Annotated in this window: 191 protein-coding genes, 1 tRNA gene, 1 other RNA gene and 2 pseudogenes (1 of these 195 cut by a window edge); 150 read left to right on the plus strand and 45 right to left on the minus strand. The window is 42.0% G+C overall.

The annotated features are described in order from the left end of the window. The 4 genes from N473_RS23165 to rlmB form a co-directional block, all read left to right on the plus strand. Positions 1–4,310 (plus strand): SdrD B-like domain-containing protein (locus N473_RS23165; protein WP_155735723.1); only part of this gene is annotated, 4,310 nt, incomplete at its 5' end. After that, positions 4,303–8,379, plus strand: a complete 4,077-nt coding sequence (locus N473_RS23170; protein WP_063370012.1) for an OmpA family protein — start codon at positions 4,303–4,305, stop codon at positions 8,377–8,379. The genes N473_RS23165 and N473_RS23170, both read left to right, overlap by 8 nt. A 159-nt stretch (positions 8,380–8,538) precedes the next feature. After that, positions 8,539–11,034, plus strand: a complete 2,496-nt coding sequence (gene rnr, locus N473_RS23175; protein ID WP_063370013.1) for a ribonuclease R — start codon at positions 8,539–8,541, stop codon at positions 11,032–11,034. A gap of 2 nt (positions 11,035–11,036) precedes the next feature. Further along, the gene (gene rlmB, locus N473_RS23180; protein WP_063370014.1) at positions 11,037–11,774 is read left to right on the plus strand and encodes a 23S rRNA (guanosine(2251)-2'-O)-methyltransferase RlmB; all 738 of its coding nucleotides are present in this window, start codon (positions 11,037–11,039) and stop codon (positions 11,772–11,774) included. Positions 11,775–11,789: 15 nt separating this feature from the next. Here the strand turns inward: rlmB and yjjG are convergent, their stop codons facing one another. From yjjG to N473_RS23195, 3 genes are all read right to left on the minus strand, one after another. Continuing rightward, a complete protein-coding gene (gene yjjG / locus N473_RS23185; RefSeq protein WP_063370015.1) occupies positions 11,790–12,464 on the minus strand; it encodes a pyrimidine 5'-nucleotidase in 675 nt (224 codons plus the stop codon). After that, the gene (gene yjjX, locus N473_RS23190) at positions 12,461–12,994 is read right to left on the minus strand and encodes an inosine/xanthosine triphosphatase (protein WP_063370016.1); all 534 of its coding nucleotides are present in this window, start codon (positions 12,992–12,994) and stop codon (positions 12,461–12,463) included. Before yjjX ends, yjjG begins: the two co-directional genes overlap by 4 nt. A 62-nt stretch (positions 12,995–13,056) precedes the next feature. After that, positions 13,057–13,956: a phosphoribulokinase gene (locus tag N473_RS23195; protein WP_063370017.1), complete on the minus strand. Its 900-nt coding sequence runs from the start codon at positions 13,954–13,956 to the stop codon at positions 13,057–13,059. Positions 13,957–14,243: 287 nt separating this feature from the next. Here N473_RS23195 and N473_RS23200 point away from each other — a divergent pair, with 287 nt between their 5' ends. The 11 genes from N473_RS23200 to N473_RS23245 all read left to right on the plus strand — a co-directional run bounded on the left by N473_RS23200 (position 14,244) and on the right by N473_RS23245 (position 22,359). Beyond that, the gene (locus N473_RS23200; RefSeq protein WP_081221403.1) at positions 14,244–15,098 is read left to right on the plus strand and encodes a hypothetical protein; all 855 of its coding nucleotides are present in this window, start codon (positions 14,244–14,246) and stop codon (positions 15,096–15,098) included. Between the two features lie 63 nt (positions 15,099–15,161). After that, positions 15,162–16,181, plus strand: a complete 1,020-nt coding sequence (gene galE, locus N473_RS23205; protein WP_063370019.1) for a UDP-glucose 4-epimerase GalE — start codon at positions 15,162–15,164, stop codon at positions 16,179–16,181. Positions 16,182–16,549: 368 nt separating this feature from the next. After that, positions 16,550–16,693 carry a hypothetical protein gene (locus N473_RS26405; protein ID WP_155735724.1) on the plus strand — a complete coding sequence of 48 codons (144 nt, stop codon included), beginning with the start codon at positions 16,550–16,552 and terminating at the stop codon, positions 16,691–16,693. 36 nt (positions 16,694–16,729) lie between these two features. Beyond that, positions 16,730–17,284 carry a hypothetical protein gene (locus N473_RS23210; RefSeq protein ID WP_063370020.1) on the plus strand — a complete coding sequence of 185 codons (555 nt, stop codon included), beginning with the start codon at positions 16,730–16,732 and terminating at the stop codon, positions 17,282–17,284. A gap of 288 nt (positions 17,285–17,572) precedes the next feature. Then, entirely contained in the window at positions 17,573–18,586 is a 1,014-nt protein-coding gene (gene dusA, locus N473_RS23215) for a tRNA dihydrouridine(20/20a) synthase DusA (RefSeq protein ID WP_063370021.1), read from the plus strand. A gap of 171 nt (positions 18,587–18,757) precedes the next feature. After that, positions 18,758–19,429, plus strand: coding sequence for a PspA/IM30 family protein (locus tag N473_RS23220; protein WP_063370022.1), 672 nt, complete (start codon positions 18,758–18,760; stop codon positions 19,427–19,429). Positions 19,430–19,438: 9 nt separating this feature from the next. Beyond that, positions 19,439–19,639, plus strand: a complete 201-nt coding sequence (locus N473_RS23225; protein WP_063370023.1) for a PspC domain-containing protein — start codon at positions 19,439–19,441, stop codon at positions 19,637–19,639. Positions 19,640–19,648: 9 nt separating this feature from the next. After that, positions 19,649–19,972, plus strand: coding sequence for a hypothetical protein (locus N473_RS23230; protein ID WP_063370024.1), 324 nt, complete (start codon positions 19,649–19,651; stop codon positions 19,970–19,972). Between the two features lie 107 nt (positions 19,973–20,079). Next, complete coding sequence (locus N473_RS23235; protein ID WP_063370025.1) at positions 20,080–20,598, plus strand: copper chaperone PCu(A)C; 519 nt, start codon at positions 20,080–20,082, stop codon at positions 20,596–20,598. Positions 20,599–20,606: 8 nt separating this feature from the next. Beyond that, positions 20,607–21,593 carry a DUF2333 family protein gene (locus N473_RS23240; protein WP_063370026.1) on the plus strand — a complete coding sequence of 329 codons (987 nt, stop codon included), beginning with the start codon at positions 20,607–20,609 and terminating at the stop codon, positions 21,591–21,593. A 4-nt stretch (positions 21,594–21,597) separates the two neighbouring features. Beyond that, positions 21,598–22,359, plus strand: coding sequence for a TIGR04219 family outer membrane beta-barrel protein (locus N473_RS23245; protein ID WP_063370027.1), 762 nt, complete (start codon positions 21,598–21,600; stop codon positions 22,357–22,359). A 79-nt stretch (positions 22,360–22,438) separates the two neighbouring features. On the opposite strand, the gene N473_RS23250 is transcribed toward N473_RS23245, so the two are convergent. Beyond that, a complete protein-coding gene (locus N473_RS23250) occupies positions 22,439–23,308 on the minus strand; it encodes a TIGR03899 family protein (RefSeq protein ID WP_063370028.1) in 870 nt (289 codons plus the stop codon). Then, entirely contained in the window at positions 23,305–23,838 is a 534-nt protein-coding gene (locus N473_RS23255; protein ID WP_063370029.1) for a hypothetical protein, read from the minus strand. Before N473_RS23255 ends, N473_RS23250 begins: the two co-directional genes overlap by 4 nt. A 182-nt stretch (positions 23,839–24,020) precedes the next feature. Between N473_RS23255 and N473_RS23260 the strand changes: the two genes are divergently transcribed. Further along, on the plus strand, positions 24,021–26,219 hold the full coding sequence (locus N473_RS23260; protein ID WP_063370030.1) for an EAL domain-containing protein: 2,199 nt from the start codon (positions 24,021–24,023) through the stop codon (positions 26,217–26,219). 254 nt (positions 26,220–26,473) lie between these two features. Continuing rightward, complete coding sequence (locus N473_RS23265) at positions 26,474–28,687, plus strand: YgiQ family radical SAM protein (RefSeq protein ID WP_063370031.1); 2,214 nt, start codon at positions 26,474–26,476, stop codon at positions 28,685–28,687. 76 nt (positions 28,688–28,763) lie between these two features. Here the strand turns inward: N473_RS23265 and N473_RS23270 are convergent, their stop codons facing one another. The 3 genes from N473_RS23270 to coaBC form a co-directional block, all read right to left on the minus strand. Then, positions 28,764–31,517 (minus strand): prolyl oligopeptidase family serine peptidase, encoded by a 2,754-nt coding sequence (locus tag N473_RS23270; RefSeq protein ID WP_063370032.1) that lies wholly within the window; start codon positions 31,515–31,517, stop codon positions 28,764–28,766. Between the two features lie 118 nt (positions 31,518–31,635). Further along, the gene (gene slmA / locus N473_RS23275) at positions 31,636–32,223 is read right to left on the minus strand and encodes a nucleoid occlusion factor SlmA (RefSeq protein ID WP_063370033.1); all 588 of its coding nucleotides are present in this window, start codon (positions 32,221–32,223) and stop codon (positions 31,636–31,638) included. 121 nt (positions 32,224–32,344) lie between these two features. Next, positions 32,345–33,544 (minus strand): bifunctional phosphopantothenoylcysteine decarboxylase/phosphopantothenate--cysteine ligase CoaBC, encoded by a 1,200-nt coding sequence (coaBC, locus tag N473_RS23280; RefSeq protein ID WP_063370034.1) that lies wholly within the window; start codon positions 33,542–33,544, stop codon positions 32,345–32,347. Positions 33,545–33,730: 186 nt separating this feature from the next. Here coaBC and radC point away from each other — a divergent pair, with 186 nt between their 5' ends. The 3 genes from radC to rpmG all read left to right on the plus strand — a co-directional run bounded on the left by radC (position 33,731) and on the right by rpmG (position 35,086). Continuing rightward, a complete protein-coding gene (gene radC, locus N473_RS23285; protein WP_063370035.1) occupies positions 33,731–34,405 on the plus strand; it encodes a RadC family protein in 675 nt (224 codons plus the stop codon). Between the two features lie 277 nt (positions 34,406–34,682). Then, positions 34,683–34,919 carry a 50S ribosomal protein L28 gene (gene rpmB / locus N473_RS23290; protein WP_023397288.1) on the plus strand — a complete coding sequence of 79 codons (237 nt, stop codon included), beginning with the start codon at positions 34,683–34,685 and terminating at the stop codon, positions 34,917–34,919. 11 nt (positions 34,920–34,930) lie between these two features. Further along, positions 34,931–35,086 carry a 50S ribosomal protein L33 gene (gene rpmG, locus N473_RS23295; RefSeq protein WP_005493124.1) on the plus strand — a complete coding sequence of 52 codons (156 nt, stop codon included), beginning with the start codon at positions 34,931–34,933 and terminating at the stop codon, positions 35,084–35,086. A 138-nt stretch (positions 35,087–35,224) separates the two neighbouring features. Here rpmG and N473_RS23300 read toward each other — a convergent pair whose 3' ends face one another. After that, positions 35,225–36,145: a manganese-dependent inorganic pyrophosphatase gene (locus N473_RS23300; protein WP_063370036.1), complete on the minus strand. Its 921-nt coding sequence runs from the start codon at positions 36,143–36,145 to the stop codon at positions 35,225–35,227. A gap of 207 nt (positions 36,146–36,352) precedes the next feature. On the opposite strand from N473_RS23300, the gene N473_RS23305 reads away from it, so the two are divergent. Beyond that, positions 36,353–36,844, plus strand: coding sequence for a hypothetical protein (locus N473_RS23305; protein WP_063370037.1), 492 nt, complete (start codon positions 36,353–36,355; stop codon positions 36,842–36,844). 2 nt (positions 36,845–36,846) lie between these two features. Then, positions 36,847–37,656 (plus strand): bifunctional DNA-formamidopyrimidine glycosylase/DNA-(apurinic or apyrimidinic site) lyase, encoded by an 810-nt coding sequence (gene mutM, locus N473_RS23310; protein WP_063370038.1) that lies wholly within the window; start codon positions 36,847–36,849, stop codon positions 37,654–37,656. 7 nt (positions 37,657–37,663) lie between these two features. Here the strand turns inward: mutM and N473_RS23315 are convergent, their stop codons facing one another. Beyond that, the gene (locus N473_RS23315; RefSeq protein WP_063370039.1) at positions 37,664–38,791 is read right to left on the minus strand and encodes a M20 family metallopeptidase; all 1,128 of its coding nucleotides are present in this window, start codon (positions 38,789–38,791) and stop codon (positions 37,664–37,666) included. Positions 38,792–38,970: 179 nt separating this feature from the next. On the opposite strand from N473_RS23315, the gene N473_RS23320 reads away from it, so the two are divergent. The 5 genes from N473_RS23320 to N473_RS23340 all read left to right on the plus strand — a co-directional run bounded on the left by N473_RS23320 (position 38,971) and on the right by N473_RS23340 (position 46,705). After that, entirely contained in the window at positions 38,971–39,918 is a 948-nt protein-coding gene (locus N473_RS23320; protein WP_063370040.1) for an ATP-grasp domain-containing protein, read from the plus strand. A gap of 4 nt (positions 39,919–39,922) precedes the next feature. Beyond that, positions 39,923–41,302 carry an ATP-grasp domain-containing protein gene (locus tag N473_RS23325; protein ID WP_063370041.1) on the plus strand — a complete coding sequence of 460 codons (1,380 nt, stop codon included), beginning with the start codon at positions 39,923–39,925 and terminating at the stop codon, positions 41,300–41,302. Positions 41,303–41,376: 74 nt separating this feature from the next. Beyond that, a complete protein-coding gene (locus N473_RS23330; protein ID WP_063370042.1) occupies positions 41,377–43,962 on the plus strand; it encodes a M14 family zinc carboxypeptidase in 2,586 nt (861 codons plus the stop codon). Between the two features lie 536 nt (positions 43,963–44,498). Beyond that, on the plus strand, positions 44,499–45,113 hold the full coding sequence (locus tag N473_RS23335; protein ID WP_063370043.1) for a trimeric intracellular cation channel family protein: 615 nt from the start codon (positions 44,499–44,501) through the stop codon (positions 45,111–45,113). Positions 45,114–45,193: 80 nt separating this feature from the next. Continuing rightward, positions 45,194–46,705, plus strand: coding sequence for a YifB family Mg chelatase-like AAA ATPase (locus tag N473_RS23340; RefSeq protein ID WP_063370044.1), 1,512 nt, complete (start codon positions 45,194–45,196; stop codon positions 46,703–46,705). Here N473_RS23340 and N473_RS23345 read toward each other — a convergent pair. Both N473_RS23345 and N473_RS23350 read right to left on the minus strand, forming a co-directional pair. Beyond that, positions 46,702–47,406, minus strand: a complete 705-nt coding sequence (locus N473_RS23345; protein ID WP_063370045.1) for a response regulator transcription factor — start codon at positions 47,404–47,406, stop codon at positions 46,702–46,704. The genes N473_RS23340 and N473_RS23345 overlap by 4 nt on opposite strands. A gap of 213 nt (positions 47,407–47,619) precedes the next feature. Further along, a complete protein-coding gene (locus N473_RS23350) occupies positions 47,620–50,073 on the minus strand; it encodes an alpha/beta hydrolase family protein (RefSeq protein WP_063370046.1) in 2,454 nt (817 codons plus the stop codon). A gap of 128 nt (positions 50,074–50,201) precedes the next feature. Here N473_RS23350 and N473_RS23355 point away from each other — a divergent pair, with 128 nt between their 5' ends. Further along, positions 50,202–51,281 carry a hemolysin family protein gene (locus N473_RS23355; protein ID WP_063370047.1) on the plus strand — a complete coding sequence of 360 codons (1,080 nt, stop codon included), beginning with the start codon at positions 50,202–50,204 and terminating at the stop codon, positions 51,279–51,281. A 25-nt stretch (positions 51,282–51,306) separates the two neighbouring features. Here the strand turns inward: N473_RS23355 and N473_RS23360 are convergent, their stop codons facing one another. Continuing rightward, the gene (locus N473_RS23360; protein ID WP_063370048.1) at positions 51,307–52,515 is read right to left on the minus strand and encodes an EAL domain-containing protein; all 1,209 of its coding nucleotides are present in this window, start codon (positions 52,513–52,515) and stop codon (positions 51,307–51,309) included. Between the two features lie 227 nt (positions 52,516–52,742). Between N473_RS23360 and N473_RS23365 the strand changes: the two genes are divergently transcribed. Further along, entirely contained in the window at positions 52,743–53,756 is a 1,014-nt protein-coding gene (locus N473_RS23365) for a site-2 protease family protein (protein ID WP_063370049.1), read from the plus strand. On the opposite strand, the gene N473_RS23370 is transcribed toward N473_RS23365, so the two are convergent. Further along, on the minus strand, positions 53,753–55,066 hold the full coding sequence (locus N473_RS23370) for a short-chain fatty acid transporter (protein ID WP_063370050.1): 1,314 nt from the start codon (positions 55,064–55,066) through the stop codon (positions 53,753–53,755). The two genes, N473_RS23365 and N473_RS23370, sit on opposite strands and share 4 nt — an antisense overlap. A 312-nt stretch (positions 55,067–55,378) precedes the next feature. Between N473_RS23370 and N473_RS23375 the strand changes: the two genes are divergently transcribed. After that, entirely contained in the window at positions 55,379–55,603 is a 225-nt protein-coding gene (locus N473_RS23375; RefSeq protein WP_039608137.1) for a hypothetical protein, read from the plus strand. 249 nt (positions 55,604–55,852) lie between these two features. Continuing rightward, positions 55,853–57,115, plus strand: coding sequence for a hypothetical protein (locus N473_RS23380; RefSeq protein WP_063370051.1), 1,263 nt, complete (start codon positions 55,853–55,855; stop codon positions 57,113–57,115). Positions 57,116–57,215: 100 nt separating this feature from the next. On the opposite strand, the gene N473_RS23385 is transcribed toward N473_RS23380, so the two are convergent. Continuing rightward, positions 57,216–58,124, minus strand: a complete 909-nt coding sequence (locus N473_RS23385; protein WP_063370052.1) for an AEC family transporter — start codon at positions 58,122–58,124, stop codon at positions 57,216–57,218. A 140-nt stretch (positions 58,125–58,264) separates the two neighbouring features. Here N473_RS23385 and N473_RS23390 point away from each other — a divergent pair, with 140 nt between their 5' ends. Next, positions 58,265–58,636: a YacL family protein gene (locus N473_RS23390; protein WP_063370053.1), complete on the plus strand. Its 372-nt coding sequence runs from the start codon at positions 58,265–58,267 to the stop codon at positions 58,634–58,636. A gap of 7 nt (positions 58,637–58,643) precedes the next feature. Here the strand turns inward: N473_RS23390 and N473_RS23395 are convergent, their stop codons facing one another. Further along, positions 58,644–59,360 carry a 2OG-Fe(II) oxygenase gene (locus tag N473_RS23395; protein WP_063370054.1) on the minus strand — a complete coding sequence of 239 codons (717 nt, stop codon included), beginning with the start codon at positions 59,358–59,360 and terminating at the stop codon, positions 58,644–58,646. Between the two features lie 29 nt (positions 59,361–59,389). Here N473_RS23395 and N473_RS23400 point away from each other — a divergent pair, with 29 nt between their 5' ends. Beyond that, entirely contained in the window at positions 59,390–59,779 is a 390-nt protein-coding gene (locus N473_RS23400; protein ID WP_063361355.1) for an acyl-CoA thioesterase, read from the plus strand. Between the two features lie 40 nt (positions 59,780–59,819). Here N473_RS23400 and N473_RS23405 read toward each other — a convergent pair whose 3' ends face one another. Together N473_RS23405 and uvrA are read right to left on the minus strand one after the other, a co-directional pair. Next, the gene (locus N473_RS23405) at positions 59,820–60,869 is read right to left on the minus strand and encodes a hypothetical protein (RefSeq protein ID WP_063370055.1); all 1,050 of its coding nucleotides are present in this window, start codon (positions 60,867–60,869) and stop codon (positions 59,820–59,822) included. 70 nt (positions 60,870–60,939) lie between these two features. Then, positions 60,940–63,759: an excinuclease ABC subunit UvrA gene (uvrA, locus tag N473_RS23410; RefSeq protein WP_063370056.1), complete on the minus strand. Its 2,820-nt coding sequence runs from the start codon at positions 63,757–63,759 to the stop codon at positions 60,940–60,942. 419 nt (positions 63,760–64,178) lie between these two features. Here uvrA and N473_RS23415 point away from each other — a divergent pair, with 419 nt between their 5' ends. The 6 genes from N473_RS23415 (at position 64,179) to N473_RS23445 (ending at position 71,824) form a co-directional block, all read left to right on the plus strand. Then, positions 64,179–64,868 carry a substrate-binding periplasmic protein gene (locus N473_RS23415; protein WP_063370057.1) on the plus strand — a complete coding sequence of 230 codons (690 nt, stop codon included), beginning with the start codon at positions 64,179–64,181 and terminating at the stop codon, positions 64,866–64,868. Between the two features lie 52 nt (positions 64,869–64,920). Next, on the plus strand, positions 64,921–66,288 hold the full coding sequence (locus tag N473_RS23420; RefSeq protein ID WP_039608144.1) for an MFS transporter: 1,368 nt from the start codon (positions 64,921–64,923) through the stop codon (positions 66,286–66,288). 107 nt (positions 66,289–66,395) lie between these two features. Further along, positions 66,396–67,055: a single-stranded DNA-binding protein gene (gene ssb, locus N473_RS23425; RefSeq protein WP_039608145.1), complete on the plus strand. Its 660-nt coding sequence runs from the start codon at positions 66,396–66,398 to the stop codon at positions 67,053–67,055. Positions 67,056–67,658: 603 nt separating this feature from the next. Beyond that, positions 67,659–68,996 (plus strand): DUF4910 domain-containing protein, encoded by a 1,338-nt coding sequence (locus N473_RS23430; protein WP_063370058.1) that lies wholly within the window; start codon positions 67,659–67,661, stop codon positions 68,994–68,996. Then, on the plus strand, positions 68,993–69,790 hold the full coding sequence (locus N473_RS23435) for a formyltransferase family protein (RefSeq protein ID WP_063370059.1): 798 nt from the start codon (positions 68,993–68,995) through the stop codon (positions 69,788–69,790). Before N473_RS23430 ends, N473_RS23435 begins: the two co-directional genes overlap by 4 nt. A 483-nt stretch (positions 69,791–70,273) precedes the next feature. Next, complete coding sequence (locus N473_RS23445; RefSeq protein ID WP_196766469.1) at positions 70,274–71,824, plus strand: EAL domain-containing protein; 1,551 nt, start codon at positions 70,274–70,276, stop codon at positions 71,822–71,824. Here N473_RS23445 and N473_RS23450 read toward each other — a convergent pair. After that, positions 71,816–72,718 (minus strand): 1-aminocyclopropane-1-carboxylate deaminase/D-cysteine desulfhydrase, encoded by a 903-nt coding sequence (locus tag N473_RS23450; RefSeq protein WP_063370062.1) that lies wholly within the window; start codon positions 72,716–72,718, stop codon positions 71,816–71,818. The genes N473_RS23445 and N473_RS23450 overlap by 9 nt on opposite strands. Before the next feature lie 211 nt (positions 72,719–72,929). Here N473_RS23450 and N473_RS23455 point away from each other — a divergent pair, with 211 nt between their 5' ends. The 9 genes from N473_RS23455 to tldD all read left to right on the plus strand — a co-directional run bounded on the left by N473_RS23455 (position 72,930) and on the right by tldD (position 85,799). Next, positions 72,930–74,942 (plus strand): SUMF1/EgtB/PvdO family nonheme iron enzyme, encoded by a 2,013-nt coding sequence (locus tag N473_RS23455; RefSeq protein WP_063370063.1) that lies wholly within the window; start codon positions 72,930–72,932, stop codon positions 74,940–74,942. Positions 74,943–75,072: 130 nt separating this feature from the next. Further along, on the plus strand, positions 75,073–76,116 hold the full coding sequence (locus N473_RS23460) for a rod shape-determining protein (RefSeq protein WP_010376642.1): 1,044 nt from the start codon (positions 75,073–75,075) through the stop codon (positions 76,114–76,116). Further along, a complete protein-coding gene (gene mreC, locus N473_RS23465; RefSeq protein ID WP_063370064.1) occupies positions 76,116–76,958 on the plus strand; it encodes a rod shape-determining protein MreC in 843 nt (280 codons plus the stop codon). Before N473_RS23460 ends, mreC begins: the two co-directional genes overlap by 1 nt. Then, positions 76,948–77,424: a rod shape-determining protein MreD gene (gene mreD, locus N473_RS23470; RefSeq protein ID WP_039608151.1), complete on the plus strand. Its 477-nt coding sequence runs from the start codon at positions 76,948–76,950 to the stop codon at positions 77,422–77,424. The genes mreC and mreD overlap by 11 nt, the downstream gene beginning before the upstream one ends. Further along, entirely contained in the window at positions 77,424–78,002 is a 579-nt protein-coding gene (locus tag N473_RS23475) for a Maf family protein (protein ID WP_063370065.1), read from the plus strand. Before mreD ends, N473_RS23475 begins: the two co-directional genes overlap by 1 nt. Beyond that, positions 77,995–79,467 carry a ribonuclease G gene (rng, locus tag N473_RS23480; RefSeq protein ID WP_039608153.1) on the plus strand — a complete coding sequence of 491 codons (1,473 nt, stop codon included), beginning with the start codon at positions 77,995–77,997 and terminating at the stop codon, positions 79,465–79,467. The genes N473_RS23475 and rng overlap by 8 nt, the downstream gene beginning before the upstream one ends. Positions 79,468–79,473: 6 nt before the next feature. Continuing rightward, on the plus strand, positions 79,474–83,502 hold the full coding sequence (locus N473_RS23485) for a YhdP family protein (protein ID WP_063370066.1): 4,029 nt from the start codon (positions 79,474–79,476) through the stop codon (positions 83,500–83,502). 33 nt (positions 83,503–83,535) lie between these two features. Continuing rightward, on the plus strand, positions 83,536–84,363 hold the full coding sequence (locus N473_RS23490; RefSeq protein ID WP_063370067.1) for a carbon-nitrogen hydrolase family protein: 828 nt from the start codon (positions 83,536–83,538) through the stop codon (positions 84,361–84,363). Continuing rightward, entirely contained in the window at positions 84,360–85,799 is a 1,440-nt protein-coding gene (gene tldD / locus N473_RS23495; RefSeq protein WP_063370068.1) for a metalloprotease TldD, read from the plus strand. The genes N473_RS23490 and tldD overlap by 4 nt, the downstream gene beginning before the upstream one ends. 42 nt (positions 85,800–85,841) lie before the next feature. Here the strand turns inward: tldD and yjgA are convergent, their stop codons facing one another. Next, the gene (yjgA, locus tag N473_RS23500) at positions 85,842–86,366 is read right to left on the minus strand and encodes a ribosome biogenesis factor YjgA (RefSeq protein ID WP_063370069.1); all 525 of its coding nucleotides are present in this window, start codon (positions 86,364–86,366) and stop codon (positions 85,842–85,844) included. Between the two features lie 150 nt (positions 86,367–86,516). Here yjgA and pmbA point away from each other — a divergent pair, with 150 nt between their 5' ends. Then, on the plus strand, positions 86,517–87,866 hold the full coding sequence (gene pmbA, locus N473_RS23505) for a metalloprotease PmbA (protein WP_063370070.1): 1,350 nt from the start codon (positions 86,517–86,519) through the stop codon (positions 87,864–87,866). A 33-nt stretch (positions 87,867–87,899) separates the two neighbouring features. Here pmbA and mgtE read toward each other — a convergent pair whose 3' ends face one another. The 12 genes from mgtE to N473_RS23565 form a co-directional block, all read right to left on the minus strand. After that, complete coding sequence (gene mgtE / locus N473_RS23510) at positions 87,900–89,258, minus strand: magnesium transporter (protein ID WP_063370071.1); 1,359 nt, start codon at positions 89,256–89,258, stop codon at positions 87,900–87,902. 305 nt (positions 89,259–89,563) lie between these two features. After that, positions 89,564–89,842, minus strand: a complete 279-nt coding sequence (locus tag N473_RS23515) for an HPr family phosphocarrier protein (protein WP_063370072.1) — start codon at positions 89,840–89,842, stop codon at positions 89,564–89,566. Continuing rightward, complete coding sequence (gene rapZ / locus N473_RS23520; protein WP_039608160.1) at positions 89,842–90,684, minus strand: RNase adapter RapZ; 843 nt, start codon at positions 90,682–90,684, stop codon at positions 89,842–89,844. Before rapZ ends, N473_RS23515 begins: the two co-directional genes overlap by 1 nt. 12 nt (positions 90,685–90,696) lie before the next feature. Further along, complete coding sequence (gene ptsN, locus N473_RS23525) at positions 90,697–91,152, minus strand: PTS IIA-like nitrogen regulatory protein PtsN (RefSeq protein WP_063370073.1); 456 nt, start codon at positions 91,150–91,152, stop codon at positions 90,697–90,699. Between the two features lie 2 nt (positions 91,153–91,154). After that, positions 91,155–91,442, minus strand: a complete 288-nt coding sequence (gene hpf / locus N473_RS23530; RefSeq protein ID WP_023397244.1) for a ribosome hibernation promoting factor — start codon at positions 91,440–91,442, stop codon at positions 91,155–91,157. Between the two features lie 26 nt (positions 91,443–91,468). After that, the gene (locus N473_RS23535; RefSeq protein ID WP_063370074.1) at positions 91,469–92,980 is read right to left on the minus strand and encodes an RNA polymerase factor sigma-54; all 1,512 of its coding nucleotides are present in this window, start codon (positions 92,978–92,980) and stop codon (positions 91,469–91,471) included. Between the two features lie 41 nt (positions 92,981–93,021). Continuing rightward, entirely contained in the window at positions 93,022–93,747 is a 726-nt protein-coding gene (lptB, locus tag N473_RS23540) for an LPS export ABC transporter ATP-binding protein (protein ID WP_039608163.1), read from the minus strand. Further along, a complete protein-coding gene (lptA, locus tag N473_RS23545; RefSeq protein ID WP_063370075.1) occupies positions 93,747–94,277 on the minus strand; it encodes a lipopolysaccharide transport periplasmic protein LptA in 531 nt (176 codons plus the stop codon). Before lptA ends, lptB begins: the two co-directional genes overlap by 1 nt. Beyond that, the gene (gene lptC, locus N473_RS23550; RefSeq protein WP_063370076.1) at positions 94,264–94,815 is read right to left on the minus strand and encodes an LPS export ABC transporter periplasmic protein LptC; all 552 of its coding nucleotides are present in this window, start codon (positions 94,813–94,815) and stop codon (positions 94,264–94,266) included. Before lptC ends, lptA begins: the two co-directional genes overlap by 14 nt. Further along, on the minus strand, positions 94,812–95,363 hold the full coding sequence (kdsC, locus tag N473_RS23555; protein WP_063370077.1) for a 3-deoxy-manno-octulosonate-8-phosphatase KdsC: 552 nt from the start codon (positions 95,361–95,363) through the stop codon (positions 94,812–94,814). The genes lptC and kdsC overlap by 4 nt, the downstream gene beginning before the upstream one ends. A gap of 2 nt (positions 95,364–95,365) precedes the next feature. Further along, a complete protein-coding gene (locus N473_RS23560; RefSeq protein WP_063370078.1) occupies positions 95,366–96,337 on the minus strand; it encodes a KpsF/GutQ family sugar-phosphate isomerase in 972 nt (323 codons plus the stop codon). An 8-nt stretch (positions 96,338–96,345) separates the two neighbouring features. Continuing rightward, positions 96,346–97,308, minus strand: a complete 963-nt coding sequence (locus N473_RS23565) for a calcium/sodium antiporter (RefSeq protein WP_063370079.1) — start codon at positions 97,306–97,308, stop codon at positions 96,346–96,348. Positions 97,309–97,540: 232 nt separating this feature from the next. On the opposite strand from N473_RS23565, the gene N473_RS23570 reads away from it, so the two are divergent. The 7 genes from N473_RS23570 to murA are packed head-to-tail and all read left to right on the plus strand — an operon-like array spanning position 97,541 to position 102,213. Continuing rightward, the gene (locus N473_RS23570; protein ID WP_063370080.1) at positions 97,541–98,356 is read left to right on the plus strand and encodes an ATP-binding cassette domain-containing protein; all 816 of its coding nucleotides are present in this window, start codon (positions 97,541–97,543) and stop codon (positions 98,354–98,356) included. A 2-nt stretch (positions 98,357–98,358) separates the two neighbouring features. After that, on the plus strand, positions 98,359–99,135 hold the full coding sequence (gene mlaE, locus N473_RS23575) for a lipid asymmetry maintenance ABC transporter permease subunit MlaE (RefSeq protein WP_063370081.1): 777 nt from the start codon (positions 98,359–98,361) through the stop codon (positions 99,133–99,135). 12 nt (positions 99,136–99,147) lie between these two features. Beyond that, a complete protein-coding gene (mlaD, locus tag N473_RS23580; RefSeq protein WP_063370082.1) occupies positions 99,148–99,693 on the plus strand; it encodes an outer membrane lipid asymmetry maintenance protein MlaD in 546 nt (181 codons plus the stop codon). 6 nt (positions 99,694–99,699) lie between these two features. Continuing rightward, a complete protein-coding gene (locus tag N473_RS23585; protein ID WP_063370083.1) occupies positions 99,700–100,386 on the plus strand; it encodes an MlaC/ttg2D family ABC transporter substrate-binding protein in 687 nt (228 codons plus the stop codon). Next, positions 100,379–100,672: an STAS domain-containing protein gene (locus N473_RS23590; protein ID WP_039608172.1), complete on the plus strand. Its 294-nt coding sequence runs from the start codon at positions 100,379–100,381 to the stop codon at positions 100,670–100,672. Before N473_RS23585 ends, N473_RS23590 begins: the two co-directional genes overlap by 8 nt. A gap of 5 nt (positions 100,673–100,677) precedes the next feature. Continuing rightward, on the plus strand, positions 100,678–100,935 hold the full coding sequence (locus N473_RS23595; RefSeq protein WP_039608173.1) for a BolA family protein: 258 nt from the start codon (positions 100,678–100,680) through the stop codon (positions 100,933–100,935). Between the two features lie 12 nt (positions 100,936–100,947). Beyond that, entirely contained in the window at positions 100,948–102,213 is a 1,266-nt protein-coding gene (gene murA / locus N473_RS23600; RefSeq protein WP_063370084.1) for a UDP-N-acetylglucosamine 1-carboxyvinyltransferase, read from the plus strand. A gap of 42 nt (positions 102,214–102,255) precedes the next feature. Here the strand turns inward: murA and N473_RS23605 are convergent, their stop codons facing one another. The 3 genes from N473_RS23605 to N473_RS23615 form a co-directional block, all read right to left on the minus strand. Then, positions 102,256–103,329: a trypsin-like peptidase domain-containing protein gene (locus tag N473_RS23605; RefSeq protein WP_039608175.1), complete on the minus strand. Its 1,074-nt coding sequence runs from the start codon at positions 103,327–103,329 to the stop codon at positions 102,256–102,258. 103 nt (positions 103,330–103,432) lie between these two features. Beyond that, entirely contained in the window at positions 103,433–104,785 is a 1,353-nt protein-coding gene (locus tag N473_RS23610) for a DegQ family serine endoprotease (protein ID WP_039608176.1), read from the minus strand. 164 nt (positions 104,786–104,949) lie between these two features. Continuing rightward, a complete protein-coding gene (locus N473_RS23615; protein WP_063370085.1) occupies positions 104,950–105,405 on the minus strand; it encodes a YhcB family protein in 456 nt (151 codons plus the stop codon). Positions 105,406–105,542: 137 nt separating this feature from the next. Between N473_RS23615 and zapE the strand changes: the two genes are divergently transcribed. The 9 genes from zapE (at position 105,543) to N473_RS23660 (ending at position 113,204) form a co-directional block, all read left to right on the plus strand. Beyond that, entirely contained in the window at positions 105,543–106,631 is a 1,089-nt protein-coding gene (zapE, locus tag N473_RS23620; protein ID WP_063370235.1) for a cell division protein ZapE, read from the plus strand. A gap of 222 nt (positions 106,632–106,853) precedes the next feature. Beyond that, positions 106,854–107,282, plus strand: a complete 429-nt coding sequence (gene rplM, locus N473_RS23625; protein WP_023397225.1) for a 50S ribosomal protein L13 — start codon at positions 106,854–106,856, stop codon at positions 107,280–107,282. 8 nt (positions 107,283–107,290) lie between these two features. Continuing rightward, entirely contained in the window at positions 107,291–107,683 is a 393-nt protein-coding gene (gene rpsI / locus N473_RS23630; RefSeq protein WP_152614452.1) for a 30S ribosomal protein S9, read from the plus strand. Between the two features lie 267 nt (positions 107,684–107,950). Continuing rightward, on the plus strand, positions 107,951–108,256 hold the full coding sequence (locus tag N473_RS23635) for a hypothetical protein (protein WP_063370086.1): 306 nt from the start codon (positions 107,951–107,953) through the stop codon (positions 108,254–108,256). A 1,121-nt stretch (positions 108,257–109,377) separates the two neighbouring features. Next, on the plus strand, positions 109,378–109,968 hold the full coding sequence (petA, locus tag N473_RS23640; RefSeq protein ID WP_039608180.1) for a ubiquinol-cytochrome c reductase iron-sulfur subunit: 591 nt from the start codon (positions 109,378–109,380) through the stop codon (positions 109,966–109,968). Positions 109,969–110,072: 104 nt separating this feature from the next. Continuing rightward, positions 110,073–111,296 (plus strand): cytochrome b, encoded by a 1,224-nt coding sequence (locus N473_RS23645; protein ID WP_052262168.1) that lies wholly within the window; start codon positions 110,073–110,075, stop codon positions 111,294–111,296. Continuing rightward, a complete protein-coding gene (locus N473_RS23650; protein WP_063370087.1) occupies positions 111,293–112,030 on the plus strand; it encodes a cytochrome c1 in 738 nt (245 codons plus the stop codon). The genes N473_RS23645 and N473_RS23650 overlap by 4 nt, the downstream gene beginning before the upstream one ends. Positions 112,031–112,128: 98 nt before the next feature. Then, entirely contained in the window at positions 112,129–112,752 is a 624-nt protein-coding gene (sspA, locus tag N473_RS23655) for a stringent starvation protein SspA (protein ID WP_039608182.1), read from the plus strand. Continuing rightward, positions 112,752–113,204, plus strand: a complete 453-nt coding sequence (locus N473_RS23660) for a ClpXP protease specificity-enhancing factor (RefSeq protein WP_063370088.1) — start codon at positions 112,752–112,754, stop codon at positions 113,202–113,204. The genes sspA and N473_RS23660 overlap by 1 nt, the downstream gene beginning before the upstream one ends. Positions 113,205–113,245: 41 nt before the next feature. On the opposite strand, the gene dolP is transcribed toward N473_RS23660, so the two are convergent. From dolP to N473_RS23680, 4 genes are read right to left on the minus strand one after another with little or no spacing between them, the layout of a single operon-like run. Then, positions 113,246–113,812: a division/outer membrane stress-associated lipid-binding lipoprotein gene (dolP, locus tag N473_RS23665; protein WP_063370089.1), complete on the minus strand. Its 567-nt coding sequence runs from the start codon at positions 113,810–113,812 to the stop codon at positions 113,246–113,248. A gap of 1 nt (position 113,813) precedes the next feature. Next, positions 113,814–114,398, minus strand: a complete 585-nt coding sequence (locus tag N473_RS23670) for an SIS domain-containing protein (RefSeq protein WP_039608185.1) — start codon at positions 114,396–114,398, stop codon at positions 113,814–113,816. Position 114,399: 1 nt separating this feature from the next. Then, positions 114,400–114,765, minus strand: coding sequence for a YraN family protein (locus tag N473_RS23675; RefSeq protein ID WP_063370090.1), 366 nt, complete (start codon positions 114,763–114,765; stop codon positions 114,400–114,402). 52 nt (positions 114,766–114,817) lie between these two features. Beyond that, entirely contained in the window at positions 114,818–116,692 is a 1,875-nt protein-coding gene (locus N473_RS23680) for a penicillin-binding protein activator (protein WP_063370236.1), read from the minus strand. Positions 116,693–116,754: 62 nt separating this feature from the next. Here N473_RS23680 and rsmI point away from each other — a divergent pair, with 62 nt between their 5' ends. The 14 genes from rsmI (at position 116,755) to trpS (ending at position 136,532) form a co-directional block, all read left to right on the plus strand. After that, positions 116,755–117,615 carry a 16S rRNA (cytidine(1402)-2'-O)-methyltransferase gene (gene rsmI, locus N473_RS23685; RefSeq protein WP_063370091.1) on the plus strand — a complete coding sequence of 287 codons (861 nt, stop codon included), beginning with the start codon at positions 116,755–116,757 and terminating at the stop codon, positions 117,613–117,615. 46 nt (positions 117,616–117,661) lie between these two features. Then, positions 117,662–118,022: RNase P RNA component class A (gene rnpB / locus N473_RS23690), an RNA gene on the plus strand. Positions 118,023–118,381: 359 nt separating this feature from the next. Then, entirely contained in the window at positions 118,382–125,551 is a 7,170-nt protein-coding gene (locus N473_RS23695; RefSeq protein ID WP_063370092.1) for a LamG-like jellyroll fold domain-containing protein, read from the plus strand. A gap of 451 nt (positions 125,552–126,002) precedes the next feature. Further along, on the plus strand, positions 126,003–126,611 hold the full coding sequence (locus N473_RS23700; protein WP_039608189.1) for an acyl-homoserine-lactone synthase: 609 nt from the start codon (positions 126,003–126,005) through the stop codon (positions 126,609–126,611). 26 nt (positions 126,612–126,637) lie between these two features. Beyond that, positions 126,638–127,783 carry a pyridoxal phosphate-dependent aminotransferase gene (locus N473_RS23705; protein WP_063370093.1) on the plus strand — a complete coding sequence of 382 codons (1,146 nt, stop codon included), beginning with the start codon at positions 126,638–126,640 and terminating at the stop codon, positions 127,781–127,783. Position 127,784: 1 nt separating this feature from the next. Next, a complete protein-coding gene (locus N473_RS23710; RefSeq protein WP_063370094.1) occupies positions 127,785–128,735 on the plus strand; it encodes a 2-hydroxyacid dehydrogenase in 951 nt (316 codons plus the stop codon). Further along, positions 128,722–129,681, plus strand: coding sequence for a class I SAM-dependent methyltransferase (locus N473_RS23715; protein WP_063370095.1), 960 nt, complete (start codon positions 128,722–128,724; stop codon positions 129,679–129,681). The genes N473_RS23710 and N473_RS23715 overlap by 14 nt, the downstream gene beginning before the upstream one ends. A gap of 1 nt (position 129,682) precedes the next feature. Further along, on the plus strand, positions 129,683–130,858 hold the full coding sequence (locus tag N473_RS23720; RefSeq protein WP_063370096.1) for an NAD(P)-dependent oxidoreductase: 1,176 nt from the start codon (positions 129,683–129,685) through the stop codon (positions 130,856–130,858). Continuing rightward, the gene (locus N473_RS23725; protein ID WP_063370097.1) at positions 130,855–132,183 is read left to right on the plus strand and encodes a phenylacetate--CoA ligase family protein; all 1,329 of its coding nucleotides are present in this window, start codon (positions 130,855–130,857) and stop codon (positions 132,181–132,183) included. The genes N473_RS23720 and N473_RS23725 overlap by 4 nt, the downstream gene beginning before the upstream one ends. A 19-nt stretch (positions 132,184–132,202) precedes the next feature. Beyond that, a complete protein-coding gene (locus tag N473_RS23730) occupies positions 132,203–133,120 on the plus strand; it encodes a hypothetical protein (protein ID WP_063370098.1) in 918 nt (305 codons plus the stop codon). 34 nt (positions 133,121–133,154) lie between these two features. Further along, complete coding sequence (locus N473_RS23735) at positions 133,155–133,868, plus strand: class I SAM-dependent methyltransferase (RefSeq protein ID WP_063370099.1); 714 nt, start codon at positions 133,155–133,157, stop codon at positions 133,866–133,868. 14 nt (positions 133,869–133,882) lie between these two features. Beyond that, positions 133,883–134,281, plus strand: coding sequence for a VOC family protein (locus N473_RS23740; RefSeq protein ID WP_063370100.1), 399 nt, complete (start codon positions 133,883–133,885; stop codon positions 134,279–134,281). Between the two features lie 25 nt (positions 134,282–134,306). Continuing rightward, on the plus strand, positions 134,307–135,494 hold the full coding sequence (locus tag N473_RS23745) for an aromatic amino acid transaminase (protein ID WP_063370101.1): 1,188 nt from the start codon (positions 134,307–134,309) through the stop codon (positions 135,492–135,494). 36 nt (positions 135,495–135,530) lie between these two features. Further along, positions 135,531–136,532 (plus strand): tryptophan--tRNA ligase, encoded by a 1,002-nt coding sequence (gene trpS, locus N473_RS23750; RefSeq protein ID WP_063370102.1) that lies wholly within the window; start codon positions 135,531–135,533, stop codon positions 136,530–136,532. Positions 136,533–136,553: 21 nt separating this feature from the next. Here the strand turns inward: trpS and N473_RS26810 are convergent, their stop codons facing one another. Both N473_RS26810 and N473_RS23760 read right to left on the minus strand, forming a co-directional pair. Beyond that, complete coding sequence (locus N473_RS26810) at positions 136,554–137,291, minus strand: helix-turn-helix transcriptional regulator (protein WP_081221409.1); 738 nt, start codon at positions 137,289–137,291, stop codon at positions 136,554–136,556. Positions 137,292–137,320: 29 nt separating this feature from the next. After that, positions 137,321–138,052, minus strand: a complete 732-nt coding sequence (locus tag N473_RS23760; RefSeq protein ID WP_063370103.1) for a sulfite exporter TauE/SafE family protein — start codon at positions 138,050–138,052, stop codon at positions 137,321–137,323. A gap of 656 nt (positions 138,053–138,708) precedes the next feature. Between N473_RS23760 and N473_RS23765 the strand changes: the two are divergent. Continuing rightward, positions 138,709–140,373 (plus strand): annotated as a pseudogene (locus N473_RS23765) (alkaline phosphatase). A gap of 49 nt (positions 140,374–140,422) precedes the next feature. On the opposite strand, the gene N473_RS23770 reads toward N473_RS23765, so the two are convergent. Beyond that, entirely contained in the window at positions 140,423–143,425 is a 3,003-nt protein-coding gene (locus tag N473_RS23770; protein ID WP_155735726.1) for an EAL domain-containing protein, read from the minus strand. 440 nt (positions 143,426–143,865) lie between these two features. Here N473_RS23770 and mraZ point away from each other — a divergent pair, with 440 nt between their 5' ends. From mraZ to lpxC, 16 genes are all read left to right on the plus strand, one after another. Further along, positions 143,866–144,324, plus strand: a complete 459-nt coding sequence (gene mraZ, locus N473_RS23775) for a division/cell wall cluster transcriptional repressor MraZ (RefSeq protein ID WP_063370104.1) — start codon at positions 143,866–143,868, stop codon at positions 144,322–144,324. A 22-nt stretch (positions 144,325–144,346) separates the two neighbouring features. Then, a complete protein-coding gene (rsmH, locus tag N473_RS23780; protein WP_063370105.1) occupies positions 144,347–145,282 on the plus strand; it encodes a 16S rRNA (cytosine(1402)-N(4))-methyltransferase RsmH in 936 nt (311 codons plus the stop codon). Continuing rightward, on the plus strand, positions 145,283–145,606 hold the full coding sequence (gene ftsL, locus N473_RS23785; RefSeq protein ID WP_039608204.1) for a cell division protein FtsL: 324 nt from the start codon (positions 145,283–145,285) through the stop codon (positions 145,604–145,606). Continuing rightward, positions 145,603–147,417, plus strand: a complete 1,815-nt coding sequence (locus tag N473_RS23790) for a peptidoglycan D,D-transpeptidase FtsI family protein (RefSeq protein WP_063370106.1) — start codon at positions 145,603–145,605, stop codon at positions 147,415–147,417. The genes ftsL and N473_RS23790 overlap by 4 nt, the downstream gene beginning before the upstream one ends. After that, complete coding sequence (murE, locus tag N473_RS23795) at positions 147,410–148,873, plus strand: UDP-N-acetylmuramoyl-L-alanyl-D-glutamate--2,6-diaminopimelate ligase (protein ID WP_063370107.1); 1,464 nt, start codon at positions 147,410–147,412, stop codon at positions 148,871–148,873. The genes N473_RS23790 and murE overlap by 8 nt, the downstream gene beginning before the upstream one ends. Then, positions 148,870–150,252 carry a UDP-N-acetylmuramoyl-tripeptide--D-alanyl-D-alanine ligase gene (locus N473_RS23800; protein ID WP_063370108.1) on the plus strand — a complete coding sequence of 461 codons (1,383 nt, stop codon included), beginning with the start codon at positions 148,870–148,872 and terminating at the stop codon, positions 150,250–150,252. Before murE ends, N473_RS23800 begins: the two co-directional genes overlap by 4 nt. Continuing rightward, positions 150,252–151,334, plus strand: a complete 1,083-nt coding sequence (gene mraY, locus N473_RS23805) for a phospho-N-acetylmuramoyl-pentapeptide-transferase (protein ID WP_063370109.1) — start codon at positions 150,252–150,254, stop codon at positions 151,332–151,334. The genes N473_RS23800 and mraY overlap by 1 nt, the downstream gene beginning before the upstream one ends. Further along, positions 151,335–152,654, plus strand: coding sequence for a UDP-N-acetylmuramoyl-L-alanine--D-glutamate ligase (gene murD, locus N473_RS23810; protein ID WP_063370110.1), 1,320 nt, complete (start codon positions 151,335–151,337; stop codon positions 152,652–152,654). Next, the gene (ftsW, locus tag N473_RS23815) at positions 152,655–153,830 is read left to right on the plus strand and encodes a cell division protein FtsW (RefSeq protein WP_063370111.1); all 1,176 of its coding nucleotides are present in this window, start codon (positions 152,655–152,657) and stop codon (positions 153,828–153,830) included. It abuts the gene before it with no gap. Then, positions 153,827–154,891 carry an undecaprenyldiphospho-muramoylpentapeptide beta-N-acetylglucosaminyltransferase gene (gene murG / locus N473_RS23820; protein WP_063370112.1) on the plus strand — a complete coding sequence of 355 codons (1,065 nt, stop codon included), beginning with the start codon at positions 153,827–153,829 and terminating at the stop codon, positions 154,889–154,891. The genes ftsW and murG overlap by 4 nt, the downstream gene beginning before the upstream one ends. Positions 154,892–154,928: 37 nt before the next feature. Then, positions 154,929–156,338 carry a UDP-N-acetylmuramate--L-alanine ligase gene (murC, locus tag N473_RS23825; RefSeq protein ID WP_063370113.1) on the plus strand — a complete coding sequence of 470 codons (1,410 nt, stop codon included), beginning with the start codon at positions 154,929–154,931 and terminating at the stop codon, positions 156,336–156,338. Further along, the gene (locus tag N473_RS23830) at positions 156,335–157,243 is read left to right on the plus strand and encodes a D-alanine--D-alanine ligase (RefSeq protein WP_063370114.1); all 909 of its coding nucleotides are present in this window, start codon (positions 156,335–156,337) and stop codon (positions 157,241–157,243) included. The genes murC and N473_RS23830 overlap by 4 nt, the downstream gene beginning before the upstream one ends. 1 nt (position 157,244) lies before the next feature. Further along, complete coding sequence (locus N473_RS23835) at positions 157,245–158,024, plus strand: cell division protein FtsQ/DivIB (protein ID WP_063370115.1); 780 nt, start codon at positions 157,245–157,247, stop codon at positions 158,022–158,024. After that, entirely contained in the window at positions 158,021–159,253 is a 1,233-nt protein-coding gene (gene ftsA / locus N473_RS23840; protein ID WP_039608215.1) for a cell division protein FtsA, read from the plus strand. Before N473_RS23835 ends, ftsA begins: the two co-directional genes overlap by 4 nt. Before the next feature lie 21 nt (positions 159,254–159,274). Continuing rightward, the gene (gene ftsZ / locus N473_RS23845) at positions 159,275–160,531 is read left to right on the plus strand and encodes a cell division protein FtsZ (protein ID WP_063370116.1); all 1,257 of its coding nucleotides are present in this window, start codon (positions 159,275–159,277) and stop codon (positions 160,529–160,531) included. Between the two features lie 77 nt (positions 160,532–160,608). Continuing rightward, positions 160,609–161,532 carry a UDP-3-O-acyl-N-acetylglucosamine deacetylase gene (gene lpxC, locus N473_RS23850; RefSeq protein WP_063370117.1) on the plus strand — a complete coding sequence of 308 codons (924 nt, stop codon included), beginning with the start codon at positions 160,609–160,611 and terminating at the stop codon, positions 161,530–161,532. Between the two features lie 51 nt (positions 161,533–161,583). Here the strand turns inward: lpxC and N473_RS23855 are convergent, their stop codons facing one another. Further along, positions 161,584–162,057, minus strand: a complete 474-nt coding sequence (locus N473_RS23855; RefSeq protein WP_063370118.1) for a DUF721 domain-containing protein — start codon at positions 162,055–162,057, stop codon at positions 161,584–161,586. Between the two features lie 437 nt (positions 162,058–162,494). Between N473_RS23855 and secA the strand changes: the two genes are divergently transcribed. The 5 genes from secA to nagP all read left to right on the plus strand — a co-directional run bounded on the left by secA (position 162,495) and on the right by nagP (position 172,263). After that, positions 162,495–165,203, plus strand: a complete 2,709-nt coding sequence (gene secA, locus N473_RS23860; protein WP_063370119.1) for a preprotein translocase subunit SecA — start codon at positions 162,495–162,497, stop codon at positions 165,201–165,203. A gap of 69 nt (positions 165,204–165,272) precedes the next feature. Next, positions 165,273–165,668: an 8-oxo-dGTP diphosphatase MutT gene (gene mutT, locus N473_RS23865; protein WP_063370239.1), complete on the plus strand. Its 396-nt coding sequence runs from the start codon at positions 165,273–165,275 to the stop codon at positions 165,666–165,668. Between the two features lie 88 nt (positions 165,669–165,756). Next, positions 165,757–167,820: a M13 family metallopeptidase gene (locus N473_RS23870; protein ID WP_063370120.1), complete on the plus strand. Its 2,064-nt coding sequence runs from the start codon at positions 165,757–165,759 to the stop codon at positions 167,818–167,820. A 266-nt stretch (positions 167,821–168,086) separates the two neighbouring features. Then, a complete protein-coding gene (locus tag N473_RS23875) occupies positions 168,087–170,684 on the plus strand; it encodes a family 20 glycosylhydrolase (protein WP_063370121.1) in 2,598 nt (865 codons plus the stop codon). A gap of 277 nt (positions 170,685–170,961) precedes the next feature. Next, positions 170,962–172,263 (plus strand): N-acetylglucosamine MFS transporter NagP, encoded by a 1,302-nt coding sequence (gene nagP, locus N473_RS23880; RefSeq protein ID WP_063370122.1) that lies wholly within the window; start codon positions 170,962–170,964, stop codon positions 172,261–172,263. A 323-nt stretch (positions 172,264–172,586) separates the two neighbouring features. On the opposite strand, the gene N473_RS23885 is transcribed toward nagP, so the two are convergent. Continuing rightward, positions 172,587–172,662, minus strand: a tRNA-His gene (locus N473_RS23885). A gap of 184 nt (positions 172,663–172,846) precedes the next feature. Between N473_RS23885 and N473_RS23890 the strand changes: the two genes are divergently transcribed. From N473_RS23890 to N473_RS24125, 49 genes and pseudogenes are all read left to right on the plus strand, one after another. Next, complete coding sequence (locus N473_RS23890) at positions 172,847–173,668, plus strand: mechanosensitive ion channel family protein (protein ID WP_063370123.1); 822 nt, start codon at positions 172,847–172,849, stop codon at positions 173,666–173,668. A gap of 13 nt (positions 173,669–173,681) precedes the next feature. Further along, positions 173,682–174,482, plus strand: a complete 801-nt coding sequence (locus tag N473_RS23895; protein ID WP_063370124.1) for a DUF481 domain-containing protein — start codon at positions 173,682–173,684, stop codon at positions 174,480–174,482. Positions 174,483–174,608: 126 nt separating this feature from the next. Continuing rightward, positions 174,609–177,224 carry an SLBB domain-containing protein gene (locus N473_RS23900; protein WP_063370125.1) on the plus strand — a complete coding sequence of 872 codons (2,616 nt, stop codon included), beginning with the start codon at positions 174,609–174,611 and terminating at the stop codon, positions 177,222–177,224. 59 nt (positions 177,225–177,283) lie between these two features. Next, positions 177,284–178,228, plus strand: coding sequence for a Wzz/FepE/Etk N-terminal domain-containing protein (locus tag N473_RS23905; protein ID WP_063370126.1), 945 nt, complete (start codon positions 177,284–177,286; stop codon positions 178,226–178,228). 29 nt (positions 178,229–178,257) lie between these two features. Continuing rightward, a complete protein-coding gene (gene wecA, locus N473_RS23910) occupies positions 178,258–179,325 on the plus strand; it encodes a UDP-N-acetylglucosamine--undecaprenyl-phosphate N-acetylglucosaminephosphotransferase (protein WP_063370127.1) in 1,068 nt (355 codons plus the stop codon). A 142-nt stretch (positions 179,326–179,467) separates the two neighbouring features. Beyond that, entirely contained in the window at positions 179,468–180,364 is an 897-nt protein-coding gene (locus N473_RS23915) for a glycosyltransferase family 2 protein (protein WP_081221412.1), read from the plus strand. A 1-nt stretch (position 180,365) separates the two neighbouring features. After that, entirely contained in the window at positions 180,366–181,514 is a 1,149-nt protein-coding gene (locus N473_RS23920) for a PEP-CTERM sorting domain-containing protein (protein WP_063370129.1), read from the plus strand. Then, the gene (locus tag N473_RS23925) at positions 181,505–182,587 is read left to right on the plus strand and encodes a glycosyltransferase family 4 protein (protein WP_063370130.1); all 1,083 of its coding nucleotides are present in this window, start codon (positions 181,505–181,507) and stop codon (positions 182,585–182,587) included. The genes N473_RS23920 and N473_RS23925 overlap by 10 nt, the downstream gene beginning before the upstream one ends. A 140-nt stretch (positions 182,588–182,727) precedes the next feature. Then, entirely contained in the window at positions 182,728–183,474 is a 747-nt protein-coding gene (locus N473_RS23930) for a glycosyltransferase family 2 protein (RefSeq protein WP_063370131.1), read from the plus strand. Positions 183,475–183,733: 259 nt separating this feature from the next. Further along, on the plus strand, positions 183,734–184,855 hold the full coding sequence (gene gmd / locus N473_RS23935; RefSeq protein ID WP_063370132.1) for a GDP-mannose 4,6-dehydratase: 1,122 nt from the start codon (positions 183,734–183,736) through the stop codon (positions 184,853–184,855). A 62-nt stretch (positions 184,856–184,917) separates the two neighbouring features. Beyond that, a complete protein-coding gene (gene fcl / locus N473_RS23940; protein ID WP_063370133.1) occupies positions 184,918–185,883 on the plus strand; it encodes a GDP-L-fucose synthase in 966 nt (321 codons plus the stop codon). Positions 185,884–185,894: 11 nt separating this feature from the next. Next, complete coding sequence (locus N473_RS23945) at positions 185,895–186,368, plus strand: GDP-mannose mannosyl hydrolase (RefSeq protein ID WP_063370134.1); 474 nt, start codon at positions 185,895–185,897, stop codon at positions 186,366–186,368. A 3-nt stretch (positions 186,369–186,371) separates the two neighbouring features. Beyond that, positions 186,372–187,784 (plus strand): mannose-1-phosphate guanylyltransferase/mannose-6-phosphate isomerase, encoded by a 1,413-nt coding sequence (locus tag N473_RS23950; protein WP_063370135.1) that lies wholly within the window; start codon positions 186,372–186,374, stop codon positions 187,782–187,784. Next, positions 187,784–189,199, plus strand: coding sequence for a phosphomannomutase (locus N473_RS23955; RefSeq protein WP_063370136.1), 1,416 nt, complete (start codon positions 187,784–187,786; stop codon positions 189,197–189,199). Before N473_RS23950 ends, N473_RS23955 begins: the two co-directional genes overlap by 1 nt. Before the next feature lie 129 nt (positions 189,200–189,328). Next, positions 189,329–190,657 (plus strand): lipopolysaccharide biosynthesis protein, encoded by a 1,329-nt coding sequence (locus tag N473_RS23960; protein ID WP_063370137.1) that lies wholly within the window; start codon positions 189,329–189,331, stop codon positions 190,655–190,657. Next, the gene (locus N473_RS23965; protein ID WP_063370138.1) at positions 190,647–191,588 is read left to right on the plus strand and encodes a glycosyltransferase family 2 protein; all 942 of its coding nucleotides are present in this window, start codon (positions 190,647–190,649) and stop codon (positions 191,586–191,588) included. Before N473_RS23960 ends, N473_RS23965 begins: the two co-directional genes overlap by 11 nt. A 236-nt stretch (positions 191,589–191,824) precedes the next feature. Beyond that, positions 191,825–192,609 (plus strand): annotated as a pseudogene (locus N473_RS26815) (integrase core domain-containing protein); the annotation flags it as partial. A 186-nt stretch (positions 192,610–192,795) separates the two neighbouring features. Next, positions 192,796–193,962, plus strand: a complete 1,167-nt coding sequence (locus tag N473_RS23970; RefSeq protein WP_063370139.1) for a nucleotide sugar dehydrogenase — start codon at positions 192,796–192,798, stop codon at positions 193,960–193,962. Positions 193,963–193,976: 14 nt separating this feature from the next. Beyond that, on the plus strand, positions 193,977–194,978 hold the full coding sequence (locus N473_RS23975) for an NAD-dependent epimerase (protein WP_063370140.1): 1,002 nt from the start codon (positions 193,977–193,979) through the stop codon (positions 194,976–194,978). 778 nt (positions 194,979–195,756) lie between these two features. Beyond that, on the plus strand, positions 195,757–196,881 hold the full coding sequence (locus N473_RS23980) for a polysaccharide export protein (RefSeq protein WP_063370141.1): 1,125 nt from the start codon (positions 195,757–195,759) through the stop codon (positions 196,879–196,881). Between the two features lie 15 nt (positions 196,882–196,896). After that, on the plus strand, positions 196,897–197,331 hold the full coding sequence (locus tag N473_RS23985) for a low molecular weight protein-tyrosine-phosphatase (protein ID WP_063370142.1): 435 nt from the start codon (positions 196,897–196,899) through the stop codon (positions 197,329–197,331). A 14-nt stretch (positions 197,332–197,345) separates the two neighbouring features. Then, complete coding sequence (locus N473_RS23990) at positions 197,346–199,583, plus strand: polysaccharide biosynthesis tyrosine autokinase (protein ID WP_063370240.1); 2,238 nt, start codon at positions 197,346–197,348, stop codon at positions 199,581–199,583. A 20-nt stretch (positions 199,584–199,603) separates the two neighbouring features. Beyond that, entirely contained in the window at positions 199,604–200,884 is a 1,281-nt protein-coding gene (gene tviB / locus N473_RS23995) for a Vi polysaccharide biosynthesis UDP-N-acetylglucosamine C-6 dehydrogenase TviB (RefSeq protein WP_063370143.1), read from the plus strand. 60 nt (positions 200,885–200,944) lie between these two features. After that, a complete protein-coding gene (locus N473_RS24000) occupies positions 200,945–201,967 on the plus strand; it encodes an SDR family oxidoreductase (RefSeq protein ID WP_063370144.1) in 1,023 nt (340 codons plus the stop codon). Next, a complete protein-coding gene (rfbB, locus tag N473_RS24005; protein WP_063370145.1) occupies positions 201,967–203,031 on the plus strand; it encodes a dTDP-glucose 4,6-dehydratase in 1,065 nt (354 codons plus the stop codon). The genes N473_RS24000 and rfbB overlap by 1 nt, the downstream gene beginning before the upstream one ends. Further along, the gene (rfbA, locus tag N473_RS24010) at positions 203,032–203,907 is read left to right on the plus strand and encodes a glucose-1-phosphate thymidylyltransferase RfbA (RefSeq protein ID WP_063370146.1); all 876 of its coding nucleotides are present in this window, start codon (positions 203,032–203,034) and stop codon (positions 203,905–203,907) included. Continuing rightward, positions 203,904–204,302 carry a sugar 3,4-ketoisomerase gene (locus N473_RS24015; protein ID WP_063370147.1) on the plus strand — a complete coding sequence of 133 codons (399 nt, stop codon included), beginning with the start codon at positions 203,904–203,906 and terminating at the stop codon, positions 204,300–204,302. Before rfbA ends, N473_RS24015 begins: the two co-directional genes overlap by 4 nt. Then, positions 204,302–204,826 carry a GNAT family N-acetyltransferase gene (locus tag N473_RS24020; protein ID WP_063370148.1) on the plus strand — a complete coding sequence of 175 codons (525 nt, stop codon included), beginning with the start codon at positions 204,302–204,304 and terminating at the stop codon, positions 204,824–204,826. The genes N473_RS24015 and N473_RS24020 overlap by 1 nt, the downstream gene beginning before the upstream one ends. Beyond that, positions 204,814–205,524, plus strand: coding sequence for an acetoacetyl-CoA reductase (gene phbB / locus N473_RS24025; protein ID WP_063370149.1), 711 nt, complete (start codon positions 204,814–204,816; stop codon positions 205,522–205,524). The genes N473_RS24020 and phbB overlap by 13 nt, the downstream gene beginning before the upstream one ends. A gap of 21 nt (positions 205,525–205,545) precedes the next feature. Next, a complete protein-coding gene (locus N473_RS24030) occupies positions 205,546–206,646 on the plus strand; it encodes a DegT/DnrJ/EryC1/StrS family aminotransferase (RefSeq protein ID WP_063370150.1) in 1,101 nt (366 codons plus the stop codon). Next, positions 206,643–207,890, plus strand: coding sequence for a lipopolysaccharide biosynthesis protein (locus N473_RS24035; RefSeq protein WP_063370151.1), 1,248 nt, complete (start codon positions 206,643–206,645; stop codon positions 207,888–207,890). The genes N473_RS24030 and N473_RS24035 overlap by 4 nt, the downstream gene beginning before the upstream one ends. Continuing rightward, entirely contained in the window at positions 207,887–208,789 is a 903-nt protein-coding gene (locus N473_RS24040; RefSeq protein WP_063370152.1) for a DUF2334 domain-containing protein, read from the plus strand. Before N473_RS24035 ends, N473_RS24040 begins: the two co-directional genes overlap by 4 nt. 5 nt (positions 208,790–208,794) lie before the next feature. Then, positions 208,795–209,982 (plus strand): UDP-N-acetylglucosamine 4,6-dehydratase, encoded by a 1,188-nt coding sequence (locus N473_RS24045; protein ID WP_063370153.1) that lies wholly within the window; start codon positions 208,795–208,797, stop codon positions 209,980–209,982. Between the two features lie 23 nt (positions 209,983–210,005). Beyond that, positions 210,006–211,142 carry a DegT/DnrJ/EryC1/StrS family aminotransferase gene (locus N473_RS24050; protein ID WP_063370154.1) on the plus strand — a complete coding sequence of 379 codons (1,137 nt, stop codon included), beginning with the start codon at positions 210,006–210,008 and terminating at the stop codon, positions 211,140–211,142. Next, positions 211,139–211,789 (plus strand): formyltransferase family protein, encoded by a 651-nt coding sequence (locus N473_RS24055; protein WP_063370155.1) that lies wholly within the window; start codon positions 211,139–211,141, stop codon positions 211,787–211,789. Before N473_RS24050 ends, N473_RS24055 begins: the two co-directional genes overlap by 4 nt. Next, positions 211,773–212,867 carry a nucleotidyltransferase family protein gene (locus tag N473_RS24060; RefSeq protein WP_196766470.1) on the plus strand — a complete coding sequence of 365 codons (1,095 nt, stop codon included), beginning with the start codon at positions 211,773–211,775 and terminating at the stop codon, positions 212,865–212,867. Before N473_RS24055 ends, N473_RS24060 begins: the two co-directional genes overlap by 17 nt. Beyond that, positions 212,857–214,059 (plus strand): glycosyltransferase family 4 protein, encoded by a 1,203-nt coding sequence (locus tag N473_RS24065; protein ID WP_063370157.1) that lies wholly within the window; start codon positions 212,857–212,859, stop codon positions 214,057–214,059. Before N473_RS24060 ends, N473_RS24065 begins: the two co-directional genes overlap by 11 nt. Continuing rightward, the gene (locus N473_RS24070; protein WP_063370158.1) at positions 214,059–215,138 is read left to right on the plus strand and encodes a glycosyltransferase; all 1,080 of its coding nucleotides are present in this window, start codon (positions 214,059–214,061) and stop codon (positions 215,136–215,138) included. Before N473_RS24065 ends, N473_RS24070 begins: the two co-directional genes overlap by 1 nt. 2 nt (positions 215,139–215,140) lie before the next feature. Then, positions 215,141–216,262: a glycosyltransferase gene (locus tag N473_RS24075; RefSeq protein WP_063370159.1), complete on the plus strand. Its 1,122-nt coding sequence runs from the start codon at positions 215,141–215,143 to the stop codon at positions 216,260–216,262. Further along, positions 216,243–217,265: a hypothetical protein gene (locus N473_RS24080; RefSeq protein WP_155735728.1), complete on the plus strand. Its 1,023-nt coding sequence runs from the start codon at positions 216,243–216,245 to the stop codon at positions 217,263–217,265. Before N473_RS24075 ends, N473_RS24080 begins: the two co-directional genes overlap by 20 nt. 16 nt (positions 217,266–217,281) lie before the next feature. Beyond that, a complete protein-coding gene (locus N473_RS24085) occupies positions 217,282–218,241 on the plus strand; it encodes a polysaccharide deacetylase family protein (RefSeq protein WP_063370161.1) in 960 nt (319 codons plus the stop codon). Continuing rightward, on the plus strand, positions 218,234–218,986 hold the full coding sequence (locus N473_RS24090) for a formyl transferase (protein WP_063370162.1): 753 nt from the start codon (positions 218,234–218,236) through the stop codon (positions 218,984–218,986). The genes N473_RS24085 and N473_RS24090 overlap by 8 nt, the downstream gene beginning before the upstream one ends. Further along, positions 218,986–220,104, plus strand: coding sequence for a glycosyltransferase (locus tag N473_RS24095; RefSeq protein WP_063370163.1), 1,119 nt, complete (start codon positions 218,986–218,988; stop codon positions 220,102–220,104). Before N473_RS24090 ends, N473_RS24095 begins: the two co-directional genes overlap by 1 nt. An 18-nt stretch (positions 220,105–220,122) precedes the next feature. Continuing rightward, positions 220,123–222,036 (plus strand): asparagine synthase (glutamine-hydrolyzing), encoded by a 1,914-nt coding sequence (gene asnB / locus N473_RS24100; RefSeq protein WP_063370164.1) that lies wholly within the window; start codon positions 220,123–220,125, stop codon positions 222,034–222,036. After that, complete coding sequence (locus N473_RS24105) at positions 222,036–223,160, plus strand: glycosyltransferase family 4 protein (protein WP_063370165.1); 1,125 nt, start codon at positions 222,036–222,038, stop codon at positions 223,158–223,160. The genes asnB and N473_RS24105 overlap by 1 nt, the downstream gene beginning before the upstream one ends. Beyond that, positions 223,157–224,086, plus strand: a complete 930-nt coding sequence (locus N473_RS24110) for a UDP-glucose 4-epimerase family protein (RefSeq protein WP_063370166.1) — start codon at positions 223,157–223,159, stop codon at positions 224,084–224,086. Before N473_RS24105 ends, N473_RS24110 begins: the two co-directional genes overlap by 4 nt. Positions 224,087–224,100: 14 nt before the next feature. Further along, on the plus strand, positions 224,101–224,649 hold the full coding sequence (locus N473_RS24115; RefSeq protein ID WP_063370167.1) for a sugar transferase: 549 nt from the start codon (positions 224,101–224,103) through the stop codon (positions 224,647–224,649). Between the two features lie 202 nt (positions 224,650–224,851). After that, positions 224,852–226,801 (plus strand): polysaccharide biosynthesis protein, encoded by a 1,950-nt coding sequence (locus N473_RS24120; protein WP_063370168.1) that lies wholly within the window; start codon positions 224,852–224,854, stop codon positions 226,799–226,801. A gap of 182 nt (positions 226,802–226,983) precedes the next feature. Then, positions 226,984–229,110, plus strand: coding sequence for a YjbH domain-containing protein (locus tag N473_RS24125; RefSeq protein WP_063370169.1), 2,127 nt, complete (start codon positions 226,984–226,986; stop codon positions 229,108–229,110). Positions 229,111–229,755: 645 nt separating this feature from the next. On the opposite strand, the gene N473_RS24130 is transcribed toward N473_RS24125, so the two are convergent. Beyond that, positions 229,756–230,686, minus strand: partial view of a hypothetical protein gene (locus N473_RS24130; RefSeq protein ID WP_063370170.1) — the 3' portion only. The gene runs 707 nt beyond the window's last position; only the last 931 of its 1,638 coding nucleotides appear in the window; the start codon falls outside the window, past its right edge; it ends in the stop codon at positions 229,756–229,758.

Raw genomic sequence — 230,686 nt, forward strand, 5'->3', positions numbered from 1 at the left:
ACATCAACCAAGATGGTACAAGCAACGGCAATGACTTTGCGCTTGCAGGTATTGAGATCACGCTAACGGGCCAGGATCTTTACGGTGAAGCGGTGAACTTAAGCACGACAACGGACGCAAACGGTGCGTTCAACTTTACAGGGTTTCGCAAGTCTAATGCGGCAGGTTACACCATCGTACAGGGTATAACTGACTACCTAGAAGGATTGGATTATTTAGGTGCCATATCAGATCAGTTTGGATCAAAAAGTGAAGTGCGGTTAGCGCTAACTCAAGAAGAATCGACAGTGCCTGAAGTGATCTTTACTGAACAATTAAATGCGGGCGATAAATCTATCTCAGGTCGTGTGTTTGTGGACATCAACCAAGATGGCACAAACAATGGCAACGATTTTGTATTAGCCAGCATTGAGATCACACTCACGGGCCAAGACCTTTACGGTGAAGCGGTGAACTTAACCACCACAACGGATGCAAATGGTGCGTTTAACTTTAAGGGTCTTCGCAAGTCTAATGCGGCGGGTTATACCATCACACAAGGCACAACGGATTACCTTGAAGGGCAAGATTACCAAGGTGCAAACCCAGATCAATTTGGTTCAAACAGTGAGATCAAACTGGTATTGGGTGAAAGCGTTGCTGCTGATCTTATCTTCACTGAACAACTCTACGCTGATGCAAAAGTATCGGGCAGCGTCTTTATTGATTCAAACAACAGTGGTTTGTTTGATTTACAAGAAGCTGGATTAGCTGGTGTAACGATTAAGTTGGCAGGTAAGTCAGCGATGGGTGATCTTGTATCTATCGAAACACTGACAAATCAAAAAGGGGAGTTTTCATTTACTAATTTAGTCGCAAGTGATGATGCAGGCTATGAGATAACGCAAGTTCAGCCTACCCAATTTAATGATGGTCTTGAGTCGCGTGATGGCGTGATCGTGTCTTCAAATACTAATGATGTGTTTTCGGTTGTTTTAACTACGAGTGAACAGGTTGAAAATTTGCACTTTGCTGAATTGTATATGGGCCGTATTGCCGGTGCTGTTTTTGTTGATAGAAATACTGATGGTCTATTAGATCAAAGCGATGATGCCATTGCACATGTTGAAATTAAATTAACCGGTAGCAGTCGTTTGGGTGAGGAGATTGCTTATAAAACATTGACTGATCAAGATGGTCGATTTGAGTTTACGCAATTGCCGCAAAGTAGTGAACAAGGCTACCAGCTAACGCAAGTACAGCCTGCAAATTATGCAGATAGCTTTGATTACCAAAATGGTGTTCAAGTAGAGGGCTCTGAGCAATTAGATGTACTGAATAAGTTAGTGCTCGCACAAGGTGCGGAGTTGGTCAATTTGAACTTCACAGAGGGCTTTGGTATTGCAATCAGTGGCCGAGTGTTTGTAGACAAAACGGACTCGGGTTTATTCCCACAAACAATTGAACTAGATGCATCTGACATCGTGATCGCAGGGAGTGAAATTCACTTAACAGGTATTGATTATCAAGGCCATGACGTAGCGTTGACTACGCTGACTAATGAGCAAGGTATTTATACTTTTACTGAATTACCACCAAGTAATGAGCAAGGTTATACCCTAACACAGGTAGCTCAACCATCCGCTTATTTAGATGGTAAAGAGTCAGCTAATGGTGAAGTGATTGCGAATACCAAAGGGTCAGATAGCATTTTTGTTGGTACCGTTTTAGAGATTAAACAGTATTCAAATTATGATTTTGCTGAATTACCAACGGCTTCTATCTCTGGTGAAGTTTGGGTCGATGCAGATGAAAACGGTTTACTGGAAGAAGGTGAGACCCTGAGAATTGCTGGCGTTCAAGTTAATTTAACAGGCACCACATTAGATGGTATTGCCGTCGATCGCACAGTGGTGTCTGATGAGCAAGGCTTATATACCTTTGATTATTTATATCCGGGCATGTATCAAATCTATCAACAACAGCCAAGTGCTTGGTTAGATGGTAAAGAGCAACTGGGTAATGCGGGCGGTGAAGTTGGTGAAGATCAGTTCTCGGAGATTTCAATTGCACTAGATCAACATGCAACAGGATATAACTTTGCAGAGCGCGGAAGTGATCTTGCGGGTCGTGTATATGTCGACCTAAATGATGATGGTGTTCAAGACACCTATGAGATGGGTTTGAGTAACGTTAGATTGACCATCACGGGTGCTGATCTTGATGGGCAGCCTGTTAACCGTGATATCTTAACTGATGCTTATGGACGGTATGAGTTTGAAGATTTGCCACTTAGCGGCGCAGATGGATTTACGGTCACTGAATATCAGCCTGAAAATACCCAAGATGGGTTAGACAGCGCAGGTAACATTGGTGGTGTGCTTGGCGATGATCAGATCTCCGGGATCTTAATTGAACGCCATGTCACAAAAGCACATTCATACAACTTCGGTGAACAATTGATGGATCCGGCCAGTATTTCCGGCTTGGTCTGGTTAGATAAAAACCACAACCGTGAAAAAGACGACAGTAATGGACAAAGTGGCTGGATCGTCGAGTTGTTACCGGATCCAATGACAGGAGAGGGCAATCCATTAGATGCGGAGCCATTGGCAGCGATTGAGTCAGATGCTAACGGTCAATATACTTTCTATGGCTTACCTGTTGGTACTTATGAAGTGCGATTTAGACACCCTCAAGGTGGCGTGATCTACGGTCTACCTGTATCAGACGATCCTGAGGCAAGCACTGAAAAAGGCACAATCTTAAATTTACGCGTCAGTGCAGGTGAGCAAGTGGAGAACCAATCTCTGCCTGTAGACCCATCGGGCGTGATCTACGATTCAGAACTGAGACAGCCTATAAAAGGTGCAAAAATTAAGATCACAGGTCCAAATGGTTTTGAGCCTGATCTGCACTTAGTGGGTGGCTCAGCGAATGTCGAGCAAACCACCAGCGATGACGGATACTATCAATTCTTGCTATTTGCACAAGCGCCTGCTGGAGTATATGAGCTTCATGTTACTGAGCCAAATGGGTATCAAAGTGGCGGCTCTAAGCGACTACCGGTATGTGCGAATACACTCAGAGTGGGTGCACATGAGCTACCAATTACCATTTTTGCTGAAGAGACTGTGCCAACGCTTGATGCACCTGAGCATATCGCAACCCAGTGTGCGAACCACTCAGATCAAGTACTGCAAGATATGCATACGACACAGTACTATCAGAGTTTTTACATTGAGCCTAAATTACCATCAGGCAATGTTGTAAATAACCACATCCCGTTAGATGCCTTTGGAGATGATCTTGTTCATGTGAGTAAGCAAGCACTCAAGCAAGATGTGGTGATAGGTGAGCTAGTGCCTTATCGCATTAAGGTGACTAACCAGTCAGATACGGTACTTAGTCCTCTTGCCTTTATTGATCAACTGCCTGCGGGCCTGAAATATGTTGCAGGTAGCGCTAAAGTGGACGGTCAAGCGATTGAGCCACAGCAACAAGGTAGACAATTACGTTGGGATGTGAACGCCTTACAACCAGAGCAGTCGATGATGATCGAATTGATCGTCGTTGTTGGTGCCGGTGTCAGTGAAGGCAAATACATTAACCAAGCCTGGGTAGAGTTTGTCGGGGGCTTATACCAAAACGGTGTGGGTAACCGTATCTCAAATATTGGCGAAGCTGCAGTGAAAGTTGTGCCAGATCCTATTTTCGATTGTAGCGACCTGATGGGTAAAGTCTTTGATGATCACAACCGTAACGGCATGCAAGATCAGGGAGAGCCTGGACTGCCAGCCATTCGTCTTGCTACGGCGCAAGGTCTTTGGATCACCACGGATCAACATGGTCGCTATCATCTTGCATGTGCAGACATTCCACATGCAATTCGCGGCGGTAACTTTATCGTGAAACTGGACGAGCGTAGCTTACCTTCAGGCTATCGTGTAGTGAGTGAAAATCCACGAGTGGTGCGCTTAACCCGTGGTAAATCACAACAACTTGACTTTGCAGCCAGTATCCATAAAGTAGCGCGCATTGAGATAACCGCTGAGTTATTTGACGGTGAGTCAGTTATGCCTGAGTACTTGTCTCGTCTAACGCAACTAATGGGTGCACTAGATAAAACACCGACAGTGATCCGCATCGCGTATCAACAATCTGAATTAGAACAAACCACAGAAGCGGAGCGTAAATCTCAATTGCTACTTGATTGGCTACAAACACAAGTGGCAGAGCGCGAGCTTCCAATCACTATTGAAACGGAAATGATCCCATTTTTTATTCCAGCTTTACCAGCCCACCAGCAGTTAGGAGGAAGCGATGACTAATCGATTCTTGCTAAGCAAAATTTCGTTATTGTGTGCAGCGGCGTATGCTTCTTTGCCCTCAATGAGTTATGCCTTTGTCGACGCTGTTAAGGACAGCAAAGGGACGTCTGCGGCTGGTAATACTGAGCGGGTAATAGTGCAAAAGCATTTTGTATTTAATGGGTTGGAAGAGCCCAAGGCAAAAACCGTCGAAATAGAGCGAACAGTAAAAGATGATAAGTCAGCTCAATTCGTGAAAGACTCTGCGATCCGTTTTGTTTCTGGTAAGCACTTTTTAACTGGCACCACTAAGCTTGAAATGGACCGCATTATTGGCTTTTTGCAAGGCAAGCAAGATATTAAGCTGCACTTTATTGGCCATGCAGATTCGCAAGGTTTGAGCGCCAATGCGCGTAGGATTTATAAAACCAATCAGGGTTTGTCTGAGCATAGAGCTAACATTGTGGCGGATTATTTCCGGCAGCAGCTTAATCTCACATCTTCTGCGACAACAACCGAAGGTCGTTCCAGTCGCGAGCCGGTAGCAAGTAATGCGACATTAGCTGGTATGGCTAGAAATCGCCGAGTTGAAGTCATTGCAGTTTATACAGAAACGCGCACGGTAAAAGATACACAAGTGATAGCACCGCCGCAGCGCTATAAATTATGCGGCGACAGTACATCTCATCAAGGGCCGCTCAATATCACCATAGATGGTCAAGCCTTTATGGATGAAGATGCAACTAATAATGCCGACGAGCAACGCTGTGCTGATATCAACTTAGAACGTTTTGCACTGCAACTAAAATATGACCCTCTAAATGTATTGCCTAAATTGAATGTGCAACATGCGCTGACTAAATCTGGTAATACCTTGATGCTACATCTAAAAGGTTACAGTAATTATCAGAGCTTTTTTGATTACGCTGAAGTGCAGATCCTCGCGCCACACAGTGACAAAGTATTGGCAAAGGTGGCGTTAGATGCTGGATTAACCGGCCGCTGGCGATTACCGGGCAATATGTTGGGTATGAGCTTGAAATACCGCTTAAGAGTGTACAATAAGCAAGGCCGCTTTGATGAAACAAGCCTTGCTCAAGCTGATTTCAAACCTCGCTATGCGGTGGATAATAGTAAGCTCGATGGGTATTTAATGGCGGGCTACGGTAAATCAATGCTTGCTAAGCAAAATATCAAAATTTCAGGCGGTGCTTTGACCTTGTATGGTGAGCAAGTGCCGAGCAATCACCGTGTGTATTTCTTGGGCCGAGTGGTGGCGGTGAATCGCGAGCGTAAATTTGTACATCAAGAAATTGTTCATAGCGGTTTTCATCGCGCAGAAGTCGCCGTATTAAATGAGCAAGGAGAAGGGCGCTTAATCCATCGGGATTTAGCATTGCCAAAGAGCGACTGGTTTTATGTGGCAATGGCCGATTTAACCATAGGTCAAAACAGCCACAATGGTCCAGTTGAATTACTCAGTGCTGATCACAACAAAGACGGTAATGTGTTTGCCGAAGGCCGATTAAGTGGTTATATCACCGGTAAATGGCAAGACGAATACAAGGTGACTGCGAGAATAGACACGCAGGAGCAGGGGGTGAATAAGTTGCTCTCGGGCTTACATGAAAAAGATCCAAAAAGCTTATTTCGACGTCTTGAAGAGGAGCAGCATCCAACGGAATATGGCGATGACTCAACCGTCATTGATGAAGCACCAACCAATGGCAAGATGTATCTAAAAGTCGAGAAGTCAAAATCTCATGTGTTATGGGGTAATTTTAACACGTCATTCAATGATACTGAGTTGGCGCGTGTTGAGCGCGGTTTGTATGGTTTGCAACTGCAATACATCACAGATGAGCTGACTTCTGCTGGTGATAATCAATCCCAAGTTCATTTCTATGCAGCAGAAGCTGAAACGCTAGGTGCTTATGAATCTCATCGCTCCACAGGTGGCTCTCTTTATTATCTTCAAAACCAAGATATTGTTCAGGGATCTGAGCAAATAGCTGTTGAGGTGCGTGATAAAATTACGGGTTTAGTGTTAGTCAGACGTGGCCTGGTTGCTGGTCAAGACTATGACATAGACGCACTGCAAGGGCGAATATTACTCAATAGACCGCTGTCTTCGTTCCAGCAAGATGACTTATTGGTGCGTACCGCAAGCTTAGATAGCAATCCCGTTTATTTAGTGGCGCAATATGAGTATACACCGGGGATAAATGGGTTAGACAATTTGACGTATGGTGCACGTTTGAGTCATTGGCTGAGCGATACGATTCAAGTGGGTACTACACTGAATCATCAAGAACAAGACCTGTTTAACGATCAATTGATTGCGTTAGATGCCATGTATCGCAAGAGCGATAGCGCATACGTAAAAGTTGAGATAGCGCAAACAGAAGGTATTGGCAATACGCTGAACTCGTTTACTGGTGGCATTGACTTTGAGCGACAACAATCGGGTGAAATAGGTCAATCAGCAGTGGGGCAAAGAGTTGAAACGGCATTTGCATTTTCTGATATCGGGATTGATGAACAAGGGCATGGTCAGTTTTATTGGCAACAACTTGAATCTGGGTTTAACTCTACAGGCCAAATCAGCCAAGTTGATAGCCACGCGGTTGGTATATTTTGGCAGTGGCAAATTGAAGACGATCATGCCATTCAGCTCAAAGTGGATGAACAAAAAGCAGAGCAACAACAACGCAGGCAGGCTGCTGAATTAGGGTATGTTTATCAACTAAATGACGATTGGCAAATTAGCAGCGCTGTGCGTCAAGACAATAAAGAAAATCTGACAGAGCAAAAAGAGCAGGCTCAAATGCGCCAACTTGATGATGGCGAGCGCATTGATGCGATCGTACAGCTTGATTACGACGGCAGTGATAAGTGGCAGCCTTATGTTTATCTGCAAGGCACGCTTACGAGAGAGCAAGACCGACTAGCAAACAACCGCGTTGGCATTGGCGCAGAGGCAAAACTGACTGAGACATTGACTGTCAACTCTGAAATATCTCACGGTAATCTTGGAGAAGCAGGCAAGTTGGGTGTCGATTGGCAATATAAAGAAGGTAGTAATGTATACGTTGAGTACAGGGTTGACCCTGATGGTGGAGAGCTCTTTTCAACTGGCCAGCAAAAAAACTGGGTAACAGGCTCAAGACATCGATTTAACTCTTCAACCAGCGTCTACGCAGAGCAAATCTGGCAACAAGATAGTCGACAAACGGGTTTAACCCATGCCTATGGCATTGAACATGACTTTTTAGTTGGCTGGCAAGCAGGTCTTGGTTTTGAGCAAGGCGAGCTTGAAAGTGATACTGATTTGATTGACCGTGATGTCACCACCTTGTCGCTTGGCTATCAAACCGACACATGGCAGTGGCGCAGCGCACTGGAGTACCGAGAGGATAGTAATAGTACGGAAACTAGAGCGTCTTGGTTGGCAAGGCAAAATATTCACGCCAAATTCAACGAAGATTGGCGAGCGCAGCTGCGTTTAGATTGGGCGCAAAGTGACAGTTCTTTATCTGACAGCGAGCCTGCAGGTGCGCTCAATAGTGATTTCACCGAAGCACAATTTGGTGTGGCATATCGACCTATTGAAGCGAGCCCTTGGTCTGGTATGGCAAGCTTTACGTATCTTGAAGACTTAGCGCCTGCATCACAGCTTAGTGGTATTGGCCTTGATAACACGCCACAGCAACGAAGTCGCGTGTGGGCATTAGATATTAATTATCAACTGACACCGCGCTGGCGCATCGGCACCAAACTGGCACAAAGACAAGGTGAACTGAGAATGGGGCGTGACACGGGTCAGTGGATTGATTCAGCAGCCACATTAGCTGTATTGCGTGCTGACTATCATTTGATGCATCAATGGGATGCCACACTTGAGTGGCGCGCTTTGAGTGTTGACTTAGCAGAAGACCGCCGTTCGGGCGCCCTATTTGCGCTGCATCGCCATGTTGGAGAGCACATGAAAGTCGGAGTCGGTTATAACTTTACTGACTTTTCAGATGATTTAACGGACCTAGATTATGATTCAAAAGGTTGGTTTATCAACCTGGTGGGTAAATTTTAAATAGTGAACCTCACTCTCCCTGAGTTCCAACTTGACATTAAATTGGCTTGTTGGAACTCCTCTTAGAACATTAAATTATGGTTGTCTTAAGTTGTTTGGTTAGGCCATTAGTATGTTTTGCGTTAGAATATAGCTATAACTCCTTTACACAGTTTATGCATGTCAAAGCAGGATCCTTATCTCTCTCGAGAACAAGAAAAATACGATAACCCAGTTCCAAGCCGTGAATTTATACTGGAAAAAATAAAAACCAGTAATAAAAAGACTAGCTTTAGCCAATTATGCCAAGCACTTAATGTGTTTGAGGAAGAGCGCCAAATTGCGTTTAAGCGCCGCCTTCGCGCTATGGAGCGCGATGGGCAGCTGCACTTTAATAAGTTTAAATGCTACGTGATCCCTTGTGATGACGGTCTAGTGAAAGGCAAAGTCATCGGTCATCGTGATGGGTTTGGTTTCTTGGAAGTGGAAGGTGAGAAAAAAGATTGGTTCATCACCAAGCATCAAATGGATCGTGTCTTACACGGAGATTGGGTACTGGCTAAGGCGGCAAGTCGCGGCTCTGGTGGTAAAGTTGAAGCGCGCATCGTACGTGTCTTGGAGTCTGAACGTGCCCCTATCATAGGACGTTATTTTGTTGAGCACGGTATGGCGGTGGTTGTGCCTGAAGATCCGCGTTTAACTCAAGATATTGTAATTTTGCCGGGCGGGGAAAAAGGGGCGCGCCATAACCAAATGGTGCAGGTTGAAATTACTCAGCGCCCAAGCAAGCAAATGAATGCCGTTGGTAAAGTTACGGATGTCATTGGCGACCATATGGCGCCGGGCATGGAAATAGAAGTGGCACTGCGCAACCATGATATTCCGCATGTGTGGCCTCAAGCTGTTGAAGATCAAGTCAGCAAACACGGTGAGTTTGTGGCTGAAAAAGACAAGCAAGGGCGTATTGATCTACGTAATTTACCGCTATTAACCATTGATGGTGAAGATGCGCGAGATTTTGATGATGCGGTACACTGTGAGCGCAAGCGTTCAGGTGGGTGGCGACTTTGGGTCGCCATTGCCGATGTCTCTCACTACGTTGAAAAAAATAGTCCGTTAGATAAAGAAGCGATTGAGCGTGGTAACTCAGTGTATTTCCCTGAGCAAGTAGTGCCTATGCTACCTAAGGTATTGTCTAATGGCTTATGTTCACTGAATCCAAAAGTAGACAGGTTATGTATGGTCGCTGAGATGACCGTTTCTGAAGCCGGGAAGTTGTCTGGATATCGTTTTTACGAAGCGGTGATGAATTCCCATGCACGACTAACCTACACAAAGGTACATGCGATCTTACAAGGTGATGAAAAACTGCGTGAAGAGTATGCAGAGGTTACCCCACATCTCACTGAACTACATAATATGTATATGGCGCTTAAATCAGCGCGCCAAACCCGTGGTGCGATAGAGTTTGAAACACTGGAAACGCGTTTTGTATTTAATGCATATCGTAAAATTGAATCAATTGTGCCCGTGGTTCGAAACGATGCACATAAACTGATCGAAGAGTGCATGATCTTGGCCAATGTCTCTGCAGCGAGGCTACTTGAAAAGCATGATGCGAGTAGTTTGTATCGTGTCCACGATGAGCCAGATCCTGAAAAGCTGAGTCACTTTAGACAGTTTTTGAATGATTTGGGCATAGAGAGCCCAATTGGTCATGAGCCGACCCCACTTGAGCTGACAGAAGCACTTGCATCATTGGGTCAGCGTCCTGAAACAGAGTTGATCCAAACCATGTTACTTCGTTCCATGAAGCAAGCGGTGTATCAACCAGACAACATCGGGCACTACGGATTGGCATTGAAAGCGTATGCACACTTTACTTCACCTATCAGGCGTTACCCTGACTTGGTGGTGCATCGTGCGATCAAAGGGATCTTGGCGGCGCAGGGGCAAACCGTATCTGGTGCTTATGTATATGATGCTGATGAAGCTGACCAGTTAGGTGAGCAGTGCTCTATGACTGAACGTCGCGCTGATGATGCAACACGGGAAGTAGCTGATTGGCTCAAATGTGAGTTTATGCAAGACCATGTTGGCAGTGAGTTTTCAGGCGTGATTTCGTCAGTCACGAACTTTGGTTTATTTGTTCGCCTTGATGAGTTGCAAATTGACGGCATGATCCATGTGAGCAATTTAGGCCATGAATATTTCCATTTTGACGGTGCAAAGCACTGTTTAGTGGGAGAGCATAGCAAAACGGTTTATCGTTTAGGTGACAAGCTAAGCGTTGTTGTGGCATCAGTGAGCTTGGATGAGCGACGCATCAATTTGGTGCTGGCAGATGAAGCTGAACCAGATCGCTACGCGCGACGTCGTAAAAAGTCAAAGCCGAGTGGTGGTGATGCTGCCAAAAGTAGCGTTCGTGCTCAGCTGAAGGCAGGCAAGATCCCAAATGGTAAGTCAGATAAGCATGATGACTCGTCAGAAAAAAGCGCTAAAAAAGCCAAAAAGCGCAAAAAAACAACTCCGAAAGGAGTGTTGAAAAAAGGCAAAAAAGCGGACGCATCAGGAAATAAAAAAACCGCTAAAAAGAGTACAGGAAAAAAAGCCACCAAGGCAAAAAGGCCGGGTAAAAATGCCCGCAAGAGACAAAAAAATAGTGCTGGAGCATAGTTTTGAGTAATGAATTAATTTTTGGCTTTCACTCTATTGAAGCCATTTTAGCCAAAGAGCCAGAGCGTTTTTTGGAGATATACGCACTAAAAGGGCGCGATGATAAGCGCTTGAGTGCAGTGGTTAATGAAGCACGTAAATTTGGTATCTCGGTGCAGTTTATGCAGCGAAAAGCCCTAGATAACAAGGCGAAAGGCGAGCAACACCAAGGCATTATTGCCAATGTTAAAGCGCCGCGTACACTGAATGAAAATGACCTGCAAGGGATCATTGATGCTAACGCCGCGCCATTTTTCTTGGTACTAGATGGCGTGACTGATCCGCATAACTTAGGTGCTTGCTTACGTAGTGCTGATGCGGCAGGTGTACACGCGGTGATTGTACCAAAAGACAAGTCTGCAAAACTCAATGGTACGGCACGTAAAGTGGCGTGTGGTGCCGCGGAGACAGTACCGCTTATTCAGGTGACTAACCTTGCCAGAACACTTCGTGACATTAAAGAAGCGGGGGTTTGGGTAGTAGGTACTGCTGGTGAAACTGACAGTGAGGTTTTCACTTCAGATTTAAAAGGCCCAATTGCGATTGTGATGGGTGCTGAGGGCGATGGTATGCGTCGTCTAACCAGAGAGCACTGTGATTTATTGGTAAAAATCCCGATGGTTGGTACCGTATCGAGCTTGAATGTGTCGGTTGCAACCGGTGTTTGCTTGTTTGAAGTACTGCGCCAACGCAGTTTGTAAGCAATACTTGGAGGGCTACTTCACCAGTAGCGCCTCTAATTCTGATAAATGACTGACTTGATAAGTTGGCGTTATATCCTCTGGGCAGGTTTGTCCTTCATGCTGTAACCAGCAACTATCAATACCGAATCGATTAGCACCTAATATGTCACTCTTGGGTGTATCTCCCACCATCAAAACCCGCTCTTTGCTTGGGTTACCTAACAGCGCTAATGTGTGCTCAAAGACTTGAGGATCCGGTTTAGCGACGCCCACTTGCTCAGAAATCACCACATGATCAAAAAAGTGTTTAAACCCTGTTTTATGTAAGCGCTTTTCTTGTAGCGCAGTAAATCCATTGGTGATGATATTCAACGAAGCAGCAGGGTTGAGCGCTGACAGCAGTGACTGTGCGCCTGGCAAAGGGGTGCATATATCCGCCATGGCGTTTAAAAAACCTAAATTCAAAGACTCTGGCGAAACAGATAATTTGGAAGCCCATGCATTGAAGCGCGTCACTTGCAATGTTTGTGCATCAATTTTTCCATCTTGATACTGCACCCAAAGTGGCGCATTGAGGGTTTGATACTCATCGTAGTCTTGTCGGTCGAACGTGACACCATGTTGTTTGAATAAGGTTTGCAGACCAAGAAAAGCATCAAAATGAAATAGCGTTTCATCGGCATCAAAAATGATATGTGAGTACTTCATGAACTATATAACTCTGAATGAATAAACGGTGCCATGGCTAAAGTGAGTGCTTGTGTATATGAACTTTCTCTGGTGGCAAGGTTATTCGTAAGCAGGCCTATCGCGCCACCTTTTTGTTTTATATTGGTGGTGTTGAATACGCGATCCATAACATGTCCAAGCTCTTCACCTTGCTCTAAAGCCGAATATATTTTGTCAGGGAGGGGCAGGTTGCAGCTTCTGTTGATGCTGGTTTGTTGCTTATCAGCAATGACGACAAATGCAAATGTGGCCGCACCGTAGTCGAACCTAGCTGCACCGCCTTCCATCGCGCAGTAAAAATCTGCATCATGATGTGCTTTAAGATAATCAACCCGATTTTGAGCACCTAAACGCGTATCTAACTCGCCAAGCGGTTGGTCTGGCACTCCACTGGGTGCATGGAGACCTTCGCAGACGATCTCTGTTTCTGGATAATATTTCTGAAAAATCGTTTTTGCGGCGTTTATCTTTACAGGATTTTTAGAACCTACAAGTATTTTGAGCATCATTTATTTCATATCCCTCAATTTTGAGTGGTTAGTTTACTGAGGGAAAGTGAAATAAGGCAAATTTAAATATTAAGCTCTGTGGGGGCTAAATTTTCATAGGCACGTTTTTTGATGAGCAAATCTTTAATAAGTGGTGTTAACACCAATTCCATCGCCAAACCCATCTTACCACCAGGGACAACTAAGGTATTGACCCGCGACATAAAGCTGCCCTCTATCATTTGCAGGTAATAAGGGAAGTTCACATCATCAATACCGCGAAAACGGATCACCACAAAGCTTTCATCAAGTGAAGGAATATCTTTTGCGCTGAACGGGTTAGATGTATCTACTGTGGGTACTCTTTGGAAGTTAATATGAGTACGAGAGAATTGAGGCGTGATATGGTTGATATAATCATCCATACTCCGCACGATGGAAGTCATTACCGCTTCTCGTGAGTGACCGCGTTCATGTGTGTCTCTTATGAGCTTTTGGATCCACTCTAGGTTAATGATTGGTACCATGCCAATAAGCAAATCAACATGTTTGGCCACATTATGTTCTTCAGTGACTACACCACCATGTAAGCCCTCATAAAACAGCATATCGGTATTGTTTTCTAAATCTTGATAGGGTGTAAATGTCCCCGGTAATTGGTTATAGGGCACAGCATCATCAAAGGTATGTAAGTACTTACGTATTCTACCGTTTCCTGTTTTACCATAACTGGCAAATAACTCTTCTAAGGCTGCAAAGTCATTGGCTTGCTGACCGAAGTAACTTAAATGTTTGCCCTCTTGCAAAGCTTCTCGTTTGAGTTTGTCCATTTCAGGACGCGTGTAGCGATGAAAACTGTCTCCTTCTACCAGTGCGGCTTTAGCATCTAGGCTGCGAAAAATATGTTTTATTGCATTGGTTGTAGTGGTGGTTCCAGCGCCCGAACTGCCTGTAATCGCAATGATTGGGTGTTGTTGTGACATGATAACCTCAGTAAAAACGGAATCTAATCGCGGCGTAACTTATCAAAGCCTTGTTCGCCGAGTATTGTTGCGCACCAATCGCGCTTCTGCTTTAAGTCGTGTGAAGCACAACAGATTCGCTGTCATCATCACTGGAACTTTAATTTGATGTTACTGAAAGACGAAAATTTCGCAAGCGCTTTGCGAGGATAGGTTATTTTTCATATATGGTGTGTGTATTTAATTGTGAGATTTTATTGGTTTTTGAGGTGTGTACTGGGTAAGATCAAAAATAAAAAGGAATCATAATGTATAGAGCCATAATTCATCTGGTGGTGTGTTGCTTTATCACACATGCACACGCAGCAATGCCCAAAAGCCAACTATGGTTAGCACAAGAAGGAGAGAATGGATTTTCCGTGCAACCACTTACTGATAAAGATGCCTATCATAATCAACCCTTGATCACTGAGAAGGGGGTTTACTATACCAAAGAAGTAATGGCCGATGGACAATCTCAAACTGATTTATTTTTATACCGATTTGATGATAAATCACATACTAATTTGACCAATACGCCGGAGTCAGAGTACTCACCGACGATTTTCCCACATAAAAAAGGCATATCAACCATAGTGGTAGAGCAATCAGGAGAGCAAAGGCTGTGGTTTTATCCCGAAGATAAATCTCAGCCACCATCACGTATATTTGAGCATATAAAACCAGTGGGTTATCACGCATGGGGAGGGAATGAGGATGTGATCTTATTTATTCTCGGTGAACCACACTCATTGCAGTTTACTAATTTGTCAGGTCATCTACCTAAAGTAGTCGCTAAAGATATAGGTCGTAGCTTAGCTTATAATGCGAATAGAGACATTTATAGCTTCACATATTCGGTCAATGGCCAGCAGTGGTTTGCCACCTATTCGAGCTCTACAGGGGGAGTGAAAAAGCATTTCAGATTGCCAAGTAGTGTTCGTGATTATACTTGGTTTGATGGCAGTAATTTAGCCTATGCTATCGATAATAAAATTTTTATAAGAAATATTGATGCACCTAAATCCGTAAAGTTGTGGCGCAATTTACAAGATTATTGTGATACTGATATCACCAGACTAAGCTATTATGATGGAGTTTTGGCTTTTGTTTGTGAGCGTTAAACGCTTTATACTCGCTATTCGCAAAGCAGTAAGCGCAAATGATATTTTTTAGGTGGGGCATATATGGTGGTTTTAGTTACAGGTGGTGCGGGATATATTGGATCGCATACTGTTGTTGAGTTACTCAACCACGGTGATGAGGTCGTGATCGTAGATAATCTCGTGAATTCATCTGTAGTAGCATTAAGTCGTGTGAAGGAGATTACGGGTAAAGATGTTACTTTTTATGAAGGGGATATCCTAGATCGAGACTTTTTAGATTCTGTATTCTCAAAACATAATATTGACCAAGTCATCCATTTTGCGGGTCTAAAGGCTGTGGGTGAGTCAGTTCAAAAGCCGATTGAGTACTACCAAACTAACGTTCAAGGCACCTTAACTTTGCTCGATGCCATGAGGCATGCAAATGTCTTTAAACTGGTGTTTAGCTCATCTGCTACTGTGTATGGTGACCCTCAAAGCCTCCCTATTCGAGAAGATTTCCCCGTTGGTGGTACTACTAATCCATATGGTACCTCAAAGCTCATGGCAGAAATGGTGCTACAGGATGTTGCAAATTCAGATCAGAGATGGGCGTTTGCTATATTACGTTACTTTAATCCTGTTGGTGCACATGAATCAGGTTTAATTGGTGAAGACCCGAATGGTATCCCAAACAATTTGCTGCCTTACATTACACAGGTGGCGGTAGGTAAGTTAGAAACGCTAGGGGTTTTTGGTAACGATTACGATACGCATGATGGTACAGGAGTAAGGGATTATATTCACGTTGTCGATCTTGCTATCGGTCATTTAAAGTCTCTTAGTAAGCTGGAAAGTCACAATGGGGTACATGTGTATAATTTAGGTACAGGTAATGGTTACTCTGTGCTTGATATGGTTAAGGCGTTTGAATCCGCATCGAATCAATCCATTCCTTATGTCATAAAGCCGCGCCGCGCTGGAGATATTTCGGCGTGTTATGCTGCGCCGGAAAAAGCACGTGAAGAGCTTGCCTGGACTGCACAAAAAGGTTTAAGTGAGATGATGAGTGATTCATGGAATTGGCAGAAAAATAATCCTGAGGGTTATATACAGTCATAAGTTACATAAGCCGCTGCTTGGTCAATTTATACGGTAAAAAATACGTTCTTAAAAATTTAGATAGCTTCTTTTATAGTGCGCGATAAATTACAGTTTTATGATAGCTAATTATATTTACTATCAACGTTTGAGTTGTGGCTACTTAAATCGTGAGGTATTGGTGATCCCAATGGGTTGCACTTTCATGTTACAAATGAACAAAGGGTAAACAGATATCTGTCATTATTTGTGAAAAGATTCGTTTAATTCAGCGTAATAATTAGTTAATGTATATAGGGGTATTAATAATTACATAAAAAGTGTTTGAGTTAGTATGTCAGTGTCTACTTATTTTGTTCAGATAAAGTAATTAAAAAGGGTTTTGCATTATGAAAGTAAAAAAGAAAAATTTAAAAGTTTTGTCTAATTCTGCAGCTAGTTATGTCAATGCTGGTGGCACTGGAGGTCATTCTAGCCGACAACCACCTCAAGCAATGCGTATTCAGCCTTTGGTGTTTGTACCTAATAACTAGGCTTTACAACACTGTTTGGAAGGAGTCACTTAAGATATGACATTGGATGAGTTTTTAGTTAGCCTGGACTTTGTATTCATAGGTTTTGAGCTACTAGTCGTCTTCTTTTTGATAGCAAAATTTTGGGAGCATAAGTTTAGTTTATTTTTTGGTGGGAAAAATAGCTTAAAGACACAAGAAGATAATGAACTACACTCGTGTTTCCTGACTGCGTTTTGTGTCCTCATATTTTATTTTATTGGTGCAAGAGTTACTGAAGTGGTGCTGAATATACCCATGGAGAAAATGGCGCTTAGACGATTGTTCTATTTTTCATTGATAGTTCATGCAGCTTTATTAATAATTTCTCTCTACCTTTTTCATAAAATTAGAGACTGCACTTTTTCTAACTGTGCAAAACAATGCGCAGGTATTGTGATTTTTGCTGCTACACTACATTTTACGCAGTTTATTGCTCGCGGCTATTTTGACTTTAACGATTTTTATATCATTTACACTACTGGTGTTTCACTTTGTAATTTAGCAACATTGGTTGTCTTAGTGATATATCCGATCAAGCTTGTACTTAACTCCCGAAAACACCGCATATAACCATAGCTTAAAACCTAAGGGGTCGCTATACAATTGCATCGCCTCATAGCTGTTTCCCTTTTTACTGAAAGTTTTACTTTCGTTGTGTATAATTACGCCCTTGGATTTCTCGCGAACTATGCGTTTGTAGCGTGCTTCGCCAGATTTTAATTTTCGTTTTTCAATTCTAAGCGATGCCATTTCTAATCCCTAAGATATTGATTTGTCCTACCCGAGAAGGGTGGCTACAGGGTGACTGTAGTGCTTGATTCAGTCAAATTCAAGGGGGTTGAGGCGGATTGAGGTTGTATGCAAAACTCAGATAAATCAGGCGTTAGCCCACTAAATACAAGCGATTCGGCGTTTCGCCGCTTCTCCGTTGCACCTATGTTAGATTGGACTGATAGGCATTGTCGAACATTTCATCGTAAGCTGAGTAAACACGCTGTTCTTTATACGGAAATGATCACCACGGGGGCCATCATTTATGGTAAAGGTGATTATTTAGCATTCGGCGACCATGAAATGCCAGTTGCACTGCAGCTAGGTGGTTCTGATCCAAAAGCCTTAGCTGAGTGCGCTAAGCGCGCGCAAGAGTATGGCTATAATGAAGTGAATTTAAATGTTGGCTGTCCTTCGGACAGAGTTCAAAACGGCCGATTCGGTGCTTGCTTGATGGCTGAGCCAAACCTTGTGGCTGAGTGTGTTGCTGCGATGAAAGCTGAGGTGTCTATCCCAGTCACAGTTAAAACACGTATTGGTATCGATGAGCAGGACTCTTATGAGTTTTTGACTGCTTTAATAGAGGCATCTCATCAGGTTGGTTGTGATGATTTTATTATCCACGCCCGAAAAGCTTGGTTGCAGGGTTTGAGTCCAAAAGAAAACCGAGAAATTCCACCTTTAGATTACCCGAGAGTGTATAAGTTAAAGCAAGATTATGCCGGTTTACACATCAGTATTAACGGTGGCGTTAAAACTCTGGAAGAATGCCAGCATCATTTGGCACATTTAGATGGTGTGATGGTTGGGCGAGAAGCATATAGCAATCCATTTTTATTGTCTCAAATTGATGAAAAGTTATATGGAGACGCACCTTTTACGCAAACTCGTCATGAAGTTGTGCGTAGCATGTATGACTATTTCGAACAAGAAATGTCGCGCGGTGCTAACTTCTGGCATATCGCACGTCATATGTTGGGGATATTCCAAAATCAGCCTGGAGCACGTGGCTTCAGACGTCACTTATCTGAAAATGGACACAAGAAAGATGCGGATATTAGTGTGATGGAAAAAGCGCTGACATTCGTACCTGAAGTATAGAAAATGGATATGACCAAAAAGGCAACTTTTTGGTCATTTTAACTACAATTTGAACCTTTCATCATTTCAAACGCAGACATTTATCCCCTAAGTTTATGATAAGTATGCACTTTGTTACTTGGCATAAAGATTGGAACTCGTAAGTCATCATATGTTATCAAGGAACATGTTATGGCTTTAATTGATCGCATCGAAGATTTAATAAAATCAGAATTTAATACCTTACTAGGGAAATCAACACAGTCTGATACCTATGATGGTACGTCAACTGGTATCGAGGCCGCGTCAGCCACTCAGGCACTTATTGCACAGTTAAAAGCGGAAATTGTGACAACCCGTGGGCAAGCTTTCGATTGTGAGCAAACAATCGTCCAGTGGTATGAAAAAGCACAGTATGCATTAACAAAAGGTCGCGAAGATTTAGCTAGGGCAGCGCTACAGGAAAGATATGGATGTCAGACTCGGCTTACTGTGATGCATTCGCATATCGAAAAACTGTCGCATACGCTCTATAAACTTGAAAGTGATTATGCGATTTTACAAGCTCGCCAGCCGAGTAGTTCTCAGAGCCAAACGTTGAAAGAGGAGTGCTTACGATCAAGGTTAAAATTGAAACAAGCTTTAAGCACGCCCGTAATGCAAAATTTAACAATGCATATTAGCGAATGGGAAAGAAAGTTAGCGCAAACAGAATCTCAGGCAAGCTTGGCTGTTGGTAGTCAATCAGATAAAGCGCTGAGGGAGTTGAATAAGTTAATCAAAAATGAAAAAGTCGCAGCCATGCTACAGTCGCTAAAAAGTAAGGTGACACCAGAGCCTGCAAATAATCGTCCATCAATTTAGGAGTGTAATATGTTTTCAGATAGATATAAAAATACTCAGCAATATTCTGGGCAGAAAAAAATTGCTGGGGTGTGTTGCCAAGTCGCTCAAAAAGTGGATTTGCCTGTGTGGGTAGTTCGGTTATTGATGGTGTTATTGGCACTAAAATTTACTTGGCCATGTATTATCGGCTATGTCATAGGCTGGCTGTGTTTGACAAATAAAAAATAAGGTATAGTTATGAAATCAATAACTTTATTATTATTTTCAATACTAGTTGTGCTGTTATTTTCTTGGTTATCTATGCCTTTTACGTCCTTGAGCTTGTCGGGCATATTCGACGGGTTAGGTTGGGTTGGTTTAGAGCTATTTGGCTTTTTACTGGTAATGATTGGTGGTTTTGCGATTGTGGCGTTACTCAGTGTTGGAATACTGGGGGTCGGGTTGGTTGTGCTCATTGGGCTAGTATTGGCAGTCTTATTTAACTCGGTCATGATCGCAATTCCACTATTTATGTTACTTGTACTTGCCTGGTTGGTTTTTGAAAAAGCGCCTGAGTGCTGAGTGTATTTCGAGCTGATGTTTACATAATTTACTGTGAATTCAGTGCTCAAGCGCTGTATAATCAACGTATCTAATACTGTTGAAATCAGAATTAAAGGAATCCAGCTATGCGCAAAGCTTTTGCATTTGTTTCTCTTTTGTCAGTGTCTTGGTTTGGAATGGCACATAATCATCAACATGATAGCCATGATCATCACCAGCATCATCAGGCTGTATCAGATTCAGCAGCTCTTCAGGTGAGTGATGCGAAGATCCGAGCTTTTCTGCCAGCTGCTAAATCTACAGCTGGTTACATGACGATTTTTAACAGCACAGATAAGCCAATCACAATTGTAAGCGCTCAAGTCGAGGGCTTGGGGCGTGTTGAAATTCATGAGCATATCCACAGTAATGGCATGATGAAAATGAGACCGGTTAAATCACTTGTTGTGCCTGCTCAGCAGCGAATTGAATTTAAACCAGGCGGTCATCATTTGATGGGGTTTGATCCGAAAGTTAAGTTAAAAGTAGGCGAAACTCGCAAACTCACACTATATTTCTCTGATGGTGAGAGAGTAGAAAATACGATTAAAGTTGTTTCATTAAAAGATACATTTTCTAATGAGTCACACCATCATCATCATTAGGAGCTAGGATGAAAGAATACAAAGGCAAGGTAATTGCCGCACTGCTAAGCTTTGTTGGATTAGGATATTTACTGGCAGTGTATTGGAGCTTTGAACCAGAACAATTCGATGTTGTGGAACGTGCAAAAATGCGTGCTGGTGAACAAAGTGCCTCGCTTGTAACCGGTTATGTGACCACAAATACGTTAGTTGAAGTGATGCAAACTTTGTTGAATAAGCCAGGTGGCTACTTATCCAACGATGTGTTGCCTCCAAGCGTATTAATGGACAATATGCCGGCGTGGGAGTTTGGCGCACTAGAAATGTCTCGAGATTTGGCTTTATCTATGCGAAAAGATTTTAGCCGTTCACAATCACAGTCGACAGAGCACCCTAGTTTAAAAAAAGCACAGCCTAAATTTAATATTAGTTCAACCGCTTGGATACTACCGAGCGCTGAGAGTGAATATCAAGCAGGTATTAGCTATTTACTTGAATATCAGACTCAAATAGCGAGTCAGGCACAGGTAGACAGTCAGTTTTATGCACGAGCTGATAATTTAAGAGGCTGGCTAAAAGAAGCTGAGAAGCGGATGGGAAGTTTGAGTCAGCGCCTTAGTGCGAGCGTGGGTCAAGAGCGGATCAATACGGATTTAGCCGGAGATGCCTCTGCAGCACAGGCAACCGCGGGTATGCAACAGTCTGTAGTGAAAACATCATGGTGGAAAATCGATGATGTATTTTATGAGTCCCGTGGTGCGACATGGGCATTACTGCACTTTTTAAAAGCAGTAGAGCATGATTTTTCTGATGTACTGGAAAAGAAAAATGCCAAAATTAGCTTGCAGCAAATTATCAGGGAACTAGAAGCCACACAGGAAACGGTGTGGAGCCCTATAATTTTAAATGGAAGCGGTTTCGGTGTTGTGGCAAATCACTCATTGGTGATGGCAAATTATATATCTAGAGCGAATGCAGCTCTAATTGAACTCAGTGAACTTTTAGCGCAAGGATAAAAAAATGAAAAAGTATTGTTTAGCGGCAGCGTTGTCTTTGGCTTGCCTTACACCTGCAGCACATGCTGATACTTTATTAGGTTTGTACTTAGGAGCCGAAGGGTGGAGTAATGATCCTGAAGGCAGCTTTGCAGAAAAAGGCAACCTTCAAACGTTTGATTTTGAAGATGAAACTTTTTCTAGTTTCTATGCCGCGCTTGAGCACCCAGTCCCGCTCGTACCAAATGTTAAGCTGAAATACACTGAGCTTGAGTTGGTAGGTAGCACAACGCTGACTGACACTTTTGAGTTCGGTGACAGCAACTTCACGGTTGGTACGACAGCCAATACAGTCGCAGACTTAAACCACATCGATTATATTTTTTACTATGAGTTATTTGACAACGATCTCGTGTCTTTTGACTTCGGTATTAATGCTAAGCAGTTTGATGCAGATGTTGTCGTGACTGGTGATGTGAATGGTACTCAAGTAACCGAAACCGTTGATTTTTCTGGTTTTGTGCCACTTGGTTATTTAAGAGCTGAAGTCGGTTTGCCTTTGACTGGATTAAGCGTGTTTGCTGAGGGAAGTTTACTGGCTATTGATGACAGCAAAATCCAAGACTATCAAGTTGGTATCGCCTGGGAGTTTATTGACAATTTAGCTGTGGATGTTGCTGTGAGAGCAGGTTACCGCTCTTTAGTGCTTGAATTAGATGATATTGATGACTTTGACTCAGATATTGATGCTTCAGGCCCATTTGCTGGCTTACAGGTGCATTTCTAAGCGCACAGTGATTCATTGATAATGACTGAACAGCCCACTGATGATTACGTATTGTCAGTGGGCTTTTTATAGACCCACACTATTCAAAGGTTAGGGTAAATTCGTCTTCCAAAGTTTTACTGAGCAGCTGCCGGTAGGTTTTATTGACTGGCGTATTGATCAGTTTTTTCAGCTCGTCTCCTGTTTGTGTCAATTTATAATAGCTGAGTACGAGGTCATTGCTTTTTGCTTCAAAGTTCACTTTTTTATTTTGATATATTAATGTGAGCGACTGTCCTTTTTGCAAGTTGGCTGATTCTATTTCTTGACGGTACATTAAGTTAATGTCCATGAGCGTCAAAATATGTGGAAAGCTCAGTCCTGCCTGTGCCAAGTTGATCGTTTCGGTACTTCCCTTGCGCAGCAAATCTAGAATTGAGGGTTTTTTATAGAAGCCTAGAATAATGAGATAGCTATCTTCTTTTTCTAGGTATCCGCAAAGTGACGCGCATTTTTGTAGGGCTTCTGCTTCACGTTGCGTCATGAGTTTTAAAGTTTGCAAACTCTTAATGGAAAATGTACCTGGGGCGATAGACTCTCCGACTAGAATTTTGGCCCATAGCTTTTGCATTGTGTGATTGGCAATGTCTTCTGCGAGAGAGATAAAGTGCTCTAACCAGTCTGGATCTGGACGTCCTCGGCTGGTGACGTCAGGGCATAAGGTTAAGGACATCCCCATCACAGCCTCAATATTCTGTTGTCGCTGTATCTTTTTTAATTGTTGTCGCTTGAGTGCCCGTTTTAACGTGCCATGCTGACTACTGACAAAAAAATTATTTTGCTGGGCGTTATTCTGGGTATAACGTCCATTTGCTTGTACTGGTTTAATTTGTTTCGTCATGGCATAGCCAAGCTTTTCCTCTATGAGCAAAGCTAAGCTGGATCTTGCTTGGGCACTTTTTATGGTCATGTTTCGGATTGTCCCATTGTTTGTAGTTGGAGTTGGGAATTCATTTCATTGACAGCTGTTTGTATTATTTTTTCTAAATAATGTTTGGTCAATAGGGCATTTAAGCTACCGATAAGCGGTGACAGTACTTCCCCTTGAACAACTATTGTGAGGTGCTGTGTTGCTGGATATAGATGAATCCGCATTCTAGCCTGATGCTCTTCATGAAAACGGAGATGGTATTGCAGTTCATGAGATTTTTTTTCAACCAATGTCGCATCGACCCTGCCTCCTGAGTGATTGAAGGCAACGAATCCCCCTACTTTTTCCGCATTCTGCATAGTGATGAGCTGTATTTTACTCGATTCTAAAACGCTAACTGCTTTTACCCAGCTACTTGTGGAAAGTAGAAACTCTGACGTAGTTGGACCCGGGTTCGAAATGGGGGCAGAGACAGTAAGACGATAGGTTGTAGGTAATATATTGACGGTAAGCAGGCAAACAAGCACACTAAAAATAATCACTTTTAAAGTTGTTTGAAATAGTTGCACTTGAGCTCCTTTGACGTTTTATTTACGCCTTTACTGAGCGCAAGTATTTGAACATCGTCTATAATATTACTTGGGTGTTAATGAATGTAGAACACGATAGTAAAAACCTATCATATTTTATAAGATGAACCATAGAGAAAGCTGCTCTTGCAGAATTGATGTGATTAAGCATAAGGTGGATGATGGCGTCTGAGCAAGAAGATTTTCTGTTTGCAGATCAAGAAGTTTCCCATGATACCCAGGAAAGTGAAACGGGGTTTTGGGATGTACTGGTTGTGGACGATGATCCGGAAATACACTCTGTGACTAAGCTCGCATTGTCTGGTGTTGAGTTTTGGGGGAAAACCTTGCGTTTTCACCATGCATACTCTGGTAAAGAAGCCGTTGAGTCTCTGAAAAACCAACCTGAAGTATGCGTCTTGTTACTAGACGTAGTAATGGAAAGTGATGATGCAGGTTTAAATGTAGTAAAACAGGTTCGAGAAGAGATCGGTAACCATGCGGTACGTATTATTTTGCGTACTGGTCAGCCTGGGTATGCACCAGAAGAAAAAGTCATACGTGAATATGACATCAATGATTATAAAATGAAAACAGAGCTTACTCGCGGTAAGCTCGTCACTTCATTGATGACTGCGATTCGATCATATCAACAGATTTGCGAACTAGAGCAGCAAAGCATTGCATTAGCAAATATCTTAGATGCATCTCAAGCCATTTTGGGCCATACAGACATGGTCTCATTCGGTAAAGCTGTGGTGTTACAATTGGCGAAAATCATTGGTGCACATAGCAGTGGTTTGGTTGCGGGGGTAAGTAATGGTTCTCGGGTGATTATCTTTGGAGGCACAGAGCATTTTGATGAATTTATCGGTCAGGGGCTCGAGCAGCTAGATAATGGCCGAGTGATCATGCAAGTTCAGAATTGCTTCGACAGAGAGGTGCATCAACACACTGATCACGACATTACCTTTTTACTGAAAGGCAAAAGCCGTAAAGCTGCAATTTTTGTAGAAATAGAAACCCCACCTACGCCATCACAACTCCAGTTTGCAGAAATTTTTCTAACAAACGTGGGTGTTGGTGTCGATAATATTAAACTGATTAACGAATTGCGAGATGTTGCTTACAAAGATACATTGACGCGCCTGCCGAATCGCGCCAACTTCGTTGATTTAATTGCTCAGTATTATCAGCCAGGTAACGATAACCTCGTATTTGTTCTGCTCGATATCGCACAGTTTTCAGATATAAATAATGGGCTGGGCCAAGAAGTCGGTAATTTGTTGTTGTTGGCAGTCAAAGAGCGGCTATGTATTGAGTTCCCTCAAAGTCAGCTACTGTCACGAATTGGTGCTGATGTGTTTGGCTTATTACTCCCTAGCCAAATATTTGATGAACAAAATTTTATCGATACGATTACGGTACCCTACCAAGTTGGTGAGCATGTCTTGACGATGCATTTTCATATTGGCGTTTGTCGTCAAATAGACTTTCATCATTTGGGGTTGGAGACGTTAAAGCTGGCCTATATTGCGTTGAACCAAGCAAAGCAAGCCAATAAGGTTTTAGATTGGTATACACCAGATTTAGAAGAGAAAATGGCTTGGCGGCTGGGGCTTATAAGACAGCTTCGACAAGACTTTGAATTGAATAAATTAGAAATATGGTATCAGCCTCAATTTAGTTTAGAGACGAATCAAGTGATTGGTTGTGAGGCTTTACTGCGCTGGCCTTCCGGAAATGGTGACTATATTTCGCCTGGGATTTTTGTCCCACTTGCTGAAGATTCAGGTTTAATTGTTGATATTGGGCAGTGGGTGCTAGAGCAAGCGTGTAAATTACAACAGCAGTTGAGTGCACAAAATATAGATATTAGTGTTGCTGTTAACGTATCAGTCCCTCAATTTAAGGTGAGTGACTATGCTGAGCAAGTAAAAAGCACCATTGTCAGCCACCAAGTTTCACCAGAGAAAATCGAACTGGAAGTAACAGAAAGTGTGGTGATGGATGAAATAAAAACCGTGATTGAAACACTGGGAGAGCTCAAAACATTTGGCGTGGAAGTAGCAATTGATGACTTCGGCACTGGCTTTTCGTCATTAAGTTATTTACAGCAATTACCGCTGGCGCGATTGAAAATCGATAGAGCATTTGTGAAGGGGATCCCTGACTCTGATAGTGGTGCGATCGCTGAACTTGTTATCTCGTTAGGTCGACATCTTGGATTAAAAACCATTGCTGAAGGAGTCGAAACACAAGAGCAAGCAGATGTGCTCAAAAAGCTTGGGTGTGACGAAGTACAGGGTTTCTTGTTGGCAAAGCCTATGCCTAAAGACGAGCTCTTGAAGTTTTTAGGCGCCAGTGATAGCGCTCAGTGAGCCAAGTTGGCAGCGTAATATTCAATCTGCTTATCTAAAACGCATCATTGTGCTTGGCAGCAAAGCATGACATACGGGCTATAAAACCAGATAAACTGACAATATGTATTACTCTATTCAGATATGAATCTTATTTTAAATTAATAATTACAGTAAATTAGATATTTTAGTTTGATATTTCGCCACATTTAGTGCGGTAGCATGCGTCGCTGAGGTATAATAAGAGCCTTGCAAATTATTTGAGCCGTCACTCTATGAATACTTCAAAGGTCTCTGGGTTAAAAGCGGAGCGTTCGCTTTTCTCATACCCTAAATACTGGGCAGAATGTTTTGGCCCAGCCCCATTTTTACCAACTTGCCGTGCGGAAATGGACGCTTTAGGATGGGACAGTTGTGACATCATCATTGTCACTGGTGATGCGTATGTCGATCACCCAAGCTTTGGTATGGCGGTGATAGGTCGAGTACTAGAGGCGCAGGGTTTCAGAGTAGGTATTATTGCGCAACCGGACTGGTCAGATAAAACGGCCTTCGAGTCACTGGGTAAGCCAAATCTATTTTTTGGTGTGACGGCTGGCAATATGGACTCTATGATCAATCGTTATACTGCAGAAAAGCGGATCCGCCATGATGATGCTTATACACCTGGCAATGTCGGTGGTAAACGTCCTGACAGAGCTGTGGTTGTGTACAGTCAACGCTGTCGTGAAGCATACAAAGATGTACCTGTTGTTATTGGTGGTATTGAGGCCAGCTTACGTCGTATTGCACATTATGATTACTGGCAGGAAAAAGTGCGCCGTAGTGTTATCTTTGATGCCAAAGCGGATATCTTGATTTACGGCAATGCTGAGCGCCCATTGGTAGAAGTCGCACATCGTATTGCCAATGGCGAGACCATTGACACAATTCAAGATGTGCGAGGTACCGCGGTTATTCGAAAAACCCCCATTGAAGGTTGGCGAGGCAGTGATTCAACTGCCATCGATAAAGTGGGTAAGATTGACCCAATTCCAAATCCATATGGTGCCGATGATATGGGGTGTAGCAAGTCCGAATTTGCCAAAGCGGGTATCGATTTAAAAAGTGAGGCGGCAAAGCCTATTACGGTTCAGCCGCCAAGGTTGAAGCCATGGGAAAAGGTATATGTGAAGCTGCCAGCTTTTGAGCAAGTGAGTGTGAATAAGCCACTATATGCCCATGCTTCGCGTATCTTGCACCAAGAAACAAATCCAGGATGTGCCAGAGCACTATTCCAACGTCATGGCGATCGCTCTGTCTGGGTAAATCCACCTGCATTTCCGCTAGAAACAGAAGAAATGGATCACGTATTTGGGCTGCCTTATCAGCGTATTCCACACCCAGCTTATGGCGATGATAAGATCCCAGCTTATGACATGATTAAAACTTCAGTCAACATTATGCGGGGCTGCTTTGGGGGCTGTAGTTTCTGCTCGATCACTGAGCATGAAGGTCGAATTATTCAAAGCCGTTCAGAAGAGTCTATTATTGAAGAAATAGAACAGATCAGAGATAAAGTTCCTGGGTTTACAGGCGTTATATCCGATTTAGGAGGTCCAACTGCGAACATGTACAAGTTGCGCTGTAAAAGTAAAAAAGCGGAAAGTACCTGTCGTCGTTTGTCTTGCGTTTACCCGGATATTTGCAAGCATATGGACACCGACCATACCCCAACAATAGAACTGTATCGTAAAGCACGCGAGGTAGAGGGGGTTAAAAAAATCCTCATCGCTTCAGGTGTGCGCTATGATTTGGCGATTGAAGACCCGCGTTATGTGAAAGAGTTAGTCTCTCACCATGTCGGTGGATATTTAAAAATTGCGCCGGAGCATACAGAGAACGGACCGCTTTCGAAAATGATGAAACCGGGTATGGGCACCTATGATAAATTCAAAGAGTTATTTGATAAGTACTCAAAAGAAGCGGGCAAAAAACAATACTTAATTCCTTACTTTATCTCCGCGCATCCGGGCACAACGGATGAAGATATGGTGAATATGGCGCTGTGGTTGAAAGCCCATGATTTTAAATTAGATCAGGTGCAAAATTTTTACCCATCTCCGATGGCGAACGCGACAACCATTTATCACACTGAGATGAACTCATTGCGCAACATCAAAAATAACCATGAGGAAGTGCCGGTACCCAAAGGGGCCCGTCAGCGTCGTTTGCATAAAGCCATCTTGCGTTATCATGATCCTGCGGGCTGGCCACAGATCCGTGAAGCGTTAAAGAGTATGGGTAAAGCCCACTTAATTGGTAGAGGACCTGAGTGCTTGGTGCCAGATGAAAATACGCGAGGTAGGCAAGCGAGTTCAGGGCAAAAGCGTGGTAATAAAGCTCTGACAAAGCACACTGGGTTTAGCCAGTTTAACCAAGCCAATACCAAACCTAGAGTGGGTAAGAATAAACGTAAACCCAATAAAAGTAAGCCGACACATCATTAAGTAAAAAGCCGCATTGCGCGGCTTTTTTATGGCGTTTGACCCGTTTTAAATCACGTTTACATAGTGAGGGAAGGGATCAACTCTCTGGGCGATATGCCTTGCCTGATGTGATCCACTCGGGGGCAGGCATACCTCGCAAATAGTGATCAAAATACTCCATCATACGAATCGAGAAATCTACTTGATTTGGGAACTGCTTTAGATGATGTGGTTCCCCTTCGTATTGTAAGAAGATGGCGTCTTTATTATGGCGTCGCAGTGCTAAATAGTACTGGATCCCTTCTTGCCAAGGTACAGCACCGTCTTTGTCGCCAAACATCAGTAGAATGGGCGTGTTAACCTTATCGGCAAAAAAGACCGGTGAATTTTCAATGTATAATTCAGGCGCTTTTGTCAGCGGTTTGCCAATACGACTTTGTCCTGTTTCATACTGAAATTGACGTGCAAGTCCTGATTTTAAACGTATTCCGCTATACGCTGATGTCATGTTTGATACAGGGGCGCCAGATACGACCGCTTTAAACATATCTGTTTGCGTTACGGCAAAAGCGCTTTGATAACCAGCCCAAGAGTGGCCTTGTAAACCAATTTTATTTTTATCAGCAACACCCATATCAATTAGTTTTTGCGCTGCATTGATCAAGGTTTGGGTTGAAGACGGACCTGGTTTGCCAATTTCAAAACGGATATCTGGTAAAAATACCGCGTAACCGTTTGATGTGAACATCGGGAAATTAGGCCTGTGGTTGAGTTCCATCTTCGGGAAGTCATACATGCGCTGGCTCATGTATCGATAGAAATAAATGACCACAGGGAGTTTTTGACCTGGTTTATAATTGGCTGGCTTGATCAACACACCTTGCATGTTCTCGCCATTATAGCCTTTATATTGAACTAGCTCAGGCTTTTGACCCCAAGCAAATTCCTTTATTTGCGGGTTAAGGTTTGTAATTTGTTGAGAGGTCTTGAATTGATCATTTGTTTGCCAGTAATCAGGGAACTGATGGTAACTTTGCTGAGTGAAAATAAGTTTGTCAGCGTGTTTGGCTTTTTTCACTAGGTCAAAACGCGCTTGCCCCTTCAAAATCGTGTCAACACGGCCTGTTTTAAGGTTGAGTTTGGCGATATGTGTTTGTTTATTTTGTAGGTTAAAAGCCGATAAATAGAGGGTTTCATCTTGGCTAAAACCAACCTGTTTTTTATCTAGCTTAATGACACGGTAGCGGGTGTTTGTCTCTTTTCCTGAGGTCAAACGCTGAGCGTTACCTGTGGCACTGTCAAAGGCCCAAATATCATATTTACTATAGGCATACAGGGTACTGCCATCTTGTTGCCACCCAGCAAAACCATAACCCGGGTTTGGTTCAGGGTAATCGTGTTGGTCATCAGCGAATATCGCTTGGCGAACCGCTTTACTAACCGCTGTTTCTTTTTGTTGATGTAAATCTTTAAGCCATAGTTGGTCATGAAGAAAGTAGGCTGCATGTCTGCCTGTTGGAGAAAGTGAAGGCTGGTTTGGTGAATCTTTGACGATATATCCTTTGGCACCTGTACTGACTTTGATGGCATAATAATCGGCATAAAAGCCCTGATACATTACTTTTTCTAGGTAAGGTTGATCATTCTTACCCAGTAGGTAATCGGCTTCAGTATGGAGGGTCACATCACGAACCGTTTCATCAGCAAGCTGGATGACTTTTTGTGATTCAATGTGGTAAACCGCCTGATACTGACGTTCACGGTTCGTGTTTTTCCACGTATTTTGTTCACGCGTTTTAATTTCCGGATCTTGGTTATGCCAGATTTGCAGACCTGACTGCTGTCGAATCGTATCAAAATCTCTCAGGGATGAGGTATCGTCATACTTCAACTGTTCTGGTTTATCACTGAGCTGTGGGCGATTTTCAAAATAGAGTCGCTCACCTTGCTCCGACCATTCTAGTTTTGCGGTCTTGGAGCTATACCAGCCACTTGGATTTTTAATGGTACTCAGTTTATCTATATTTGCATCCCACAGCGTGACATCGTAGCTGCGGCGACGTTTATCTTCGTTTACATAGTTACCAAGATTAAATGCCACAATACTTGAATACGGATGCCATGCGATGGCACTGACGGTAACGCCTGGCTCACTAAATAAAGGACTGGTTGTGTTATTTGTTAAGTCTAGATACTGAACTTGATTATTGGCACCAGTTTCATCATGTTGACTGAATAACACACCGTATTCAGCGGGGCTTAGGCCATAGTTAACGACATTATCAAAGCGTTGTGTTTGGCTTGTTGTTAAATCGACAACTACTAATGTCAGCGGCTTATCTTTTTTATCTGCGGTGATTTTAGGGGCATCAGAGCTTGACGCTGCGCTATTGGACTCTGCTTTTTTATCTTCGCGATAGGCTAACCAGCGGCCATCATCACTGAGTTGATAGTCTTTGACTTGCTCGAAGCGTTGTTGTTTTCCTGTTTGCGTGTTTACAAGTACCAGATTGCTGCTTAGTGCTTTTTTTTCTTTTTTACTGGCGGTTTCTTGTGCTAATAAAGTCGGTGCCTGAATAAATGCAGCCCACGTTGCGGACTTATTTAAATGCGCTTTAGTGCCGCGTTCAACAGTTGAGATCAGCTTATTCGTGGCGAGGTTATATACTTGTCCCTGAGCATTTCCTCGATAAGGCTTTGCACTAAACGCGAGCACTTTGCCATCTTCGGCCAGTTGTGTGCTTTGTGCATATTTGAAGTCAAAAACATCGGAGAATTCGAGTGGGGCTTTGTTGGCCATTACTTGACCAGAAAATAAAGCCGCTGCTATAAGCGAATAAGTATACTTCATGATTCTGTCTATTTTATTTACTGAGTGTGTCTTTGTAACACTTTTAGTCGTTAAACAAAATCATGGTGCGTTGTGTGGAAGTGAAAAAGCGTTGGAAGCGGTATTGTACCGCTTATATTTACAACCAAATACGTTGCAGCTCTTGCCAGTGATTATTGAACGTTGCTGTTGGTTTAGCCTTAAAGTCACTACGCACGAACTGATTCATTTTTCCTTCAACATGCGCTAAAAACAAGTTTGCAAGGGCGGCTTCGTCACTATTAAATGCTTTGCCCTCTCTGAGCTTTCTTTCTCTTAATACTTGCTTAAATTGCGTTTCAAGCTTTTCGAATAAGCTTTGAACTCGCTCTCTTAAACGCTCTTGTTCTCCCTGCAGTGCATCTCCAGTAAGAATGCGCGTGATACCAGGGTTCTTTTCAGAAAAAGTAAGTAATAAGTTTAGGATGTTATATATTCGACTTTGCGTATCTTTTTCGTTTTCAAGGATAATATTTATCCGTGAAAGCAAGGTATCTTCGATAAATTCGATTAGCCCTTCAAACATGCGTGCTTTACTAGGGAAATGGCGGTAGAGGGCAGCTTCCGAGACCCCGACTTCAGCTGCGAGCTTAGCAGTTGTGATCCGTTGACCTGGGCTAGTTTCAAGCATTTGCGCAAGAGATTGAAGAATTTGCTCTTTGCGATTACTGCGTTTAGTCGCTGGCATGAACTTTCCTTTAATAATTATCGTTATTCTGGTCTGTATGGTGTATTTTTATTAGGTCCATACTCAATAAAGACCTATGTTAATGTTTTATTCAGCTTCTTTCCAGCCTTTTAACACTAGGTCAACTAAGTTTACTCGCAATTGCTTTAATGACAGTAAGTGCTAACTCCTGTTTACTTGATGCTGGCAAACTACACTGCTCATTTTCCCAAAATAAGGTTAAAGCATTGTTATCTGAGTTAAAACCAAGGCCCTCTTGTGAAACATCATTAGCACAAATCATATTGAGATGTTTGTTTTTTAACTTACCAAGTGCATATTGTTTGACATCTTGTGTCTCAGCGGCAAAACCGACTGTGTAAGGGCGCTGTTGTTTTAAGGCTGCGACTGAAGCGATGATATCGGGATTTTTGACTAAAGTGAGCGTCATTTCATCACCTTGCTTCTTAATCTTTTGGTCAGCGATATCAGCTGCACGATAATCAGCAACGGCAGCACAGCCAATAAAAACATCTGATTGTGTCGCTAAATGTAGTGCAGCTTCATGCATATCTACGGCACTACTGACTGAAGTGATATGAATGCCTTGTGGCACTGGGATATTAACGGGGCCCGAAATTAAATTTACTGTCGCGCCTAACGAATGTGCTGCATGTGCGAGGGCATAGCCCATCTTGCCTGAGCTATGATTGGTGATATAGCGAACAGGGTCAAGCGCTTCACGCGTGGGCCCGGCAGTAATGGTGACGGTGCGCCCCTCTAGTATTTTAGGAGCTGGATTTAGTGCTGTTAGGCAGTGCTCAAGCAGTTCTAGAGGTTCTAACATACGCCCTTTGCCAATATCTCCGCAGGCTTGCTCGCCACTACCTGGTCCCCAAACTGAAATGCCATAAGATGATAAAGTCGCTAAATTGTTTTGTGTTGCAGGATGGGCATACATTTGTTGATTCATTGCCGGAGCAATGGCGACCTTTGCGGGTGTGGCAAGAACTAGGGTCGTCAGTAAATCATCAGCAATGCCTACTGCCATTTTGGCAATGGTATTGCAGGTTGCAGGTGCAATTAAGATTAAGTCTGCCCATTTGGCAAATTCTATATGGCCCATTGCTGCTTCAGCTTGTGGGTCGAGTAAAGAGTCTGAAACGGGTTCGCCTGAAACAGCTTGCATAGTGAGTGGCGTAATAAACTGTTTTGCAGAGTCAGTCATAACCACTTTGACTTCGCATTGCTGCTCCTTTAAGCGTCTCACAAGCTCTGCACATTTATATGCGGCAATACCACCGCTGATCCCCAAAACTATTTTCTTGCCAGATAAGTTCATCTTCACATTCTCACAACTTAAACTGGACTAAAGATATCACAGCCATGAGGTTATTTTGAATCATCGAATGCAAAGTCTGCGATTAACGTAAGAAATAGATAGGCTTTGAGCGTTTTTTTTATCAACTGACATGGTAAATAAGAAATGGATGCTATGGATTCGGCAAATATCTTTAAAGGAGTAAATATGCAACTAACGCAATTACCAAAACATACAAGGCCCAGAGAGAAGTTACTCAGTGATGGTCCCAGTGCGTTGAGCGATGCTGAGCTATTGGCAATTTTTTTACGCACAGGGGTAAGTGGCATGAATGCCATTGAATTGGCGGATTCATTATTACAACAGTGTGAGTCTTTACAGCGACTATTTAATGCCTCACAAGCTGAGTTTATTGCACTTAAAGGTGTCGGAGAGGTCAAATATGTACAATTTCAGGCGGTTTTGGAGCTGTGTAAACGCTATTTAAAAGAAGGATGTGAGCGTGCGTTTAAATTTGAGAGTCCGGCTATGGTCTTTGATTACTTAAGTATGCAATTGAAAGGACTCGAGCATGAAGTTTTTATGGTTTTATATTTAGACAGTCAGCATCAGCTTATTAAGGATGAAATACTTTTTCGCGGCACAATCAATAGTGCTTCAGTGTATCCAAGAGAGGTGGTTAAGGCTGCGCTTAAGCACAATGCAGCAGCAATAATTTGTGCACATAATCATCCTTCCGGTGTGAGTGAACCCAGTCGAGCAGATAAAATTTTAACGGACAAATTGCAAAAAGCGTTGTCATTGATGGATATCAAGGTGTTAGATCATGTCATTGTGGCGGGTAATCGCTGTGTTTCATTTGCTGATATGGGCTTATTATGAGTTTTAATTGACCACTTTCTACCTGCAAATCGTTATTTCGCTTAAATTTTATAAAATAGTTTAATTTAAATGCAGTTTTTACTTTCCACAGGGGCTTATGATCATTATAATTGGCCGCTATCAAATTTTACCCATGAGCTGACTAGGATATCATCAGATCCTTGATCTCTGCCTGCAGATGCTGTATAAAGAGCGCCCTTTGTTTTTACCCGGGGCACACCAGTGTAAGGCCTAAGGGGAAATTAAGCTCGAGCGAAGTTATTGGAGATACATAGACATGTCTAAAGTCTGTCAAGTTACAGGTAAGCGCCCGGTTGTTGGTAACAACCGTTCACACGCGCGCAACGCAACTAAGCGTCGTTTCCTACCTAACCTACAAACACACCGTTTCTGGGTTGAAAGTGAAAAACGTTTCGTTACTCTACGCACTACTACTAAAGGTATGCGTATTATCGATAAAAAAGGCATCGACGCGGTATTAGTAGATATCCGTGCTCGCGGCGAAAAAGTATAAGGAGCTAAATCATGCGTGATAAGATCCGTTTAGTTTCAACTGCTGGTACTGGTTATTTCTACACTACCGACAAGAACAAGCGTAACATGCCTGAAAAAATGGAGATCAAAAAGTACGATCCTAAAGTACGTAAGCACGTGATCTTCAAAGAAGCAAAAATTAAATAATTTTGCTTTGAGAATTGAAAAACCCAGTCTTGTACTGGGTTTTTTGTTGCCTGCAATTTATCAATTCGCATTGGTGAAAGTTAGGCATAAAAAAACCGAAGCTATGGCTTCGGTTTTTTTTTATTGATAAAGAGGCGATTAAGCAAACGCATCTTGAAGTGGCGGTACCACTTGCTTTTTACGGCTAAGAACGCCATCAAGCCAAACGCGGCTTTGCTCAGGCGCTTGACCATATGCTGTTTCGATAATGCCTTCATCATCAGATGCAATCAGCATTTGCGAGCCTTCTTTCATGATATCCGTAAGCAGTAGTAATACTGAGTGACGACCACCTTCTTCTTTTAGCTTCGCGATATCTGCTTCTAGGTCTGCTTTGATTTCGTCAAATACAGACAGGTCGATGACTTCTAGCTGACCGATACCAACTAGGTTACCGTTCATGTTAAAGTCTTTAAAGTCACGCATAACAAGATCGCGAGCAGGGGTGCCTTCAACCGCTGATTTCACTTTGAACATTTCCATGCCAAATGCTTTGAAGTCTTCGATACCAGCAATCTCTGCCAGTACTTCAACACATTTGATATCTGCTGTTGTACATGTCGGTGATTTGAAAATAACTGTATCAGATAAAATCGCGCCTAACATCAGGCCTGCGATGTCCTTAGGAATTTCAACACCGTAAAAGTCATACATCATCTTGATGATGGTGTTACTACAACCGACTGGGCGGATCCAACATTCAAGTGGCGTTGAAGTGGTTAAATCACCTAGTTTATGGTGATCAACAACACCGACAACAGTAGCTTCGTCAATGTCATCAGGTGCTTGCGTTTTTTCTGTGTGGTCAACAATATACACTTCTTCACCTGCATAGCTTAATTTAAGCTCTGGAGCTTCGAAGCCAAAGCGATCTAAAATAAACTGTGTTTCTGGTGATACATCACCTAAACGAGTAGGAATTGCTTCTTCACCAATTTGGTTTTTAAGGTAAGACAGTGCAATTGCACCACAAATTGAATCAGAATCAGGGATTTTATGACCCACTACATACATTGCCATTGACGGACTCCTAAAAAATTTTGTCGCTTATTTTAGCAAAAATTAATCACATTAATACAGTCTCAGGGGGGTTTTGGACCTAGAAAATAGTCTAAGCTGTGTTTATGAAATAACGTAGATTGGACAATTAAAAGTACAGGTCAGCAACGCCGCAAGGTATAGTAGTGTGATCTAAGTCATCTTCCTGTGAGTACGTATGGGGCCGTTATGGGGTTAAGCCGAAAAGCCTGGAACAATGTGGTGATTTTCTCCATGTTGATTATGATCTTCTTTCTCAATGGGTTACATCACAAGTTAAATCCACAACAAGCTGAATTTGAAAGGGTTATGGTCCTGCCCGAACAAAGCTTTGTATTGGCAATGGCATACCCCGGCGTCAAAATTGAGCGTATAGGCACTACGTGGCGTATTGAAAATAAGCTGAGTGACAAAGTGCAAACAGCCTATACCGAGCAAGATCTTGTGCAGATAGTTCAGCTTTGGCAACACACTGAATTACAATCGATAGCACCACCGCAGCTTAATCCAGAGTCAGCAATCTCGGTTGCGACTTTTTGGTTAGCTGGAGAGGAGTTACCATTAAGTTATCAGCTATATCGAACTGATGAGCTGTATTTGCTATATGCTAAGCGTCAACAGCAGTGGCTGGAACTTGATGCTGATATAGCAATGCAATTATTTAAACCAATAGAATTATAGTTATGCCAGAATTACCAGAAGTTGAAGTCAGTCGTTTGGGGATTGAGCCTCATATCAAAGGTCATGTTATCAATGAAGTCCGCATTCATAATGGCCGTTTACGTTGGCCTGTGCCTGAAGACGTTGCGCGTTTAGAGGGGAAAGCAATTTCAGCAGTGAGACGCAGAGCTAAATATTTACTGTTAGAGAGCGAAGTGGGCACAGGGATCCTTCATTTGGGGATGTCTGGTAATTTACGAGTCGTTGAGCAAAATGAACCTTTGAAAAAACACGATCACGTTGAATTGCTGTTTGATAACGGTTTAGCCTTGCGGCTCAATGATCCACGCCGTTTTGGCGCATTTTTATGGCAAGACCCCGAACAGCAGCACAGTGTTTTTGCTAAGTTGGGCCCAGAGCCGTTAACAGACGTTTTTGACGCCAATCATTTATATCAAGCCAGCCGTGGTAAAAAAGTTGCGGTGAAGCAATTCATTATGGATAACCATGTGGTGGTTGGGGTTGGTAATATTTATGCCAATGAGTCTTTGTTTAAAGCGGGGATCCACCCAAAACGTGAAGCCGGTAAAATTTCGTTAGCACGCTATCAAAAGCTCACGCCAATCATTAAAGAAACGCTCGCTGCTGCAATTGAGCAAGGCGGCACAACGTTAAAAGATTTTGCCCAGAGCGACGGTAAACCGGGCTATTTTGCACAAGAATTGCTGGTCTATGGCCGTAAAGGCGAGCCTTGCGTGCAATGTGAGACTATTTTACAAGAGATTCGATTAGGTCAGCGCAGCACAGTCTACTGTACTAAGTGCCAGCGCTGACAATAGGTTACGCTTGATGTGCTGCGGGTGCCGCGATGCTTGCTCTATAGCACAGCTCGGATAATATGGCGGTTACTTGCTCGATGCGTAGCTCAAAACTTGATTTGAGCGCGCGTTCGTTACGCGTATGGTCGCCATCTCCATAGGGGCCAAAGCCATCTAATGTTGGCGTGCCTGTGGCTGAGGCCGTATTCGCATCAGAGACGCCGCCACGATGCTCGATAGGTTGAGCTTCTCCTAAAATGTCGTTAATTTCCTCCAATAGCGCTTGCTGCGCCTGTGTTGGTGCCATCACGCCGCGTTGCAAGCCGCCTTGTATATCCACTTCTACACCGGTTATCTCTATGGCCATACAAATGTTTTCAATGCCTTCTAATAGCCTTTGTTGTTCGGCTTGATTTGTGAATCGCGCTTCAACTTGCATACTTGCTTTACCTGAAATGGTGTTCGCGCCGATGCCGCCTTGCACTTTACCGACATTCACAGTACTACCCGCTTTAAGATCGGTTAATGAGGTCATTTCTAACAGCATATTTGCCATAGCAAAGTTGGCGTCAATGCCATCTCTGTAGTGATTACCTGCATGGGCAGGTTTGCCGGTCACTGTGATGTGATAGGTTGCAATGCCTTTTCTGGCTACGACAAGCTCATGTTCTTTTCCTGCGGCTTCAAATACAAAACATGCATCATATTGTTTGGCTATTTTTGTCGTTAAAGCTTGGCTGTCGTCACTGCCAATTTCTTCATCACTCACTAGCAACCAGTCTATATTTGCGAGTTGACCATATTGCTGTTTAAGGCGTCTTAGTGCGTTCAGTGCAACCCAGTTACCGCCTTTCATGTCACAGACACCTGGGCCGTAGACGTAATATTCGTCTTCTGAAAACTCGGTGAAGGTGTCCTTGGGGAAAACCGTATCGAGATGGCCTAGTAATAATATGCGTTTACCTGAGTTTCGAGGTGAGCGAAACAGTAAGTGATCACCAATGTGTTCACGTTGGTAGCGAGTGAGTGAAAAGCCAAGAGGCTCTATCAACGCAATCATTTGCTCACCGTGTTTATCCACACCAACTTTATTTTTACTGTGCGAGTTACAGCGTATTAAGTCTGCTAATTCTGCATAGTCCAGATTCATCCTAATCTTCTCCCTGTGAAGGTTTGGCTCATCGTGGCGTTTTTCGGTTGCAGTTCAGTGAAGCTTTTATGAACAGTTTTCAGTTCAGTAAAAGGATCAAAAATTTGTCATACAGATGGTCTTAACTAGTAAGACAAGGCTCTGTTTATGCACCTATTTTTAAACCAAGGAGATACTTTATGACAGCCGTATCGCGGGCGCCGCATGTCGGGATTTGGATGTACGAAAATGGCGGGGGAAAAGAAATCGAACAACAGTTGGTTCACGCATTAGCCGAGCGTGGGATCTTAGCTAGTACAGGTCTAAATCTGCGTGATGCCAGAGCGCGAGATGGTGGTATTGAGTGTAACGGTGTTGCAATGGAGCAGTTAGATGCCTTTTTAAGTTACAACGCGGGCCAGCAAACACAATATCAACTTTATTTATACGAAACGCTCAACGAAACCATTCCAACGTTGAATAACTATCGTGCTTTTGCACTGGCTGAAGATAAGTTTCGCACCTCACACTTGCTCAATAGTCATGGGATATGTACGCCTGATTACCGCTTATGCCACAAAAATGACATGGATGGTTTACGTGCAGCGCTACAAGATTTTGGCGGTAAGCTCGTATATAAACCCACTGATGGTTGGGGCGGCGTCGGCATTGTAAAAATTGAAGGTGAGCAAGCACTGGATATGATCATGCCATTTTTGAGTCGTACAGATTTACGCTATTTCTATGTGGAGCGCTTCATTAATTACGACAATACAGATTATCGCGTCGATATTGTTGATGGTCAGTTTGTCGGTTGTTATGGCAGAAAAGCCCCTAAAGATGATTGGAAAACCAATGTCACCAGTGGCGGCAGTGTATTTGTGCGTGAAGCCAATGATGAGGTGGTGGAGCTCGCAATAAAGGCAACTAAAGCGTTGGGGCTTGAGATAGCGGGGGTTGACCTCATTTTTGACCGGGAAAAAGAACAGTACGTGGTGTTAGAGGTCAATACAATTCCTGCTTTTGCCACCCCAGAGCAAGAGCAACTAGGACTGACATTTAATCAAGCTAAAATCCAAGCTATGGTGGGTTTGATTGAAAAAACAGTGGTTAATAAAACTTCATTTCAATCTGCCAAGGTGGCCTAATCTCATGCAAAACAAAACACAATTACCCAAAATTGGCTTGCTCTATTTGGACTATGTACTGCGCTTTTTCGATAAGTCTAATTTTAAAGGCTGGCCCGATAAAATTGAAACGGTGGTTTATCACTGGGGTAACGATAAAGCACGCTTTATTGCTGAAGTGAAGCGTAAAAAAATTGAGGTATTGATCGGCAATATTCCGGCAACGGCTTATGAAACATTTAGAGAGATCGCGCGCGCTTTACCTGAGGTTAGATTTTTACCCTCACTAGATAGTCAGTTTTCCAATAAATCTAAAGAAAATGTCACCCACTTTTGCCGTAAATATAAGCTGCCTGCGCCGCATACAGAAATATTCTACATTCCTGAAAGGGCACAGCAGTATTTGGCAAATGCACAGTATCCTAAAATTATTAAGCGCTCATATGGTCCTTCGAATTATGGTGGGTATTTTGTCCATAAAGTAGATAGTGCTGAGGAGGCACAGGCTCTGCTGAGTGAGAAAAAGTATTACCCACTCTACATTCAAGATTTTGTGCCAATGGAGGCGGATATTCGTGTGATGCTGATTGGCCATAAACCGGTATGTGCGTTTTGGCGCAGGCCTCCCGAAGGTGAATGGTTAACGAACACGAGCCAAGGCGGGAGTATGGACTATCAAGCTGTGCCGAAATCAGTTTTGAAGCTGGCAACGGCCGCATCTAAAGCGGCCAATGCGGAATATTGGGCATGTGATATTGCATTAGGTAAAGATGGAAAATTGCGCATTTTAGAATGTGCAACGGCCTTTGCAGCATTTCCTTATATTCGAGATTGGATTGGTCAATACTTGATGTGGCTGCTCTCTAGTGGTTATTTCAGAAAGCCGAACATCCCGCTATATAATTGGGAAGAGCTCGGCAAAATAGACGCGCGTTTATTGCGTACCATGCGTCATATCGGATTCTCTCAGTACACGCCAAGCCAAGATTGTGGTGAGGTATTCCAGCAATTTGATGAGCAAAATTTTCCTATTTTAGATACGAATTTCAAACTTGGAGAAGAGTGGCCAAGTGAAATTTGGAATCTGCAAGATAACTTTGTGCTTGGCGCTCAAGCTGTTGCCGCCAAAGCGATGCAGCCAATTCCTGCCAGTGATGAGTTAGCCGAAGATCTTAACAACTATGACGCACCACAGTTTGATGAAGCCCAAGTAAGGGCACTGTTGAGTCAGGTGCGTGGTGTAGGTGAAAAGATGGTTGATGACATTATGACGACTTTTGGTGCACATGGTGTCGTGGAAGCGCTCAATACCGATCCTCAAAAGCTATGTGTGGTGAAAAACCTCAAAGACAAAAAATTAGAGAAGATAGTCGAGCATTGGCAAAACCATGCAGGCCAAATCTAATTGAACCAAAAAGATCCTTCTAGTGACGGGGGCTTTGCCGCCGTCTTTTTCCGCCCTAAGAGTAAATCTGTACTATGAAAATTCAATATGCTTCCTATCAAGATACTATCGACGCTTTGCAATCTGCAATGAGTGAACACCCGCATTTAATTCGACTTCAGAGTATTGGGCAAACGTGGGAGGGGCGACCGATCATGTTGGTAACGGTCTCTTTAGACGTCACTTACGCTGATGATAAACCAGCTCTATTGTACACCGGCTCTATTCATGCCAGAGAGTGGATAGGAAATGAATTGGCACTCAAGTTTATTCAGTACATTACGGAAAACTATCGCTTTAACCCCAAGCTACAGAATGCTCTGACGCGCAATACTTTGTATATGGTGCCTTGTTTAAACCCGGATGGCTTTGAATATTCTCGCAATCACTTTTCGTTTTGGCGCAAGAATCGTCGCAATAATGGTGATGGCACTTATGGAGTCGACTTAAACCGTAATTTTGATGCTAAGTTTATGCGTAATCAAAATATGGGATCAAATACCTATGGTGGGCCACACGCGTTTTCTGAGCCCGAGACATGTGCGATCCGAGATTTTGTTGAGCAGCATGACAATATTCGTATTGCGCTAGATTATCACTCTCAAGGGAATGTGTTTTTTCCTGCGCACAAATTTAACCATGAAGTAGAAATAGAAGGGGCTGATTTAAACATCTTGTGCGCCAATATGAATCATGAGATTAAAAAAGTGACGGGTAGGCAATATGGCATCCATCGCGGCAAGCCTCCAGCTCAGCTCATTCATGGCAGTGGTCGAGAATATTATTATCGTAAAGGCATTATTGCCACCGTTGTTGAGGTGGGTACGAGAAACATTCCTGATTATATGAAAAATATGTCGGAAAGCGTCGCTGAAAATATTCCAGCAATTGTACACGCGCTAAGTGAAGCGATTAATTACTCGCCTCTGGCTCCTGAACGTGTTGTCGGGTTTACTATTAAGGAAATTGATCATGAGGGCGTTGAGCTTGAGTGGCAATATGACAATAGAGATGATATTTACTTTGAGCTGTACCGCAGTGAGAGTAATAAAAGCCCCTGCGGTGAGGAAAGCCTAATCGCTATAACTAAGTCATTGTCTTTTAAAGATTCACAGCTGCGCAGTGGACAAAGTTATTTTTATAATATCCGTGCTGTAGATAAGGTCACAAAGATAAAATCGCCTTTCAGTCCTGAATTGCGGTTAAAAACACATCTAGCTCGACATCAAAGTGCTCGCACTTTATTTCCTGCCAAGGAGTTTGTCGGCTATCTAAGCGAAAACTATCTCTCCAAGAATAAGGAACACTTTGGTTACAACTCGATGTTTATTGGAGTGGATAAAAAGCGCGGGGTTAGCATTGGCGTCGTGCAGTTTGATTTAAGCTCTTTACCCGTGGGTGCTGATATCGAGCGGGCAGAGTTTTCCCTGTACCCGATGAATCGCGTCGCTGCCAAAATTGAGCAGTACGGCGAGTGGTCAGTGGCTATTATCGATGCGCATAGCGTGTCAGATATTTATGATTATCAGGCTGTGAGCGAGGCTAAACCACTTCATACCTTAGGACAGACGTTTGAATCAGATAAAATGACGCAAGGGATCTGGATGAAGTGGCAATTTAATGGCGTTGAGCGCACACTGTTAAACTCATTAATTGAACGGCAAAGTTTACTATTACGCTTACAAGGCCCCAAAACATTGCCCATTGGTAATGACTCACAGGTAATGCAGTTTGATATTGGCTATGGCCCTTTTGGCAGCGGTTTGCACTACCGGCCTAATTTAGAGCTTGTTTATCAAGTGCCAGAACAGCAATTAACCTTACTGCCTACGCACTGTAATACCATCTATAAAGAGTCAGTCGTAGCAGATAGACTGGCCTCTGGATTTGATGAGCACGGGGAGATTGTATATGGACAAATGGCCTTTGCATTAAATGCAGATTTACCGGTAGACAAAACGGTTTTCACACAAGCGTGTTTAACACTGCGTAGCTGCAACAGCATAGCCAGCGCTAAAGATGTACGTTTTACTATTGAGCTGGTGGAGCTTCAAGATGTTGATTTTCAGGCGGTTAAGCAACGTCAAAAGATAGAGTATATAGGCTATGAAGTGAGTAATGAGCAGTTGCGAGAACGTGCAGAGCATCATTTTATTTTCGATAGTTATAGCCTACAGGCACTAGAGCGGCTTCATCAGGCGCATACGCCTTTTTATTTTATTATTCGTGCGACATCTGAATCTCAAGCCACCAATGCGCTCGTGAATTGGACAGCTTGTCAGGACCAACATCCAGCTCAGCTGAACATTAATTATATTACTCGGCGCAAACATGCTGTCACAGCACCACAAAACTTATCGGCACACATAGAGGGCGGTGTTGTTAAATTAGTTTGGGAAAACCCTGAAGATGAAGACTTTGTCGGCTGCTTTGTGGTGCGAAACCGTTTTCACCCGCCGCGCTCGCCTTTTGATGGGGTAAAGCTTTATGGCGGAAAAGATGCGTATACGCTGGATAACTTTGGTAACGCGAAGTTGAGTAAGTACTATGCTGTGTTTAGCTATGATGATGTGCCAAATTATTCAGCTCCCTTAGTTCTACATTACTCTGGTGAAGAGTAAGTAACTTGATTCAGGGGGCCCCCCCTGAATCAGTCTTAAGCAAGTTAACTAAAAATAAACTTAAAATTAATAATTTTATTTGCAGCGTATGGAGCGCCCTTTTGTACCGTAACCCATTAATTTAATTATTTTTAGTTCTTAATGTTGTCTGTCGATGGTAAGAAAAATTCCCGAATCACCTGCTAATTTTATCGCCAGTGAGCGAGGTTAAATTAACACCGATAGGTGTCTTGTTGAGTACAGCTGCACACGCTGAAGTGCAGTACTCGCTCGCTAAGTGTATCGCTCTTCCCTATTTTTTATTGGCGCATAAACAGGTTTTAGGGTGAATCGTATGGGAACGGGAGGGTGGCCAAACTGTCCGTAATTGGGTGACCCATTTTATGTTCGATCAAGGCAATGGATTGCTAAGATAAGAGTGATACGCATGGACGCTTTTTTTACATGCGGGAAAGTGCGCTACCGGTTTTTATACTTGGCGCGTATCTGGGATGTCAGTTACCATTTAGGTTTTATGATAACTGTGAAAAACGCGTATGACTGAACTATACCACTGGTTTGATTTGCTGGGTGTTATGGTCTTTGCAATCTCTGGTACTTTATTGGCTTATCGCAAGCATATGGATGGCTTTGGCGTGGTTGTGCTTGCAACGGTTACAGGCATTGGTGGTGGCACAATACGGGATGTGATATTAGATACCCCGGTGTTTTGGCTCCATGATAGTAGCTATTTTATCGCTATTTTTAGTGCGGTTATATTATGTATCTGGTGGATTAATAGACAAAAAACGGTGCCCAAACAGCGTTTATTGACTGCTGATGCATTTGGATTGGCCTTTTTTGCCGTAATGGGAATGCAAAAAGCCATGAGTTTAGATATGCCAGATACCACTGTCATTATCATGGGGGTTTTAACCGGGTGTTTTGGTGGCGTCGTCAGGGATGTATTAGCAGATGAGATGCCGATGTTACTCAAAGGTGAGCTTTATGCCATCACCTGTATTATTGGGGGAATAGTGTATACGCAATTGATCCATTTGGGCGTATCACTAGAAATTACTATGGTGGTGTCGATGTTGACAATTTTATTGTTGCGTCTTGCTGCTATTCGTTGGCATTTGGTGTTACATGTATTCCAATACAAAGCTTAGCTATATCATGGTGTTAGTATAAATTTCTAGTTGTAATTTACCCAGAAGTTAGCCTAGAAACATAAGATGTGAGACAACGGATGTCACTAGCAAAAACCTATACTCGAGCACAAGTGGGTGTTAATGCGCCACTTGTGACCGTCGAAGTTCATTTAAGCAATGGCTTACCTGCGTTTAATATTGTTGGTTTGCCAGAAGCCTCAGTTAAAGAGTCAAAAGAGCGTGTACGTTGCGCATTAGCGCATTGTCACTTTTTATTTCCTGAGCAGCGTATTACCGTTAACCTTGCCCCAGCAGATCTACCTAAGCAAGGTGGGAGATATGATTTGGCCATCGCGATTGGCATTTTATTGGCATCAGGCCAGCTGCAAAACGCTCACATACATGAATACGAATTTTATGGCGAGTTAGCCTTGACGGGAGAGTTGCGTGAGGTCACGGCGGTGATCCCGGCATTGATAGCTGCAGCAAAAGCGCAGCGCTGTTGCTTTATACCTTTGTCGAATCAAGTGATGGCGAGCTTAGTTACTTATGGCACACGTAAATCGGCAGTCAGTTTGCGAGATGTATGGATGGATTTAGGTGGGCAGCAATCATTGTCTTTTGATAAAGCTATGGTGTGTCCTAATGAAGATCAATTCAATATGCATATTGATATGAATGAAGTGAAAGGCCAGGTCGTTGCGAAACGGGTACTAGAAATCGCTGCGGCAGGGGCACACAATGTTTTATTTTTAGGCCCTCCGGGTACAGGCAAGTCGATGCTGGCACAGCGAATGCCGACCATTATGCCACCAATGCAGATAGAACAAGCTCTAGAAACCGCGTCGGTGTATTCATTGATCGGTAAAAGCATAGATCCCAAAAAGTGGCGTCAAAGGCCTTTTCGTTCGCCGCATCACACTTGTTCCGCAGTGGCATTGGTCGGCGGTTCTTCAACCCCTAAACCTGGGGAGATCTCCTTGGCTCACAATGGTATTTTGTTTCTTGATGAATTGCCTGAGTATGAAAGAAAAGTGTTAGATTCTTTGCGAGAGCCGATGGAAACAGGCACTGTGAATATTTCGCGTGCAGCACAACAGGTAGACTTCCCAGCGCGGTTTCAGCTCATCGCAGCATTGAACCCGAGCCCCACTGGGTGCCATCACGATAAACGCTCAACACCAGATCAAGTATTGCGCTACTTAAGTAAAATATCAGGGCCATTTATTGATCGTATTGATCTACAAATTGAGTTGCCAAGACTCAGTACGTCAGAGTTACAGTCAAAGGATGAGGCAGAGGATAGTGCCAGTATTCGTGCGCGAGTTGCGCGAGCACGTTCAATGGCCATAGAACGTCAAGGCAAAGAAAATGCGATGCTTTCCACTAAAGAGCTTGAAAGGTACTGTGCATTGTCAGAGGTTGTGGGTGAATATTTGGCAAAAGCGACAGAAAAGCTGCAGTTATCGCCTCGTTCCTACCACCGCGTGGTTAAGGTAGCGAGAACAATAGCGGATCTAAATAAACATGATGTGATTGCGCTGTCTGATTTGAAAGAAGCACTCAGCTATCGTGCTTTTGAGCGCTTACTTTCCCAATTGACTCGCTAAGCAGACAGCATATAGCCCTTGCCGCGAACTGTAACAATGCGTTTTTGGTCTTTTTCATCACCCAGTTTTTTACGTAATCGGCCGATTAGTACGTCAACCGTGCGATCACTTGGACTCCAGTCTGGCTGCCCGATGTCCTCAGAAATTTTTGCCCGTGACGTGGCTTTACCTGCATTGGCAATCAGGCAAATAAGTACTTTATGCTCAGCTTCAGTGAGTCTAGCTTCATCCCCGTTAGGGTTGATTAAGGTGCGGTTATCAGGGTGAAGTTTAAAGTCTGCGTATTCTATAAACTCTTCTGACTCGTCTTCATTGCGCGCACCAGCTAAACGCTTGTACAGAGCACGCATACGCAATTCTAACTCTAGTAAGTCAACTGGCTTACAGACGTAATCATCAGCCCCTTGCGCTAAGCCTGCAATACGGTCAGCTTGAGAGTCACGGCTTGATAACATAATCACACCGAGATCAGTCAATGTGTTAAGTTCTTTCGCCAGCTGTAGGCCATCGGTGGCTGGTAGAACAATATCAATGATAGCCATCATAAAAGGAGTGCCCGTTTGGGCTTGCTCCTGCACACGCTCTAGTGTCCGAGCACCGGTATTATCAACGGTGATTTGAAACTCCGTTTGTGCAAAGTGACTTTCGACTCTTTTAGCCAGTAACTCATCGTCTTCGACTAATAATACGTTTATGCTCATGGTCTCGAAACTTATTCAATAATTAATCTTTATCTTAGCACCGAGAATTCTCGGCTGAGAACCCTAAGTTATCTATTTTTATATAAAAACTCTAATGAAAAGCGACAGTAATTAGTACGCTATTTAGTCACTTTATGAAAATAATAAAATAGTTCTAGCTTTTTATTACTTGCACATAAAAAAATAGCAGCACTAAAGTGCTGCTACAAGGTTTTATTTACCGTACATGTGTTGCCACCACTGTGGCTCATCTTTTAGGTGTTTATCGAAGTAGGCCAACATGGTGTCCCACCATTGAAAACGACGGTCTCTTGCAAAAATTTGGTGATCTGCACCTTTATATTCGATCAACTCGACATCTTGATTAAGCATTTTAAGCGCTGTGTACATAATGTGGCTTTCACCGACAGGTACGTTTACATCCGCATCACCATGGACTAACAAGAGTGGTGTTTTGACCTTGTCTGCATTGAATACCGGGCTTTGTTGGCTATAAAGGTGGCTATTATTCCAAGGGTAGCTGTGCTTTGATGCTTCTGCTGAATAGAGGTAACCCCACCACCCATGACCCCAATAAGAGGTTAGGTTCGAGATACCAGCATGAGAAATGGATGCACTGAACATGTCTGTTTTAGTCGCTAAAGTCATTGTCATAAAGCCACCGTATGATGCACCTAAGTTGCCCAAGCGCTTTTTATCGACAAATTGATATGCGTCTAAGAATGCATTGGTGCCTTCAATGATATCGTCCGCTGCGCGGTTACCCCAATCATTCACATGTTTTGCTGAGAATTCCTGACCAAAGCCAGTGGCACCTGATGGTTGCAATACATAGACAACGTAGCCGTTTGTTGCCCAGAAATTAAATGGATAGCGACCTGTAAAGCCTCGTGACACTGGCGATGTACCACCATAATAATAAATTAACGCAGGGTGTTTTTTACTCTTGTCTAAGCCATGAGGAACATACACTCGACCTTTGATCTCTGTACCGACAGAGTTTGTAAAGTTAAACTCTTCAAGTGTCGCGATTTCGGCATTCTTGTATGCAATGGGCTGAGAGTCCCATACCGTGCTGGCTTTATTGCTTTTGACACTCAGTTGTATCAGTTTGTTCGGGGTTGAAGCCGTTGTACCAGTGGCAAGTACTACAGGGCTACGTTTATCAGCAACGCTATATTTATCAACGACATCTAACTTCGTTTTTAACGACTTGAATTTATTCTTACTTTCATCAAAGAGATATAGCTTTTTGCGATCTTCATCAGTAACTTTGAGTACTAAGTCACCGTTGTTAAGCACTTTGAATGAATCAATAGAAGGATCGAATTGCTTGCTGAGCGCTTTGATATCGCGGCCTTGTGTATTCATCCAGAATAGCTGAGTGTCATAGTTGTTTGCCAGTACGCCTTCTTTTAATGAGCGACCTAAACCATCTCCAAACTCAGCACCAGCTGAGACGTAGATACCATCGTTACCATAACGCGCATCTTTAAACGTACCATATTGACCCAATACTTTACTGCTGTTGTTGCTCAAATCGAATTCAACCAGTTCTGTCACACTATGGTATGGCGCAGCATAGTTTTGCGGGGAACGCGTTGCCAAAATACGATTGTTCTTTGCGTCAAAGTCTTCTAACGAGTGACTTAAGTTATGTTCAGTTACTGCTTGAATAAGACCTGTACTGATGTCCATCAAGTAAACTTGGCTGATATTGCGAGCGTAAGACCAGCGGTCTTCAAGACCTTTGTAGTGCTTAACGATTTTGTCGCCTTTTGGCGCTGTTTTAGTCCAAGTGAAGATCAACGTATTATCATCAAAATATTGAAACCCACTTGCGCCTGCTAAATCTTCTGCAATTACGGTTTCTTTTAGTGACTTAATATCGAGTGTTTTAAGCTGTTTGTTTTGTACAAATACCACGCTTTTTGAATCGCTCTTCCACTTAACGGCATTTGCATCAACGCCATTGAGTCGATAGATAACATCGCCGTCTTCATTGTACAAGACTGTGTCTCGCAGGGCTGAGTTGCCTTTGTTATCTTGATAGCGTTGCTCAGTGGCAACGTAGTAATCCGCGTTTGGCGATAATGAGATAGCACTGATGGTTGGAGAATCAAAAAGTTGCTTCGCAGAGAGCGCTTTGGTGCTTTTTTGGGTGAACACCAGCTGATCATGCTCGGCTTTACCTGTGAAATCTACAGCCACTTTTTTCCAATCACTGACTTGCTCGGCGATAATGAGTAATTGATGATCACCTGTAACGGCATTGATCTGGTGAGTATTTTTCCCATCAAGCAGCTGACCATTTAGAAATACATGTGCTTTCTCGATACCGGTCAGGTTTAGTTTACCTTGTACGAAGCGGCCCGTAGAAAACTCTAACTTAAGTGCTTGTAAACCACCCATAGTTAGGGCATTCACATCAGCAAGCGGTTGCCATTTTATGCGCTCACCAAATACTTCTAATGCGTCATTATCAGTGCCGAGCTTGTTTGCTAGGTTTTTTACAATAGCCGCCTGATGTCCAGTATGATGTGGTTTCGTTTGAATATTTTGGCCGATAGGACCAATGAACTGTATGTATTGAGTATCGATTGGCGCTGCGCTGAGTTGCGTAGCTATTGCGGAAAATAGTAAAGTGACCGCTGACTTAAATTTCATAGTATGCGCCTATTGTAGGTAAATAATTTGCGTTAATATAACATATTCATAAAGATTACTATGGGCTGTGCGATTAAGTGCTGCACAGTTAAGATTGAAATAAATGGTTGTTACATGAGGAGTAGACCTTGTTTTTGTTAATTAGCTACATGTTACTAGCTATCGCGATTTCTTTTTTGTGCTCGGTAATGGAGGCGGTATTACTGAGTATTACGCCTAGCCATGTTGGGATGATGAAGCAACAGAACCCCACTTTGGCCGCTAGGGTACAAAAGTTGAAAGACAATATTGATAAACCTCTAGCAGCTATTCTAACGCTTAATACTGTGGCACACACTGCCGGTGCTGCGGGTGTGGGTGCACAAGCAGCGGTTGTTTTTGGTGATGCTGCTGTGGGGGTTGCTTCTGCCGTAATGACATTATTGGTATTGATATTGTCTGAAATTATTCCAAAAACACTAGGTGCGACTTACTGGCGTGCATTGACTCCAAGCGTCAGCTTTGCATTGGTATGGATGGTACGTCTGCTAAAGCCATTTGTATGGATGTCAGATCAACTGACAAAGCTTATTGGCAAAAAAGGGGATGAGTCAGTCTATATTCGTCAAGAAATTGAAGCGATGGCTGAAATGGGCTCTCAAGCTGGCGCATTGCAGGCAGAAGAGTCAGCGACTATTCGCAGCTTATTGCAGTTTAGGCATGCGAAATTAGAAAACCTGATGACCCCTAGAACGGTGCTTTTTAAAATACACAAAGATATGACGGTGCACGATTATCTTGCGGATCATGGATCAGTGTCATTTTCTCGAGTATTAGTTTTCGATCAAAATAGTGATGATATTGTTGGATTTGTGCATAAAAATGACATCATGTTGGCTTACCACCGCCTTGGTGAAGACTATAAAATCAGCAAGCTGATGAAACCGTTATATACGGTGCCAGAAACCTTGGCTGCGCCTACGTTATTCCAGACATTGCTAGAAAAACGCATTCATATTGCGCTGGTTGTTGATGAATATGGTGACATTCAAGGTATTGTTACTCTTGAAGATTTATTGGAATCCCTGATGGGCATGGACATCGTTGACGAGCGAGAGCAGACTAGCGATATGCAAGCCGCTGCAAAGCAAAAATGGCAGCAACGAGTGGATAATCATAGTCACCTGATCGTCACAGAAAATGAACCTGAAGAGCAGGAAAAAAAGTGATTTCCAAGGTGTAGTACGCCCCTGCCTAAGGGTTAGAGTTGATCATTCTTTGCCATGAATGGATCCAACGTACGAACTCATGCAGAGCTTTTGGTCGACTGATCAAATAGCCCTGCATGAGCAAACTGAATTTATACCGCTCTAGGTATTGCAATTCTTCTATTCGCTCAATACCTTCTGCAACGATATCTAGTTGCTCGTTTTGGGCAATGTCTATCAAACTATCTACTAACACTTGTGAAAAGCGATCGGACTCGATATACGTGATCAACGAACGGTCAATTTTGATTTCAGTAAAGGGCAGTGTTTTAAGTTGATGAATATTGGTAAAACCCGTGCCAAAATCATCTAATGCAAGATCAAAGCCACGCAATCTTAAGCGATTAATGGTCTCGAGTTGTAAGCTGGTCACAATTGGTTGGTTTTCGGTAATTTCGACAATGACTTCCTGTGGCTTTAGGCGGTTAAGCTCTAATATCAAAGCGAGTTTGTCTGGGCAGCTAGTATCATTAAGCTGTATGGGGGAAAGATTAAATGCCAACTTAAAGGGGTAATTTAATTCGTTCCTGATCAATTGAAATTCGGTTGCGGCTTTCTCAAATAGTTGAAAAGTGAGTAAGTTCACTAAATCAAGATCTTCGGCAACGCCAATAAAGCGCTTGGGTAGCATCACTTGCCCTTGGTCCTTGGACACGATACGCGCAAGTACTTCGATACTTTTGATTTGCTTGGTACCACGGTGCACCTTTGGTTGATAAAAAGGGGTGATCTCATGCTGGCTGATGGCCTCAAGCAGCTTATCTTCCGAGATAGGTTGCTCATACTCTTCTTCTGTCCCAACAAAACTATCGAGCTTTTTTAAATTCCTTTCAACATCTAGTAGCTGTACTGGTTTGGCAATATTGCCAATTAAGTGGGTACAGTGCTGCCTTGCTAAATTTGCCGCAAGATCGATGATGCGATTTTCCATTTCTGAAATAATAATGATCCCTCCGGGGTAATGTAATTCCCCCAAATGGCGAATAAACTCCATCCCATCCATTTCTGGCATATTGAGATCGGTAAAAATGGCATCAAAAGGGTGAGGGGACTGACGTATTTTTTCTAATGCTTTTACAGCGCTATCGACGACAGTAATATATTCGACATCGAGCTCAGAGAGGATAGCCTGCATCACGACAAGAATTGCTTGGGAGTCATCTACAACAAGTATACGTCGGCTACGATTGTTCATAATTTCCTGTCCCTAGGGCTGAATTGTATATTTGCTCGTTAGGCTTAAAACCCTACCAGCTTTGCTGATTTCAAATTATGACCAAAGTATTTCAAACTGATCATAAAGTGTGTCTCTAAACAACTCCATAAGCGTAGTACAACTTAGTAATAATTCACCCAATGTCTCTTCAATAGATACTGAGAATTGGCGATAATAAGAGAAATTTCGAGAGTGCAGTGAGCATAATGACAAGAATTGAACTCCCCATTGGTGACATGATGATTTCTGTCATGATAAATCAGCAAAAAGTAGTGCAGATATACAAAGAACAGCAATCAGTTCCCATAGAGACACATAGTGAACATCAATTGTGGGTTGAACTGGGCGATCATCAGCTGCAACTCGATACCTCCGAACTCCACACAAACGCGCTTGCCATCTCCGTTGATCAGTCACCATGGCAATGGGTGGAAGTCCCCCATGCTGAGGGTAAACGACGAGGTAATTGGTTAGGCTTAGCTGTATTGGGCATTAAGCTATTTAAAAGCGCTAAGGTGATAAAAACGGCGCTCATTGGCGCTTCGGTGGCGGGCTATGCATGGCTATTCTCATGGCAGTTTGCTTTGATGTTAGTGGTTTGCCTAGTTGTTCATGAATACGGCCATGTGCGAGCGATGAAATACTTTGGGCTAAAAACCAAAGGGTTTTACCTGATCCCATTTGTTGGGGGGTTAGCCATGAGTGAAGACAAAATGACGACACGCTGGCAGGATGTGATTATTTCCTTGATGGGGCCTGCATTTGGTTTGTTCACTTCGATATTGGGGATGGTTTTATACTATATCACCGAGGCTGAAATTTTCGCAGGTGTCGCCGTATTAAGTGCATTGCTAAACCTCTTGAATTTATTGCCTATTCTGCCATTAGATGGGGGGCATGTGTTGAAGAGTATTAGCTTTTCCATGCGTTCTTGGGTTGGGCTTATGGCGTGTCTAGGTGGACTTGCACTGGGGTTATGGGTTAGTTATGAATTTGGCTTAATGTTGCTGGTCGTGTTTATTTTTATTGGTAGCATAGAGATTTTATTGGAGTGGCGCAGTAGACACCAAACACATTTATTGCCATTAGATCGCTATGGACAAATTGTGTCTGCGGCATTATATGTGCTGGTTGCGGTGGGACATATTGCCGTGATGTGGCACTTCGCAGACTCAGATAACGTCATTCTGAGTCTGCCAGTGAAGGTGTTATCTAGCTAAACAAACGTTAAAACCGTCGCAATAACAATGCCTGTTACCACGAGCTGTAACAGGCAAAATCCCATGATATCTCGAGCTTTAAGACCTGCGATGGCGAGTACAGGCAGCGCCCAAAATGGTTGAATTAAATTAGTCCATGCATCTCCCCATGCCACGGCCATGGCAACACGAGCGATATCTGCCTCCAGTGCTTGAGCCGCAGGGATCACGATAGGTGCTTGCACCGCCCATTGGCCACCCCCTGAGGGCACAAAAATATTTACCAAGCCCGCACTTAAAAAACTCCAAAAAGGTAAGCTTTGGGCGCTGCTGATAGAGACAAATCCTGCAGAGATTTGCTCTGCTAGGCCTGTTTGTACCATGATGGCCATTATCCCTGCATAGAATGGGAATTGGATCACAATACCAGCTCCTCCTTTGATGGCGTCTTGCAGTGAATTGAGTATCTGTGTAGCGGAGCCATGTAAAAGAATGGCTAAAAATAAAAATAATGCGATGATGATATTGAGGTTGAGCCCCCCATTTTCAACGAGGAAGTAATAGCCTAAATAACCACATCCAATGAGCCCGATGAGTCCACCTAGGAAAGGACTGTGCTCTAAGCGCTCTGCTGGGGTGAGTGTGTGTTTGGGTACTACTTTCTGTGTACTTTGTAATTTACTTTTATCGACTAAAACTTGCTCACTTTTTGGCGGTAGCATCGCGCGGTTTAACAGCGGTAAAACCACCACCATCACTGCGAGTAACAACAGGTTAAAATAGGAGAAAATAGTCTGTTCAGTGGTTATGATGCCAATTTGTGACTCGGCAAAGTGTCCCTCAGAAGCAATCGTAAGCGGCACTGAGCCAGCTAGTCCACCATGCCAAACAATAAAGCCAGAATAAGCGCTAGCAATGAGTACGCGATAGTCGACTTTTATCTGTCGAGCCAGCGCTTTTGCAAACAATGCACCGATGACTAATCCAAACCCCCAGTTTAGCCAACTTGCGAGCATGGAGATCAGTGTAACGAGCAAGATGGCTTGGCCTGGAGATGTTGCGAGCTTAGCAAGTCGATTCAGAAACTTGCCGCATATTGGCGTATTTGCCAGCATAAATCCCGCGATCAACACTAATAACATTTGCATGGCGAATGTCATTAAATTCCACAACCCAGCTCCCCAAATTTGGATGGTTTCAATTGGTGTGACTGGTGTGAAAAGAGTTGCCATAAACATCACAAATAAGGTTAGTATAATGACAAAAACAAAGGGGTCGGGTAGGTAACGCTCTACCGCGCTACTGAGTGGTCGGGTGATTCTATTTAGCATGTTAAAGTCCTGTTTTTATTATTTCGACTCGCATGGCACGGTGTATATCACTCAGTGAATACCAATGGGCGTGCTAAGCTAAAGTGGTCATATTGAGTAATATAACTAACGAAATCGCTAATAGTTAGTCTTTTAGACTAAAGTTAGTCGTGTAAAGTTGTTTTTATTTATATAAGTTATTGATATATTTGAATTAAAAAATTGGCATACATTGTGATTAAGATTATACATAGTGAATGAAGCAAGGAGCTTCTGCACACTCTGTCACAATGTGATGTTTTTAGAATAAACATACAACAAAGAGAGGTATTTATGGCAGGACAAGGTTCTGGCGGTAATGTTATTGCAGCGATATGTAATATATTTTTTCCTGGGTTGGGCCAACTCGTACAAGGCCGTATATTAGCTGCGATTATTTTTGCGATTATTACGGTAGGTGGTTATGCACTGTGGTTTTTAGTGGTACCAGCGATTATTGCAGCAGTTGTTCACTTGTGGGCAATTATTGATGCTGCTAAGTACTCTCCTCGAGATTAGCTTAGATAGCTACATAAATAGAGACAACTAGCTCAGTTGTATGGATAGAGTTATACCACTGAGCTTGGCAGGTTGATTGTCATCCAGAGACACTTTGAACAACACATGGCTTGTTTAGGCTTAATACGCTTTTCTTTTCCTCTTGTTTAAATCTATTTACAAATCAGCGAGTTTAATCTGCTTTGCATGTTGTTACGTAGCTGGCCTTGCAATACCATATGGCTGGATTTTAATAGATAGGAAATTTCAATGCAGTCTACAATTGAAAAACAGGTCATGATGACTAAAAAGCTGGCATTAACCGCTGCAGTTGCGTTATCTCTGAGTGCATGTGGTGGTGGTTCGGGGGGGTCAAATGACACCACTCCAGCAGTAACGACACAAACAATTACTTATCAGGCATTACCTTCGTTTGTTGACGTTAATGAAGGCGAGCAAGTTCGCTTATCGCTTAATACAAAGGGAAGTGGTGCATCAGATTTAAAATTTGACTGGCAAGTCAGTTTTGACAATCAGCCTTTAACAATCTCAGGTCAGGGTTCTGATACGATTTCGTTCACTGCCCCTGAAGTAGACGGTCGCCGCACAGTTCAGGTCAGGGTGTCATTGTCGGACAGTAGTGAAGCTAATACTTTTGGCTTTCAAGATCAATTCTTAACGGTTAATGTAGCTGATTTAACGCCTACTGAGCCGACGACAGGGCCGCAAAGCGAGCTGGGCACTATCGTCACAGAAATCGATATGTCTGCGATGGTGGCTGGGAGTACTTGGATAGAAACACAAAACCAATATACCAAGCAAGCTCAGTTAGATAATACATATACAGCGATTCATACGGAGCTTACGCGTTCATTTATCTTAGGAGCGATTGATCAAAATAATCAGACGATTGACACTAATTATTGTGGTTTTGAGGATTTGACTTCCGTTGATCTCGCTTCAGTATTTGCCAGTGTAAGTTGTGACTCTGGCAATAGAACGCGACAGTTTTTCCAAAAAGATGGCAGTTTCTCTGTTGTAGAAAAGTGTGATGATATAGTCATTGGTCAAAGTACATTCAAACAAAAAAGTGCAGAGTCGATCACTAATTTTGGTAACTTAACTATCAATTTTGATAATTACCCTAAGCTCGATAACAGTGCATGTGGTGTTGTCGTTTCAACTGAAGTTGAGTCAATTAACCAGGATAATGAAGTACTGGTCAGTGTTGACGCGACTGCTTTTCGCCTAATTACTGAATATGAAGGCAATGATTTTGAGGTGCTGTTTAGCTTTGAGGGTGCAACCGATGACTTCCTTGTTTCAATAGGTGGTATTATTGGTGCTGAAAATAAAGCTATTATTCAATCAGGTAGTTATGCAGAGCTCGGTGGTGAGGCTTCTCGTGGCCTCTTAAAATTCGAATTTGGAAATACCCCTGTGAATTTCAAAGGGACTTTCGATTTAACTTTACCAAGTTCAACGGCTGTTGATGAACAGCTTGAAGGTGAGTTTGAGCTTGTACTTGAATAAACGAGTCATTGCTATCCCATAGGATCGTGTTGAGGAGCTTATTCAATCGTAAAATTAAGAGGGTTGCGTAGGTGGTTTTTGCAACCCTAATTCAACCGTATTAAAGGACAAGCCAGTAAAGCCAAAGACTCATAGTCAGTGGGCTGAGCAGAGTGGACATAACCACGCTGCTGGCAAGTGTTGCTTGCGCGCATTGTTGCTGTCTAGCGACAAGATAAGCATTCACCCCAAGTGGAGATGCGGCCATTAAAGTGAGCACTGAGATTTGCATCGTTGGCAGCGCGAGTCCAGAAGCAAACCCCCAGACCATAGCAGGTAAAAGTAGTAGCTTCACGAGGCTTAAAATGAGTGCACTTTGCCATGCTTGTTGTAGTGAATATTGCACCAAACTTACCCCCAGAACAAACAGCGCCCCTGCAATGGCAGGTTTGGCCAGCCAATCCAATCCAGAGAGCATTAATTTAGGAATAGAAAGCTCAAGTGCATTTAGTAACAACCCAAGACTAATACTCAATACAATGGGATTGATGAATAAGGGTTTGAATGTACTGACTAAGGATTGCTTTAACGTGCTTGAAAATAAAAAACTCAGTGCAAATAACATGGCACTGTGGAAAGTGATGATCATAAAGACCATAGCGCCCGCATCCTTACCAAGGGCGGCAATAATAACCGGTAAACCTACCAGCACAGTATTTGAGTAGGTACCGCTCAGTCCCCACATGGCAGCTTCATTCAGTGCGTGCCTATGCGTTATCCATTTTGCAAATAACACTAAGAAGTAACAGGTCGCGACAGGGAGATAAAAAGCCAGCAATAGTTTTGCTGACGCCACCTTTGATAGGTCTGCTTGGTACATATTAAGAAATAAAAAAACGGGGATCGCCAAGTAAAATATAAAGCGTCTGAGCCCTTCAAGCTGGTTGGTGGCTATAAAACCGGTTTTACCGCATACAAACCCCGTAAGGACCAAAAATATTAGGGGGAAAAGAATTTCAACAGGGGCCATAGCAAAACGGTGCGAGTGAATTAGAGGTGCATTATACGAGCATGAAAGATTTTTTCATGACTTTTTAGTATGTCAGATCTTTGCCCATTTGATGTCATTACACGATATAATAAAAAACTGTCAGTGTGAGTATGAGTAGTATGGAATATCAGTTTATTAGAGATCCAATCACAGGTTATCGTGTGCGAATGTCACAGGAGCATGCGTTAGTTGGGCGCTGGCTCAATGAAGAGCTGGCGATTGCCGATGTAAAGTCCTTTATTGAGCAAATGAAAAGTCTCGTCAGTAGTCAGGATGAGATCCGTATAGAAGGACGGGAAGTCCGTTTGATCTTATCTAAAGACGAAGCCCTGTTTGAAGCGCACTCTTTGTATCAAAATGATGTTGATTTATCTCGGTATGAGGATGACTTTTTAGAGTTAGACGAAGATGGACTTGTTGCAGGATGTGGTTTTGAAGACTTTCAAGCCCTGATGCTCGATTGGCAAGCGTTTACACAGGGCCGAAGATAACTCTCAATTAAGCGGTGGCGTTTTGCGGTGGTGCACCGTAGAGGCGCTCAGCTCTTTGAAATAACACCCAAGAGGTTAAGATATATTTGTCATTGGACAAAGGCATGTTGCCTCTGTGGGTATGGGTGAAGTAACTCGGCGCAATGACCATACTGCCTTGTTTTGGTGCAAGCTTTTTATTTTGATAGAAAAACTCGGTTTCTCCCCCTTCTTCTACATCATTGAGATAAAACATAAATAACAGTACACGGTGCAGTGCTTCATTATGATGAAGCTGTGGATAAACCTCGCTGTGCCAATATGGATAGCCGCCTTTATTCACAGGGTATTTCTGCGCTTGAATAGGGCCTAATCTAAATAGCTGCTGGGTTAAAACGGGTAGCTGAGGTCTCCCTACTTCTTCGAAGTTTTCTACGGTTAAGTTGACAGGTTTGCCCGTTTGCGGATGATAGACATTCAAGCCAAATGCACCGAGCATCATAAAAAAGTGCTCTTCAATGTACTCAAACAAGTACTTTGAGGTGGCTTGCTCGATTTCACGTAGTTGACTCTGATATTCAGGGTGATTATTGAGATACAAATCTTGGCTGACTTTTTTGCTGAGATCGACGCCGCCAGACGTTTGTCCTTGAGCTAAATGTGGACTTTCATCAAAGGTTTGCATAAATTTGTTGCAAAACTCTGCACTGAGTGCATTGTCATAAACGCGAATAAAATCAGTCATCTCAATCCTCAAAGGTTATTAGAATTATTATGCTTACAGAAAAAATCATGCCACGCTTCAGTGAAACCGATGTGCTTGGCCATATAAACAATACCGTACTCCCTGTGTGGTTTGAAGCTGCTAGAGCACCTATTTTCAAAATATTTACACCTGATTTAAATCCACATAACTGGAAACTGATTGTCGCCAAGGTAGAAGTTGTCTTCAAAGGAGAGCTTTTTTATGGCCAAGAAGTGGAAGTCAAAACCATGATTGAAAAGCTAGGAAATAGCTCCTTTGTGATTTTGCAGCAAGCTTGGCAACACGGTGAATGCTGTGCAGAAGGACGTACAGTTATGGTGCGTTATGATTTTGCAAGCAAGTCTTCTGAGCTTTTAAGTGATGCTGAGCGCGAGGCATTGTCAGCGTATCTTTTGTAAAGTGGTCATGTGGCGCTGTATAAACAGCGCCATCTAAGGGTTACTTGGTGGTAATGTGTGTTTTAAATTGATGCCCCAGCGCAGCAGAAATACAAGGGAGTACATCATATTGGTAGCTCGATAAGGTATTGGCATCATCTAGTTTGGTGATTTGCAATATCTCATAATCATTTAGCTCTATGATACGTGTCCCGGGTGCATGCTCACAGCGCGAGTGCGAGTCGGCCTCATATTCATAAATAAAGTGCGCTAATATACGTTTTAAATGGGTTTCGTATTTCACCGTGTTTTCACTGACGGTTGAAATTCTCACTTTAAACGCTTCAAAGTCAGGATCTTCCTCAACGCTCTCTGCGGGCTCAACTTTTAAGAGATTAACAGCATTGGTTTGCGGAGTTTCATTATTTGACACTGCAACAGTAACGGGTCGGTTACTAATGATTTCAAACCACCCTCTGAGAAATTGGTTTACACCGCCAGACAAGCCTGTGTGTGATAATAAATTAGCGACTTGTACAAGAATAAATAAGCTAAAGATGAAACGTAGCATCCCTGTGGTGACTGGAAATTTATAATCTGCAGGTTGCCAAATGCGGTGCAAGCCAAATGGTCTCAATAATATCAGCGCTAACAAATATAACGGCTGAATAATTTGCAACAGCAACAGCAGTACGATGGTGGTGAGAAAAAACCAGGTTGGCAATGAGAGCAGCACACTGAGGTTGTGACTGTAGGGCAGGGGATCTGAACTGACACCGGTAATGTCATTGATCATGCCTGCGGCTTGCACTAATGCATAGTTAGCGATAAAGGCATAAAAGAGTAAAATAATCGCTTTACCTGGCAAGCTCTCCCAAAACACTAAAAATTTTGGCCAAAACTCGTAGATCATGGCACACAGTACCAGCACTGCTACCAAGTTAAACCAGCCAGCATTGTCTTGATTAGCAAAAATAATGGCGTAGATACTGAGAAATAGGGACGAGAAGTAAAGTCTTTGCGGTGTATTTAGTGAGTGCCAAAAACGCTCAAACGGGGCACTGATCTTTTTGGCTGTTTGCTTAACTGTGGTCCATGCGGGGTGATTCATTGTTATTTTAATTCCCTACTGTTTAAAACTAAGTTGCAGTGGTAAATGTATTACCACTGCAACTGGATAGTTATAACATAGGGCTAAGATAACGACCAGTGTGTGATTGCGGGTGTTGCGCGACGTCTTCAGGTGTGCCTGACACTAAAATTTGTCCACCACCTGAGCCACCTTCAGGGCCAAGATCGACAATCCAGTCTGCGGTTTTTATTACATCTAAGTTATGCTCGATCACGACCACGGTATTGCCATGATCGCGTAAACGGTGCAGGACTACCAATAATTGTTGAATATCATGGAAGTGCAAACCTGTGGTTGGCTCATCAAGAATATATAGGGTTTTACCTGTATCACGTTTTGAAAGCTCTCTTGCTAACTTAACTCGCTGAGCTTCACCACCTGAGAGTGTTGTTGCAGCTTGACCAAGTCGGATATAAGACAAACCAACATCCATCAATGTTTGCAGCTTGCGTTTAATCGCTGGGATCTTATCAAAGAACTCGCGCGCATCTTCTACCGTCATCTCGAGTACTTCATGAATGTTTTTACCCTTGTAGAGCACTTCCAGTGTTTCTCGATTGTAGCGTTTACCTGTACATACATCACAAGGGACATATACATCCGGTAAAAAGTGCATTTCAACTTTTAATACGCCGTCACCCTGACAAGCTTCACAGCGTCCGCCTTTCACATTGAAGCTAAAGCGCCCGACTTTGTAGCCGCGGGAGCGTGCCTCTTGGGTACCTGCAAATAACTCTCGGATCGCGGTGAAGATCCCAGTATATGTTGCTGGATTAGAGCGAGGTGTGCGGCCAATTGGGCTTTGATCAATGTCGATGACTTTATCAAAATGATCTAAGCCTTGAATGTCTTTATGTGGAGCGGGTTCTGACACCGTGGCACCGTTCAATGCGCGATGTGCAAGTTTGTAAAGGGTGTCATTGATCAGTGTTGATTTGCCAGAGCCAGATACACCTGTGACACACGTCATCAAACCGAATGGTATCTTTAAATCGACATTTTTTAAGTTATTCCCAGTGGCTCCAAACAACTCCAACCATTTATCGTTTGGTTGGTGACGCTCCTGTGGCACGACAATTTGCTTGGTACCCGCCAAGTATTGACCTGTTAACGAGTCTTTGTTTGCAATGATGTCATCACGAGCACCTTCAGCAACCACATGGCCGCCGTGCACACCTGCGCCTGGGCCAATATCGATAATGTGATCAGCTGCGCGAATGGCATCTTCGTCATGTTCAACTACGATAACCGTATTACCTAAATCGCGCAGGTGTGTTAGTGTACTAAGGAGTCTGTCGTTATCTCTTTGATGTAAGCCTATGGAAGGCTCATCGAGGACGTACATGACACCAACTAGACCTGCACCAATTTGGCTTGCTAACCGGATCCTTTGTGCCTCACCACCCGACAGAGTGTCAGCACTGCGTTCAAGAGAGAGATAATTGAGGCCAACGTTAATTAAAAAAGACAGTCTGTCGCGGATTTCTTTGAGTACCTTTTCTGCGATTTGTGCTTTTTGACCTGACAAAGTGAGATCTTCAAAGAACTGACATGCTTCGCCAATGCTCATGGTAGTCACGACCGGTAGGTTGGTATCACCAATAAATACATGTCTTGCTTCTTCTCTCAGTCGCGAGCCATTACAGCTAGGACAGGCTTGGCTGGTTTGGTATTTAGCGAGCTCTTCACGCACTGAGGTAGACTCAGTTTCGTGATAACGGCGATTCATATTATTTAAAACGCCTTCAAACTCATGATTGCGGGTGATTAAGTCTCCACGATCATTGCGGTAACTAAATGCGATCTTCGTTTTACCAGAGCCTTCTAATACGACTTTTTGTGCGGATGCAGGGAGCTCACCAAATGGAATGTCTAAATCGAATCCATAATGTTGTGCAACCGACGTCAGCATCTGAAAATAGTAGAAGCTGCGTTTATCCCAGCCTTTGATAGCACCGCCTGCCAAGCTCAGCTCAGGGTTTTGTACGACACGATTTGGATCAAAGTATTGTCTTACACCAAGGCCATCACAGCTTTGGCACGCACCAGCCGGGTTATTAAATGAAAATAGGCGAGGCTCTAATTCGGTCATGGCATAGCCACAAGTGGGGCAGGCAAAGTTGGCAGAAAAAATTAAATCTTCTGCATCCGGGTCATCCATACTGGCGATTTGCGCAATGCCATCTGCTAATTCAAGTGCTGTTTCAAAGGACTCGGCTAATCGCTGTTGCAGGCCGTCTTTGACTTTAAAGCGATCAACGACGACTTCAATAGTATGCTTTTTGTGGAGTTCCAATGTGGGTGGATCAGAGAGATCGCAGACCTCTCCATCAATACGTGCTCGGATAAAACCTTGGCTGGCAAGCTGTTCCAACAGTTTTACGTGTTCACCTTTACGGTTTTTCACCACAGGTGCGAGCAACATAAGTTTGCTGCCCTCTGGCTGTGCAAGTGCGGTATCTACCATCTGGCTGACTGTTTGTGCTTTAAGTGGCAGATCATGTGTTGGACAGCGTGGCTCACCGACTCGGGCGAATAAAAGTCGTAAATAGTCGTAGATCTCAGTAATGGTGCCTACTGTTGAACGCGGGTTGTGCGACGTAGATTTTTGCTCGATAGAGATAGCCGGAGAAAGTCCTTCAATGTGATCGACATCGGGTTTTTCCATTAAGGATAAAAATTGTCTAGCGTAAGCGGAGAGAGACTCGACATAGCGTCTTTGGCCTTCGGCGTATAATGTATCGAAAGCAAGAGAAGATTTTCCTGAACCAGACAGTCCAGTAATAACAATTAACTTGTCTCTTGGGATAGTTAAAGAGATGTCTTTGAGGTTGTGCGTACGCGCACCTCTTACTTCTATTTTATCCATAGTGGCCTTATGTGAATCTCATGTGCTTGCAACCATTATTTGGTACGTATATCCCGATTTATGGTGTTTGCTATTTCACCGTTGTGAAATGTGTGTTCTTTGATACGTACTTAATTAACCTAGGTGATCACGCTTAGGGTTTGCAAACTAAATTATGGGTAGCTGTATACACATACAGTATACTAAAAGCTGCGGTTATTCCACCCTTGATACGTGCTAAGCCATGTACTGGCTCACTCGCTGAGGTTGATTGCAAGAATAGACGGAACAAGCGTGCATGTTAGCGCATCCGACATACAAAATTAAGCTTTTGCAAAAATAAACAACTAAACTTATTTTTGAATATCACCTACTGAGTGGTGCAAGTGCGTTTATTGCTTTTGAGTCTTTTTTTTCTACCGCCTTTGTGGGCATGCGAAATGACGGTGCGATTTGAAAATTACGCCGCGCAATCTCGTTTGGATGAAGAAAAGGGTTGGCACGGAATGGATGTTGATTTTGCCAAAGCCTTATTGGACGAGGCTGGGTGCAGTTATAAGTTCGTCAGTATTCCATGGGGACGGTCATTGAAAATGCTCGAAGCGGGTAATATTGACTTGGTACTTAGCGTTACTCGCACGCAAGAACGCACCAACTTTGCCTATTTTGTGGGTCCTCAGCGTATGGAAACCATTGTGTTTGCGATGAATGCAGAGCGCTTGTTTGACGTTGATAGCATGGATGATTTGTTTTCTCTACCTGTTCCTGTTGCGATACAGCAAGGCGCATTTTACGGGCGTACTTTTACCGAACGGTATAGCAAACGGTTAGGCGATGAAACCCAATTCATCTTTGTTCCTGATAATCAAACTAAACTCAGTTTGCTCAAACATGGACGGATTGCTGGATTTTTAGAAGAAAAGTTTAATATTATTTTTCAGTCAACCAATCACCCTGATTTTATGACCATAAAAATCGCACCGCTGGTGGTGAATCAATCACCGGTCTATTTTGCCTTTAGTAAAAAAAGTGTGTCTGACAAGCAACTAGAACACTTGGTAAGCGCGTATAACAGATTGAATAAAACTGGGCGTTTTAGTGAAATATTAAAAAAATATCAGTTGGACTGAGTTTTTGCTAAACTAGCTCGCGATTTTTTACTGTTTGACTTTACGTTACTTTATGTCCAATCAATCTTTAAACCAAATTGAAAAACGCGCCGCTTTTTCACTAGCAGGCGTCTTTGCTTTTCGCATGCTTGGCTTATTTATGCTGATGCCTGTGCTGGCTATTTATAGTGATTCGTTCGAAGATGTATCGCCGCTTTGGATTGGTTTGGCCATTGGCGCGTATGGTCTGACCCAAGCATTGCTGCAGATCCCAATGGGGTGGTTATCAGACAAATTCGGCCGAAAACCGATTATTATTGGAGGACTGGTGGTGTTCGCCATCGGTTCTGTTATTGCGGCCACCGCGGACTCTATTTATTGGGTGACCGCCGGACGAGCATTGCAAGGGATGGGTGCGATTGCCAGTGCACTGTTGGCGTTGGCATCTGATTTGAGTCGTGATGAACAGCGGCCTAAAGTGATGGCTGTAATTGGCATGTGCATAGGTTTGAGTTTCGCAGTGGCAATGCTGGTGGGCCCTATGGTAGCGGCATCATTTGGTATTGCTGGGGTATTTTGGTTGACGGCGATTTTGGCTTTGGTGGGCATTGTAATTGTGTTGTTTGTGGTGCCAAATGCCGTTCATAAAGCACCGAAAGGTGATACCGTCGCATCGTTAGGGGATATCAAAAACTTAATTAAACACCCACAATTACTACGACTGGATATCGGGGTGTTGCTCCTCCATTTAACGCTGACAACCTTGTTTGTTGTGCTGCCTGCGAAGCTTATCAATGAAGGATTAGAGGCACAATCTCACTGGCAAATTTATATTCCAGTGCTGATCCTAGCTTTTGTCCTGATGGCACCTTTGATGATAGTGGCCATTAAAAAGCAAAAAGAGAAGCAAGTATTTTTAGCTGCGATTGCCATATTAAGTATGAGTACGTTTTTGTTGATTTGGTTATCGGGTAGTTTATGGGGGATCGCTTTGTCGATGACTCTGTATTTTATTGCATTTAATTTCTTAGAAGCGACCATGCCAGCGTTAGTGTCTCGTATATCTCCAGCAACGCAAAAAGGCTCAGCGATGGGAGTATTTTCATCGGGGCAGTTCTTGGGGGCGTTTTTAGGGGGCGTCCTTGGTGGCTTTTTAGCACAGCATTACGAAACGCAAACTGTATTTGCTGCGGCAGCAGGAATTGGGGTAATATGGCTGGCTATTGCATGGCGCATGCAAGTCCCTCCACGTAGTAAAGCGTTAAGCTTTGTAACGGAACTCGATAAACCCCAGCATGCACAAACACTTGCTGATAAACTGGTTACATTACCGGGCGTGCTAGAGGCGACTGTAGTCAGTGAAGAAAATCGCGCTTATTTAAAAGTGGATGAAAGTAAATTTGATTTAAACCAAGCTAAGCAAATTTTATATTCTTCATAACGAGGGTTCGGTTGCGATGAGGAGTCGAATTCGACGTGCAATCGGTATACAATCGATATATAGAATGAAACTAAGCAATGCTTGTAATTGTGTGAGGAGAGGGTGCCATGGCACGCGGTGTGAATAAAGTAATCTTGGTGGGTAACTTAGGCCAAGATCCTGAAGTTCGATATATGCCCAACGGTAACGGTGTGGCGAATATCAGTATTGCAACCACTGATAGTTGGAAAGACAAAAACACAGGTCAGCTGCAAGAGCGTACAGAGTGGCACAGAGTTGTGTTATTCGGTAAGTTAGCTGAAGTGGCTGGTGAATACTTACGTAAGGGTTCACAGGTTTATATTGAAGGCCGTTTGCAGACGCGTAAGTGGACAGATCAAAGCGGTCAAGACAAGTATACAACAGAAATAGTGGTAGACATGGGTGGCCAAATGCAAATGCTAGGTGGCCGCAATGAGCAAGGCGGTCAATACCAGTCAGGCGGCAACCAAGGCGGTTATGGTCAGCAACAAGGTGGTTTTGCACCACAGCAAAACAACCAACAGCAATATGGTCAGCCAGCAGCACAGCAGGGCGGGTTTGCACCACAGCAACAAGCGCCTCAGCAAAGTGCGCCTCAGCCACAAAATAGTAACTTTGGTGGACAAGCACAGAGTGCGCCTGCGCAAGGTGGTCAGTCTCAAGGCGGTTTTGCACCACAGCAGCAGGGTAGTGCTTCTAACCCGATGGAGCCACCAATAGATTTTGACGACGATATTCCGTTTTAAGAGCCAGTACGTCTAAAGTCATAAAATTAGTTTTTAGAAAGCCCTTTGCGCATGTCAATAATCGGTTCCGATTTTGAGCTCTGCAAAGGGCTTTTTTGTATAAAAAAATATCAGTTCTTCATTTGCATCTTATTTAAATCATCTGTAACCAGTATGGGTAAAATGTACACCAATGTTATTGAGTCAATTCTGCCTCCTATATCAAGCATAGATATGTTTTATTTAACAGGTACTTGTACAGCAGAAACAGAGTGAATCACGTGGGAATGTAATGAGCTAATTAAGCGGTTGCGATGTACTGTGATTACTTAAGTGTGCTTCATTTTCATTTTACATCGGTATGACAGAGTTACCATTAAAACAACACTGTGCTTTTTATGTTAAAGAAAAGGTGGTTTTCTGTAATGGTTAGAGTGTTGTTATATATCGTATTATTAAGTTGTTTAACTCACTAGGTTTTGAAGTGTGTATTTCTTTTTGTGCTTTGATTTATATGGTTAAATATTATTGATTCATTTTTAAAAAACGTCGTGATTGAGATGTTTTATTGATGTTGTTTTATGTATAGTCATCGCGATTAAAATAAGACAATAAAGGAATGAGATGACTCAAGACAGTGAATATAAGCTACTTGATAGTTTGTTTGATGAACTGTTCCCGCTCTGCAGATCCATCACTGGCCATGGTATAGAAGCATCTATGGACATCATAGGTAGATATATGCCATTGACGTTCGATAAAGTAAAAAGTGGCACTCAGGTTTTTGACTGGGTTGTGCCTGCCCAATGGAACTTCCGACGTGCACGACTTTGGGGGCCTAACGGAGAGGTGATCTGTGACACTAATATCAATAATTTACATGTTGTTAGTTATTCTGAGCCCGTCGATAAACACCTAACATTAGAAGAGTTACAGCCGCATTTACATAGTTTACCAACGATGCCAGATGCTATTCCTTACGTGACAAGTTATTACCAAAGAACATGGGGGTTTTGTCTTAAAGATAAAGACAGACAAGCATTACAGCAGGGGCGTTACCGAGTTTTGATAGAATCTGAATTTGATCCTGAGGGGGGAGTGCCATTTGCGCAAACGCTGCTGGAGGGTCAAAGCCATAAAGAAGTCTTGCTCAGCAGCTATCTTTGCCACCCCTCGCTTGCTAACAATGAACTTAGTGGACCACTGGTTTTACTTGGTTTATATAATCGGATCAAGCGATGGCCAAAACGGCGTTTTTCCTACCGGTTTTTACTGAATCCAGAAACTATTGGTTCATTATGCTTTTTACACAAACACTATCAATCACTCGCTGAAAACTTAGAAGCGGGTTTGATCCTCACTTGTATGGGCGGTGATGTCGACTCGTTAAGGTATAAAGCGAGCCGCAGAGGTGACAGCGTTTTTGATCAACTTGCTAGGCAGTTAAGCGAATCAGGTAGCCTTCGCTTTGTTGAGTTTACGCCATTACATGGCTCTGACGAACGCCAGTATTGCGCACCAGGGTTTAATTTACCGGTTGCCCAAGTCAGTCGTTCGTTGAATGTTACTGAGGTGCCATACCATACTTCTTTGGATGATAAAGGTGCGATGGACATGACACGTATCATTCAGTCAATCGATGAGATTGAGCAATATTTAAAGTTGGGGGAAATTGCGGGGAATGCCGTTAATCAAAGTCCATTTGGTGAACCACAGCTTGGGAAACGAAACCTCTATCCAAATATGAATACTCTTGCTCATGCTGATAAATCTAGTGACAGTTTGGTGGATGGTCGCACAAAGTTGAACGCTATTTTGACCATATTAAGTGAGTCTGATGGTACTAAAGCGATGGTGAACATTGCACAGTCATTGGGGTTAGAGTTGGCCTCATTGGAATCTGTGATTGATGAGTTAGAACAACATCGGCTGATTGAGTTTAATACTGGAGAAGTGTTATGAGTATCGTTTTTATCACTGGTAATCACCCGAGGCATGCTTACATAGCACGATGTTTGGCAGCTACAGGTAAATTAAAAAAGTTGATTATTGAGCAACGAGAGGCGCATTTACCTGCGCCGCCTGAAGACATTGACGCTCAACTAAAGTCATTATTTCGCGAGCATTTTGCTAAGCGAGAAGAGGCAGAATTTGAGATGTTTGGGGCGCTACAATGGCCTGATGTGGAAACGGTCAATATTGATGTGCAAGCGCTCAATACTGAGTATGTTAAACAGCATATAGAAGCCACCGACCCCGACTTGTTAATCACCTATGGTTGCCACATGTTGAGTGATGATACATTGGCGTGCGCCACAGGTGAAAAATGGAATATTCATGGTGGCTTGTCCCCGTGGTACCGAGGAGCAATTACACATTTCTGGCCAAGTTACATGCTTGAGCCACACAAGACGGGTATGACTGTACATGAGTTAACTCAAGACTTAGACGCAGGGGCCGTTGTTCATCAATGTGTCGCACCGCTGCACAGAGGAGATGGTCTTCATCAATTAGCGGCGAGAGCGGTGTTAAAAATCGGTGATGAGCTGCCTCAACTGGTAGGCATGTTGTACGAACAGGGAGCAGATTCGATTACCAAGCTAGCGCATGCTACGACAGGTAAACTTTGGCTTGGCAGTCAGTGGCGTCCAGAGCATTTAAAGCTCATTTATCAATTTTACAATGACGATATTGTTGATCATTACCTTGATGGCAGACTTGGTAAAAGTGAGTTAAAACTACACCGACAGTTTTAAAGTATCTCGGTGAACATAACAGAGCGTTGCTTACGCCTGTCATGTAAATCGTCAAATGACGCGCTTTGTTTGGGTGCTAATTAACACTAGGCAGTTAAAGCGAGCACTTTGTTCACGAATGTTGCTCTGGTGGCATAGTCATTTGAGATGGGAAATGAGCGAAGCGAGCTCTGCCCACTACTTAACCATATTGAAAATATGGTTAAGTGAATTTATGCAAGGTAAGCTGATCGCTAATCGTTTTCAGGGGAGAGATTTTACTCAGGCATTTGCGAAAAAAATAATATCCGCAAGATCAGCAGCTTTTAGGAATCTTAATCTGGTGTCCTTGAGTTTTGTATTAGATTGAACAAAACTTTAATCAGACTACTTAATGGCTGCCTTATTATGCTCCACTTCGCACTTGCAAAACACACAGTTAAACGAGAGTACGTGTTTTTAGTTGCGTGGTGTGTTCTTTTTTTTATTTGTAATTTATCAATAGTGCAATTAACGAGTGGGTGGATCGACGAGCAAGCCCTACGCTTAGATACGCAGCTATCCTACTATATTGTTCCTATTTCTTCTCATGAACTCAACGCGCTAGTTAAGCAATTTGGATTTAGTGTTTTTCCCAGCAGCGATGCAGTAACAGCGTGGCTTTCATCACCCTATCATTTTAAAATGGGAGAAGATGCACTGGTCTTGCATCCGACAGACATTGTGAATAATGGGATTACATGGGCGTTGTGGCTTAATGCCATGTTAATGTGCATTGCCGTTGGGGCTTGGCTGTTGTACGCAAAACGCGGTAATAGACGAGCAGACCGTAGGCGTGCTGCGTCATTCAGTGGTGGACAAAAACTGATAGACAAAGAGCTCTCAACTGATGTGCAACACGTCACGACAGATAAGCAAGTTACAGTATTTGCTATGTTTAAATGGCGATGTGAGCTCCCCAAACATATAGAACCCCAAAGCCATTTTAGCGTTACATTAGCTAAATGCTTTAACAAATATAAATATTGCTCAGCAAAGTATTTATCGTCAGGCACCTTGACTGTCACGCTCAGTGACGTGTGCAAAGATGAAGTCGAGCAGACAATTAAACGCTTACACGAAGTCGTCTACCAGGCGCTCTTGGCCTTTCGAGGAGACTTGTCTCGTAGTGCTTTGAAGTGTGGTGCATGTTTCTATGGTGAGGGAGCTGACCAAACTCAAGTCTATCAGATTGCTAGATCGTCTTTGAGTATCGCGCAAAACCATGTGTGGCAGCATATTCATATGTTACCGCTCAACCATACCCTTGCGGAAAGTCTATTGGATGCAGAAACTCATATTATGCAAGACATTAGAGCTGGTAGGTTTGTGTTATTTTGCCAGCCTTTATTTGATTTCAAATCACAAGATGTGATCCAAAGCGAAGCCTTATTGCGAGTACGCCATAAAACGCTGGGGCTGATCACTGCGGGACAATTTATTCATAAAATTCACCATAATCAACACTTAGTGGAATTGGACAAAGCCATTGTGATGCAGGCTTTAAAAGTCTTGTCTAAAGAACCGAAGGGGTTTTCGGTCAGTGTTAATTTGCACGTTGTGAATTGGTCAAATAGCGTTTTTCTAAACTGGTTGATAGGGGTGTTAAGGGACTCTGGCCGTGCGAGTGATGTGACGTTAGAGTTGATGATCAGCGATTACTATCAGCATAAAAGTTATTTTGAACAATTTTTTTGCTCATTGGCACCACTTGGCACGAACGTTGTGCTTGATCATGTGAATAAGCCGTTAGATGTGGTCCAATTACAGCAACTACATAATGTCATTGGTATTAAGCTGGCATTTGAGTTAATTCATGGCATCAATGGCTGTGCAAAACGTCGAGCTGTGGTTAAACAAATTGTTGGGCAAGCTAAAAAGCTTCAAATCCCAGTCTATGCGGTGGGTGTAGAAACCCAAGATGAATTTAACTGTATTCAGCGCTTAGGTGTGGATGGCGCGCAAGGCTACTTTTTCAGCGCGCCCTTACTTGAGCTTGAAAACAGCTTAAATTAAGTGTCGATAGCGAAGGCCATCTAGACCTTGTAAGCCTCCTGTGTGGATGGCAATAATGCGACTGTGCTGTGGGAACTGGTCCTGTTCAATCATTTGCCATAGACCATGCATCATTTTACCCGTGTAGATAGGCTCCAGTGGCAAATGGTGATCACGTTTCATGGTTTGGCAAAAGTCCCAAATTGGTGCTGAAAACTTGCCGTATCCGCCGCCATGGAATTGAGTGAGGATTTGCCAGTTGTTCAGCTTTAGAGCGCTTGGATTGAGCGTCGTTACCTCTTCATTTAAATATTCAGCATTTTTTAGTACCGCAAACCCCAGTACCTTCGTGGTCTTGTGCACGCCTTGTAAAATGCCCGCGAGCGTTCCACCACTCCCCACTGCACAACAGAGATAGTCACTCGATGGAAGCGATTGCGCCAACTCTTTACACCCCTGCAATGCAAACTGGTTACTCCCTCCTTCTGGGATAATGAAAGCTGAGGGAAATTGACGCTTTAGCTGTTCGAGATAATGTACATCATGGCGTTGTCTATACTCAATTCTAGTTACTGGGTGTAGATTAACCTTGCACGCTTTAGCAAAGCGTATTGTCGGGTTACTCAAGTCAAGGTGTGGGCCTCTGACAATAAAGTGTGCTGGAATATGAAATAGTTTACTCGCCATGGCGGTGGCATAGAGGTGATTTGAAAATGCCCCACCAAATGTGAGTAAACACTGAGATTGCTGACGCTTTAGCGCTATGAGGTTGTATTTGAGCTTTCTCCATTTATTACCCTGCACACTTGGGTGCAGTAAATCATCTCTCTTTACTTGCAGCTGGATTTTTTTGGCTGTTAGTAACGGGTGCTTAATGGTCTGAAGAGGTGATTCTAAGTGGCTTGAAGTCTTCATTAGATTTTCGATTTATCTGTAAATACACGCTTTGAAGTTATTATTTCATGAAAATGTGCTCAGAACACTGGTAAGTACGTGACTAATAGTTGTAAACTCAGATATTAATTGTGCAAGGCTTGTGTTTTACATTGTAACTACATAGCATTGAGCATTAAAACATCAAAAATAACAAAGACCAAAACAACTGCCGCTGTTGGGAATGGAATATATGCGAATTGCTCCTTTATCTCTTTTTGTCTCTGCCGCCTTATTGTCTGTAAGTGTTTGGGCACAAGATACTGCGACTGTGACAGCTATCGAGTCAGAGCGCTCCGAGAAACAAGCTGAGTTAGATAGATATACTCAGATATTAGACAAGCACGTGGCTGAAGAAGCCCGTTTACAATCGCAACTAGAACTGTTGAGGAGTAACTCGACGGAACTGGATAAAGAAAAAAATCAGGCACTCGATGCCATGAATGATTTGTATCGTCGGCTTATCGACGATCCGTCTATTGATATTTCATCGGCACAGATGCGATACCAGCAGTCTGTTGCTGATCATAAAGCGAATAAAGAAGACATAGCGATGCAATTAGCGGCCATAGCATCGCACCGCAAGGATATTGAGCAGATCCGTATTAGCAAGCACACACTTGTTAATACGCTCGCGAGTTTAAAAGACCAACTCAGCACTGCGCGCGTTGAGCGACTTCGCAATGAATTTACCCGAGAGGGCACCCTGGAGGTTGAGCATACAATTAATTGTAAGCGGACTGAAACGTTAGCGGCTTGTGAGCAAAGAGGTCAGCAACTGGGTTTGCAAAAAGCAACCAAACGCTTTATCGATCAAATATTTGCAAACTTAACAGAGCAGCGAGCAGTTGAGCCAAAACGTCATTTGGCTGGGGCACAAGTGCAGGTCGTGAGTAGTCACGTGATTGGCAGTGCATTTAGTGGTCAAGGTAACTACAGTGTTAACTTAAGTGTGACGATGCGAGGCGATGTCAATAACAGTCGTTTGTGTGGTCTACTTGCGTTGGATAACCGTTTTTGTAGTGAATATGGCACGCCACTTTCGGTGGGCTATCAAGCAAGCTATCCAACGACATTCAGTGACAGTCAGCTGACGTTTAAAGATGAACTAGATAAACCGACGCCGAGCGTACCTAGCGTGACGGCAATGCAGCCGAAAACGGAAATCAAATCTCAAATTATTCAGCAATCACCACAGGATAGACAAGTCGATCTTACTCTAAGGTCAAATGTGTATGATGACGAAGTCTTTATTGATGGTGTGAGTTATGGTTCGACTAAGCTTGTGGTGAGTGTGCCTTTAGGCTCTTACGATATTGAAATCCGAAAGCTTGGATACGAGTCTTACAAGGCGAGAGTTGACGTGCGTCGCGCACGAACGATAAACGCCAAGCTGATAAAAAAGCCTGAGTCGATTGCTGCACCGACACCGAAAAGAGAGCAAGTTGAGCGAAAAGTCGCTGTGCAAAAGGCAGTGACGCCCAACTTGGTTGAAAATAAAGTGGTGATCATCCCTGCAGGTTCATTCCAAATGGGAGATTTAACGGGAAATGGTCTTGCCAATGAGCGCCCGGTTGTCGAGAAAGTATTGAGTCATTCATATGCCATGCAAAGCAATGAAGTGACGGTTGCAGAATTCAGGCAGTTCATTATAAGCACGGGCTATCAAACCGAAGCTGAAAAAGGGACGGGCTGTGCACACTATAAAAATGGTGAGCCGATTTGGGAAAGCGAATATAACTGGAGTAAGCCAGGTTTTGAGCAAGCTGAAAACTTTCCAGTGGTGTGTGTGACTTATGAAGATGCTAAAGCATATGCAAACTGGTTGTCTGCAGAGCAAGGGATCCAATATCGTTTGCCCAATGAAGTTGAGTGGGAATATGCGGCTCGAGCGGGCACCAGTTCAGAATACCCTTGGGGCAATGAAATTGGTCGAGGGTTGGCAAACTGTGGATGGTGTGGCAGTGAGTGGTCAAACAAAAGCCCATCACCAGTAGGTGAATTTTCACCAAATAACTATGGTTTGTATGATACCGTTGGCAACGTGTGGGAGTGGACGCAAAAGCGTGCTTCTCAAGATGATGTCACGGTGCGCGGAGGTGCGTGGAACTTTGCACCTAGTTTAGCTAGAGTATCCACTCGCTTAGCGTTAGCGCCTGATTTTAGAGCTAATTATATTGGTTTTAGATTAGTTCGAGAGAGATAAATTACAATGCGTCCTGTTGGGCGCATTCAGTTAAAGTGCAGTTAGTACTTTGTATACTTAAATATTTCAGCCGCAGCGACAGTTACTGCGGTTTGGTGATTAAAAGAATTCTTTAAGGTTACCCAGCCTCATGTTTAAAAAACTACGTGGATTATTTTCAAATGACCTGTCTATTGATTTAGGCACGGCGAATACACTGATTTATGTAAAAGAAGAAGGCATCGTACTCAATGAGCCTTCAGTGGTAGCGATTCGCCAGGAGAGAGCAGGTGGCCCGAAAAGTGTTGCTTCTGTAGGTACAGCTGCAAAGCAAATGCTGGGTAGAACGCCAGGCAATATAAAAGCGATTAGGCCGATGAAAGATGGCGTAATTGCAGACTTCTACGTGACTGAAAAAATGCTTCAGCATTTCATCAAGCAAGTCCACAACAATAACTTCATGCGTCCAAGCCCGCGCGTATTAATCTGTGTGCCATGTGGCGCTACCCAGGTTGAAAAGCGTGCGATCCGTGAGTCGGCAATGGGTGCTGGCGCACGTGAAGTGTATTTGATTGAAGAGCCAATGGCTGCGGCAATTGGTGCGGGTTTACCTGTCTCTGAAGCGACGGGTTCGATGGTTGTCGATATCGGTGGTGGTACGACTGAGGTTGCGATTATTTCCCTTAATGGTGTGGTTTACTCATCATCTGTTCGCATCGGTGGTGATAAGTTCGATGAAGCTATTATTAATTATGTAAGACGTAACTTCGGTAGTTTAATTGGTGAGGCGACAGCAGAACATATTAAGCATGAGATAGGCTCTGCATTTAAGAGTGAAACACCCATTGAAATTGAGGTTCGTGGGCGTAACTTAGCCGAAGGTGTACCACGTTCATTTACATTGAACTCTCATGAAATCCTTGAAGCGTTACAAGAGCCTCTTATGGGGATCGTGAGTGCTGTTATGGTGGCGCTTGAGCAATCACCACCAGAATTGGCATCTGATATCTCCGCACACGGTATGGTGTTGACAGGTGGCGGTGCACTGTTAAAAGACTTAGATCGATTATTAATGGAAGAAACAGGGATCCCTGTTGTGGTCGCAGACGATCCATTGACGTGTGTTGCACGCGGTGGTGGTAAAGCGCTAGAGATGATAGACATGCACGGTGGCGATGTATTTAGTTACGACTGATGAATTTACTGTTTGTCCGAAGCATATCTTTACAACTGCGACTTACTGTCGCAGTTGTGCTTAGTATTGTCTTAATCATTGGTGACAGATATACCTCTGGTGGCACCTTTGTTAGAACGACCCTCAATACGCTCGTCAGTCCGGTACTATACGCTGCAAATGTCCCTTATGAACTGTTTAACGTTGGTGCACAGACTTTGCATACACGTGATAGATTGCTCAGCGAGAATGAACTGCTTAGAGCGAAGCAATTACTACAAAGCGAGCAGCTTCAACAATATCAATTCTTACTCAAAGAAAACAGTGAGCTACGAGCGCTATTAGGCGCATCTTCCCGCCAATCTCAAAGCCGTCAAATAGCGCAAGTGCTATCGGTGCGATCCAATCGTTATAACCATCAAATTGTCGTGAATAAAGGCACTATTGATGGTGTTTCAGAGGGTCAAGCGGTGATTGACGAACTGGGTTTGGTCGGCCAACTCACACATGTTGGCACAACGACTTCTCGTGTCCTTTTGATGACTGACACCACACATGCTACACCGGTTAGAATATTAAGAAATGATGTCAGTATGGTGGTAGAAGGGATTGGTAAAATTAACCTAGTTCAGCTCGCTCACGTATCGCATAGCTTAGATATTCGTATCGGAGATATTTTGGTTACTTCAGGGCTTGGGAGTCGTTTCCCTGAAGGCTATCCGGTTGCGGTGGTGACTGAAATTGATCGAGATGAAGGACTCCCTTTTGCCAAGGTATACGCTGAGCCAATCGCGCAGCTTGATAGGATCAGGCTATTAGTTATTTTAGGAGAAAGCAGCGCAGAGGTTAACAATGAGTCGTAGTTTTTCTTTTATCACCTTCAGCGTATTTCTCGCACTTATCATGGCGTTGATGCCATTACCTTTTTCTTTAGAACCTTTTAGGCCGGATTGGGTCCTATTGGTATTGATGTATTGGTCTATTGCACTACCCCATCGAGTAAATATTGGCTGGGCGTGGTGTACAGGCTTGATCATGGATTTGGCGGTGGGCTCGCCTCTGGGAATTAATTCGTTGACTTATTCTGTATGTATTTACATTACAGTCAGTAATTTTCAGAAGTTAAGGAATTTTTCATTGTGGCAGCAAGCGATGTTAATAGGCTTGTTTTTAGCGCTTTACCACTTATTGCAGTTTTGGTTAAACCACTTCTTGTTAGACATTTACTTTAACCCTGCATATTTATGGCCAGCACTGGTGGGCATGCTGTGTTGGCCTTGGATATTTCTCTTACTCAGAAAGTATCGTAGACACTTTAGGATCCGTTAATGGCAGTAAAACTATATTTAGCATCGGCTTCACCACGCCGTAAAGCGCTACTGAGTCAACTTGGTTATGTATTTGAACAATTCTCTGTCGATGCAGACGAGCGCGCGCTGCCAAATGAACAGCCAAAGGCATTGGTGGAACGACTTGCTCGTTTAAAGGCACAAACAGGAGTCGGGATCGGACAAGAAGATCGTCCCGTGTTAGGCAGCGATACGATTGTTGTGGCAGAAGGCAAAGCACTCGGTAAACCGGTCAATAAGGAAGATTTTTTGTCGATGATGGCAAGGTTATCGGGCAAGACACATCAGGTTATGACGGCAATTGCATTAGCAAATAGTGAAAAGGTTGTAAGCCAGACGGTGGTGACCGATGTGACATTTAAAGTGCTGTCAGATGATGAGATTGAACAGTATTGGTTGAGTGGAGAGCCTCAAGATAAAGCGGGCGGTTATGGTATTCAAGGCCTAGGTGGGCGATTTGTAACACAACTCAAAGGTAGTTATTTTGCAGTAGTCGGACTACCTTTATATGAAACAGACGAATTAATTCAAGCATTTATGGCGGGCCGAGATGAGTAGCGAATTATTGATCAATGTGACACCCAGTGAAAGTCGCGTCGCACTAATTGAAAATGGTGTACTGCAAGAAGTTCAAGTCGAACGGGTAGGCAACTTGGGCATTGTCGGCAATATTTATTTAGGCAAAGTAAGTCGAGTACTGCCTGGCATGCAGGCTGCATTCGTTGATATTGGATTAGAGAAAGCGGCTTTCTTGCATGCCTCAGATATCGTAAGTAGTGCGTCTATTGAAGAGGCAGTCGACGATCAGCCGATTAAAAAAGTGCAGGACATTAGAGAGTTGGTTAAACAGGGCCAATTCATTATGGTGCAAGTTGTAAAAGATCCTATCGGCACCAAAGGTGCACGTTTAACCACAGATATTACTATCCCGTCACGTTATTTGGTTTTTATGCCAGATGCGACACATGTGGGTGTGAGCCAAAGAATAGAAACAGAGGAAGAACGCGATAGACTAAAGCATATTGTTGCTGAATATAATGATGAAAATGGTGGTTTTATCGTCCGTACTGCCGCGGAAGGCGCTGCGGAGGCTGAATTAAAGCACGATGCTGAGTTTTTAAAAAAACTGTGGCAAAAAATTATCAGCAAACGTAGGAAAACCAGTAAGGCGAGCATCTTACATGAAGATTTAACGCTCGCTTTTCGTACGTTACGAGATTATGTCGGCGAAGATATGGAGCGCATTCGAGTTGACTCTAAGCTTACTTATCAACAATTAAAGACATTTACCGAAGAATTTGTCCCTCAGCTTTCTGAAACGCTTGAATACTACCCTGGAGAGCGACCTATTTTCGATCTTTTTGATGTTGAAGCTGAAATACAAAAGGCATTGCATCGTAAGGTTGAGCTTAAATCAGGTGGCTACTTAATCATTGATCAAACAGAAGCCATGACAACAGTAGATGTCAATACTGGGGCTTTTGTTGGCCATAGAAATTTAGAAGAAACCATTTTTAATACCAATGTGGAAGCAACGTCGGCCATTGCGCGTCAGCTTAGGTTAAGGAATCTTGGCGGTATTATCATAATTGACTTTATTGATATGGTTTCAGATGAACATAAGCGCCGGGTGCTACATTCTTTGGAAGCGGCATTGGCAAAAGATCGTGCTAAAGCGAATATTAATGGTTTGTCAGCACTTGGTCTGGTAGAAATGACGCGAAAACGCACCAGAGAAAGTTTAGAGCACATCTTATGTGATGTCTGCCCTTCATGCTCTGGCAGAGGATCGTTGAAAACAGTTGAAACGGTCTGTTATGAGATCTTGCGTGAAATTGTGCGGGTAAATCGTGCATATGAAGCAGACAAATTTATGGTATATGCGTCAGCGGCAGTGAGCGAAGCTTTGGTGAATGATGAATATCACAATTTGGCTGAGCTTGAATTGTTTATCGGGAAACAAGTGAGTATCCAAACTGAAAACTTGTACAGCCAAGAGCAGTTTGATGTGGTAATGATGTAGGCCGATATGCACCCCAAAACAATTTGTTTTTTTTGTATTCGCAAGGTTTGGCAGGTTTTTGCTGTTACGCTGGTCATTGTGGCGGTTTTGGTTTCGCTGCTGAAACTAAGCCTCCCATATGCCAATGATTACAAAACAAGCATTGAATCTTTAATTTATCGTCAACTTAATGTCGAATTAAGCATTGGCTCAATCAGCGCAAGTTGGCAGGGGACTGGGCCTGCGCTGGTACTTGAAAATGTGAATTTCGAAGATAATCAAAATGCGCCTATCTCCTTGCATATCGATAACACCAGCTTGCAAGTGAATGTGGTGCAGTCTCTTAGGCAGTGGCAATTAGTATCCAATTATTTTGTACTTGATGGCTTTAAAGCCAATATCCATTTAGATCGGCTCAATTTAGCTGAAAGCTCAGGTGAGTTTGAGCAACAAGCTTTGCTTGAAGGCCTATTTTTAGGTGAAACTGGTCACTTTGCGGTGCAAAACAGTGAAGTAAAGTTATTTATCGAGGATGACAATTACCACAAGGTGCTTGTTCAAGACATGGTATGGCAAAATAGTACCAATGCTCACCATGGCGAAGGCCGATTAATCTTTCCAAGTCTATCGCAAGGCAGCTTGAATACGCGGGTTAAACTGTCAGGAGAAAGCTTACATGAGATTGCTGGAGATATTTATCTTCAAGCGCAGGATCTGAATGTTTTGGATCTTATCGATGAGCACTTAGATGATGATTATCGTAATTTAAGTGCGAGTATTAATGGTCAGCTTTGGGCACAGTTAGAGCTGGGTAAATTACAAGATATCTTAATTGAAGTTCAGCCAAGCTACGTCACTTGGTCAGATAGTAGTCAGGCTAATAAATTAGGTCTGGAATCCGGTCAAGTCCGTTTTGTTCCCGTTGAGCACGGTTGGTCGCTTTCAAGTTCTGAGTTTCGTTTTCGCAGCAATGAGCAACATTATCCACCCATGTATTTTCAAGGAAAGTGGTCAGACACACACTCTACTTTTTGGATACAACAATTTGATTTAGAGCCCATTGCTCATGCCTTAGCATTAACACACTACGACTGGGCCAAAGGTATTGAACAAAGTGAATTTCATGGCGAATTGAGTAAAGCAAAGCTTACCTTCAATGATAGTGAAGGCGCAGCCGCTTGGGGGGCGCTAGAAAATATAGGTTGGCAAGAGAGCGACAACGCGCCTGGACTTAAAGGACTTAACCTTGAGTTTAACTGGCAAGGGCAGCGAGGTGTCGTCAGTGTCAGTGCACATCAGCAGCAACTTGTCACAGGACCGCGCTTTAAAGCTCCCATTGATATTGATGAACTCAATGGTGATCTTCATTTTTGGCAGGATAAGCAAGATAATTGGCATGTTAGTTCAGACAACCTGTGGGCCAGTAACAAGCAAATTGCTGTGGCACTTGAGTTTCATACTCGATTGTTCGAGTACCCTGAGCTTGATTTATATGCTGAGGCATTTGCCAAAGATGCATCTATTGCGGGCCATTACTTCCCCCTTGATTTAATGCACAGTAACCTTGTTGAATATCTAGAACGCGGGATCATTGCTGGGGAAGATGTCCGTGCCCAAGTACTGCTATCAGGACCGTTAACGGCGTTCCCATTTCGTGATAAGCAGGGGCAATTTGAGGTATTAGCGAAGATACAGGGTGCGGAGTTCTTATTTGCTCCTGATTGGCAAAGCGTCAAAGATGCGGGCGTTGAGCTACACTTCCACAATGAACGCATGGATATCTTAGCAACTTCGGGCAAGCTGTCTAATCAGACCATAGACGGTGAAGTACTCGTAAGTTTACCGGATCTTGAACAAGCCGATAATCTTTATGTGAGAATCAAACAGCAAACTGAGGCTGCCAGTTTAAAAGACTTTTTTGCAGACAGTCCCATTGCAGATCCTTTAGTTAATGTATTTGAAGTTGTGCAAGGGCAAGGGCTTGCTAAAGGTGATATCGAACTTGATATCGATCTTAAAGATCTGAATGTGCTTACTAAAGGTAAGGTACTACTGAATAACAACCGAATTTACTTAAGTAAGCCGGGCATGCAGCTTGATAACGTGAATGGTGAGCTTACTTTTCATGACGATGACATTCAGCTTATAGATGCGAAAGCAACTTGGCTTACCATGCCCATCGATTTCTCTGTGAGGGGCAGTGGCGATAAACAAGGCTATGAAGTGAATGTGCAAACATCATTGCTTGCGAACAGCGAAGCGTTATTGCCTCATGGGACGGGCCTGATGGATGGGTTTATAGCGGGTACTACCTTGCTAGATACTAATGTGGCATTGAATTTTACCGAGCAAGGGTTTAATTATTTGGCGAGCTTTAGCTCAGATCTAAGTGGAACTGCAGTGACACTGCCTGCGCCGTATAACAAGTTAGCACAGACGAAAGGAAAGTTAATTGGTGAGGTGAGAGGGGATGATATTTCTAACCTGATCACAGCAAACATTAATGATCTACTTTACTTTAATGGGATTTTAGATAATCAAAGCGGACAGTTTGATAAAGCACACTTAGTTATCAGCAAGCAGAATAGGGGCTTAGATAGACCCGGTTTCTCCGTGACCATTGACCAAGATGAATTACAACTCGATAGTTGGTTTGAATTTCTCGATAGGGTCATTGAGCAAAGTACGGGCACCACTGAACAAGCCCAAAGTTTATTACCCCAATTTAGTGAAATACGGGCAAATTTAGGTCAACTTTATGTTGGCAAGATCTTGTTCAACGATGTTGAAATGCTCATGAAGCCTGACAGTGACGGGTTTGAAATGCGTTTGAATGGTAAAGAGCTTAGGGCACAGGTGCAGTTGCCTAGACAAGATACCAGGCCTATTCGTGTGCAAGCGGACTATCTACGGATTAATTCACAGCAGACAGAAGTAATAGAACCACCTAAAGCGCAGATAGGGGGAGACGATTGGTTAGTCAATATCCCTGCCATAGAGTTTGGCTGTGATGATTGCCGCATTAACCAATATCAGTTAGATAGGGTGAATCTGGCATTTTCAGGCAATGGTGAGCAACTGATAATCAGTAACCTCAATGTTGATAAAGGCACACATACTCTCTCGGCGACAGGGCGCTGGCAAGATGGTGTATCTCATGTTAACGGTAATTTAAGCAGTGCGGACTTTGGCGATTTAATGGAAGAGTTTGATATAACTTCCACTGTTAAGGACTCCCAAGCGAACATTGACTTCGATCTAAATTGGCGCGCAGCACCGTACGACTTTGATTGGGAGACATTGGGTGGGGAGATCCAGTGGCAACTTGGTGAAGGGCATTTAACAGACATCAGTGACCAAGGCGCACGTGTTTTTTCACTACTGAGCTTAGACTCGTTAGTTCGAAAGTTAAAATTAGACTTTCGTGATGTGTTTGCAAAAGGGTTTTTCTATAATCAGATGGAAGGCAGCTTGCAGATAGAGAATGGGGTTGCATACACGCGGGACACAAAAATGGATGGTGTACCTGCCGATCTAAGCATTACAGGGTATGTCAATTTAAAGACCCATGAAATCAATTATGATTTGGCCATTGCGCCTCAAGTTACGTCAAGTTTACCGGTCATTGTGGGCTGGATGGTGAATCCTGTAACCGGGCTTGCAGCGTTAGCTATTGATAAAGTGATCCACTCAGCCCGAGTTATTTCTGAAATTAATTTTAAAGTGACAGGCACGATGCAAGAGCCCGTTGTGACAGAGGTTGATAGAAAAAGTCGAGAAGTCACTTTACCGGGTGTCAAAGCGCCTGAAGAAGCTAAACCAACCCCTTCAACTGAGGTACAAGATACCCATCAGAGTAAACAAAGCAAGCCTAAGCAAGTCGATCCACCATCTTCTACACCTGCGAAACTCAGAGCAGGTCAGCAAGCTGTTGAAGCGCAAAAGAATCCTGAAAAGTCAGACGTTAGGCCATCAAACAAAACGCATGAAAAAGCTGAAAAAAAGGATAAACAAGCTAGCAAAGCGCTCAATGAAAACACTGACATTGTATTTTAAGTTAGATATTTACGCTGGGGTTAAAGCAATATAATGAGAGCAAAGCAGGCCAATCTAGTCGTCATCCCGATGTGTTCAGGGAGTGTCCCGGAAGATAACTTTCGATATTTAACTGAGCAACTCAATGCCATATGTATTGAGTCCCCTACGTTAGTTTGCTTACCTGAAGCTTGGTTGGCATTTTGTGCAAATGGAAGTGATACGTTTGACGTCGCTAAATCAAGTGATGTGTGGATAGATAAAATCTCGCAGCTTTGCAAAGAGAGAAATATTTGGCTGCATGCAGGTACAATTCCTATTCAAGCGACTGGGGAGAAATATTATGCGGCTAGTTGCTTATTTGATGATCAAGGTCAGCTGGTCGCTCAGTATAATAAAATTCACTTATTTGACGCGGATGTCAGTGATCAATCTAAACGCTACAGAGAATCAGACTTTACCGAAGCTGGCAGTGAAGTTGTTGTTGTAGATAGTCCATTTGGTAGACTAGGCTTAAGTGTGTGTTACGACATGCGCTTTGCAGGCCTTTATCAGGTTCAACGTGCACAGAAAGCGAATATATTGCTAGTACCCAGTGCATTTACTACCGTAACAGGGGAAGCACATTGGCTGCCATTACTGCAGGCCAGAGCGATTGAAACGCAGTGTTTTGTTATTGCAGCGGCCCAAGTTGGGTTACATCAAAACGGGCGAGAAACTTATGGGCACAGTGTGATTATTTCTCCATGGGGAGAGGTGTTGGATGATAGTATGCTATCTTTGCAGCCCATTCAAAGACAGTTAGATTTTACCGAGCTGTATGATATTAGGCATGCGATGCCTGTATTCAAGCACAATCGATTTAAGAGCAATATGATATGAATCAAGTTGAAAAAAGCTTGTTAGCTGATAGTCAGTTAACTAGAGAGCAGCTGGAACAAACACTTAATTATATCCATCAATATAATGTGGATTATTCCGATCTGTATTTTCAGTCCAGTTACAATGAAACTTGGGTGCTTGAAGATGGCAAGGTCAAAGAGGGCAGCTACAATATTGAACGAGGTGTTGGTGTAAGGGCAGTCTGTGGTGAGCAAACGGGGTTTAGCTACTCGGACGCGATTAATTTAGAGGCCATCAACCAAGCTGCCGAGGCTGCGAGGTCGATTGCACAGCAAGGTGAATCCAAAACGATACAGGTTTTTACAGACGTTAAGGCACCAATACAGTTTCAACCTGTGCAACCTTTGTTGAGTATGAGTGACGAAGAGAAGATCACCTTGCTTAGAGAAGTAGACAATGCAATTAGGGAACTGGCACCGGACGCGCAACAGGTGGTTTGTTCAATTGCTGCAGTCTATGAGGAGGTCTTAATCGCTGCAAGTGATGGTACGTTTGCAACAGATATTCGTCCACTGGTGCGATTAAATTGTTCCGTATTGCTTGAAAATAATGGACGTAGAGAGCGCGGTAGTGCAGGTGGTGGCGCACGTTTAGATTATGGCTATTTTAAAGAATTAGAAGACGGTCAGCCGCGCTGGATGAGTTATGCAAAAGAAGCTGTCAGGCAAGCGCGTGTTAATTTAACTGCGATTGATGCGCCTGCGGGGACGATGCCTGTGGTATTGGGGTCGGGTTGGCCGGGTGTCTTGTTACATGAAGCCGTCGGTCATGGATTGGAAGGTGACTTCAATCGTAAAGGTGCTTCTGCTTTTAGTGGCCGAGTGGGTGAGCAAGTGGCATCTTCACTGTGTACAGTGGTAGACGATGGCACGATGGCCAACCGTCGAGGTTCATTGAACATTGACGATGAAGGTACACCTGCGGGATACAATGTGCTGATCGAAAACGGCATTTTGAAAGGGTATATGCAAGACAAAACGAATGCGCGTCTAATGGAGACTCAACCAACTGGTAATGCTCGTAGAGAGTCTTTTGCACACCTCCCTATGCCGAGAATGACCAATACGTACATGTTGGCTGGAGAGAGCACACAGCAAGAAATTATCAGTTCAGTGAAAAAAGGGATATTTGCGAGCAACTTTGGCGGTGGCCAAGTCGATATTACGTCAGGCAAATTTGTATTCTCAGCATCAGAAGCGTACTTAATTGAAAATGGTAAAGTGACCCAACCAATTAAAGGGGCGACTTTGATTGGTAACGGTCCCGAAGCTATGCAGCAGATCTCTATGGTTGGTAACGATCTCTCACTGGATAGAGGCGTTGGTGTGTGCGGTAAAGATGGTCAAAGTGTCCCTGTAGGGGTAGGTCAACCAAGCCTTAAGATTGATCAACTGACCGTGGGCGGCACAGCTTAACCACTGATGTAAGGGGAGGCGCGACTCCCCTTACATAACATACTAAGGTAAGATGGCTTCTTTTAAATATTGGAAGAGTTCTTTGTAACCTTTTGCAGGCTTTTCAGCTTTCAATTCTTTATTTGCTTGGCGCACTAGTTGGCGCAGTTTTTGGCGCTCCATTGATGGGTGTGCCTCAAGCAATTCATTAATCTTGCTGTCACCTAGCTTTAGTACATCATCACGCACTCTTTCGACTTGACCAAGTAAAACTTCGGCTTGATTGTTCTTATTCAGTAACATATCCAAAGCAGTTTGCAGCTGTTCAACATTGTCTGTGGTACGCAGTACTTTTGCTATGTAGTTCATGTGACGACGATACGCATCGTGTTTACCGCGAATTTTGTCAGCAAGGGCCATCGCTTCAACGAGTTCGTTAGTGAGTGGAAGCTTCTCTCGTTGCTTTTTACCTAATTCGGCAATATCAATGCCCAGTTGCTGGTATTGCTGCGCATCTCGCTTCAATTCACTCTTTGACACATAGATGATTTCTTCGTCTTCGACGTTATGATCTGGTTTTTTTGCCATGATATTAGGCCATTTAATATTACAATAATATTGATTATACCAAGAAGCGCAGAAAAATATCGCTATAGTGAGGTCATTCGCAATCTATATCAGCGAAATTGTATGTCCTGTGTTAGGATTGAAGTGTTTACAAGTATTTGGAAAAGCAACATGAATGATAACCAAGCTGGTTCTATATACCATCAAATCGACGAAGTGAAAGATGCCGTCTCAGAAGTGTTAACTATGGCTTCTGAATTGGGCGCAACTTCCGCTGAAGCGGCAATGAGTCGTACCTCAGGGCTGTCTGTTAGTACTCGAATGGGTGAAGTTGATACGATTGAGTTTAATCAAGACGGCAGTTTGGGGATCAGCGTGTACGTTGGCAATCACAAAGGCTCTGCTTCTACAGCGGATCTAAGTGAGCAAGCTTTACGTTCAGTGGTTAAAAAAGCCATTGAAATTGCAAAATATACGGCTGATGATGAGTGCAATGGGCTTGCTGATAAAGCGCTTATGGCAACAGACATTCCCGATCTGGATCTGCATCACCCTTGGAGTTTATCTCCACAAGAAGCGATTGAGCATTGTATTGAAGCTGAAAAATCTGCATTAGAGTTTGATGAGCGTATCGTCAATTCAGACGGGGCCAGCTTGGCTTCTCATCAAGGGTTAAGGGTATATGGTAATAGTCACGGTTTTTTAGCGGGCTTTCCTCGCTCACGTCATACTTTAAGCACGATGGTCATTGGCCAAGAAGGTGACATGATGCAACGTGATTCGGCTTTCAGTATTGCTAGAAAACATGACAACTTAAAAGAACCACAAGCTGTCGGAGTGGAAGCCGCGCAGTCGACATTGGCAAAACTTAGTAGCCAAAAGTTGTCGACGATGAAAGTACCGGTTGTTTTTCGTGCGGATATCGCCAATAGCTTATTTGGACATCTGGTATCGGCAATTGGCGGTGGGGCTTTGTACCGTAAGTCTAGCTTCCTACTCGATACACTTGGAAAGCAAATTTTTAATCCATGTGTCACCGTTCAAGAAAAGCCACACCTCTTGCAAGGGTTGGCTTCAACGCCGTTTGATAGTGAAGGTGTCTATACACAAGACAGAGATATTATTGCAGGTGGGGAGCTTCAAACTTATCTAATGACCAGTTATGCGGCGAGAAGAATGGGTATGCAGGCGACGGGTCATGCTGGTGGGATCCACAACTGGTTAGTGAACAAGACACATGATGACCTCAAAGCCATCCTTAATGAAATGGGCACAGGCTTGTTAGTTACAGAGTTGATGGGGCAAGGTGTGAATACGGTGACTGGTGATTATTCTCGCGGTGCTGCAGGTTTTTGGGTTGAAAATGGTGAGATACAGTATCCGGTAAGTGAAATTACCATCGCTGGTAATTTGAAAGATATGTTCCAAAATATCCAAGCGATTGGGGGGGACATTGAACTACGCGGTGCGGTACAAACAGGTTCAGTCTTGATTGAAAGTATGCAGGTCGCGGGTGAATAATCACTGATAGTGTTGAGATACTCTGAGCTAAGCTCAGAGTAAAAACCAAGTAGCCGTTCCTAAGAAAGCAAAAATGCCCACAATGTCCGTAACTGTGGTGAGCACAACGCTGCCTGCGAGTGCTGGGTCTATCTTCATACGTTTTAGTATCAAAGGAATACTGGCACCAGCTATGCCCGCAGCGACTAAGTTCATAAACATAGCAAAGGCGATGACTGCGCCGAGCTTAAAGTCCCATTGCCATAGAGCTACTACACCCGCGATAAGCAAAGACCAAAGCACGCCATTTAAAGCCCCGATAGCGAGTTCTTTTCCGAGTAAAAACTTTTGGTTAGTTTGATTGACATGACCAAGGGCGATACCGCGAATTACCAATGTTAAAGTTTGGCTGCCTGCGACTCCACCCATACTTGGCACAATGCCATTGAGTACAGCTAAAATGGGTAGTATGTCTAGGGTGCTTTCGAAAAAGCTCGCGACAAAGGCTGCGAGTAAAGCCGTAAGCAGATTAATCCCGAGCCAAATTGAACGTCTTTGGCTACTTTTCATAACAGGCGCAAAGGTATCTTCTTCATCCTCCAGACCGGCCATGCTCATCAAGCTATGTTCAGCATCTTCTCTGATGACATCAACAATATCATCAATGGTGATCCGACCGAGTAGCTGAGTGTGGTCATCGACCACAGGTGCAGAGATCCAATTATGACGCTCGAATAGTTGTGCTACTTCGCTTTCGGCCATAGTAACAGGAATGGTTTCTCGCTCTTCATTCATCAACTCTTGCACGAGCTTGTCAGGTGGGTTCGTCAGTAAAACTCCGATCGGTAACGAGCCTAAAAAGTGGTTTTCTTTATCCACAACATAAAGGTCATCGGTACCTTGAGGCAACTCCTCTTTGAGGCGCAAGTATCTTAATACAACATCCAAACTTACATCGGGGCGAATGGTGATCGTATCTCCATTCATTAACGCGCCTGCGGAGCCTTCGTTATAGGATAGGGCCTGTGTAGCGCGCGCCCTATCCTGACTGTCCATAGCACTGATAACGTCTTGGTAGATGGGCACAGGCAAGCTTCTAAGCACTTCGCCGAGATCATCGTCATCCATATCTTCTGTGGCTGCCGCAATGAGCTCAGGCTCCATTTTGGCAATGATGCTTAAGCGGACATCTTCGGATAACTCTTCGAGTACATCACCTTGTATATCCGGATCAACTAATTGCCAGAGTGTAGTTCTTATTTTGTGCGGAGAGGACTCGAGTAAAAGGGCCGTATCACAAGGCGGGATCTCAGCCAGCGTTTGTCTTACTTGAACAAACTGTCCACTGTTTATTGCTTTGGTTACTTGCTGTAATTGTTCCAGTGTATAGTCTTGTTCAAAAACGTCAGGCATAGGCGTCCAAAATTCAAATTATAGAAAAAGTGACAATGTATTGTGAGCCGTTACAGAAGGCGACTTCGTTATTTACGACTTATCAACGCGAATGTAGTTCGCGTTCTAGTATCGTCAGTTCTTATTAGGGAGACGTTAAATTGAAGTGTCATGGCTTCAATCGTTGCTACCTATAATATTGTAATAGAAAAAATAATATAATGATTATAGCTGTTTAAATTAAAAGTAATCTATGACATTTTTAGTACGCTGGCAGCAATATGAATGCAGAATTAAAGAGTAGTGGCCTAGATGATGTCTATTTGCTATTCATCTTCGTGAAACTTGTTCTCGATCAGGTTCCCTATGGCAATTAAAGCATCGTGAGCATCTGGACCTGTGCATGTGACTTTAACCTCCTTTCCTTGGCTACTTTCCAATAGCAGTAAGGCAAGTACGCTATCACCTGGTGCACTTTTTTCTCCCTGATACAGGATAATATCCGCATCGAACTGTGTAGAGAGCTGTGCCAATACCGTAGCTGCTCTGGCATGCAATCCCAATTTATTTTTTATCAGAAAAACGCCTTGTTGCGACTGTGTCATTATTCTTGTTCTCGGTGACGAATTTTCACATTAGAATGCGTTCTTTGAAAACGCTCTCCAAGTGTTTGAGCCAAGTAAACAGAACGATGTTGACCGCCTGTACATCCAATCGCAATCGTCAGGTAGCTGCGGTTATTGCGTTCTAAATGAGGGAGCCAAGTTTGCATAAAGGTTTGGATCTGCCACACAAATTTTTGCACTATGCTATGGCTAGATAAATAATCTATGACAGGTTGATCTAAACCAGTTAAAGGCTTTAATTCTGGTTCCCAGTGAGGGTTGGGTAAAAATCGTGCGTCGAAGACATAATCAGCTTCTTTTGGAATACCATGTTTAAAACCAAACGACTCGAAAGTAATAATCAGCTGTTTGTCTTTTTGACCTAAGATTTTTTCACGCACACTCTCAGCCAGTTGATGCACACTCAAGTCGGTTGTATCTATGGTTACATCAGCACGTCGGATTAATACATCAAGCAAGTTTCTCTCTTGTTTAATGGCTAAATCAAGGGGAAGGTCATTTAGTGACAGTGGATGTAAACGACGGGTTTCTGAGAAACGCTTGACCAATGTTTGGTCGTCACAATCTAGATAAAAAACCTGTGGTTTAGCAAAGCCAGGTAAGTATTCCAAAATATCGTGAAACTCTTGTTGTTCTTTTGGTAAGTTTCTTACATCGATACTGACAGCGATTTTATTATAACTGTCTGAAACACTGCGGACCAAAGCCGGTAGCAGGTTGACAGGAATATTATCAGCGCAGTAATAACCTAAGTCTTCCAATACTCTTAATGCAACAGATTTACCTGAGCCAGAGCGGCCACTGATAATTATGAGCTCCACAGTTAATTCCTATTATTTATCATATTCAACAAGGACTTGGTAAAGCTCGTTATCATTACTTGCTTGCCTAAGTCGCTTACAAAAATGTTTATCATTTAGTTTACCAGCGATACTCGCTAAGGTCTCTAAATGTTGTTTATTTTCACCATCTGGTACGATGAGTGCAACAAAAATATCGACATTGCGATCATCATAAGCGTCAAAAGGAATGGCTTGTTGATTCACGAGTAAAATAGCGACAACATCATTAAGACCTGATAATCGACCGTGCGGAATAGCTATCCCTTTCCCTATACCTGTGCTGCCTAATTTTTCACGATTGAGGAGTGCTTCAAGGATATCATGTTGATTGGCGTTTGGTATTTTTTGTTGTGCCAGTTCACTGATATATTGGAGTATTCTTTTTTTACTATTAAAAAGGACCGCAGCTTTGCTACAGTCCTCGGAAATTAGTGTGCTAAGTTTCATGGTTAATGTCGAGTTAGCTTCTCTTTATGTTTAATGACCTGCCTATCCAATTTATCAATCAAACCGTCAATGGCAGCGTACATGTCTTTATGTTCTGTTGAAGCGAATAGCTCGCCTCCATTCACATGTAACGTCGCTTCTGCTTTTTGTATGAGTTTCTCGACATCTAAGATTACATGAACGTTATTGATGTGATCAAAATGCCTTTCTAGCTTCGCAAACTTACTTGTTACGTAGTCTCTTAATGAATCGGTAATTTCTACATGGCGACCAGTTAAATTTAGTTGCATAAGCATTTTTCCTTCTTTTGTTACGCCTAAATCAAGCTTTTACGCTGATTAGACGGTGGAATAGCCAAAGACTCTCGGTATTTGGCAATAGTACGTCTTGCCACCTTAATACCTTGATCTGCTAACACATCTGCAATTTTGCTATCACTTAACGGCTTAGCTGAGTTTTCTGCAGCGATTAGCTTTTTGATGAGCGCTCGAATTGCTGTTGAAGAGCATTCACCACCGTTCTCGGTACTAACATGGCTCGAGAAGAAGTATTTCAATTCATAAATGCCGCGAGGCGTGTGCATATATTTTTGCGTTGTTACACGAGAAATTGTCGACTCGTGCATATCAACCATTTCAGCAACATCATTGAGTACCATAGGTCTCATTGCCTCAGGGCCATGTTCAAAGAATGCCTGTTGTTGCTGAACAATGCAATTAGTAACTTTCAATAAAGTTTCATTTCTGCTTTCTAAACTTTTAATAAACCATTTGGCTTCTTGTAAATGTGAGCGGATAAACTGACTGTCACTGCTAGACTTTACCGATCGTGACATAGCAGCATAGTGGTCGTTGACTCTGATCTTAGGCATAGAGTCAGGGTTAAGTTCAACGACCCAGCGACCTTTTACCTTTTTGACGGAGACATCAGGTATCACATAATCAGCTTCTTCTTGCACAATACTGGCAGCTGGTTTGGGGTTCAAGCTGTGAATTAACGTCATCACTTCTTTAAGCTCACCTTCTTTGAGCTTTGTTTTCTTCATGATAGTACGATAATCACGATTTGCTAATAGATCGATGTGCTCATCAATGACCTGTTTAGTTTGCTCGAGCCAAGGAGTCTCCGATGAAAATTGATTTAATTGAACAATTAGGCACTCTTGAAGGCTGCGAGCGGCGATCCCAACTGGGTCAAATAGTTGAATACGCTTTAATACCGCTTCAACTTCGTCTAGCTCAATAGGATCTTGGTCGTTGTCTTTATTTAAGCTTTCAAGAATATCTTCGCAAGAGACGGTTAAGATACCAGAATCATCAACCCCTTCAACAATAGATAGCGCAATAAGTCTGTCTGTCGCACTGAAAGGCGTTAACTCTAACTGCCACATCAAATACTCTTGAAGGCTTTCGGTAGTTTGACCTTGATAAACACTTTCATCTTCAGGCATAGGCCCAGACGAACTGACAGGTGCCGCACTGATATATTCATCCCATGTGACATCCATAGCCATCTCATCACTGAGTGTCTCTTTGTTGAGCGCGGTGTCTGTGTCTTGCTCATAATCACTGAGTTGCGGTTCTACTTGCTCTTCAGTATTAGACTCTGACTTGTCTGTTGCCTGCGCCTGTTCATGGGGTTTATCTAGACCATTTTCAAAAGTTTCTTGTTCGTTTTCTTCTACTTCCAATAAAGGATTGCTGTCCAGCGCTTCTTGAATTTCTTGCTGGAGGTCTAATGTGCTCAGTTGCAGCAAGCGAATTGCTTGTTGCAACTGTGGTGTCATTGTTAATTGCTGCCCCATGCGCAGCTGTAGCGATTGCCTCATGTATCTCTAACAATCCTTTTCGTTGTTACGCTTGTTCTTAACTATAGCCTGAATTGTTCGCCTAAGTAGACATCTCGAACGGTTTGATCCGCTAAAACATGTTCAGGGCTACCTGAAGCAATTAATTCACCATGAGAAACAATGTATGCCTTTTCACATACGTCTAATGTTTCACGAACGTTATGATCTGTGATCAGAACGCCGATCCCACGATTTTTTAAATGCTCAATAATTTTCTTTATATCTAACACTGAAATGGGATCAACGCCAGCAAAAGGCTCATCTAATAGAATAAATTTTGGATCAGCGGCTAAAGCGCGAGCAATTTCTACTCGGCGGCGCTCTCCACCGGAGAGTGCCATGCCTAAGCTTGAACGAATATGTTGAATGTTAAATTCATCCAGTAATTCATTTAATACTCTTTCTCGCTCAGTCTTATTGAGGTCTTTTCTCGTTTCAAGGATCGCCATTAAATTTTGATATACGGTTAATTTTCTGAAGATTGAAGACTCTTGCGGTAAATAACCAATCCCTAAACGGGCTCTACTGTGCATCGGCAGTAACGTAATGTCCTGCTCATCAATATGAATAGCGCCCTTATCACTGGGTACTAGACCAACAATCATATAAAACGTGGTTGTTTTACCCGCGCCATTTGGGCCCAATAAACCAACAATGCTACCTGCTTCAACACTTAGTTCAACATTCTTTACTACTTGTCTGCCTTTGTAACTTTTGGCCAGTGCCGTCGCTTTTAGTGTACTCACTATGGCTCCTTGGTTCCGTCTTGCTCTTTTTCAACTGGGAGTAAAACGGTTCTGACACGTTTACCTTTTTCATTTGCCTTTTGCGCGCTGATCAATTGCTTTTCCATATCATAGAGGATCTCTTGAGCAGAAATCTTCTGACCAGCTTGGCTAATTTCTGCATTCCCTTTGATGGTCAACAATCGATTTGCGACATCGTAGCGAACTTCATTTGCGCTGGCTTTCAATAAACTACCATCAGTTTGTCGCTCCTGGAAAATAGCTGGGGAACCAGTTGCTACGAGTAATTGTTTATTTTCGCCGAGGTCTTCTCTGCGGTGTACTTCTAGTCTGTCAGCAAAGATTTTTCTTTGACCATGAATAATTTCTACGTTTTCTTCAAAAACGCCAATATTGGTTTGTAGTTGTGCTTGTTGTTTTCCTGAACTGATGATGACTTGCTCAGGATTACTATTGGCGAGCGCACTTAGCGGAAGAAGTCCGATAGCACAGGTTAACAGTATGGTTGCACTTAATTTATTGCTTATCATAAATCGTTTCAGTGTGGTTGATTAATTCAATAACCTCAATATTGAGATCGGCGATTAGCCCTTTACCTGTAATGGTTACATTAGGCCCGGTTATGATCACTGGTTGGTCTGAGCGCATCATCCGATTAGTTATTTCAAGCCGGAGGTTGTCTGCATCTATATGCGTGATCATAGCCGCATCATTTAAATTGGTTGCTTTAACATTGCCTTCTAAAATCAAAGTATCATTTTCATATAAAGTTGCTTCATTGGCAGTGAGCTGCCAATTGTGTTGTCCATTATGTAAAACAAAAATGGGGACTTCAAAGTGGCTGAATCCAAGCTCTTGATAGAGCTCCATTCTTTGTGCCGTGATTTGATAGCTCAATTGCCCATTTTCGGCAAAGGAAGTCTGTTTCAAATCAATCGCAACATAGTCTGGTTTGGCAATTGTCTCTTCTGGCTGCGTTGGCTGCTCTGTTTGAGTCAAAAATGGATACCACAGCCACAACATAGTTGCACTGAACAATACGAGTAAAATTACCCGTAAATTAGTCATGTGCTGCTTCCTTTAGAGAGTAGCTCATTGCCTTGGCTCAACATAAGTAAGTCAGTTAACTCTCTTACTGCGCCAAATCCACCAGGCATTAAGGTTGTGTAATGAGCTAGGTTTTTTACCAAAGGGTGCGCATCCGCTACAGCCACTGCAAAACCAACTTTTTGCATGACCGGAATATCTGGGCCATCATCACCAATATACGCAACCTGCTCATCAGTCAAATTTAAATGACTTTTCAATTCTTCATAAGCGTGGACTTTATCTTCTTGACCTTGATATATGTGCCTTACGTTTAAGCTAGTCATACGTTGCTTAACGATTTCTGAATGTCGTCCAGTTATGACGGCGACTTCAACACCAGTTTCAATTAAAGCTTTGATCCCGAAACCATCTTTGGTATTGAATGCTTTTAACTCTTCACCTTGGTTACCCAGATAAATACGGCCATCTGAAAATACGCCATCAATATCGCAAATTAGTAGCTTGATAGATTTCGCTTTGTCACTTGTCTGTACAGAGATTGCTTGATAAAGCTCGCTAAATTGCATCTTTATAGTACTCCTGCGCGTAATAAGTCTTGAGTATTGAGAGCCCCAATTGGGTGCTTGTTTTCATCAATGACAATGAGGCCGTTTATCCGCTTCTTTTCCATAATATTGAGCGCTTCAGCTGCTAACATATCTGAGGATGCCGTAGTACAACAAATAGTCATAACGGAATCAATAGTATCGTTGTGTAGATCGACTTTTTGTTCAATCACTCGACGTAAATCACCGTCAGTAAACAAACCGCAAAGCTGCGCGTTTTCGTCAATGATGGCCGTCATACCAAGTCCTTTGGCAGACATCTCAAACAGTGCCTCTTTGATTGAACTACCTGCTGGCGTCATTGGTACATCTGTGCCTTTATGCATTATATCTTCTAGTGTCAGCAGTAGTCTTTTACCTAAGCTGCCCCCGGGATGGGAAAGTGCAAAATCATCTGCGGTGAAGCCTCTGGCTTCGAGCAAAGCAACAGCCAATGCATCACCCATTACCAATGTAGCAGTGGTACTTGCTGTTGGCGCTAAGCCCAGTGGGCAGGCTTCTTGGGATACTTTGATACAAAGATGAATATCAGCTTGTTGCGCCATCGTTGAACTTGGGTTGCCTGTCATGCTAATGACTCGCGCGCCAATTCTTTTTATCACAGGAATAATACCGACTACTTCACCCGTTTCACCTGAATTTGAGATCAATAGAACCACATCATCAGCTGTGATCATGCCTAAATCTCCATGACTGGCTTCACCGGGGTGAACAAAGAAAGAAGGCGTTCCTGTGCTCGCTAAAGTGGCAGCAACTTTATTGCCAATATGACCTGATTTGCCCATACCAATCACGATGACTCGGCCGACGCAATCAAGCATAAGCTCACAGGCTTGCGTAAACGTATTGTCTATATATTGATTTAGCTCGCTGATGGCTTTTTGTTCTATTTCTAAAACGCGTTTTGCAGATTCAATAAGGCTGTGGTTTTTCATACTGATACCTAAATAATTGCGTACATGTAACCAACGAATGCAGTCAGTAGTACACCACCTTCTATGCGATTAATTTGTCTTTTGCCTCTAAGATTTACACTCATTATGATGAGTGCAGCGGTTGCACCTAGCATAACGTATATATCGCGTTGTGAAATATTCATATCCAGCTGTGCTGGGTTGAGTATCCCTGCAATGGACAAAACAGCGAGGATATTAAATATATTTGATCCGATGATATTACCCAGTGCTAAATCGTCCTCGTTCTTTAATACACCTGCGACACACGCTGCTAATTCAGGCAAGCTAGTACCAATAGCGATAATTGTCAGGCCAATTAAGAGATCGCTCATGCCAAAAAATTTGGCAATATCTACTGCCGAATCTACCAGCAGATCTGCGCTAACAGGCAGTACTATCATGCCCACCACTAACCAGAAAACAGCTTTGCCTGTAGGCACGTCATTAGGTACCTCGTCGCACGCTTCTGACACAAGTGGGTCATCTTCTTGGTCTTTACTGCTGTTTTTGGTGATGTAGATAAGACCGAGGATAAAGGTGGCAAAACCCGCTAATAAAATGAACCCTTCAGTTGCGCTAAAATAATTGTCGCTGACAATATACCAAGCACCCAGGGAGACAATGATTAATAAAGGCATTTCGCGGCGTAAAATACCAGAACCAACCGCCAGTGGGCGAAGTAGGGCAGTAATCCCTAATACCAGTAAAATATTAGCAATATTTGACCCCACAGCATTACCGACCGCGGTATCTGTTTTATCTGATAAAGCAGCTTGTGCTGCAACCATCATTTCAGGAGCAGATGACCCCATTGCAACAATCGTCAGGCCAACAATCAATGTGGGAACCCCGAGATTTTTTGCTAAAGCGGCTGCACCAAAGACAAATCTATCTGCGCTCCAAACCAGTGCAACAAAACCTACGATAAGAATGACAAAAGATAAAACCATGAAACCTATGCCGAGCAACAAAATTACAGTGCGGTAAATATTATCAAATGCGCTGTCAAATGTATAAATAATCTGATCTAGTCACGTAACGTGTTGCAATAAAAATTGCCAGCGCAAACAAAAGGCGGTTGAAAATGACTGGTGTAATTACACTATTACAAAATTTTACCAATTAGCATTTTCCATCTTGGTTGAAAAAAACGTATTATTCACCAATTGGTGAAATCGATATATGGAGAGCGACTTGTCGCAGTCAATCGTTGAAGTCAAGGATGTAACCTTTTCTCGCGGTGAAAGGGTCATATATAAAAATATGAGCTTTTCAGTGCCTAGAGGTAAAATTACAGCAATCATGGGCCCTAGTGGTATTGGTAAAACAACCATGTTGCGTTTGATAGGTGGTCAACTTCGTCCAGAGAGTGGTGATATTACGTTTATGGGCGCGAGTGTGCCTGCTATGTCCCGCTCAGAGTTATATCAAGCTCGAAAGCAAATGAGCATGCTATTTCAAAGTGGTGCCCTTTTTACCGATATGTCTGTCTTTGATAATGTCGCCTTTCCGCTGCGTGAGCATACCCAATTGAGTGAGGACTTAATTCGTTTAGTTGTGTTAATGAAGCTTCAAGCGGTTGGTTTGCGAGGTGCAAGAGATTTAATGCCCGCGGAGTTATCTGGTGGAATGGCAAGGCGCGCTGCGCTGGCGCGGGCGATTGCATTGGATCCTGAACTCATTATGTATGACGAACCATTTGCTGGACAGGACCCGATTTCAATGGGTGTTTTAGTGAGAATGATTAAATCACTTAATGAAGTATTAGGCCTATCTTCTTTAATCGTGACTCATGATGTAACAGAGGTCATGAGTATTGCTGATCATGTTGTCATCATTGCTGAACAAGGGGTGATTGGCAGTGGCTCACCTGAACAAATGTTAGCTCATAGTTCACCGTTGGTGCAGCAATTTTTACAGGGGCTATCGGATGGACCTGTACCATTTCATTTTAAAGCAGCACCTTATGAAGAGGAATTACTGGATGGAGACGTATAAGCGTGGATTTTTTACAGAAATTAGGGCGTAAAACGCTTAATCGCTTCGCGTCAATTGGGCGGGCGACCCAAATGTTGTTGGGGGCATTATTGAATATGCCTAACCCGCGCCAAGGTACACCGCTATTAATCAAACAACTTTACATGGTAGGTCACCAATCATTACTGATCATCATGGTATCTGGTTTGTTTATAGGTATGGTCTTGGCGTTGCAGGGCTACACCGTTTTAGTTGGTTATGGCGCTGAAGATAGCCTAGGACCCTTGGTCGCTCTAAGCTTATTACGAGAGTTGGGCCCTGTGGTGACAGCTTTGTTATTTGCTGGGCGTGCGGGGAGTGCGTTAACGGCTGAAATCGGTTTGATGAAGGCGACAGAGCAGTTATCTAGCTTGGAAATGATGGCGGTAGATCCATTAAAACGTGTGGTTGCACCGCGTTTTTGGGCTGGCTTTATTAGTATGCCATTGTTAGCGTTAATCTTTTCGGCTGTCGCTATTTTAGGCGCTCACTTGGTTGGTGTTGATTGGTTGGGTGTTGATTCAGGTAGCTTCTGGTCCATCATGCAATCGCAGGTCTCTTTGCAGCAAGATATCATGAATGGGCTCATTAAAAGTTTTGTGTTTGCGTTAATTGTGACGTGGATAGCGCTATACAAAGGGTATGACTGTGTCCCTACATCAGAAGGGATCAGCAAGGCAACAACGGAAACCGTTGTGCATTCTTCACTGGCTGTTTTAGGGTTTGATTTTGTATTAACTGCAGTGATGTTTTCGAGTTAAGGGTTAGGAAAAATGAATACACGGAAAATAGAGATTTTAGTCGGCTTATTTGTGGCATTGGGTGTTGCTGCTTTTGTGATGTTGGCGATGAAAGTGGCAAATGCGGGTATTAGCGGTAACGGCGAAACCTATAAATTAGAAGCCAAGTTTGACAATATCGGGTCGCTAAAAACGCGCGCGCCGATCAAAGTAGGTGGTGTTGTGATTGGCCGTGTTGATGGTATTCACATTCATCCGCAAGAATTTGTGCCTGTGGTCAGTATGAGCATAGATAAAACATATGAGTGCCAGTTTTCGGATACGACGTCCGTGTCTATTTTGACCTCGGGCATTTTGGGTGAACAGTATTTAGGGATTTCTCCCGTTATTGCGTCTGAATCGGCAAAACAGACTTGTTTAGGTAATGAAGTATCCACGCAAGATGAAGTTGATCTGGATGATCTATTTGGTGTTGAGAGCCTTGCACTCAAAGATGGTGATACGATCACAGATACCAAATCAGCGCTCGTGTTAGAAGAGTTAATCGGTCAATTCTTGTTTAATCAAAGTAGTGAGTAATCAGCTATGCTAAAGAGTCATTTCATTGTAACGATTAGTGTTTTCATACTGGTACTGTTTGCTTCAACGGCCAATGCAGCGCAAGTTGACTTGAAGGACCCGTATAAAATGGTTCAACAAGTTGCAGATAATACCTTTCAACGTGTGGCAAAAGACCAAAATATTATAGTCAAAGACAAAGAGCATCTGCGTATTATTGTTGAGCAGGAGTTACTACCGTATATTGATTATAAATATGCTGCTTATCGTGTATTGGGCAGCTATATCCAGAAAGTGCGCAATATTAAAGATAAACAAGAAAAAGAGCAGGCTGTTAAGAACATTCGTGTGTTTATTGAGGTGTTTAAATCGTACTTGGTGGCGACCTATGCAGGGGTGTTCACTCAATATACAGACCAGAAAGTTGAATTTGAAGCACCGCGCCCATTTGGCGATATCAATGTGGCTACCGTGAGAACGAAAATTGTCGAAGCGGGTAAGCCTGACATTAAAATTGACTTTAAAGTTCGTAAAAACAAGCAAGGCGAGTGGCGTGCTTTTGATATGATGGCTGAAGGGATCAGTTTGTTAGATGCCAAGCAAAGTGAATTGCATGGTATCTTGCGCCAACAGGGTATTGAGCATGTTATTACGCTTTTAGAAAAGAAAAGTCAGTTACCAGTGCAATTCAGAGGGGACGATGGTAATGCCTAATCTGCACTTTAGTCGGGTGACTGATGATACGGTGTCAGTGAAAGGAGAACTGACTCGAGACACCTTAAAAAATGAATCACTTCTTAATCAATTGTTAGAAAATGCGCAGTCAGTGCTGTATTTTGACCTTTGTGAGGTCTCAAGGGTTGACACCGCGGGTTTAGCTTGGTTAATTCACTCTTTAGGCAAATTAAAACGGCAAGGCGTGCGCCTTGAGTTGAAGAATAGACCTGAACAATTACAAAATTTGATGGAATTGGGGCAGGTCACAACCTTATTTGAGTGAGTCCGATGGAAACAAATCAAGTCGAAACTGTTTTACAGCAATCTTTGACCTTAGAAGAAGTAAAAGTAAAAGCGAATGGCAGTCACTATGAAGTGATCGCCGTTGGTGAGTGTTTTGATGGACTAAGACGCGTTAAAAGAGAACAAATGGTTTACGCGCCATTGATGGAAGTGATCAAAGATGGCACCATTCATGCCGTAAGTATCAAGGCGTTTACACCTACCGAGTGGCAGCGTGAGCAAAAGTTTATCTTGCCACAATAATTAGGAGCCACAATGGATCAGTTTGTTATCCAAGGTGGCACCACTTTAAACGGTGAAGTCACTATCTCTGGAGCCAAAAATGCGGCTCTACCTATCTTATTTGCTGCATTACTTGCGGATGGTAAAAGTACCTTTAGCAATGTGCCACAGTTACGCGATATCGTTACGACTGAGGCGTTGCTGCGCACGCTTGGCGCTGAAGTCGCATGGCGCGGGGATTTACTTGAAGTAGATGGACGCTGTGTTGACAAAGTATTGGCTCCATACGAGCTAGTGAAACAAATGCGTGCCTCTGTTTTAGCGTTAGGACCTTTGCTAGCGCGTTTTGGTAAGGCGCAGGTGTCGTTACCGGGTGGCTGTGCAATTGGCGCAAGACCTGTAGATATTCACATCTCAGGGCTTGAGAAAATGGGGGCACAAATTAACGTTGAAAACGGTTACATCAATGCCCAGACACCTCAAGGAAAGCGCTTACAAGGTGCTGAAATCTTTATGGAGACAGTCTCTGTAGGGGCAACAGAAAACTTGCTCATGGCGGCCACTTTGGCTGAGGGCACTACCGTATTAGAAAATGCGGCGCGTGAACCTGAGATCATAAACCTAGCAGAGTGCTTAGTGGCTATGGGCGCCAATATACAAGGCGCAGGGTCAAGCCGAATAGAAATACAAGGTGTTGAAAAGCTTGACGGGTGTGAGCATAAAATTTTACCAGACCGTATTGAAACAGGCACATTTTTAGTGGCTGCGGCGATGAGTCAAGGCGAAGTTTTGTGTCGCAACACGGATCATTCGAGCTTAGAGCCGGTGCTTGAGAAGCTTCGCCAAGCCAATGTTGCGGTGGAAGTTAACGATGACAGCATTTTTGTAAGTATGAGAAATCGTGATTTAAAAGCGGTGAATATTAAGACCATGCCTCACCCAGGGTTTCCAACCGATATGCAAGCACAGTTTACGGCGTTAAACGTGGTTGCTAATGGCAGTGCAACAATCACAGAAACGATATTTGAAAATCGTTTTATGCATGTGCCAGAGTTACAGCGCATGGGGGCCAATATTCGCTTAGAGGGGAATACGGCAATCTGTGATGAAACAACACGTTTATCCGGCGCTCAAGTTATGGCAACCGACTTACGTGCGTCAGCGAGTTTGATTTTAACGGGGATAATCGCTGAAGGTGAAACGGTTGTTGACCGAATTTATCATGTCGATCGAGGATATCAAAAAATAGAAGATAAGCTCAGTCGTCTCGGCGCCAATATTCGCCGAAAACATAACTAAAAAAAGCGAGCTTTGCTCGCTTTTTATTTGCTTGAAATTGCATTAATAAATCGGCGTTTCAAGTTCTGCCACTTCAACCATAAATACTAATTGCTCACCATGTCGGTGCACTTCAAACTCTAGCACTGTTCCCGGCTCTGTATTACCGATAGTCCTAAGAGTCTGCTGGGGGTTCGTTATCGCATTGCCTGCGACTTTAGTGACGATATCACCATCTTTCATACCAGCTTGCCAAGCAGGTCCAAGGGGATCGAGTTCACTGATCCGCAAACCCATAATTGGGGTATACACATCGGTAATGATTTGCCCTTTATTGTCTACAGCACTCCCTTTAAAACCGAGGTAGCCCCTTATTACACGACCATCTTTGATGATCTTTGTCATGACGTCTTTGGCAAGTCTATAAGGAACAGCAAAAGAGATGCCTTCAATATCAATATTGTATCTAGTTGTAAATTGTGCCGATGTGATACCCACCAAGGCGCCATTGGAATTGACGAGCGCACCGCCCGAATTCCCCACATTGACCGCGGCATCCGTTTGCAACAAGCTATTGTATTGGCTATCAGTGAGTGTTTGCTTCCCTGTTGCACTGATAATGCCTTGTGTAATGGTTTGTCCCAGGTTGAGTGGATTACCGATTGCAAGTACCACATCACCGACCCGAGGCATGAGCGTATCATCCATTGGAATGACGGGCAGGTGGTTTTCATTCACTTTTATAACGGCAAGGTCGGTAATGGTATCAAACCCTATTAACACACCGTAATACTGGCGACCATCAGGCAATAAGACAATAATTTGATCTGCGCTGTTAATGACATGGTAATTGGTTAAAATATACCCGTCAGAACTCATGATCACACCAGAGCCCAGTTCTTGAATGCGATTTTGACGTTGAAAACGAGGTACAGAGCTAAAGCTTTCGGAAAAAATAGTGACCACAGCAGGGGCTGCTCTACTCACACCAGTGGAAAAGCTCATGTGTTGAACTGTATATGGAACGTTTAGGTTTGCCGCTTTCTCTCTCAGCTCTGGTTTTAACCAAAGGATTAACAGTGCGACACACAGCCCGATCAGCGCAGGGGCGAGAATAAATCTAATAAATTGAAACACGGTTTATTGTTATACATATTTTATTTTGTGATAAAACTATCATGACACAAAACAACACAGCGGCAAGAGCCGCTGTGTAATTCTAAGTGATTTTTTACAATCTTTATTGAATTAAATAGAAAACCGAGTCTCGTCCACGCTTAATTCCAAGTACGATATTACCTTGAATATCATCAATTAAGCGCTTCATCTCCCGCACCGTGGTGACACGTTGACGGTTTACTTGCATTATCACGTCGCCTTCTTGCAATCCGACACGCGCTGCTGGAGAGCGCTCTTCAATGCTAACCACAACAATGCCTTGATTACCGTTTCGCTCATCGCTTTCCAGTACTGCACCCTTTAAGCTGGGGTGGATCCTGTCAGCTTGTGCTTGTCGCTCATTTTGGCCTTGTAGTTTGACATCCAGTGTACGTCTTTTACCGTCGCGATAAATACCGACTTCGATTTCACGTCCTTCGCCCAGTGTGGCAATTTTGCCGCGAAGCTCTTCAATACTTTCTACCTTATCGCCATCAATACTGACAATGACATCATTGGCTTTAACTCCAGCTTCGGCTGCGGCAGAGTCTTTGGCGACTTCTTGAATATAAACGCCTTGTTTAACATCAAAGCCTTGCGCTTCAGCGAGACCAGCATTGAGTGTTCGGCCAACAATCCCCAATGACCCTCGTCTGACTTGACCATATTCAATGATCTGGTCTACGAGGTTTTTCATCATGTTAGACGGGATCGCAAACCCGATCCCGACGTTGCCGCCTGATGCACCCAGTATGGCGGTATTAATCCCGATTAATTCGCCTTTTAAATTAACCAAAGCACCACCTGAGTTACCTTGGTTAATGGCTGCATCCGTTTGAATAAAATCCTCGTAACCTTCAATATTTAAACCGCTTCGTCCTAGTGCACTGACGATACCAGAAGTGACGGTATGACTTAAACCAAAGGGGTTGCCAATGGCGACGGAGAAATCACCAACACGCAATTTATCTGAATCGGCAAGTTTCACCTCTGTGAGATCTTCGTTATCTATTTGCAATAATGCAATATCAGACTCTTTATCAGCACCGATGAGCTGTGCTTTGAACTCTCGACCATCTTTGAGGGTGACAATAATATTGTCGGCTTCGTCTATCACGTGATTATTGGTGACAACATAGCCTTCATCTGCGTCAATAATGACACCAGACCCTAACCCACTGAATGGACGCTTTTGGGTACGAGGAGGTGGGTTTCCGAAGAAAAAATCAAATGGGTCAACACGTCGCCTCACCTCTTTAGCACCAGAAACTTGAATACTGACAACACCAGGGGTTACACGTTCCAACATCGGTGCCAATGTCGGTAGTTGTTGACCGTCAACCGCAACAGGAAGCCTCGCCTCTGCACTATTAGGTGCCAAAAGTAAGCTAGAAGAAAATAGCGCTGCGGATAATAAAGTTAATTTTAATTTCATAGTCTGGAAATTCTCCTAAATAACAGCGTTAAACACATTATTTCGGTGAACAGTTAGTAATACATTATTGACCGAGATAATATGAGTCAGTTTATAGAGCGGGTAGCACCCGCTCTGTTATTTGGTGGTTATCTCTAAAGACTATGGGGCTAAAAAAAAGTTCATCAAGAAGTTTTTAATTGCTCGCTTTTTGCACGATCGTCGCTGAATAAACCACTTTCACCTTCTGCATAGTCAGCAGGAGGCACATTATGGACAGACTCTGAGTTGCGTCTTTTTTCAGGTCTAGAGCGTAACGAGGCTTGAAGTTGCTCTGTGGTTTCTTTTGAAAAGAAAGGCTGATTGGGTTGACTACGCTTTTCTTCAAGCAAAAGCTGGTTTGTATCCTCTACATGCTGAAGTAACTGACTATAGTTGTCCTGCATTTTACCTACCAACTTTTTGGTGTTGGCTAGGTGGTCCGCAACGTCTTGTCTATATTGCTCCAAATTTTGCTCAGCTTGCTGTGCTTGTTGCTCCAATTCTTCATGTTTGAACTGCTTTTTGGTAAAGAGTGAACCTAAGAAAAATGCACTGATCGCCACGATGATCAATAAGCCCAACCATGCAATTGTTGTCATACATACTCCTGTGTAAGGTGAGTGTCACCTATTACTTTTACTAAAATGCCATCTATCGATAGGTTAAATATACGCTGAGAATGGATGCGTGTTAATATATTGGGCAAAGAAAACTGCTCAGTTTGATAAAAAAGATGATGACGCCTTGGGAAAAGTATCAAGAAGACCTTAAAAGAGATGACTTTCAGTACGACAGTGCACAAGAAAACGCGGTCAAGCACTTGCAGCGTTTATATGATGATTTAATCGCACAACCTCCTGAGCCCAAAGGCTTCTTTGCTAAGTTGTTTGCAAAGAAGCAAGTAGAGCCGGTGAAAGGCCTGTATTTTTGGGGTGGGGTAGGGCGCGGAAAAACCTATTTAGTGGATACTTTTTACGAGGCGCTACCCAGTGATAGAAAAATGCGTGTGCATTTTCATCGCTTTATGCACCGCGTACATGATGAATTAAAAAAGCTCAATGAAGTGAAAAACCCATTAAATGTGGTGGCAGACATTTTTAAAGCTGAAACGGATATCATCTGCTTTGATGAATTTTTTGTGCAAGACATTACGGATGCCATGTTGCTCGGCGGATTAATGGAAGCGTTGTTTGAACGCGGGATTGTGTTAGTGGCGACATCCAATATTGTGCCAGATGAGCTATATCGAAATGGCTTGCAACGCGCTCGCTTCTTACCTGCGATTGCATTAGTGAAGGCGAATACTGAAATTGTAAATGTTGATTCGGGCATTGATTATCGTCTGCGCACATTAGAATCGGCAGAAATCTTCCATAGTCCACTTGATGCACAAGCGGATGACAACTTGTTTGAATACTTTGACAAGCTCTCGCCAGAACCAGGCAAGCTAGATGTGGAAATAGAAATTGAAGGGCGAATGATCAAAACGCGCAAGGTATCTGATTGCATTGCGATGTTTGATTTCACCCAATTATGTGAAACCGCACGCTCACAAGTGGACTATATGGAAATTAGCCGCTTATACAACACGGTTATCTTATCGAATGTGAAGCAAATGGGGCAATCTAACGACGATGCCGCAAGACGATTTATCGCTTTGGTCGATGAGTTTTACGAGCGCAATGTCACCTTAATAATCTCTTCTGAAGCACCTATCGACGAAATCTATACAGAGGGGACATTAAACTTTGAATTTAGACGTTGTATCAGCCGCTTACAAGAGATGCAGTCATTAGAGTATCTATCCAGAGAACACCTAGCTTAGTAAAATCACATTTCTGGCGGAAAAATCAGCCATACGCTGGTTTTTCCCAACTACCCTTGCTATAATCCGCGGCCTGCCACGTTGCGTTCTATAGCCCTCGTCGGCTTAGCCACCGACTTGAGGGGCAAAAAAGTCTTAAACTCGAAGGGGTTGAAGCACCATTAGTAGAGCGGTAGTCTTCTGACTACCTGTGGTTTTAACTGAAAACTTTGGATTTTATAAATGAAAACGTTTGTTGCTAAACCAGAAACTGTAAAACGTGACTGGTACGTAGTTGACGCTGAAGGTAAAACTTTAGGTCGTATTGCTACTGAAATCGCTGCTCGCCTACGCGGTAAGCACAAGGCTGAGTACACTCCACATGTTGACACTGGTGATTACATCATCGTTATCAACGCTGAGAAAGTTACTGTAACTGGTAACAAAGCACAGCAAAAAATGTATTACGCTCACTCTGGTTACCCAGGTGGTCTTAAGTCTGTTAACTTCGAGAAGCTTCAAGCTAAAAAGCCTGAAATGATCATCGAAAAAGCAGTTAAAGGCATGTTACCTCGCGGTCCTCTAGGTCGTGAAATGTTCCGTAAACTTAAAGTTTACGCTGGTAACGAGCACAACCATGCGGCACAACAGCCTCAGGTTCTAGACATTTAAGGAGCACTATCATGGCAAATCAATACTACGGTACAGGTCGTCGTAAAAGTTCAAGTGCTCGCGTATTCTTACGCCCAGGCACTGGCAGCATCGTAATTAATCAACGTTCAATCGAAGAATACTTCGGTCGTGAAACTTCTCGCATGGTTGTTCGTCAGCCACTAGAGCTAGTTGAACTAACTGAGAAGTTTGACCTTTACATCACTGTTGAAGGTGGTGGTATGACTGGTCAAGCTGGCGCAATCCGCCACGGTATCACTCGTGCACTTATGGAGTTTGACGAGTCACTACGTCCTACTCTACGTAAAGCTGGCTTTGTTACTCGTGACGCTCGTCGCGTTGAACGTAAGAAAGTTGGTCTTAAGAAAGCACGTAAGAAGACACAGTTCTCAAAACGTTAATTTATTACGTTTCAGAATTTGCAAAAACCCAGCCTTGTGCTGGGTTTTTTGTTTTCTGTACTTAAAAATGGTACGATCAAGGTCGGTCTGTCACTAAGCCGTCTGTATTCAACAGTGTAGAAAAAGTCGTCAATGGCCTGTCTGCTTTAGGTTAATTAATCTGATTTGAATTAGCGATTACGTCTATCCCATTTTTGCACCACTTTTTACAACAGGCTTGTTTTGTGACAGGTACTTTTTAAATTTAGAAATTCAAAAGGACTGATTATGAAATACCTTATTTGTATTTTCATTTTAATATTTACATTCACTGCTCAAGCAGAGGTGACCTGTAAAGGGAAAATAATTAAGCTAGTAAAGTGGTCTGATAAAAATCAAGCGGCAATTTATCTAGACAATACAAATACTCGTTGGATTTTATTACCCGATGATCAAACTTCGCTCTCAATGGCGCTAACTGCATATGCAGCAGGCAAAGAAGTCGCTTTGTATTGGCGAGACCGAGATGTTACAAGCTGTTCAGCTGGATGGGAAAATTACCGCACATTAAATGGCTACTTCCTAATTCAATAACTATCTTATAAGAATAAAGAAAGCGGTTTTTGCCGCTTTTTAAACTTTCTAAAGTTGTCTCCTCTCCTAAACTTTCAAAAAACTAAATGCAATCTTGAGTTGACCAATTTGTCGCCATTTCTATGCTACACTTGCGGGTTTATGTAAAGCTTGCTTCGTTACTCGCGACGCTGATTGCGTTGCACGTAAGTAAACACAGCGCTCAATACGTTTCAGAATTTTCAAAAAAACAGCCTTGTGCTGGTTTTTGTTTCTTTCTGAGTACTCAATTTGCTTTTAATATTTTAGAGGTAGGCGTTATAGAGTAAAAGATCCAGTTTAGAAGGTTGATTTATTTTGAGAATTATGAAGTTTCAACTTATTGTTTTTGCATTAATGCCCACTTTTAACTTATGCAGATGCACAGTGTCAGGGAACAATCTCGGAGCTAATATCATGGCACGATGAGCATGCCTTGAAAAATAACAAAAATCTATCGCCCATTTTGAAAATGTCTCAAGGACAAACAAAATGGATTCAGCTGCCAGCAGGCCACGATATGACGGCTATGGTTTTATCTGCCCATGCTATGAAAAGCTGTGAGCATGTCGTTGAGTACTGCAGCCAAAATGCATGACAGGGTATGATAATTATCATATGCTCAAAGGCTGGCTTCAATTCCAGCCGTATGCATGTTTATGTATTCTTAGCAGTGCATACGTGCTGCTGTAAATTCATGTAAAAATACTTATTAAATCTTCATAAATTTATATATTCCTTATTTTTCGTCAAATCGCAAAAAAATCAGTGTGAATAATTAATGAGCATTTCTCTGCTACACTTGCAGGGCAAGTAAATTATTCGCGATATCGTCTGATTAAATTTTCACTCATCTGGACAGAGGTTGATCTTGGTCAGGAAATCATTGCGAAAGACGTCATATCATAACCTGTCGTTTCTAGTATTGGCTGTTTATTGAAGCGCTTAGCACTTTATATGGTCATCATTAGAATAGCAATAACCGTGTTTTTTATATGGTTTTTGCTAATGATCGCGTCTATTTTGAAGTATCTTAAAATTAACCTGCTGTAACTGATGTTCTCAATATAGCAAGTGTTGAGGATCATAGTGGAGATAAGTGGATGAGCAATGCGCCTGTTGACAACAGCCGACGCCGTTTTTTAACTATCGCTACCTCTGTCGTAGGTGGTGTTGGTGCGGCTGGAGCTGCTGTTCCTTTTATTGCGTCTTGGAATCCGAGTGAGCGTGCTAAATCTGCAGGGGCTCCTGTAGAAGTGGACATAAGCAAACTTGAGCCTGGACAATTAATTCGTGTTGAGTGGCGAGGAAAACCTGTGTGGGTTATCTATCGTACACCAAAAATGTTAGAACAAATGAAGCAACACGAAGATCAACTTCGTGACCCTAACTCTGATGAAGCACAACAGTTAGATTCGGCGAAAAATAACTATCGCTCTAAGCGAGAAGAGATTTTTGTCGCGGTTGGGATCTGTACCCACTTGGGGTGTTCTCCAACCTTTATGAATGGTGGATTCGGCGAAAAAGTGGAGGGTACAGCAGATGGCTTCTTCTGCCCGTGCCACGGTTCCAAATTTGATATGGCTGGGCGAGTGTTCCAAAATGTACCAGCACCATTGAATTTAGAAGTACCACCATACACCTTCCTAGATGACACCACGATTTTAGTGGGTGAAGAAGAAGAGGTGGCATAATGGCGACTAATTACGAAGAACAAAATCAGGCTGTAGATGAGCCAAGTAAGCAACCTACTGGTACTGTAAGCTCAGTCGTGGGTTGGATAAATGATCGTATTCCAATGACGCGCGTTTGGAATATGCATATCGCGCAATATCCTGCTCCTAAAAACTTTAACTTCTGGTATCTATTTGGCTCGTTAGCTATTTTGGTACTGGTTAACCAAATTGTGACGGGGATTTGGTTGACGATGAATTTCGTACCTTCTGCTGAGGGCGCATTTGCTTCTGTTGAATACATCATGCGTGATGTCGAATATGGTTGGTTATTGCGATACCTTCACTCCACCGGTGCGTCAGCATTTTTTGTTGTAGTTTATCTACATATGTTTAGAGGCATGATCTATGGCTCTTATCAAAAGCCCAGAGAATTACTGTGGTTATTTGGTATGTTGATATTTTTGGCGCTGATGGCTGAAGCATTTATGGGCTATCTGTTACCTTGGGGTCAGATGTCGTTTTGGGGTGCGCAGGTAATTATTTCATTGTTTGGCGCCATTCCAGTCATTGGTGAAGATCTAACGCTTTGGATCCGAGGAGATTACGTTATCTCGGGTGCGACACTTAACCGATTCTTTGCGCTGCATGTCATCGCATTGCCTTTGGTACTTGTCATTCTAGTGTTTCTACATATTGTTGCACTACACGAAGTGGGTTCAAACAACCCAGACGGTATTGAGGTTAAACGCAAAAAAGGCACTGTTGCTGAAGAAGATAAACCTAATTTTAAATTCCACGAATACTATACCAGCAAAAAAGATATAGTGGATGCGATCCCATTCCACCCGTATTACACCGTGAAGGATGTGTTAGGTGTTGCAGGGTTCCTGATTTTATTCTGTTGGGTCGTGTTTTTTATGCCTGAAATGAACGGTTTCTTCTTGGAAGCGCCTAATTTTGAAGCGGCTAATCCACTTAAAACGCCTGAGCATATTTTCCCTGTGTGGTATTTTACACCTTTCTATGCGATTTTACGTGCTATTCCTGATAAACTAGCTGGCGTAGTGGCGATGGGTGCCTCGATAGTTGTGTTGGCATTATTACCATGGCTTGATAGAGGCAAAGTGCGTTCAATTCGTTATCGCAGTAAATGGCATAAGCTGAATATTGCACAATTTGTGGTGACCTTCTTGATTTTAGGTTGGGCAGGTGCAACACCACAAACGGTGTTTTCAACGATTTTGTCGCAAATATGCACCGTAACGTATTTCATGTTCTTTGTGTTGTTGTATGTTTATTCAAAGAATGAAGTGACCAAGCCACTACCAACGAGGTTGACGAAATGATGAAAAAGCTTTTAATCGGTTTATTCGCATTATTGCCAACCTTAACAATGGCAGCAGGTCCATCGGTTCCGCTTATGGACGCTAATATTGACTTGAGGGATAATGCATCATTGCAGCGTGGCGCTAAATTGTTCATGAATTACTGTTTAGGTTGTCACCAGATGCAATACCAGCGTTATGAACGTACGTTCCGTGACATTGGTATCCCAATTGAAATTGGAAAAGAGACGCTCATCTTTGATGGCTCTAAAGTAGGCTCGCATATCCTCAATTCAATGTCGAAGGATGATGCAGCGACATGGTTTGGTGCGGCACCGCCTGATTTAACGTTGATCTCTCGTGTTAAGTCACCAGACTATATATACACATACTTAAAGTCATTTTACAAAGATGAATCTCGTCCTTTTGGTGTGAACAATATCGTATTCCCTCTAGTGGGGATGCCTCACGTTCTTCAAGAACTGCAGGGCTTGCCAGTGCCAATTACTGAAGAAGTAGTTGAAAATGGAGAGACTGTAACCAAGGTAGTGGGTGTCGAAACTGACGGCTCCGGTGAGATGAGTGACGATGAATATGACCAAGCAGCGAGAGATCTCACTAACTTTTTAGCATATGTGGGTGAACCTTCTCGATTAGAATCTGAGGCAATAGGTATCAAAGTGCTTGGATTCTTGGTAATCTTCTTCATCTTAGCTTTCTTATTGAAGAAAGAGTACTGGAGAGACGTTCATTAATTTGAACACTCAATGGTAATTATAGGTAATAGGGGCATATGCCCCTATTGCTGTTTAAAGTGATTTGATTACTTTGTGATTAATTTATGGAGGTAGGCATGGCCGTAGCTGCCAATAAGCGCCCAGTTATGACTCTTTTTTCTGGTGCAAACTGTATGTATAGCCATCAGGTTCGTATCGTTTTAGCAGAAAAAGGTGTAAGTGTTGATATTCATCTGGCTGAAAAGGATAACTTGCCAGAAGCGCTACATGAAATTAACCCATATGGTACAGTTCCGACTTTGATCGATCGTGAACTAGGCTTGTATCAAGCTAATATCATTATGGAATATTTGGATGAGCGTTTCCCGCATCCACCATTAATGCCAGTTTATCCAGTTATGCGTGGCCGTAGTCGTTTGATGATGCATCGTATTGAAAGCGACTGGTACAGCCTTGCTGAGAAAATTTTATCAGGCAATGATGCTGAAAATGCGCGTAAAGAATTAACTGAAGCTTTACTTGCAGTTGCTCCTATCTTTGGCGAAGCGCCTTATTTTATGAGTGAAGAGTTTAGCTTAGTAGATTGCTTCATGGCACCTCTATTATGGCGTTTACCTCAGCTAGGTATTGAGCTGTCAGGTAGTGGCGCAGGTGAGCTTAAAGATTACATGCTTCGTTTGTTTGAGCGAGAGTCTTTCCAAGCATCTTTGACAGATGTTGAGCGCGAGATCCGCAGCTAATGACATCTAATCGACCTTATTTATTAAGGGCGTTCTATGAGTGGATCGTGGACAACCAGTGCACGCCACACATAGTAGTTAATGCCAACTTTCCTCACGTGCAGGTGCCCGTCCAGTTTGTACAGGATGGACAGATTGTGCTTAATGTGAGCCCAAGTGCGGCGAATAACTTCAATATGGATAACGACGCGCTGAGTTTCAGTGCGCGTTTTTCTGGCCAGCCTATGCAGGTATATGTCCCTGTTGATGCTGTTTTGGCGATATATGCCCGTGAAAATGGTGAAGGAACTATTTTCTCAGAGCCTAGCATTGAGGAGGAATACGAAGAAGAAGCGTATGACTCTGCGGATGAGGCAATTCCAGAAGTTGAAGAAACCCCAGAAACTGAGGCGCAGAAGCCACCAGTTGAAGGTAAGCCTAAAAAGGGCGCACATTTACGTGTTATCAAATAAAAAAAACCTGCATTTGCAGGTTTTTTATTTACACGCATGTATTAAAGGTATTCAAACGCTTTAATGACCTTTTCCACACCGTGGATATTTCTTGCGATCTCAACGGCTTTATCTGCTTCTTTAGGCGCAACCATGCCCATTAAAAAGACTTCTGAATTTTCAGTGACAACCTTAATATTGCTGCCATTCACATCATCATTCGCCAGCAATTGAGTTTTGACCTTGGAGGTCAACCACGTATCGTGACCTTTTGTCGCTAAACCAATATTGCTGCCGATCCGAATTTGATTAAATAGCTTTTTAACACCAATCACCGAGCTGACCGCATTGTTCGCTTCCACTTTCATTTCTGCATTTGCAACTTGGCCTGTCAGCAAAACAGTGCCATTGACACTGACCACATTAATGTTGGCATGTTTTGCCAGTCGTTGAATTTTCTTCAGCGCAATTGTGGCTTTTATTTCGATGCTGTTGTCATCTATTTGCGAGCCTATGGTGCGTCGATCATTGGCGGCAGACACCGCGCCTGCAGTCCCGGCGACAACAGCAGCTGCACAGCCTTGCAATAAAGAGAGTGTAACGAGTAACAAGATGGGTTTTAACAGCATTTTAAGCATCCTGAGGAAATAAGATATTGTCAATAAGTTGGCTTAGGCAGTGCACTGTAAACATGTGAGATTCCAGTATTCGGCTTGCACGCTTACTTGGGACTCTGATCTCGACGTCATTGGGGCCAAGTAAGCCTGTCAGCTCACCGCCATCATTGCCGGTGAGTGCGATGATTTTAAGGTCTTTTGTTAATGCAGCTTCAACCGCGCTGATCACCTCTTTTTCATTCCCATTGAGTGCTATGGCAAAAAGCAAGTCACCTTCTTGCGCTACCGCGCGAATTTGTCGAGCGAATAGCTCTGTCTGGCCACTCGCTGCCTGTCCACTCAAATTGATGTTGGATTGGCTGAGAGTCAATGCGGGCAAGCATGGCCGCTCAGTTTCATAGAAATTAATAAGTAAACTGGCAAAATGTTCAGCAAGCATATGGCTACTTGGTACACCACAGCAGATCAATTTATTACCATTGATCAATGTTTGAGAAATCACATATGCTGCTGTTTCTAATTGCTCTGGCAGTGCTTCTCCTGCTGCGATTTGCGCTTGAATACTCTCGGTAAAGATGGCTTTGATAGATTCTTGCATATTAAAAAACGTTCTTTATCCACTGTATCGTATGTGGGGTATCCCCCTGTATTGCAACAAAGTCTACGCGCAGCGCTACATTATGCAAGGTAAAATCTTGCATGTATTGATATATACTTCGCCTTAGACGTTGTTGCTTTTGATGTGAAAGTGTATTTATAGCGCCGCCAAATTGCTGGCTTTTACGATATTTCACCTCAACAAATACCCAAGTGTGAGTATCTTTCATGATTAAATCAATTTCTCCATAACGGCACAAGTAATTGCGTGCTATTGGCGTTAGGCCTTGTTCTGTTAGATAATGCTCAGCGACTTCTTCAAAATACTGACCTTTCTTTCTGGTGTTGGTAAAAATCCTTTTTAGCATCGTTTTTTCCTTGAGCTTGGCAGCCATTGAGACTTTTCAAATCTAAAATCGGTTATTCAACCTCTTGCATGAATAAGGGGGTCGGAGGGCGCTCATCTAAACTAACCAAACGGATCCTGTTTTTATGATATTGCCCCCAACTCAATTTGCGGTGTATTTGATTGGCTTCTTTGATACTTAATGCACCGGTTAAACCATCGAACTCCTTACCTGGTATTCTGCTGAGTTGTTTTAGCTCTGGAATTAAGTTGAGCGCATCATGGGCCATTGCAAATAAGCGCTGTTCTATGTCTGCTTGTTCAGGCCAAAGGCGAGCGTAGGTATCTCTTAAATTACGCTCGTTAATTGCGTCAGGCAGCATCCAAGGTAACTCGGTAAAGTAAAGCCCTTCTAAATCTCCTTTGTCAGTTTTATCGATTTGCTTACTATAACTGCGTGAACTCGCATAAAGTGGGATCCGCTCGGCAAATGTACTGACGTTTACATCTAAGTATGGCTTTAGTAAGCGGGTTTCGATTGCGTCGCCTAAAATGTATATCGCATCTATATCTCTTCTTGAGCGCGTTTCGCTCTCGACTTCACTACGGAATAAGCTTTTAACCTCTTTAATTCTGGCTTTTGAGCGATCAACTTCAAGTAGCTCAGTGATCACGTCGACCATGTCTTCACTGTTGTTGTAAAAGCCGCTCTCTGGCTCCGTTTTGCTAAAGCGTTGCCACTGGGCATTAAAGTATGATATTAAGCGTTGTCCTGATGGGGTATTGGGTGCTAGTAGCATGGGTTTTTGAAATCCTTTAGCTAAAAAGTGCACCATGGCTTGCTCGACTTCATGTTCTGGGTTGAGCGCAAAATAATAATGTTCCTGGTGAATGCGTTCCGCTTCTTGTGGGTCCACCTCATTAAGAAAGATAGCTGACGATTGCGCAACCAAAGGACTAGACTTTACTTTGACAATATTACTTTTTAATAGAGGGCCGATAATAAAATCGGCTTGGACTTTTTGCAGTTCTCTATCAATGAGCTCGGTACTATCCATTTCATCGATGAAATAGATCTCTTCAATTTGGCTCTTGTCCATTGCTGCCAAAAAACCATTTTTTAAAGCGGCGCCTAGCCGTTCGCTACTGCCTGATTGGGGTAGTAAAATAGCGAGTTTAGTCGCTTGATAAGGCGCTAAGTTAAGTGTCGATTTGACTTCATTAGGAATGATAAAACTGCCAGGGTGATTTTTATAGCGTCTTTGCCAGTTATTCATGGCTTGGTGTAATTGCACCGTGGAGCCTAAATAAACTTGATGATATTTGGCGAGCTTCACCCAGCCTTGTTGAATGACTGACCCACGATCAAAGCGTTCTAATGCATAGGAGGACAATTGTTGTAATGCAGCCCAGATATCTTGATTTAAACCTGTAATGTTGAGCCTGTTCTGCTGTGCGATATCGGCGCTTTTAAAATAGTGAACGAGGGCTTTTTTGGGGAGTTTTTGAGAGGCAAAAATACTGCCTTTGAGGTATTGATGCCACCCTTTATGTTCCGCAAGACGAAGCTGGTCGCTGACATGCGTTAATATAGTGTGCGCGCTTTGATATTTCCCTTGTTCTTTTTGGGCAAACGCGATGTAGAGTTTATTTTGCACATGATCAACGCTGGCTTTGGACTCTAATTCAAAACAGATCTGCTCCAGCATAGACCAGTTTTGCTCTATGATTGCGGCTTCTCTTGCACTATACAGTACCTGAATTCTGTTTGCGCCTTGTTTTGATAGAGCAAGCGTATACAGTGAACTGGCGTCCATATTCTCAGTCGGTTGCACGGTTGCCACTTGTGTCTGCGGGTTTGTCGTCGGTTGCTTGTTTTTAGGGGTTGTGCCACAGGCCGATAAACCGGACAATACAGCCACTACTAGACTTAATTTTTTCAGTTGCACGCGTATACCTTCACTCATCACCTTGTATGTGAATATCTTACTGACTGATCTTGGAGAGCTCAATGACAAAAGCCGACACCTTAGACAAAATTGGCACCCTGCACATCGTTGCCACACCAATTGGTAATTTAGAAGACATTAGTGAACGGGCGCTGAAAACCTTAGCTGACGTAGATCTAATTGCAGCAGAAGATACACGCCATACAGGCAAGCTTTTGAGCCATTTTAATATTAAAGCAAAAACCTTTGCTTTGCATGATCATAATGAAAAACAAAAAGCCCAACAAATATTAGATTGGTTGAATGAAGGTAAAGATATTGCGTTGGTCTCAGATGCGGGTACCCCTTTGATCAGCGACCCCGGTTATGCTGTAGTGAATTTATGTCGTGAGGCCGGTGCTAAAGTGACACCAGTCCCTGGTGCGTGCGCTGCCATTGCTGCGGTGAGCTGCTCAGGACTGCCAACCGATAAATTTCAATTTATTGGTTTTACACCAGCAAAAAGCCAAGCGAGACAGCAGTTTTTCAAAGAGGCGTTTGAGTCTGGGATCACCAGTATTATGTATGAAAGCACGCACCGTATTATGGCAAGTCTCGATGATCTTGCCAGTGCGCTTGGAGAACAGCAACAAGTGGTATTTGCCAAAGAGCTGACAAAAACATATGAAACATTTTTTAGTGGTGAAGTCTCTGAGTTAATTGCTTTTCTAACAGATGAACCTGAAAGGCAGCGTGGTGAATTGGTGCTTATTTTACCAGGTAAAGGTAAAGAGACAGCGGCAATTACGCCTGAGGCGCAAAAGCTAATTTCGCTTTTGGAAGCTGAAATGCCACTCAAAAAAGCGTGTGGTGTGGCCGCAGAGTACTTTGGCCTTAAAAAGAACGCGTTATACAAAGCGATTATTGCACAACGAGAAGAATAGCAAAAAATCCGCTGTGCTTTAGGCTAGAAACAGGTATAATGCGCCGCGAGTTGGCCGGATAATCGCTGCTTGTGACGAAAATGATCAAGGGGAGGAAAGTCCGGGCTCCACAGGGCAGGGTGCCAGCTAACGGCTGGGGGGTGAAAGCCCACGACAAGTGCAGCAGAGAGAAGACCGCCAACCTCGGTTGGTAAGGGTGAAAGGGTGCGGTAAGAGCGCACCGGGCCACTGGTAACAGTTGGTTGCAAGGTAAACTCCACCCGGAGCAAGACCAAATAGGGTTCCTTATGGTGTGGCCCACATCGGAACCGGGTAGGTTGCTTGAGCCTAAGAGCGATTTTAGGCCTAGACGAATGATTATCACCTCGTAAGAGGGACAGAACCCGGCTTATAGGCCGACTCACATATTTTAGTAGCCGCTTGAACCTTCAAGCGGCTTTCTAATTTTAAAAGCTCGACTTTTCATCGCTGTGCGCACAGCTGCACTCAAATTCCATTTTATAAATACCACAGCTTCACTCAGTACCTTCCAAGATTGAATTTTTGCTTTTGTTTTTCTGGTTGTTCTTTACCCATATTTAAAAACGCTGTCATCTCTCGTCATTCGGACAGTTTGACCGCTGTACTTCTCATACTTTTATTGTACTTATATTTTAAATAATGATGTTTTGCGCATATTTTAATCCGTTCCATATTCTTGGCACAATTGCATGTCATAAACCCTAAATTGAACTGTATCTGTCAATTAATAGGGGGTATTAATATTATGATGCGGACTAAACTGTGCCTAGCCTTGCTGACTTTGGGGACGACTGTCCCCAATAGTGCGCAAGCTGCCATGGCACCATTAACAATACATGTTGATGAAAATACCAAAACGAACACCACTATAGGTCGGGTGAGTTTTGTTGATGGCGTATCTGATAAAACGGTGCGCTTGGAAGTAGGTAAAACGGACATTAAAAACTGGGTAACCAATGGTGAAGCATTTGAGCCCATCTCATTCTCCTCAAGTTTTACACAAGCGCCGATTGTTTTTGGTCAGATCCAATCCAATAGTGACTATGCAGTAGAGTATGAAGTAAACACCTACTCTTATTCGGGACTAACGAGCAAAAACAACAATAGATTATTGATGCGCCACCGCTTAGATAACGTGAGTGCGCAGGGTTTTGAGGCCGTACTTGAATCTGAGCTCGATAAAAAAGGCACCAGTGTTATTCAAAGCTTTACCAATACCGGTGAGGGTGAAACGCTTGGCTGGATAGCATTTGCTGAGCCCATCTCAGCGCTTTGGAATGACAAGCCATTTGAAGTTTCAAGTACAGGCACTACAGTGACACATCAGGTGCATGGTCACGCATTTAGTGCGCCTATTACAGAAACCCCAACTCTTTTAACTTCCTTATCGTCCTACAATGGCACTTCTCAAAGCGGTGTGGCGATTGATGAAGTCTCTGCAAACCGTGTGAAAGTGCACATTGATAACATAGATGATGACGCCCATGCAGCTGAAAACGTCAATGTCTTCGCACTGCAAGGCTCTGGCTTTTTATTTACAGAAAGCTTGGCGATTGTGGGTGAAACGGGCGTCATCAAAGTCGCTGATTCAGGCAGTGATGCGCCATTTTCAATCACTTTTTCGAAATCTTATAATAACCCAGTTGTATTCGTTCAAGCGGTCGGGATCGACAAAGACATTGTTGATGCGGCGGTACGCTTCAATTTCGTTGCGCCTATGATGCTGCAAGGATATTTGCATGGCGATAACGAAAGTGTGGTACCAAATCGCTTTGGTGAGTTTGAACTGCATTATCAAATCTTTGAGGCGGGTCGTTGGGATATACCACTGGAACATTATAGCTATGAAATCGTCTCTGGTAACGATGCGGGTGTGTTCTCAATTGATGCAATCAAAGGTGACATTAAAGTTGCTGACCAAACGCAATTAGATTTTGAACTAGGTAATAACCAGTATTCATTGACAGTTCGTGCAACAGATGGCGCGGGTAATCATTATGACACGCCAGTTACGATTAATGTTACTGACATTAATGATTCTTTGAACAACAATGCGCAATCCATTGATGGTCTAGCAGCGGATGACTGGGCTGGTTGGTCAGTCGCCCCTGCTGGGGATGTAAACGGTGACGGTTTTGACGATATCATTGTCGGCTCTCCTCAAGCAGATGTTTATCGAAATGATGGCACCTTTATGTACGAAGATAATGGTGCCGCTTACGTTCTTTTCAGTGATGCAACGGGCACATTCCCATCACTAACGGAAGTGATCGGTGGGACTCGTGGTTTTGGGATCATGGGAGCTGAGTCTGGCGACAACGCAGGTTTTGCTGTTGCTGGAGGCGTTGATATTAACGGCGACGGATTATCAGATGTAGTAGTTGGTGCGCCTTATGCAGGTACTAACGGTAAGAATTCAGGTTCAACCTACGTTGTATTTGGCAAAACAGACACTAACTATGTATCCCTGTCTGATTTAAACGAGGGAGGCAGTGATGACGGGTTTGCTATTCATGGTGCTTACACTGAAGACTATGCTGGTGGTACGTTAGTTGTCGGCGATGTGAATGGTGATGGTCTCGGTGACATTGTTATCGGCGAAACAGTCACGCGTTTTTTAGCTGGGACTGGTTCATTTGAATTAAGAGACTTGTTAGAAGATGGTACCGCAGATCCTAACTTAGCCTATGTTGTGTACGGTAAAAAAGACAATAACGTGGTTCAGTTAGCAAACGTTGCAACAGACTACAATACACAAGGTTTTGCGATCACTCGTCCAAGCAGGAGATTGTTTAGTGGGTGGCACTACGGTGCGCAAGTATTACCCACCGGGGATTTTAACAGTGACGGCTTAACAGACTTTATCGTGAGCCACGGTTTATATGTTGATACGTCCGGCACCAGTTATGTGGCATATGGCCGTATCGGTGGTGAATCAATTAAGTACAACAGCATCAAATCGAGTGGAAATGGCATTAAAATCATTCCTGAAGCCAGTGGCAACTATGGTTTTGATTTTGGCCGTGCAAGCTTAAATACATTGCCTTCATTTACCACCTCTCATGTTGGTGACGTGAATGCCGATGGTGTTGACGACATCGCCTTGTTACTGACCGATACAGGGTGTTGCTCTGCCATTGAGCACCCGCGTGCGTATATCTTATTTGGTGGCGTAAATGTTGCCGATGAAATTAACTTAGCGGATATTGCTCAAGGCAACGGCGGCTTTGTTATTCATAACGATGCGTCCAACATTGATCACAGTGATTTGCAGGTTATTTTGGGCTCCATAGGTGGGGCAGGCGACTTAAATGGTGATGGTTTTGACGACATCATAATAGGCGACCCATTTGCAGAAGATAACAAAGGTCGTGTGTATGCCGTATATGGGCGTGCAGGTACAGATCCTGTTTACCTAAGCGAAATCATTGAGACAAAACAAGGTTTCTACTCTGAAGGTAACGGGGGCGAGCAGTTAGGTCAGTTCATCGCCAGCGCCGGCGACATCAATGGCGATGGCATCAAAGATATTCAATTTGGTACGCCTTCTGCTGATAAAAACAATTTAAGCAATACCGGTGCAGTGTATGTATTAAACGGCGATGGCAATTTAGTGACACTGTGGGGCACTGTGGGTGATGATACAATCGCAGGTGCAGCAACGGCAGATAATATTGCAACGGGAAGCGGTGATGATGTTATTCGCACCAATGGAGGGGCAGATGCGGTGTATGCAGGTCCCGGTGAAGATACCATTTACATTTCTGATAATACGTTTACCCGTATCGACGGGGGCGGTAATACAGATACGTTAATCTTTGACGGGGCAGGTATTAATCTCAATCTCGCCGCGCAAGCATCTCGCGTTCGTAATGTTGAAGTGTTTGATATTCGAGGCTCAGGTGCAAACTCAATCACACTGAATAAAAGTGTCAGCAGTAACTCAAACTTGCGCATTTTAGGCGATGATGATGACTACATTGGTGCGGCGAACAACCAGTGGGTTGACTCAGGCACAACGCAAGTTATCGACAATATCACTTATAAAGTGTTTACAGCCGGTGCTGCAACCATGTTAGTGCAAGATGGTGTGAGTATTGCCGTTAACAATGCACCGACTATTGAAGCACAATCTTTCACTGTGAGTGAAGCCTCTGCAAGCGGTACTGAGATTGGCACTATTTTGGCCGACCCTAATGATGTTGGCGACTTTGTGACTTTCCAAATTCTAAGTGGCAACACAGATGGTGACTTAGTGCTAGATGCACAAACCGGTGTATTGAGCATCAGCCCTGACATTTCTCGTTTAGACTTTGAGAACACCGCTACGTACAACTTAGAAGTCATCGTTTATGACCAATACAACACCACGGATGTGGCAAACATTACCGTTGATGTATTAGACATGGAAGCCATGACTATTAGCTTTTCCGGTGACGCAAGTGGTGAAGGCAGTTATTGGGGTGATAATACAATACTTGAATTACTTGGTATGAACTCACCTGATTGGGCATCAACGGAAACTAAGATGACGTGGACGCTTCCTAATGAAGATACTGGCGCGGTAACATGGCCTGCGTTTAGAGTGAAATCTGGCGGTAAAATTCATTATGTCGGTGGTCTTGACCTCTTTGGTGGTTGGGTTGAAGCTGATATCCCGCTTGCGATGGATCTAAAGTATCCTGATGAAATTCAAGTAGGGCAACCTGTTAACTTAACCACGCAATTTAAAGTGGACCCAGGTTCTAACTTCATGGCGTCTTCCCCAGGCGTGCAAATCTCAGCTGAGTTAATTGTTGAAGACTTCTTTATGAGTTTCGAGTCGGAAGTATTTCCGAATCTAAACGACAAAACTGAAATAGAGTATGGCTCATATGAAAAAACCGTTGGGTCAGAATCTATTGGTATTTATGGTGACAACTGTGCAAACGCACTTAATCGTGCTGATTGTTATGAGTTGGAAGACGGTGTAGAAGTTTACGATTTAACGCGTGAGTTGACGGATGATGAAATTGCTAAACTCATTGCAGAGCACCACTATGAGTTATCGCTAGCAACGACCATTGCGCATGCAAGACAAGTCAGTTCGAACCTAACGTACGACACCAGTATGGTTGACGGCGACTACCTTGTAGATGTTGTGTATGCTCATCTAGGTGCGACCGATGGATTTGAAATCATCAGCACTGATCACTCCGATCCATTGGCATCGATCACCTCTTTTGTTCGAGCTGAAACGACAGACGAAGAGATTGCGCTATATATCAAAAATCTAACTCGCGATACGTTAGCTGCTGATGTCGCAAACAGTGCCAGAAAAGCCATTGAAAAAGCCATTAACTTAGAGGTAGATAAATTACGCTTTCTTGCTGATCATGACTTAATTGATTGGGTGTCTGAAGAAGTCTATTGGGGTTCAAATTGGACCAAATGGCATGCGAAAGCAGGTATGGAGGCGGTTGAGGGCACGTCTGAGCAATGTATTGACGATTTTTATGCGCCAGTGGGTGAAGATTTATATCGTAGTTATAAATTCAGTACCTTAGATACTTTCGTCAGTATTACGTTGGATTTATTCCAAGACTTTGAGTTGAACATTGAACCTTCAGCGATTTTAGTGTTAGAAGATGGCACAGAAATTTATTTTGACCCAGAGGAAGACATTACTTTTACACCTGAGCTTGAGCATGACGTAAACAACGACGGTATGATTGACGCGACATTAACGGTTAATGTTGAGTCTAAGTTCGTGAACAACAGTAAGATGAAAGCGTCATACAAAATGCCGTTTAAATTTTTAGAGTTTTCTTACAACGTGCAAGAAGCTGTGTGTACTGATGCCCAAGCTTACTTTATGGGTAAGCAAGGCATACAGTACGAAAAAGGCTCCTATGGTCCGTTAATGGATAGTGAGTGGGTATTTGAGTTCTCTGACACGGATTTTGGTGGTCCAACTGAAGTTACCCTTGCAGACAACTCATATACAACGCACCTGTCGTTTGACTTGTGTAATACTAACGGCGTGTGCGGCGAGCCGGTATTGTCTTACAACAATAATGTGCCTGTTGCCTCGGATGTCACAGTAACGGGTGAGTTTATTGGTAAATCGACAGTATCTGCGACTTATGCTTACTCTGATCCTGACGGGGACATTGAAGAAGCGACACGTTTTCAATGGTATCGCTCTGCAACTGGTAATGAGACTGACGCACAAGTGATTGAGGGTGAGTTATTTCAATCTTATACCTTATCATTAGAGGATATAGATAACTATGTGGCATTTTGTGTTACCCCTGATGATGGAACTGACTTTGGTAACCCTGAATGTTCTGAGTGGGCCTATGTAGAAAGCCCGTTCCATAAAGATTTGTCTATCATGAATGGTTTTGGCCAATCTATCGTGTTTGATGGCACGGATCAAAGTATGGTTCAAACTCTGAACTCAGGGTTTAATCCAAATAGCTCTTATACAATTGAAGCATGGGTGAAAGTGAATGCATTGAACCCCGATGACAACTCAAACTTAGTCACCTTTACAGAAAGCGATAATAAGTCAAAAGCTGCAATCAGGATTTTCTCTGATGGCCGCTTACGTATTAAAGCAACGAATACCACATTTAAATCAACAGAAACAGTGACTGTTGGCCAGTGGCAACACTATGCCATCAGTTATGAACAGCCGACACAACAGTTATCTGTGTATTTAGATGGTGAGTTGATCATCTCTGAAATTGATGCTGCTGACCCAAGTAACGTTTACTTTGTCTGGGGCTCAGGCAACGATGGTGTAAGCAAGAAGCTAAATGGTCAAATTGATGAGGTCCGAGTTTGGAACCAAGCCTTATCACAAGAGACAATTTCAGCTCATCGCGCACTAAGTGCATCGTTAAATGACTCAAGACTCGTGTCTTATTACAACTTCGATACTGTGGTTGATGGGAGAGTGGAAGATCTTACAGGTCAAAGTACGATGACGCTGGTGAACAGCCCTAGTATTGTAAAATATGATACGTACTTAACACTCGATGGTAATGGCGATTATGTCCAAATTGCTGATGCAAGCGATGGCTCCATTGACTTTGCAGGTGATAATTTTACCGCCTCCGCTTGGATCTATTTAGAGCCAGGTTCTAATGGTACAAATCGTAACATCTTCGCTAAAAAAATAGGTGGAGCGCCAGGTTACAAAGGCTGGAGATTATTAATTAATAGCTCTAACAAGTTGCAATATAATCACGACGCTTCCAATAATGGTAAAAAGACATATACAGCAGGGTCGTTTAAGACAGGCCTTTGGTATCATGTCGCCGTTGTTGCTGATTGGGAAGGTGGCAAGGTAAGACTATATATGAATGGCAGTGAAATTGGTGGCTCAGGCAATGGCTTGGGTAACCTACGTAATTTGAGCAACCATGTACCACTGCGCATTGGTGCATACAGCTCTACCAATACGACATCAAATACATTCAAAGGCCAGATCGATGATGTGGCTGTATGGACGCGTGCACTGTCTGAGGATGAGCTTAATGCGTGTATAGATGACATGGTGTTGGGCTGCGAACAAGACCTATTAATCTATTATGACTTCGAGCAAGAAGCCCGCGAAAATAAAGCAGTTGATAGATACAACGGTACTATTTTTGGTGCGGCTGAAGTCAATCATGGTCTGGATGTGAAGTTTACCACGACTGAGTATGTTTCGTTTGTCGGTAAGCTTCCTGGTGGGTCAGGTAACACGTTTGGACTCGCTGATGCGCCAGCTTATGGTGAGGTAGTCATCGATGAGTATTCAGGTGAATTTACCTATACGCCAAATGGTAGCGCAAATGGCGCCAGCGATTCATTTAGCTATGTCGTTTACGATAACAACAATGGATATAGTCTCAAGCAGGTTGTGACCATTGAGTTTGAATAAGCTTATAAATAATTAAAGTGTATAAAGCCGCGATACTAATAATGTCGCGGCTTTTTTATATACGCAAATGAACACACCTAAGCACAGGAGTTATGGTGATTTAGTTTTATTGAGTTGGGGGCATAAAGTTCATATGTATCTGCTCCTCTACCAAGATAAGTCCTTCTTCAGTATAACTATGTTAGGCGTTAAACATGTCCATTGCACAGGGAGTATTACACAGAAATGGTGTATTACCTCGTTATCTGCGCGACTGCTCTAAAGTCGTAATAACGCTTTACCTTAAGTGTGATTATGTCTTTTTTTCACTTCAATATCCCCGAACTTGCTGCGAACAGTTCCTAAAGTTACGCTAATCCGGTTTTTTGCAATACCTGTCAGATCTGACAGGTATGAAAATGATTTGGAATTTTTATACTCATTTCGGTACGTCGTAAGGGGAGAGCTACCGATGAGAGTCGTTACAAAATGTGTAAACTATAATTCAATTCCACAAGAAGAATATCAGCAAATTTGTCGTTTGCGTTATCAAGTTTTTGTTAAGCGCCTAAAGTGGGAACTACATACTAGCAAGCAGTTAGATCTGCAGCTTGAGTCTGATGAATACGACTATTCGAATGCGCAGTATCTCTACGTTACAGACAATAGCATGCAGATTTATGGATGTTGGCGAATTCTCCCAACTTTGGGGAGATATATGCTTAAAAACACGTTTCCTACTTTACTTGAAGGCCACTCCATACCTGCTTCTGAATCCGTTTACGAGCTGAGCCGCTTTGCTGTTGATAAGCGTCTTGCTCAATCAGAAACCAATAAAAGCAGCAGTATTACGATGAAGCTATTCAAAGGCATATATGACTATGCCATTGAAAACGGCATCAAGGAATACGTCACGGTAACCACAACTGCAGTTGAACGCATTCTTAAGCGCATTGGGATCCCATTTACTCGCATAGGTGACCAGAAAGTACATTTACTTGGCAATACAAAGTCGATTGCGCTCAGTATTCAGGTGAATCGTCAGTTTATGCTCGCCGTCCAGGATGAAACCTGTAGCTAACAATATTAATTTGATAAGGAAACATCATGAACACCGATCGTTACGATAGTCTGACTGAAGTTGAAGTCGAAGGCCTAAGTTATCTTTATAACTTTGCAGACGGACATGCTTACCATGATATTAATGAGCATTATGTCGACATTATTAATAACTTGCAGCGCTACTGGCAAGAGGGTAAAGAGCACTCTATTCCAGATATGGAGAAAGCGTTTAAAAACCAATTTGCGGAACTCATTGACTCGTCGACATTGCACTCCACTAACCATTTTAGTGTGTGTCCGACTGCGTCAAACTCAATTGATATTGTTGCAGCGTGGCTCCATAAGGAGAATAAGCGTACCGCATTAATTGAACCTGCTTTTGATAATTTATATCTACTTTTGAAGCGTCGTGGTGTTGATATTAGTGCGTTTGATGAGTTGGCATTGAAAAATGAACATCAATTGGCACAGATAGTGAGTAGTGGCGACATTGATGCATTGTTTCTAGTCAATCCGAATAACCCAACTGGTTTGGAGATGACTGAGTCTGAATTTATTTATCTTGTAGAACAATGTAAAGCACACAACATCACCATTTTGTTAGATAGAACATTCAGAATCTATGGCAAAACTAACTTCGATGACTATCAGATCCTAGAGCAATCTGGCATTGATTACGTTGTGATTGAAGATACAGGTAAAACGTGGCCAACCCAAGACCTCAAAATCAGCCTGATGGTTTATTCAGAGGCCATCAGCAGCACAATGCGCTTACTCTATGAAGAGATTTTCCTGTGTAGCAGTAATTTTGCTTTGGCATTGCTTAAGCAGTTTATTGCGGTCACAGCCAAGTTTGGTGTTGATGCGACGATTAAAAATGAAGTGAGAAGGCGCAGTGAAACCATTAATGATGCCTTATCGGGTACAGGATTGAAGGTTTTTGACAATGATGAGAAGTGTCAGCTACCACTATGTTGGATAGACATCAGTGCAACAGGGTATGACGACGTCAGTTTTGCCGCTCGCCTAAAAGAGCATGATATTGCCGTGTTACCAGGGCGCTTCTTCTATTGGAATTCAAAATCGCAGCACACGCAGTTTATCCGAGTTTCTCTGATGAAACCTGATGCGGAATTCTATGAAGGGGTTGGCAAGCTAAAAGAAGCTGTAACCCGAATCTTGGAAAAGTGATATGAAAAAGCTACTTGTTACTGGCGATGTTGATATCACTCAATTAACGCAGTTAGATTGCCAAATTTGTCACCTCAAAGAGCCAAAAGATGAGCAACAGATCATCGATGCGCTGGTGGATAGTCATTATTACATTATCGGTGGTCCTGAGCATTGTTCAGCGCAGTTTTTAAGTGCTGCTCAAGTGCTTGAGTTGGTGGTGGTGCTTGGCACTGGCACGAGTAGTTTTATCGATCTTAAAGCTGCTTCTGAGAACGGGGTTAAGGTGATGAATACCCCTAAGCTCAATGCCCAGACGGTGGCTCAGTTTGCTTTTGCCACCATGATAATGAGGAACAGCCGGTTTCATTTTTCATGGCAAAAGATGCAAGCAGGCACGTGGTTTCAAACTCCTTACAGAGAGCTTGCGGGGTCGAAAATCGGGTTGATCGGGCTTGGGAACATTAATCGTGCTTTACTCGCGCTGATACGCACCGTGAGTGATCAGCCTGTTTACTATCATGCAAGCTCTCCTAAAGAAGCATTACATGATACCCATCGACTTGAATTTTTAGCGTTACCGGAACTCATGAGCACCTGTGATTTAGTGGTCGTCAGTGTGACGTTCAATGAGACAACTCAATCGCTGATTGATGAAAACGTTTTGGCTAATGCCAATCAAGAGCTGGACCTACTGTGCTTCAGCTCCCCACACGTCATTTGTCCGACAGCGCTGAGGAATGCGCTGACAACAAAAACAATTCGCTCCGCATACATGGATGGGTATTACCAAGAGTGGCTAGACACGCCCGGCGTTGCAAATGATCAGTATGGGTTGTTGTCGTTAGAGCCCTCGGTATTTATGGCAACGACTCATATTGCTGCGCAATCGCGAGAAGCAATACAGGCTTTGCTGGCCAAAGCGGTGGACAATATTAAACAACATGAAAGGAGTCGCCATGGGCGCGTATGACAATCTTGATATTGCATTTTCTGGTTGTATTACCAGTAAAGCTTTAATGCTTGCAGAGCATATAGGGCTCTTTGAGCACCTAGATGACAATGACCGTGTCAGTGAACATCTATTGAAAGAAGTATATAAAGATAAAGGGTCGTATTTAGACGCAATTCTCAATTCTCTGTGTGAAGGCGGTATTTTTTCAGCGCAGCAAGAGCAATACCAATTATTGGTCAGTCGGGAAAAGATTAAAAAGAAAGTCCCGATATTTAAACTTTGGCTGTATGCCTATCGTGATTTACTCAGTGAACAAGAGCGTATGTTTGATGGGGAGCTCGATCGCATCCCTTATGATGGTGGCAGTGTTGCAAAACACTCCGCGGAAATTGGCTCATCGTTCATTGATAAGCAACTAGACCAAGTCGTTGCTGAATTAGACTTAACGGGCACATTGTGTGACATGGGATGTGGCGCTGGACTGCGATTAATCAAGCTGTGTCGAAACTTTGGTTTGAAAGGGATAGGTATGGATATGGATGCTAATGCGGTTGCATTGGCGAACCAAAACCTGGCCAAATCAGGGGTCGACGGTGTGGAGTTTAAACAGCAAGATATCACCAAAATTGAAGGTCAACATGAAGACATTGAAGCCATTATGTTTACTTTCTTCACACACCATATTGAGCCAAATGAACGATTAGAGCGCTTGCTGAGCAACTATCGTGAAATTTTCCCAAATCTAAAGTACATCGTTATTTTTGATACGGTCACTGGTGAAAAGCCAAATGAAATTAATAACATATTTTCAAAGGGGTTTGATTATATTCACCGACTTCAAGGATTGATCCCTCGCACTCGTGCAGATTATATGTCTATTTTTGACAATAGCCGGTTAAGTATTACCAAAGAGATCCCACTCGCTGTTGATAACAGTTATGTGTGGATATGCAAGGTTGCATGATATGAATGTGCTGATACTGGGATGTGGGGAGGTCGGACAGGCCTGTGCGCAAAGGCTGTTGATGGATCATAGTGTGGAAAAGTTAACGCTGCACTGTAAGTCTATGCAAAGGCGCACAGCGCTGACAAAAGAGCTAGGTCAAGAAGATGGCGTTGATATCATTCATTTTGACATCTTCTGCAATGAAGGTTTTGACAGACTATCGGCGCTAATTGAAGCGCTAAAACCGGATTACATTATTGATTGCTTACCGATTGGCAATATCTTGGTGCCAATATTTAAAAATACGTCGCTCGAACAGGCCTCAGAAATGATGTTTGCGTACTTTAATTGCTTAAAAGCGGCATTTGAACACGGGGTAAAGCGTATTCAAAAGGTGTCGAGCGGTGGTGCGGGTGGTTTGGGAGTCAGCTGTCCTTACCGACATGGATTATCGACGATCAGTGGCGGAGACCTGTTATTGTGGAAAATTTATTTTAATGGTGCACTGCATCAACTGCTGATTAATTTACATGAAAGTGCGCATGCCTCTGTCGGACTGACCATCCCAAGGGCTTTGATAGGGTATGAAGCCACTGACGAGGCACATATTATTGGCTGTGGAGATAGCACTGTCTACACCCGTACTGAGTTGGAGCTTTGCGCTCATCCGAGTCAGTTTGGCTTCATCACCAAAGAAGATGTTGCAAGATCTACACTTAATTCACTTTTTTCAACGTGTTTTGAGCAAGACTGTATCACTCAAATGTGCCGAGCGGGGATCAATCAATCTTCACACAGTGCGCAGCTACTCGAGTCGCTAACGCAAGATATGGCCCTGCACGAGCAATCGGCCGGGATCAGTGTGATTTCTTTGGGATCGCTTGGCAATCAAGTAACTAAGGACATGATTGAATTACTGTTAGCCATTGAATGGCAGCGTGGTCAGTATGATCAAAGCATAGATCCTCGCTCGTTTATCAGTAGCCGCGGCTATTTTAGTCAAAACGTCCTGAATCATTTTGAGTTTAGCTGTGGTGCTGTTGATGGCGACAGGCAAATCGATCACTCGCTATGTAATCTCAACCACTGGCACGCCTTGGCATTACGGCACACCTCAAATTCAGAATTAACGACAAAACATATAGGCCGTTATTTAGCTGCTATCTATCAACATAAAGGAATTGAGAAAAAATGAGAGATTTCACGACCGAAGAATTAGAAAAGCTATCCGTTGATGGCTACAAAATATGGCAAGAATTAAAACATAATCAGACGCTTAATCGTGATGAACTGAATAAACTAAAAGATGAAAAGTTTGTCAAAATGGTACGCCACGCATATAACAATGTGCCCATGTATCGCGCTAAATATGACCGTCATGGTGTAGACATTGATCAGATCAAGGGGGTTAAGGATATTGCCAAACTTCCCATCATTGAAAAAGATGATTTGATAGATAACTTCCCTCATAACAGCCTGGCTGAGGGCTACTCCCTAGACAATGTACAAACGGCTATCACCGGTGGGTCAAGTGGTAAGGTTGTGCGTGTAGCTTATAGCGACGATACCATGATTGAGCGTGTTGTTACTGCCTATCGGATCTATCACATGATGATGGATGGCTACCCAGAACACTATCGTCAAACTTATGTTTACACTGGTGTTTATCCATTTGCTTCACTACCAGAAGGGCGCTTTCCTCTGACGCATATTTGGACCCTAGATAGTGTAGAAGACTCTCGCGAAAAGCTGGTGGCATCAAAACCACATATGTTGACACTTTACCCATCCAAACTGAAAGATATTTTGACAGGTTTGAATCAAGACGATATTGAGGCCATTCGCACTAATTTGAAATGTATTAATGTGAAATCAGAAATGTCTCTACAACAAGAGCGTGATCAGTGGAGTGAGATTTTTGGCGTCCCTGTTTTGGACGAATATGGTTCTGAAGAGCTTGCGGGTACGGTAGCTGCACAGTGTCGTCACGGTGGTTATCATATTTGGGAAGATATCAACATTGTAGAAGTGGTTGATGAGCATGATCAAGTGATTGAAGATGACGAATTGGGCGAGCTCATTGCGACCAATCTATATAACTGGGCGATGCCGATTATACGTTATCGTCAAGGTGACATGATCCAGTTAAAACCGGAAGACGAACCTTGTGCTTGTGGCCGCATATTCAGACAAATTGGCGACTTTAAAGGACGCAGCAATTCTAAGTTTAAAACCCGTGAAGGTAAGGAATACTCCCCAGGTTACCTGTTGGATGTCGGCTATACACGATTAATGAAATACGGGGAACATCTGGCATCGTGGCAGTTGATCCAAGATACACTAGACAATGTGTATTTTGATTGTATTCCGACGAGCAAAATGACTGATCAAATTAAAGGTGATATTGCCAGTGAGATAAATAGCCTATTGCACAATAACTTTGATGTTACCGTTCGGTTTGTTGATGACATTAAAATTACTCCGCGCGGAAAGCGTAACCAAATAATTTCAAATCTTTAAATGAGCGGAGTTGCCGAGTATGTTGTATTTTTACCAAGCCGCTTGTGAAATTGATCAAGAGATCCAAGAAAACCTGGTCAACAAGCTCAAGGATAATTTTCATAGACACCCACGTATTGGGTATGTTGATGAGGTAATAAAAGCGCTGCCTCAAAAAAAGTTTGCTGATGTGATCAATGCATTGACGTTATTGGATGAACGTTTTCAGCAACAATTGCATCAGATAGGGAATGCGGATGAGCAATCCTTATGGATGCATGAATTGTTGCTGGAAGTAGATACTCATATAGGTGCTTTTGGTCTAGATCCTCAACAGACCGGTAACTTACTTCGTTATGCATTACGGGGCATGGTATACCATCATATTATTGAACATGGCGAATATCTGCTCCCTCAGCGTTACTCTGAGCCACTTACTTATATACATCGATCAACGATGGAGCATAGCATCTTTCAATATGCGTGTTTCCAGCAATCCTGTGGTTTTAGTCATGAGCAGCTCACACTTTGGTTGTGTGAGTTGATTGTTATTTATAAACAAGCCGTTTTGGCATGTTGTTTACTCCTCAATGATCAGCAAGTTGACTTACTTAGTGCTGATCTAGCGTGTTTTAACTCTGCACACTATGAGTCATTTGTACGTGTCGGACAGGATGTCGACTGTATTAATGTGGTAGAGCTCAAAGGAACTGTAAAGCGTTTAACACAGTACTCAGACTTGTACTGGAATCTGGGCGCTCTTTATGGATTACGCGCATTCATCTGCCACTTAAATGTGCACTGTGATGTGCTACCTCATGCAAGCCTATCGGGCGATAACCCGCTGATCAGTTTAATTGAGGCTGAAATTAGTAATGAAGAGACGTTGGCTGCTGCCTACAACAGTAATCAACAAGTACTCAATAAGTTAAATCTCGCGACGAAGAACAACCGTTAAGCAATTAGTCAAAGTTATCCAAAAGGAATGAATTATGATCCACGAAAACCTAGAGTCAGGCGACTCAGTCTCAGAATATTCTAAGCATACAACGGCTGTAGAATGGATTGAAATGGGATATTTAGGGGTGATTTCATCACAACAAGATGCACTCAATAAGCGAGGCCATATTATTGATTATGGTTGTGGTCCAGGTTTTTTTGCCGCATACCTTGCTGAGGAATATAAGCAAAAGATCACCGGTGTAGATATCTCTCAAGAAATGATCAATCACTGTGAAAATGAGTATACAAATAAAGATCTGTCCTTTTACCAAGTAGGAGAAAATAAACTCGCATTTGCTGAAAGTAACAGTATCGATGGGGTTGTTTCTTGTTATGTATTAATGCAGATCCCATCACATGATGAGCAGATAGCAATCTGCGAAGAAATTTATCGGGTGTTAAAGCCTGGAGCAAAATTTACCATGTTGACAATGAACCCGGCATACACCGGTGTTCAATTTGATTTTTTGCGTAATGGAGACGCTGGCCGAGTTTATTCTGCAGGTGAGAAAATGACAACTGAATTGCAGACTGATCACGGTACGTTAGAACTTGAAGATGTTTATTGGCCGACTCAGTATTATTTAAACGCTTTCAGTCGCGCAGGATTTTCCCATATCAAGTGCGTTGAGCACTGCCCTGCCTTTGGTGACAATCAAGATAAAGCGCAATTTTTAATTGTTGAAGGCATAAAAGTAAAATAATCGGGGAATAAGTCATGGAATTTAATAATACGATCCCTGAGTTGGTTTGTCGGGACATCGATAGCAGCTTGTCTTTTTATACTCACAAGCTTGGCTTTAAAGTGTTGTTTGAACGTGAGGAGCAAGGCTTTTTCTTTTTGTATAAAAACGATATTCAACTGATGTTGCAGCAACTTGGCGAAACCGCTTGGATGAGCCATGGCAATGATACGCCGTTTGGCAATGGTATGAACATCGCGTTTAAGGTTGAGAGCTTGGATGATCTTGATTGTTCTTCGCCGTCTGAGGACATATTTCTTGAAACTGAAACCATTGAATATCGTGTACTTGATGGGGTAGCCAGTGTGAATCAAGTGATATTTCGCGATCCAGATGGATATTTAATCCGATTTGTAGAACAAGTGAATCAATAGCAGTAAGGCTAAGAAGGAGCGTCGAATGTTGAGCAACTTAAAAGAGATTGGGCAGGATCCAATCATGAAGTTAATGGTTGAATTTAGTCAAGACCCAAGGCCTGAGAAAATAGAGTTAGGTATTGGTGTATACAAGGATGAAACAGGTAATACCCCAATTATGTCAGCGGTGAGTAAAGCTCAAGCGGCGCTTCTGGATTCACAACACTCAAAAGCTTATTTAGGGCTTGCTGGAAATCAGGCGTTTAATGAAGCGACCAAACACTTGATTCTTGGCGGTAGTGGTGCATTTGACCGAGCAAGTGCTTTGCAGACGCCAGGTGGCAGTGGGGCGCTTAGGCTGTTTGTTGAGCTGGCGAAACAGCTTTGTCCACAGGCGAGGATATGGTTACCTAAAGAGACCTTCCCAAACCATCCTTTAACCGCGGCAGCTGTCGGGGTTGAGGTGATTTATTATCCTTATCTCGATCCGTTGACCCAAACAGTAGATGAGCCTGCGATGTTAGCAGCATTGAGCGACGCGAGTGCTCATGATCTCGTTTTAATACATGGATGTTGTCACAACCCAACGGGTGCAGATATCACATTGGAGCAGTGGCAAGCCTTAGCTGAACTGGCTCATCGAAAAGGGTTTATGCCTTTAATTGATCTCGCGTACCAAGGATTTGGTGAGGGGATCTCTGAAGATATTACTGGGCTGCGGTTGCTGGTTAATCATCTAGAGAATGCGTTTATCTCGGTATCCTACTCAAAAAATATGGGATTATATCGAGAGCGTACTGGATGTGCGATTGCTGTTGGTAGCAGTACAACTCGATCAGAGCTTATTAAGAAACACTTGTTACAGATAGCGGGCTGCTCCTATGCCATGCCGCCTGATCATGGTGCAGCTATTGTTGCTGAGATCCTTGGTGATCAGCAGTTATTCAGTCTGTGGCAGCAAGAGCTTGGCGAGATGAGAGATAGGTTGAAGTTGCTGCGGTTAAAGCTTGTCTTATCGCTGAATGAGCTGGGCAATACACAGTTTGACTATATCAAACAGCAAAGCGGATTATTTTCGCTAACGACATTGAATATAGAGCAAATTGAGCGATTAAAATCAGAATTTGGTGTTTACATTGTAGCTGGTGGCAGAATAAATCTTGCGGGTGTTGGGTTATCTCAATGTGGCTATTTAGCATCCGCGATTAACCAAGTAGCAAACACCAATTAGTTGTGCAATATACGCTTTGAATAAGGAAAGATAGGAATGTCACACACCATTCTTACAGGAGATAGGGCGACGGGTCCGTTACACTTAGGTCACTATGTAGGTTCACTGAAGCAGCGTGTCGACTTACAAGCGCATAATCAACAATATGTATTGATCGCGGATCTGCAAGGGTTAACAGACAATGGGTTAAACCCATCTAAGGTGTCAAAAAATATTTTAAATGTATTGGCTGATTACCTTGCTGTGGGGATAGATCCTGAGAAGACAACGATCTGCCTACAATCGGCGTTACCGGCATTGGCAGAATTGACAATGTACTATGCAAATTTGGTGACGGTATCTAGGTTAGAGCGCAATCCTACGGTTAAAGCGGAAATCGCCAGTAAACAGTTTGGGCAATCTATTCCTGCTGGATTTTTGACTTACCCAATTAGTCAGGCGGCGGATATAACCGCATTTAGAGCGGATAGTGTACCGGTTGGTGATGACCAACTGCCTATGATTGAGCAAACCAATGAGATTGTCAGAAAAGTAAACCGAGTAGCGGGTAAGGATATATTGGTTGAGTGTGCCCCTCGGTTAAGTAATGTAGCACGACTACCCGGTGCAGATGGTAAATCAAAAATGTCTAAATCATTGGGGAATGCACTCACGTTAGGTGCAACAGAGGACGAGATCAGCGCAACGGTTAAAATGATGTACACAGATCCGACCCACTTGCGAGTCGCTGATCCCGGTAAAATAGAAGGGAATGTGGTGTTTACTTACCTAGACGCATTTCACCCAGATATTGAGTTAGTACAAGGGTTAAAAGCGCATTACATGCGAGGTGGTCTAGGCGATAATAAAGTAAAGTCAATTTTAGAAGAGTGCTTACAAGAAACGTTACGACCGATCCGTGAACGTCGCAGTCGCTTCTTAGCAGACAAAGCGATGTTGATTGACATCTTATCACGAGGCACTGCACAGGGCGTCGTCAAAACCAATGAGGTACTGTACGATGTTAAGCAGGCATTTGGATTGAATTTATTAAAGTAAGTGCATGATGGCCGATTAAAGTTAAACGGATAAATTCAGTGCACCGGATATGATGGCTTTAGAAATCGTCTGGTAGCGATTATTTGCATTGAGTTTTGCGCCAGCGTTTTGTAAATGGAATAAGACGGTACGCTCTGAGCAGCAGAGGATTTTTGAAATTTCCCAGCTACTTTTGCCTTCAGCTGCCCAAGTCAAGCACTCTGTTTCTCTTTTGGTCAAAGTGGTATCACTGACGGAAGGTTTTGAGTCGATGCGTTTTAACGCATCTTGCAAAGCTGGCACAATGAGTTGAACAAGGGGAAGTGCCCTATTAAATTTTGACACACTGTCACTTTGCTGATTTTTCAGTGCAAAGCTTATCATGCCAAATTCTCCTAAATTGTTATGAAAGGGGATACTGAACCCAGACTGTAAACCCGCTTCATGGGCTTTTTTTATCACTTGTAGTTCTTGTTTCGAGTAACGCTTATCTTTTTCTAAATGAGACCAGATAATTGGCAAGTAATTATCCATAGAATAACGGACTATCGGATCGACTTTAACAAGCCCTGTATCATCATAATATTGCCGCCAACTCTGGGGGTAATTATCTAGAATAAGTACATCAGAACGCGTAATCGATTGTGGCATAATAAGGCCGATTAAGAAGTAATCATATTCAATGATGTCTAGGAGGCGGCTCAAAAGCTCTTTGACGTCTTCTAATGTGGATGCAGTCTTTAACTGCTCAATAATTTCGAAGGTACTCTGCATAACCATTTTAAATACTTCTAATTGAGATTTGGTAACTAGATGAAATTAACCATCTCTTTGTACATGAGTGAAAGCGCGCTCAAGGTCGAAATCACTAATATTGTATACCGACTTTGCTTTTGGTTAATTAACCGTGATACAGGCTGACCAAAAAAGTAACCTAGGTACATACCCGGTACTAAACATAGGCCTAAATACAGTGACATTGTTGAAAAATGTCCAGTCAACGCCAGTGCAGCGATAGAGAGCAAAGACGAGAATACAAACGCGACGGCAAGGTTAGCTCTTACAAATGGGGCACTTTGAAATTGTAAAAGGAGTGCCAATGGTGGTCCGCTGAGGCCTGCTAAGGTGCTCATCACACCAGCAACTAAGCCGCTTGAACAAATATTCAACCGAGTCAATGCAAAAGAGCTGCTCATAAAACTTAACACGACACCAAATAGCACAAGTATCGAAGCAATGGTAGGGAAGGCTTGGCTGTTTATATTAAGTAATACAAGTGTACCTATTAGTGTTCCGATTAACAGTCCTACACCGGTATTGCGAATATGGAAGGTGCTCAAGTGTGCTCTTTCTTTATGCGCCATAAAGATGGTAAGAAATAAGTAAGCAAAGAGGAGTGGACCAGGTATTAATTTGGGCTCGATAAAGCCCAGTAATGGGATCGCGACCAGTCCGGAGCCAAAACCGGCAGAGGCTTGCAAAAATGAGCCTGTTGCCATAATTAAGGTAATGAGAATAATATCAACGACGCTTAAATCCATAAAAGCATTCCAATCCTTACAATGCGTTTATTTGAAAAAAATAAATATTCTCAGGTATTTATTGAGGGTAATTCACCTAGAGAAACATGTGATATGCCGTCTTACTATAGTGTTTGAGTGGACGGTAATGAGTTATAAATTACCGTAATAGGTATGAAGTGTCCATTAGTCAGGCACGTGGAAAACGGCTTGAACCTTATCTTTTTTTTATAGGTTTTATACTCTATTGATTTTACATGATTTTTATTTACACCCAGCACGAATAATTTTAATACTTTATCGATTGATAGATTTTTTCACATAATAATTAGGCTAGAAATAATCTGGTCTTTATTTCAAAAAGGCACAACTTCCCATAAAAAATCGTTTTATTTATTCAATAAATCAGCTCTATTAATTCCAATTCGTAAATTAATTATTTAAATGAGATGGTATGCATTAAAGTCAGTAGAGACATCTCTCCAAATTGCATCGACTCATAATGAATTATCCATGAATCAAGGTATGTGCTTTTAGGTGGCTGGTATTTTTAACTTCATAATTTCGAATAGTTTTTGAAAAATGTATGTAACTAATCTGACCTATTAATGAAAAAAGTCATTTTCAATCCGTAGACTGCGCCTGCTCACAATTGATTATGTTTTAGGAACACTCTAATGAAAATAAAATTTGCTGCGCTCGCAGTGTCTATTGCTTTGCTTTCAGGTTGTAATGACGATAATACAAACACCATCGAAGTCATTAAAGAAGTCGAGGTGATTAAAGAGGTTGAAGTCAGCCCAGCACCGGTTACTGCTGTTAAAAATGTGATTCTAATGATTGGTGATGGTATGGGGCCGCAGCAAGTTGGTTTGTTAGAAGAATATGCCCAGCGTGCACCTAACTCTGTTTATAACAGCAAAAACAATGAAACTGCATTATCCAAATTGGCCAATCACGGTCATTTAGGTTTGTCTTTAAATGCACCCCATGGCTCCTCAGGTAGTTTGGTGACTGACTCAGCTTGTTCTGCAACGCAGTTGGCAACAGGCATTGCGGCTGGCTCTGAAATGATAGGCTTAGATACCGAAGGTAATAAAATTGCGACGATTTTAGAAAAAGCCAAAGCAATGGGAAAGGCGACAGGTTTGGTATCTGATACGCGTATCACTCATGCAACGCCCGCTGCATTTGCGGCACACTAACCACATCGCTCTTTAGAAAATGACATAGCGACAGAGCTTATTTGGTCGGGTAATGTCGATGTTATGCTCTCGGGCGGTGCACGTGCATTCTTGCCTAAAGATGTGCATAAAAATGAAGACGCCAAAGCGCAGCTTGCTGAATTGGGCATGCCTGCTGACATGTATTCAAATTCCAAACGAGATGATGAAGATAATCTGGTTGTTCAGGCAAAAGAGCAGTATGGGTATCATTTGGCATTTGATAAGTCGCAATTGGCCGCTACTGAGGGTGAGAAGCTACTAGGTCTGTTTGCAAATTCAGGTATGGCAGATGCGATTGCATATAAAAAATGCCTGGCTGAGAATGCATGCACACAGCCTTCATTAAAAGAGATGACAGTTAAAGCGCTCGATGTTCTTTCTCAAGATGAAGATGGTTTCTTTTTAATGATTGAAGGCGGGCAAATAGATTGGGCTGGTCATGCCAATGATGCAGGCTGGATGCTCAATGAATTACTGAAATTTGATGAGGCCGTTGAAGCTGTCTATGCGTGGGCCAAAGAGAGAAGTGATACGCTGGTGGTTGTTACTGCGGATCATGAAACAGGCAGTTTTGGCTTCAGTTAGACGACGCATAATAAGCCTGAAACAGGGGTACATTTACCTGGTGATGGTATGGGTGAGCATACTTATAAGCCAAAGTTTAACTTTGGTCCGCTTGAGCAATTGGACAAGCTGTACAATCAGACCGGCACGTTCTTTAACGTCATGGCTGATGTAAATGTTAATAATGACTTTAGCAATAGTACGGATCATCAGTGGCAAGAAGCTATCAAGAATAACACCGCGTATGAGGTCAGCATTGAAGAGACTGCGATTATGCTCGAGACGAAAGGCGTCGATAGTGAAAACAGACCTTACCCTGCTTTTTCAGATTTTTCAGACTTTTATGTATATGGAAAAGATGACTTTACTGGCAAAATTGGCCGAGTGCTTGCCAAGCACCAAAACGTTGTGTGGGGAACCGGAACACACACCGCTGCACCAGTGCCAGTATACGCATTTGGACCAGCGGGTGTTACTCAACAGTTTTCAACACTGCAACACCATGTAGATATTGCCAATAAGATGATGGCGGCACTGGGTGTCAACGAATAGCTTACTCAATCCAAACGTCCAAAGCCATCTAAAATGATGGCTTTTTTGGCTAATGTCTATGGGTCGTAAGGAAATCAATAAAGGCAGATTTGGGCAGTGGCTTACTATAAAAATAACCTTGGCCAAAATCACAGCCTGCTTGTTTTAATAATTCATGCTGAGTTTCCGTTTCAATGCCCTCGGCGATGACCTTAAGCCCAAGTTGATGTGCCATTAAAATCATGGTTTCACACAACACCAGATCATCTTGATTGTGTTCAATACCGTCGACAAAGCGCTTATCTATCTTAATAAACTCTGTATCCATTTGTTTGAGGTAGGCAAGAGAAGAATAGCCTGTACCAAAGTCATCTAAAGCAATAGCAAAGCCTTGTTGGATCAGTTTTGTTAAACGTTTTTGGCTACGTCCTTCGCCTTGCATCATTAATCCCTCCGTTATTTCTAGCACCAGCATATCGGGTGTCAGTTGGTGTTTGGCGAGTTGCTGTTGCCATGCTAACAATGTGGTATGTTTTGCGCTGAATTGGATCGGCGAAACATTAATGCTCAGTTGTATGTACTTGTTGAGTGTTCTCGTTAGTTGTAATACCTGAACTGCCTGATCAAATGCAAATTCACCGAGTTGATGGATCAACTGGGTCTCTTCTGCAAGAGGAATAAACTCAGCTGGACTTATCATACCTTTGTCTGGATGTTGCCAACGGATAAGTGCTTCTGCTTTTGTAATTTGCTGAGTGTGCATCGAGACAATAGGTTGAAAATACATTTCGAATTGGTTTTGTGTCAGAGCTTGGCGCATATCTTTGAGTAACAGGATCCGTTGCTCTGCTTGCTCTCTGAGCTCGGCGCTGAATAGTGCAAAGCCATTTCGACCTATTTGCTTGGCTTTGTACATGGCTTGATCCGCTGCTTTTAATAGCTGCTCGGTGTTTTCACCATCTTTAGGTGCTAGGGCGATCCCTATACTTGCAGCGATATAGCAGGTTTCATTATCCAATTTGAATGGGGCTTTAAGTGCCTCCAAAATATTTTCTGCGAACTCTGAAGCACAATGTTGATCGGCGCAACGATCGTATATTAGCACAAATTCATCGCCACCAATTCGAGTTAATCGCGCCGATGATTCAGTCAGCTTCTTGAGCCGCTTTGCGATGTCTTGTAGCAGTAAATCACCGTAATAGTGGCCTAATGTGTCGTTGATATCTTTAAAGTGATCAATATCGAGCAGTAAGACGGCAAAGTTATGTTCCGGCAAACCAAAAAGTGTATTAAGTTGCTTTTTTAGGCTGGTGCGATTTGGCAGATCAGTCAGCTCATCAAAGTGGCTTTGACGCCATAATTGTTCATCCTTTTGCTTTTTATCAGTAATGTCAGCAAAAATACCGACTCGACGATAGGGTTCATCATGTTCGTCGTAGACGGTATCTATGGTGAGCCATTCCGTATACAGCTCACCGTTTTTACGTTTGTTGATGATCTCACCTTGCCATTTTCCCGTGGTGACAAGCGATTGCCAAAGTTGCTCATAAAAACTCGCATCATGACGGCCTGAGCTGAGTAGCGAGGTCGTTTTGCCAACAACTTCATGTTGTTCATAGCCTGTGACTTGTGTAAAAGCGGGGTTGGTATCGAGAATATATCCCTGTGCATCTGTGATCACCATACATTCACTGCTGTTGTTATAAGTCATCGCCGCTAGATTAAGTGCTTCCTCTTGCTGCTTCTTTTGACTTATATCACGCATTATCAAGATGGCTTCGCCATTATGCTCAATTCGTTTTATTCGTATCTCAAAGACTTTCTGGTATCCATTTTCTTTATGCACATATTCAAAATAAGTACTGGGTTGGTTGGGCAGCATCGCCAGTGCGGCTTTAATGCGAATATTAATGTGGTTTGGAAAAACCTCTTGGATGGTTTTTTTATTACTGACTCTCTCGCCATGACTATCTAATATCTGTGCGCTTTTGCTTAATCGCAGATAGTTGTCAGGGAGTGCTTGGATCAGCGTGTTCAGCTCAGCATGTTTATTATATGCAATGGTTTCAGCATCAAGTCGTACGGCTGCCATTTGGTCAAAATGTACCGCAAGCTTACCAAGCTCTGCTGGCATATCTTTTTGTTCTAATTTTTGTGCTTTACCATTTGCCAGCGCGCCAATGGCGTTACTGAAATTATTCAAAGGGATTAATAGGGAGCGGTTTAATTGAATGCGTCCAAACCAACTCAGCATGAGAATCGTCAATAAAAACAGTACAGTCACCAGCAAAAACTGCGTGTTAACTTCATGTAAGACGTCTTCAAAAGGAAAGTCAAAATAAATGTTGAGCTCTGACTGCGGTGCTTGCAGGGGCAGTCTGAAATAGACATGATGAAATCCATTTTCATCTTCTATGGTTTGTATTGCGTGCAATTGTAAGTCGGCAGGCCAATCATCGCTTACCGCGCGGCCCAGTGGTTTGTTAGAGTAGGGGTATTCAGCAACAATTTGTGCATAGTTATCTGCGACCATCACACGCGTACCGATAGGTAGCGGTAAGTGAGACAGGGACTCGCTCCAATTGGTGAGCCTTCGCACCGCAAAGATGACCATCTCTAATTGGTTGTTTTGATAGACAGGTTGAGCGAAGTTCAAGGTTTCAGTGTAGACACTGCGATCTTGTTGGTATTCGCCAATACTAAACGCGCCTGTAGTAATGGCTTGTAGAAAATAAGCGCGATCTGCAATGCTGATTGGGGCTTTGAGCGGCTGTAAAGAGCAAAACACATGACCATCTGGGGTTGCCAACCCGAAGTTTGCAAACTCTTGATTTATCAATAATGCATGTTCTAGTAGCTGCGGACAGCCTTGTTGCTGCGTATCCAATAACGCAGGATTTTTTGCTAGGCTTTGCAGTAGGTATTGCGTATCCGTAATATCCACTCGTTGCAAAGTTGCAATTTGGTTGGCGAAAAACAACGCATCTTGTTCTTTGCTATGCAAAATATCCAGACGCTGTGCAACTAAAAGTGCAAATACCGCTAAAAACCCGGGAATAGATAGCACCAGCATTAGTCTAAAAAAACGTTGTTTTATTGATGAATAAAGAATAGTCACGTCTCAATTTGTAAATACATGTATATGATAACCGCGACTGTGTAAATCGCCAAACCTAAGTATTACATATCTATTTTTCATCTTATCTTTGATTGGTTTATAGCTTTTTTAGCGTATTGCATAGAGAAGTATTTTTCATTCTTGAGATAATTGCTTTTCGTAAATTTAATATTAATCTGCGCATTATTTTGATGCATCTCCACTTTTTACCACATGAATCATAAACTTCTTTGAAAGCCTCATTTTTTCTGGTTTTTTGCTTGTTTATAAAGGCCCTCTTAGCTTGACAAAATGGCTTGTCAAGCCCTAGACTTGTCAATTGTGGTAGAATGTGGGTTAAAGTGGATCAAATTGGATCAAAATGTACATTTCTTAGCTTATAAGGCTGTGGCTAGATGTTTCGTGGTGCGAACTTAATTAGCCTCGATGATAAAGGGCGATTTTCGATACCGACAAAGTATCGCGACACCTTATTGTCTGAAGAAATGGGCACGGTTATTTGTACCATTGCGATTAATGAACCTTGTCTTTGGGTGTATCCACTGTCTGAATGGCAAGATATTGAAGCGCGTTTACAAAAACTATCAAATACAAATCCACGTGTTAGACGGTGGCAAAGAATGCTACTGGGGCACGCGACTGAATATCAATTAGATAAAAACGGTCGTATTTTATTGGCACCTGCGTTACGCAGTTATGCCAACCTAGGCAAGAAAGTAATGCTTGTAGGCCTATTAAATAAGTTTGAGATCTGGGATGAGGCGCGTTGGAACGAACAAATGCGGCTCGATACAGAGATTGAGCGCAGCGGCGACGTTGAAGACAGCTCAGATCTTGATGGTTTTTCTTTATAGAGTATAGGTATAGCTCACAATTATGAGTTCAGAATTAGAACATATATCGGTGTTGATGAATGAGACGCTCGATGCACTAGATATTAAGCCCAGTGGCACTTACATTGACGGTACTTTTGGTCGCGGCGGTCACTCGGGTCAAATTCTGAAGCGTTTGGGAGAGTCTGGGCGTTTGCAAGCAATAGATCAAGATCCTCAAGCTATCCAAGCGGCGCAGAAGTTTGCTCAAGATCAACGCTTTTCGATAGCACATAATCGTTTTTCAAACATTGCTCAAGTTGCTGATGAGGCCGGTTTAACCGGGCAAGTAGATGGTATTTTGTTGGATATTGGCGTGTCTTCTCCACAGCTAGACGATGCAGATCGCGGGTTTAGCTTTATGAAAGATGGCCCTTTGGATATGCGTATGAATCCGGACGCAGGACGCAGTGCCGCCCAGTGGTTAGCTGAAGCTGAATTGGAAGACATGGTGTATGTGATCAAGAAATACGGTGAAGAGAAATTTGCGCGACGAATTGCGCATAAGATTATTGAAACACGGGCTGAAACGGACATTACGACCACTAAGCAGTTGGCGGACTTAATTGACGAGGCGGTGCCTGTTAAAGATAAGCATAAACACCCTGCAACACGCACATTCCAAGCCATCCGTATTTATATTAATAGTGAGCTGGAAGAAATCCAAACCGCGCTGTCGGCTTCATTGGAGGTGTTAAAGCCAGGTGGCCGTCTTGTTGTGATCTCATTCCATTCACTTGAAGACCGGATCGTGAAGCAATTTATTAAAAAGCAAAGCAAGGGGGAGGCCATTCCTAGAGGTTTGCCGTTAACCGATGATCAGATCAACAAAAACTTGACGTTAAAAGCGATTGGTAAAGCGATTAAGCCCAGCCAAGCTGAAATCAACAGTAACCCCAGAGCAAGAAGTTCAGTGTTACGTATTGCTGAGAAACTCTAAATGGCTAAACCTGCGCAACGTAAACCTCAGTTATTTTTAGAAATTTGCCAAGTACTTTTGGCAAACAAGCTGACGTTTTTGTTACTGGTGAGTGTGTTTATATCAGCATTAGTCGTAGTACAAATCACACACTCTACTAGGCAGCAGTTGATTTTGCAGGATAAATTACTTCAGCAGCGAGATGAGCTCGATCTGGAATGGCGCTATTTACTCGTAGAAGAGGAGTTTTACTCGCAGCATGCAAGAATTGAAGAAATCGCGAAAACGCAATTAAAAATGTTGCGCCCTACCAGTAAAGAAGAGCAGGTTATTGAGTTGCCATGAAAAATAAAAATAAGCCTTCTCAAAACTTGATTGCATGGCGCTTTATATTGGTGTGCGTCATGTTGGTGTCTGTGTTTTTGGCATTGATAGCCAGAGCTGCTTATTTACAAGTGATAGAGCCTGATAAAGCGCGCGAGGAAAATGCAAAACGCACCGTTAGGAAAGAAACCTTGCATGTTCAACGTGGCATGATTTATGACCGCAATGGTAAAGAGCTTGCTGTGAGTGTTCCGGTGGTGAGTGTCTATGCGGACCCTTATGCATTAGAAAAAGCGTTGAAAAAAAGGGTGTTGAGACAAGCGAGGAAAAACCGTGAGGATCATGTCGCGCTTGCTGAAAATGAAGCTGAACTCAAATCGCGTACTCAGCAGTTATATCAAACTCAGGCCCGGTGGCGAGAATTATCAGATGTGCTTCAATTACCTGCAGAACAAGTGAACGGAAAATTACGCGGTAATGCAAAGCGCAGATTTGTATATTTAAAACGCCAAGTGACGCCTGCGGTCGCTAAGTATATTCGCCAAATGCGGTTGCCTGGGATCCACCTACTTGATGAGTCAAAACGTTTCTACCCAAGTGGAGAGATTGCCGCTCATGTACTTGGTGTCACAAACATTGATGGTGTTGGGATTGAGGGAATAGAAAAACGCTTTGATTCTGCATTAACGGGTACTGAAGGGCTAAGAACAATACGAAAAGATGCACAAGGTCGTGAAGTTCAAGTGCTTTCAGAAGAGGAGCGTGTTGAGCCAGAAGACATTCACTTGAGTATTGATCATCGTATTCAGACGATAGCCTATGTCGCATTAAAATCAGCCGTACTGACTTATCAAGCCACCTCTGGTTCTGCCATGGTGGTCGATGTGCACACAGGTGAGATACTCGCGATGGTGAATAGTCCTAGCTTTAACCCTAACGACATGAGCACTGCAGCACCTTACAAGCGCAGAAACCGTGCTATTACTGACTTGTTTGAGCCCGGCTCTACCCTAAAACCCTTAGCCATCCTTGCGGGCTTGGAGTACGGTGTGATCACAGCTGATGAAATCATCGATACCTTTCCAGGTTGGATGCGTTTAGGCGGCAGTTTAGTGAAAGATACCCGTAATCATGGTGAGATGTCATTACGTGAAATACTTAAGGTGTCGAGCAATATGGGGGTTGCTAAAATCAGCCAAAGGCTCCCCAAAGATGATTTTGTTGGTATATACCAAAAAGCGGGGTTTGGTGAAGATACTGGAACCATGATGATTGGTGAAAGCTCAGGCTTATTTTACCCTAATCGAAGGTGGTCAGATTTTGAAATAGCCACTCTATCTTACGGTTATGCAGTATCTGCCAGTACAGCTCAAATAGCGAGGTTGTATGCAACAATTGGGGCCGGTGGTATTTCTCGGCCTTTGACGATTTTAAAGCAAGATGAGCCACAACCAGGTGAGCGTATTTTCAAAGAGGAAGACACCAAAGCGGTGATTGCCATGATGGAGTCTATCTTTGAAAAGGGGGGGACTGCATCCATGGTTAAAGTGGATGGCTACCGTGCAGCTGGCAAGACAGGAACCTCAGAAAAAGCCATCGCTGGCGGTTATGGTGATGAATATGTTGGTTATTTTGCTGGAGTAGCTCCGGCGAGCGACCCGCGTCTGGCTGTTGTGGTTATGGTGAATGAGCCAGGCGGTGATGTTTATTATGGTGGTCAAACTGCAGGGCCAGTATTTGCTGAAATCGTGTCCAATTCATTACGTATGCTCAATGTTGCACCGGATAAAGAACGAGTAGCCTATATTTCAGGAAAAAATGACGATGCGTGACTTAGCTGAAGTACTCAAAAATTTTGGAGTAGTGAGTCCCCAAATATTTATAAATGCATTGCGTTTAGATAGTCGAGAAGTCACTGAGGGTGATTGTTTTATCGCTATTTCAGGGCATCAGTTAGATGGCACTGAATTTATCTCAATGGCAGTTAAACAAGGTGCCGTTTGTGTCTTAGTTGATGAAAAAGCCACAGTAGGGTCCCTTGAAGTACCCATAATTCGTATCGCTGACTTGAAAAGTAACTTACCCAGTATTGCTGCACTGTTTTATCATAACCCGAGTGCAGAGATGGCTGTTGTGGGTGTAACTGGTACTAATGGTAAGTCGACAACTACAGCGATGATAGCCAGCTTGGCTACCCACTGTGGTTCGCCAAGCGCTGTGATTGGTACGCTTGGTTATGGGGCGCCTGACGAGTTAACACCGTTGAATAACACCACGCCATCGGCGGTATTGTTGCAGCAAATTTTCAGTGAGTTACAGGCTGATTTTAATCAAGTCGCAATGGAGGTGTCGTCGCATGGTATTGTGCAGGGCAGAACCGCACAGGTTGACTTTAATGTTGCGGTATTTACCAACTTAAGCCGTGATCATCTAGATTATCACGGCGATATGAACAGTTATGCTCAGGCGAAAAAGCGCCTTTTTACGGACAGTTCTGCACGATATAAAGTGCTGAATATTGATGATAAGTATGGGCGACAATGGCTAGATGAATTAGCTCAAGGAGCGTGTGTTGTATATGGTGAAAAACCAGACAGGCATAATTATCAACACTATGTTTTTTTTCACGATGTGGTATGCGACCAAAATGGTATTTCTCTAAAGCTTGATACTACTTGGGGAGATGTAGAGATCACCACAAATTTGTATGGGCTGTTTAATGTATATAACTTAGCAGCAGCTATCGCGGCGCTGTTGGTACAGGGTTATAAATTAGAACAACTGCAGGCGGCTGCAACTAAGTTAGTGCCAGTTGATGGTCGCATGCAAGCATTTAGAGCCGCTAACTTTCCTACCTGCATCGTTGACTATGCACATACACCTGAGGCGTTAGCGCTTGCACTGAAAGCGCTGCAACAACATGTGCCGGGCAAAGTGAGTTGTGTATTTGGGTGTGGTGGTGATCGCGATAAAGGCAAAAGACCTTTGATGGCCCAAGCGGCAGAACAATTTGCCGACACAGTGGTGATTACCAGTGATAACCCTCGAAGTGAAGATCCAGACACAATAATCGCTGATATTAAGGCTGGGCTCAGTGAGCCTCAGTATGCTGTGTCGCAACCTGATAGGGAGCTGGCTATTCGATTTGCGATTGAACATGCTGACAAAGACAGCGTGGTATTAATTGCAGGTAAAGGCCATGAAAACTATCAAATTATAGGAAATCAAACACTGAGTTTTTGTGATAGAAGCTTGGTGAAATCAATTTTACAGGGGGAAAGTGCATGATCAAGATGGATTTCTCTTGGCTTGCAGAAGTGCTTGAGGCCCCTTTTAGTGGGCAGAATTTGGCTGTTGCCAACATCAATACAGATACAAGAACAATAACAAATAATGAGGTTTTTTTAGCTCTGAAAGGGGCTAATTTCGATGGTCATAAATTTGTTATTGAAGCAAAACAAAAAGGGGCAATTGCAGCGATTGTCTCAGAGCCCGTGGATGTTGATATTGTTCAGTTTGTTGTTACTGATACACGAGTAGCATTAGGTCAGCTGGGGCAAGCTGTGATGGAACAGGTTGCACCTAAGACTGTAGCAATCACAGGCAGTGTAGGTAAAACCACGGTTAAAGAGATGACGGCGGCAATTTTGTCTAAACGCGGAAAAGTTCTTGCGACCAAAGGTAATTTTAATAATGACATTGGTGTGCCATTAACTTTATTACGATTATCTGAAGATGATGAATATGCAGTGATTGAACTGGGTGCAAACCACATTGGTGAAATTGCTTATACAAGCGGTTTGACCATGCCGGATGTCGCTGTTGTATGTAATGTAGCACCGTCTCATTTGGAAGGGTTTGGTTCTATTGAAGGCATTGGTCAAGCAAAAGGCGAAATCTTCGGCGGGTTAAAAGCGGGTGGCGTTGCAATCGTAAATAGCGACAGTGAGTTTGCGCCTATGTGGGAAGCCAGTTTGGCAGGGCAATCAGTCAAGCGCTTTTCAATGCAAGATAAGTTGGATGTGTGGGCCGAAGATATTCAGTTAGACGAATTTGGTTGTGCTGCATTTAATTTATGCACAGAGCAGACATCACATCAGGTGAAGTTGGCGTTGCCAGGTAAGCACAACGTCATGAATGCGGTCATCGCGGCCTCATTGACTTTGCCTCTTGGATCAACCCTCTCGGAGATTGCACTCGCGCTAAAAGACATGCCAGTTGTGAAAGGACGCGTTAATGTAATTGATGTATCAAAGACATTACGCGTTGTGGATGATACATATAACGCCAATGTGCGCTCGGTAAAGGCCGCAATTGAGCTGTTAAAAGACATGCCAGGGACAAGAGTACTGGCGTTAGGTGATATGGCTGAGTTAGGAGAGGATGCTCGCGCTTATCATACTGAAGTCGGTGAATTTGCTAAACAACAAGGCATTGATGCTGTGTTCACACTTGGTGTGCTAAGTCGTAATGCCAGTGAGATATTTGACAAGCCAAATCGGCACTTTTCTACTCGCGAGCATATGTTAGAGGCGTTATCGCAATTTATTAAGAATGAAACTGAGCAATGCACTTTATTAGTTAAAGGATCGCGCAGTGCCCGTATGGAGCTATTGGTCGCTGATCTTATTTCAGCGCATTCAAACTCAGAAAGTGGGGACCGATAATGTTAGTTTGGTTAGCTGAATATTTAACACAATACTACAGTGGTTTTAATGTCTTCTCCTATTTGACGGTGCGCGCAATCTTAGGCATTTTGACTGCGTTACTGATCTCGCTGTATTTTGGCCCTAAACTGATTCGTGCATTACAGCGCATGCAAATTGGTCAAACTGTGCGAGATGATGGCCCGGAGTCTCATTTATCAAAATCTGGCACGCCTACCATGGGTGGGCTACTCATCTTAGGTGCTATTTTTGTAAGCTCATTGATGTGGGGTGACTTAAGCAACAAGTATGTATGGGTAACGTTATTTGTAATTGGTTCTTTGGGTATCGTTGGCTTTGTGGATGACTATAGAAAAGTGATACGCAAAGACAGCAAAGGTCTGATCGCGAGATGGAAATACTTTTGGCAGTCGGTAATTGCTATTTCTGTTGCTGCATTTTTATATTCAACTACCACCTCACCAGAAGAAACCTCTTTAGTTGTTCCTTTTTTTAAAGATGTATTACCCCAACTCGGCCTGTTCTATCTTGTCATGAGTTACTTTGTGATAGTGGGGACGTCTAACGCCGTTAATTTAACCGATGGATTAGATGGGTTAGCCATCGTACCAACTATTTTGGTGGCGGCTGCATTGGCAATTATTGCTTATTTAACAGGTAACGTGAATTTCTCAAATTATCTCCATATTCCTCATTTACCATTGGCGAGTGAACTTGTTGTTGTTTGTACAGCCATTGTGGGAGCTGGGCTTGGATTTTTATGGTTTAACACATACCCCGCTCAAGTGTTTATGGGAGATGTCGGGTCACTTGCTCTAGGTGGTGCACTTGGGATCATTGCCATTTTGGTCAGGCAAGAATTAGTGTTAGTGATCATGGGGGGCGTATTTGTTATGGAAGCGCTGTCAGTTATTTTACAAGTTGGTTCATATAAATTACGTGGTCAACGTATTTTTAGAATGGCACCCATCCATCATCACTATGAATTAAAAGGGTGGCCAGAACCGCGTGTTATTGTGCGCTTTTGGATCATTTCGTTCATCTTAGTTTTAGCTGGTTTAGCGACGTTGAAGATTAGATAAATGAGTTACTTAGATACGCTGAAGCAAAAAGAAGTCACTGTGCTAGGACTGGGAATATCAGGCCTTGGCACGGTGCAGTTTTTGTTGCAGCACGGAATTTTACCTAAGGTCGTTGATACCCGCTCTGTGCCGCCTGGTGCTGATTGGCTCGCGCACAATGCGCCTGAGTGTGAGGCTGTATTTGGTCCACTTGCGGAGGGCGCATTGCTCAAAGCCGATGTTATTGTGATTAGCCCAGGGATCCCGCTATATGATAGGTATGTTGCCGAGGCGATCACATCCGGCATTGAGGTCATTGGCGACGTCGAATTGTTTGCCCGACTGAACACCACACCGATAGTTGCTGTAACAGGGTCAAATGGTAAATCAACAGTCGTGAGCCTTGCACATGCAGTGTGTCAAGCCGCAGGGTTGAAAGTTGGCCTAGGTGGTAATATTGGCACTTCAGTATTAGAGTTTCTCGACCAAGATCTTGATGTCATTATATTAGAGTTATCTAGCTTTCAGCTCGAAACGACGCGGAGCCTGAAATGTACCAGTTCTATGATCCTAAACATTACAGAAGATCATATGGACAGGTACCCTGATTTTGACGCTTATTGCGCGGCTAAAAAGCGTATATATCAGCAAACAGATTGCTTGGTTTACAACATACATGATGAAAGGACGCATCACACACATCCACATGCGGTGAGTGTGGGGTTAGAGGGCGCTGACTACTGTGTATTACCTACATCACAAGGCGATTATTTTTGTGCGGATGGACAACCTGTTTTGAGTGTTGAGCATTTAGCTTTATCTGGTAAACACAATCAGTTTAATGCGTTAGCTGTGATGGCATTGCTATCTTCTTTTAAGATTGAGCCTGATGCATTTAAGGCCGCTTTTTTAACGTTTACCGGCCTCTCACATCGCTGTCAACTGGTAGCTGAGGTAGCTGGTGTGAAGTATTTTAATGACTCAAAGGCAACAAATGTAGGTGCGACTGTCACCGCACTTGAGAGCTTACATAATGATGCTCAAAAGATCATTCTTATTTTGGGTGGTGATGCTAAAGGGGCCGATGTCACCCCATTGCAAGCACCGATCCTCGCTCATTGTCGAGCCATTTATTGTTTTGGTAAAGATGCGGCGCTATTTTCAGCGATGCATCCGCAGAGCAACTTAGTGTCATCACTAAAAGATGCGGTACTCGGAGCAAGCCAACTGGCACAGGGCGGCGATATTGTATTACTAGCACCCGCTTGTGCGAGTATTGATATGTATCCAAATTATATGGCCCGTGGTGATGAGTTTTGCAAATGGGTTGAGGAGCTTTAAATGATTGCGGCCATCAACCTAAAAGGCATTTTCGAATCTAAAAAAGCGGATACGTTGTTTGATTTACCTTTGCTTTATGCAATGTTATGCCTGATAGGTGTTGGGTTTGTGATGGTGACGAGTGCATCGATGCCAGTTGCGGAGCGCCTTTTTGATAATCCTTACCATATTATCGTGCGTCATGGCATGTTCTTATTCATGGGCATGGTGCTATTTTGGTTGAGTACTTCAGTGTCAATGATGTGGTGGAAGCGGTTTAATCCTTATTTGCTGCTGCTCGGTGTATTAATGCTGATCTTAGTGCTTATCGTCGGACGAGAAGTTAATGGGGCAAAACGGTGGATCCCTGTAGGTCCGGTGGGTATTCAAGCCGCAGAAGTCGCAAAACTCTTTTTTATTAGTTATATCGCCGGTTACTTAGTTCGAAAACGGGATGAGGTACAAGAAAATATTAAAGGCTTTGCAAAACCGATTGTCGTGTTTGCGGTGTATGCGTTTTTAATCCTTATGCAACCAGACTTAGGCACTGTGGTGGTTATTTTTGTCACTACCGTAGGGTTACTATTTCTTGCTGGCGCTAAGCTGTGGCAGTTTTTTGTTTTGATGCTCACTGGCATTTTTTTGGTGATAATGCTGATTATTTTCGAGCCTTACCGAATGGCAAGGGTCGTGGGTTTCTTAGAGCCTTGGAAAGATCCTTTTGGTAAAGGCTATCAGCTGGTGCAGTCATTAATGGCCTATGGACAAGGCGGCTGGTTTGGGCAAGGGCTTGGAAATAGCGTTCAAAAACTTCAGTACCTCCCTGAAGCGCACAATGACTTTATTTTTGCTGTCATAGCAGAAGAGCTTGGTTTTATGGGCGTTGTTTGTGTGTTGTTAATGTTGGGGACTTTGGTGTTTCGCGCTTTGATAATAGGTCAGCAAGCACTTAAGTCACAAAAAGAGTATGAAGGGTATTTAGCATTAGGGATCGGTATTTGGTTTGCGTTTCAAACCTTGGTTAACGTGGGGGCAAGTGCAGGAATGTTGCCGACTAAGGGCTTAACATTGCCTTTTGTATCCTATGGTGGCTCAAGTTTACTGGTAATGACCATTGCAGCAGGTTTACTACAACGTATAGATTTTGAAACCAAAATGTCGACAAGGCAAGCAACATCGAGAGGCAGTAAACGATGACAAGGCGGCTATTGGTTGCAGCTGGCGGTACTGGAGGGCATATTTTCCCGGGTATTGCGGTGGCGGAAAAATTAAAACAACTCGGTTGGGAAGTTTCTTGGGTTGGCACTGAAGATAGAATGGAATCTCAGGTTGTGCCAAAACATGGTTTTGATATCGACTACATAAAAGTGAAAGGGCTACGAGGAAACGGGTTAAAACGCTTAATTAAAGCCCCTTTTATGATTATTAAAGCGATTTTTGCAGCGAGAAAAATCATTAAAAATCAAAAGCCCGATGCCATACTTACGATGGGTGGGTATGTCACAGGGCCTGTGGGGGTCGCAGCTAAAATGCTGGGGGTACCACTAATAATTCACGAACAAAATGCAGTCGCTGGTTTTAGCAATAAATTACTGGCGAAGCTTGCTACGCGCGTGCTGTGTGCTTTTTCTGGGGCATTTAAAGGTCAGAGCTATGATGTGGTTGGCAATCCAATTAGGGAGTCTGTGTCACAGATCAAAGCTAAACACATTGACCAGCAAATAAATTGCTTAGTGATTGGTGGGTCACTCGGTGCTAAGGCGCTGAATGAAGCAATGCCGAGCGTGTTTTCTTCACTTTATGGAACAGCAAAGGCGTCATTGTCAGTTTGGCATCAAAGTGGTAAGGGCAACGGCCCGTTAGTGACAGGCTCCTATGAACACAGTGCATTCGCATATAAAGTCACTGAGTTTATCGAAAATATGGATCAAGCCTATGAATGGGCTGATATTATTATTTGCCGAGCAGGCGCACTGACGGTGAGCGAGGTCGCCGCCGCGGGTAAAATGGCTATATTTGTGCCATTACCTCATGCGGTGGATGATCATCAAACGTTAAACGCGCGTGCGCTAGTAGATGAAAATGCGGCTCTACTAATGCCGCAGTCGGAATTAAACGAGCACAGTATGGTTACTTTGTTAAAGCCATACTTTGAAGAACCACATTTAATTGAACAAAAAGCAGAGCGTGCTAAAGCATGTGCGCAATTAGATTCTACAAATACCGTGGTCGAAATAATTAAACAAGTTACAAGTTGAAGAGAAAGTTGTGAAAGAGAATAAATATCGCCGGGCTATGAGACGCATCAATACCATCCACTTTATTGGAATTGGTGGTGCGGGTATGGGCGGTATAGCAGAAGTGTTAGCGTATGAAGGTTACCGGATCACAGGGTCCGATATTGCGCAAAATGCGATGACAGAACGCTTATTAAAAGTGGGCGCAGAAATTTTTATTGGTCATGATGCGTCGAATGTCACCGATGCAGATGTGGTTGTGGTTTCTAGTGCAATCGATACTGCAAACCCTGAAATTGTGGCGGCTCAGCAAGCACGTATTCCCGTGGTGAGACGCGCAGAAATGCTGGCCGAATTAATGCGCTTTAGGCATGGGATTGCGGTTGCGGGCACGCATGGGAAAACGACAACCACAAGTCTTATAGCGAGCATTTTTGCGGAGGCGCAGCTTGATCCTACTTTCATTATTGGCGGCTTACTCAATAGTGCAGGTAGTAACGCAAAAGTTGGCAGTAGCGATGTTTTAATTGCTGAGGCTGATGAAAGTGATGCATCTTTTTTACATTTGCAGCCGATGGCATCGGTGATCACAAATATTGAAGCTGATCATATGGATACCTATGGCGGAGATTTTGAAAAGTTAAAAGATACGTATATCGACTTTATTCACAATTTACCATTTTATGGTTTAGCGGTTGTTTGCATTGATTCTCCGGTAGTGCGAGAGCTACTACCTAGATTTGCAAGGCCAACTATCACGTATGGCGAAAGTGAAGATGCTGATTATCGCATGATTGATTATGTGCAAGACGTTGGCAGTTGCCGCTTCACAGTATTACATAAATCAGGGTCTAGTATAGATATTACGCTAAATATGCCAGGTAAGCACAATGCGCTAAACGCAACCGCAGCGATTGCCATTGCAAAAGATCATGATATTGAATGTTCAGCCATACAGGCTGCATTACAAGAATTTGCTGGCATAGGGCGTCGTTTTCAACATTACGGTACTTTTAATAATGATTCAGGTGAAGTGATGTTGGTGGATGATTATGGACACCATCCATCTGAAGTTGCGGTAACGATTCAAGCTGCACGTGCGGGTTGGCCTGAGAAACGATTGGTCATGTTGTATCAGCCTCATCGATATACGCGTACGAGAGATCTGTATGAAGAGTTTGTTAAAGTGCTGGCAGAGGTTGATCAATTGATATTGCTAGATGTCTATGCCGCTGGTGAGTCTCCGATTGTTGGTGCAGACAGCAAAGCGTTATGCCGAAGCCTTAGACAACGCGGCATAGAACCGATTCATGTTGCTGAGCATGCTGAGTTACAAAACGTATTAGGAGACGTGATCCAAGATAAAGATCTAGTGATTACTCAAGGTGCAGGTAATATTGGTCAAATCGTGAAGCAGCTTGCCGCAACTGAATTATCAAAGCAAAGTTTAAAAGCGGAGAAACGATGAGTAAATTTGGTAAAGTAGCTGTTTTACTTGGAGGTAGTTCGGCAGAGCGTGAGGTTTCATTAGCTTCTGGCAATGCTATTGTTGAAGCACTTAAAAACCAGGGCGTGGATGTTATCGCATTTGATCCAGCACAACGCAGTGTTTCTGAACTTACCGCACTGAACGTTAAACGTGTTTTTATTGCTTTGCATGGTAGAGGCGGCGAAGATGGCACGGTGCAAGGCGCACTAGAATTTATGGGGATCCCATATACCGGCAGTGGTGTGCTAGGTAGTGCTTTGGCAATGGATAAAATTCGTTGTAAGCACCTATTTGAATCAGCCAAGCTAAGCACGGCCAAGTACGCTGTTGTTGATAAACATAGTGGCTATGATGCCAAAGCGATTATTAATGAGCTAGGTGAAGTGATAGTTAAACCAAGCCATGAAGGTTCAAGCGTTGGTATGGCTAAAGCCCATGATGAGCGCTCATTGATTGAAGCATTAACGGCGGCTTTTAAATTTGATAATCAAGTTTTGGTCGAGCAATGGATTGAAGGTCGTGAATTCACCGTCAGTATTTTAAATGGCGAGGCTTTGCCTGTGATTGAAATGCGCACACCGCGTGGGTTTTATGATTACCAAGCTAAATATAAAGAAAATACAACTGAGTACATTTGCCCTGCAGAATTAAACCCAGCTCATACGGAGCAACTTCAGGTCATGTCATTGCATGCATTTGAGTTAGTTGGGGCAACTGGTTGGGGCCGCGTTGATGCGATGCAAGATGCCAATGGCCAATTTTATTTATTGGAAGTAAATACGGTACCTGGGATGACCGAAACATCTTTGGTGCCAAAAGCTGCGAAATCTCAAGGCATTAACTTCGAGCAGTTAGTCGTTCGCATTTTGGAGCAAACGTTATAATATGCGCCCACATATAAAAAAGGCGTTTACAATGCTCAAAGGCCTTAATTGGCCTAGCGTGTTGGGAGTAAGCTTTTTTTTCGGCGTTTTATTGATGTTAGTGCAAAGTGTTTACTGGGTCAGTGATTGGTTGGTTGAGCATAGAGATGCACAGATAAAGACTTTAACAGTATTAGGGGATCCTCTTTATACTGATGAAGCTGAAATAGTTGAAGCGATAAAAAAAACAGATCTATCCAGTTTTTTTCAACTGAATGTAAAAGCCGTGCAGGCGGCCGTGAAAGATTTGCCTTGGGTTGCCAGTGTATCGGTACGTAAACAGTGGCCCGATACAATTCAGGTGTATGTGGTAGAACATAAACCGGTTGCATATTGGAATAGTGATTCACTGTTAAATGTAAATGGTACAATATTCCAAGCTGACAGTAATAGGCTATCTACAACTTTACCTCAGTTATACGGGCCAGAAGGCAGTGAGGTAGAAGCTTGGGAAACATTTTTGCAACTAAAAGAAATGTTAGCGGTCAATTCATTTGAATTAACAAGCCTTGCTTTATCCGAGCGGTTTGCTTGGCAACTGTGGCTAAAAAATGGCATCAAGCTCAATTTAGGCAGAGAAGAAAAGGCCAAAAGAGTGCAAAGGTTCATTGATGTGTATCCGTTGTTAGAAAGACCTGACGGAGCACTGCTGGATGTGATCGATTTGCGTTATGATACAGGGCTGGCGGTGAGTTGGAGATACCCCCAGGTACTAGAGAAAAAAGATAAGAGTAAAGCATGACCAAGTCAGCAGAAAGAAACTTAGTGATAGGACTGGATGTCGGCACTGCTAAAGTAGTGGCTACCGTCGGTGAGATCACATCTGATAATCAATTAAGTATTGTTGGCGTTGGTAACCAAGTTGCGCACGGTATGGATAAAGGTGGTGTAAACGATCTTAACTTGGTATCTGACTCAATTAAACGAGCGATTGATGAGGCTGAACTAATGGCAGACTGCAGAATTAGCTCAGTGTATTTGGGGATATCAGGTAAACACATTCAATGTCAGAATGAAAGCGGTGTGGTTGCAATTAATAACGCAGAAGTAACGGACGATGATATTGCAAATGTTATTCATATTGCCAGATCAGTGCCGATTTCCGCCGAAAGAAAGATGCTCCATTCGTTACCACAAGAGTACAGCATCGATATGCAAGAGGGGATAAAAAACCCACTAGGCATGAGCGGTGTTCGAATGGAAGCCAAAGCTCATATTATTACCTGTTCTAATGATATGGCTAAGAACATAGAAAAATGTGTTGAGCGGTGTGGTTTAGAAGTTGATCAGCTTACTTTTACAGCCTTAGCGTCTTGCTATTCTGTGCTAACAGAAGATGAAAAAGAGCTGGGTGCAGCGGTGGTTGATATCGGTGGGGGTACCATGGATATCGCTATTTACGTAAATGGTGCACTTCGCCATACTGCTGTGATCCCTGTAGCTGGTAATCAAGTTACAGGAGACATCGCAAAAATATTTAGGACACCTCTCTCACATGCTGAGTCTTTGAAGGTACAATATGCATTTGCCAGCAGCCAAATGGCCAGTGTTGAGGAAACCATCGAAGTTCCAAGTGTGGGCGGTCGACCTTCACGTATTATGTCACGTCATACGTTGTCAGAAGTGGTTGAACCAAGGTTTAGAGAGCTGTTTGAGTTAGTTCAAGAAGAGATTCGCCGTTCAGGATTTGAAGATCAAATCGCGGCAGGTGTTGTCATGACAGGTGGCAGTGCCAAAATGAAAGGGGCTTTGGAAGTCGCTGAAGACATATTCCAAATGCCTGTAAGGATAGGAAAACCTGTTGGGATCACGGGATTAACAGATTATGTTGATGATCCGGCATATGCAACAGCGGTAGGTTTGTTACAATACGGCCGCACGCTGCAAGCCAAAAATGCACAAAAGGCGAAGGTAGATGCCGAAGATGGTTGGTGGAGCCGAGTAACTAAATGGTTCCAAGGTGAGTTTTAAAGCTCAAGTCGGAGAGTGAAGATGTTTGATATTATGGAGCAACACGGCGAAGAAGCCGTAATTAAAGTAATTGGTGTTGGCGGCGGCGGCGGTAATGCTGTTGAGCACATGGTAAAGCAAGAAATAGAAGGTGTACGCTTCATCGTTGCAAATACCGACGCACAGGCACTGAGAAAGTCATCGGCAGATGTAACAGTACAATTAGGTACGCAAATTACACAAGGCTTAGGTGCTGGCGCTAACCCTGAAGTGGGTAAAAATGCAGCTGAAGAAGATGTCGAAACCATCAAGGCAAGTCTTGAGGGTGCTGACATGGTATTTATCGCTGCTGGCATGGGGGGCGGCACTGGCACTGGTGCTGCACCTGTGGTTGCTCGTGTGGCAAAAGAACTTGGCATTTTGACGGTTGCAGTTGTTACACGTCCATTCGATTTGGAAGGCAAAAAGCGCATGGCTGCTGCTGACCATGGTATTGGTGAACTGTCTGAAATTGTAGATTCGCTTATTACAATTCCTAACAACAAGTTACTGAAAGTGCTTGGCAAAGGGACTACATTATTAGACGCGTTTGCAAAAGCAAATGATGTATTGTACGGCGCTGTTCAAGGTATCGCAGAATTAATTACGCGTTCAGGTTTGATTAATGTCGACTTTGCTGATGTAAGAACTGTGATGTCAGCAATGGGCACTGCGATGATGGGGACTGCCGCAGCGTCAGGTCCAGATAGAGCACAAGAAGCGGCAGAAGCTGCAATTTCTAGTCCGCTACTTGAAGACGTTGACCTGACAGGTGCAAAAGGCATTCTTGTTAACATTACTGCGGGTATGGATATCACCATCGAAGAATTTGAAGTGGTTGGTAATCATGTAAAAGCATTGGCGTCTGAAAATGCCACGGTGGTAGTCGGCGCAGTGATTGACCCAGAAATGAGTGATGAGTTGAGAGTGACTGTTGTCGCGACGGGATTAGGGGGCGACCGTAAGCCTCAATTCGGTATCGTAGATAAAGGCATTCAAGGGCTTTCTAGTCAAGCTGCAACAGGTACACATGGACCAAGTCATACTAACGACGACTTTGTTCCAAGCTTTGGTGGCGCAGGTAACAAGCCTGTTGAAGCGCAGCCAAGTAGTGATACTGGTGCTGGATTTAATGCAGAGACCAATACAACATCAGTAAAAGAAGCGATTAAGACGACTGAACAATCAAAAGAGTCTGGTGAGAAAGAAAAAGGTGATTATTTCGACATTCCAGCATTTTTGAGAAAACAGTCAGATTAGGATAAATAATGACCGATTGGCAAGGGGTGTTAAATATGATACACTCCGCGGTCTATTAACTTAAAGTGGGCGAATATATGATTAAACAACGTACAATTGCTGAAGTTGTTAAAGCCACAGGTGTAGGTTTACACAAAGGTGAAAAGGTCACGATCACTCTCCGACCTGCGAGCGCAAATACAGGTGTTGTATTTCGTCGCGTAGATCTAGACCCAGTTGTCGATTTTGAGACGACCCCTGAAGCTGTGGGTGATACGCAATTATGTACTTGTTTAACGAACAAAGATGGTGTTCGCCTTTCTACGACTGAGCATTTAATTGCCGCAGTTGCAGCTTTAGGTATCGATAACTTGATTGTAGAACTCGACAGTGCAGAAGTGCCAATTATGGATGGTAGTGCATTACCATTTATTTATCTGTTGCAAAAAGGCGGTATTGCCGAGTTAAATACTGCTAAGCGCTTTATCCGCATCAAAGAAACTGTTCGTGTTGAAGATGGTGATAAATGGGCAGAGATTGAGCCATACGATGGCTTTCATATCGACTTTGAGATAGCGTTTGATCACCCTGCTATCAATGCAAGTCGTCAGCGTATTGGTCTAGATATCACAGCACAAAGCTTCACTGAAGAGATAAGTCGCGCGCGTACTTTTGGTTTTATGAAAGACATTGAATATATGCATGCTAATAACCTAGCTCTGGGTGGCAGCATGGATAACGCAGTTGTGTTGGATGACTTTAAAGTACTCAATCCGAATGGCCTCCGTTATAAAGATGAGTTTGTTAAACACAAGATCTTAGACTGTGTTGGCGACTTGTTTATGACTGGGCATAATATTCTCGGTAAAGTGACCTGTTATAAATCAGGTCATGGCTTAAACAATAAACTACTACGTGAAGTGATGGCCAATGAGCAAGCGTGGGAGTGGGTAACCTTTGATGAACCGGTGACAATGCCAGCCCCAGGGTTGGAAGCCAGTCAACAAGTTACCGTCGGATAAGAAATGACGCGAAAGCGTCATTTTTTTTTGCCTGTTTTATAAATAAAAAGCTTATTTTTTTGCGTGTTGGGCGAGCTTCAATAGTCTCTCTTTGAGCCCTTCAGGGGCTGATTCGGCCAACATGGTGAGTTGCTCTGCTGTGGACTCACTAAGTTTATGTTGTTTTGCGGGTTTGTTTTGAGAGCTGACAGTGCGCTGTGCTAAACGTTGCTGGGCTTCTGGGTTTGTGGTTATTTTGACTTGGCTACAATCGTGAAAGCCAGATTGCCTAAATTCAGATAATATTTCCATTTTTAGATAACCAAGGCGTGTTGCTAATGTAGCAGAAGCGGCTTCAATACACAGTGTGCCTTGATGATAATTGGAGACTCGGCATTTCTTACTTAAAATAGGGCCTAATGCTTTATTTAAAGGAGCTTGTAAGGCTGCAATATCTTGCGCCTTCTCGACATAGTTGGAGAGTTTATTAGACCACTTTGGAGCCAGCTCTGAGAGTGATTTAGGGTCAAATCTATTTTTTGCCATGCCGGACCTCCATCAATGGCGTTCTATCACTATCTATATTCTACCTTATTTTTAGTATTTGGTATCGTTAGGGATTGTTAAAAGCAAGCTGAATGCCTCAAGGTAAAATCTCCTTCTTTTATTGCACTTGAAGTTTCGGATAGTTATCCCCATATCTGCATAATTACCAAACAATACCGTCATATCCGATGGGTAATATTTAAGTGATCATATGCGTTATTGCGTGTATTCTTGAAACGCCTTGGCGACAGATATGTTATTAAATGGGAACAGTTTTCGCTTAGGTGGTTTGCAGATGCGCATAGTCTGGTATGATAGGTATAAAATTAACTCGGCACACAGCACAAACACGACTTTGTCGCCAACAGGACTTAGTAAGCCTTTTGGGAATACGCGAATGCACGGGCTTACAAACATAAGATTGAAATGGTTTAAACATGATAACTAAAATTTTTACCAAGATTTTTGGTAGCCGTAACGACCGGATGATCAAAAATTTACGCAAAACGGTCGCTTTAGTTAATGCTTTAGAAGAGCAGTATAGCAAGCTATCTGATGAAGAACTAAAAGCAAAAACAGCAGAGTTTAGACAAAGATTTGAGCAAGGAACCAGCTTAGACGAATTACTTCCTGAAGCATTCGCTACAGTTCGTGAGGCCTCAAAACGCGTCTTTGAAATGCGTCATTTTGACGTGCAAATGATTGGTGGTATGGTGCTGCATCAAGGCCGTATTTCTGAGATGCGTACGGGTGAGGGTAAAACGCTTACCGCTACGTTACCAGCTTACCTAAATGGTATAACAGGTAAAGGTGTTCATGTTATCACCGTCAATGATTATTTGGCTAAACGTGACGCTGAAAACAACCGCCCATTGTTCGAATTTTTAGGTTTGAGTGTTGGTTGTAATATACCAGGCATGATGCCTGCACAGAAGAAAGAAGCGTACGCGGCAGATATTACATACGGTACAAATAATGAGTTTGGTTTCGATTATCTGCGTGACAACATGGCGTTTAGTATTGAAGAACGGGTTCAACGCCCTTTGCATTACGCGGTTGTGGATGAAGTCGACTCAATCTTAATTGATGAAGCTAGAACGCCATTAATAATTTCCGGCCCAGCTGAAGACAGCTCAGAGCTATACACACAAATCAACAAAATCGTTCCTGAGCTAGTTCAACAAGAAAAAGAAGATGAGGAAGGTGTTGAGGGCGATGGTGATTACACGATCGATGAAAAATCAAAACAAGCACACCTGACAGAACGTGGCCAAGTCAATGTTGAAGAGTTACTGATTAAGCATGGTCTGATCGAAGAGGATGACTCTTTATATTCAGCGGGTAATATTACCCTGTTGAGCCATGTTTACGCAGCACTTCGCGCGCACAAGTTATACCAGAAAGACGTTGACTATGTTGTAAAAGATAACGAAGTCATCATCGTTGATGAGCACACTGGTCGTACTATGGAAGGGCGTCGTTGGTCTGAAGGCTTACACCAAGCAGTTGAAGCAAAAGAAGGTGTGCGTATTCAAAATGAAAACCAGACATTGGCTTCAATTACGTTCCAGAATTACTTCCGTCTTTATGAAAAACTGTCAGGCATGACAGGAACCGCAGATACAGAAGCATTTGAGTTCCAGTCTATTTATGGCCTTGATACGGTTGTTATTCCGACAAACAAACCAATGATCCGTGATGATCGTGCAGACTTAGTGTACTTAACACAAGAAGAAAAGTTTGAAGCAATCTTAACTGACATTAGAGATTGTCAAAAACGCGGACAACCTGTGCTTGTCGGTACTATTTCAATTGAAAGCTCTGAGTATTTATCTCACTTCCTGCGCAAAGAGAAAATTGAGCACAATGTTTTAAATGCTAAATTCCACGCGCAAGAAGCGGATATTATTGCTGATGCAGGTTTGCCTGGCAATGTGACGATTGCAACGAATATGGCGGGTCGTGGTACGGATATCATGTTAGGTGGTAACTGGCAGAATGATATTGCTAAGCTTGATAACCCGACAGAAGAGCAAATTGAGCAAGCGAAAGCGAAATGGAAAGATCTTCATGACAAAGTACTTGAGGCTGGCGGCTTACATATCATCGGTACGGAGCGACATGAATCGCGTCGTATAGATAACCAATTACGTGGTCGCTCTGGTCGTCAAGGTGATGCCGGTTCGAGTCGTTTCTACTTATCAATGGACGATGCATTGATGCGTATTTTCGCAGGCGAGCGTATGACAGCGATGATGCGCAAACTTGGCATGCAACGTGGCGAAGCCATTGAACACCCTTGGGTGAACCGTGCAATTGAAAATGCCCAGCGCAAGGTGGAAGCTCGTAACTTCGATATTCGTAAACAACTTCTTGAGTATGATGATGTTGCAAGTGATCAACGTCGCGTCGTGTATGAGCAGCGTAATGAGTTGCTTGAAGAAGGTGATATCTCAGAAACAGTCAATGCGATCCGCAGTGATGTACTCAACAGTACAATTGATCGCTTTATTCCACCACAAAGTTTGGCCGAGATGTGGGATATTCCAGGTTTAGAAGAACGCCTGAAAGCAGACTTATTGCTAGAGCTACCAATCGCGAAATGGCTTGAAGAAGATAGCAAGCTGTATGAAGAGTCCTTAAGAGAGCGTATCGTTGAGGAAGCAGAGAAAGCATATAAGCAAAAAGAAGAGCAAGTAGGTGTAGACGTACTTCGTCACTTCGAAAAAGCAGTTATGTTACAAAGCCTTGACCAGCACTGGAAAGATCATTTGGCTGCAATGGATCACCTACGTCAAGGTATTCATTTACGCGGTTATGCACAGAAGAATCCGAAGCAAGAGTACAAGCGTGAATCATTTGAATTGTTCTCAAATATGCTTGAAACATTGAAGGTTGATGTAGTCGGTGTGCTGAGCAAAGTGCAGGTACGTGCTGAAGAAGATGTTGAAAAAGTGGAAGAGCAGCATCGTCGCAGTGAGCAAATGCCAAGACAATATCAACATGAAGAAGCTGAAACGGTGGGTGGTGAAGCGCCTCAAGGTGCTGCAATTGCAGCTCGTGCTGAGCCTAAGGTGGGCCGTAATGAACCTTGCCCTTGTGGTTCAGGTAAAAAATATAAGCAGTGCTGTGGTAAGTTAAGCTAAGCTGAGCTAAGCAGTCACGCTATTTAATGTAAAAGCGACCTTTGGTCGCTTTTTTTATGAGATATTATGATGAATAAAAAAGTAGTTAATGTGGCGGTTGGTGTCATTGTTAAAGAAGACCAATATTTTGTCTGCAAACGCAGCGATGAACAGCACCAAGGTGGGCTTTGGGAATTCCCAGGCGGTAAAGTTGAGAAAAATGAAAGTGTAGAGCAAGCGCTTGTTAGGGAGCTTGCTGAAGAGATAGGGATTGAGGTGAAAAGCTCGTCACATTTGCTGACCATTGAGCATGATTATGGTGATAAAGCAGTCCGCTTAGTCGTGCATACGGTTGCGGACTTTACGGGTGAGGCGAGAGGTCTGGAAGGGCAGCCATCGCAATGGGTTGATCTTGAAAAACTAAAAGAGCTGGCATTTCCGTCAGCGAATGTGGCAATTATTGAAGCTTTATCAACTAAAAAATAAGCCGTTACAATTGAGTATGACCTCGAGGATTTGAATCTAATGTACTGCGAGGTATTATTCATATATGTTTCTAAAGGAGCCAGCATTTATGCGTAAAACATTCGCAGCAATTAGTGTGGCGATGGCACTTGGCCTCGTTGGCTGTAGTGAGCAGCCACAAACTCAACCAACAGCTGAAGTTGTGCAGCAACAGACACTGAGTTCAGGTATTGAACTTGCTAACATAGACTCGTCAATTCGACCCCAAGACGATTTTTATCGTCATGTAAACGGCAAGTGGTTAGCGCGCACAGAGATTCCCGCCGACAAATCAAATTATGGTTCTTTTACTGAGCTTAATGAAAAGTCTCAAGCTGCATTAAAAGTGATCTTAGAAAGCGCGGCAAAAGACGCTTCAGCTACCCCTGGCAGCGATGAATACAAACTTGGGGCATTTTACAAAAGTTACACCGATGAGCTCGCAAGAGAAGAAATAGGTGTAGCAGCATTAGATGAGTACTTATCACCCATTAAAGCGCTTACGAAAAAATCTCAACTACCATCGCTGATTGCCAAATTGCAGTTGCAAGGGGGCACTACCCCTTTTTCTTGGTATGTGTACAACGATGCTAAAAACTCAACCGTAAATGCAATGTACTTGTATCAATCTGGTTTAGGGTTACCAGATCGTGATTTTTATCTTAAAGACACTGAGAAGTTCATTAATAATCGAACTGCTTATCAAACCTATATTACCAATATATTGTTTGAGTTTGGCTTCGATGAAAAAGGAGCCGAGCAAGCTGCAACAGATATTCTCGCCTTAGAAACCGAGATTGCCAAGGCACAATGGACGCGTGTCGATAGCCGAGATGCTTCGAAAACTTACAATAAGCTGACGGTAGATAAGCTGAATGAACAGATGGGAGAGTTTGATGTCACAGCGTATTTCAATACGTTAGGCGTTAAAACCGATAAGGTTATTGTGTCACAGCCCTCTTATTTTACGCAGCTGTCAAATATCGTGAATAACACAGACATTGCTGTATGGCGCGCTTACTTTACTTTTCATTTTGCTAGCAATTATGCAGAACTGCTTGAGCGTAAAATAGTTGACCTACGCTTTGGCTTTTACGGCAAAACTTTAAGAGGGTTAGAAGCGCAGTCTCCAATGTGGAAAAAGGCCGCTGACGCAAGTAATGACGTTTTGGGTGAGCTGTTAGGCAAAATTTATGTCAAAGAGCATTTCCCACCAGAAGCCAAAGCACGTATGCAAGACATGGTAGATAATTTGATCCTTGGTTTTGATAAATCTATCGATGATTTAGAATGGATGAGTGCACAGACGAAAGCAGCAGCAAAAGCTAAGTTGGCAAAGTTCACCCCTAAAATTGGTTACCCAGATAAGTGGCGTGATTACTCTGGGTTAGAAATTAGCGCAGATGATTTGGTCGGTAACTATGTGCGCTATAACGAGTGGTCATATCGTGCGATGATCGACGATTTGGATAAGCCCGTAGATCGTTCAAGGTGGTATATGACACCTCAAACGGTCAACGCATATTATAATCCAGTTAATAATGAAATTGTCTTTCCTGCTGCGATTTTACAACCGCCATTCTTTAATTTAGAAGCCGATGATGCCGTGAACTATGGTGCTATAGGTGCGGTAATAGGGCATGAAATTGGTCATGGGTTTGATGACCAAGGTGCCAAATATGATGGTGATGGTAATTTAAGAAACTGGTGGACAGAGAGTGATCTATCTCAGTTCGAAGCTCGTGGAAAGCAGCTGATTAATCAGTTTAATGGTTTCAAGCCATTTGATGATGTGCATGTGAATGGTGAGCTCACTTTAGGTGAAAACATAGGCGATTTAGGCGGCTTAACTGTGGCTTATCAAGCCTATAAGTTATCGCTCGATGGTAAAGAAGCACCTGTTATAGATGGTTACACAGGCTCACAACGTTTCTTTATGGGTTGGGGACAGATTTGGCGTCGTGAGTATCGAGAAGAAGAACTACGAAATCGTTTGATGACTGACTCTCATTCACCAAGTGAATATCGTGTTATTGGTATTTTATCAAATATGCCACAGTTCCATGAAGCATTTGATGTGCAAGAAGGCGATGGTATGTATAAAAAACCTGAGGAACGAGTGAAGATCTGGTAACGAACATATACGAATAAAAACCCGCTTTGAGTTAATCTTGAGCGGGTTTTTTTGTGGAATAAACGGGCTTTTTTAAAATTTGATAGCGCTGTCATTTTTTCTTCTATATGATGAAAAGCTAACAATAAGTTGGTTATTGCTATTAATTTGAGTCACATATTTCCTATCGCTGCGTAATATCATAAATCGTATAATTCAGAATGCGTAACGCTTGGGATAAGCTTTTGCTAAAATGTGGTTTCAAGGAATAGCCTTTAGGAGCTAATATGAATCTACGAAAAAATCTGCTTGCGCAGATGTTTGCAACGACGCTGGTCACTGCCTCGTGGGGCGCAAGTGCGATGCTTTCTCAACCTCAGCTAGACGCGTTTGCTAAAGATACACAACTCACTTTCGCAGTAGAAAATAACTTCCATGGTGGTGCTGGTAGTTTCATCGGCTCTGTGACATTAGAAAATCGTTCGAATGTTGCTTTGCCCAAAGGGGAAAGTGATTGGCAGATCTACGTACATTCAGTTAGAAAAATTAAAACATTAGCGTCAGCTGGTCTGCGTATTGAGCATGTTAATGGTGATTTGCATCGCTTTGTGCCTACTCCTGAGTTCGCAGGACTCGCCGCGAATGAATCGCTCAAAATTGAATTTGAAGCGGCAGCTTGGATAGCTGCATACACCGATTTTATGCCGCGCGCATTTATTATATCTGGTCAGTCTTTACCTGTGATTTTTGCGAATACAGATACTGAAGACATGTCGTCATTCGTGGCGCCGATTGAGCGAGAAAACCAACTGAAAAGGCATAATGAGCCATTAGATTATTCCCCATTGGCTACTGCTGCTTGGCGATATGAGCACAACGCGCATAACGTCAAAGTTGACAAAGAAGCTGCGCTGAAACGTATTATCCCTAAACCTCAAAATGTTGATTTTAATCGTGGTGTGGCTCAGTTAAATGATAAATGGCAAATTCGTTTTGCAGGACGTTTGAAGTCTGAAGTGGTGGTTTTTCAGGAGGATCTAAGTGAATTTGGTTTAACTCTGGATGCAAAAGCGGATCACATTTCGGCAGGCAAAGTTCCTACCATTTTCCTCAAAGTTGACGCGCAAGAAGGGCACTATTCAGGTCAATCAGGCAGTTACAAGCTCGAAGTAGATGACGATAAAATAGAAATCATAGGTGCAGATAATGCGGGTGTATTCTATGGGATCCAAAGCCTATTAGCCCTGTTTACCAAGGTACCGGACGGCACTGTAGAAGTGCCAAATGTAGAGATTGACGATACGCCGAGGTATGGCTGGCGTGGTATGCATTATGATAATGCGCGAAATTACCATGGTAAAGACGCTTTATTTAAGCTTGTTGAGCAAATGGCTCGTTATAAGCTAAATAAATTTCATTGGCATTTCTCGGATGATGAAGGCTGGCGCTTAGAAATCCCAGGTTTACCCGAGTTATCGGAAATTGGCGGTTATCGCTGCTTTGATTTAGAAGAACGTTCCTGTTTGCTTACTCAGCTTGGTACGGGTCCATTTAAGACGGGTTCTGGAAATGGTTATCTATCAAGAGCAGACTTTGTTGAGCTGTTAAAATTTGCTAAAGCTAGGCACATAGATATCATTCCAGAAATTGAAGGTCCAGGCCATGCACGTGCAGCTATCAAAGCGATGGAAGCGAGATATCATAGATTGATGGAGCAGGGGCTAGAGGCTGAAGCGCGTGCTTTCTTATTGAGTGATCCTGAAGACAAATCTGAATATTTAACGGTACAAAACTACACTGATAATTCGTTTAATGTGTGTATGGACTCTACGTATGCCTTCGTTGAAAAGGTGACTTATGAGCTTCAAGGCATGTATCGTGAAGCGGGTACGCGATTAGAAAATTTGCACTTTGGTGGTGATGAAGTAGGTGCGGGTTCTTGGACGAAATCACCTGCATGTAATGCCTTATTTAATGAAGCGAATAATGGCATTGCAGGGCCTGCGGATCTGAAACCTTACTTCACGCAGCGCATTGCGAAAATCTTTGCAAAACGCGGTATTGCACCGGGCGCTTGGGAAGATGGTCTGATGTATGACCGTGTTAATCCGTTTAAACGTGATGAGTTCCCTAACCAAGTCTTCACTGCTAACGTATGGGATAATATCTGGGAGTGGGGAGTCGCAGACAGGGCTTATCGTTTGGCTAATGATGGTTATCAGGTCGTGTTATCTCACGGTACACATTTATACTTTGACCATCCTTATGAAGCACACCCAGCTGAACGTGGTTATTATTGGGCTGCAAGGTATACAGACACCAAAAAAGCATTTAGTTATATGCCTGATGATGCCTATGCTAACGCAGACTTTACCCGTAATGGCGAAGCGATTGACAATTTAGAAGCGCTTGTTGGTCGACCATTACCAAAGCTCGAAAAACCTGAAAATATCTTGGGTATGCAAGGGCAGGTATGGACTGAAACGATCCGCACTGAAGATCAGGTGATGGCGATGATGTTCCCACGTGTTTTGACCGTTGCTGAGCGCGCATGGCATAAAGCAAGCTGGGAAGGTGAGCAGCCAAATGAAAAAGCACGAGCAACTGACTGGCAAGAATTTTCAGCGACACTGGCGTTAAAAGAATTGAATCGATTGGTTGCGGACGGTGTGAATGTTAACTTACCTGTGCCTGGTGCGGTGATCAAAGATGGTCAGTTATTAGCGAATAGTGCATTTTCATTTTTGACAATTGAAGTGAGCTTGGACGCGGGTAAATCATGGCAAACATATTCAGGTCCGATGTCAGTAAGTAATTCATCAGATGTGCGTTTGAGAACGACATTAGATGGCAAAAAGTACAGTCGAATTACAGGTTTAGACTAAACCTACTGATAATTTAAAATTTAAATAGGGGCGTTTGCCCCTTTTTTAAATCCAGTTTAGTATAATTTCTAACTAGAAATACGTGTAAAATTAACGTAAAGTTAAATGTCAGCGCTGTCATTTTTGCTGTGTGAACTTATTTTCATTGCAGCACTGACACTGCTGAAAGGCTTTAAGCCTTGGAAAGCGGGCACAAAAACAACATATATCGTGTACCTGTGATAAGTGGTCACAAGTGCAACTTGTCATAAGATTTTATTGCAACAAGAAGAGTATTATGGAAGCAACAGTGGATATGAACGAAAAAGCGAAGCAGAGTGTCTGGTTGCCGATGACACTGGCTGGTTCTATGTTTTTTATATTGGGGTGTATAACCTGGTTGAACGGCGCTATCACTCCATTTTTACAGCAGATGCTTGAACTATCGCCGTTACAAGCGTCATTTATTATATCGTCATTTTATATTGCCGTAACGATTGCAGGTATCCCATCTGCAATGGTGATTAAAAAAGTGGGATATAAAAATGGTATGGCAGTAGGCTGTGTGATCATGGCTTTGTCAGCGCTACTATATATTCCTGCAGCCAAGATGCAGGCAATTGAAATATTCCTTTTAGCGCAGCTATTAATTGGTGTTGGTCAAACCGTATTACAAACTGCCGTTAACCCATATGTCGTAAAAATGGGCTCTGAAAAGTCAGCGGCGGTGCGTGTATGTATAATGGGCCTATTAAATAAGTCAGCTGGTGTGATTGTACCTATTGTGTTTGCTGCGGTTGTGGTAAGCGGGGTCGTTAATGGTGGTGAAAGTTTATCGCAAGAACAAAAAGATGCGATGGCAAATAGCTTAATAGCGCCTTACCTAGCCATTTCTGGTTTAATATTTTTATTTGCACTATTCGCAAAGTTTGCGCCTCTTCCAGACTTGGTATTTGAAGAAGAAAGTAAAACATCAAAAGGTGAATTAAGAGAAGCCTTACAACACCCTCACTTAGTGTTAGGTGTAATCGGTATTGCATTATATGTTGCAGTTGAAGTTATTGCAGCAGATACGATTGGTTCTTATGCACTACACTTAGGTATTGCTGATTATTCGATTATGACATCATATACCATGGGTTGTATGCTTCTTGGTTACGCAATTGGTATTGTCTTAATTCCTCGTTTTATGTCTCAACAGAGTGCTTTAGTGATGTCGGGCATAGCTGGTATTTTCACTGTGCTTGCTGTTGTAATGGGTGATAACAACTCTTTTGCACTTTCTAATCTATTGTTAGTGCCTTTTGGTGGACCTCAGCTACCAGATCCGTTATTGTGTATCGCATTGCTCGGTTTTGCTAATGCAATGGTATGGCCTGCGATTTGGCCGCTGGCATTAGATGGCCTTGGCCGACTGACTGGTACGGCTTCTGGCTTACTGATAATGGGTATTGCCGGTGGTGCTTTAGGTCCATTGCTTATTGGTTTAGGTAATGTTGCAGGCCTTGGTGCACAAGGTGCATACAGCTTAATGATCCCAAGTTACATATTTATACTTTTCTATGCTTTGAAAGGTCACAAAATGAGAAGCTGGAAATAAGTAAACAGAATTTCTATTTATAAGTAGAAATAATCCCGTGTGTAATGCCACCTAATTTAGGTGGCATTTTTTTTGCCTAACTAAATACACTATACGGTACTTGCTTAGGTGCTTAGGTGCTTAGGTGCTTAGGTGCTTAGGTACTTAACAAAACAACCTACTCTATTAGCTTTCTTAATTCTCAATTGAAACCAATAAGAAAAGCAGTACAAAAAACTGAAAATGTATAAACAGCGAATAGTTATAAATTAATAGGGTATAATTAGATAGGTTTTCTTAAAATAGGGAACTAACTTAGATAAAGATACGAAATGAGAGGGAGATGGGGCGACTGATGGGGCTCGAACCCACGACAACCGGAATCACAATCCAGGGCTCTACCAACTGAGCTACAGCCGCCACAATATTTCGTGTAACACCTCTTGGGTGTGGCGCGCATATTACAGCGTTTTGCTGACAATGCAAAGACTTTTTTTATTTTTTTGTCTATTTTAGTTTGTTTGGGGAAAATCTCCACAAAGTGTCTAATATTTATACCTGTTGTAAATAATTATATTGATAACTCTCTGAAATAGGACGCTTTATGGACATCATACTCGATTGGTTCAATAACAATTCAGATTTAATTGTGCACTATGCGCTTCAAGCTTTACTCGCTTTAGTTATTTTCTTAATTGGTCTTAAAGTAACGCGCTTTTTATCTAACTTAACAGAAAAGGCAATTTGTAACCGCAAAGTGGATAAGGCCGTAGGTGTTTTCTTAGCAAACATAGTTTATGCCTTGGGCTTTGTTGCGACACTACTTATGGCTTTATCACAGGTTGGTGTAGAGACAACGTCATTCATAGCCATTTTAGGTGCTGCAGGCCTGGCTGTTGGGTTGGCATTGCAAGGGTCACTTTCTAACTTCGCTTCAGGCGTGTTAATTATCATACTGCGCCCATTCAAGTCAGGTGATTATATAGACGCAGGAGGAAAATCTGGCAGTGTTCGTAAGATAGAGATATTTTCAACAGAACTAATTACGCCAGATAATAAAGTGGTTATAATACCTAATTCCTCCATTATGTCTGGTGCGATAGTAAACTATTCAAGAGAAAAGACGAGACGAATAGATTTAGTCATTGGCGTAGGTTATGAGTCAGATTTGAAACACACTAAGACAGTACTGGAGACTGTACTGAATAATGAGGCTCGTATCTTGAAAGATCCAGCGTATACTGTTGCTGTTTTGGAACTTGGAGACTCTAGTATTAACTTTGCAGTCAGGCCCTGGGTTAATACTGGCGACTATTGGCCAACTTACTTTGATTTGCTAGAAAACATTAAAATTGCATTGGATGATGCAAACATTAATATTCCGTATCCGCAAATGGATGTGCACTTACAAAAAACTGAAAAATAAGGTTGATGTTAGAATGAAATTTAAACTGCTCTCTTTGTGTGCATTGATGACAGTATCGTCTCAGCTTGCAGCAGAAGAAAATAATAGTGGCAAGAAACTCCCAGAAGAAAAAGAGTGGGATATTACCAGCGAAGTCGGTGCCATTATCACAAGCGGTAATACGGAGACGACGACGTTAAAAGGGGAGATCAAAGCAAAGCACCATCTTGATAATTGGCGAAATGAATACAAAATCGACGGCATTTTCAAAGAAGATGAAATTGAAAATGATGATGGTGTAAAAGTTAAAGAGCGTACTAATGAAAAGTACTCTTTATCGGTGCAAGGTAATTACAAGTTAGTAGACGATCACAGCCATTTATTTATTTTAGGTTCTTATGACTCTGATTATTTCGGCGCATATAGAAGCGAATCTGTATTCTCTATTGGTTATGGTTTAAGAGTACTTAGCCGCCCTAATATGTATTTAGACTTTGAAGTTGGTCCAGGTATCAAGCGTTTTGAATACCAGGAAAATAGCACTGAAACGAAGGATGGCCAATCTTTAGCAGGTGAAACGGAAAGTGAAGCGATTGGCGTTGCTAAGCTTGACTATGAGTGGACTATCTCTGACAACGCTAAATTTACGCAGGTCATCGCGATAGAGTATGGTGATACCAACACTAAATCAGAATCAGAAACTGCCTTAATGGCTAAAGTGAATGGGTCATTACAGATGAAGGTGGCCTACAAAATTACCCATAACTCAGAAGTAGACGCAGGTAAGGAAAAAACGGATACGGAAACATCACTGACACTCGTTTACAGTTTTTAACGAATTGAATTATATCTTCACAAAGTTATGACAAAAAAAAGGGCTTAGGCCCTTTTTCTCTTTCATCGTTATCGTGTAGAATACGCAATCTTTTTTTGGTTATTGACTAACGGGATACTGACACTGATGTATTTTAAACATGTTTTAGCGATAGTTTTATTGGGCTTTAGTGCTTTAGTTAGCGCTTTTACACCAACTGCGCAGCAAATAGAACAGTTTAAAAAACTGCCAAAATCTCAACAAGAAACGTTAGCCAAACAGTATGGTATTGATTTATCGACTATCGGATTGCAGAGCAAAAATGAAACTCAAGGCCCAACCAATGAACAGAGTTTATTGCCACGAGAAGATAACTTAACTGAAAATACCCCAGATCCTTTAAAGCCAGAAGAAATAGAATTAAAGCCATACGGCTATGAATTGTTTGCTGGAGAACCAACCAGCTTTGCGCCTACAGAGCAGCTGTCAGTGCCTAATAACTATATTATCTCAAATGGCGACAGTTTATCAGTTAGCCTTTATGGTAAAGAAACTGCTACACACCTCACCACTGTTGATAGAGAAGGGCGGTTAAATATTCCTAATTTTTCGCCTGTCTATGTCGCAGGCTTGACGTATGGCGAACTGAAAGAACTAATTGATAAAAAGATTTCAACTGAGGCGATAGGCCTTAAGGTTTTTGTATCAATATCTGAATTAAGAAGCTTACGAGTTCTAGTCGTTGGTGAAGCTCATAAACCAGGTAGTTATTCACTTTCTCCCCTATCCACAGTTACTCATGCCTTATTTGCAAGTGGCGGTTTATCAGAGATCGCGTCTTTAAGAAACATTCAAGTGAAAAGGCGAGGGAAGGTCATTTCTCAGCTTGACCTATATGATTTGCTGCTGAAAGGGGACAGCTCTGGAGATGTGACACTGCAGTCTGGAGATGTTGTATTTATCCCCTCAGTGGGTCCACAGGTAACCGTGGAAGGGTTTGTTAAACGTCCTGCAATCTTTGAGTTAAAAGATGGTGAAACTGCTAAGTCACTAGTTAATATGTTTGGTGGATTTAAAGAAAACGCTTTTCTTGAAAAAGTAGAAGTGAGGCGTGTCATTGACCATAGCAAAAAGTCAGTTATATCGGTCGACTTTACTCAAAAGAATGCTGCTTACACCCCTCAGGGTGGAGACTATTTAAAGGTCAAAAGTGTAAGCAGTGAAGTGCTTGATTCTGTAACACTGATTGGTGCAGTTTCTCGGCCTGGTTATTATGAATGGAAAAGTGGTCTTACATTTGATCAATTGGTGAGAAATACAAAAACAGATTTGCTTCCTCAAGCAGATTTGGATTACGCGCTAATTGTTAGAGAAATCTCAACGACGAATGAAATCGAAGTTTTACAGTTTTCGATTGTTGATGCATTGAAAACTAAAGACGTATTTCTGAATAAAAATGATGAAGTTTTTGTATTTAGTCGCTTCAATGATTTAGAAAAAGAAGAAGCAGCACTTAAAAATTTGGCACTCACAGAAACAGAGCAAGAGTTGCAAGAGAAAGTTAAGCTGTGGCACTTATATGAACGCAGACTGTTTGATCAAAAAGTGCTATTTGACATGGCTTTAGACGATGCTTTACGCAATGAAATCGAAGATGACGCTGAAATTAAAGTCGAAGAGGAAATTACACCGACTGCTTTTGGTAGAGAGAGCTTACTCGCTCCGATTCTTGAACAATTAGAATATCAAGCGACTGTTGGTAACTCTAAAGCGACGTTTGAAATAGACGGACAAGTTCGTTTCCCTGGGGTATTTCCTTTAGCAAAAGGCCTTGATGTGAACGCTGCTATTACTGCGGCAGGCGGATTACTTGAGTCTGCTTATGTGGATGCTGCAGAAATTACCAGAGTGTCTGCATCTGGAGATGTGAGTTATATTAAAGTGAAAGGTCTTGATAATAAGCAGTATCAAGATGGCCTTTTACTGCAAGGCCGAGATACATTAAATATTTTAATGCAACCAAATTGGCAAGAAAGTTACAAAGTTCATTTGAAAGGGGAAGTTGTTTTTCCTGGTACTTACACGATTAAACGTGGTGACACTCTACAAGAGGTCCTTGCGAGAGCTGGCGGTATAACAGGGTTTGCTGAACCTAAGGCTGCAATTTTCACTCGTGAGGCGATTAAAGAGCAAGAAAAGAAACAGCTTGAAAGGTTATCTGAGGACTTAAGAAAAGACATTGCGTCAAAGAGTTTTCAAAAGTCAATTGGCTCAAATACATCATTAACTTATGAAGAGACTAACAAGTTACTGAAAGACTTGGCCAGTGTAGAGGCTTTAGGTCGACTAGTCATTGACTTACCGAGTATTCTAGCGGACCAAACTATATTGAGTTTACAAGATGGAGATACTTTATATGTTCCAGGTCGCCAAGACTCAATCTCAATCATTGGTGAAGTTAATTATAGTTCGTCTCATTTATTCAAGCCTGAGGTTTCTGTAGAAGATTATATCAACCTCAGTGGTGGTCTAAGAGATAGAGCCGACGAAGATAAGATATATGTAATTAAGGCGAATGGTGCAGTTATGTTACCGAATCGCACTAGTTGGTTTGCCGTCAATAACAAGGTAATACTTGAAGCTGGGGATACTATCGTTGTACCAATGGATGCATCTCATATGGACAATTTGACCCTTTGGAACACAGTCACACAAATTACATATCAACTTGGTGTTGCTGTTGCAGCTATTACCTCAATCTAGTGAGAGGTGAGAAGTTGGAATATGAGAAGTTCAGCTAAAGAAAAAGGTACCTTTAGTCAATGCAAGTAATGAATGATACAGAAAAGTCAAAAGATGTTGATTTAACGGATCTGATATCCGCTATTTGGGCAGGAAAATGGGTCGTAATATTTTTTACAGCTATTTTTTCTGTTGGCGCTGTATTTTTTGCGTTAAATCAACCTGATATCTATAAGTCAGAAGTGCTTTTGTCTCCGTCTAACTCCGATGCCATGGGTGACGCAGGTCGACTAGGTGGCCAGTTAGGCGGGCTAGCAGCAATCGCTGGAGTTAATCTAGGTTCAAGTGACGGTGCTAATAAAACTCAGATGGCGATTCAGATATTGAAATCACGAAAATTTATTGGTGATTTTGTTTCAAAGTACGAGATCTTGCCTGATTTGTTTGCTGTTGAGAGTTGGGATAAAGCTAACCGTCAGGTAATTTATAACTCAGAGATTTATCAAAAAGACAGTAAAAAGTGGGTTAGGGAATCAATGCCTCATGGACATCAAATACCCACTTTGCAAGAAGCTTATATAGAGTTTATGGAAGTGTTTAATGTATTGCATGACAAAGATACAGGTTTAGTCTCAATATCTATCGAACACCCTTCACCTTACATTGCAAAGTTATGGGTTGATTTATTAGTAGAAGAAATTAACCAAGAGATGAAGTCTAGAGATGTCTATGAAGCACAAAAAAGTTTAGACTTTTTGCAAAAACAAATCTCAAAGACACTCGTTTCTGACTCTAGAGCAGTACTGTATAACTTAGTTGAGAAGCAAACTAAGGTGATAATGTTTGCCGAAGTGAGAGATGAATACGCATTCAAAACAATTGACCCTGCTTTAGTGTCGGAACTTAAGTATAAGCCATCACGAGCTGTTATCTGTATCGTAGGTGCTTTGTTAGGCTCAATGCTTGGTCTATTGATCGTTATTATTAGGTTTTTTGGTGTAATTAAAGTTCACACCTCTAGTTAACTCCATAAATTGAAATTTTGGTGGAATTGATGTACTACGTTTTACCGTTAATTACTGCATTTGTTTGTTGCTTTTTGGCAATCAGGCTCGTGCAGCCTGTGGCTGTAAAAGCAGGGCTTGTTGATGTACCAAACTCAAGAAAGCACCACTCGGGTTCTATTCCGCTTATAGGTGGCGTAGCTATCTATATTGGGGTGATTATGTCGAGCTTGTTTTTCTTCAGTGATACAGAGATGTTTCATGTATATGTACTATCTGCATCTGTGATCCTTTTTCTAGGCGTGCTAGATGACAAGTTTGATTTGTCTGTTAGGGTCCGCGTCATTGTGCAAATGTCGGTTGCGTCATTGATGATTTTTGGCGCCGGTATATATATTGATAGTTTTGGCTATATTCTTGGTTTTTTTGAATTAAAGTTGGGTGTTTTCGGTGTAGTCGTCACAATCTTTGCTGTTATAGGAGCAATAAACGCTTTTAATATGGTAGACGGTATAGACGGGCTTGCTGGTGCATTGAGCGCTATTTCATTTGCTGTACTTGCGTTCATGTTAGCGAGAACTGGTAGCAGCTGGTATTTATTGCCTGCGTTGTTTGTGGCAGCGATTTGTGCGTTTTTGATGTTTAACCTTCGCTGGCCAAATAAAGGGCTTAATAAAGTTTTTATGGGTGATGCTGGTAGCATGTTTATCGGCTTAACTATTATCTGGCTGTTAGTAATTGGAACGCAGCCAGAAAGTGAAGCATTTAGGCCTGTCGCTGCCCTTTATATTATTGCTGTTCCTTTAATGGATATGGCAGCCATTATGTATCGACGAATCCGTAAAGGTACTTCTCCATTTAAACCAGATCGTGACCATCTACATCATATATTTGAGAGAGCTGGCTACAATCGTAAACAAGCATTAGCTTATATATCATGCATATCTATTGCAATTGCGCTATTAGGCTGCTTGATGGAAGTTTACCTTGTTAATGAAGCTGTGATGTTTTTTACATTCATTTTTATGTTTGTAATTTATAATTTTATTTTGTCACGGATTTGGAGAATTATAAGCAAAATTAGAATGTGGAAGAACAAACGTACTAATAAGGCTTAGAAACCTAGCTTAGAGACACAATAGTTATAAAAAGAGTTAGGTTTAAACTTTGACGCTTGGTTTATGGGCGCCTGAATTAAGTTGTGTAAACGTTTTATTTTGATTTGAGCCTATAAAATTTCAATCGGAGAGGTAATTTAAGTTGAAGAATTCCGTGAGTGTAGTTATTCCTCACTATAATAATCATGATGCATTATCAAGAGCTTTACAGTCGGTACTACAACAAAGTTTTGAAGTATCCGAAATTTTAGTGGTAGATGATTGTTCCCTTGATCAATTAAAGCTTGATGAAGTATGCGGTGGTTTTGATACAGACAAAATTAAATTACTAAAGCATGAAGTTAATCGCAATGGTTCTGCAGCGAGAAATACAGGCATACTTGCAAGTAGTGGTGATTACATCGCGTTATTAGACTGTGATGACTTTTGGATGCCTAACTATATCGGCACGTGTATAGAAAATATTCAGGCACTGAAGTGCGATGGATTATATGCGAACTTGAATGTCTGGCATGATGTAGAAGGCAATCAGAAAACCAAATATAGTTCTAGGGATATGTCTAAGGGGGAAACTCCGACAGAGTTTATTCTTGGATCCGGTTTTGCCCAAACCTCTAGCTTTTTTTTGAGCGCTCACAGTGCCAAAGCTGTATTGTTTGATGAGCAGCTAAGGCGACACCAAGATTATGACTTTTTTATCAGGTATAGTAATCAGTTTGAGTTTAAACATCATGATATAGATGATGTTGCAACGCTATGGGAAATTAATCAACCGAGAAATGTTAATTTTGAATCATGTATTGTTTTTTATGAAAAACATAAAGATGATCTCACAGGTCTAACTCGTAGTAACTATTTGTTAAAAATGTTATATGCAACGCACTACAATAATGCAGACCCAAAGTACTCAAATTACTACAAGCAAGAGTTGAGTCTACCCAAAGAAGGTCTTTCAAAAGCATTTTTACTATCAAAGCTTCCAGCAGCAGCTTGGAAATTTGTAGTGACTTTGCAGGCAAAGAGAAAATCTGGCGCTTAGCATGCTACAAAGCTTGTACGTTAGTCTGTTTCTTTTAATTTCTGTCTTCTGTTATGTGAGCCCTATTTTTCAAGGGTTGGACACTAAGCCTTTTTACCTATTGCTATCGATACCACTTGCGATTATTGGTTTAAGAAAAGTAAATAAATTTAACGTTATTTTTATTTTTATCGCTGTTTATTCGTTATTATTTTTTATTGCTTATGCGCCTTTAGGTCTTAATTATCGTGGTCCTGTTCAGTATATTGGTTTCTTACTGCTCTTCTTTGCATTTAAATATGTTTATGAATATGAGCCAGAAAAGCCAATTCTGTTTATAAAGGTCTTTGTTTTTACATATTTTCTCGCTGGATTAGTACAGATGGTTTTAGGCCCTGAGATACTTTCTAGCTTGATTTCTGTTAGAACGACGGACGATCGTGGTGTAACCGCCTTAACTCCTGAGCCTGCTGTGTACGGTTTGATGTTACTTGGAGCCGGATTAATTTTGTTCTTGAAACGTGCTGTCGTCAGCAAAGTTTGGTTCTTTCTTATATTTATTCAACTCTTTATGTTTAGTCAATCTGCCCTCGCTATTTTAGTCTTTGTTTTGATTATGGGCACTTGGTTTTTGTGTTTTAGATTTAGATATTTGGTATTAGCTTTATCATTAATCACAGCTTACATCGTTTTCTATGGGCTAGAGAGTGAAGGTTCAGGAAGAATATTTCGATTGTTGAATAAGCTAGCGGAAAATCCGTCTGCTATTTTAATGGTTGATGCAAGTATAAACGAAAGGGTTGCTCACATTGTGCTTCCCATATATGGGCTTTTTACCAATTTTGGTGTCCCTGGTGGATTCCATTCTTTCATGGGTATTTTGGCCCAAAGGAGTGAAATTTTTAATGGGTTATTCTGGTGGGGGGCCCCTTCAAATGTTATTATGTCTGGATTTTCGAGTGTGCTATATGAGATGGGGCTGGCCGGTGTTTTATTTATTGTAGCCTCAGTTGGGGTAGTGTTTTCTAATAAGTGGTTATGTATAAAAGATAAACTTTTCATTAGTGCTTCTATGTTCCTTATTATGTTCCAAGCTATCCCGATCTTAAACCCAATTTTTCCTTGGTTACTGTGTGCCGCTATTTATTATCGAGACTCAAAATGCAAGTAAGTAATGTACTATTCTTTGGTGAGCTACCGCCAGAAGCAGTTAATGGTGTTAGTATTTCAAATAAGCTCAACATTGCGTTACTTGAAGAGTTTTGTAATGTTGAAATTGCAAAAGAAGAAACTGATCTAAAAGCCAATAATAGCAAGAATAAAGTTTTTTCCATTATTAAATCAGTTATCGCCTTCAGTAAAAAAGCAAAAAAAGGGAAGTTTGACTATTTATATTTGTCAGCACCGACTTCCATTTTAGGTTTGGTAAAAGTGCTAACTGTAATTAAGATCTTTTTAGCATTCAATAAAAGTGGAAGGGTTATTTCTCATATACATCGAGGTGACTTGATACCATTTTCTGAGAGTAGTGGGATTGCTCGAAAGCTAACAAATCAACTGCTTAAAAGTAGTGAACATATAATTTTGTTATCAAAGGGTTATATCTCAACTGTGGCGGAGTGCTTCGCCCTTGATGTAAACAAATTTATTTATCTACCTAATGGTATTGAAAGTGAGTTAAGTAGTCAGTCTGGTTTAAATAAAGTTGACAAAACTAAGGCTGAAACTGATGACTATTACTTATTTTTGTCAAATTACATAGAGGATAAGGGATTTCAATACGTTATATCTGCGTTTAATGAGCTAGCACCGTTGAAACTGAAAATGTTTGGTGGTGAGACCTCTGAAGGCCAGATTGAGAGTCTGAGAAAAGAGACTCGAAACGGTATATCTGTAAATTATTCAGTTAGTGGTGAAGACAAGCGCTTAGCTTTATCCAATGCAAAGTGCATTGTGTTGATGTCAAAAAATGAAGGTTTACCTTTGGTTATTTTAGAAGCCTTGGCGCTTGGTAAGCTCGTTGTAACTACGAAAGTAGGTTTTATCGAAGATATGCTGGGCGAAGATTATCCTTTCTATTCTGAGCGTACTCCTACCAGTTTGATCAATAAAGTCAGAGAGATAGAATCATTACCTGATGATGTGATCGAGCAGTGGAGCACGAAACTAAAAAGCAAATTCGAACATGAGTTCTCTCGTAAAAAGCGTAGTGATGTTCTGAAGTGTGTTTTCAAAAGGCAATAAAAGTTGGTGTGTAAACCTCAAATATTGCGGCTACACTTTGAAGATTTAAAGTTAATTGATCATTGTTCCTGCGGATGATGAACGACTTAGTTTGTATAGATTAAATTAAATAAATTGTGAGATAAATTTGGGAGCTTAAAGTGAAAGTTTCAATTATAACAGCTACTTATAATAGCTCCAGTACGATCGTTGACACTGTCCGGTCATTAGAGAGTCAAGAATACACAAACATAGAATATATAATAGTGGATGGCGCATCAACAGACAATACTCTTGATTTAATTAAGCAAAATTGCAGTAAAGTCTCAAAAATAATCTCTGAGCCAGACAAGGGGATTTATGATGCATTGAACAAAGGCATTAATGCCGCCACTGGTGACATTGTGGGGTTTCTTCACTCAGATGATTTGTTTGCTGACTCGACGGTCGTTTCAGATATTGTTAATACAATGAACGAGCATGGCTCTGATGCGGTCCATGCAGATCTCCAATATGTAAAAAAATGCAATACATCTGAAGTGGTGAGATTATGGACATCAGGGGAATACACAAGAGATAAATTAAAAGTAGGATGGATGCCTGCTCACCCGACGTTTTATATGCGTAGATCAGTATATGAAGAAAAAGGTGGGTTTGACTTATCATTTTCCATTGCGGCGGATTATGATTCTTTACTACGCTACCTAAATCAAGAACGTTTCAAATTGGCCTATTTAAAACGAGTAATTGTAAAAATGCGGGTCGGTGGCGCCAGTAACAGGAGCTTAAAAAATATTATCAAGAAAACTTCAGAGGATATTAACGCTCTGAAGAAAAATAATATTTCGTGGCCAAAGGCACTTTTTATTAAGAACTTCTCTAAAATTAGCCAGTTCATTAAGAAATGATACTCGTCTTTTTAGGGTCAAAAAAGGTGTGATATTTTTCGAGGGATGAAAATCTCTCTTGTTTTTGTAGAAGTGCAAGTAGTTGATTTGCCTAGCTGAGTTGGCGGTGTAAAGTCAGTTTTTTCGACTTTAATGTGTTTAAAATTAAAGTATCTGAAATGAATGGCTGATGCTGTACTAGACACAATTATGTTCATCGGCCTCTCAATCATTTGTATATAGTTTTTATTTATAATGTCAGTTATTAAGAGAATATAGCATGAAAAATAAAGTTGCTTTAATCACAGGCGTGACGGGCCAAGATGGTTCATATCTAGCAGAATTCTTATTAGAAAAAGGCTATGAAGTACATGGTATCAAGCGCCGTGCTTCAAGCTTCAATACGGAGCGTGTAGATCATATCTATCAAGATAGACACGAAGAAAATCCTAATTTCTTTCTGCATTATGGCGACTTAACTGACACTTCCAATTTAACGCGTATTCTAAAAGAAGTGCAACCTGATGAGGTCTATAATTTAGGTGCTCAAAGTCATGTTGCTGTTTCTTTTGAGGCGCCTGAGTATACTGCGGATGTGGATGCAATTGGCACATTGAGACTGCTAGAAGCTATCCGCTTTTTAGGTTTAGAGAAAAAGACTAAATTTTATCAAGCTTCTACATCAGAGCTTTACGGCGAGGTACGTGAAATTCCTCAGAAAGAAACTACGCCGTTCCACCCACGCTCACCTTATGCTGTAGCAAAAATGTATGCTTATTGGATTGCTGTGAACTACCGTGAATCATACGGCATGTTTGCTTGTAACGGTATTTTGTTTAATCACGAGTCCCCTCGTCGTGGAGAGACGTTCGTTACGCGTAAAATTACCAGAGGTTTGGCAAATATTTCACAAGGTTTAGAGAATTGCCTTTATTTAGGTAATATGGACGCTTTACGTGATTGGGGTCATGCTAAAGACTATGTGCGCATGCAGTGGATGATGCTACAGCAAGACAAACCAGAAGACTTTGTAATTGCGACAGGTAAGCAAATCTCAGTACGTGAATTTGTAGAGCTATCAGCCAAAGAGCTAGGCATTACGTTAGAGTTTAGCGGAGAAGGTGTTGACGAAATAGCGACTGTGGTTGCTATCGAAGGTGATAATGCAAGTGCGCTTAGTATTGGAGATGTTATTGTACGCGTTGACCCAAGATACTTCCGCCCTGCAGAGGTAGAAACATTGTTAGGTGACCCAACTAAAGCGAAAGAAAAACTGGGTTGGGTACCTGAAATTACAGTCGAAGAAATGTGTGCAGAGATGGTTCAACATGATTTAGCAAAAGCTAAGCAGCATGCGATTTTAAAGTCTCATGGTTATGACGTCAGTGTCTCCGTTGAGTAAATTTAGTCTAATTTAATTATTAAATAGCCCAGTCTAGCACTGGGTTCTTTTGTGGAAAAAAAATGAGTAATAAAACAGTTTTTGTCGCTGGACATAATGGCATGGTTGGCAGCGCTATCGTTAGGCAGTTAGAGAAGTCTGGAGATGTAAATATAATAACTCGAAGCCGTGCTGAACTAAATTTGTTAGATCAGCAAGCTGTTTTATCTTTCTTCGCAAACAATAAAATCGATCAAGTATATTTGGCTGCTGCAAAAGTGGGTGGGATCGTTGCAAATAATACTTACCCAGCTGAGTTTATTTATGAGAATTTAACAATTCAGAATAATATTATTCATGCTGCACATTTAGCTGGGGTAAACGATTTATTGTTTTTGGGTTCAAGCTGTATTTATCCAAAGTTTGCGGAACAACCAATGACTGAGAGCGCTTTACTTACAGGAGCTTTAGAAGAGACGAACGAACCTTATGCAATTGCCAAAATTGCAGGTATTAAAATGTGCGAGTCATATAATCGTCAGTATGGACGCAATTACCGTTCTGTTATGCCTACGAACCTGTATGGTGAAAACGATAATTTCCATCCTGATAATTCGCATGTTATTCCTGCGCTTATTCGTCGTTTTCATGAAGCCAAATTAGCGGGTGATAAAAAAGTAGTTGCGTGGGGAACCGGAAAGCCTATGCGCGAGTTCTTACATGTGGATGATATGGCTAAAGCGTCGATTCATGTTATGAATTTATCTAATGAAGTATATGCAGCAAATACTCAAGAGATGCTAAGCCATATTAACGTTGGAACTGGTATTGATTGCACTATTCGTGAGTTAGTAGAAACTGTCTCTAAAGTTGTGGGTTTTGAAGGTTCTATCGAATTTGATACAACGAAACCTGATGGTACGCCGAGAAAGTTAATGAATGTTTCTAGGTTAGCATCATTAGGTTGGAAGTCGTCTACGTCATTGGAGCAAGGACTACAGGACACGTATGAATGGTTCTTGGCTAACCAAGATAATTTTAGAAAATAAGCAATATCAATATGTTATTGGATAGAAAAACATTCTCTACGGTAATTGATGCAACGCCATTAGTTTCTATTGATTTGATTATCCTCAATGGACAAGGGCAGGCGTTGCTTGGCGAGAGACTAAACAGACCAGCAAAAGGTTTTTGGTTTGTACCAGGAGGTAGGATATTTAAGGGAGAATCCATAGTAGAAGCTTTTGAACGGCTAACTAAAGAAGAGTTGGGACAACCATTCTCTTTTATGGATGCAACCTTATTAGGCCCTTATGACCATTTTTATGGCGATAGTGTTTATGGGGATGAACTTAACACGCATTATGTCGCGATAGCATATGTGCTTAAACTTCCGACAGAGCTTCATAATTTACCTCTTAATGTGCAACATGGTAAATATAAATGGTTTGAAATAAGTGAACTATTATCAGACTCTAATGTTCATCTACATACCAAATGGTATTTTGAAAAATTAAAAAATTCTCAGGTATAAAAAATGATACTTCCAATTATTATGGCAGGCGGTTCTGGTACTCGTTTGTGGCCTTTATCACGAGGTAACTATCCAAAACAATTTTTAAAGTTGCATGGTGAAAAGACTATGCTGCAAGAAACAATTACTCGTTTAGACGGGCTCGATGCAGCACCAGTTATGCTGATTTGTAATGAAGAGCATAGATTCATTGCCGCTGAGCAAATGCGACAACTAAATACGGCTCATAATGGTATTTTTTTAGAGCCTGTTGGTCGAAATACGGCTCCTGCAATCGCACTAGCGGCTTTCAAAGCTCTAGAAGAGAATGATGATGCTACGCTATTAGTTTTAGCGGCAGATCATGTTATTTCGGATAAAGAAGCATTTCAGTCCAGTATAAAAAGTGCTGAAGCACTTGCACAGCAAGGAAAATTGGTAACTTTTGGTATTGTTGGTCATACACCAGAAACTGGGTACGGTTACATCAAACGCGGACAAGCCGTCGATAGTGGTTACATCGTGGACAGGTTTGTTGAGAAGCCAGATTTAAAGACTGCACAAAGCTACATAACAAGTGGAGATTACTACTGGAATAGCGGTATGTTTTTATTTAAGGCGAGTCGCTATTTAGAAGAGCTAAAGTTATTCAGACCAGATATTTACGACGCTTGCCAAAATGCCGTACAGGTTCAGAACAATGATATGGACTTTGTGAGAATAGACAGAGCAGCATTTGAAGCTTGTCCTGATGAATCTGTCGATTATGCGGTTATGGAGCATACTCAAGATGCTGTAGTGGTACCTATGGATGCTGGTTGGAACGACGTCGGTGGGTTTGCTGCGCTCTGGGAAGTGTCAGAGCAGGATAACCAAGGTAATGCATTTGTTGGTGATGTGAAGTCTGTTGATACTAAAAATACCTTGGTATTTGGTGGCGATAAGCTAGTTACAACCGTAGGTGTAGAAGACTTAGTCGTGATTGATACTAAAGATGCCGTTTTAGTAGCACACAAAGATGAGTGCCAAAAAGTAAAACAGATAGTGCAACAATTAAAGGCTGATAAACGCTCTGAAGTGACCTTTCACCGTGAGGTCTATAGACCATGGGGTAAGTATGACTCGGTTGACAGTGGTGAGCGCTTTCAAGTTAAACGCATCACAGTAAAACCGGGTGCAAAACTATCGGTGCAAATGCACCACCACCGCGCTGAGCACTGGATTGTTGTTTCTGGAACTGCGAAAGTGCAAATCGATGACACCGAGCAGTTTGTTACCGAAAATGAGTCAGTGTATATTCCAATTACAGCTGTTCATGCGCTAGAGAATCCAGGAAAAGTTGATTTGGAGCTGATAGAAGTGCAATCAGGCTCGTATCTGGGGGAAGATGATATCGTTCGTTTTGAAGATCGATATGGAAGAATAGCAGGTAGCTGATGAAAACACAGTCAATTATAAAAAATAGCGGTATCGCTTTTGGTACAAGCGGTGCGAGAGGCTTAGTTACAGATTTTACTCCTGAAGTTTGCGCTGCATTTTCAATCGCTTTTATTCATAGTATCAATGAGCAGTTTGATTTTGATACAGTTGCTATTGCGATAGATAATCGCCCAAGTAGTCTTGAGATTGCCAATGCCTGTGCTGCTGGTTTAAAGCAGTTAAATCTAAAAGTCATTTTTTACGGTGTGCTTCCTACGCCAGCACTTGCTTACACGGCGATGAAAGACAATATGCCATGTATTATGGTTACTGGTAGCCATATTCCGTTTGACCGCAATGGGTTGAAGTTTTATCGTCCTGACGGTGAGATTACTAAGCAAGATGAAGTGGCTATTATTGACTCCAGTGTTGAATTTTGTGAAGTAAATATCGAAAGTACGAGCTTAGAGTGTAATTCACGTGCCAAGGACTTATATTTATCACGTTATACATCGTTGTTTGAGTCAAACGTTTTGGCAGGTAAAAGAATCGGTATTTACGAACATTCTAGCGCCGGTAGAGATATTTATACTTCTCTGTTTGAGCAGCTTGGTGCTGAAGTGATTGGTTTAGGCCGCAGTGACCAGTTTATTCCTATAGATACTGAAGCTGTTTCTGATGAAGACAAAGAGAGAGCAAAAACTTGGGTTAATGAGCACCAGTTAGATATGCTGTTTTCAACTGATGGGGATGGTGACAGACCCTTGGTTGCGGGGGAGAATGGTGTATGGCTTCGAGGGGATATTTTGGGCTTACTGTGTAGTCAAGCTTTGAATATTGAAGCTTTGGCTGTCCCTGTAAGTTGCAATACAGCCATTGAACAATCAGCCAGCTTTAAAGAAGTATCAAGAACAAAAATTGGTTCTCCTTACGTTATTGAAGCATTCTCTTCGCTTGAAAACTCGTATGGGCGCATCGCTGGCTTTGAAGCAAATGGTGGCTATTTATTGGCTAGCAGCATCGAGTTAAATGGTAAAACCTTGGCGGCACTGCCGACAAGAGATGCCGTATTACCAGCTTTAGTCTTGATAGCACAGAGCCAAACGATTGCATCTTTACAAGCATCATTGCCAAAACGATTAACTGAAAGTGACAGAGTGAAAAACTTTTCAACAGAAAATAGTAAGGCATTGATAGACGAGTTCAGTGAAGAACCAAATAAGTTATTGGAAAAATTATGCTTACATGGTGTAACTGTTGAGAAAACCTGTCAAATTGATGGTTTACGTATCTATTTGGACAACGGAGATATCATTCATCTAAGACCTTCAGGAAACGCGCCTGAACTTAGGTGTTATGTCGAGTCTAATAGCGCTGAGCTAAATGATACTTACTTAAAATCATTCTTTAGATATATCGAAAATTCTAATTAACCTTATAAATATTTTGTCAGCTTTCAATGTAATTAGCCTTTAGTGTTTACATTGGAAGCTTCACTTTCCCAGTATTAATTTGCAGCTAATATATGAGCACTGCTGTGCAAATCTTAGCTAGGTATAGTTATGAGTGTTTCTGAAAGTAATGGACGTAAGCTATTAAATGCCATTATATCGAGTGTAAGTGGCAGATATGTTGTTTATGCCGTACAGTTATTATCTCTTATGATAATGGCTAGGATATTCACACCTGAACAACTAGGCTTTTTTGCCATTTTACAGGTTTTTTCTATATTTTTTATGTTGTTCAGTGAAATGGGTTTTGCCCCTGCGTTGATAAATAAAGAAAAACTACCAAAAAACCACCGAGATGGCATTTATTCATTCACATGGGTAATGGGGGCAGTCGTAACTTTATTATTTGCACTCTCAGGCCCTTTAATCGCTTGGTTTTACAGTGAGCCGGTTTACCAGCTATTAATTTTACCTGTCGCTATTTCTATACTCTTTAATACCGCCTGTATTGTGCCTACAGCTGCTTTGCAGAAAGATCGTCGCTTTCTTATTTTAGCAAGGGCTGACTCTATTTCTGAGTTAGTATCTCTGTTCGCTGTCATATTAATAGCATTATACTTTGACCCGCTTTGGGCACTAAGTTTAAAAGCTTTAATTGTAAGTGTTTTTAGGTTTTATCAGTATTGGTTAAGCTCAAGCAATACAGCTTTTGGAAAACCAAGTTTTGGCAAAGAGCTTCACCACTTTAAGAGTTTATTATCTTTTTCCTCGTATCAATTTGGATTTAATATCTTAAATTACTTTTCAAGAAACTTAGATACTATCTTGGTTGGTAAGTATATGGGCACTGCAAGTTTAGGTGTTTATGATCAAGCCTATAAGTTAATGAGGTATCCTTTATTGCTGCTAACATTTGCTATGACTCCCGCGATTCAGCCAGTTTTAACTACGCTTAAAGATAATAAAAAAGAGTTTGGTCGCCTTCACAACAAGTTTGCATTGTATATGGCATATATTGGGTCATTGATCGGTGTACTCGTATTTTTTCTTGCAGAGTTCATTGTTAGTCTTATGCTTGGTAAACAGTGGTCTGCGGTTGTACCTGTAATCGAGGTGCTGTCCATTACCATTCCTATACAAACCCTGCTGAGTAGTAGTGGAGGCTTTTATCAAGCTGCTGGTCGCGCAGATTTGCTTTTTAAGTGCGGTGTCTTTTCCTCAATCACAAATGTCTCTGCGATTGCATTTGGTATTTATTCAGAGTCTCTTGAAACACTGTGTTGGATGTTAGTGGCAAGCTTTAGTATTAATTTTGTCCAGTGTTATTGGCTGCTATCACGCCATTTACTTGATGGTGGGAGGTCAAAACTAGTCTTAAATTTAATGCCCATAGTGATTACTGTTTTAGCACTGTCTTTGGTGAAGGTTTATGTCTATTAAGTTCTCTATAATTGTTCCTGTTTACAATGTTGAAGATTATTTGGTTAGTGCGATAGAAAGCCTTCTAAATCAAACATATAAAAACTTTGAAATTATATTAGTTAATGATGGCTCTACTGATAAAAGTAGAGATATTTGTCGGGAATACTCCCATAAGCACTCTTTTATTCGGTTGGTGGAGCAGAATAACCAAGGGCAGTCAGTTGCACGTAATGTCGGGGTTGATTTGGCACAGGGAGATGCTATTTATTTCTTTGATGCTGATGATTTGTTAGTTAGTAATGCGCTAGAAGTTTGGGCTGGTAAGTTTTCTAATCAGGAAATAGACGCTGTACTATTTAACGCCTCAACTTTCGGTGATAGTCTTGATAGTGTTAGCTTTAGACCTGAGTATTCTAGAAATGCTCATTATGACTTGGTGAACTCTCAAGACTTTATAAAATCGACCATTATTGATGATAGTATATATGTCTCTCCATGTTGTTATGTTGTACGTACCGAAATAATAAAAAACTTAAAATTTAAGCCTGGTATTAAGCACGAAGATGAACTGTATTATATTCAATTGTTTGTATTAAACACGTTAAGCATAACCGTACTTAATGAAGTTTATTTTGAACGCAGAGTCAGGCCTGGTTCCACAATGACTTCTAACATTTATGATACGCGTCAGAGATCATATTTGACAATCTTTTATGAACTAGAGTTATGTTTTAAAGCTCGCGAAGACAGTTCAAAAAAAGTTGTATTAGAGCGTGCTGCTCGATGCTACTTAAACTCAATTTTCCTTGAACATAAGCCTAAAGTTTCGTTTAATCAAAGAGTAAACTTAGCCAAATTAGGTTTTAAATTGATAGCTATGGGCTGCATAACGCCGAAAATATTATTTTACTTTTTTCCAGATATAAAAGTTTTGAAACAGCACCTTTAAGCCAGTTTAATAATTGCTCAGAGAAGATTGATTAAATAGGAAGCTATTAAGGTGCTGATATTGAGGTTAATTTGATAGAACAAGCACCAGATATAGTTGAGATACAGCTCATTAGTCTCTGAGTAGCTTATTAGCAAGTGAACTTGAATCTTTTTGAGTTCGTTAATCTGGCTCTGTCTACTTCCCTCAGCATGAGATATGGTTAATTAGCATTTTCTGTAATTTCACAAACAGGAGATAACGCCAATAAATCACATTTTACAGAATCTGAGATCATAGCTGTGCTCAAAGAAACCGGTGCAAGTATTAAAGTTGAAGAAGTATGCTGCAAGCATGTGGGGATTGGTCTCGCTACCTACTAATGCCAAGAGCGAGACTGGCTAAAAGTCCATTCAGCTGTCATTGATGCTATCAAAGCAGAATTTAAAAAGTCTCCATGAGCTGGATTCTGGAAAAGTCATGGGCGTCTTCGTTTTAAAAGTTATCCGTTAACTATCAGCGCCTATATGAGTGTATTGTCAAATGGGTTTGAACTTAAAGTGCAGAGCTAAACGCGTGTTACTAAAACGAGTCACATAGCCGTTATAAGTAGTGTTTCAAGCTAATTACCAATGGGCCTTAGATTTTATACATGGTGCTTTATACTGCAGAAAACGATTCAGAATGCTCAATATTGTTGATGAAAGCACTCGAGCATGTTTGACTATTGAAGTAGATACTTCGTTGTCCGTAGAACGGGTTGTTCGAACACTGGAAAAAAGGCCGCGGCTTACCAAGACCAATTTGAGTAGATAACTTGCCTGAATTAATCTCAGCGCGTGTAATTGATTTATGCGCAGCACATAATATCGAACTAGTTTATGCCCAACCAGGCAAGCTATAGCAAAACGGTTTTTTTAAACGTTTTAATGGCTCATTTAGACGAGGGTCCTTAGATGCTTACTTGTTAGAAACGGTCAATCAAGTGAAAGAAATGGTGTGGTTTTGGCGGTTGGATTACAACGAAGAACGACAACATTAAAGCCTAGGTGCTCTACTGCCCCCGGCTTACTGAGCAAAGTTGGAAAACGTTAGTTTAAAGGTGTCTCTCCCGAGGGGAAGCGGGCAGCTCATTTTAGTGGATTACAGCATTTATTTTGTTTGCTACAATTCCTGCGGGAACTGGCGGTAGTGTTAGTTGAATAAATTGAAAAGTAGGTTTATAAGAATGAAAATTACGGTCGTTGGTACTGGTTATGTTGGACTATCTAATGCACTTTTGCTGTCTCAACACAACTCTGTAACCGCTCTAGACATAGATGTCGAAAAGGTCAATTTACTGTGTGCACGAAAATCTCCTATAGAAGATGCACATATCTCAGAGTATCTTAAGAATGAATCTTTAGATTTTGTTGCAACCACAGATAAGCAGGAGGCCCTAAGAGGTGCTGAGTTTGTTGTGATTGCTACGCCAACAGACTATGACCCGCAGACCAACTACTTTAACACTTCTTCTGTTGAGAGTGTTATTAAAGATGTGCTTGAAATAAACCCTACAGCAGTAATGGTGATCAAGTCAACTGTACCCGTTGGCTACACTGAAGCAGTTAAACGTCAATTTGCCACTGACCAAATAATCTTCTCACCAGAGTTTTTACGCGAAGGTAATGCGCTTTATGATAATTTATATCCTTCACGCATTATTGTCGGAGAGAACAGTGAGCGAGCGCAAGTTTTTGCTGATTTGCTAAAACAAGGGGCTGAAAAAGAATCAATTTCCGTCTTGTTAACTAATTCAACAGAAGCAGAAGCCATCAAGTTATTTTCAAATACTTATTTAGCAATGCGAGTGGCGTATTTCAATGAACTTGACAGTTATGCAGAATCTCACGAATTGGACTCGAAGCAAATTATTGAAGGGGTCAGCTTAGACCCTCGCATTGGCAATCATTATAATAACCCCTCGTTTGGTTATGGTGGCTATTGTTTACCAAAAGATACAAAGCAGCTGTTAGCTAACTACAAAGATGTACCTAATAATATGATTAGGGCTATTGTGGATGCAAACTCTACAAGAAAAGACTTTATTGCTGATTCAATTATTAAGAGAGCCCCGAAAGTTGTGGGAATTTATAGGTTGGTGATGAAAACAGGGTCTGATAACTTCCGAGCCTCTGCAATCCAAGGCGTGATGAAGCGCATAAAAGCTAAAGGCATAGAGGTTGTTGTTTATGAACCTTCTTTAAATGAAGATACGTTCTTTAACTCTAGGGTTATCTCAGATGTTGAAGAGTTGAAAACAATGTCAGATGTTATCATTGCGAACAGAATGGATGATAATCTCAGGGATGTTGCTGAAAAAGTGTATACACGAGATCTTTTTGGCAACGATTAGGTAGAGGTGAAAAAATGAAATATTTGGTTACTGGCGCTGCAGGGTTTATTGGTGCTGCTGTATGTAAAAGATTACTTGATACTGAATGTGAAGTTGTTGGTATTGATAATATAAATGACTATTATGATGTTGAGCTAAAACATGCTCGATTGAATCGGATTAAAGATAGTCGGTTCACTTTTATCAAGTTAGATATTGCTGACAGAGAGGCTACTGCTGATTTGTTCAAGCGCGAGCAGTTTGATCGTGTTATCCATTTAGCTGCACAAGCTGGTGTCAGATATTCGATTGAAAACCCTCATGCGTATGCTGACAGCAACTTAGTTGGGCACCTCAATATTCTAGAAGGGTGCCGTCAGGAAAAGGTTTCTCATTTAGTATATGCATCGTCAAGTTCAGTATATGGATTGAACGAGAAGACACCGTTTGAAACAAGCGACTCAGTAGATCATCCTATTTCGTTTTATGCAGCGACTAAGAAATCAAATGAATTGATGGCTCATAGTTACTCACATTTATACGACTTGCCTACTACAGGATTACGATTCTTTACAGTATATGGGCCTTGGGGCAGACCTGATATGGCTCCATATATTTTTACAAAGAAAATACTTAATGGTGAAACGATAGACGTAAATAATAATGGTGACATGTGGCGCGACTTTACGTATATAGATGATATCGTCGAAGGGGTTGTCAGAATCGCAGATGTGGTACCTGTAAGAGATGGGCAGTGGAAAGTTGAGAATGGCACACCAGCAACAAGCTCAGCGCCATATGCCGTTTATAATATTGGTCATGGCAGCCCAATTAATCTAATGGACTTTATTACAGCCATTGAGGAAGAGCTTGGCATTGTTGCTAAGAAGAACTTTAGAGAAATGCAGGCCGGAGATGTGTATAAAACTTATGCACAAACCAATGATCTATTTAAGGCTACTTCCTATGTGCCTCAAGTAGATGTTAAAACAGGCGTTGCAGAATTAGTTAAATGGTATAGATCATTTTATCTTTGATACTAACTTCGAATACGTAGAGGGTTTTTAAGCTCTCTACGCCTCTCCTCCAAGGCTTTTCTACAGAGATTTCAAGCTGCAAGAAGTGCTCATTCTAGCCTTGTTATGCGATTGTAACTGAGCCCATCTGAAACGCTTGCTCACAAAGTAAACTATTGATTGTTTGCTTTTTTAATCTCTTTAATATGCATGTTGGTGAGAGGGCAGAAAAACTATTGTGTTTAAGTGACTACATTACAACGGGTTGTGTGCTATGGATAACTGCATGCGGTTTTAAATAATGTAGAGAGATTGGCCTTATATTGTTTATATAGTATAATGCTCTAATCATAAGGACAGTGAACGTCAAAGCATTGGAAAGCTGAGTTTATATATCTTTGTTTATTCCTATAAGCGGCTAACAGTGGCTGTTTGATTCAAGACAGATCATTAGTTGCAGTATTCATTGCATTGCACATTCCTTATTATTTATATTTTGGCAATAATCCCTTTTAAGCTTGTACTTTTTACTGCTCGAAAGAGAGGTTTCTGTTTTGGGTAAAGTTGTTTTGTTTTAGTCAGTTAGCAAATTATTTTCGATGCTAAATTAGACTTTAGTGAGATTAAAGGCTATTGCAACAAATCTTTAGTAAAACTCATGTAACATTAACGCAATGTAAACTTGCGATTGAGCACATCGCATGGTTTAATTAGCCATCGCATAAGTAGGAATTATGTTGTTAAGTTACTTCAAACTTAGTAACTAAGAATAAGTATTAAAAATATTTAGGAAGAAAAAATGGCCTTATGTTGTAAAAAAACCATTGCTAACTCAGTTGCGTCAGCATGTGTTTTGGTAATGAGTGGCTGCACCTTGATCCCCGGTGGGCATTTTGAAGGAATTACATCAGGTGATAAAACAACAAGCTTAGAACAAGACCTTTCAAAAGTTAATATTCAGCTTATAGATTCAAGTCTAATTAATCAGCAAAAATCTCAAAAATTGCCGCGTAGTATTAATACGAAAGGTGGTCTTGACCTGTCCGGTTATAATTACCGCCTTGGTGTTGGAGATGTCATCACCGTTGGTGTTTGGGACCACCCAGAGTTAACGATTCCTGCAGCAGTTCAAAGAACGGCGGAGTTTGATGGTTTTAGAGTGCAAGCAAATGGCACCTTTACTTATGCATACGCGCCTAATGTTCCTGCAGTTGGTAGAACTGTTGTAGAAATTAGAGAGGATTTAATTAAGCGATTAAGCCGAGTGATTGAAGACCCGCAAATCGATGTTAAAGTGGTTGGCTTTAACAGCCAAAAAACTTATGTAACAGGCGAAGTTAAAAGGCCAGGGGTTTATCCGATCACTGAAACGCCATTAACGCTGATAGACGCAATTAATCAAGCCGGTGGTATGTCAGAAAGGGCTGACTGGAAAGAAGTGACTTTCTCTAGAGGTAATGTAACCGAAACTATTGATCTTGATGAGTTTTATTCTGAAGGTGATATTTCCCAAAATCGTTTACTAAAACACGGCGATGTAATTCATATCCCACGAAATGATAACAGCAATGTATATGTTATGGGGGATGTAAAAGTTGTTGGTACTGTTGCAATCAATCGATACGGCTTAAATCTAGCCCAAGCACTGTCTGAGTCTGGTGGCATAAATGAACGCAGTGCAGATGGTAATGGAATTTTCGTACTGAGAAAGAAAAACTTAGAAACTGATGGTGTTATTGCTGATGTTTTCCAATTAAGAGCAAGCAATATAGCATCCTTAGTTTTAGCTGAACAGTTTGAGCTTTACCCTCAAGATATTGTTTATGTCACGAGTGCACCAATTGCTCGTTGGAACAAAGTTATTAGTTTGTTACTTCCATCTTTGACAACTGTTGATGCAGTTCAGGAAATAGAGAATCAGTAAGATAGGTATCTGAATATGTTTGATAGTGTATTGGTTGTCTGTGCTGGTAATATTTGCCGCAGTCCGACTGCAGAGTATGTACTGAAGAGTAAGCTGGAAGGAAAAAATATAAATGTTTCCTCTGCAGGTTTAACCGCTTTAGTCGACAAAGGTGCTGACTCCATGGCCAGTGAGTTAGCGCAGGTTAATGGTATAGATATGTCCGCACATAAAGGGCGTCAAATATCTTCTTCACTAGTTTCAAGCAATGCGCTTATATTGGTGATGGAGCAACGCCATGTGCAAGATTTATGTGCGCGTTACCCTGAGGCAAGAGGAAAAACCTTTTTACTTGGTAAGTGGTTAGGTGACAAAGAGATCCCTGATCCTTATCGGCAGAGTCGTGAAGCCTTTGAACACGTATACGATTTAATTGATAGCGCGTGTGGCGCTTGGCAAAAGTATTTATAAGGATGAAAGAGTCAATGAATGCTCAATCAAACTTGGCAGCTGGAATGCAAGATAAGCAAGCATCGCAGCAGCCCCATGAAATCGATTTGCTGGCGATTATAGGTGCATTGCTAGATCGTAAATTTTTCATCATAAGCATTACCATATTGTGTATGTTAATTGGTGTTGTGATTGCGACATTCAGTACGCCTATATATCAAGCAACAGCAATGATCCAAGTGGAAGAAAAAGGTGGAACAGTTCCAGGGTTTGATGAATTGGGCGGGATGTTTGAAAGCACCTCTGCTGCGATCACTGAAATAGAGCTCTTAAAGTCTCGCACCATTATCGGGGAGGCTGTTGATAAGCTGAAATTGGATATAGTTGTCACACCAAAGCTTTTTCCTTTAATTGGGGAAAGAGCTTTTCGAACTTACATTCCCCTTCAAGATGGTGGACTTGCTGACCCGAGCTTTGGCGCGAGTAGTTATGCTTGGGGTGGTGAAGAAATTGACGTGTTTCGTTTCGAAGTCCCATCTAATGCAGTTGGAAAATCATTCACCTTAGTTGCGCTTGAGAATGATGGGTTTGAGTTAAAAGGCGGCGATGGACAAGTATTCTTAAGCGGAAAAGTAGGTGAAGAGGTCGTAAATGGTGAGTTCAAACTTACGTTAAAAACACTTCATGCACGCGCTGGCACAGAGTTCATTTTATCTAAAAAACAGCGATTAAATACAATCCTAGGATTGCAAAAAGCAATTGGGGCAAATGAGAAAGGCAAAGACTCTGGGATTATTATCTTAGGCTTTTTGAACGCAAATCCTGAGTATGCGAAAACAGTTCTTAATGAGGTAGCAAAGATCTATGTACACAGGAATGTTGAGCGTAATAGTGCTGAAGCCCAGAAATCATTAGATTTTTTAGAGTATCAGCTCCCTCAAGTTAAGAAGCAATTAGAAGCTTCAGAGCAAAGGTTGAATGACTACCAGGTAAAGCAACAATCAGTCGATATCTCTTTGGAGACTGAGGGTGTTTTAAAACAGATAGTTAAGTTAGAGACAAGATTACAAGAGCTGGAGCTTAAAAAGCTTGAGTTGGGACGAAAATTTAAGCAGAGTCACCCTAGTTATCAAGCTGCATTAGAGCAAATAGAAGCAGTGGAAAATCAAAAGCGTAGATTGGCAGGAGAGATTAAAGGTCTACCGGAGACACAGCAAGAGCTGCTGCGTTTGACTCGTGATGTTCAAGTAAATAATGAAATATACACGCTGTTACTTGCTAAAACACAAGAGCTGGATATTGTCCGTGCTGGTACTGTTGGTAATGTACGTATCATTGATTTTGCTGAAGTAAATGTAGCTGCGCCAGTAAAGCCTAGCAAACACTTTATCGTGATACTTGCTACATTGATTGGTGGTGCAATTGCTGTTGCACTTGTGTTAATACAAAGAGCAATGCATAAAGGCATTGAAGATCCAAACCAGATAGAGGCCCTAGGGTTACCTGTATACGCGAGTGTTCCTTATTCTGAATATCAAGTAAAGTTAACTGGATTTGCTAAAGCTCGGAAGGGTAAAACGGCTAAAGCCAAATCAATATTGGCTATGGATAACCCCGCAGACTTATCCATTGAAGCGCTTCGAAGTCTCAGAACGAGTTTACATTTTGCGATGATGGAAGCAAAAAATAATGTGATTGCGATTTCAGGTCCAAGTCCGGGTGTAGGTAAATCATTCATTTCAGTTAACCTCGCAACCGTGCTTGCTCAAAGTGATAAGAAAGTTCTAATTATCGATGCTGATATGCGTAAAGGGTACTTACAGACACAGTTTGGCTTGAAGTGGGAAAATGGGCTTAGTGATTGCTTGTCTGGTCGAATTGATTTGCAGGCTGCAACCAAAAGCACGCAAGTTGAAAACTTGGATGTAATTACTCGAGGGCAAATACCACCTAACCCGTCAGAGTTGTTGATGCACAAAAATTTCAGTGACTTGGTGGAAGAGGTCAGTGCGAAATATGATCTAGTTATCATAGATACACCGCCTATTCTAGCTGTGACAGATCCTGCTATTGTTAGTGCGCATGCAGGAAGCACTTTATTGGTGACAAGGTTTGGACAAAACCACGTAAAAGAATTAGAGCTTACTCGAAATAGATTTGAGCAAAATGGCATAGATGTTAAAGGTGTTGTATTTAACGGTGTAGTCAAGAAAGCCAGTAATGCATATGGGTATTATGGATACTACAACTACGAATATAAGTCTGATAAATAGTTTTATTGAAGAGTATTAAGATGCAAGAGTTATTAAAAGGGAAGCGGGTCGCTATTATAGGCCTAGGATATGTAGGTTTGCCACTGGCTGTTGAGTTTGGTAAGCAATATCAAACTCTTGGCTTTGATATAAACCAAGAACGTATTTCGGAGTTACTAGGTGGACATGATTCTACGCTAGAGGTGAGTGATGAAGAGCTCAAGTTATCTCCGCAGTTAAATTATTCTTATAATGTTGATGATTTAAAAAATTGTAATGTTTATATCGTCACTGTGCCCACACCAATCGATGAGCATAAACAGCCTAAATTAACTCCGCTTATAAAAGCGAGTGAAATGCTGGGTAAAGTGGTAAGTAAAGGCGATATCATAATATATGAGTCGACAGTCTATCCAGGTGCTACAGAAGAAGATTGTATTCCTGTTGTAGAACGTGTCTCAGGGCTTGAATTTAACAAAGACTTTTTTGCTGGTTACTCTCCTGAACGTATTAACCCTGGCGACAAAGAACATAGAGTTACTAATATATTAAAAGTTACCTCAGGTTCTACTGATGAGATTGCTGAAGTGGTTGATCAGTTATACAAGTCAATTATTACTGCGGGCACTCACAAAGCATCAAGTATCAAAGTCGCTGAGGCTGCAAAGGTGATTGAAAATACGCAGCGAGATGTGAATATAGCGTTGATCAATGAGCTTTCTATTATCTTTAATAAGCTTGGTATCGACACCTTAGAAGTTCTAGAGGCTGCTGGTACAAAATGGAACTTTTTGCCGTTCCGCCCAGGCTTAGTGGGCGGGCACTGTATTGGTGTTGACCCATATTACCTAACACATAAAGCGCAAAGTGTGGGTTATCACCCCGAAATGATCTTAGCAGGTCGTCGATTAAATGATGGCATGGGCCAATATGTTGTTTCTCAGTTAGTCAAAAACATGTTAAAGCAGCGAATCCATGTTGAAGGTGCAAATGTACTCGTTATGGGCTTTACGTTTAAAGAGAATTGCCCAGATCTACGTAACACCAGAGTGATTGATATTGTTGAAGAACTTAAAGAATACAATGTGAATGTCGATGTGGTAGATCCATGGTGCTCTAGTGAAGAAGCTGAGCATGAGTATGGTCTGAAGTTGGCTGCCGAGGCTAAGCAAGGTCACTATGATGCTATTATCCTGGCTGTTGGACATAATGAGTTCAAGCAATTAGGTAGTGAAGCTATTCGTAAGTTTGGTAAGGATGAGCATATTTTATACGATTTGAAATATGTACTTGATAAAAATACCGTAGACATGCGTTTATAAGACTAAATTACTAAGTAGGCTCAGTTTGTGGACTGATCCTACTTTTTTTATGGAAAAATAATGACACGCTTCAATGAAATTCAAAATGATTTAATCGCTTCACCTAAAGTATGGCTAGTAACTGGGGTAGCGGGGTTTATCGGATCAAACTTATTAGAAACCCTTCTGAAACTCGGACAAAAAGTGATTGGCTTGGATAACTTTGCCACTGGTCATCAACATAATCTAGATGAAGTGCAGGGCTTAGTTAGTCATTCCCAATGGGATAACTTTACGTTTATCGAGGGAGATATCCGAGATTACCCGACATGTGAAAAAGCAGTAGGCGGGGTTGACTATGTACTTCATCAAGCGGCTCTTGGTTCTGTGCCTCGTTCGATAGCTGATCCTATCACCAGTAACGCAGCGAATATTACTGGTTTTCTTAATATGTTGCAGGCTGCTAAAGAAGCAAAAGTAAAAAGTTTTACTTATGCGGCGAGTAGCTCAACGTATGGTGATCACCCTGCGCTACCAAAAGTTGAAGAGAATATTGGTAACCCACTTTCTCCCTATGCTGTCACTAAGTTTGTTAATGAGTTATATGCTGGTGTTTTTGCTCGTACATATGGCTTTAAAACAATAGGGCTTCGCTATTTTAATGTCTTTGGTAAACGTCAAGATCCTAATGGTGCATATGCCGCGGTGATCCCAAAGTGGACGGCAGCGATGATCCAAGGTGAAGAAGTCTTCATTAATGGGGATGGTGAAACCAGTAGAGATTTTTGCTTTATTGAAAATACGGTTCAAATGAATATTCTTGCTGCGACTGCCAATGATGATGCAAAAGATCAAGTTTATAATGTAGCCGTTGGCGATCGAACCACTTTGAATGATTTGTATGGTGCGATTGCAAGTGCATTAAATGAAAATGATATCGCTGTTTCAGGTGAGCCTAACTATAGAGAATTTAGAGCGGGGGATGTTAGGCATTCTCAGGCAGATATCTCTAAAGCTCAGAATTTACTAGGTTACGAGCCTCAATATAGAATTCTTGATGGCATTGCAAAAGCGATGCCTTGGTATAAGGAGTTCTTGAGCTAATGGCAAAAATACTTGTGACTGGTGGTGCTGGATTTATCGGCTCTGCAGTGATCCGTCATATAATAAATGAGACCAATGATTCGGTCGTTAACGTTGATAAACTCACTTATGCTGGCAATTTATCTTCGCTTGAGTCTGTATCAAGCAGTGAAAGATATGCTTTTGAACAAGTCGATATTTGTGATTCTAAAGCACTACACCGAGTGTTTGAGCAGCATCAGCCAGATTTTATTATGCATCTTGCTGCCGAGAGCCATGTAGATCGTTCTATTGATGGGCCTGCGGCTTTTATCGAAACAAATATTGTTGGTACATATACTTTACTTGAGGTGGCCAGAAGTTACTACCAGAGCCTAGATGTTGAGAAGCAAGCGAACTTTAAGTTTCACCATATCTCGACTGACGAGGTTTTTGGTGATCTGGAGGGCACAGATGATTTATTTACTGAGCAGACTTCTTATGCGCCAAGTTCTCCATATTCAGCGTCAAAAGCGTCAAGTGACCACCTAGTCAGAGCTTGGCAACGAACTTTTAATTTACCAACATTGGTGACCAATTGTTCCAATAACTATGGGCCATATCACTTCCCTGAGAAATTGATCCCGTTGATGATCCTAAATGCTTTAGAAGGCAAGCCTCTACCAGTCTATGGAGATGGTCAGCAGATTAGAGATTGGCTATTCGTTGAAGACCATGCAAGAGCATTGTACTTAGTATTAAAAGAAGGCAATGTCGGTGAGACATATAACATCGGTGGCCATAATGAGATGAGTAACCTCCAAGTCGTTGAGAATATTTGTGCACTGCTAGAAGAGCTGGTTCCTCAAAAACCTTCAGGTGTTGAGTCTTATCAAGACCTGATTACCTTTGTAACTGATAGGCCTGGACATGATGTTCGCTATGCAATTGATGCGAGTAAAATATTCAATGAACTAGGCTGGAAGCCATCAGAGACGTTTGAGTCTGGGCTGAAAAAGACAGTAACTTGGTATCTTGAAAATCAACCTTGGTGGCAATCAGTTTTAGATGGTTCATACAGTTTAGAAAGACTTGGGGAAGGCTAAATGAAAGGGATTATTTTAGCTGGCGGGTCTGGCACCCGTCTGTATCCAATTACTGAGGGTGTGTCAAAACAGTTGTTGCCAGTATATGACAAGCCAATGATTTACTATCCGTTATCAGTGTTAATGTTAGCGGGTATCAGAGAAATACTGATAATTACCACACCAGAAGATCGTGCTAGTTTTGAGCGCTTATTGGGTAGTGGCAGTCAGTTTGGGGTGTCTTTACAATATGCAGAGCAACCGACGCCAGATGGCTTGGCGCAAGCATTCATTATTGGTGAGGAGTTCATCGGTGATGACAGTGTGTGTTTAGTGCTTGGTGATAATATTTTTTGGGGACAGGGATTCTCACCTAAATTGATCAATGCGGCAAAAAGAGGTTCTGGCGCGACTGTATTTGGTTATAACGTGCATGACCCTGAACGTTTTGGTGTTGTCGAATTTGATGCCAACCAAAAAGCAATCTCAATCGAAGAAAAGCCATCAGCGCCAAAATCAAACTTCGCGGTTACAGGGTTATACTTTTACGATAACGATGTTGTATCAATTGCTAAGTCAGTTGAGCCATCTGAACGTGGTGAACTTGAAATCACAACCGTAAATCAAAAGTATCTAGAGCGTGGAGACTTAAATGTTGAACTGCTTGGTCGGGGCTTTGCGTGGTTAGATACAGGTACTCATGACAGTCTTTTAGAAGCTGCGATGTTTGTTGAAACCATAGAAAAACGACAAGGTTTCAAAGTTGCTTGTCTAGAAGAAATAGCGTTAAACCAAGGCTGGATAGATGCTGAACTTGTCCAAGAAAGGGCACAACTCATGTCTAAAAATAGCTATGGTAAATACTTAAGTGCACTTATAAAGGATAAACAATCGTGAGTTTTGTGCAGGAAATTCAACTAAAGTCACTTGGTGATGAGCGCGGTCAGCTAGTTGTTTTAGAAGGTAATCAGACAGTTCCCTTTGATATTAAGCGTGTTTATTATATTTATGGCGTTGATCCTCAGATCCCAAGAGGTTTTCATGCTCATAAAGTAACACAGCAAGTTGCTATTTGCATAAAGGGAAGCTGCAAAATGCTAATGGATGATGGCAATGCTAAAACTACTGTTTTGATGGATAGTCCAACGCAAGGCGTGTTGATTGATGTAATGCAATGGCATGAAATGCATGACTTTAGTGAAGATTGTATTTTGATGGTACTGGCAAGTGAGCATTATGACGAGTCAGATTACATCAGAAACTATGATGATTTTTTGAGAGAGGTGAGCTAATGTTGACGTCTAAAACGATTCAAATGCGTCTTGTAGAAGAGAAAGATGCAGAGTTTATTTTAGGTTTAAGGTTAAGTGATGATCTTAATCGCTTTCTCAGCAAGGTCGATTCTGATGTTGAAGCACAAAGAGCGTGGATCAAATCTTATAAATTAGATGAACAAGCAGGTAACCAGTATTACTTTATAATTGAAAGGTTAGATGGCACACCGTGTGGCACAGTTCGTATTTATGACCTTCAACCAGATTCATTTTGCTGGGGCAGTTGGATTCTGAATGAAGATAAAACTCGCTATTCAGCCATTGAGAGTGCACTTCTGGTTTATAAATTTGGCTTTGAAGAACTAGGTTTCAAGAAATCTCATTTCGAAGTTGTTAAAGGCAATGATCGAGTTATTAATTTCCACAAGAAATTCGGTGCGGAAGTGATCAGTGAAGATGATGAAAACTATTATTTCAACATTACTGAACAGGCAGTGGCCGTAAGTAAGGTTAAACTTGAGGAGCTGATATGGAAAAAGTAGCTCTAGTTACCGGCGGTAGTAAAGGTTTAGGGTTGGCAATTGTTGAGTCTTTGAGTAAAAGCTGTGACAAAGTAATTGCTACATATAATAAAACAAACCCGAAGATTGCATTACCTAACGTGGTATTTAAGCAACTAGATATATCATCTAAACAAGAATGTGATCTTCTGCTGAGTGAACTGAAAGAGGAAAACATTTTTCCCAACATTTTAGTCAATAATGCCGGTATTACACAAGATGGCATGTTTCACAAGATGGATTTTGACGCTTGGCAGTCTGTAATTACTACTAACCTGACATCTTTGTTCCACTTGACTCAGCCTGTGTTTAAGCAAATGAGAGAGCTGGGATTTGGACGGATCATTAACATTTCCTCCGTTAATGCTAATAAAGGACAAATGGGACAAGTCAATTACTGTGCTTCAAAAGCCGGAATCCAAGGCTTTACAAAAGCTTTAGCTTTAGAAGGTGCAGCAAAAGGCGTAACAGTTAATACTATTTCTCCGGGTTATTGTGAAACGGATATGGTCGCTGCGATACCATCTGATGTGCTCGATAAAATAAAGAATAGCATTCCCCAAAAACGTTTGGGCCAACCCAATGAAGTCGCATCTCTTGTTAATTTTTTAGTATCCACTGAAGCTGAATATATAACAGGTGCAAACTTAGAGATTAATGGCGGCCTATACAGCTCGTAGATATTTAGTAGTGTAAATAATATGATCCCTTTCTTAGATTTAAAAAAAATTAATGACCAATATAAAGACGAGCTCAATGAAGCATGCCGAAGAGTAATTGACTCTGGATGGTACATCCAAGGTAAAGAGCTTGCGAGTTTTGAAGAGCAATTTGCGCAATATTGCGGTACTAAATACTGTATCGGTGTTGCGAATGGCCTAGATGCATTGACGTTGACGTTAAGAGCATGGAAAGAGCTTGATATACTTGCAGAAGGCGATGAAGTCATAGTGCCTGCAAATACGTATATTGCGAGTATTTTGTCAATTACGGAGAATGATCTTGTTCCTGTATTAGTCGAACCTGATCCTGACACTTACAATCTGTCGATTGAAGGGATTAAAAAGGCCACTACTGCTAAGACTAAAGCAATTTTACCTGTGCATTTATATGGCCAAATATCACCAATGGATGAGATCATGTCTTATGCTCATTCTCACAACCTTTTGGTATTAGAAGATTGTGCTCAATCTCATGGTGCAAGCATTGATCATAAAAAGTGCGGCAACTGGGGTCATGCTGGTGCATTTAGTTTTTATCCAGGCAAAAACTTGGGCGCTTTAGGTGATGCTGGTGCCATTACAACTAATGATGAAACTTTAGCTACGACTCTAAAAGCGTTGAGAAATTATGGGTCACATAAAAAGTATGAAAACTTATATCAAGGGGTAAATAGTCGCTTAGATGAAATTCAAGCTGCTATGTTAAGTGTAAAGCTTAAATACTTAGATACAGAGACAAAACAGCGTCAGCTTGTTGCTCAGACATATATCGAAGGAATTAAAAACCCTTTGATCAAGTTGCCGAAAGTTGCAGAACAAGCAGCACATGTTTGGCATTTATTTACCATTGAAGTTGAAGACAGAGATAGATTAGTAGCGTATCTGACTGAGAAAGGTATTCAGACTTTAGTTCATTATCCAATCCCTCCTCATATGCAACAAGCATATAAGGGAATGTTTACTGGCGAGTATCCGATAACGGAATCGATACATAAAAATATTCTTTCGTTGCCGTTGAGTCCAGTGATAAGTAGCCAAGAGATAGACTCTGTAATATCAGCATTGAACAATTATAAATGAATCAGAGCTTTCTATTTTTAGCCTTACAAATAGTAAATATTATTGTGGGGCTATTTTCGACGGTTTATATTGCGGCTAATGTTGAGCCGCATTTTTACTCTTTAGTAATTGTGTATCAAATTATAATTACTTTTTATGGATGCTTTACGTCTTTGGGATATGAAACTGTCCTAATTAGAAATGCTTTGAAATGGCAAAATGGATTTGCAAATAGGCTAACATATTTTGTTTCCATGTCATTGGTAATACGGGTTGCAGTATTCTTTATATTGATGCTGCCTGTATTTGTGTATAGCGTTTACATCGCACAGAGTAACTATCATGGAGAGTACTTAGGCGTTATCCTATTGTTTAGTTTGTCAGGGTTGTTTTTTTCTTTCAACAATTGGCTATCGCTTGTCTTAAAATCATTCAATAACTACATTGCAGGATTCACTATTCTTACGCTCGGCAGTTTAGTAACTAAAATTGTCGGAGTCTGGCTGTTTGTGCAATTTGGATTTGAGTATTTTGTATTGGTGTTAACTATTATGCCGGCTCTTATTTTTTTAAGTGGTGTCTGGTTAGTGGTGAAATATATAAGACCAATTAATTTAAGCGTAAGACGTTTTATATTTGCCAAGCGCTTCCTTGGCTTTGGAACAATGGGATATGTAAAGTATGCGCTGGCGCAAAGTGACAGAGTCGTGGTTTCTATCTTGCTGTCTCCGGAAGTGCAAGCTGCCTATGGTTTAGCAAAGCAATTTCAGGATATTGGTAAGTCTTTTGTGGAAGGGTTTTTTGACCCTTTAATTCAGAGGGTGGTTCAGTACAGGAATGATATAAATAAAAGTAAGGCGCATATCAAGTTTGTAGCCAAAGTCAACGCTCTGATAGCACTGCTAGGTAGTATTGTTTTGGTCGCTTTAATTGTTTATATCGATGACTTGATAAGGCTGCTTGGTTTCACTAAATACAACCATATTGAAACATATTTGATATTTGTCCTTTTGTCATCTTTCACGTATTTATTGTACAAAACACCAGGGAATTTAATCAGCCTGTTCGCAAAACCTAAGTTACTTGTTTCTGTTGATATTATAGGTTGGTTGATCGGAATGATATCACTTGTGGTGATTTCAAATAGCCTTTTACTTGAGTATTTGTATTTAAATAGGCTTTTAACTGAATTATTTATGTTAGTCACTTTTACTTGCCTTTGGCTTAAAGGTAGAAATACATATTTACATATGAGAACGGTATGAGATTTGCGATAAGAGATGATGATGTAAATTATCATTTTTCAGAACAGTTTTTAGCGGATAGCTTAGATGGTGTGAGTAACATCTGCCCAGTTACTTTGGCTGTGGTGCCGTGGTATCAAGGCAATTGGAAGCAAAATATTGAGTTATTTGAGTCCTTAGGGAGTACCGGGATAACAGATGACGTGATCCAAGCAATAAAGCAAGATAATGACATTTATCGTATAGATGACAATCAAGCGCTGATGCACTATTTGACACAAGAATTAGAGGCTGGAAGAGTATCCATAGCGCAGCATGGTATCTATCACCAAAATAACGATAAAGTTGTGCCTAAATTTGCAAAAAACTTTGGTATTGGTGCTGAGTTTTATACGACATGTGACTTATCTGATGAATTATCCTCATCTAATCAGTACTTAAATGGTGTATTTGATTGCGATGTGGCTTTCTTTACGCCTCCACAGAACCTTTTATCGGAGAAAGGGCTTGATGCGCTGTTAAGTAACGATATGAGTGTATGTGGTTATCTACCATCAGCTAAAAATTATGGGTTGTTTAGCAAATACTTCTCAACAGTTAATTTTTTAAGAGTATTCAAGCATCAGCTTTTTAATAGAAAGACAAAAAGGCCCTATCCCTATGCCATTAAATTTGGTGAGGGTTATTTTATTGAGCACGTAAGCCTACAACCAAGTACGTCAATTGATGACATAAAAGATGCGATCGATTTTGTAGCTAAAAAAGGGGGGGACTTTGTGCTTTCCACACATACTTATGGTTTTAATCATAAAATGTTGAATAGCGATAAAACGATGAAGGAAGCTTTGATTGATTTACTTGAGTATGTACAAACTAATCACGATGTAAAGTTTGTCACAATGAATGAGATTTTAAGGTAAGTACTATGGACAATATTCTACATTTAGTAGGAAGAGAGGATAATCTCTTCGATAAAGATATCGCTAATTATGACCAAAAATTGAGAGAAATAGTCAATGAAAGCTCGTTTTTAGTCATTGGTGGAGCTGGTTCAATAGGGCAAGCTGTAACTAAAGAAATATTTAAAAGAAACCCGAAGAAGTTACATGTTGTAGATATTAGTGAAAACAATATGGTTGAGCTTGTTCGTGATATTCGTAGTTCATTTGGCTATATCAGCGGTGACTTCCAAACATTTGCTCTTGATATTGGTTCAGTTGAGTATGATGCATTCATAAAAAGTGATGGCAAATACGACTATGTTCTCAACTTATCGGCTTTAAAGCATGTCAGAAGTGAAAAAGATCCATTTACTTTAATGCGCATGATAGACGTCAATATCTTTAATACAGACAAGACTATAGAGCAATCTATTAAGTCGGGTGTTAAAAAATACTTCTGTGTGTCTACAGATAAAGCGGCAAACCCAGTTAATATGATGGGTGCTTCAAAGCGCATAATGGAAATGTACTTAATGAAGCGTAGTCAAGAAATTGATATTTCCACAGCACGCTTTGCCAATGTGGCTTTTTCAGATGGCTCTCTTTTACATGGGTTTAATCAACGTATTCAAAAAAGACAGCCGATCGTTGCGCCAAATGACATCAAACGCTATTTTGTAACTCCTCAAGAGTCTGGTGAGTTGTGCTTAATGAGTTGTATTTTTGGTGAAAATAGAGATATTTTCTTTCCAAAACTCAGTGAGTCACTACATTTAATTTCTTTTGCAGATATTGCCGTTAAATATTTAGCTCAGCTAGGCTATGAACCAGTGTTATGTGAGTCAGAACAGCAAGCGAGAGAGTTGGCGTTAACGCTACCAGAGCAAGGCAAATGGCCGTGCTTATTTACAACCAGTGATACAACTGGGGAAAAAGACTTTGAAGAGTTTTTCACAGACAAAGAAGTGCTGGATATGGCGCGCTTTGAGAACCTTGGTGTAATTAAGAATGAGCTGAATTTTGATGCTGATCTAGTAGAGCGTTTTTCGAACAGAATAACTGAGTTAAAACGCGACGTTTGGTCTAAAGAACAAATCGTCGAATTGTTCTTCGAAATGATCCCTGACTTTGGTCACAAAGAGACGGGTAAATATTTAGATAGTAAGATGTAATTGAGAAAAACACGGGTAGAAAAATGAACTATAAAATTCCACTATTTAAATTAAATTTTGATGACGCTGAGACACAATCTGTCGTTAAAACACTCGAAAGCCAGTGGTTATCAATGGGACCGCAAAGTGTTGAACTTGAAGAAGTGTTTGCGCAAATGAGTGGCGCAAAACGTGGTGTTGCAATTGCAAACTGTACCGCGGCATTGCACCTTGCGTTAATGGCGCTAGATATAAAAGAAGGGGATGAAGTGATCGTACCATCTCTTACTTTTGTAGCGACCGCTAACTGTGTGCGTTATGTTGGAGCGACTCCTGTATTTGCCGATATTACCAGTCGTGAAGACCTGACAATCAGTATTGAGGATATCAAGCGTAAGATCACGCCTAGGACTAAAGCGATTATTCCAATGCACTTTGCAGGTTATGCGGCCGATATGGAAGCGATTATGTCTATAGCCAAAGAACATAATTTGAAAGTTATAGAAGACGCTTGCCATGGACCACTTTCAGAATATCAAGGTAAGAAACTAGGCAGCATTGGGGATGTTGGCTGTTTTAGTTTCTTCTCAAACAAAAATATCAGTACGGGTGAAGGCGGGATGCTTATCACCAATAGTGATGAAATAGCGGATAAGATAAAGTTATTACGTTCTCATGGTATGACGACAATGTCTTATCAGAGGGCTTCTGGTCATGCAACGACATATGATGTTGTAAGTAGTGGTTTTAACTACAGAATGGATGATCTGAGAGCAGGTATAGGGCTGGTTCAATTACAAAAATTACCGGCAGATTTAGAAAAGCGCAGCCAAGTGCGTAAGTGGTATCTAGAGGCACTCGAAGGTATTGAAGGCATCACAATTCCTTTCAAAGACAGACATGAGTTTTCTTCAAATTATGTTATGCCCATTGTGTTAGATAATGCGGATGATACACGCAGAGATGCTATCCGTGAACGTCTTCATAGTTGTGGTATTCAAACGAGTGTTCACTACCCTGCTGCACATCGCTTTTCTGTATTTCAAGAGTATGTTGATGGTGAATTACCACTGACAGAATATGTGACAGACGCAGAGTTAACTTTACCTATGTATGCGGCTTTATCGAAAGAAGAAGTGAGCTACATTGCAGAATCTTTGAAAAAGGCTGTTTCAGAGTGAAAATCACGATATTAACTGACCAGCAGGATAGCTGGTTTGTGCCTTATGGTAACAAGCTTTTAGGGTCACTGAATGCCTTAGGTGGGCTGGACGTTACTTATATACATGACCAAAGTGAAGTACCAGACAATAACGATATTTTATTCTTACTAAGTTGCGTAAAAATAGTAAAGAAAAGCACCTTGGATAAGAGCAAAAGTAATATCGTTGTTCATGCAAGTGATTTACCTGCAGGCAAGGGCTTTTCTCCATTGCAATGGCAAATTCGGGAAGGGAAAAGCGCCGTTACGCTCACTTTATTTGAAGCGAATGAAGCGGTTGATGATGGACCGTATTATTTTAAACATTCTTTGGACTTGATTGACACTGAGTTATTACCTGAATCACGCAATCGTATGGCTGAAGAAATTGTGCAAATGTGCATTAAGTATGTCGCTCAATTCCCAGATTGGGAGCCTCATCAGCAGCAAGGAACGGAAAGCTTTTACGGTCGGTTGACTGACAAAGATGACGAGCTTGATATCAATAAACCGTTATCAGAGCAGATGGATTTAATCAGAGGTGCTGATTTTGATAAATTCCCTTTGCACTTTAGTTATAAAGGTAAGAAGTTTACTGTTAAGGTGAGCCATGATGGAAAATCGTAAAGAGTATTTGCAGGTCTGTATTTCATCTAATATTTCAGTGCTTGATGCACTGAAAAAAATGGATGAAGTTAGAAAAAAATTACTGATTATTACCGATGAAAGCGGCAAGTATGTCACATTGATCAGTATTGGTGATGTTCAAAGGGCTATACTTCAGGGAGTTAACTTATCTTTACCGGTTAGTGATCTAAAACTTGATCGCAAAATTGTGGCAAGTACGTCTGACTCTATGCAAGACATATCTGATTTGATGAAAAAAATCAGAGCCGAGTTCATGCCGGTTTTAGATGGTGAAGGTAACATCACCAAAGTGGTATTTTGGGAAGAGCTTATCAATCAAGATGAGATAAAGCCATCTTATCAATACGATGTACCTGTTGTTATTATGGCTGGTGGTAAGGGAACTCGGCTTAAGCCATTGTCAAATATTGTACCTAAGCCGCTAACGCCGATCGGTGAAAAAACGATTTTGGAAGAGATCATGTCGCGCTTTCAAAAAGCGGGATCAAATGATTTTTACATGTCAGTCAATTATAAAAAAGAAATGATTGAATACTATCTCAATAGTAAAAACTTGGCTGACAATGTCTCATTTTTTGAAGAAGATAAGCCTTTGGGTACGGCAGGTTCGCTAAGCTTGCTAAAAGGTAAAATTGACAAAACATTTTATGTTACGAACTGCGACATACTAATTGAGCAAGATCTTGGTGAGTTGTATGAATATCACCGTAAAAATAAAAATGAAATCACTTTGGTTTCTGCGCTTAAAACGCTCTCTATTCCATATGGCACCATCCAATCAGGAAAAGACGGCTTATTAGAGTCAATGGAAGAAAAGCCACAGCTGACGTTTAAAATAAATGCGGGAGTCTATATTTTAGAGCCTCACCTGCTGAACGAAATACCAGACAATGAGTTTTATCACATAACTGATTTGATCGCTTCTGTAAATGAAAGAGGCGGAAGAGTCGGGGTATTTCCTATTAGTGAAAAGTCATGGTTAGATATTGGAGAGTGGCCTGAGTACATCAAGACGGTCAGAATGTTATCAGACGAGGAGCAATTTCGTGGTCTCTGATGTGAGAGAAAAGGGAAGTAAAGTCACATTTATCTCGTTTCAAACCTTAAGAAATGATATCGCGACAGGTATGGTTAAGTTTTTACTACCTCTGCATGCAGAGGTATCTCACAACAAGGCCGTTGAATACTATGTTGGCGATGCAAGAAGTAATAGTGATAAATACAAAGATATAAAGACAGTTTCCTCAGGCTATTTTTATATTTCTAAAATAGTAGATATTTTGGCAAGTAAACCTTTATTTAAAGGGCTTTTGGCTAAAAAACGCTACTATATGGAGGTTTTATTTGACTATTTTTGTTCAAAAAAGCTGGATGGTAAAACGTATCTAGTTGCAAGTTGTTACTTACCGAAAACGTTTGCCAAAAATCGTCAATTAGGTGGAAAAAATGTTTTTATTGCAGGTAATCCATGTGAGTTCGCCATTCGAACAGAGCTCAATAACTTAGAAGCTAAATTTGGTATAAAAATCTCAGATGTATACACGGATAGTACTCGACTTGCCTTTATCCGCAAAAGCTACGAACAAGTCGATGAGTTGATGCTTTTCACGGAATCTCAAAGAAGTACTTATACATCTTCTTACACGGATAAAGCAATTTTCTATCGTGAAACCTTTATTAAACCCAATGCAAAGCTTTTTCCTGAAACGAATGTCACGAAAAGCAAACAGTTTACGTTTTGTTATATTGCACATTCGGTTTGGTTGAAGGGTCTTACGACACTTTTAGATGCTTGGAAAGAAAGTCGACCTGATGGTGCCCGGTTATTGATTGGTGGAAATATTGAACCTGGGCTCAAGAAATCTATAGACGAGAAGTATCGTGATATAGAAGGTGTTGAATTTTTGGGGCGAGTAGAGGATTTAAATCTATTCTTTCGTGAGTCACATGTGTGCGTCGTACCAAGTTTACTGGACGCAGGCCCTGCAACGGTCGCTGAGTCTCTCAGCTGTGGGACGCCTGTAATATGTTCAGATGGTTGTGGCTCTAGCACATTGGTGACAGGTCAGTTTGGCCAAGTATTTAAATCGGGTAGTGAGAAAGCGTTAGCTAAAGCATTACATGAGCTCTCTAGCAATTATGAAAATTATAGTTTTACATCGCAAGACTTTGCAGCTGTAAGTGCTCGAATAGATGAATCTGAATTCCACACTGCTGCAGCGACATATATCTTAGAGGGTGCGAAATAATGAAAATCCTTTTAGTTGGCGAATTTAGCGCGGTTCATAAAAATCTTAAAGAAGGGTTAGTTGCTTTGGGTCATGATGTCACTATCGCAGCTAATGGTAATGGCTGGAAAAGTATTCCTTGTGATATTGATATTTCTATGGAAAGCCAGTCTCTATTGGGGCGTTTGAAATATCGTAAGATGTTGATGGATTTCGTTTCTTCTATCAAGGGCTACGATGTTGTTCAATTTGTTAACCCCTTCGTCTTTCCGGGTAATTTATTTCCGTTCAAATCTAGTCTCAAAAAAATAAAAAAGAACAATGGTGCGGTTTTTTTACTGGCTGCTGGCAGTGATGCGTACTTTTGGAAATATGGTCGTGAGAAGTTAAGTTATGGCCCTTTTAATGACTATTTAAAATATGACTTAAAGGCGTCTACACATCATTATGAAAGCAAAAAATTCGTTCAATTAAACGATTTTTTTGCAAAAAATGTTGATGGTATTATTCCGGTGATGCATGAGTATCGGGTAAGTTATGAGCATTGTGACAATATGTCTCCAGTTATACCTTTACCTGTTAATGTGGATGAGATTCAATTTTCTGAAAATAACAGTGATGGCAAGCTCGTCGTCTTTCATGGATTAAACCGCCCGGGCTTTAAAGGGACGCATTATGTCGAGGAAGCCTTTGAAGTGTTGAGGGACAAATATCCGAATGACTTGGAGTTAATCATTGATGGGAAAATGCCTCTAGATAAATATTTATCCTTAATGAGCTCAACAAATATCATCATTGATCAAACGAATGGATACTCTTTGGGCTTAAATGGTATATTTGCACTTGCTATGGGCAAAGTGGTTCTCGGCGGTGCTGAGCCTGAGTCTCTGGCTGATTTTAATGTTTCATCTGCACCGTATTTCAATATCAAGCCATGTAAAGATAGTATTGTTGAAAAAGTAGAGTACTTATTACAAAACAAACATTTAATTCCTGAAATTGCGCGTGAATCAAGAGTTTTTGCTGAGAAAATTCATGGTCATATGAATGTCGCTGGAAAGTTTTTAGAAGTTTGGCACCAATCTACAAAAAAAATATAAATATGCAAAAAAAATCTGTAACACTGTTGATAAGCTCCTTGGGTGGGGGAGGGGCTGAACGAGTATGTGCAACCATCGCCAGCGCACTAGCTCAGCGAGGATGGGATGTCACTCTCTTAACGCTTAATGATCATAAAATGACCCTAGCCGCTGATATTGACGAAAAAGTAAAGTTGAAAAATTTGGGTGTTGATAAGGCTAGAAGCGCTGTTTTCCCCTTAGTAAGGTATTTAAAGCAATTTGATGTAGAGCGGTTGGTTGTTTTTAGTTATGAGTTAACGCCAATAGCGGCTATAGCTCGTTATTTTATGCATAGCCCGCCTGTTTTAATTGCTCGCAATATTAATTCAATTACTCGCAAATTGGCAACTGAGAAAAGTTTGTGGCTAAAGTCTGTGGTACTTCCCCTTGTTGGTTTTTTTTATGCTCGAGTAGATTTGGTCATAAACCAATGTGAAGCAATGCGGGCTGATTTACTGACATATAAGCCCAGCCTTGAGCGCAATAGTACATTTATTTATAACCCAGTTAACGAGGGTATACGACAACAGGGAGAGGCTATTTTGTCTAGCGATGTACAGCGAGATAATTATATTCTTTGTGTTGGTCGACTGGTAGAGCAAAAGGCGCTGCACCACGCGATAAATGCGTTTGCACTAGTAGTTAAGAATCATCCTAGTTTACGGTTGAAAATTATTGGCACTGGCCCTTTAGAGAGTGAACTTAAGGATTTGGCTACACAGCTTAATGTGATAGCTAATGTTGACTTTGAAGGGTTTAAATCTAATGTGTCTGATTATTATACAAAGGCTCAGTTGACGCTGTTAAGTTCTGCTTACGAGGGGTTCCCTAACGTACTGCTGGAGTCCTTGGCATTAGGCACTCCAGTGGTTTCATTTGATTGTCAAAGTGGCCCAAGAGAAATTATCTCCTCTAGTGATGCCGGTGAGCTTGTAACGCAGGGGGATGTTGAGGAGCTCGCTGCCGCGATTCAAAAGCAACTAAGTAAAAAGGTATCGCGAGACAGAGTTTATGCGACGGTAAGCCCTTTTACTATTAGTAATGTAGTTCATCAGTGGGAATCTGTTTTACATAGTATTGTTAATGGGAGAACGAATGCTTAGTAGGTTAAGCTTTTTTAAGTTACCAGCGTTACAGCCTTTCACACTGCAGCCATGTGACTATAGATATTACTGGGTGTGTTTCATTATCGCATGTATCTATTCTTCAATTTTAATTTCACTACCAGTAGATAGCTCTATTCTAGACAGAGTAAACTATATAAATTATGCAGAAAACTCAGATGTTATTTTTGCAAGGTTTTATAGTGGAGGTTTGTTATCTTTATTATTCAATGAGCCTGTCTGGCTTCTCGTAAATATGGGGTTGAATACCTTCTTAACACCTGAATCAGTGGTGCGTTGCATTATACTTATCTCTTCATTTAGCGTAAGTTATTATATTGTTAGAGTAAATCAAAAAGCATTTTTATTTTTGCTTCTACTTCTGATCTTTCCACAGGTTGCCGGTAAGTTTATTGTTCATTTAAGGCAAGGTTTTGCCATTGCAATATTTATCATTGCACTCATGACCAAAAAAGATTACTTAAGGTTTTTACTCGTAATCTCTACACCATTTATTCATTCTTCGTTTTTTATTTTAGTACTATTTGCTGTGATCGGGTCCATTTTACAAAATTCCAGATTAGCAGAAGACGTAAAAAGCTTTGCGATGGCTTTTATAAGTTTGACTGTGGGAAGTTCACTAATAATCATAGGCTCATTTTTAGGTGCAAGACAAGCAACTGGTGAGGCCATCACGATAGTCACATCAGGGTTTGGTCTCGTATTTTGGTTATCTATACTGCTTTTGTATTATGCGGCAGGAAAGGCATTTGTACAAAAATACATTTTTGCCCTGGCATGTATTATTTTTTATTTGGCAACTTATTTTGTAAGTGCCTACACGGCAAGAGTATTCGAAAGTGCGTTTATCTTAACTGTGATTGTGGCTCTTAATTTAAGTCCGATGCGTAGGTTATTTGCTTATGGGATGTTTATGTTCTTATTGGTACTAGGTTATTATACTCGGTTAGGAAAACCGTTACTTGGTTTTGGTGTACTGTAACGAAGATAGGGAAGTTATGTTTATAATATCATTAGATTTTGAGTTACTTTGGGGAGTTCATGATAGCGCCTCAGATTCTTATAAAAGTAACCTATTACAAGTTCACCAAATAGTACCTGACCTATTAGCGCTTTTTTCGCAAAATAATATTGCATGTACTTGGGCAACAGTGGGTGCTCTTGGGTGTAAAAATTATGAAGACTTTTACGCCTCCTCACCTCAAAATGGGCCAGGTTATACAAACACTCATTATTCACCGTATCAACAAAGAGTTGCTGAACAGGATCCTGAGTTAGTTTTTGCTCCGGGTTTAGTGGATATGATCACAAAATCCCCACGACAAGAGTTAGCCTCACATACCTTTTGCCATTACTATTGTTTAGAAAAGGGGCAAACATTACATCAGTTTGGATTAGATTTAGAGGCTAATCAGGCTGTGGCATCTCGTTTTGATGTTGAGTTGAAATCCATTGTATTTCCTCGTAATCAAGTTAATACGGATTACTTGAAAAAGTGCAAAGAGAATGGCGTGTACATCTATAGGGGAAATCCAACACACTGGGCATATAATGCGGATAATTATGAAGGTCAAAGCTTGGTTAAAAGAGCGTTTCGTTTGATAGATAGTTATTTACCACTATCTGGGAGCCTTGCACAAGAGGTAAGTAAAGACCATGAAAGTGGCGTGTTAAACATTCCGGCCAGTTTGTTTTTCAGACCTTACTCTAAAAAGCTATCTATTCTAGAGCCGCTCAAAATCATGAGAATTAAATGGTCCATGAAACAAGCTGCCAAAAAAGGAAAGTTGTTTCATCTTTGGTGGCACCCTCATAACTTTGGTGCTTCGCAAAAGGAAAATATGGCTCAGCTCGCAGATATTATTAATTATCAGAAACGACTCCATCAAAGATATGGCTTTGCGTCAATAACCATGCAAGAAGCAGCAGAAAAATTTATGGAAACTTCAAATGGCTAAAATATTAGTATTAGGTAGTGATAGTTTAACTACCAAAATGCTCAACGCTACTTTATTAGATGCTGGCCATCAAGTTGAATGGTTAGAAGAAAAGCGTGATGATAAAGTAAATATGCTGAAAAGGCGTGCAAAAAAGCAAGGGCTTATTAAAGTGGCTTCCCAAATTGCATTTATGATTTTAATGCGTATTTTCTCCGGTAAGTCTAGTGGCCGAGTTAAAGAGTTAACTGCTGATATGACTAATTTGGATCAGGTAGCGCCTTACCTTACAGTACCTAATGTCAATGCCGATGATGTTATTTCACATGTGAAAGGTAAGGATGCTGACCTCGTGATTCTTTGCGGTACCCGTATTTTGTCAAAGACTTTTATTCAATCTATTGAGAAAACTATTGTCAATATTCACTTGGGGTTAACGCCTAAGTACAGAGGGGTACATGGTGGCTATTGGGCATTAGTTAATAAGGATAAGCAGCACTTTGGCGCCACCATACATTTGGTAGATGAAGGCATAGATACTGGTGGTATTTTAAAGCAGGCCTGTTTTGAACCTTCAAAAAAAGACTGGTTTTTAACGTATCCAATTGTTCAGCAGAAAGAGATTTTAAAGTTTTTACCAGCAGTATTAGAACAATTGTTAGTTGGTGATAAATCGACGCAGTCTAATAGTTTAGAGTCTGCTATTTGGTCACACCCAACATTATTTAAATACTTGTGGCATTATTTCGTCAATGGGGTTCGTTAGTGAAAGTAGTACATGTTATTAGCGCTTTGTTTCAAGGGGGAGCCGAACGTCAGCTTGACCTTTTGATCTCTGAATTTCGTGATCAGAACCCTGAAATTGAACACGTCATTGTAAGTTTAAAAAGTATTAGAACGCCGTTATGGGATGAGTTTGAACGCAAGGGCATTAAAGTCATTTCGTGTGATTATAGTTTAGTAAAATTACCTCAATTTTTGAAAAAGCTGCATAGCGTCTTAAGTGAGTTCGATCCTGAGCATGATGTCATACAATGCTGGATGTATCATGCTGAGCTGTTGGGTGGCCTAACAGCAAAAAAATTGGGTTTTAAAAAGATATTCTGGAACATTCGAACAACCTATTTAAAAAGCAGTGCGGTAATGACGAAAATAGTGCGTCAAATAAATGCCAAGCTTTCGTATTCGATACCAAGCAAAATAGTATGTGTAGCTGAGGCATCCAAAAATTATCACATTGAGTGTGGCTACAACGAAAGTAAAATGACGGTTATAGAAAACGGATTTGTGCCCCCAAACATTAAGACCGAGCGTAGTTTGTTACGTGAGCAATTGGGGGTAGATAGCGATACTGTGTTAATTGGCAGTGTAGGGCGATACTCAAGCGATAAAGCGCAAGATTTATTTGTCAGTTCTGCGGCACTGATAGATCCAAAGTATCGCGTGAAGTTTGTTTTGGTTGGGAGAGGGAATAATCGTGAAAATAAAGAGTTGGCTGAGAACATCACAAGACAAGGTTTAGACGGCATCTTTGTTTTGCAAGATGAAACTAGAGATGTAGCAAGTTTTATGAATGCAATGGATATATTTTGCCTTCATTCTCGTTCGGAGGGGTTTCCGAATGTACTTGGTGAAGCTATGTACGCGGGTCTGCCTTGCACAACGACAAATGTAGGAGATGCATTAAAACTAGTAGGGGAGACCGCGATTGTATGCGCTGATACGTCTCCACAGAGTATTGCTGATGCTCTCAACAAATTGTTGTTACAATCTGAGTCAGAAAGACAGGCATTAGGGGCTAGTGCAAAGAAAAGAGTTGTCAACCACTTCTCTATACAAAGTGCTCAAAAAAAGTACTTTCAATTATATAGTCAATCATATTGATATTAGGACAGAATATTTGTGTGTGGTTTTTCAGGTTTTATCTATAAGCAAGATATAAGTTTGCCTTATCAACAAGTACTAGAGGATATGGGACAAGGGATCTATTCTCGTGGACCAGATAGTGGTGGTATATGGTTTGATGAAGGTGAAGGTATTGGCCTGTCTCATAGAAGGCTCGCAATTCAAGATTTATCACCTGCTGGTCATCAGCCAATGATTTCTGATTCAGAGCGTTATGTATTGGTTTTTAACGGCGAAATATATAATCATTTGGATATCAGAGCTTCTTTAAATGCTGAGGCAAAAGAAGAGTTGATTTGGAAAGGGCACTCCGATACCGAAACACTACTTCGTGGCGTTGAAGCTTGGGGGTTAGAAGAAACTTTGCGGCAATCCATTGGCATGTTTGCGATAGCATTATGGGATAGAGAAGCAAAGACATTACAGCTAGCCCGCGACCGATTCGGTGAAAAGCCTCTGTATTACTCTGAGCAGAACGATATGTTTATTTTTGGCTCTGAGTTAAAGTCTTTTAGAGCTCACCCCAAGTTTATTGCAGACATTTCTAGGGATTCAATGACCTTATTGTTAAGGCATAACTGCATTCCTGCACCTTACTCAATTTATACCAATGTTTATAAATTGATGCCTGGAAAAATTGCGACTTATGATGGTGAGGGTGTATCACAATCGACGTATTGGGATCCTGAAAAGTCATTTCAAAATCAAATAAGAGATAAATCGACAGACGATCTTGAAGCGACGCTTAAAAAAGCCGTTAAAAGGCAAATGCTCTCAGATGTACCGCTAGGCGCATTTTTATCAGGGGGGATAGACTCCTCTTTAATCGTGAGCTTAATGCAAGAACAGTCAAATAAACCGATAAAGACCTTTTCTATTGGTTTTGAAGATAAGGCATTCAATGAAGCTGAATTTGCAAAAGAGGTGGCAAATCATTTAAAAACAGACCATACGGAAGTATATGTTTCCCCAGAGGAAGCCCTGTCAGTGATTGATAAACTGGCAGGTATTTATGACGAGCCATTTTCTGACTCATCTCAAATTCCTACGTACTTAGTTGCGAATAAAGCCAGAGAATATGTCACTGTAGCACTGTCCGGTGATGCGGGCGATGAGTTATTTTGCGGTTATAATCGGTATATATATACCGATAAAGTATGGTCAAAACTCAGTAAAATCCCGCTTCCACTTCGTAAGCTAGGAAGTAAGTTAGTATCGTCTATTTCTGAACGAGTTTGGGATAAAGTAGGAAGTGCACTGCCTACTAAAGCAAAAATGTCAAATTTCGGTGCGAAAATGCATAAAGCATCCGATGTGTTGGGATGTAAAAATGCGGATGAGTTGTATATCAATTTAACTTCACATTGGAAAAACCCGGAGCAAGTCATTTTGGGCAGTCGTGAACCGGCTACCGTCGTATCTGACCGAAGTGCCCAACCTAAAGTTGATTCATCAGTAGAAAAGATGATGGCTTTAGATACCTTGTCTTATATGACAGATGACATACTTGTAAAGGTAGATAGGGCTGCGATGGCAAACTCGCTGGAGACGCGAGTACCATTTTTAGATCATACGGTTTTTGAAATGGCGTGGCACCTTCCTTTAAATGAGAAGTTAAAAGACGGTGTGTCAAAATCTTGCCTTAGAGAGATTTTATACAAGTATGTTCCAAAAGAATTGATCGAAAGGCCTAAATCGGGTTTTGCTATTCCGCTCGCACAGTGGCTTCAAGGCCCGCTTGTTGAATGGGCTGATAAGCTGCTCGATAAAGATAGACTGATACAAGAAGGGTATTTTAATGCTGATATTGTCTCAGAAATGTGGCAAGAACATCGCTCTGGTAAAAAAAATCATCAATATCATTTGTGGGATATCTTGATGTTCCAACTTTGGCTTGAGAAGAACCACTGATGAAAAAAAAGTTACTCTTTATTGTAAATGTTGATTGGTTTTTTATATCTCATCGTTTACCAATCGCTCTAAAAGCAATAAAAAACGGATATGAAGTGCATATCGCATGTGGCATTACAGACAGACAAAATGAGTTAGAGGGGTATGGTATTTGCGTGCACCCTCTGCCCATATCAAGAAGTGGCACAAACATATTGCAAGAGCTAAAAGTAATCACAACGCTTAACGGTATAGTCAAAAAGGTCTCTCCGGATATAGCGCATATGGTGACAATCAAAGGCGCTATCTATGGTGGGTTAGTGACGCGCTTTCAGAAGGTTGCACGTCGTGTGGCATCGATATCCGGATTAGGTTTTGTCTTTATTGATGATTCGTTTAAAGCAAAGGTATTAAAGTTTTTTGTCACTAAGTTGTATAACTTGGCTTGTGGCAATGACATAAAAGTCATTTTTCAAAACAAAAATGATAAGTCTATCTTTCTAGAAAACAATATCATTACCGAAGAGCAGAGTGTGTTAATACGAGGCTCAGGTGTTTGTCTAGAGACGTTTAAAATGTCCCCAGAACCGGATTTTTTGCAACAACAGAAAGTCGTTATGTTTTTAGCTAGGCTGCTCAAAGATAAAGGTGTAGGTGAGTTTTGTGAGGCGGCAAAACAGTTGCAAACTGAATGTGACGCGCGATTTGTACTGGTGGGTGATGTCGATCCTGGAAACCCCAATTCATTATCAGAAAAAGAACTATCTGAACTCGTTGATTCTGGTCTTGTCGAGCATTGGGGGTATTCAAAAAATGTTGAACAGGTTATCCCTCGTTGTCATATAATGGTGTTACCTTCGTATAGGGAGGGGTTGCCTAAGAGTTTAATTGAAGCAGCGGCCTGCGGGAGAGCGGTGATAACGACAGATGTACCTGGATGCAGAGATGCAATTGAGCCTAATGTAAGTGGTTTACTAGTCAAAAGTAAAAATGTGGAAGAGTTGGCTTCTAGTATAGCTTCGTTATTAGAGAGTGATGAACGTAGAGCTGAATTTGGCAGAGCTGGTAGAATGCTAGCAGAGCGTTGTTTTGATATAAATAGTGTCGTACAGACCCACATGAATATATATGAGGAAGGTTCATGAAGTTACTGATCACTGGTTACTCAGGATTTGTTGGTGGGTTTTTAACACATAGTTTGGCAGAGCTAGGGACCTATGAGATTAATTTACTGGGTAGGAAGTCGTCGAGCTTAGGAGAGGTTTTTCATCATAACCTCGATGCTGATTCTGATTATAGCGAGGCACTTGATGGCGTCGAAACTGTTGTACATTGTGCTGCTCGCGTCCATGTTATGCAAGATAAAGCACTGGACCCATTAGCGGAGTTTAGGGCTGTCAATACACAAGGAACCTTAAACCTAGCTCGTCAGGCTGCGCAATTAGGCGTAAAGCGTTTTGTTTTTGTGAGCTCAATTAAAGTGAATGGTGAGAGCACAACCGATAAACCTGCCTTTTGCGCAGGTGATAAACCGATGCCAGAAGACCCATATGGACTTTCTAAAGCCGAGGCGGAGGCGCAACTACTTCGCTTAGGACAAGAAACAGGTATGGATATAGTTATTATCCGGCCACCACTTGTCTATGGGCAAGGTGTAAAAGCCAATTTTGCTTCGTTAATGCGCTTTGTGGCAAAAGGGTTACCCTTGCCATTTAGAGCAATTAGAAACAATAGACGAAGTCTGGTATCAGTTTATAATTTGGTGGATTTAATAAAGGTTTGTTTAATACACCCTCACGCGGCCAATAAGACATTTTTAGTAAGTGATGATCAAGACTTATCTACTGCGGAAATGGTCGCTCTAATGGCCCGTGTACAAAATAAAAAAAATATTGCTATACCTGTGCCTGTATTCTTATTTAGAATTGCAGCTGCTGTATTAAAAAAACAAGAGATCGTTGATAGATTAACTGGTTCGCTGCAGTTAGATATTACCGAGACTAAAAATACGCTTGATTGGACGCCGCCCTATTCGGTTGAAGATGGCTTTAAATTGGCCGCAAAAAAATAATTACTGAGATAAAAATGATTCGCATACTTGATTTTCTATTTGCTTTTTTTGGTTTGCTGTTTGCCTTCCCATTTTTGCTAATTTTATTTGTAGTTGGCATGTTTGATACGGGGTCGCCCATTTTCACTCAAGAGCGCGTCGGCAGGAATAAAAAACCGTTTATTCTGGTCAAGTTTAGAACTATGAAAGTGGATACTGCTTCTGTTGCTAGTCATTTAGCCAGTGCGTCTTCGATAACTGCTTTTGGCGGGTTTTTGCGAAGAACTAAGTTGGATGAGTTGCCACAACTTTGGAATGTGCTTAAAGGTGAAATGAGCTTGGTTGGTCCACGCCCAGGCCTGTTCAACCAAACTGATTTAACGCACGCTAGAGACGCAAAAAAGGTGTTTGATGTTAGGCCTGGTATAACCGGCTTATCCCAAGTGAATGAAATAGATATGTCCACCCCTGAACTGTTAGCAAAAACAGACAGAGAAATGATAGACACCATGTCGTTGTCAAATTATTTTAAATATATTTTTATGACTGTTGCAGGTAAAGGCAGTGGAGATCGTGTAAAATAAGCTTTTACAGAGTTGCAAGGAAATGGTTTAACCAAGATGTTACTCAACGCTTCAAAAAGGAATAGTGGCAATGAGAAAAAGCTAAATAGTGACTAACGAAAAGTTAGTCTTCCATGACAGTTTTTAAATATTTGTGTATATTTATACGTTATAGCCAGATTACTACATCGTGTATTGGATGTTGTTTAATTAAGGATTTACAGTGGATAGTTTATTCCGTTCTTTGCTAAGTACCTCACGGGCAAAAAAGCGCCTGTTCACTTTACTGATAGACTCTGTTTTTGTATTTAGTGCATTTTGGTTAGCTTTGGTTGTCAGGTTAGACAGCTTAGCACCGTTCACAGAGGCTAAAAATTGGCTGTTGCTAGCTTTATTGCTACCTGTGAGTTTATTCGTATTTATTAATTTGGGTCTGTATAGGGCCGTGTTGCGATATGTTGGAGCGCATGCTATCGGTGCGATAGTCATTGGTACTATTGTCAGCACTGTGGTGCTAGTCATGGCTGCCTTCTTTTTGCAAATCAACATCCCAAGAACAATGCCACTTATTTATGCTTGGTTAGTCATCTTATCTGTTGGTGGTGCTCGGATCATGGTACGTTCGATGGTTGGGCGTATCGGCTCGGTAAATAAAATCCCCGTGGTGATTTATGGTGCAGGAGCAGCAGGCAGACAGCTTGCGACAGCATTGACTGCTGGGCCAGATTACTACGTATCAGCATTTATTGATGATGATAAAAGCAAGCATCATTCTGTCATTCAAGGGATCTCAGTATCCGGATTTGAGATGCTGTTTAATTTGATTGATAGAGGCAAGGTTAGAAAAATTTTATTGGCACTACCAAGTACATCTAGAGCTCGACGCAAAGAAGTATTAGCGAAACTTGAAAAGCTTCCAGTTGAAGTGCTCACAATTCCAGGCATGGCTGATGTGGTCGAGGGAAAGGCAAGTTTATCTGAAATCAAGGATGTTGAGGTTGAAGATCTGTTAGGTAGAGATCCTGTTGATCCTGAACCTAAGCTAATGGCATCGAACATTAAGGGTAAGTCAGTTATGGTTACCGGTGCTGGTGGATCGATCGGTTCAGAGTTGTGCAGACAAATTATTAATCAAAAGCCAGAAAAACTAATTTTATTTGAGATATCTGAGTTTGCGCTTTATTCAATAGAGAAAGAGCTTTCTGAAAGTATTTCGACAAAAGAGCTAAATATTGAGTTGATACCTATTATGGGCTCAGTCCAAAGGGTCAATAGAATTGAAACATGCATGAAAGCCTTCGGGGTACAAACCGTATACCATGCGGCAGCATATAAGCATGTTCCACTCGTAGAGCACAACGTAGTCGAAGGTATTCGCAATAATGTGTTTGGCACTTATTACACAGCAAAAGCTGCTATCAATGCTGGAGTAGAAACATTTGTTCTGGTATCAACAGATAAAGCTGTACGACCAACTAATGTTATGGGGGCCACAAAAAGAATGGCTGAACTTGTATTGCAAGGTTTAGCACAGGATTATACTAGGCTCACACATAAAACGCGTTTTTGTATGGTGAGATTTGGTAATGTTTTGGGATCTTCTGGCTCGGTTGTACCTTTGTTTAGAAGGCAGATAAAAGAAGGTGGACCAATTACACTTACCCACTATGATATCACTCGATTCTTTATGACGATCCCTGAGGCCGCTCAGTTGGTTATACAAGCTGGTGCTATGGGCAAAGGCGGAGATGTGTTTGTACTAGATATGGGTGAGTCAGTTAAGATAAGAGACTTAGCAATAAAGATGGTGCATTTATCTGGGTTGGAAATCAAAAGCGAAGCCAATCCTCATGGTGATATAGAGATAAAATGTACAGGGTTACGTCCTGGCGAGAAGTTGTATGAAGAGTTGTTAATTGGTGACAATGTTGAAGATACATCACATAAGAGGATAATGACTGCGAATGAAGTTATGATGCCATTATCTGAACTCATTAACTTCCTAGATAGGCTAGACACAGCTTGTCACGATTTTGATCATGAAGTCATCAGACAGCTACTGCTCGATGCACCAACAGGGTTTAATCCAACCGATGGTATTTGTGACCTTGTGTGGAATGCTAAAAAAGAGCTGCAACATGTTGATGAAAGAAAAGTTGTCAGCTTTAAGTAATCGTCAATTTTAGCCCTTCGACCCGATACCGTGTCGAAGGGGTTTAACCCTCTAAAATACAAGGCTCAATAAGGGGCTACCAACTTACTTCTCCTGCCTCTTTAAGTACTTACATTGTCACTTATGCATGATATAGTACCTGCGAATTTGGAAATAATAAGCTTCGACAGTGGACTTCATGCATGTATAAACTTCCTATTGTATTTTTGAGTAGTGGTATCTTATTTTCGCCAAATGTGTTGGCGAATAATCATATTGAAAAATCGATCTCTTTTGCCGGGTATACAGGCTTAATCAATACCCCTAATGCTGAAGTCCTCGATCGAGGTATGATAGACTTTTCTTATAACTCGCAGTTAGACTACTTTGGTGAGAGTTATGAGCAAGGCCATAATTTTATCTTCTCTGCTGGGGTATGGGATAACCTTGAAGTCAACGGTATGATTGCCTCAAATACGATGCATGATCATATGTTTATTATCCCTGCAAGTGAACGTCCTCAGCTGAGGGATTTATCGTTTAATGTTAAATACCAAATACCTTTTATTCCCAAAGACTGGTTTAACCTTGCTATTGGTTCACGTGATGTAGGTGGGGCTGCGAATACTTATGGTACACATTATCTAGCGGCCTCAAAGCAGTGGGGAAGTTTTAGATTTTCTACCGGTGTCGCTAGTAGCGACAGAATAACATCGCAAATGGATGGCGTGTTTGCTGGCGTTGAATGGCAAGCATTATCTTGGTTATCATTGCAATCTGAGTTTGATGCAGATGCAGTTAATGCTGCAGTAAGGGTAACTGTACCAAAAGAATGGTTGTATGATTTAGGAACATTGAGCTTTACGGGCCGTGTGTATAGCAGTACTGATTATTCAGAAGATGATGTATATTGGGGCGTTAATTTTTCAAAGCCGCTGTCAGGCTTATCGCGCTCTCATCATACAGTCGAACCAGCTCCAGAGCCCACACAAAATATGAGTCGTTCAAAACGACCAGAACGGGGTGCAGAAGTCGCGAGTTTTAAGAAAGGCACAAGCGAAACGACGACAGTGGCTTCTAGTCTAGTAGAAAACAATGCGTCTCAATCTAGTAAAGTTGAGCTCAATCAATTGGTAAGAAAGCTAAGACACGCACTCATAGCGGATGGTTTTGAGAGTGTACGAGTTGGCTTTAATTCATATCCTCACATTATCGTATCATTTGAAAACCCAGTGTTTAATCAAAATGACATTGACGCTTTTGGCCTAGTTGCAGGTCGAATCGCCGAGTTGTCCGCTGCGCACAATGCAAAATTTACGATTCAGTTGAGGGAAAAGGGCATACCCACCATGGCGATATCTGGTGATGCTCAAACTTACATTGCATTTCTCAATGGCCAAGGCTCACCTAAGTTAAATGTGAAACTGGGACGTATGCACTCTGTGGGCGGCGTTGCTTGGGTTGGACTTGAAGATAGCAATACACATGCATTTAGGCCCAGAGTAACGCTTTCTCCTGCACTGAGCTCTACGTATGCGTCTGAGCTGGGTGTTTACGATTACTCTCTAGCTTTAAAAGCTGATATCGATGTTCCTCTTTGGAAAGGGGCTGGAGTCCACATTTCCGCACAATCGGTAGTACATGAAACGGATGATTACAAAAGTGGCGGTGTATTCAAGAACTTTAGTAAGCAAGATGGCTTGGAGAGGGCGGTTGCATATCAAACATTTGAACTACCATATGGATTTTATAACTTAACTCAGATTGGTAAGTTCAAAGAGTTTCACGACTACACTGGGATCACCAATGAGACTGCGTGGATCAGTCCTGAGGGCCGTCATAAACTAACGCATTATTATGGATATTTTGAGTATGATGACTACAGTACCGACAGAGACATTCAAACGTTTGATTACCAATATAATTGGGTTGAGCAGGATATCAGTTTTAATGTGACCGTTGGCGAATTTTGGCGCAGAGACAAGGGTGTAAAAGTAGAGACTAAGTTTTGGTATGGCGATAGCTATTTATCTATTTATGCTCTAGATACCGATGTGCAAGTAGCTGGTATCTCATTTAGTATTCCGTTATCCAAACGAAAGAGCATGAATGTTTCTAAGTTTGGTCAGGTGAAAGGCGACCATGCTTGGAGACACGGAGTGAGCACGCGCATCGGTGAGTCTTCGAATGCACTTGTTTATCAAAAAGGGTATGTACCAAAATCGAATATCAATTTAGATCGTCTGTACTTCAACCAAGGTCGCTTATCTGTAGATTATGTGTTTGAAAATATTGATCGGATGCGAGAAGCTTATAACACTTATAAGTAACGAGTGACTTTACAAAATTGTTGGTAGAGATTGAAAAAGCAATGAGCTTGATGTGATTTGTTCATTTGGTCTCTACAACCCCAATTTGGCGTTTTAAGCATGTCGGTATGAAAATCTTAAAACGCTAACCCTACTATTCTATTGTTCCATCTCACGTCCCAAACAAGCCTATATATCCTGTTGTCGTCAATGAACAAGGCTTACTTCTAGCTATGTGTTCCTTTGGGTAATATGCCGCTTATGAAGACACCTAAATGAAATCAAATTAGCTGCTCTTTTTACGTATTTTTTATGTGGTGAAGTTGTCAACATATCACGGTGATTATGAGTAATCCGGTTGACTATAGATAGTGTTTTCTTAACTTGGTGGTAGTCAATGATAGCAGCCAATGTAAGTAACGAAAAGGATCAGCAGAGCTGCCTAGCTAGGCTGTGACATAGTGTGAAGAATTGGTAAGGCGCTGGACTAAAGGTCAATATACTCATATGGATATTCATATATCGGTAGCCATTAACCAAAAAGGCTCAAACATCATAGTAACGTCACTCATTAGATAAAAGAGCACTCAGAGGGGTTTACGTGTCAATTTAGAAATAAAAAAGCCGCGATTTATCGCGGCTTTAATTTCAGTTTACTTTTATTAATTAGTTACCGCCGGTAACGCCAGTAACTTCATCAAATTGACAATTGCTACGTCCAACGTTGAACGATACAGCTTCACCTGCTGCAGCCGTGAATGTAGGAACAGTTAGCGACGCATCACCAACATCTACACCGACTGGAATTACTGATACTTCGTAAGTCGCACCAGAAACAAGACCTGTTAGTGCGTAAGTACCGTTTGTCTCAGCAGCGATTAGAGGTGCTTTACCTGCCTGGTTATAACGAACCAATGCACCAGTGAACGCTAATTGCGTGTCAGGCTGGTCTGTGTTGCTACATGAGTATGTTAGGCTGAAGTCTTGATCAACGTATGTAACAGGTGCATCTAACGCGATTGCGATATCAGCTGCTGTTGCACTGCTATTACAAAGTTGAACATTTGACGCAGAGCCCCAAACGTTGCCGTTTGCATCTGATACTTCAACATTAACTGTTGCTGATGAAGTAATGCCTGCTGAGCCAGCTGTACCTTGAGCATATAGTACACCAGATGAAGAGTTAACAATCTTAGTCTTATCTAGAGCGCTAGAAACGATCTTCAAGTTTAGACCTGAAGCTGGAACTGCATCACCAGTGAATGCGAAAGATACTTCTTCAGAACAGCCTGTTACTGTTTCAACAGGAACGAAGCTTGAGAAGTGAGTAGTTTCAAAGCTTGCTGGGAATACTGTACCAGACTTAGCAGCAACTACTGCTTGTGAATCTAGTTTGCTCCAAGTCGCTTTTGTTTCATCATAAGAGTAGACGTCAAATGCATCGTTTTGAGCTAGGTTTGAACCATCAGCTTTTGTATACGTTTCTGGGAAGTTAGTAGTTAAAGTAACAGCTTCAGAAAGCGATTTAACCGCTGTATCACCAGCAGAGATATTTACTGTAATGATACCTGCAGGTACTAGTACATTTGTTGTGTTG

It is taken from the genome of Pseudoalteromonas luteoviolacea CPMOR-1, assembly GCF_001625685.1.
GTDB lineage: Bacteria > Pseudomonadota > Gammaproteobacteria > Enterobacterales > Alteromonadaceae > Pseudoalteromonas > Pseudoalteromonas luteoviolacea_K.

Coding starts and splice junctions, on each gene's coding strand:
- N473_RS23170 (WP_063370012.1), top strand. CDS start 4,303: ATGACTAATCGATTCTTGCTAAGCAAAATTTCGTTATTGTGTGCAGCG.
- rnr (WP_063370013.1), top strand. CDS start 8,539: ATGTCAAAGCAGGATCCTTATCTCTCTCGAGAACAAGAAAAATACGAT.
- yjjG (WP_063370015.1), bottom strand. CDS start 12,464: ATGAAGTACTCACATATCATTTTTGATGCCGATGAAACGCTATTTCAT.
- yjjX (WP_063370016.1), bottom strand. CDS start 12,994: ATGATGCTCAAAATACTTGTAGGTTCTAAAAATCCTGTAAAGATAAAC.
- N473_RS23195 (WP_063370017.1), bottom strand. CDS start 13,956: ATGTCACAACAACACCCAATCATTGCGATTACAGGCAGTTCGGGCGCT.
- N473_RS23200 (WP_081221403.1), top strand. CDS start 14,244: ATGTATAGAGCCATAATTCATCTGGTGGTGTGTTGCTTTATCACACAT.
- galE (WP_063370019.1), top strand. CDS start 15,162: ATGGTGGTTTTAGTTACAGGTGGTGCGGGATATATTGGATCGCATACT.
- N473_RS26405 (WP_155735724.1), top strand. CDS start 16,550: ATGAAAGTAAAAAAGAAAAATTTAAAAGTTTTGTCTAATTCTGCAGCT.
- N473_RS23210 (WP_063370020.1), top strand. CDS start 16,730: ATGACATTGGATGAGTTTTTAGTTAGCCTGGACTTTGTATTCATAGGT.
- dusA (WP_063370021.1), top strand. CDS start 17,573: ATGCAAAACTCAGATAAATCAGGCGTTAGCCCACTAAATACAAGCGAT.
- N473_RS23220 (WP_063370022.1), top strand. CDS start 18,758: ATGGCTTTAATTGATCGCATCGAAGATTTAATAAAATCAGAATTTAAT.
- N473_RS23225 (WP_063370023.1), top strand. CDS start 19,439: ATGTTTTCAGATAGATATAAAAATACTCAGCAATATTCTGGGCAGAAA.
- N473_RS23230 (WP_063370024.1), top strand. CDS start 19,649: ATGAAATCAATAACTTTATTATTATTTTCAATACTAGTTGTGCTGTTA.
- N473_RS23235 (WP_063370025.1), top strand. CDS start 20,080: ATGCGCAAAGCTTTTGCATTTGTTTCTCTTTTGTCAGTGTCTTGGTTT.
- N473_RS23240 (WP_063370026.1), top strand. CDS start 20,607: ATGAAAGAATACAAAGGCAAGGTAATTGCCGCACTGCTAAGCTTTGTT.
- N473_RS23245 (WP_063370027.1), top strand. CDS start 21,598: ATGAAAAAGTATTGTTTAGCGGCAGCGTTGTCTTTGGCTTGCCTTACA.
- N473_RS23250 (WP_063370028.1), bottom strand. CDS start 23,308: ATGACCATAAAAAGTGCCCAAGCAAGATCCAGCTTAGCTTTGCTCATA.
- N473_RS23260 (WP_063370030.1), top strand. CDS start 24,021: ATGGCGTCTGAGCAAGAAGATTTTCTGTTTGCAGATCAAGAAGTTTCC.
- N473_RS23265 (WP_063370031.1), top strand. CDS start 26,474: ATGAATACTTCAAAGGTCTCTGGGTTAAAAGCGGAGCGTTCGCTTTTC.
- N473_RS23270 (WP_063370032.1), bottom strand. CDS start 31,517: ATGAAGTATACTTATTCGCTTATAGCAGCGGCTTTATTTTCTGGTCAA.
- slmA (WP_063370033.1), bottom strand. CDS start 32,223: ATGCCAGCGACTAAACGCAGTAATCGCAAAGAGCAAATTCTTCAATCT.
- coaBC (WP_063370034.1), bottom strand. CDS start 33,544: ATGAACTTATCTGGCAAGAAAATAGTTTTGGGGATCAGCGGTGGTATT.
- radC (WP_063370035.1), top strand. CDS start 33,731: ATGCAACTAACGCAATTACCAAAACATACAAGGCCCAGAGAGAAGTTA.
- rpmB (WP_023397288.1), top strand. CDS start 34,683: ATGTCTAAAGTCTGTCAAGTTACAGGTAAGCGCCCGGTTGTTGGTAAC.
- rpmG (WP_005493124.1), top strand. CDS start 34,931: ATGCGTGATAAGATCCGTTTAGTTTCAACTGCTGGTACTGGTTATTTC.
- N473_RS23300 (WP_063370036.1), bottom strand. CDS start 36,145: ATGGCAATGTATGTAGTGGGTCATAAAATCCCTGATTCTGATTCAATT.
- N473_RS23305 (WP_063370037.1), top strand. CDS start 36,353: ATGGGGTTAAGCCGAAAAGCCTGGAACAATGTGGTGATTTTCTCCATG.
- mutM (WP_063370038.1), top strand. CDS start 36,847: ATGCCAGAATTACCAGAAGTTGAAGTCAGTCGTTTGGGGATTGAGCCT.
- N473_RS23315 (WP_063370039.1), bottom strand. CDS start 38,791: ATGAATCTGGACTATGCAGAATTAGCAGACTTAATACGCTGTAACTCG.
- N473_RS23320 (WP_063370040.1), top strand. CDS start 38,971: ATGACAGCCGTATCGCGGGCGCCGCATGTCGGGATTTGGATGTACGAA.
- N473_RS23325 (WP_063370041.1), top strand. CDS start 39,923: ATGCAAAACAAAACACAATTACCCAAAATTGGCTTGCTCTATTTGGAC.
- N473_RS23330 (WP_063370042.1), top strand. CDS start 41,377: ATGAAAATTCAATATGCTTCCTATCAAGATACTATCGACGCTTTGCAA.
- N473_RS23335 (WP_063370043.1), top strand. CDS start 44,499: ATGACTGAACTATACCACTGGTTTGATTTGCTGGGTGTTATGGTCTTT.
- N473_RS23340 (WP_063370044.1), top strand. CDS start 45,194: ATGTCACTAGCAAAAACCTATACTCGAGCACAAGTGGGTGTTAATGCG.
- N473_RS23345 (WP_063370045.1), bottom strand. CDS start 47,406: ATGAGCATAAACGTATTATTAGTCGAAGACGATGAGTTACTGGCTAAA.
- N473_RS23350 (WP_063370046.1), bottom strand. CDS start 50,073: ATGAAATTTAAGTCAGCGGTCACTTTACTATTTTCCGCAATAGCTACG.
- N473_RS23360 (WP_063370048.1), bottom strand. CDS start 52,515: ATGAACAATCGTAGCCGACGTATACTTGTTGTAGATGACTCCCAAGCA.
- N473_RS23365 (WP_063370049.1), top strand. CDS start 52,743: ATGACAAGAATTGAACTCCCCATTGGTGACATGATGATTTCTGTCATG.
- N473_RS23370 (WP_063370050.1), bottom strand. CDS start 55,066: ATGCTAAATAGAATCACCCGACCACTCAGTAGCGCGGTAGAGCGTTAC.
- N473_RS23375 (WP_039608137.1), top strand. CDS start 55,379: ATGGCAGGACAAGGTTCTGGCGGTAATGTTATTGCAGCGATATGTAAT.
- N473_RS23380 (WP_063370051.1), top strand. CDS start 55,853: ATGCAGTCTACAATTGAAAAACAGGTCATGATGACTAAAAAGCTGGCA.
- N473_RS23385 (WP_063370052.1), bottom strand. CDS start 58,124: ATGGCCCCTGTTGAAATTCTTTTCCCCCTAATATTTTTGGTCCTTACG.
- N473_RS23390 (WP_063370053.1), top strand. CDS start 58,265: ATGGAATATCAGTTTATTAGAGATCCAATCACAGGTTATCGTGTGCGA.
- N473_RS23395 (WP_063370054.1), bottom strand. CDS start 59,360: ATGACTGATTTTATTCGCGTTTATGACAATGCACTCAGTGCAGAGTTT.
- N473_RS23400 (WP_063361355.1), top strand. CDS start 59,390: ATGCTTACAGAAAAAATCATGCCACGCTTCAGTGAAACCGATGTGCTT.
- N473_RS23405 (WP_063370055.1), bottom strand. CDS start 60,869: ATGAATCACCCCGCATGGACCACAGTTAAGCAAACAGCCAAAAAGATC.
- uvrA (WP_063370056.1), bottom strand. CDS start 63,759: ATGGATAAAATAGAAGTAAGAGGTGCGCGTACGCACAACCTCAAAGAC.
- N473_RS23415 (WP_063370057.1), top strand. CDS start 64,179: ATGACGGTGCGATTTGAAAATTACGCCGCGCAATCTCGTTTGGATGAA.
- N473_RS23420 (WP_039608144.1), top strand. CDS start 64,921: ATGTCCAATCAATCTTTAAACCAAATTGAAAAACGCGCCGCTTTTTCA.
- ssb (WP_039608145.1), top strand. CDS start 66,396: ATGGCACGCGGTGTGAATAAAGTAATCTTGGTGGGTAACTTAGGCCAA.
- N473_RS23430 (WP_063370058.1), top strand. CDS start 67,659: ATGACTCAAGACAGTGAATATAAGCTACTTGATAGTTTGTTTGATGAA.
- N473_RS23435 (WP_063370059.1), top strand. CDS start 68,993: ATGAGTATCGTTTTTATCACTGGTAATCACCCGAGGCATGCTTACATA.
- N473_RS23450 (WP_063370062.1), bottom strand. CDS start 72,718: ATGAAGACTTCAAGCCACTTAGAATCACCTCTTCAGACCATTAAGCAC.
- N473_RS23455 (WP_063370063.1), top strand. CDS start 72,930: ATGCGAATTGCTCCTTTATCTCTTTTTGTCTCTGCCGCCTTATTGTCT.
- N473_RS23460 (WP_010376642.1), top strand. CDS start 75,073: ATGTTTAAAAAACTACGTGGATTATTTTCAAATGACCTGTCTATTGAT.
- mreC (WP_063370064.1), top strand. CDS start 76,116: ATGAATTTACTGTTTGTCCGAAGCATATCTTTACAACTGCGACTTACT.
- mreD (WP_039608151.1), top strand. CDS start 76,948: ATGAGTCGTAGTTTTTCTTTTATCACCTTCAGCGTATTTCTCGCACTT.
- N473_RS23475 (WP_063370065.1), top strand. CDS start 77,424: ATGGCAGTAAAACTATATTTAGCATCGGCTTCACCACGCCGTAAAGCG.
- rng (WP_039608153.1), top strand. CDS start 77,995: ATGAGTAGCGAATTATTGATCAATGTGACACCCAGTGAAAGTCGCGTC.
- N473_RS23485 (WP_063370066.1), top strand. CDS start 79,474: ATGCACCCCAAAACAATTTGTTTTTTTTGTATTCGCAAGGTTTGGCAG.
- N473_RS23490 (WP_063370067.1), top strand. CDS start 83,536: ATGAGAGCAAAGCAGGCCAATCTAGTCGTCATCCCGATGTGTTCAGGG.
- tldD (WP_063370068.1), top strand. CDS start 84,360: ATGAATCAAGTTGAAAAAAGCTTGTTAGCTGATAGTCAGTTAACTAGA.
- yjgA (WP_063370069.1), bottom strand. CDS start 86,366: ATGGCAAAAAAACCAGATCATAACGTCGAAGACGAAGAAATCATCTAT.
- pmbA (WP_063370070.1), top strand. CDS start 86,517: ATGAATGATAACCAAGCTGGTTCTATATACCATCAAATCGACGAAGTG.
- mgtE (WP_063370071.1), bottom strand. CDS start 89,258: ATGCCTGACGTTTTTGAACAAGACTATACACTGGAACAATTACAGCAA.
- N473_RS23515 (WP_063370072.1), bottom strand. CDS start 89,842: ATGACACAGTCGCAACAAGGCGTTTTTCTGATAAAAAATAAATTGGGA.
- ptsN (WP_063370073.1), bottom strand. CDS start 91,152: ATGAAACTTAGCACACTAATTTCCGAGGACTGTAGCAAAGCTGCGGTC.
- hpf (WP_023397244.1), bottom strand. CDS start 91,442: ATGCAACTAAATTTAACTGGTCGCCATGTAGAAATTACCGATTCATTA.
- N473_RS23535 (WP_063370074.1), bottom strand. CDS start 92,980: ATGAGGCAATCGCTACAGCTGCGCATGGGGCAGCAATTAACAATGACA.
- lptA (WP_063370075.1), bottom strand. CDS start 94,277: ATGATAAGCAATAAATTAAGTGCAACCATACTGTTAACCTGTGCTATC.
- lptC (WP_063370076.1), bottom strand. CDS start 94,815: ATGACTAATTTACGGGTAATTTTACTCGTATTGTTCAGTGCAACTATG.
- kdsC (WP_063370077.1), bottom strand. CDS start 95,363: ATGCAATTTAGCGAGCTTTATCAAGCAATCTCTGTACAGACAAGTGAC.
- N473_RS23560 (WP_063370078.1), bottom strand. CDS start 96,337: ATGAAAAACCACAGCCTTATTGAATCTGCAAAACGCGTTTTAGAAATA.
- N473_RS23565 (WP_063370079.1), bottom strand. CDS start 97,308: ATGGTTTTATCTTTTGTCATTCTTATCGTAGGTTTTGTTGCACTGGTT.
- N473_RS23570 (WP_063370080.1), top strand. CDS start 97,541: ATGGAGAGCGACTTGTCGCAGTCAATCGTTGAAGTCAAGGATGTAACC.
- mlaD (WP_063370082.1), top strand. CDS start 99,148: ATGAATACACGGAAAATAGAGATTTTAGTCGGCTTATTTGTGGCATTG.
- N473_RS23585 (WP_063370083.1), top strand. CDS start 99,700: ATGCTAAAGAGTCATTTCATTGTAACGATTAGTGTTTTCATACTGGTA.
- N473_RS23590 (WP_039608172.1), top strand. CDS start 100,379: ATGCCTAATCTGCACTTTAGTCGGGTGACTGATGATACGGTGTCAGTG.
- N473_RS23595 (WP_039608173.1), top strand. CDS start 100,678: ATGGAAACAAATCAAGTCGAAACTGTTTTACAGCAATCTTTGACCTTA.
- murA (WP_063370084.1), top strand. CDS start 100,948: ATGGATCAGTTTGTTATCCAAGGTGGCACCACTTTAAACGGTGAAGTC.
- N473_RS23610 (WP_039608176.1), bottom strand. CDS start 104,785: ATGAAATTAAAATTAACTTTATTATCCGCAGCGCTATTTTCTTCTAGC.
- N473_RS23615 (WP_063370085.1), bottom strand. CDS start 105,405: ATGACAACAATTGCATGGTTGGGCTTATTGATCATCGTGGCGATCAGT.
- zapE (WP_063370235.1), top strand. CDS start 105,543: ATGACGCCTTGGGAAAAGTATCAAGAAGACCTTAAAAGAGATGACTTT.
- rplM (WP_023397225.1), top strand. CDS start 106,854: ATGAAAACGTTTGTTGCTAAACCAGAAACTGTAAAACGTGACTGGTAC.
- N473_RS23635 (WP_063370086.1), top strand. CDS start 107,951: ATGAAATACCTTATTTGTATTTTCATTTTAATATTTACATTCACTGCT.
- petA (WP_039608180.1), top strand. CDS start 109,378: ATGAGCAATGCGCCTGTTGACAACAGCCGACGCCGTTTTTTAACTATC.
- N473_RS23645 (WP_052262168.1), top strand. CDS start 110,073: ATGACGCGCGTTTGGAATATGCATATCGCGCAATATCCTGCTCCTAAA.
- N473_RS23650 (WP_063370087.1), top strand. CDS start 111,293: ATGATGAAAAAGCTTTTAATCGGTTTATTCGCATTATTGCCAACCTTA.
- sspA (WP_039608182.1), top strand. CDS start 112,129: ATGGCCGTAGCTGCCAATAAGCGCCCAGTTATGACTCTTTTTTCTGGT.
- N473_RS23660 (WP_063370088.1), top strand. CDS start 112,752: ATGACATCTAATCGACCTTATTTATTAAGGGCGTTCTATGAGTGGATC.
- dolP (WP_063370089.1), bottom strand. CDS start 113,812: ATGCTGTTAAAACCCATCTTGTTACTCGTTACACTCTCTTTATTGCAA.
- N473_RS23670 (WP_039608185.1), bottom strand. CDS start 114,398: ATGCAAGAATCTATCAAAGCCATCTTTACCGAGAGTATTCAAGCGCAA.
- N473_RS23675 (WP_063370090.1), bottom strand. CDS start 114,765: ATGCTAAAAAGGATTTTTACCAACACCAGAAAGAAAGGTCAGTATTTT.
- rsmI (WP_063370091.1), top strand. CDS start 116,755: ATGACAAAAGCCGACACCTTAGACAAAATTGGCACCCTGCACATCGTT.
- N473_RS23695 (WP_063370092.1), top strand. CDS start 118,382: ATGATGCGGACTAAACTGTGCCTAGCCTTGCTGACTTTGGGGACGACT.
- N473_RS23700 (WP_039608189.1), top strand. CDS start 126,003: ATGAGAGTCGTTACAAAATGTGTAAACTATAATTCAATTCCACAAGAA.
- N473_RS23705 (WP_063370093.1), top strand. CDS start 126,638: ATGAACACCGATCGTTACGATAGTCTGACTGAAGTTGAAGTCGAAGGC.
- N473_RS23710 (WP_063370094.1), top strand. CDS start 127,785: ATGAAAAAGCTACTTGTTACTGGCGATGTTGATATCACTCAATTAACG.
- N473_RS23715 (WP_063370095.1), top strand. CDS start 128,722: ATGGGCGCGTATGACAATCTTGATATTGCATTTTCTGGTTGTATTACC.
- N473_RS23720 (WP_063370096.1), top strand. CDS start 129,683: ATGAATGTGCTGATACTGGGATGTGGGGAGGTCGGACAGGCCTGTGCG.
- N473_RS23725 (WP_063370097.1), top strand. CDS start 130,855: ATGAGAGATTTCACGACCGAAGAATTAGAAAAGCTATCCGTTGATGGC.
- N473_RS23730 (WP_063370098.1), top strand. CDS start 132,203: ATGTTGTATTTTTACCAAGCCGCTTGTGAAATTGATCAAGAGATCCAA.
- N473_RS23735 (WP_063370099.1), top strand. CDS start 133,155: ATGATCCACGAAAACCTAGAGTCAGGCGACTCAGTCTCAGAATATTCT.
- N473_RS23740 (WP_063370100.1), top strand. CDS start 133,883: ATGGAATTTAATAATACGATCCCTGAGTTGGTTTGTCGGGACATCGAT.
- N473_RS23745 (WP_063370101.1), top strand. CDS start 134,307: ATGTTGAGCAACTTAAAAGAGATTGGGCAGGATCCAATCATGAAGTTA.
- trpS (WP_063370102.1), top strand. CDS start 135,531: ATGTCACACACCATTCTTACAGGAGATAGGGCGACGGGTCCGTTACAC.
- N473_RS26810 (WP_081221409.1), bottom strand. CDS start 137,291: ATGGTTATGCAGAGTACCTTCGAAATTATTGAGCAGTTAAAGACTGCA.
- N473_RS23760 (WP_063370103.1), bottom strand. CDS start 138,052: ATGGATTTAAGCGTCGTTGATATTATTCTCATTACCTTAATTATGGCA.
- N473_RS23770 (WP_155735726.1), bottom strand. CDS start 143,425: ATGCTGGTGCTATCTATTCCCGGGTTTTTAGCGGTATTTGCACTTTTA.
- mraZ (WP_063370104.1), top strand. CDS start 143,866: ATGTTTCGTGGTGCGAACTTAATTAGCCTCGATGATAAAGGGCGATTT.
- rsmH (WP_063370105.1), top strand. CDS start 144,347: ATGAGTTCAGAATTAGAACATATATCGGTGTTGATGAATGAGACGCTC.
- ftsL (WP_039608204.1), top strand. CDS start 145,283: ATGGCTAAACCTGCGCAACGTAAACCTCAGTTATTTTTAGAAATTTGC.
- N473_RS23790 (WP_063370106.1), top strand. CDS start 145,603: ATGAAAAATAAAAATAAGCCTTCTCAAAACTTGATTGCATGGCGCTTT.
- murE (WP_063370107.1), top strand. CDS start 147,410: ATGCGTGACTTAGCTGAAGTACTCAAAAATTTTGGAGTAGTGAGTCCC.
- N473_RS23800 (WP_063370108.1), top strand. CDS start 148,870: ATGATCAAGATGGATTTCTCTTGGCTTGCAGAAGTGCTTGAGGCCCCT.
- mraY (WP_063370109.1), top strand. CDS start 150,252: ATGTTAGTTTGGTTAGCTGAATATTTAACACAATACTACAGTGGTTTT.
- murD (WP_063370110.1), top strand. CDS start 151,335: ATGAGTTACTTAGATACGCTGAAGCAAAAAGAAGTCACTGTGCTAGGA.
- ftsW (WP_063370111.1), top strand. CDS start 152,655: ATGATTGCGGCCATCAACCTAAAAGGCATTTTCGAATCTAAAAAAGCG.
- murG (WP_063370112.1), top strand. CDS start 153,827: ATGACAAGGCGGCTATTGGTTGCAGCTGGCGGTACTGGAGGGCATATT.
- murC (WP_063370113.1), top strand. CDS start 154,929: ATGAGACGCATCAATACCATCCACTTTATTGGAATTGGTGGTGCGGGT.
- N473_RS23830 (WP_063370114.1), top strand. CDS start 156,335: ATGAGTAAATTTGGTAAAGTAGCTGTTTTACTTGGAGGTAGTTCGGCA.
- N473_RS23835 (WP_063370115.1), top strand. CDS start 157,245: ATGCGCCCACATATAAAAAAGGCGTTTACAATGCTCAAAGGCCTTAAT.
- ftsA (WP_039608215.1), top strand. CDS start 158,021: ATGACCAAGTCAGCAGAAAGAAACTTAGTGATAGGACTGGATGTCGGC.
- ftsZ (WP_063370116.1), top strand. CDS start 159,275: ATGTTTGATATTATGGAGCAACACGGCGAAGAAGCCGTAATTAAAGTA.
- lpxC (WP_063370117.1), top strand. CDS start 160,609: ATGATTAAACAACGTACAATTGCTGAAGTTGTTAAAGCCACAGGTGTA.
- N473_RS23855 (WP_063370118.1), bottom strand. CDS start 162,057: ATGGCAAAAAATAGATTTGACCCTAAATCACTCTCAGAGCTGGCTCCA.
- secA (WP_063370119.1), top strand. CDS start 162,495: ATGATAACTAAAATTTTTACCAAGATTTTTGGTAGCCGTAACGACCGG.
- mutT (WP_063370239.1), top strand. CDS start 165,273: ATGAATAAAAAAGTAGTTAATGTGGCGGTTGGTGTCATTGTTAAAGAA.
- N473_RS23870 (WP_063370120.1), top strand. CDS start 165,757: ATGCGTAAAACATTCGCAGCAATTAGTGTGGCGATGGCACTTGGCCTC.
- N473_RS23875 (WP_063370121.1), top strand. CDS start 168,087: ATGAATCTACGAAAAAATCTGCTTGCGCAGATGTTTGCAACGACGCTG.
- nagP (WP_063370122.1), top strand. CDS start 170,962: ATGGAAGCAACAGTGGATATGAACGAAAAAGCGAAGCAGAGTGTCTGG.
- N473_RS23890 (WP_063370123.1), top strand. CDS start 172,847: ATGGACATCATACTCGATTGGTTCAATAACAATTCAGATTTAATTGTG.
- N473_RS23895 (WP_063370124.1), top strand. CDS start 173,682: ATGAAATTTAAACTGCTCTCTTTGTGTGCATTGATGACAGTATCGTCT.
- N473_RS23900 (WP_063370125.1), top strand. CDS start 174,609: ATGTATTTTAAACATGTTTTAGCGATAGTTTTATTGGGCTTTAGTGCT.
- N473_RS23905 (WP_063370126.1), top strand. CDS start 177,284: ATGCAAGTAATGAATGATACAGAAAAGTCAAAAGATGTTGATTTAACG.
- wecA (WP_063370127.1), top strand. CDS start 178,258: ATGTACTACGTTTTACCGTTAATTACTGCATTTGTTTGTTGCTTTTTG.
- N473_RS23920 (WP_063370129.1), top strand. CDS start 180,366: ATGCTACAAAGCTTGTACGTTAGTCTGTTTCTTTTAATTTCTGTCTTC.
- N473_RS23925 (WP_063370130.1), top strand. CDS start 181,505: ATGCAAGTAAGTAATGTACTATTCTTTGGTGAGCTACCGCCAGAAGCA.
- gmd (WP_063370132.1), top strand. CDS start 183,734: ATGAAAAATAAAGTTGCTTTAATCACAGGCGTGACGGGCCAAGATGGT.
- fcl (WP_063370133.1), top strand. CDS start 184,918: ATGAGTAATAAAACAGTTTTTGTCGCTGGACATAATGGCATGGTTGGC.
- N473_RS23945 (WP_063370134.1), top strand. CDS start 185,895: ATGTTATTGGATAGAAAAACATTCTCTACGGTAATTGATGCAACGCCA.
- N473_RS23950 (WP_063370135.1), top strand. CDS start 186,372: ATGATACTTCCAATTATTATGGCAGGCGGTTCTGGTACTCGTTTGTGG.
- N473_RS23955 (WP_063370136.1), top strand. CDS start 187,784: ATGAAAACACAGTCAATTATAAAAAATAGCGGTATCGCTTTTGGTACA.
- N473_RS23960 (WP_063370137.1), top strand. CDS start 189,329: ATGAGTGTTTCTGAAAGTAATGGACGTAAGCTATTAAATGCCATTATA.
- N473_RS23965 (WP_063370138.1), top strand. CDS start 190,647: ATGTCTATTAAGTTCTCTATAATTGTTCCTGTTTACAATGTTGAAGAT.
- N473_RS23970 (WP_063370139.1), top strand. CDS start 192,796: ATGAAAATTACGGTCGTTGGTACTGGTTATGTTGGACTATCTAATGCA.
- N473_RS23975 (WP_063370140.1), top strand. CDS start 193,977: ATGAAATATTTGGTTACTGGCGCTGCAGGGTTTATTGGTGCTGCTGTA.
- N473_RS23980 (WP_063370141.1), top strand. CDS start 195,757: ATGGCCTTATGTTGTAAAAAAACCATTGCTAACTCAGTTGCGTCAGCA.
- N473_RS23985 (WP_063370142.1), top strand. CDS start 196,897: ATGTTTGATAGTGTATTGGTTGTCTGTGCTGGTAATATTTGCCGCAGT.
- N473_RS23990 (WP_063370240.1), top strand. CDS start 197,346: ATGAATGCTCAATCAAACTTGGCAGCTGGAATGCAAGATAAGCAAGCA.
- tviB (WP_063370143.1), top strand. CDS start 199,604: ATGCAAGAGTTATTAAAAGGGAAGCGGGTCGCTATTATAGGCCTAGGA.
- N473_RS24000 (WP_063370144.1), top strand. CDS start 200,945: ATGACACGCTTCAATGAAATTCAAAATGATTTAATCGCTTCACCTAAA.
- rfbB (WP_063370145.1), top strand. CDS start 201,967: ATGGCAAAAATACTTGTGACTGGTGGTGCTGGATTTATCGGCTCTGCA.
- rfbA (WP_063370146.1), top strand. CDS start 203,032: ATGAAAGGGATTATTTTAGCTGGCGGGTCTGGCACCCGTCTGTATCCA.
- N473_RS24020 (WP_063370148.1), top strand. CDS start 204,302: ATGTTGACGTCTAAAACGATTCAAATGCGTCTTGTAGAAGAGAAAGAT.
- phbB (WP_063370149.1), top strand. CDS start 204,814: ATGGAAAAAGTAGCTCTAGTTACCGGCGGTAGTAAAGGTTTAGGGTTG.
- N473_RS24030 (WP_063370150.1), top strand. CDS start 205,546: ATGATCCCTTTCTTAGATTTAAAAAAAATTAATGACCAATATAAAGAC.
- N473_RS24035 (WP_063370151.1), top strand. CDS start 206,643: ATGAATCAGAGCTTTCTATTTTTAGCCTTACAAATAGTAAATATTATT.
- N473_RS24040 (WP_063370152.1), top strand. CDS start 207,887: ATGAGATTTGCGATAAGAGATGATGATGTAAATTATCATTTTTCAGAA.
- N473_RS24045 (WP_063370153.1), top strand. CDS start 208,795: ATGGACAATATTCTACATTTAGTAGGAAGAGAGGATAATCTCTTCGAT.
- N473_RS24050 (WP_063370154.1), top strand. CDS start 210,006: ATGAACTATAAAATTCCACTATTTAAATTAAATTTTGATGACGCTGAG.
- N473_RS24060 (WP_196766470.1), top strand. CDS start 211,773: ATGATGGAAAATCGTAAAGAGTATTTGCAGGTCTGTATTTCATCTAAT.
- N473_RS24070 (WP_063370158.1), top strand. CDS start 214,059: ATGAAAATCCTTTTAGTTGGCGAATTTAGCGCGGTTCATAAAAATCTT.
- N473_RS24075 (WP_063370159.1), top strand. CDS start 215,141: ATGCAAAAAAAATCTGTAACACTGTTGATAAGCTCCTTGGGTGGGGGA.
- N473_RS24080 (WP_155735728.1), top strand. CDS start 216,243: ATGGGAGAACGAATGCTTAGTAGGTTAAGCTTTTTTAAGTTACCAGCG.
- N473_RS24085 (WP_063370161.1), top strand. CDS start 217,282: ATGTTTATAATATCATTAGATTTTGAGTTACTTTGGGGAGTTCATGAT.
- N473_RS24090 (WP_063370162.1), top strand. CDS start 218,234: ATGGCTAAAATATTAGTATTAGGTAGTGATAGTTTAACTACCAAAATG.
- N473_RS24105 (WP_063370165.1), top strand. CDS start 222,036: ATGAAAAAAAAGTTACTCTTTATTGTAAATGTTGATTGGTTTTTTATA.
- N473_RS24110 (WP_063370166.1), top strand. CDS start 223,157: ATGAAGTTACTGATCACTGGTTACTCAGGATTTGTTGGTGGGTTTTTA.
- N473_RS24115 (WP_063370167.1), top strand. CDS start 224,101: ATGATTCGCATACTTGATTTTCTATTTGCTTTTTTTGGTTTGCTGTTT.
- N473_RS24125 (WP_063370169.1), top strand. CDS start 226,984: ATGTATAAACTTCCTATTGTATTTTTGAGTAGTGGTATCTTATTTTCG.